This window comes from Streptomyces sp. DSM 40868 (assembly GCF_011820545.1).
GTDB lineage: Bacteria > Actinomycetota > Actinomycetes > Streptomycetales > Streptomycetaceae > Streptomyces > Streptomyces eurythermus.
In genome coordinates, this window is sequence record NZ_CP050504.1 from 2,495,805 (window position 1) to 2,724,045 (window position 228,241).

General features: G+C 72.4%; 198 protein-coding genes, 1 tRNA gene, 9 pseudogenes and 2 riboswitches. Of the genes and pseudogenes, 81 read left to right on the forward strand and 127 right to left on the reverse strand.

What is annotated here, in order from left to right; translation table 11 throughout:
* Positions 1-12 precede the first annotated feature (12 nt).
* Positions 13-411: pseudogene (locus tag HB370_RS42465) on the forward strand (RidA family protein); the annotation flags it as partial.
* Positions 403-870, forward strand: coding sequence for a GNAT family N-acetyltransferase (locus tag HB370_RS41855; protein ID WP_244406021.1), 468 nt, complete (start codon positions 403-405; stop codon positions 868-870). The pseudogene HB370_RS42465 and the gene HB370_RS41855, both read left to right, overlap by 9 nt.
* Here the strand turns inward: HB370_RS41855 and HB370_RS11255 are convergent.
* Entirely contained in the window at positions 852-1,610 is a 759-nt protein-coding gene (locus HB370_RS11255; protein WP_037703040.1) for an aspartate/glutamate racemase family protein, read from the reverse strand. The genes HB370_RS41855 and HB370_RS11255 overlap by 19 nt on opposite strands.
* Before the next feature lies 1 nt (position 1,611).
* Complete coding sequence (locus tag HB370_RS11260) at positions 1,612-3,069, reverse strand: NCS1 family nucleobase:cation symporter-1 (RefSeq protein WP_030792436.1); 1,458 nt, start codon at positions 3,067-3,069, stop codon at positions 1,612-1,614.
* Positions 3,070-3,320: 251 nt separating this feature from the next.
* On the opposite strand from HB370_RS11260, the gene HB370_RS11265 reads away from it, so the two are divergent.
* On the forward strand, positions 3,321-3,995 hold the full coding sequence (locus HB370_RS11265; protein ID WP_030792439.1) for a GntR family transcriptional regulator: 675 nt from the start codon (positions 3,321-3,323) through the stop codon (positions 3,993-3,995).
* Positions 3,996-4,014: 19 nt separating this feature from the next.
* Here HB370_RS11265 and HB370_RS11270 read toward each other — a convergent pair whose 3' ends face one another.
* Positions 4,015-4,710: a uracil-DNA glycosylase gene (locus tag HB370_RS11270; RefSeq protein WP_030792442.1), complete on the reverse strand. Its 696-nt coding sequence runs from the start codon at positions 4,708-4,710 to the stop codon at positions 4,015-4,017.
* Positions 4,711-4,851: 141 nt separating this feature from the next.
* Between HB370_RS11270 and HB370_RS11275 the strand changes: the two genes are divergently transcribed.
* A complete protein-coding gene (locus HB370_RS11275) occupies positions 4,852-5,556 on the forward strand; it encodes an RNA-binding S4 domain-containing protein (protein WP_030792445.1) in 705 nt (234 codons plus the stop codon).
* A 600-nt stretch (positions 5,557-6,156) separates the two neighbouring features.
* Here HB370_RS11275 and HB370_RS11280 read toward each other — a convergent pair.
* Positions 6,157-6,837 carry a class I SAM-dependent methyltransferase gene (locus tag HB370_RS11280; protein ID WP_037703070.1) on the reverse strand — a complete coding sequence of 227 codons (681 nt, stop codon included), beginning with the start codon at positions 6,835-6,837 and terminating at the stop codon, positions 6,157-6,159.
* Between the two features lie 214 nt (positions 6,838-7,051).
* Between HB370_RS11280 and HB370_RS11285 the strand changes: the two genes are divergently transcribed.
* The gene (locus tag HB370_RS11285; RefSeq protein ID WP_078637778.1) at positions 7,052-7,390 is read left to right on the forward strand and encodes a DUF6343 family protein; all 339 of its coding nucleotides are present in this window, start codon (positions 7,052-7,054) and stop codon (positions 7,388-7,390) included.
* A gap of 62 nt (positions 7,391-7,452) precedes the next feature.
* Here HB370_RS11285 and HB370_RS11290 read toward each other — a convergent pair whose 3' ends face one another.
* From HB370_RS11290 to rpsA, 4 genes are all read right to left on the reverse strand, one after another.
* Positions 7,453-7,833 (reverse strand): tetratricopeptide repeat protein, encoded by a 381-nt coding sequence (locus tag HB370_RS11290; RefSeq protein ID WP_030792454.1) that lies wholly within the window; start codon positions 7,831-7,833, stop codon positions 7,453-7,455.
* Between the two features lie 49 nt (positions 7,834-7,882).
* Positions 7,883-8,500, reverse strand: a complete 618-nt coding sequence (gene coaE / locus HB370_RS11295; RefSeq protein ID WP_030792457.1) for a dephospho-CoA kinase — start codon at positions 8,498-8,500, stop codon at positions 7,883-7,885.
* A gap of 68 nt (positions 8,501-8,568) precedes the next feature.
* On the reverse strand, positions 8,569-9,507 hold the full coding sequence (locus HB370_RS11300; protein WP_030792460.1) for a PAC2 family protein: 939 nt from the start codon (positions 9,505-9,507) through the stop codon (positions 8,569-8,571).
* A 339-nt stretch (positions 9,508-9,846) separates the two neighbouring features.
* Positions 9,847-11,343, reverse strand: coding sequence for a 30S ribosomal protein S1 (gene rpsA / locus HB370_RS11305; RefSeq protein WP_030792463.1), 1,497 nt, complete (start codon positions 11,341-11,343; stop codon positions 9,847-9,849).
* 366 nt (positions 11,344-11,709) lie between these two features.
* Here rpsA and HB370_RS11310 point away from each other — a divergent pair, with 366 nt between their 5' ends.
* Both HB370_RS11310 and hrpB read left to right on the forward strand, forming a co-directional pair.
* Positions 11,710-12,546 carry a class I SAM-dependent methyltransferase gene (locus tag HB370_RS11310; protein WP_030792466.1) on the forward strand — a complete coding sequence of 279 codons (837 nt, stop codon included), beginning with the start codon at positions 11,710-11,712 and terminating at the stop codon, positions 12,544-12,546.
* 116 nt (positions 12,547-12,662) lie between these two features.
* Positions 12,663-15,176 carry an ATP-dependent helicase HrpB gene (gene hrpB, locus HB370_RS11315; protein ID WP_030792469.1) on the forward strand — a complete coding sequence of 838 codons (2,514 nt, stop codon included), beginning with the start codon at positions 12,663-12,665 and terminating at the stop codon, positions 15,174-15,176.
* Here the strand turns inward: hrpB and HB370_RS11320 are convergent.
* From HB370_RS11320 to HB370_RS11330, 3 genes and pseudogenes are all read right to left on the reverse strand, one after another.
* Positions 15,166-15,823 (reverse strand): annotated as a pseudogene (locus tag HB370_RS11320) (porin PorA family protein); the annotation flags it as partial. The gene hrpB and the pseudogene HB370_RS11320 sit on opposite strands and share 11 nt — an antisense overlap.
* 62 nt (positions 15,824-15,885) lie before the next feature.
* Positions 15,886-16,017: pseudogene (locus HB370_RS42675) on the reverse strand (SPW_0924 family protein); the annotation flags it as partial.
* 156 nt (positions 16,018-16,173) lie between these two features.
* Positions 16,174-17,937, reverse strand: coding sequence for a lytic murein transglycosylase (locus HB370_RS11330; protein ID WP_030792472.1), 1,764 nt, complete (start codon positions 17,935-17,937; stop codon positions 16,174-16,176).
* Between the two features lie 320 nt (positions 17,938-18,257).
* Between HB370_RS11330 and HB370_RS11335 the strand changes: the two genes are divergently transcribed.
* The gene (locus HB370_RS11335) at positions 18,258-19,145 is read left to right on the forward strand and encodes a DUF4184 family protein (protein WP_030792476.1); all 888 of its coding nucleotides are present in this window, start codon (positions 18,258-18,260) and stop codon (positions 19,143-19,145) included.
* Here HB370_RS11335 and HB370_RS41355 read toward each other — a convergent pair.
* The gene (locus tag HB370_RS41355) at positions 19,036-19,464 is read right to left on the reverse strand and encodes a hypothetical protein (protein WP_208974386.1); all 429 of its coding nucleotides are present in this window, start codon (positions 19,462-19,464) and stop codon (positions 19,036-19,038) included. The genes HB370_RS11335 and HB370_RS41355 overlap by 110 nt on opposite strands.
* 985 nt (positions 19,465-20,449) lie before the next feature.
* Positions 20,450-23,176 carry a DNA polymerase I gene (gene polA / locus HB370_RS11345; RefSeq protein WP_030783666.1) on the reverse strand — a complete coding sequence of 909 codons (2,727 nt, stop codon included), beginning with the start codon at positions 23,174-23,176 and terminating at the stop codon, positions 20,450-20,452.
* A 322-nt stretch (positions 23,177-23,498) separates the two neighbouring features.
* On the opposite strand from polA, the gene HB370_RS11350 reads away from it, so the two are divergent.
* The 7 genes and pseudogenes from HB370_RS11350 (at position 23,499) to HB370_RS11380 (ending at position 32,757) form a co-directional block, all read left to right on the forward strand.
* Positions 23,499-25,811, forward strand: a complete 2,313-nt coding sequence (locus HB370_RS11350; protein ID WP_030783663.1) for an FdhF/YdeP family oxidoreductase — start codon at positions 23,499-23,501, stop codon at positions 25,809-25,811.
* 50 nt (positions 25,812-25,861) lie between these two features.
* On the forward strand, positions 25,862-26,353 hold the full coding sequence (locus HB370_RS11355) for a hotdog fold thioesterase (protein WP_030783661.1): 492 nt from the start codon (positions 25,862-25,864) through the stop codon (positions 26,351-26,353).
* 733 nt (positions 26,354-27,086) lie between these two features.
* Complete coding sequence (locus HB370_RS11360) at positions 27,087-28,322, forward strand: branched-chain amino acid ABC transporter substrate-binding protein (RefSeq protein ID WP_030783658.1); 1,236 nt, start codon at positions 27,087-27,089, stop codon at positions 28,320-28,322.
* 114 nt (positions 28,323-28,436) lie between these two features.
* A complete protein-coding gene (locus tag HB370_RS11365; protein WP_030783655.1) occupies positions 28,437-29,366 on the forward strand; it encodes a branched-chain amino acid ABC transporter permease in 930 nt (309 codons plus the stop codon).
* A gap of 6 nt (positions 29,367-29,372) precedes the next feature.
* Positions 29,373-31,199 (forward strand): branched-chain amino acid ABC transporter permease, encoded by a 1,827-nt coding sequence (locus HB370_RS11370; protein WP_030783653.1) that lies wholly within the window; start codon positions 29,373-29,375, stop codon positions 31,197-31,199.
* 5 nt (positions 31,200-31,204) lie between these two features.
* Positions 31,205-32,026 (forward strand): annotated as a pseudogene (locus tag HB370_RS11375) (ABC transporter ATP-binding protein); the annotation flags it as partial.
* Between the two features lie 14 nt (positions 32,027-32,040).
* The gene (locus HB370_RS11380; RefSeq protein WP_030783648.1) at positions 32,041-32,757 is read left to right on the forward strand and encodes an ABC transporter ATP-binding protein; all 717 of its coding nucleotides are present in this window, start codon (positions 32,041-32,043) and stop codon (positions 32,755-32,757) included.
* 71 nt (positions 32,758-32,828) lie between these two features.
* Here the strand turns inward: HB370_RS11380 and HB370_RS11385 are convergent, their stop codons facing one another.
* Complete coding sequence (locus tag HB370_RS11385) at positions 32,829-33,488, reverse strand: response regulator (RefSeq protein WP_030783645.1); 660 nt, start codon at positions 33,486-33,488, stop codon at positions 32,829-32,831.
* Between the two features lie 95 nt (positions 33,489-33,583).
* On the opposite strand from HB370_RS11385, the gene HB370_RS11390 reads away from it, so the two are divergent.
* A tRNA-Leu gene (locus HB370_RS11390) sits at positions 33,584-33,666 on the forward strand.
* An 82-nt stretch (positions 33,667-33,748) separates the two neighbouring features.
* The gene (locus tag HB370_RS11395; protein ID WP_106980670.1) at positions 33,749-34,063 is read left to right on the forward strand and encodes a hypothetical protein; all 315 of its coding nucleotides are present in this window, start codon (positions 33,749-33,751) and stop codon (positions 34,061-34,063) included.
* Between the two features lie 15 nt (positions 34,064-34,078).
* Here HB370_RS11395 and pyk read toward each other — a convergent pair whose 3' ends face one another.
* The gene (pyk, locus tag HB370_RS11400) at positions 34,079-35,515 is read right to left on the reverse strand and encodes a pyruvate kinase (protein ID WP_030783638.1); all 1,437 of its coding nucleotides are present in this window, start codon (positions 35,513-35,515) and stop codon (positions 34,079-34,081) included.
* A gap of 261 nt (positions 35,516-35,776) precedes the next feature.
* On the opposite strand from pyk, the gene HB370_RS11405 reads away from it, so the two are divergent.
* The gene (locus HB370_RS11405) at positions 35,777-37,591 is read left to right on the forward strand and encodes a 5'-nucleotidase C-terminal domain-containing protein (RefSeq protein ID WP_030783635.1); all 1,815 of its coding nucleotides are present in this window, start codon (positions 35,777-35,779) and stop codon (positions 37,589-37,591) included.
* A 96-nt stretch (positions 37,592-37,687) separates the two neighbouring features.
* On the opposite strand, the gene HB370_RS11410 is transcribed toward HB370_RS11405, so the two are convergent.
* From HB370_RS11410 to HB370_RS11435, 6 genes and pseudogenes are all read right to left on the reverse strand, one after another.
* Positions 37,688-39,097 (reverse strand): SidA/IucD/PvdA family monooxygenase, encoded by a 1,410-nt coding sequence (locus HB370_RS11410; protein WP_030783632.1) that lies wholly within the window; start codon positions 39,095-39,097, stop codon positions 37,688-37,690.
* Positions 39,094-40,470, reverse strand: a complete 1,377-nt coding sequence (locus tag HB370_RS11415) for an aminotransferase class V-fold PLP-dependent enzyme (protein WP_030783627.1) — start codon at positions 40,468-40,470, stop codon at positions 39,094-39,096. The genes HB370_RS11410 and HB370_RS11415 overlap by 4 nt, the downstream gene beginning before the upstream one ends.
* A 167-nt stretch (positions 40,471-40,637) precedes the next feature.
* On the reverse strand, positions 40,638-41,465 hold the full coding sequence (locus tag HB370_RS11420; RefSeq protein ID WP_030783624.1) for an NAD(P)H-binding protein: 828 nt from the start codon (positions 41,463-41,465) through the stop codon (positions 40,638-40,640).
* Between the two features lie 92 nt (positions 41,466-41,557).
* Positions 41,558-44,068: an aminopeptidase N gene (gene pepN / locus HB370_RS11425; RefSeq protein ID WP_030783621.1), complete on the reverse strand. Its 2,511-nt coding sequence runs from the start codon at positions 44,066-44,068 to the stop codon at positions 41,558-41,560.
* Between the two features lie 116 nt (positions 44,069-44,184).
* A complete protein-coding gene (locus HB370_RS11430; RefSeq protein ID WP_078637542.1) occupies positions 44,185-44,547 on the reverse strand; it encodes a chorismate mutase in 363 nt (120 codons plus the stop codon).
* 51 nt (positions 44,548-44,598) lie between these two features.
* Positions 44,599-45,471 (reverse strand): annotated as a pseudogene (locus HB370_RS11435) (AraC family transcriptional regulator); the annotation flags it as partial.
* Between the two features lie 128 nt (positions 45,472-45,599).
* On the opposite strand from HB370_RS11435, the gene HB370_RS11440 reads away from it, so the two are divergent.
* The 3 genes and pseudogenes from HB370_RS11440 to HB370_RS11450 form a co-directional block, all read left to right on the forward strand.
* Complete coding sequence (locus HB370_RS11440) at positions 45,600-47,354, forward strand: beta-galactosidase family protein (RefSeq protein WP_030783613.1); 1,755 nt, start codon at positions 45,600-45,602, stop codon at positions 47,352-47,354.
* A gap of 155 nt (positions 47,355-47,509) precedes the next feature.
* Positions 47,510-48,391: a hypothetical protein gene (locus HB370_RS11445; RefSeq protein ID WP_030783610.1), complete on the forward strand. Its 882-nt coding sequence runs from the start codon at positions 47,510-47,512 to the stop codon at positions 48,389-48,391.
* Positions 48,392-48,600: 209 nt separating this feature from the next.
* Positions 48,601-48,794: pseudogene (locus tag HB370_RS11450) on the forward strand (nitronate monooxygenase); the annotation flags it as partial.
* A 30-nt stretch (positions 48,795-48,824) separates the two neighbouring features.
* Here the strand turns inward: HB370_RS11450 and HB370_RS11455 are convergent.
* From HB370_RS11455 to HB370_RS11465, 3 genes are read right to left on the reverse strand one after another with little or no spacing between them, the layout of a single operon-like run.
* Positions 48,825-49,982: an acetyl-CoA C-acetyltransferase gene (locus tag HB370_RS11455; RefSeq protein WP_030783607.1), complete on the reverse strand. Its 1,158-nt coding sequence runs from the start codon at positions 49,980-49,982 to the stop codon at positions 48,825-48,827.
* A 23-nt stretch (positions 49,983-50,005) separates the two neighbouring features.
* Positions 50,006-50,617 carry a TetR/AcrR family transcriptional regulator gene (locus tag HB370_RS11460; protein ID WP_030783604.1) on the reverse strand — a complete coding sequence of 204 codons (612 nt, stop codon included), beginning with the start codon at positions 50,615-50,617 and terminating at the stop codon, positions 50,006-50,008.
* Between the two features lie 26 nt (positions 50,618-50,643).
* Positions 50,644-50,781 carry a hypothetical protein gene (locus HB370_RS11465; protein ID WP_157855574.1) on the reverse strand — a complete coding sequence of 46 codons (138 nt, stop codon included), beginning with the start codon at positions 50,779-50,781 and terminating at the stop codon, positions 50,644-50,646.
* Positions 50,782-50,830: 49 nt separating this feature from the next.
* Here HB370_RS11465 and HB370_RS41865 point away from each other — a divergent pair.
* Positions 50,831-50,983, forward strand: a pseudogene (locus HB370_RS41865) (acyl-CoA dehydrogenase); the annotation flags it as partial.
* Positions 50,984-51,027: 44 nt separating this feature from the next.
* Here the strand turns inward: HB370_RS41865 and HB370_RS11475 are convergent.
* Positions 51,028-51,369, reverse strand: coding sequence for a MerR family transcriptional regulator (locus HB370_RS11475; protein ID WP_030783601.1), 342 nt, complete (start codon positions 51,367-51,369; stop codon positions 51,028-51,030).
* A gap of 60 nt (positions 51,370-51,429) precedes the next feature.
* On the opposite strand from HB370_RS11475, the gene HB370_RS11480 reads away from it, so the two are divergent.
* Positions 51,430-52,302, forward strand: a complete 873-nt coding sequence (locus HB370_RS11480) for an aldo/keto reductase (RefSeq protein ID WP_030783598.1) — start codon at positions 51,430-51,432, stop codon at positions 52,300-52,302.
* Between the two features lie 129 nt (positions 52,303-52,431).
* On the opposite strand, the gene HB370_RS11485 is transcribed toward HB370_RS11480, so the two are convergent.
* The 3 genes from HB370_RS11485 to HB370_RS11495 all read right to left on the reverse strand — a co-directional run bounded on the left by HB370_RS11485 (position 52,432) and on the right by HB370_RS11495 (position 59,668).
* Complete coding sequence (locus tag HB370_RS11485; protein ID WP_030783595.1) at positions 52,432-53,895, reverse strand: glutamate synthase subunit beta; 1,464 nt, start codon at positions 53,893-53,895, stop codon at positions 52,432-52,434.
* A complete protein-coding gene (gene gltB, locus HB370_RS11490; RefSeq protein ID WP_030783591.1) occupies positions 53,888-58,399 on the reverse strand; it encodes a glutamate synthase large subunit in 4,512 nt (1,503 codons plus the stop codon). The genes HB370_RS11485 and gltB overlap by 8 nt, the downstream gene beginning before the upstream one ends.
* Before the next feature lie 537 nt (positions 58,400-58,936).
* On the reverse strand, positions 58,937-59,668 hold the full coding sequence (locus HB370_RS11495; protein WP_030783588.1) for a VIT1/CCC1 transporter family protein: 732 nt from the start codon (positions 59,666-59,668) through the stop codon (positions 58,937-58,939).
* Between the two features lie 253 nt (positions 59,669-59,921).
* Between HB370_RS11495 and HB370_RS11500 the strand changes: the two genes are divergently transcribed.
* The 3 genes from HB370_RS11500 to rbsK are packed head-to-tail and all read left to right on the forward strand — an operon-like array spanning position 59,922 to position 62,382.
* Positions 59,922-60,143, forward strand: a complete 222-nt coding sequence (locus tag HB370_RS11500; RefSeq protein ID WP_030783584.1) for a hypothetical protein — start codon at positions 59,922-59,924, stop codon at positions 60,141-60,143.
* A complete protein-coding gene (locus HB370_RS11505) occupies positions 60,131-61,492 on the forward strand; it encodes an ADP-ribosylglycohydrolase family protein (RefSeq protein WP_030783582.1) in 1,362 nt (453 codons plus the stop codon). The genes HB370_RS11500 and HB370_RS11505 overlap by 13 nt, the downstream gene beginning before the upstream one ends.
* Positions 61,489-62,382 carry a ribokinase gene (gene rbsK, locus HB370_RS11510; protein ID WP_030783579.1) on the forward strand — a complete coding sequence of 298 codons (894 nt, stop codon included), beginning with the start codon at positions 61,489-61,491 and terminating at the stop codon, positions 62,380-62,382. The genes HB370_RS11505 and rbsK overlap by 4 nt, the downstream gene beginning before the upstream one ends.
* Before the next feature lie 186 nt (positions 62,383-62,568).
* Here rbsK and lgt read toward each other — a convergent pair whose 3' ends face one another.
* The 10 genes from lgt to hisI all read right to left on the reverse strand — a co-directional run bounded on the left by lgt (position 62,569) and on the right by hisI (position 71,533).
* Entirely contained in the window at positions 62,569-63,543 is a 975-nt protein-coding gene (gene lgt, locus HB370_RS11515) for a prolipoprotein diacylglyceryl transferase (RefSeq protein ID WP_030783577.1), read from the reverse strand.
* Between the two features lie 81 nt (positions 63,544-63,624).
* A complete protein-coding gene (locus HB370_RS11520) occupies positions 63,625-64,398 on the reverse strand; it encodes a thioredoxin domain-containing protein (protein ID WP_030783574.1) in 774 nt (257 codons plus the stop codon).
* A 109-nt stretch (positions 64,399-64,507) separates the two neighbouring features.
* Positions 64,508-65,326 carry a tryptophan synthase subunit alpha gene (gene trpA, locus HB370_RS11525; protein ID WP_030783571.1) on the reverse strand — a complete coding sequence of 273 codons (819 nt, stop codon included), beginning with the start codon at positions 65,324-65,326 and terminating at the stop codon, positions 64,508-64,510.
* Positions 65,323-66,606, reverse strand: a complete 1,284-nt coding sequence (gene trpB / locus HB370_RS11530; RefSeq protein WP_030783568.1) for a tryptophan synthase subunit beta — start codon at positions 66,604-66,606, stop codon at positions 65,323-65,325. Before trpB ends, trpA begins: the two co-directional genes overlap by 4 nt.
* A gap of 321 nt (positions 66,607-66,927) precedes the next feature.
* Complete coding sequence (gene trpC, locus HB370_RS11535; protein WP_030783565.1) at positions 66,928-67,737, reverse strand: indole-3-glycerol phosphate synthase TrpC; 810 nt, start codon at positions 67,735-67,737, stop codon at positions 66,928-66,930.
* Positions 67,738-67,879: 142 nt separating this feature from the next.
* On the reverse strand, positions 67,880-68,284 hold the full coding sequence (locus HB370_RS11540) for a DUF2752 domain-containing protein (protein WP_244406022.1): 405 nt from the start codon (positions 68,282-68,284) through the stop codon (positions 67,880-67,882).
* A 271-nt stretch (positions 68,285-68,555) separates the two neighbouring features.
* A complete protein-coding gene (locus HB370_RS11545) occupies positions 68,556-68,813 on the reverse strand; it encodes an HGxxPAAW family protein (RefSeq protein WP_030783559.1) in 258 nt (85 codons plus the stop codon).
* 137 nt (positions 68,814-68,950) lie between these two features.
* A complete protein-coding gene (locus tag HB370_RS11550) occupies positions 68,951-69,589 on the reverse strand; it encodes a TIGR02234 family membrane protein (RefSeq protein WP_030783557.1) in 639 nt (212 codons plus the stop codon).
* Between the two features lie 52 nt (positions 69,590-69,641).
* Positions 69,642-71,120, reverse strand: coding sequence for an anthranilate synthase component I (locus HB370_RS11555; protein WP_030783554.1), 1,479 nt, complete (start codon positions 71,118-71,120; stop codon positions 69,642-69,644).
* 11 nt (positions 71,121-71,131) lie between these two features.
* Entirely contained in the window at positions 71,132-71,533 is a 402-nt protein-coding gene (hisI, locus tag HB370_RS11560) for a phosphoribosyl-AMP cyclohydrolase (RefSeq protein WP_030783551.1), read from the reverse strand.
* Positions 71,534-71,660: 127 nt separating this feature from the next.
* Between hisI and HB370_RS11565 the strand changes: the two genes are divergently transcribed.
* The gene (locus HB370_RS11565; RefSeq protein WP_030783548.1) at positions 71,661-72,296 is read left to right on the forward strand and encodes a TIGR03085 family metal-binding protein; all 636 of its coding nucleotides are present in this window, start codon (positions 71,661-71,663) and stop codon (positions 72,294-72,296) included.
* Between the two features lie 40 nt (positions 72,297-72,336).
* On the opposite strand, the gene HB370_RS11570 is transcribed toward HB370_RS11565, so the two are convergent.
* The 10 genes from HB370_RS11570 to hisD form a co-directional block, all read right to left on the reverse strand.
* Entirely contained in the window at positions 72,337-73,575 is a 1,239-nt protein-coding gene (locus HB370_RS11570; RefSeq protein ID WP_030783546.1) for an MFS transporter, read from the reverse strand.
* Between the two features lie 39 nt (positions 73,576-73,614).
* Positions 73,615-74,202, reverse strand: coding sequence for a helix-turn-helix domain-containing protein (locus HB370_RS11575; protein ID WP_030783543.1), 588 nt, complete (start codon positions 74,200-74,202; stop codon positions 73,615-73,617).
* 117 nt (positions 74,203-74,319) lie between these two features.
* Positions 74,320-75,075: an imidazole glycerol phosphate synthase subunit HisF gene (hisF, locus tag HB370_RS11580; RefSeq protein WP_030783540.1), complete on the reverse strand. Its 756-nt coding sequence runs from the start codon at positions 75,073-75,075 to the stop codon at positions 74,320-74,322.
* 6 nt (positions 75,076-75,081) lie between these two features.
* Positions 75,082-75,477 carry a RidA family protein gene (locus tag HB370_RS11585; protein ID WP_030783537.1) on the reverse strand — a complete coding sequence of 132 codons (396 nt, stop codon included), beginning with the start codon at positions 75,475-75,477 and terminating at the stop codon, positions 75,082-75,084.
* Positions 75,474-76,199 carry a bifunctional 1-(5-phosphoribosyl)-5-((5-phosphoribosylamino)methylideneamino)imidazole-4-carboxamide isomerase/phosphoribosylanthranilate isomerase PriA gene (priA, locus tag HB370_RS11590; RefSeq protein ID WP_030783536.1) on the reverse strand — a complete coding sequence of 242 codons (726 nt, stop codon included), beginning with the start codon at positions 76,197-76,199 and terminating at the stop codon, positions 75,474-75,476. Before priA ends, HB370_RS11585 begins: the two co-directional genes overlap by 4 nt.
* A gap of 3 nt (positions 76,200-76,202) precedes the next feature.
* Positions 76,203-76,853, reverse strand: coding sequence for an imidazole glycerol phosphate synthase subunit HisH (gene hisH, locus HB370_RS11595; RefSeq protein WP_030783533.1), 651 nt, complete (start codon positions 76,851-76,853; stop codon positions 76,203-76,205).
* Positions 76,850-77,014 (reverse strand): hypothetical protein, encoded by a 165-nt coding sequence (locus tag HB370_RS11600; RefSeq protein ID WP_030605407.1) that lies wholly within the window; start codon positions 77,012-77,014, stop codon positions 76,850-76,852. The genes hisH and HB370_RS11600 overlap by 4 nt, the downstream gene beginning before the upstream one ends.
* A gap of 3 nt (positions 77,015-77,017) precedes the next feature.
* Positions 77,018-77,611 (reverse strand): imidazoleglycerol-phosphate dehydratase HisB, encoded by a 594-nt coding sequence (hisB, locus tag HB370_RS11605; protein WP_030783530.1) that lies wholly within the window; start codon positions 77,609-77,611, stop codon positions 77,018-77,020.
* Positions 77,608-78,714, reverse strand: a complete 1,107-nt coding sequence (locus HB370_RS11610) for a histidinol-phosphate transaminase (protein WP_030783527.1) — start codon at positions 78,712-78,714, stop codon at positions 77,608-77,610. The genes hisB and HB370_RS11610 overlap by 4 nt, the downstream gene beginning before the upstream one ends.
* Positions 78,711-80,036 (reverse strand): histidinol dehydrogenase, encoded by a 1,326-nt coding sequence (hisD, locus tag HB370_RS11615; RefSeq protein WP_030783524.1) that lies wholly within the window; start codon positions 80,034-80,036, stop codon positions 78,711-78,713. Before hisD ends, HB370_RS11610 begins: the two co-directional genes overlap by 4 nt.
* 276 nt (positions 80,037-80,312) lie before the next feature.
* On the opposite strand from hisD, the gene HB370_RS11620 reads away from it, so the two are divergent.
* The 4 genes from HB370_RS11620 (at position 80,313) to ybaK (ending at position 84,383) form a co-directional block, all read left to right on the forward strand.
* Positions 80,313-81,896 carry an oxidoreductase gene (locus HB370_RS11620; protein WP_030783521.1) on the forward strand — a complete coding sequence of 528 codons (1,584 nt, stop codon included), beginning with the start codon at positions 80,313-80,315 and terminating at the stop codon, positions 81,894-81,896.
* Positions 81,897-82,050: 154 nt separating this feature from the next.
* Positions 82,051-83,109 (forward strand): hypothetical protein, encoded by a 1,059-nt coding sequence (locus tag HB370_RS11625; protein WP_208974387.1) that lies wholly within the window; start codon positions 82,051-82,053, stop codon positions 83,107-83,109.
* Positions 83,110-83,120: 11 nt separating this feature from the next.
* On the forward strand, positions 83,121-83,861 hold the full coding sequence (locus HB370_RS11630) for an LON peptidase substrate-binding domain-containing protein (protein ID WP_030783515.1): 741 nt from the start codon (positions 83,121-83,123) through the stop codon (positions 83,859-83,861).
* Positions 83,862-83,882: 21 nt separating this feature from the next.
* Positions 83,883-84,383: a Cys-tRNA(Pro) deacylase gene (ybaK, locus tag HB370_RS11635; RefSeq protein WP_030783512.1), complete on the forward strand. Its 501-nt coding sequence runs from the start codon at positions 83,883-83,885 to the stop codon at positions 84,381-84,383.
* A 48-nt stretch (positions 84,384-84,431) separates the two neighbouring features.
* Here the strand turns inward: ybaK and HB370_RS11640 are convergent, their stop codons facing one another.
* The 4 genes from HB370_RS11640 to HB370_RS11655 form a co-directional block, all read right to left on the reverse strand.
* The gene (locus HB370_RS11640; RefSeq protein WP_030783509.1) at positions 84,432-85,052 is read right to left on the reverse strand and encodes a hypothetical protein; all 621 of its coding nucleotides are present in this window, start codon (positions 85,050-85,052) and stop codon (positions 84,432-84,434) included.
* Between the two features lie 34 nt (positions 85,053-85,086).
* On the reverse strand, positions 85,087-85,908 hold the full coding sequence (locus HB370_RS11645; protein ID WP_030783506.1) for an ABC transporter permease: 822 nt from the start codon (positions 85,906-85,908) through the stop codon (positions 85,087-85,089).
* 64 nt (positions 85,909-85,972) lie between these two features.
* Positions 85,973-86,983 (reverse strand): ABC transporter ATP-binding protein, encoded by a 1,011-nt coding sequence (locus tag HB370_RS11650; protein WP_051815695.1) that lies wholly within the window; start codon positions 86,981-86,983, stop codon positions 85,973-85,975.
* Positions 86,984-87,045: 62 nt separating this feature from the next.
* Complete coding sequence (locus tag HB370_RS11655) at positions 87,046-88,266, reverse strand: NYN domain-containing protein (RefSeq protein ID WP_030783501.1); 1,221 nt, start codon at positions 88,264-88,266, stop codon at positions 87,046-87,048.
* 223 nt (positions 88,267-88,489) lie between these two features.
* On the opposite strand from HB370_RS11655, the gene HB370_RS11660 reads away from it, so the two are divergent.
* Positions 88,490-88,657 carry a hypothetical protein gene (locus HB370_RS11660; RefSeq protein WP_167345738.1) on the forward strand — a complete coding sequence of 56 codons (168 nt, stop codon included), beginning with the start codon at positions 88,490-88,492 and terminating at the stop codon, positions 88,655-88,657.
* Positions 88,658-88,753: 96 nt separating this feature from the next.
* On the opposite strand, the gene dnaE is transcribed toward HB370_RS11660, so the two are convergent.
* Positions 88,754-92,293 (reverse strand): DNA polymerase III subunit alpha, encoded by a 3,540-nt coding sequence (gene dnaE / locus HB370_RS11665; RefSeq protein WP_030783498.1) that lies wholly within the window; start codon positions 92,291-92,293, stop codon positions 88,754-88,756.
* Between the two features lie 255 nt (positions 92,294-92,548).
* On the opposite strand from dnaE, the gene HB370_RS11670 reads away from it, so the two are divergent.
* The 4 genes from HB370_RS11670 to HB370_RS11685 all read left to right on the forward strand — a co-directional run bounded on the left by HB370_RS11670 (position 92,549) and on the right by HB370_RS11685 (position 97,294).
* Positions 92,549-93,874, forward strand: a complete 1,326-nt coding sequence (locus HB370_RS11670; protein WP_030783495.1) for a DUF2252 domain-containing protein — start codon at positions 92,549-92,551, stop codon at positions 93,872-93,874.
* Positions 93,875-93,942: 68 nt separating this feature from the next.
* Complete coding sequence (locus tag HB370_RS11675) at positions 93,943-94,635, forward strand: hypothetical protein (protein WP_167512965.1); 693 nt, start codon at positions 93,943-93,945, stop codon at positions 94,633-94,635.
* Positions 94,636-94,730: 95 nt separating this feature from the next.
* A complete protein-coding gene (locus tag HB370_RS11680; RefSeq protein ID WP_030783489.1) occupies positions 94,731-95,543 on the forward strand; it encodes a thioredoxin domain-containing protein in 813 nt (270 codons plus the stop codon).
* 80 nt (positions 95,544-95,623) lie between these two features.
* Positions 95,624-97,294: an alkaline phosphatase D family protein gene (locus HB370_RS11685; protein ID WP_167512966.1), complete on the forward strand. Its 1,671-nt coding sequence runs from the start codon at positions 95,624-95,626 to the stop codon at positions 97,292-97,294.
* Positions 97,295-97,298: 4 nt separating this feature from the next.
* Here the strand turns inward: HB370_RS11685 and HB370_RS11690 are convergent, their stop codons facing one another.
* Positions 97,299-97,871 (reverse strand): dienelactone hydrolase family protein, encoded by a 573-nt coding sequence (locus tag HB370_RS11690; protein WP_030783483.1) that lies wholly within the window; start codon positions 97,869-97,871, stop codon positions 97,299-97,301.
* 107 nt (positions 97,872-97,978) lie between these two features.
* Here HB370_RS11690 and HB370_RS11695 point away from each other — a divergent pair, with 107 nt between their 5' ends.
* Entirely contained in the window at positions 97,979-99,082 is a 1,104-nt protein-coding gene (locus HB370_RS11695) for a mechanosensitive ion channel domain-containing protein (protein ID WP_030783480.1), read from the forward strand.
* Positions 99,083-99,089: 7 nt separating this feature from the next.
* Here the strand turns inward: HB370_RS11695 and HB370_RS11700 are convergent, their stop codons facing one another.
* From HB370_RS11700 to HB370_RS11720, 5 genes are all read right to left on the reverse strand, one after another.
* Positions 99,090-100,676 carry a Na+/H+ antiporter gene (locus HB370_RS11700; protein ID WP_030783477.1) on the reverse strand — a complete coding sequence of 529 codons (1,587 nt, stop codon included), beginning with the start codon at positions 100,674-100,676 and terminating at the stop codon, positions 99,090-99,092.
* A gap of 162 nt (positions 100,677-100,838) precedes the next feature.
* Positions 100,839-101,306 (reverse strand): GNAT family N-acetyltransferase, encoded by a 468-nt coding sequence (locus HB370_RS11705; RefSeq protein WP_030783474.1) that lies wholly within the window; start codon positions 101,304-101,306, stop codon positions 100,839-100,841.
* Complete coding sequence (locus HB370_RS11710) at positions 101,303-102,247, reverse strand: RluA family pseudouridine synthase (protein ID WP_030783471.1); 945 nt, start codon at positions 102,245-102,247, stop codon at positions 101,303-101,305. Before HB370_RS11710 ends, HB370_RS11705 begins: the two co-directional genes overlap by 4 nt.
* Positions 102,248-102,320: 73 nt before the next feature.
* On the reverse strand, positions 102,321-102,968 hold the full coding sequence (gene lspA / locus HB370_RS11715) for a signal peptidase II (protein WP_030783468.1): 648 nt from the start codon (positions 102,966-102,968) through the stop codon (positions 102,321-102,323).
* A 59-nt stretch (positions 102,969-103,027) separates the two neighbouring features.
* Positions 103,028-104,134 carry a TraR/DksA family transcriptional regulator gene (locus tag HB370_RS11720; protein WP_030783464.1) on the reverse strand — a complete coding sequence of 369 codons (1,107 nt, stop codon included), beginning with the start codon at positions 104,132-104,134 and terminating at the stop codon, positions 103,028-103,030.
* Positions 104,135-104,735: 601 nt separating this feature from the next.
* On the opposite strand from HB370_RS11720, the gene ileS reads away from it, so the two are divergent.
* Positions 104,736-107,879 carry an isoleucine--tRNA ligase gene (gene ileS / locus HB370_RS11725; protein ID WP_030783461.1) on the forward strand — a complete coding sequence of 1,048 codons (3,144 nt, stop codon included), beginning with the start codon at positions 104,736-104,738 and terminating at the stop codon, positions 107,877-107,879.
* A gap of 439 nt (positions 107,880-108,318) precedes the next feature.
* Here the strand turns inward: ileS and HB370_RS11730 are convergent, their stop codons facing one another.
* The 16 genes from HB370_RS11730 to rsmH all read right to left on the reverse strand — a co-directional run bounded on the left by HB370_RS11730 (position 108,319) and on the right by rsmH (position 126,120).
* Positions 108,319-109,470 (reverse strand): DivIVA domain-containing protein, encoded by a 1,152-nt coding sequence (locus HB370_RS11730; protein ID WP_030783458.1) that lies wholly within the window; start codon positions 109,468-109,470, stop codon positions 108,319-108,321.
* Positions 109,471-109,522: 52 nt separating this feature from the next.
* On the reverse strand, positions 109,523-109,813 hold the full coding sequence (locus HB370_RS11735; RefSeq protein ID WP_030605475.1) for a YggT family protein: 291 nt from the start codon (positions 109,811-109,813) through the stop codon (positions 109,523-109,525).
* 59 nt (positions 109,814-109,872) lie between these two features.
* Entirely contained in the window at positions 109,873-110,514 is a 642-nt protein-coding gene (gene sepF, locus HB370_RS11740) for a cell division protein SepF (RefSeq protein ID WP_030605477.1), read from the reverse strand.
* Positions 110,515-110,642: 128 nt separating this feature from the next.
* Complete coding sequence (locus tag HB370_RS11745) at positions 110,643-111,362, reverse strand: YggS family pyridoxal phosphate-dependent enzyme (protein WP_030783455.1); 720 nt, start codon at positions 111,360-111,362, stop codon at positions 110,643-110,645.
* A gap of 6 nt (positions 111,363-111,368) precedes the next feature.
* The gene (pgeF, locus tag HB370_RS11750) at positions 111,369-112,097 is read right to left on the reverse strand and encodes a peptidoglycan editing factor PgeF (RefSeq protein WP_030783450.1); all 729 of its coding nucleotides are present in this window, start codon (positions 112,095-112,097) and stop codon (positions 111,369-111,371) included.
* Positions 112,094-113,302: a cell division protein FtsZ gene (gene ftsZ, locus HB370_RS11755; RefSeq protein WP_030783447.1), complete on the reverse strand. Its 1,209-nt coding sequence runs from the start codon at positions 113,300-113,302 to the stop codon at positions 112,094-112,096. The genes pgeF and ftsZ overlap by 4 nt, the downstream gene beginning before the upstream one ends.
* Positions 113,303-113,581: 279 nt before the next feature.
* Positions 113,582-114,373, reverse strand: coding sequence for an FtsQ-type POTRA domain-containing protein (locus tag HB370_RS11760; RefSeq protein ID WP_030783444.1), 792 nt, complete (start codon positions 114,371-114,373; stop codon positions 113,582-113,584).
* A 26-nt stretch (positions 114,374-114,399) separates the two neighbouring features.
* Positions 114,400-115,488 (reverse strand): undecaprenyldiphospho-muramoylpentapeptide beta-N-acetylglucosaminyltransferase, encoded by a 1,089-nt coding sequence (murG, locus tag HB370_RS11765; protein ID WP_030783441.1) that lies wholly within the window; start codon positions 115,486-115,488, stop codon positions 114,400-114,402.
* Between the two features lie 6 nt (positions 115,489-115,494).
* Positions 115,495-116,856: a putative lipid II flippase FtsW gene (ftsW, locus tag HB370_RS11770; RefSeq protein WP_030783438.1), complete on the reverse strand. Its 1,362-nt coding sequence runs from the start codon at positions 116,854-116,856 to the stop codon at positions 115,495-115,497.
* A 95-nt stretch (positions 116,857-116,951) separates the two neighbouring features.
* Positions 116,952-118,388, reverse strand: coding sequence for a UDP-N-acetylmuramoyl-L-alanine--D-glutamate ligase (murD, locus tag HB370_RS11775; protein ID WP_030783435.1), 1,437 nt, complete (start codon positions 118,386-118,388; stop codon positions 116,952-116,954).
* Positions 118,370-119,440, reverse strand: a complete 1,071-nt coding sequence (mraY, locus tag HB370_RS11780; RefSeq protein ID WP_030605496.1) for a phospho-N-acetylmuramoyl-pentapeptide-transferase — start codon at positions 119,438-119,440, stop codon at positions 118,370-118,372. Before mraY ends, murD begins: the two co-directional genes overlap by 19 nt.
* Positions 119,440-120,852 (reverse strand): UDP-N-acetylmuramoyl-tripeptide--D-alanyl-D-alanine ligase, encoded by a 1,413-nt coding sequence (murF, locus tag HB370_RS11785; RefSeq protein ID WP_030783432.1) that lies wholly within the window; start codon positions 120,850-120,852, stop codon positions 119,440-119,442. Before murF ends, mraY begins: the two co-directional genes overlap by 1 nt.
* A gap of 4 nt (positions 120,853-120,856) precedes the next feature.
* The gene (locus HB370_RS11790; RefSeq protein ID WP_030783429.1) at positions 120,857-122,377 is read right to left on the reverse strand and encodes a UDP-N-acetylmuramoyl-L-alanyl-D-glutamate--2,6-diaminopimelate ligase; all 1,521 of its coding nucleotides are present in this window, start codon (positions 122,375-122,377) and stop codon (positions 120,857-120,859) included.
* 179 nt (positions 122,378-122,556) lie between these two features.
* A complete protein-coding gene (locus HB370_RS11795; RefSeq protein WP_280117740.1) occupies positions 122,557-124,521 on the reverse strand; it encodes a penicillin-binding protein 2 in 1,965 nt (654 codons plus the stop codon).
* Positions 124,522-124,526: 5 nt separating this feature from the next.
* Positions 124,527-125,099 (reverse strand): septum formation initiator family protein, encoded by a 573-nt coding sequence (locus tag HB370_RS11800; RefSeq protein WP_030783423.1) that lies wholly within the window; start codon positions 125,097-125,099, stop codon positions 124,527-124,529.
* Positions 125,100-125,163: 64 nt separating this feature from the next.
* Positions 125,164-126,120, reverse strand: a complete 957-nt coding sequence (gene rsmH, locus HB370_RS11805; RefSeq protein ID WP_078637537.1) for a 16S rRNA (cytosine(1402)-N(4))-methyltransferase RsmH — start codon at positions 126,118-126,120, stop codon at positions 125,164-125,166.
* Positions 126,121-126,409: 289 nt separating this feature from the next.
* Here rsmH and HB370_RS11810 point away from each other — a divergent pair, with 289 nt between their 5' ends.
* The 4 genes from HB370_RS11810 (at position 126,410) to HB370_RS11825 (ending at position 132,057) form a co-directional block, all read left to right on the forward strand.
* Positions 126,410-127,021, forward strand: a complete 612-nt coding sequence (locus HB370_RS11810) for a carbonic anhydrase (RefSeq protein WP_208974388.1) — start codon at positions 126,410-126,412, stop codon at positions 127,019-127,021.
* A gap of 259 nt (positions 127,022-127,280) precedes the next feature.
* The gene (locus tag HB370_RS11815; protein ID WP_030783415.1) at positions 127,281-128,321 is read left to right on the forward strand and encodes a MoxR family ATPase; all 1,041 of its coding nucleotides are present in this window, start codon (positions 127,281-127,283) and stop codon (positions 128,319-128,321) included.
* Positions 128,321-129,682, forward strand: a complete 1,362-nt coding sequence (locus tag HB370_RS11820) for a DUF58 domain-containing protein (RefSeq protein WP_030783412.1) — start codon at positions 128,321-128,323, stop codon at positions 129,680-129,682. Before HB370_RS11815 ends, HB370_RS11820 begins: the two co-directional genes overlap by 1 nt.
* Complete coding sequence (locus HB370_RS11825; protein WP_030783409.1) at positions 129,679-132,057, forward strand: DUF3488 and transglutaminase-like domain-containing protein; 2,379 nt, start codon at positions 129,679-129,681, stop codon at positions 132,055-132,057. The genes HB370_RS11820 and HB370_RS11825 overlap by 4 nt, the downstream gene beginning before the upstream one ends.
* A gap of 82 nt (positions 132,058-132,139) precedes the next feature.
* On the opposite strand, the gene HB370_RS11830 is transcribed toward HB370_RS11825, so the two are convergent.
* From HB370_RS11830 to HB370_RS11840, 3 genes are all read right to left on the reverse strand, one after another.
* Positions 132,140-132,523, reverse strand: a complete 384-nt coding sequence (locus HB370_RS11830) for a DUF3040 domain-containing protein (protein WP_030783406.1) — start codon at positions 132,521-132,523, stop codon at positions 132,140-132,142.
* 303 nt (positions 132,524-132,826) lie between these two features.
* Positions 132,827-133,597 (reverse strand): methyltransferase, encoded by a 771-nt coding sequence (locus HB370_RS11835; protein WP_030783403.1) that lies wholly within the window; start codon positions 133,595-133,597, stop codon positions 132,827-132,829.
* Positions 133,598-133,794: 197 nt separating this feature from the next.
* Entirely contained in the window at positions 133,795-134,382 is a 588-nt protein-coding gene (locus tag HB370_RS11840; RefSeq protein ID WP_030783400.1) for an SAV_6107 family HEPN domain-containing protein, read from the reverse strand.
* 152 nt (positions 134,383-134,534) lie between these two features.
* Here HB370_RS11840 and HB370_RS11845 point away from each other — a divergent pair, with 152 nt between their 5' ends.
* The 3 genes from HB370_RS11845 (at position 134,535) to HB370_RS11855 (ending at position 137,740) form a co-directional block, all read left to right on the forward strand.
* Positions 134,535-135,164, forward strand: coding sequence for a TetR/AcrR family transcriptional regulator (locus tag HB370_RS11845; protein WP_030783397.1), 630 nt, complete (start codon positions 134,535-134,537; stop codon positions 135,162-135,164).
* Between the two features lie 403 nt (positions 135,165-135,567).
* A complete protein-coding gene (locus HB370_RS11850) occupies positions 135,568-136,170 on the forward strand; it encodes a DUF4126 domain-containing protein (RefSeq protein ID WP_030783393.1) in 603 nt (200 codons plus the stop codon).
* Between the two features lie 58 nt (positions 136,171-136,228).
* On the forward strand, positions 136,229-137,740 hold the full coding sequence (locus tag HB370_RS11855; protein WP_030783391.1) for an NAD(P)/FAD-dependent oxidoreductase: 1,512 nt from the start codon (positions 136,229-136,231) through the stop codon (positions 137,738-137,740).
* 16 nt (positions 137,741-137,756) lie between these two features.
* Here HB370_RS11855 and HB370_RS11860 read toward each other — a convergent pair whose 3' ends face one another.
* The 6 genes from HB370_RS11860 to HB370_RS11885 all read right to left on the reverse strand — a co-directional run bounded on the left by HB370_RS11860 (position 137,757) and on the right by HB370_RS11885 (position 142,680).
* Positions 137,757-138,704 carry a membrane protein gene (locus HB370_RS11860; RefSeq protein WP_030783388.1) on the reverse strand — a complete coding sequence of 316 codons (948 nt, stop codon included), beginning with the start codon at positions 138,702-138,704 and terminating at the stop codon, positions 137,757-137,759.
* A gap of 72 nt (positions 138,705-138,776) precedes the next feature.
* Complete coding sequence (gene metF, locus HB370_RS11865; protein WP_051815693.1) at positions 138,777-139,700, reverse strand: methylenetetrahydrofolate reductase [NAD(P)H]; 924 nt, start codon at positions 139,698-139,700, stop codon at positions 138,777-138,779.
* 122 nt (positions 139,701-139,822) lie between these two features.
* Positions 139,823-140,470, reverse strand: a complete 648-nt coding sequence (gene thiE, locus HB370_RS11870; RefSeq protein WP_030783383.1) for a thiamine phosphate synthase — start codon at positions 140,468-140,470, stop codon at positions 139,823-139,825.
* A 119-nt stretch (positions 140,471-140,589) separates the two neighbouring features.
* The gene (locus tag HB370_RS11875; RefSeq protein ID WP_030783380.1) at positions 140,590-140,955 is read right to left on the reverse strand and encodes an Rv2175c family DNA-binding protein; all 366 of its coding nucleotides are present in this window, start codon (positions 140,953-140,955) and stop codon (positions 140,590-140,592) included.
* A 109-nt stretch (positions 140,956-141,064) separates the two neighbouring features.
* Positions 141,065-142,297: an FAD-dependent oxidoreductase gene (locus HB370_RS11880; protein ID WP_030783376.1), complete on the reverse strand. Its 1,233-nt coding sequence runs from the start codon at positions 142,295-142,297 to the stop codon at positions 141,065-141,067.
* 32 nt (positions 142,298-142,329) lie between these two features.
* The gene (locus HB370_RS11885) at positions 142,330-142,680 is read right to left on the reverse strand and encodes a hypothetical protein (protein WP_030783374.1); all 351 of its coding nucleotides are present in this window, start codon (positions 142,678-142,680) and stop codon (positions 142,330-142,332) included.
* A 53-nt stretch (positions 142,681-142,733) separates the two neighbouring features.
* Positions 142,734-142,844, forward strand: a riboswitch (TPP riboswitch).
* On the opposite strand from HB370_RS11885, the gene thiO reads away from it, so the two are divergent.
* From thiO to HB370_RS11915, 6 genes are all read left to right on the forward strand, one after another.
* Positions 142,842-144,011 (forward strand): glycine oxidase ThiO, encoded by a 1,170-nt coding sequence (thiO, locus tag HB370_RS11890; RefSeq protein ID WP_030783372.1) that lies wholly within the window; start codon positions 142,842-142,844, stop codon positions 144,009-144,011. It overlaps the preceding riboswitch by 3 nt.
* Positions 144,008-144,220, forward strand: a complete 213-nt coding sequence (gene thiS, locus HB370_RS11895; RefSeq protein ID WP_030605552.1) for a sulfur carrier protein ThiS — start codon at positions 144,008-144,010, stop codon at positions 144,218-144,220. Before thiO ends, thiS begins: the two co-directional genes overlap by 4 nt.
* A gap of 3 nt (positions 144,221-144,223) precedes the next feature.
* Positions 144,224-145,018 (forward strand): thiazole synthase, encoded by a 795-nt coding sequence (locus HB370_RS11900; RefSeq protein WP_030783369.1) that lies wholly within the window; start codon positions 144,224-144,226, stop codon positions 145,016-145,018.
* A 112-nt stretch (positions 145,019-145,130) separates the two neighbouring features.
* Positions 145,131-147,062, forward strand: a complete 1,932-nt coding sequence (pknB, locus tag HB370_RS11905; RefSeq protein ID WP_030783366.1) for a Stk1 family PASTA domain-containing Ser/Thr kinase — start codon at positions 145,131-145,133, stop codon at positions 147,060-147,062.
* A 109-nt stretch (positions 147,063-147,171) separates the two neighbouring features.
* Entirely contained in the window at positions 147,172-148,050 is an 879-nt protein-coding gene (locus HB370_RS11910; RefSeq protein WP_078637536.1) for a deoxyribonuclease IV, read from the forward strand.
* A gap of 70 nt (positions 148,051-148,120) precedes the next feature.
* Entirely contained in the window at positions 148,121-148,672 is a 552-nt protein-coding gene (locus tag HB370_RS11915) for a DUF4396 domain-containing protein (RefSeq protein ID WP_030783361.1), read from the forward strand.
* 19 nt (positions 148,673-148,691) lie between these two features.
* Here HB370_RS11915 and HB370_RS11920 read toward each other — a convergent pair whose 3' ends face one another.
* Complete coding sequence (locus tag HB370_RS11920; protein WP_030783359.1) at positions 148,692-149,324, reverse strand: sulfite oxidase-like oxidoreductase; 633 nt, start codon at positions 149,322-149,324, stop codon at positions 148,692-148,694.
* Positions 149,325-149,494: 170 nt separating this feature from the next.
* Here HB370_RS11920 and bfr point away from each other — a divergent pair, with 170 nt between their 5' ends.
* Positions 149,495-149,986 carry a bacterioferritin gene (gene bfr, locus HB370_RS11925; protein WP_030783357.1) on the forward strand — a complete coding sequence of 164 codons (492 nt, stop codon included), beginning with the start codon at positions 149,495-149,497 and terminating at the stop codon, positions 149,984-149,986.
* On the opposite strand, the gene HB370_RS11930 is transcribed toward bfr, so the two are convergent.
* The 3 genes from HB370_RS11930 to HB370_RS41870 all read right to left on the reverse strand — a co-directional run bounded on the left by HB370_RS11930 (position 149,983) and on the right by HB370_RS41870 (position 153,296).
* Complete coding sequence (locus HB370_RS11930; RefSeq protein WP_030783354.1) at positions 149,983-150,207, reverse strand: (2Fe-2S)-binding protein; 225 nt, start codon at positions 150,205-150,207, stop codon at positions 149,983-149,985. The genes bfr and HB370_RS11930 overlap by 4 nt on opposite strands.
* Before the next feature lie 151 nt (positions 150,208-150,358).
* A complete protein-coding gene (locus HB370_RS11935) occupies positions 150,359-151,711 on the reverse strand; it encodes a 3-deoxy-7-phosphoheptulonate synthase class II (protein WP_030783351.1) in 1,353 nt (450 codons plus the stop codon).
* 112 nt (positions 151,712-151,823) lie between these two features.
* Entirely contained in the window at positions 151,824-153,296 is a 1,473-nt protein-coding gene (locus HB370_RS41870) for a hypothetical protein (protein WP_030783348.1), read from the reverse strand.
* Between the two features lie 228 nt (positions 153,297-153,524).
* Between HB370_RS41870 and HB370_RS11950 the strand changes: the two are divergent.
* Positions 153,525-155,409 (forward strand): annotated as a pseudogene (locus tag HB370_RS11950) (anthranilate synthase family protein).
* 7 nt (positions 155,410-155,416) lie between these two features.
* Here the strand turns inward: HB370_RS11950 and HB370_RS11955 are convergent.
* The 4 genes from HB370_RS11955 to HB370_RS11970 all read right to left on the reverse strand — a co-directional run bounded on the left by HB370_RS11955 (position 155,417) and on the right by HB370_RS11970 (position 159,241).
* Positions 155,417-156,445, reverse strand: a complete 1,029-nt coding sequence (locus HB370_RS11955; RefSeq protein WP_030783342.1) for a 6-phosphofructokinase — start codon at positions 156,443-156,445, stop codon at positions 155,417-155,419.
* 118 nt (positions 156,446-156,563) lie between these two features.
* Complete coding sequence (locus HB370_RS11960; protein WP_030783339.1) at positions 156,564-157,241, reverse strand: response regulator transcription factor; 678 nt, start codon at positions 157,239-157,241, stop codon at positions 156,564-156,566.
* Entirely contained in the window at positions 157,241-158,464 is a 1,224-nt protein-coding gene (locus HB370_RS11965; RefSeq protein ID WP_030783335.1) for a DUF5931 domain-containing protein, read from the reverse strand. Before HB370_RS11965 ends, HB370_RS11960 begins: the two co-directional genes overlap by 1 nt.
* Positions 158,465-158,497: 33 nt before the next feature.
* Positions 158,498-159,241, reverse strand: a complete 744-nt coding sequence (locus HB370_RS11970) for a lysophospholipid acyltransferase family protein (protein ID WP_030783334.1) — start codon at positions 159,239-159,241, stop codon at positions 158,498-158,500.
* Positions 159,242-159,346: 105 nt separating this feature from the next.
* Here HB370_RS11970 and HB370_RS11975 point away from each other — a divergent pair, with 105 nt between their 5' ends.
* Together HB370_RS11975 and HB370_RS11980 are read left to right on the forward strand one after the other, a co-directional pair.
* On the forward strand, positions 159,347-160,126 hold the full coding sequence (locus HB370_RS11975) for an alpha/beta fold hydrolase (protein ID WP_030783331.1): 780 nt from the start codon (positions 159,347-159,349) through the stop codon (positions 160,124-160,126).
* A complete protein-coding gene (locus tag HB370_RS11980) occupies positions 160,119-160,766 on the forward strand; it encodes a hypothetical protein (protein ID WP_030783328.1) in 648 nt (215 codons plus the stop codon). Before HB370_RS11975 ends, HB370_RS11980 begins: the two co-directional genes overlap by 8 nt.
* 18 nt (positions 160,767-160,784) lie before the next feature.
* Here the strand turns inward: HB370_RS11980 and HB370_RS11985 are convergent, their stop codons facing one another.
* From HB370_RS11985 to HB370_RS12010, 6 genes are all read right to left on the reverse strand, one after another.
* A complete protein-coding gene (locus HB370_RS11985) occupies positions 160,785-161,531 on the reverse strand; it encodes an endonuclease/exonuclease/phosphatase family protein (RefSeq protein WP_030783325.1) in 747 nt (248 codons plus the stop codon).
* An 82-nt stretch (positions 161,532-161,613) separates the two neighbouring features.
* The gene (locus HB370_RS11990) at positions 161,614-162,567 is read right to left on the reverse strand and encodes an ROK family glucokinase (protein WP_030605596.1); all 954 of its coding nucleotides are present in this window, start codon (positions 162,565-162,567) and stop codon (positions 161,614-161,616) included.
* Positions 162,568-162,634: 67 nt separating this feature from the next.
* Positions 162,635-163,114, reverse strand: a complete 480-nt coding sequence (locus HB370_RS11995) for a DUF5304 family protein (RefSeq protein ID WP_030783323.1) — start codon at positions 163,112-163,114, stop codon at positions 162,635-162,637.
* 57 nt (positions 163,115-163,171) lie between these two features.
* Positions 163,172-164,344, reverse strand: coding sequence for an ArsA family ATPase (locus HB370_RS12000; RefSeq protein WP_167512968.1), 1,173 nt, complete (start codon positions 164,342-164,344; stop codon positions 163,172-163,174).
* 76 nt (positions 164,345-164,420) lie between these two features.
* Positions 164,421-164,864: an SRPBCC family protein gene (locus tag HB370_RS12005; RefSeq protein WP_030783319.1), complete on the reverse strand. Its 444-nt coding sequence runs from the start codon at positions 164,862-164,864 to the stop codon at positions 164,421-164,423.
* A 133-nt stretch (positions 164,865-164,997) separates the two neighbouring features.
* On the reverse strand, positions 164,998-165,795 hold the full coding sequence (locus HB370_RS12010) for a metallophosphoesterase (RefSeq protein WP_030783318.1): 798 nt from the start codon (positions 165,793-165,795) through the stop codon (positions 164,998-165,000).
* A 295-nt stretch (positions 165,796-166,090) separates the two neighbouring features.
* Here HB370_RS12010 and HB370_RS12015 point away from each other — a divergent pair, with 295 nt between their 5' ends.
* Positions 166,091-167,887 (forward strand): AMP-dependent synthetase/ligase, encoded by a 1,797-nt coding sequence (locus HB370_RS12015; RefSeq protein ID WP_030783315.1) that lies wholly within the window; start codon positions 166,091-166,093, stop codon positions 167,885-167,887.
* A 99-nt stretch (positions 167,888-167,986) separates the two neighbouring features.
* Here HB370_RS12015 and HB370_RS12020 read toward each other — a convergent pair whose 3' ends face one another.
* Complete coding sequence (locus HB370_RS12020) at positions 167,987-169,129, reverse strand: glycosyltransferase family 4 protein (protein WP_030783312.1); 1,143 nt, start codon at positions 169,127-169,129, stop codon at positions 167,987-167,989.
* Between the two features lie 128 nt (positions 169,130-169,257).
* On the opposite strand from HB370_RS12020, the gene HB370_RS12025 reads away from it, so the two are divergent.
* Positions 169,258-170,493 (forward strand): glycosyltransferase 87 family protein, encoded by a 1,236-nt coding sequence (locus tag HB370_RS12025; RefSeq protein WP_030783309.1) that lies wholly within the window; start codon positions 169,258-169,260, stop codon positions 170,491-170,493.
* Here HB370_RS12025 and HB370_RS12030 read toward each other — a convergent pair.
* From HB370_RS12030 to HB370_RS12050, 5 genes are all read right to left on the reverse strand, one after another.
* Complete coding sequence (locus HB370_RS12030) at positions 170,474-171,607, reverse strand: hypothetical protein (RefSeq protein ID WP_244406023.1); 1,134 nt, start codon at positions 171,605-171,607, stop codon at positions 170,474-170,476. The two genes, HB370_RS12025 and HB370_RS12030, sit on opposite strands and share 20 nt — an antisense overlap.
* 72 nt (positions 171,608-171,679) lie before the next feature.
* Positions 171,680-172,687 carry a C40 family peptidase gene (locus tag HB370_RS12035; RefSeq protein ID WP_030783301.1) on the reverse strand — a complete coding sequence of 336 codons (1,008 nt, stop codon included), beginning with the start codon at positions 172,685-172,687 and terminating at the stop codon, positions 171,680-171,682.
* Between the two features lie 237 nt (positions 172,688-172,924).
* Complete coding sequence (locus tag HB370_RS12040; protein WP_030783298.1) at positions 172,925-173,995, reverse strand: C40 family peptidase; 1,071 nt, start codon at positions 173,993-173,995, stop codon at positions 172,925-172,927.
* A 222-nt stretch (positions 173,996-174,217) separates the two neighbouring features.
* Positions 174,218-175,561, reverse strand: a complete 1,344-nt coding sequence (locus HB370_RS12045; RefSeq protein ID WP_030783295.1) for an NYN domain-containing protein — start codon at positions 175,559-175,561, stop codon at positions 174,218-174,220.
* 48 nt (positions 175,562-175,609) lie between these two features.
* The gene (locus HB370_RS12050; protein ID WP_030783292.1) at positions 175,610-175,849 is read right to left on the reverse strand and encodes a hypothetical protein; all 240 of its coding nucleotides are present in this window, start codon (positions 175,847-175,849) and stop codon (positions 175,610-175,612) included.
* 153 nt (positions 175,850-176,002) lie between these two features.
* On the opposite strand from HB370_RS12050, the gene HB370_RS12055 reads away from it, so the two are divergent.
* Both HB370_RS12055 and HB370_RS12060 read left to right on the forward strand, forming a co-directional pair.
* Positions 176,003-176,797 carry a rhomboid family intramembrane serine protease gene (locus HB370_RS12055; protein WP_030783290.1) on the forward strand — a complete coding sequence of 265 codons (795 nt, stop codon included), beginning with the start codon at positions 176,003-176,005 and terminating at the stop codon, positions 176,795-176,797.
* Entirely contained in the window at positions 176,794-177,075 is a 282-nt protein-coding gene (locus tag HB370_RS12060; protein WP_030783286.1) for an Lrp/AsnC ligand binding domain-containing protein, read from the forward strand. Before HB370_RS12055 ends, HB370_RS12060 begins: the two co-directional genes overlap by 4 nt.
* Before the next feature lie 704 nt (positions 177,076-177,779).
* Here HB370_RS12060 and HB370_RS12065 read toward each other — a convergent pair.
* The 4 genes from HB370_RS12065 to HB370_RS12080 all read right to left on the reverse strand — a co-directional run bounded on the left by HB370_RS12065 (position 177,780) and on the right by HB370_RS12080 (position 183,381).
* Positions 177,780-179,141: an aminotransferase class V-fold PLP-dependent enzyme gene (locus HB370_RS12065; RefSeq protein ID WP_030783283.1), complete on the reverse strand. Its 1,362-nt coding sequence runs from the start codon at positions 179,139-179,141 to the stop codon at positions 177,780-177,782.
* A gap of 148 nt (positions 179,142-179,289) precedes the next feature.
* Positions 179,290-179,406: riboswitch (SAM riboswitch) on the reverse strand.
* An 81-nt stretch (positions 179,407-179,487) separates the two neighbouring features.
* Positions 179,488-180,552 carry an anthranilate phosphoribosyltransferase gene (trpD, locus tag HB370_RS12070; RefSeq protein WP_030783280.1) on the reverse strand — a complete coding sequence of 355 codons (1,065 nt, stop codon included), beginning with the start codon at positions 180,550-180,552 and terminating at the stop codon, positions 179,488-179,490.
* Between the two features lie 109 nt (positions 180,553-180,661).
* Positions 180,662-182,317 carry a ubiquinol-cytochrome c reductase cytochrome b subunit gene (locus tag HB370_RS12075; RefSeq protein ID WP_030783278.1) on the reverse strand — a complete coding sequence of 552 codons (1,656 nt, stop codon included), beginning with the start codon at positions 182,315-182,317 and terminating at the stop codon, positions 180,662-180,664.
* Positions 182,314-183,381: a Rieske 2Fe-2S domain-containing protein gene (locus tag HB370_RS12080; protein ID WP_167512969.1), complete on the reverse strand. Its 1,068-nt coding sequence runs from the start codon at positions 183,379-183,381 to the stop codon at positions 182,314-182,316. The genes HB370_RS12075 and HB370_RS12080 overlap by 4 nt, the downstream gene beginning before the upstream one ends.
* 602 nt (positions 183,382-183,983) lie before the next feature.
* On the opposite strand from HB370_RS12080, the gene HB370_RS12085 reads away from it, so the two are divergent.
* The 7 genes from HB370_RS12085 (at position 183,984) to HB370_RS12115 (ending at position 190,937) form a co-directional block, all read left to right on the forward strand.
* The gene (locus HB370_RS12085) at positions 183,984-184,955 is read left to right on the forward strand and encodes a 3-oxoacyl-[acyl-carrier-protein] synthase III C-terminal domain-containing protein (protein ID WP_244405499.1); all 972 of its coding nucleotides are present in this window, start codon (positions 183,984-183,986) and stop codon (positions 184,953-184,955) included.
* A gap of 76 nt (positions 184,956-185,031) precedes the next feature.
* A complete protein-coding gene (locus HB370_RS12090) occupies positions 185,032-185,712 on the forward strand; it encodes a hypothetical protein (RefSeq protein ID WP_229896674.1) in 681 nt (226 codons plus the stop codon).
* Positions 185,713-185,784: 72 nt separating this feature from the next.
* Positions 185,785-187,563 carry a thiamine pyrophosphate-binding protein gene (locus tag HB370_RS12095; RefSeq protein ID WP_051815691.1) on the forward strand — a complete coding sequence of 593 codons (1,779 nt, stop codon included), beginning with the start codon at positions 185,785-185,787 and terminating at the stop codon, positions 187,561-187,563.
* A 110-nt stretch (positions 187,564-187,673) separates the two neighbouring features.
* Positions 187,674-188,687: a squalene/phytoene synthase family protein gene (locus HB370_RS12100; RefSeq protein WP_030783263.1), complete on the forward strand. Its 1,014-nt coding sequence runs from the start codon at positions 187,674-187,676 to the stop codon at positions 188,685-188,687.
* On the forward strand, positions 188,684-189,694 hold the full coding sequence (locus HB370_RS12105) for a beta-ketoacyl-ACP synthase III (RefSeq protein WP_030783260.1): 1,011 nt from the start codon (positions 188,684-188,686) through the stop codon (positions 189,692-189,694). Before HB370_RS12100 ends, HB370_RS12105 begins: the two co-directional genes overlap by 4 nt.
* Positions 189,695-189,720: 26 nt before the next feature.
* Positions 189,721-189,960: an acyl carrier protein gene (locus tag HB370_RS12110; protein WP_030783257.1), complete on the forward strand. Its 240-nt coding sequence runs from the start codon at positions 189,721-189,723 to the stop codon at positions 189,958-189,960.
* Positions 189,960-190,937: an aminotransferase class I/II-fold pyridoxal phosphate-dependent enzyme gene (locus HB370_RS12115; RefSeq protein ID WP_051815689.1), complete on the forward strand. Its 978-nt coding sequence runs from the start codon at positions 189,960-189,962 to the stop codon at positions 190,935-190,937. The genes HB370_RS12110 and HB370_RS12115 overlap by 1 nt, the downstream gene beginning before the upstream one ends.
* A gap of 73 nt (positions 190,938-191,010) precedes the next feature.
* On the opposite strand, the gene idi is transcribed toward HB370_RS12115, so the two are convergent.
* The 6 genes from idi to HB370_RS12145 all read right to left on the reverse strand — a co-directional run bounded on the left by idi (position 191,011) and on the right by HB370_RS12145 (position 197,224).
* Entirely contained in the window at positions 191,011-191,580 is a 570-nt protein-coding gene (gene idi, locus HB370_RS12120; protein ID WP_030783251.1) for an isopentenyl-diphosphate Delta-isomerase, read from the reverse strand.
* Positions 191,581-191,584: 4 nt separating this feature from the next.
* Positions 191,585-192,838 (reverse strand): cytochrome P450, encoded by a 1,254-nt coding sequence (locus HB370_RS12125; RefSeq protein WP_030783249.1) that lies wholly within the window; start codon positions 192,836-192,838, stop codon positions 191,585-191,587.
* Positions 192,839-193,039: 201 nt separating this feature from the next.
* Entirely contained in the window at positions 193,040-194,677 is a 1,638-nt protein-coding gene (locus tag HB370_RS12130) for a ubiquinol-cytochrome c reductase cytochrome b subunit (RefSeq protein ID WP_030783247.1), read from the reverse strand.
* Complete coding sequence (locus tag HB370_RS12135; RefSeq protein ID WP_167512970.1) at positions 194,674-195,732, reverse strand: Rieske 2Fe-2S domain-containing protein; 1,059 nt, start codon at positions 195,730-195,732, stop codon at positions 194,674-194,676. Before HB370_RS12135 ends, HB370_RS12130 begins: the two co-directional genes overlap by 4 nt.
* Positions 195,729-196,541: a c-type cytochrome gene (locus HB370_RS12140; protein ID WP_030783242.1), complete on the reverse strand. Its 813-nt coding sequence runs from the start codon at positions 196,539-196,541 to the stop codon at positions 195,729-195,731. Before HB370_RS12140 ends, HB370_RS12135 begins: the two co-directional genes overlap by 4 nt.
* Before the next feature lie 62 nt (positions 196,542-196,603).
* Positions 196,604-197,224, reverse strand: coding sequence for a heme-copper oxidase subunit III (locus HB370_RS12145; RefSeq protein ID WP_030783240.1), 621 nt, complete (start codon positions 197,222-197,224; stop codon positions 196,604-196,606).
* 154 nt (positions 197,225-197,378) lie between these two features.
* On the opposite strand from HB370_RS12145, the gene HB370_RS12150 reads away from it, so the two are divergent.
* Entirely contained in the window at positions 197,379-197,780 is a 402-nt protein-coding gene (locus HB370_RS12150) for a response regulator transcription factor (RefSeq protein WP_030783238.1), read from the forward strand.
* Between the two features lie 105 nt (positions 197,781-197,885).
* Here the strand turns inward: HB370_RS12150 and HB370_RS12155 are convergent, their stop codons facing one another.
* From HB370_RS12155 to coxB, 4 genes are all read right to left on the reverse strand, one after another.
* The gene (locus HB370_RS12155; RefSeq protein WP_030783237.1) at positions 197,886-199,142 is read right to left on the reverse strand and encodes an Ig-like domain-containing protein; all 1,257 of its coding nucleotides are present in this window, start codon (positions 199,140-199,142) and stop codon (positions 197,886-197,888) included.
* Positions 199,143-199,272: 130 nt separating this feature from the next.
* Positions 199,273-199,671, reverse strand: coding sequence for a cytochrome c oxidase subunit 4 (locus HB370_RS12160; protein ID WP_030616654.1), 399 nt, complete (start codon positions 199,669-199,671; stop codon positions 199,273-199,275).
* Positions 199,668-201,401 (reverse strand): cytochrome c oxidase subunit I, encoded by a 1,734-nt coding sequence (ctaD, locus tag HB370_RS12165; protein ID WP_030616657.1) that lies wholly within the window; start codon positions 201,399-201,401, stop codon positions 199,668-199,670. Before ctaD ends, HB370_RS12160 begins: the two co-directional genes overlap by 4 nt.
* A complete protein-coding gene (coxB, locus tag HB370_RS12170) occupies positions 201,398-202,357 on the reverse strand; it encodes a cytochrome c oxidase subunit II (RefSeq protein ID WP_030783235.1) in 960 nt (319 codons plus the stop codon). The genes ctaD and coxB overlap by 4 nt, the downstream gene beginning before the upstream one ends.
* A gap of 258 nt (positions 202,358-202,615) precedes the next feature.
* On the opposite strand from coxB, the gene HB370_RS12175 reads away from it, so the two are divergent.
* Positions 202,616-203,992 carry a cysteine desulfurase/sulfurtransferase TusA family protein gene (locus HB370_RS12175; protein ID WP_030783233.1) on the forward strand — a complete coding sequence of 459 codons (1,377 nt, stop codon included), beginning with the start codon at positions 202,616-202,618 and terminating at the stop codon, positions 203,990-203,992.
* 14 nt (positions 203,993-204,006) lie between these two features.
* Here HB370_RS12175 and HB370_RS12180 read toward each other — a convergent pair whose 3' ends face one another.
* On the reverse strand, positions 204,007-204,981 hold the full coding sequence (locus tag HB370_RS12180) for a carbohydrate kinase family protein (protein ID WP_030783231.1): 975 nt from the start codon (positions 204,979-204,981) through the stop codon (positions 204,007-204,009).
* Between the two features lie 129 nt (positions 204,982-205,110).
* Here HB370_RS12180 and HB370_RS12185 point away from each other — a divergent pair, with 129 nt between their 5' ends.
* Complete coding sequence (locus HB370_RS12185) at positions 205,111-205,320, forward strand: hypothetical protein (protein ID WP_030783229.1); 210 nt, start codon at positions 205,111-205,113, stop codon at positions 205,318-205,320.
* 98 nt (positions 205,321-205,418) lie between these two features.
* Positions 205,419-206,894: a hypothetical protein gene (locus HB370_RS12190; protein WP_037701730.1), complete on the forward strand. Its 1,476-nt coding sequence runs from the start codon at positions 205,419-205,421 to the stop codon at positions 206,892-206,894.
* 135 nt (positions 206,895-207,029) lie between these two features.
* Here the strand turns inward: HB370_RS12190 and HB370_RS12195 are convergent, their stop codons facing one another.
* A complete protein-coding gene (locus tag HB370_RS12195) occupies positions 207,030-207,386 on the reverse strand; it encodes an iron-sulfur cluster assembly accessory protein (RefSeq protein ID WP_030340884.1) in 357 nt (118 codons plus the stop codon).
* Positions 207,387-207,658: 272 nt separating this feature from the next.
* On the opposite strand from HB370_RS12195, the gene nadA reads away from it, so the two are divergent.
* Positions 207,659-208,843, forward strand: coding sequence for a quinolinate synthase NadA (gene nadA, locus HB370_RS12200; protein ID WP_030783225.1), 1,185 nt, complete (start codon positions 207,659-207,661; stop codon positions 208,841-208,843).
* A gap of 69 nt (positions 208,844-208,912) precedes the next feature.
* Here the strand turns inward: nadA and HB370_RS12205 are convergent, their stop codons facing one another.
* The 3 genes from HB370_RS12205 to HB370_RS12215 form a co-directional block, all read right to left on the reverse strand.
* Entirely contained in the window at positions 208,913-212,011 is a 3,099-nt protein-coding gene (locus tag HB370_RS12205; protein ID WP_030783223.1) for an efflux RND transporter permease subunit, read from the reverse strand.
* A 133-nt stretch (positions 212,012-212,144) separates the two neighbouring features.
* Complete coding sequence (locus HB370_RS12210) at positions 212,145-212,825, reverse strand: response regulator transcription factor (protein ID WP_030783220.1); 681 nt, start codon at positions 212,823-212,825, stop codon at positions 212,145-212,147.
* Complete coding sequence (locus HB370_RS12215; protein WP_030783217.1) at positions 212,822-214,039, reverse strand: sensor histidine kinase; 1,218 nt, start codon at positions 214,037-214,039, stop codon at positions 212,822-212,824. Before HB370_RS12215 ends, HB370_RS12210 begins: the two co-directional genes overlap by 4 nt.
* 162 nt (positions 214,040-214,201) lie before the next feature.
* On the opposite strand from HB370_RS12215, the gene HB370_RS12220 reads away from it, so the two are divergent.
* Complete coding sequence (locus tag HB370_RS12220) at positions 214,202-214,693, forward strand: EF-hand domain-containing protein (RefSeq protein ID WP_030783214.1); 492 nt, start codon at positions 214,202-214,204, stop codon at positions 214,691-214,693.
* 34 nt (positions 214,694-214,727) lie between these two features.
* Here the strand turns inward: HB370_RS12220 and HB370_RS12225 are convergent, their stop codons facing one another.
* Both HB370_RS12225 and HB370_RS12230 read right to left on the reverse strand, forming a co-directional pair.
* Entirely contained in the window at positions 214,728-215,006 is a 279-nt protein-coding gene (locus HB370_RS12225; protein ID WP_030783211.1) for a hypothetical protein, read from the reverse strand.
* A 33-nt stretch (positions 215,007-215,039) separates the two neighbouring features.
* Entirely contained in the window at positions 215,040-215,831 is a 792-nt protein-coding gene (locus HB370_RS12230; protein ID WP_078637532.1) for a PspA/IM30 family protein, read from the reverse strand.
* A gap of 264 nt (positions 215,832-216,095) precedes the next feature.
* On the opposite strand from HB370_RS12230, the gene HB370_RS12235 reads away from it, so the two are divergent.
* The 3 genes from HB370_RS12235 (at position 216,096) to HB370_RS12245 (ending at position 218,643) form a co-directional block, all read left to right on the forward strand.
* The gene (locus HB370_RS12235) at positions 216,096-216,722 is read left to right on the forward strand and encodes a DUF3043 domain-containing protein (RefSeq protein ID WP_189752522.1); all 627 of its coding nucleotides are present in this window, start codon (positions 216,096-216,098) and stop codon (positions 216,720-216,722) included.
* A gap of 83 nt (positions 216,723-216,805) precedes the next feature.
* Positions 216,806-217,507 (forward strand): class I SAM-dependent methyltransferase, encoded by a 702-nt coding sequence (locus HB370_RS12240; RefSeq protein ID WP_030783203.1) that lies wholly within the window; start codon positions 216,806-216,808, stop codon positions 217,505-217,507.
* A 56-nt stretch (positions 217,508-217,563) separates the two neighbouring features.
* Positions 217,564-218,643 (forward strand): trypsin-like peptidase domain-containing protein, encoded by a 1,080-nt coding sequence (locus tag HB370_RS12245; protein ID WP_030783200.1) that lies wholly within the window; start codon positions 217,564-217,566, stop codon positions 218,641-218,643.
* A gap of 93 nt (positions 218,644-218,736) precedes the next feature.
* On the opposite strand, the gene HB370_RS12250 is transcribed toward HB370_RS12245, so the two are convergent.
* On the reverse strand, positions 218,737-218,952 hold the full coding sequence (locus HB370_RS12250) for a hypothetical protein (protein WP_030783198.1): 216 nt from the start codon (positions 218,950-218,952) through the stop codon (positions 218,737-218,739).
* Positions 218,953-219,031: 79 nt separating this feature from the next.
* Here HB370_RS12250 and HB370_RS12255 point away from each other — a divergent pair, with 79 nt between their 5' ends.
* The gene (locus HB370_RS12255; protein WP_030783196.1) at positions 219,032-220,234 is read left to right on the forward strand and encodes a bifunctional adenosylcobinamide kinase/adenosylcobinamide-phosphate guanylyltransferase; all 1,203 of its coding nucleotides are present in this window, start codon (positions 219,032-219,034) and stop codon (positions 220,232-220,234) included.
* Between the two features lie 10 nt (positions 220,235-220,244).
* Here the strand turns inward: HB370_RS12255 and HB370_RS12260 are convergent, their stop codons facing one another.
* Positions 220,245-221,228: a class I SAM-dependent methyltransferase gene (locus HB370_RS12260; RefSeq protein WP_030783194.1), complete on the reverse strand. Its 984-nt coding sequence runs from the start codon at positions 221,226-221,228 to the stop codon at positions 220,245-220,247.
* 133 nt (positions 221,229-221,361) lie between these two features.
* Here HB370_RS12260 and cobT point away from each other — a divergent pair, with 133 nt between their 5' ends.
* From cobT to HB370_RS12290, 5 genes and pseudogenes are all read left to right on the forward strand, one after another.
* Positions 221,362-222,483, forward strand: coding sequence for a nicotinate-nucleotide--dimethylbenzimidazole phosphoribosyltransferase (gene cobT / locus HB370_RS12265; RefSeq protein WP_030783192.1), 1,122 nt, complete (start codon positions 221,362-221,364; stop codon positions 222,481-222,483).
* Positions 222,484-222,582: 99 nt separating this feature from the next.
* On the forward strand, positions 222,583-224,382 hold the full coding sequence (locus HB370_RS12270; protein WP_030783190.1) for a phosphatidylglycerol lysyltransferase domain-containing protein: 1,800 nt from the start codon (positions 222,583-222,585) through the stop codon (positions 224,380-224,382).
* 7 nt (positions 224,383-224,389) lie between these two features.
* Complete coding sequence (locus HB370_RS41360) at positions 224,390-225,118, forward strand: hypothetical protein (protein WP_030783187.1); 729 nt, start codon at positions 224,390-224,392, stop codon at positions 225,116-225,118.
* A gap of 444 nt (positions 225,119-225,562) precedes the next feature.
* A pseudogene (locus HB370_RS12285) lies at positions 225,563-226,320 on the forward strand (adenosylcobinamide-GDP ribazoletransferase).
* Between the two features lie 228 nt (positions 226,321-226,548).
* Complete coding sequence (locus HB370_RS12290; RefSeq protein ID WP_030783181.1) at positions 226,549-228,087, forward strand: leucyl aminopeptidase; 1,539 nt, start codon at positions 226,549-226,551, stop codon at positions 228,085-228,087.
* Positions 228,088-228,241: the final 154 nt, after the last annotated feature.

Genomic DNA, 228,241 nt, shown 5'->3' on the forward strand with positions numbered 1-228,241 from the left:
AGGAGCCGCCTCGTGATCCGGCGTGTGACCGCCCCCGCCCTGTTCCCTCCGCCCGTCTACTCCCACGCCTCGGTCGTCGAGGCGGGCACGAAGCTCGCGTTCCTCGCCGGGGCGGTGCCGCTGACCGCCGACGGGGAACTGGTGGGGCCGGGGGACCCCGTGCGCCAGGCAGAGCAGGTGATCGCCAATCTGCGCGAGCAGCTGCGGGCCGTCGGCAGCGATCTGGAGCATGTGCTGACGACGGACGTGTACGTGGTCGGCGACGACACCGCGGCGCTGTCCGCGGTGTGGCGGGTGGTGGAGTCCTCGGGGCTGAGCGCGGGCCCGCACTCCTCCACGCTGCTCGGCGTGAGCTGCCTCGGCTACCCCGGCCAGCTCGTGGAGATCACGGCCACCGCCGTGGTGCCGGAGCCGGCGGCGGACCCGGTCGTGCTGCGCCGTGCCGTGCCGGCCGACGCCCGTGCCGTCGCCGACGTCTATCTGCGGTCCTTCGGCGCCGCGCTGCCGACCGTCGTCCGCCCGCGCACCGACGACGAGGTCCGGGACTACATCCGTGAGGTCGTGGTGCCGGCACGGGAGACCTGGGTGGCGGAGGCGGCCGGCGCCGGTGTGGTCGGCCTGATGGTGCTGGACGGGGAGGTGCTGGACCAGCTGTACCTGGACCCCGAGTGGCGGGGCCGGGGCATCGGGGACCGGTTCGTCGCGCTGGCCAAGGAACGCAGCCCGGGCGGGCTGACCCTGTGGACGTTCCAGGTGAACGAGCCCGCCCACCGCTTCTACGAGCGGCACGGCTTCACCGCCGTGGCGTTCACCGACGGCAGCCGCAACGAGGAGCGCGAACCGGACGTCCGCTACGACTGGCGGCCCTGAGCCGTCCCTCCCCGGCCGGGTGCCGTGGGACGCCCCCATGCCCGGTGTTTGGGCAGCGGCTTGGCGTAGCCGCCCGCGCGGCTCGTGGTCAGGCCGAGTGCCACGAGGGACTCGGCGAGCTTGACCGCCGCCCCGACGCCGTCGACCACCGGCAGCCCGAGCTTCCGCGCCACCGTCCCCTCCAGCCCGGTCATCCCGGCGCAGCCCAGGATCAGCACCTCGGCGCCGGCGTCCCGGGCGCGTCCGGCGGCGGCGAGGAACGCGGTCTCGGTCCGGGCCGGGTCCGCGGCGAGGTCGAGCACGCCGAGGCCGGTGCCGACGACGGCGGCGCAGTTGCGGGCCACGCCCGCGGTCTCCAGGCTGTCCTCGATCTGGCCGCGGGACCGGTCGAGGGTGGTGACGACGCCGTAGCGGCGCCCGAGGAGACAGGCGAGGTGGGCCGCGGCCTCGGTGATGTCCACCACGGGTACGTCCACCAGTTCCCGTACGCCCTCCCGCCCGTGCTCCCCGAACCCGGCCAGCACCACCGCGTCGCAGGGCGGGCCGTCGTAGGTGCGCAGCGCGTCGAGGACGGCGGCGGCGGACAGGTAGCTGTCCAGCCAGCCCTCGGCGGACTCGGGTCCCCAGGCGGGGGTCAGTCCGGTCACGGTGGTGTCCGGGCCCGCGGCGGCACGGGCGCCGCGGACGATGTCCTCGGTCATCTCGCGGGTGGTGTTGCAGTTGGTGACGACGATCCGCACGTCAGCCCTCCTGTCCCGCCGCCGCGCGCTCCCGGCGGCACAGCGCCGCGTACAGACCGGCGGCGAGCGCCGTGCCGATGAACCAGGAGTACGGGGACACCGCGCCGAAGCTCCGCACGAGCGCGAGGACGGCGGCGACCGCGGCGGACGGCAGGAACGCCCACAGCGCCTTGGGGTTGACGCCCTTGCGGTAGTGGTACGGGGTGCCGGGCCGGGCGTCGAACAGCGCGTCCACGTCGATCCTGCCGCGCTTGACCCAGTAGTAGTCGACCATGATCACGCCGAACAGCGGGCCCAGGAAGGCGCCGAGGCCGCCGAGGAAGTAGTTGACGACGGCCGGGTTGGAGAAGAGGTTCCAGGGGGTGACCACCAGGGCCGCCACCGTGCTGATCATCCCGCCGGCCTTGAAGGTGATCCTGCGCGGCCAGACGTTGGCCAGGTCGTACGCCGGGGAGACGAAGTTGGCGACGATGTTGACGCCCATCGTGGCGATGGCGAAGGTCAGCGCGGCGACGACGAGCACCCAGGTGTTGCCCACCCTTGCGACCAGCTCCGCCGGGTCGGTGATGGCCTCGCCGAACGCCTCCAGGGAGCCCGCCGTGACGATCACCGAGACGACCACGAACGCCGTGGAGTTGACGGGCAGGCCCCAGAAGTTGCCGCGCCGGACGGTCCGTTGGTCGGGCGCGAAGCGGGAGAAGTCGCAGAAGTTGAGCATCAGGGTGCCGTAGGTGGCCAGGATCAGGCCGATCGCGCCGAACCACTGCCGCCACTGCTCGCCGGCCGTGACCGGGTGCGGGGTGGCGGTGAGCGGGATGTGCCAGTGGGCCTCGGCGAGCACCCAGACGGCCAGCGCGATCATCACCAGCCAGATCGCCGGACCGCAGAAGTCCTGGAACCGGCGCACCGCTTCCATGCCCCGGCTGATGATCAGCGCCTGGAGGAGCCAGAGCGAGACGAAGGAGATCCAGCCGAGCGCGTCCAGGCCGAGGAAGGAGGGGCGCGTGAGCGACTGAAGGCCCGGCCAGGCGGCCAGCAGCATGACGTTGACGGCGACGGAGGCCAGATAGGTCTGGATGCCGTACCACATGATGGCGATCACGGCCCGGATCAGCGCCGGGATGTTGGCGCCCCAGACGCCGAAGCTGATGCGGCTGACGACGGGGAAGGGCACCCCGTGCCGCTGGCCGATCCTGCCCATCCCGTTCATGCCCGCGTAGATGAGCACGAAGCCGACGAGGAGGGAGGTGAGGACCTGCCAGACGTTCAGGCCGAGGACCAGCAGGCCGGCGGCGAAAGTGTAGTTGCCGAGGTTGTGGACGTCGGACATCCACAGGGCGAACAGGTCGAAGACCTTCCAGTTCCGCTGTTTCGCGGGGGCGAGGTCCTCGTTGACGAGGCGGGGGTCGGGGACGGACGCGGCGGCGCCGGTGGCGGTGGCGCGGTCGGCGAGGGACACGGGGCCTCCAGGGTCGCGGGGACGGAGGACGGCGGTTTCCCGGCGGTCTTCCCGGCGCGTTTCCTTGCGTGCCGGGCGAGGTTTTGTGTGCCGGGCGAGGTTCCTTGTGTGCCGGGCGGTTTTCCTTGAGTGCCGGACGAGCGCGTTTGGTATACCAAACTGCCGTCATGGTCTCGCCGTCAAGCGTCCGGACCGATGTCGTCGCCGTTACGGCCCGGTAAAAGACCCCCGCCGTCGGCGAAGATGGGCCCATGAGCCCCACGACGGGCCCCGGACGGGCCAAGACCGAACCCCTGGGCGCGGTGCGTGAGCGCGTCCTGGCGAGCCTGCGGGAGGACATCATCGCCGGGCGCCTCGGGCCCGGCGACCGGCTCGTGGAGCGGGAACTGGCCGAGCGGTTCGGGGTCTCGCGGGTGCCGGTGCGCGAGGCCATCCGGGCCCTGGTCGCCGAGGGTTTCGTCCTCTTCGAGTCGGCCCGCCGCACCGTCGTGCGCCGGCTCACCCCGGCCGACGTCCGCGAACTCTTCGAGTTGCGCGAGGCGTTGGAGGTGTACGCGGCGGGTCTGGCGGCGGCCCGGGCGACCCCGCGGGACCTGGCGGAGCTACGGGACCTGCTCGGCCGGGCGGCCCGGGCGACCGAGGCGGGGGACGCCGAGGCGATCACGGACGTCAACACGCGCTTCCACGACCGGGTCCTCGCCATGGCCGGCAACGGCCTGCTGATCTCGGTGATGGAACCGGTCGACGGCCGCCTGCGCTGGCTCACCCGGCGCAACGAGGAGTGGCCCCAACTCCTCGCCGAGCACCGGGAACTGTACGAGGCCATCGCCTCCGGCGACCCGGACCGGGCCCGCGCACACGCGCTCGGCCACGTCCGCGCCAACTACCGCTCGACGGTACGGCACCTGTTCGGCGAGGAGGGCTGAGCGCGGCCGTGCCGGTCCCTCACGGCAGCCCGGCCGCGTCCGCCGCCGTGCGCAGGACCTCCCGCAGCATCTCGGCGGTGAGCCGGCCGGTGAAGGTGTTGCGCTGGCTGACGTGGAAGCAGCCGAAGAGGTCCAGGCCGTCCAGCGCGACCCGGGCGCCGTGGCCGAAGGCGGGGCGGGGGCGGGGCACCGTCCAGCCGGCCGCCGCGAACGCGGGCAGCGCGGCCTGCCAGCCGAAGGCACCGAGGACGACGGCGGCCCGCAGCGTCGGCCGGAGCACCGTCAGTTCCTGGACCAGCCAGGGACGGCAGGTGTCGCGCTCGCCCGGGGTCGGCTTGTTGGCGGGCGGCGCGCAGTGCACCGGCGCCGTGACCCGCACGCCGTACAGCTCGAGACCGTCGTCCGCGCTGACGGACGTGGGCTGGGAGGCCAGCCCCACGTCGTACAGCGCCTGGTAGAGCACGTCCCCGGAACGGTCGCCGGTGAACATCCGGCCGGTGCGGTTGCCGCCGTGCGCGGCCGGGGCGAGCCCGATGATCACCAGCCGGGCGTCGGCGGGGCCGAAGCCGGGCACCGGCCGCCCCCAGTACGTCCAGTCGGCGAACGCGGCCCGTTTCGTACGGGCCACCTCCTCCCGCCACTCGACCAGCCGGGGACAGGCCCGGCACCCGGCGACGCGCCGGTCCAGCCGGTCGAGGGCGCTGGTGTTGTCCATACGGTCACCGTAAGCCTGAGGGTGTGGGTTGACGGGGTGGGGCGGAGGCGAGGCAGCGAGGCGGGCCGGGTGCGCGGGTGCCCGGGTGAGCACCGGGAAAACGCTTCCGGGTCGGTGGCCCCTGCGCGTTAAGGTCGGGGCATGGCTTCCGAGGATGCGGACGAGAACGTGGACCGTGGGACCGGCGAGGAGGCGGGCGCGCCGGACGAGGCGGCGTCCGCCGCCCCCGCCGCGCAGCCGCTCGACCCCAAGGTCGCCGCCGCGGTGGCCGCGGCCGAGGCCGCCGGGCCGGCGGGCGGCGAGACCGTCCGCGTCGACAGCTGGATCTGGGCCGTCCGTCTGATCAAGACCCGCTCCCTCGGCGCCACCGCCTGCCGGGGCGGGCATGTGCGGGTGAACGGCGAGCGGGTGAAGCCCGCCTACTCCGTGCGCGTCGGTGACGAGGTACGGCTGCGGCACGAGGGCCGGGAACGGGTCGTGATCGTCAAGCGCCTGATCCGCAAGCGGGTCGGGGCGCCCGTGGCCGCGCAGTGCTACATCGACAACTCCCCTCCGCCGCCGCCCCGCGAGGCCGTCGCCCCCGTCGCCCTCCGCGACCGGGGCGCCGGCCGCCCCACCAAGCGCGACCGCCGCGAACTCGAACGCCTCCGCGGCCTGGCCCTCGGCACCCCCACCGGCTTCGCCGGCCCCAGCCCGTCCTCCGGCCGAGGCGGACAGGGCGGCGCGGGCGGCTCGGGTCCGGGTGGCACGGGCACGGGCACGGGCACGGGCAGCCGCAAGGGTACGGGCGGACCGGGCGGCCGTGGGAGATCGGCCGGCCGTGGCGGGCCGGAGGGCCGTGGCTAGTCGGGGACAGGCCCGGCACCGGCGGCCGACCGGGCAGCGCCCGCCGTCCCCCGCACGGCCGGCGAGTTGACGTCCCGGGCGGAGTTCCGCAGGACCGGTCAGCGGCAGTACCGGCGGCAGTCCCAGGGGCGGTGAGCCGACGGGCCCGGCGCATCACCCCACGGGCGGTGTGCCGACGGGCCCGGCGCATCACCCCACGGGCGGTGTGCCGACGGCCCGGCGGGTCACCCCACGGCCGGGACGCCGACGGCCCGGGGGCGCCCGCCCAGCGCCAGTGAGCCGACGGGCCCGGCAGTCACCCGCTGGCCGACGCGCCGACGGACCCGGCGGTCCCCCGCACGGCTGCCGAGCCGACGGCTGCGGGCTGTCCCCTACGACCGGTGAGCCGACAGCCCCGGCGCCCCTCACAGTCGGCGAACCGACGGACCCAGTAGCAGGCCCCACGGCTGGCGAACCGGCGAACAGGCACGGAACCGGCGGACCCCGGGGCGTCCCCCGCCGGCGAACGGACGGACTCGAGGGTCTCCCCACCGGTGAGCCGACGGGCCCGGCCGCCTGGCCCGTCCCCTGTCGTCGGCCCGGTCAGGGCGGCCGCCCAGGTCACCCCACCGGCACCGCCCTCACCCATGTCCCGTCCGGGGTCAGATACCTGTCGGCCCTCAGTCCCGCCTCCGCCAGCGCCGACTCGAACTGCTCCTTCGTCAGGGGCCTGGACAGGAAGGTCTGGGTCCAGACCGCGTCCGGGAACACATACTCCGCGTGGACCGAGTGGACGCCCTCTCCGGCCGGCTCGACCGAGGTGATCCGGACGGTGAAGCCGCTCGGATCGACCCGCTCCCTGGGCACGTTGGTGTGGTAGTCCGAGCCCTCCCGCTGGATGAGCACGCAGCCGCCCTCCGCCACATGCCGGACGCAGGTACGCAGCAAGCCCCTGCGCACCTCCTCGTCACCGGCGTGCACCAGGAACGACGCGAGCATCACCACGTCGAACGTCTCGCCCAGGTCCAGGGTCTCGATGGGACCGCATATCGTGCGCGCCCCGCGGACCCGGGCCAGCATGTCGGCGGACTCGTCCACCGCCGTGACCGTGAAGCCGCGCTCCAGCAGCGCATGCGTCACCCGGCCGACCCCGCTGCCCAGCTCCAGGATGTGCGCCCCGGCCGGCACCGCGGCGGCGATGACGTCCGGCTCGTCCCCCACCGGCAGCCGTGCGTACAGTTCGACCGCGCAGCCGTCCGGGGTGATCGCCCCCGGGCCCGTGCCCTCGTATCCCTCACGCATCTCGATCCTCATGCCCGGACAACGGCCCACGCCCGTACACCCGTTCCCCCTCTCCTCCGATTCACTCCTTCGAGTCATTCAGGCCGGAACGGGAACCATCCGAGCCCGACGCACCGGGGCTCGACCCCTGCGGATGCCGGGCCGGGTCGGGCCGTTCCGCGTGGTGGTGCGGGTCGGCGTCGAAGAGTACGTTGCAAGGAGGAGTGGTGGTCCGATGCGTACGGGCAGTGAACCGGCGACCGCGCGCAGTGCCCTGCGGGCGCGGTTCTGGCTGAGCGTGTGGGGGGTGGGCTGGACGGCCCTCGGCACGCTGGCCTTCGTGCTGGCCGGGCGGCCGGGCTGGGCTGCGGCGTGCGCGGCGCTGTGGCTGGTGACCACCGTCGACCTGGCCGTGGTCCTGCGGCACATCCGGCAGGGCCCGCACTACCAGCCGGGCCGTGACGTACCGCCGTACCAGCCGCCGGAGGACGGACCGCCGTACCCGGGCCCGCCGGGGCACCACCCTCCGGGCGGACGGCCGTACCGGAGACGGCCCGGCCCCCGGCACCCGTGAGCGAGCGGGACGGGCACTCCCCTGCCCCGGCCGAGCGGGCACACCGTCGGCGCCGCCCGGCGTCACGCGTCGAAGCGCGCCGCCTTCAGGTACCGCGGGTTGGGGTCCAGCGCGGCGGCCAGCCGGAAGTGCCGTTTGGCCTGGTCGGGGCGGCCCTGGCGTTCGTAGGTGCGGGCCAGGGCGAAGTGCGCGAACGCGTTGTCCGGCTCGCGTTCCAGCACGATGGTGAACTCCAGCTCGGCGGGACGCAGTTGGGCCGCGGCGAAGAAGGCACGCGCGCGCAGCAGCCGGGCCGCCGTGTTCTCGGGGTGCGCGGCGATGACTCCGTCGAGCAGCTTCACCGCGCCCCGCGGGTCCCGCGCGTTGAGCAGTTGCTCGGCGGCACGGAAGTCGATGACATGCGTTTCCGGAGTACGTCCGGTGGAACCGCTGGTCTCGGGCACGGCTGAGTCCTTCCCTTGCTCCAGCGGTTCAACGCCCCCGAGCGGTCGGCTATTCCGCGCCGGCGCTCCCCTGCCGCGCCCGGCGGGCGAGGTCGTCCCACACCTCGGCGACCCGCTTGCGCAAGGCGTCCAGGGGGACGTCGTTGTCGATGACGATGTCCGCGATCTCCCGGCGCTGCTCACGCGTCGCCTGCGCGGCCATACGCGCGCGTGCGTCCTCCTCGGTCATCCCGCGCAGCCGTACCAGCCGGTCGAGCTGGGTCTCGGGACTCGCGTCCACGACGATCACGACGTCGTAGAGCGGTGCGAGACCGTTCTCGGTGAGCAGGGGGACGTCGTGGACCACCACGGCGTCCTCGGGCACGGCGCTCTCCAGCTCACGGGAGCGGTCCCGGACCAGAGGGTGCACGATCGAGTTGAGGACGGCGAGCTTCTCCGGGTCGGCGAACACGATCGAGCCGAGCCGGGGCCGGTCCAGGCTGCCGTCGGCGGCGAGGATGTCCGGGCCGAAGGCGTCGGCCACGGCGGCGAGGCCCGGGGTGCCGGGCGCCACGACCTCGCGGGCGATGCGGTCCGCGTCGATCAGGACGGCCCCGTGCTCCACGAGCAGCCGCGACACCTCGCTCTTGCCGGCGCCGATCCCGCCGGTCAGGCCCACTGTCAGCATGAGCGGAAGCCTAGACGCTCAGCCAAGGGGCCGTTGCGGCAGGTGCCGGCCGGCGCCCGCTCCCCGCCTCAGTTGTCGCCCTCCCGCTCCGCCAGGAACTTCTCGAACTCCCGCCCGATCTCGTCGGCCGACGGGATCTCCACGGGCTCGGCCAGCATGTTGCCCCGGGTCTCGGCGCCCGCCGCCGCGTCGTACTGGTGCTCGAGTCCCTGGACGAGCGCGGTCAGTTCCTCGTCGCCTTCCCGGATCTGCCGGTCGATCTCGGTCTGGGTGCGGTGGGCGTCCGTGCGCAGCGCGTGGGCCACGCCGGGCAGCACCAGACCGGTGGCGGCCGTGACGGCCTCCAGTACGGTCAGCGCGGCGTCCGGGTACGGGGAGCGGGCGATGTAGTGCGGGACGTGCGCGGCGACGCCCAGGACGTCGTGGCCGGCCTCCATGAGGCGGTACTCGACCAGGGACTCGGCGCTGCCGGGCACCTGTGCCTCGTCGAAGGGGCTGCGGTGGCCGGGGACGAGGTCGGTGCGGTTGCCGTGCGGGGTCAGGCCCACCGGGCGGGTGTGCGGGACGCCCATGGGGATGCCGTGGAAGTTCACGGACAGGCGCACGCCGAGCCGTTCCACGATCTGCCGCACCGCCGCCGCGAAGCGCTCCCACTCCACGTCCGGTTCGGGACCGGACAGCAGCAGGAAGGGGGCACCGGTGGTGTCCTGGACGAGGTGGACCTCTATGGCCGGGGTCTCGTAGCCGGTCCAGCGGTCCCGCTTGAAGGTCAGCAGGGGCCGGCGGGCCCGGTAGTCCACGAGCCGGTCGTGGTCGAAACGGGCCACGACCTGGTGGGGCAGTGAGTCGAGCAGCCGGTCGACGATCTGGTCGCCGGTCTCACCCGCGTCGATGTATCCGTCGAAGTGGTAGAGCATGACAAGGCCGGCCGACTCCTGGGCGAGCGCCATGTCCACCACGGCGAGGCCCTTCGGCTCCCATGCGTACAAACCCTGCGGATCAAGCACTGTGACCGCTCCTCCTCGTGTTCGTCATGGACAACGCACCCCGGAACAGCGGAATTCCCGCCACACGCCGCTCGTCGGTGATCTCCTGCGGGGCGGCGTCTTGACGGCCTGTCACATGGTCACGACACCGGGAACGACGGCCGGGCATGGGCGAGGGCGTGTGCGTGGACACCGCCAACACGCTGAAACGTGACTCGCCAGGGGCGCGGGGAACCGCGCGCCAAGCCACGACGGACCCGCGGCCGAACCGGGACCGCACCCACCCGGAAAACCCTGAAGGGCCGTACCTCGAAAGGTACGGCCCCTCAGCGACTATCGGCTAAGCCTCAGCGGCAGCGATCAGCTCTGGCCGCCGGCCAGCTTCTCGCGCAGCGCGGCCAGCGCCTCGTCCGAGGCCAGCGCACCGGAGGTGTCCGCGCCCTCGGAGGAGTACGAACCGCCACCCGCGGCCGGAGCCGCACCGGCGGCGTCGCCACCCTCGGCAGCGGCCTGGGCGTCCGCCTCGCGGGACTTGATGACCTGCTGCTGGTGCTGCTCGAAGCGGGACTGCGCCTCGGCGTACTGGCGCTCCCACTCCTCGCGCTGCTTCTCGTAGCCCGGCAGCCAGTCGTTGGTCTCCGGGTCGAAGCCCTCGGGGTAGATGTAGTTGCCCTGGTCGTCGTAGGACGCGGCCATGCCGTACAGGGTCGGGTCGAACTCGACCGCCGTCGGGTCGGCACCGAAGGACTCGTTGGCCTGCTTCAGCGAGAGGCTGATGCGGCGACGCTCGAGGTCGATGTCGATGACCTTGACGAAGATCTCGTCGTTGACCTGGACGACCTGCTCCGGGATCTCCACGTGGCGCTCGGCCAGCTCGGAGATGTGGACCAGACCCTCGATGCCCTCGTCCACGCGGACGAACGCACCGAACGGCACCAGCTTCGTGACCTTGCCGGGCACGACCTGGCCGATCTGGTGGGTGCGGGCGAACTGCTGCCACGGGTCTTCCTGGGTCGCCTTCAGCGACAGGGAGACGCGCTCGCGGTCCATGTCGACGTCGAGAACCTCGACGGTGACCTCCTGGCCGACCTCGACAACCTCGGACGGGTGGTCGATGTGCTTCCAGGACAGCTCGGAGACGTGGACCAGACCGTCGACGCCACCCAGGTCCACGAAGGCACCGAAGTTGACGATCGAGGAGACCACACCGGAGCGGACCTGACCCTTCTGGAGGGTCGTGAGGAACGTCTGGCGGACCTCGGACTGGGTCTGCTCCAGCCAGGCACGGCGGGACAGGACCACGTTGTTGCGGTTCTTGTCCAGCTCGATGATCTTGGCCTCGAGCTCCTTGCCGACGTACGGCTGGAGGTCGCGGACACGGCGCATCTCGACGAGGGAGGCCGGCAGGAAGCCACGGAGGCCGATGTCGAGGATGAGACCACCCTTGACGACCTCGATGACGGTACCGGTGACGATGCCGTCCTCTTCCTTGATCTTCTCGATGGTGCCCCAGGCACGCTCGTACTGGGCGCGCTTCTTCGAGAGGATCAGGCGGCCTTCCTTGTCCTCCTTCTGGAGGACCAGGGCCTCGATCTCGTCGCCCACGGCGACGACCTCGTTCGGGTCGACATCGTGCTTGATCGAGAGCTCGCGGCTCGGGATGACACCTTCGGTCTTGTAACCGATGTCGAGCAGGACCTCGTCCCGGTCGACCTTCACGATGACGCCGTCGACGATGTCGCCGTCGTTGAAGTACTTGATCGTCTCGTCGATCGCTGCGAGGAATGCTTCCTCGTTACCGATGTCGTTGACCGCTACCTGCGGGGTGGTGGCGGTGGTCTCGGTGCTGCTCGTCATGTGGGAAAGGGCTCCGGTACGGACATTGAAGTCGTAGGTACTGCTTACGCCGGGAGCCCGTTTCGCTCTGCAGAAGCCGGACAGCCAAGGAAGCGCCCCACCATTACTGGTGATGGCGCCTCGACAACCGAGGGGACATACAACAGATGCGAGCGCAGCCTGCTACGTCTGAGGTGCGCAGGCCCGCAGCGCAACTTGTAGCATACGGGGGCAGCCGGACAGGGTCAATGCGCGACGGCGGACACCCGGGGCGGATCGCCGCATTTCCGGCGGAGAAATCGCGTCAGCGGGCCGCACGGGGCCGTGGGAACCCTCCCATGCGGGCCCCTCGGGCGGGCTGGACGGAAGAGTACGACGAGGGAGCCGATCATCCAAGAGCCGGAAGCGCACGACCCCCAGTGGTCCGAAGGGTTCGAGCCGGAGGCCACCCGGCGTGACGCGGACGTCACGGAGAGTTCGCGGGCCAACCGGGGCTGGTGGGACCGGAACGCGGACGAGTACCAGACCGAGCACGGCACCTTCCTCGGTGACGACCGCTTCGTGTGGGGCCCGGAGGGCCTGGACGAGGTGGAGGCCGGGCTGCTCGGCCGGCCGGAGGAGCTGAAGGGCAGGGACGTCCTGGAGATCGGCGCGGGCGCGGCGCAGTGCGCGCGCTGGCTGGCCGCCCAGGGCGCGCGGCCGGTGGCCCTGGACCTCTCGCACCGCCAGCTCCAGCACGCGCTGCGGATCGGCGGGGCCTTCCCGCTGGTCTGCGCCGACGCCGGCGCGCTGCCCTTCGCGGACGGCTCCTTCGACCTGGCGTGCTCCGCGTACGGGGCGCTGCCGTTCGTGGCCGACCCGCGGCTGGTGCTGCGCGAGGTGCGCCGGGTGCTGCGGCCGGGCGGACGGTTCGTGTTCTCGGTGACGCATCCGATCCGCTGGGCGTTCCCGGACGAGCCGGGCCCCGAGGGCCTGTCGGTGTCCGCGTCCTACTTCGACCGCACGCCCTATGTGGAACAGGACGAGCACGGCCGCGCGGTGTACGTGGAGCATCACAGGACGCTCGGCGACCGGGTGCGGGACATCGTGGCGTCCGGCTTCCGGCTGGTGGACCTGGTGGAGCCGGAGTGGCCGGCGTGGAACACCTCGGAGTGGGGCGGCTGGTCGCCCCTGCGCGGGAACCTGATCCCGGGCACGGCGATCTTCGTGTGCGAGCGGGACTGAAGCCGTCCGAAAACGACCCACGGAAGTCACCTGATCACCGCGTGTGATCACCGCGTGTGTTTGTAGGTCCGACGCGCGCGTGGAGGCCGTTTTTCCCGTCGTACGACACTGGTGGCGTGATCCGTTACGACGCTCTGGACGCGCTGCCCGTGCGCTCCGCCCTGCCCGCCCTGACCGACGCCCTGGAGGGCGAGGGGACCGCCGTGCTGGTGGCGCCGCCCGGCACCGGCAAGACCACGCTGGTGCCCCTCGTGCTCGCGGGGCTGGTGGGCGACGGTCCGGCGCGGCGGGTCGTGGTGGCCGAGCCGCGGCGGATCGCGGCGCGGGCGGCGGCCCGGCGCATGGCGTGGCTGCTGGGCGAGCGGCCGGGCGAGAGCGTCGGCTTCACGGTGCGCGGCGAGCGGGTGGTGGGGCGGCACACGCGCGTGGAGGTCGTGACGACCGGCGTCCTGCTCCAGCGGCTCCAGCGCGACCAGGAGCTGGCCGGGGTGGACGTGGTGGTCCTGGACGAGTGCCATGAGCGGCATCTGGACGCCGACACGGTGGCCGCGTTCCTGTGGGACGTGCGGCAGGCGCTGCGGCCGGAGCTGCGGCTGGTGGCCGCGTCGGCGACCACGGACGCCGAGGGGTGGGCGCGGCTGCTCGGCGGGGCACCGGTGGTGGAGGCGACGGGGGCGGCGCATCCGGTGGAGGTGGTGTGGGCGCCGCCGGCCCGGCCGCTGCGGCCGCCGCACGGGATGCGGGTGGATCCGGCGCTGCCGGCGCATGTGGCGTCGGTGGTGCGGCGGGCGCTGGCCGAGCGGGAGGGGGACGTGCTGTGCTTCCTGCCCGGCGTGGGCGAGATCGCGCGGGTGGCGGGGCTGCTCGGGGAGCTCGGCGGGGTGGAGGTGCTCCAGGTGCACGGGCGGGCTCCGGCGGCGGTGCAGGACGCGGTGCTGTCGGCCGGGGAGCGGCGCCGGGTGGTGCTGGCGACGTCCGTGGCGGAGTCGTCGCTGACCGTGCCCGGGGTGCGGGTGGTGGTCGACTCGGGGCTGGCCCGGGAACCGCGGGTGGATCACGCGCGCGGGCTGAGCGGGCTGACCACCGTGCGGGCCTCGCGGGCGGCCGGGCGGCAGCGGGCGGGCCGGGCCGGGCGTGAGGCGCCGGGGGTGGTGTACCGGTGCTGGGCTCAGGCCGAGGACGCCCGGCTGCCGGCTTTTCCGGCGCCGGAGATCAAGGTGGCCGATCTGACCTCGTTCGCCCTTCAGGCGGCCTGCTGGGGCGATCCGGACGCCTCCGGGCTGGCGCTGCTCGATCCGCCGCCGGGCGGGGCGATGGCGGCGGCCCGCTCCGTGCTGACGGCGGTCGGAGCGGTGGACCGCGCCGGGCGGGCCACGGAGACCGGCGCGCGGCTGGCCCGGCTGGGCGTGCACCCCCGGCTGGGGCGGGCGCTGCTGGACACGGGCGGGGAGGGGGCGCCGGTGGTCGCGCTGCTCTCCGAGGAGGTGCCGCGGGAGTACGGCGACGACCTGGCGGGCGCGCTGCGGCGGGCCCGGGCAGGCGGTGACGCCTACGGCGCGCGGTGGGCCGCGGAAGTACGGCGGCTGCGTGCCGTCTCGGCCGGGTCCGCCGAGCCGCCCGCGCGGGACGGGGCCGTCCGGGTCGGTCCGGGCACCGGTGACGACCGGCTCGCGGGGCTGGTCGCCGCCCTGGCGTTCCCCGAGCGGGTGGCCAGGCTCGACGGGGGGTCGTATCTCATGGCGTCCGGGACCCGGGTCGAGCCGGCCGAGGGGTCGGGGCTGCGGGGGGCGCCGTGGATCGTGGTCGCCGTCGCCGACCGGCCCGCGGGGAAGGGGCACGCGCGCGTGCGGCTCGGCGCGGTCGTCGACGAGGACGTGGCGCGGGCCGCCGCCGGGGCCCTGCTCGGTGAGCGGGACGAGGTGCGCTGGGCCGGCGGGGACGTCGTGGCCCGGCACGTCGAGCGGCTGGGGGCGATCGAGCTGGCCGTACGCCCCCTGAAGGACGCCGGCCCCGCGCTTGTCCGCGCCGCCCTGCTCGACGGGCTCCGGGAGGAGGGGCTCGGGCTGCTGCGCTGGTCACCGGAGGCGCTGGGGCTGCGGCAGCGGCTGGCGTTCCTGCGGACGCACCTCGGGGAGCCCTGGCCGGACGTGTCGGACGACGCGCTGCACGCGCGCGTGGACGAGTGGCTGGAGCCGGAGCTGGGCCGGGCCCGGCGGCGGGCCGATCTCGCCCGGATCGACGCGGGGCAGGCACTGGCCCGGCTGCTGCCATGGGCGAGCGGGGAAGCGGCCCGGCTGGAGGAGCTGGCGCCCGAGCGGATCACCGTGCCGAGCGGGTCCCGGATCCGGATCGACTACCGGGACCCGGAGCGGCCGGTGCTCGCCGTGAAGCTCCAGGAGCTGTTCGGGCTGCGGGAGACGCCGGCCGTGGCGGGTGTGCCGCTGCTGGTGCACCTGCTCTCCCCCGCCGGGCGGCCCGCCGCCGTCACGGCCGATCTCGCCTCCTTCTGGGCGGACGGTTACCGGGCCGTGCGGGCGGAGCTGCGCGGCCGGTACCCCAAGCATCCGTGGCCCGAGGACCCGGCGGCCGCCGAGCCCACCCGGTACACCAACGCGCGGCTCAGGCGCTGACCGGTGCGGGCTCCTCGGGCCGGGCGGGTGCCGGGCCCCGGGGACGCCGGGCGCGGGCAGCCAGCCAGAGGGAGAGGGCGAGGAGCAGCAGGCCGAGGCCGAGGGAGCCCCGGGGGCGTACGAGGTGAGGGCCAGGACGAGGGTGCGGTTGTGCTTGACCATGGCGACCGTGTGGGTGATGTAGTCCCCCCGCGTCTTCACGTGCCCGGCGAACGCGGTGACCTTGGCGCGGCCGCCGAGCAGGGTGCCGCCGCGCAGTTCCCCGCGGTGGATCTCCTCGCCGTGGACCGGCGCTCCGGTGACCGGTTCGGCCCAGAACCTGCGGACCGTGGAGTACCAGCGGGTGGTGCCGGTCCCGGCGACGGTCTCCGGGTGGTGCCCCGCACGGGCATGGTCTTCGGCATGCGGACCTCGGTCCAGGGGACGGTCTGCTCGAAGCGGTAGACCGTCAGGCCGCGGAAGGTCCGGGTGCCGCGGTGGTGGATGGGGCTGGTGGCGCGGGTCCGGGCGTCGAAGATGTACCGTTCGGGCACCTTGGAGACCGTCTTGCCGTCGGGGCCCTGGACGTAGGACAGGCTGTCCCAGACGATGACGGGCCGTCCCGCCGTCCCCTCGATCCGCCGCGCGGCCTCCACCTTCCCCTCGAGGGCGAGCAGGACCAGGCTTGCCGTGCGGCGCATGGCGGCTCCCTCCCGGACGGGCGCGGCCAGGGGTGTGCCGGCACCGTCGTCAGCAGCGGTCCGGGGGATGTCCGGCCCGACGGCCGGCCCAGTGCGCTGATCGCGAGGACCAGGGCGAACGCGAGGGCGAGACCGGTCGCGGCGGCGATCCGGGCGCGCATGCGGGGCCTCCCTGCGGACGACTGGCCCCCACATTGACGATCCGTCAGATCCGGCACCGTGGCGACGCGCGGGCGAGATGAGAACAGGGTCGCGCACGGGCGAGGGCGCCCTCCCCGGTGAGCGGGGAGGGCGCCCTGGTGGTGTGCCGCGCGGGCTCAGGAGGAGGCGGACGGGTTCGGGGCGGGGCTGCCCGAGGAGGTGGACGGCTCCGGCGTGGGAACGGCCGGGGAACCCGCTTCCACCGTCAGCGGCACGGTGAGCGTCGCGCCGCCCGCGGTGGTGACGCGGAGCAGGAAGGTGCCGGTGGTGTCGTCGGCGTACAGCTTGGGCAGCGTGAGCAGGCCCTTCGCGTCCGTCCGGAGCCCGGTGAGGGAGCGTACGGGCTTTCCGGTGGCGTCCTTGAAGTAGGGGCCCTTGTCGTTCGGCGTGGCGTCGAGGAGGGACTTGACCACGGTGGCGGTGGCCGCGACCTTGCCCGCGGCGGCGCCCCGGTACGTCGCCTTCACCTGCACCTGCCCGGCGAACTCGCCGCCCGCGGCGCAGATCAGCGGGTCGGTGCCGGTGCGGGCCAGGGCGTCGGCGACGCGCTCGGTGACGGTCGCCGTGTAGTCGACGCCCTTGACCTGACGGCCCACCACGGCCGCGGTCACCTTGAAGTCGCCCGTCTTCTCCCCGGCCTGGAGCGGCGGGGCGAGCGCGACGCCCTTGGCGTCGGTGGCGACCGTCGCGACGGTCTCGCCGCCGGCGAAGGTGGCGTCGGTGTCGCCGGTGAGCGTGAACCTGATCCTGACCTTGGCGACGGACTTGCCGACCTTGGTCTCGGCACGCACGCCGATCCGCTCGGTGAAGGCGTCACCGGCCATCGCGGTGAGCTTCCCGGTGCCCGTGCCCGTCAGGTGGTCCACGAGGTCGGTGGGCGTCTCCGGGGGCTTCGGCGCGGGCGTCGGCGGGACGGGCGGCTTCGGCGTGGGGGGCTTGGGGCCGGGCGTCTCCTTGCCGCCGTTGCCGTCGCCGGGTTCGTGGGGCTTCGGGGCCGGCTTGGGCGTCGGCGGCTGGGTCGGGCGCGGGGACGGGACGCGGTGGGTGCCCTCGTCGCTGCGGTGCTCCGGGACGCCACCGGTGCCGTCGGGGACGGTGTGGGCGCCCTTGCGGTAGTACTCCATCCAGTTCAGGACCAGGGCGAGGTAGTCCTGCGAGTTGTTGTAGCTGAGGATCGCGCTGTGCAGGTCGGCCTCGCGGGACAGGTCCCAGTCGTTGCGGCACAGGTAGTGGCCCGCGGCGAGCGCGGCGTCGTAGATGTTGTTCGGGTCCTTCTTGCCGTCGCCGTTGCCGTCACGGCCGGCCCAGGCCCAGGTGGACGGGATGAACTGCATGGGCCCGACGGCCTGGTCGTAGCTGCTGTTGCCGTCGTACGCGCCGCCGTCGGTGTCGGGTATGAGCGCGAAACCGTTGCCGTCGAGCTGCGGGCCCAGGATCCGGTGCAGGGTGGTGCCGTCGGCGTCGACCTGGCCGCCGCGGGCCTGCCCGGACTCGACGTTGCCGATGGCGGCCAGCAGTTCCCAGGGCATGTTGCAGCCGGGCTTGGAGGTGCGCAGTTCGGCCGCGGCCTTCTTGTAGGCGTCGAGGACCGTCGCCGGAATGCCCGCCTCCGCGTCGCCCCGGGAGACGGGCGTACCGACGGGGGCCGAGGGACCGGGCTCGGGACTCTTCAGCGGCGGGAGGTCCGTGTAGTACGGCGAGTTGCCGGTGGCGCCGCCGGTGCCGTCCGGGACGGAGTCGGTGGCTCCGGCCGTCGCGGGTCTGTGGTCCTCGCCGGCCACTCCCGGAGCCTGGGACGCGGAGAGAGCCGCGACCGCCGCCGCGGCCACGGCGGTGCTCGCCGCTCCCTTGCGCAGTCGCCTGCCGAAATGCGCCGCCATAGAGTGAACCCCTCCCATGGACGCCCGCGCGTCCTTCTCCGTCGCCGCCTGCCTCGCTCTGGTGTGACGGTTGACCCGGTGCTCTGGTTGCCCCTGTTCCGTCATCGCGTCCGAGCGTCGTGTGTGTCACCGCGCGCCCGGCAAGGGGGCCCTGGTGACCCTACGACAAGTTGCTGTCAACAGGCACGCGTTGATACCCGAAGTTCACCGTCCGGCCAACCCCGGTCGCCGCGCGCGGCCTTGGCGCGGCGTCACGGATACTGGCCGGATCCGGTCACCGGCGCTCCCGTACGGGCCGCCGTACGCCCAGGGAGGCTCCATTGCCGTTCACGCTCAGCCATGCGGCGGCCGTGCTGCCCGCGGTCCGCCGGGACGGCGGCGGGCGGGCCCGGCTGGTACCCGCGCTGCTCGTGGCGGGCTCCTGTGCGCCCGATCTGCCCTACTACGCGGCTGATGTCCTGCCGGGCGGCATGGGGTTCGGCTCGGTCACGCACGCGTTCACCGGGGTCGTCACGGTCGACGTCCTCCTCGCCTGGGCGCTCGCGGGGCTGTGGCTGGCGGCCCGGGAGCCGTTGCTCGCGCTGCTGCCGCGGGCGTGGCAGGGACGGCCGGCCGCCCTGCTGCGCTGCGGGGCGCCCCGCGCGCGCGTGCGGGGCGGCTCGGTGGTCCGGTGGTACGTCTCCGCGGTGCTCGGCGCGCTGACCCATGTGGTGTGGGACGCGTTCACCCATCACGACCGGTGGGGGACGCGGCTGGTTCCGGCCATCGGACGGGACCGTCCGGCGGGCGTGCCGCTGTACACCTGGCTGCAGTACGGGTCGTCGGCGGCGGGTGCGGTGCTGATCGTGGTGTTCGTGGTCCGGGCGCTACGAGGGCTGCCCGGCGGGGTGCCCGTGGGGGTGCCGGTGCTGTCCGTACGGGACCGGTGGTGGGCTCTCGCGGTGATCGGGGGCTGCGCGCTGGCGGGGGCGGTGTGGCGGACCGCCCACTGGTGGGAGCGGGGCGGTACGGGCGCGCGGCCCTGGGAGCTGGTGCCCACCCTGTGTTTCGGGGTGGGCGCCGGACTGGTGCCGGGGCTGCTGGTGTACGCCGTGGGGGTCAGGATCCGGCGTCCGGCCGCTGGTCCCGGAGGTCACGGGGATCACGGGGATCACGGGGGGCACGGCGGGGCGGCCGGTGCGGGCCGGGGGCGGCCGGTCGCTCGGTGAGGGGGGCGACGAAGACCGTGAGCGTGTTCCGGGGGCGTGCTCTGGGGAGCAGGGCAAGCGCGAGAGCGAGATAGCCGCGGGCCAGGTCGGTCCACTGGCGCCAGTCGGGGATGCGGGCGGGGCGGGCGGCGAGCCCGCGGCCGAGGCCCTTGGTGACGGTGCGGACGGTCGTGGCCAGGTCGGCCGGGATGCGGGCGGTGCTTGCGTCGGCCGCGAGGGCCGGGACCGGCGCGGCGGGCACGGCCTGCGCCGAGGCGACACCCGCCCAGGCCCCGGCGGCTGCCTCGGGCGTCCGGCGGTGAAGCATGCGTATACCCATGCCCGCAGTGTTGCGGCTGCGGGCGGTGGGGGGCGTTTTGACGGGGGCCACGAGAGTGACGGGCCCTCCGGGGGTTTGGCCGGGTTGTCGGGGTTGGGGGAGTTTTCGGGGGTGTGGCTCGGGGGTTGTTCCGGGATGCGGTGTGGGGGTCTTCGGGGGGTGCGGTGGAGGGCTGATTCGGGGGCGGTGCGGGGCTGTTTCAGGGGGCGGCGCGGGGCCGCTTGGGGGGCGGTGCGGGGCTGATTCGGGTGCTTCGGCATGCGGTGCTGGGCTGCTTCGGGGGGCGGTGGGTTCGGCACCGCCGGTCTGCGCCGTGGTGGTTGATCGCCGTTGCGGCGGAGGACGGGAGGGCGCGGAGGAGGGAGGGGGCGGTGGCGGCGGTCAGTCCCCGCGGCCGACGTCGTCCGTGCGGCGGAGGACGTCCCCCTGTGGCGACGGGCTGCCGGTGGCGCGGCGGGCGGCCGGAAACGCGGCGAGTCGATCGGTGACGCGGCGAGCAGGCAGAAACGCGGCGGGCGGGCGGAAACGCGGCGGGCTGCCTGTGGCGCGGCGAGTCGACCGACGGCACGGCGAGAGGCCGGAAACGCGGCGAGTCGACCGACGGCGCGGCGGGCGGACGGTGACGCGGCGAGTCGACCGGTGGCCGGTGTGGCGGGGTCCTCTGGTGGGGCCGCGGGCGGCCGACGCGGCAGCGGTCAGCCCAGTGTGGCGGCTGCCGGGCGTAGGGCAACCGGCAGTGGTCAGCCCGTGTGCGGACGGTGCCGCGTGCGGCGGTGGTCGTCCCATGTGACGACGGTCAGCCAATGCGGCGGACACCGTCCCTACGGCACAGGTCGTCCCCGTCTGGCGGCGCGGTCGGCCGGCCGGTGTCGCGGCCGTCGGCCGGTGTTCGTGGTGGGTGGCCGGAGTGGCGGCGGAGAGGGGCACGTAGCGGAGCGTGAAGGCTCTGGTCGGTGCGGGGTGGGCTCTCCGCCGCCTGGTGGGGTCAGTGGGCCGCTGATTCCCAGTCCGGGCCGACGCCGACCGAGACGTCCAGGGGGGCCCTGAGCTGGACGGCGTTCGCCATCTCCCGGCGGACGATCTCCTCCGTGACCGCCCGCTCGCCGGGGGCGATCTCCAGGACGATCTCGTCGTGGACCTGGAGCAGCATGCGGGACTTCAGGTCCGCCGCCCGCAGCGCGCTGTCCACCTTCAGCATGGCGATCTTCACGATGTCCGCCGCCGTGCCCTGGATGGGCGCGTTCAGGGCCATGCGCTCGGCCGCCTCACGGCGCTGGCGGTTGTCGCTGTTGAGGTCGGGCAGGTAGCGGCGGCGGCCGAAGAGCGTCGCCGTGTAGCCCGTGGCGCGCGCCTCGTCGACCGCCCGGCGCAGGTAGTCCCGCACCCCGCCGAAGCGTTCGAAGTAGGCGTCCATCAGGGCACGGGCCTCGCCCGCGTCGATGTTCAGCTGCTGGGAGAGGCCGAACGCGGACAGACCGTAGGCGAGGCCGTACGACATCGCCTTGATCTTGCGGCGCATCTCCGCGTCCACCGCCTGGGGCTCGACCCCGAAGACCTGGGACGCGGCGGTGGTGTGCAGGTCCTCGCCGGAGGTGAACGCCTGGATCAGGCCCTCGTCCTCCGAGAGGTGGGCCATCACCCGCAGTTCGATCTGGCTGTAGTCCGCGGTCATCAGGGACTCGAAGCCCTCGCCGACCACGAAGCCCCGGCGGATCGCCCGGCCCTCGTCGGTGCGCACGGGGATGTTCTGCAGGTTCGGGTCCGTGGAGGACAGGCGTCCGGTCGCGGCCACGGTCTGGTTGAACGTGGTGTGGATACGGCCGTCGCCAGCGATGGTCTTGATCAGGCCCTCGACGGTCACCCGGAGCTTCGCCTGCTCACGGTGGCGGAGCATGATCACCGGCAGTTCGTTGTCGGTCTGGGTGACGAGCCACTTCAGGGCGTCGGCGTCGGTGGTGTAACCGGTCTTGGTCTTCTTCGTCGTCGGCAGTGCCAGCTCGCCGAAGAGGACCTCCTGGAGCTGCTTGGGCGAGCCCAGGTTGAACTCGCGGCCGGCCGCCGCGTGCGCCTCCTTCACGGCCTGCTGCACCGCAGCCGCGAACATCTGCTCCATCGCTTCCAGGTGCGCCCGGTCGGCCGCGATGCCGTGCCGCTCCATGCGGGCGAGCAGCGCGGAGGTGGGCAGCTCCATGTCCCGGAGCAGGTCCGCGGCGCCGACCTCCCGCAGGCGGTCCTCGAACGTCTCGCCCAGGTCCAGGACCGCGCGGGCCTGGACCATCAGCGCCTGGGCCTCGGCGCCCTCGTCCGCGCCGAAGGCCAGCTGGCCGTCGGCCGCGGCGGCGGGCGTCAGCTCGCGGTGCAGGTACTCCAGGGCCAGCGCGTCCAGGTCGAAGGAGCGGCGGCCGGGCTTGACCAGGTACGCGGCGAGCGCGGTGTCCATGCCGACGCCCTCGATGCTCCAGCCGTGCTCGGCGAAGACCCGCATGGCGCCCTTGGCGTCGTGGAACACCTTGGGCCGGCCGGCGTCGGCCAGCCAGGCGGCGAACGCGTTCTCGTCGGCCTCGTCCAGCTCGGACGGGTCGAACCAGGCCGCCGGTCCCCCGGCCGCGGCGAGCGCGACCTCGGCGACCGAGCCGGTACCCAGGGCCCAGGTGTCGACGGTGGCCACGCCCAGCGGCCCGGCGCCGTGCTCGGCGAGCCAGGGGGCCAGCTCACCGGTGCGCAGGACGCTGCCGTCGATCTCGACGCCGTCGGTGGTGACCGGGGTCGTCTCGGTCTCCTCCGTGCCGGGGTCGACGGCGAAGAGGCGCTCGCGCAGGGACGCGTTGCGGATCTCCAGGGTGTCCAGGACCATCGCCACGGCCTTGCGGTCGTACGGGGCCCGCTCCAGGTCGGTGACCGTCCTGGGCAGCTCGACCCGCCGCTCCAGCTCGGTGAGGACGCGGTTGAGCTTGACGGACTCCAGGTGGTCGCGCAGGTTCTGGCCGGCCTTGCCCTTGATCTCGTCGGCCCGCTCGACCAGCTCGGCGAAGGAGCCGAACTGGTTGATCCACTTCGCGGCGGTCTTCGGGCCGACGCCGGGGATGCCGGGGAGGTTGTCGGACGGGTCGCCGCGCAGGGCCGCGAAGTCCGGGTACTGGGCGGGCGTCAAGCCGTACTTCTCGAAAACCATCTCCGGGGTGAACCGGGTCAGCTCCGAGACGCCCTTCGTGGGGTACAGCACGGTGATGTTCTCGGTGATCAGCTGGAAGGAGTCGCGGTCGCCGGTGACGATCAGCACCTCGAAGCCCTCGGCCTCGGCCTGGGTGGCGAGGGTGGCGATGACGTCGTCCGCCTCGTACCCCTCGACGGCGAAGCGCGGGGCGTTCATGGCGTCGAGCAGTTCGCCGATCAGCTCGACCTGGCCCTTGAACTCGTCGGGGGTCTTGGAGCGGTTCGCCTTGTACTCGGTGAACCGCTCCGAGCGCCAGGTCTTGCGGGAGACGTCGAAGGCCACCGCGAGGTGCGTGGGCTCCTCGTCACGCAGGGTGTTGGCCAGCATCGACGCGAAGCCGAAGATCGCGTTCGTCGGCTGGCCGGTCGCGGTCGTGAAGTTCTCCGCGGGCAGCGCGAAGAACGCGCGGTAGGCCAGCGAGTGCCCGTCCATGAGCATCAGCCGGGGACGGGTGCCGCCGGGGGTCTTGTCGGTCTGCTTCGGTGCTGTCTCTGCCACGTCACCGATCCTGCCACGAGCCACTGACAACCCGGACCGCCCGCCCGCGACCGGTGCGGACCGGACACGGCGGGCGTCGCCGCACGCCGTCCCCCGGGAAAGCCATGCGCCGTCCCCCGGGGAAGCCGTACCTCGTCCGCCGGGGAAGCCGTGCGCCGTCCTTGGTAAAGAGGTACGCCGTCCCTTGGCAAAGAGCGGCGAAAGACACACCCCGCAGCGGGCAATGGTCCCGGCCTCCGCACGCCCGGCCGGTGTCGGTGTCGGTGCCCCGTGGGAGGATCGGCAGCGGTACTTCTCACACGCAGTCGAAGGGGAGCGCGCGATGGCGACGAAGCCGCCCAAGGGTGATCCGGTCCAGGACGCGCCGCAGGTCGCGGAGCCGAAGCACGCGGCGGCGGGGCTGCCGGCCATCCGGCACACGCTGCGCGTCGCCCAGCGGCAGATGGGGGTGAAGCGCACCGCGCTCACGCTGCTGCGCGTGAACCAGAAGGACGGCTTCGACTGCCCGGGCTGCGCCTGGCCGGAGCCGGACCACCGGCACGCGGCCGAGTTCTGCGAGAACGGCGCCAAGGCCGTCGCCGAGGAGGCCACGCTGCGCCGGGTCACACCGGAGTTCTTCGCCGCGCACTCCGTCGCCGACCTGTCCGGCCGCAGCGGCTACTGGCTGGGCCAGCAGGGCCGGCTCACCCACCCCGTGTACCTGCCCGAGGACGGCACGCACTACGAACCGGTCTCCTGGGAGCGGGCCTTCGACATCATCGCCGAGGAGATCGCCGCCCTCGGCTCCCCCGACGAGGCCGTCTTCTACACCTCGGGCCGCACCAGCAACGAGGCCGCGTTCCTGTACCAGCTCTTCGCGCGCGAGCTGGGCACGAACAACCTGCCGGACTGCTCGAACATGTGCCACGAGTCGTCCGGGTCGGCGCTCGGCGAGACCATCGGCGTCGGCAAGGGCAGCGTCCTGCTGGAGGACCTCTACCAGGCCGATCTGATCATCGTCGCGGGCCAGAACCCGGGCACGAACCATCCGCGCATGCTCTCCGCGCTGGAGAAGGCCAAGGCGAACGGCGCGAAGGTCATCAGCGTCAATCCGCTGCCCGAGGCGGGCCTGGAGCGCTTCAAGAACCCGCAGACCCCGCAGGGCATGCTCCGGGGCGCCGCCCTGACCGACCTGTTCCTGCAGATCCGCATCGGCGGCGACCAGGCCCTCTTCCGCCTCCTGAACAAGCTGATCCTTCAGACGGAGGGCGCGGTCGACGAGGCGTTCGTCCGCGAGCACACCCACGGCTTCGAGGAGTTCGCGGCGGCCGCGCGGGCCGCCGACTGGGAGGAGACGCTGGCCGCGACCGGCCTCACGCGCGCGGAGATCGAACGGGCCCTCGGCATGGTCCTGGCCTCCGAGCGGACGATCGTGTGCTGGGCCATGGGCCTCACCCAGCACAAGCACTCGGTGCCGACCATCCGGGAAGTGGTCAACTTCCTGCTGCTGCGCGGCAACATCGGCCGTCCGGGAGCGGGCGTGTGCCCGGTGCGCGGGCACAGCAACGTCCAGGGCGACCGCACCATGGGCATCTTCGAGCGGCCCGCCCCGGCCTTCCTGGACGCCCTGGAGAGGGAGTTCGGGTTCGCGCCGCCGCGCGAGCACGGCCTCGACGTCGTACGGGCCATCCGCGCGCTGCGCGACGGCCGGGCGAAGGTCTTCTTCGCCATGGGCGGCAACTTCGTGTCCGCCTCGCCCGACACCGAGGTCACCGAGGCGGCGATGCGCCGGGCGCGGCTGACCGTGCACGTGTCGACCAAGCTGAACCGCTCGCACGTGGTCACGGGCGCGCGGGCGCTGATCCTGCCCACCCTGGGCCGGACCGAGCGCGATGTGCGGGCGGGCGGCGAGCAGTTCGTGACGGTGGAGGACTCCATGGGCATGGTGCACGCCTCGCGCGGGCGCCTGGCCCCCGCGAGCCCGCACCTGCGCTCCGAGCCGGCCATCGTCTGCGGCCTGGCGCGCCGGGTGCTGGGCGAGCGCAGTGTCGTGCCGTGGGAGGAGTTCGCCGAGGACTACGGGGCGATCCGTGACCGCATCGCCCGCGTGATCCCCGGTTTCGAGGACTTCAACGCGCGCGTGGCCCGGCCCGGCGGCTTCGCGCTGCCGCACGCGCCGCGTGACGAACGGCGTTTCCCGACCGCCACGGGCAAGGCCAACTTCACCGCGGCACCGGTGGAGTACCCGGCGCTGCCCGAGGGCCGGCTGCTGTTGCAGACCCTGCGCTCGCACGACCAGTACAACACCACGATCTACGGCCTGGACGACCGTTACCGGGGCATCAAGGGCGGGCGCCGGGTGGTCCTGGTGCACCCCGAGGACGCACGCGCGCTCGGGTTCGCCGAGGGGGCGTACGTCGACCTGGTGAGCGAGTGGCAGGACGGGGTGGAGCGGCGGGCGCCCGGCTTCCGGGTCGTGCCGTATCCGACGGCCCGGGGATGCGCGGCGGCGTACTACCCCGAGACGAACGTGCTGGTGCCGCTGGACGCGACCGCCGACACCAGCAACACCCCGGCCAGCAAGTCCGTCGTCGTACGTCTCGAAGCCCACACCGGGGACACGGGCCGCCGTCTGGAACAATCGGCGGCCGACTGAGCGTTTGCTCAGCGAGCAGAGTGGACGTACGACGGACGGAGCCGGGCCCCATGGGTGAGCAGCAGCAAGTGAAGTTCCCGCAGCAGGTCATCGACGAGTACGCCGCGCTCGGCGTGGACCTGCCCGCCCTGTTCTCGGCCGGGCACCTGGGCACACGCATGGGCGTGCAGATCCTGGAGGCCTCGGCGGACCGGGTGGTCGGGACCATGCCGGTGGAGGGCAACACCCAGCCGTACGGCCTGCTGCACGGGGGCGCCTCCGCGGTGCTGGCGGAGACGCTGGGCTCGGTCGGCTCCATGCTGCACGGGGGCGTCTCGAAGATCGCGGTCGGTGTGGACCTCAACTGCACCCACCACCGCGGGGTCCGCTCGGGCCTGGTGACGGGCGTGGCCACGCCGGTGCACCGGGGCCGGTCGACGGCGACGTACGAGATCGTGATCAGCGACGAGGAGGGCCGCCGGGTCTGCTCGGCCCGCCTGACCTGCCTGCTCCGCGACGCCCGCCCGGGCGACGAGCCCCCGGCCCGTCCCGCCGCGAGCTGACCCCGGCCCACTCCGGAGCGCCCGGGTCCCCGCAGACCGCCCCCGCCGGAGCCCGGAGGGGGCACGCGCGCACAGGGCGGCGGGCGAGGACCGTACACAACGCGGCCGCCGCCCTCCCGAGAGGCGGCGGCCTCCGCCACGCCACCCGGCCGCGGCGGCCGGCCCGTCACCGTGACGCGCGCGACCCGGCCGCACGAAGGACTGCCGCCGGCGACGGAACCCTCAATTCCGTTCCGCGCCGGGGCGGGTTCCGCCCGCAAGATCACGGCAACGGCGCACGTGACGAAATACGGAAAAGCCCCCAGGAATGTCGGACTCCCTTTCCTTGCCGTAACCCTGCGTAATGCGCGCGCAATACAGACGCGGCGCTTCACCCTGGGCCCGCACTGCGCGGAGTATCTCTCCGAGGCGCCGGAAGTCGCTTGTGGCAACAGATCACAGTCATCAGCAAAACGGCCGAGACACCTGAATTGATCATGGCCGGTCCAGCGGGTTCTCAGAATGCGGACGGCGCGAAACGGTCCGAATTCCTCCTTCCCGCCCACCGGGTACCGCTGTGCATTACGCCGTGTCATAACAAGAGAGTCACAGCCTCGGTCAGACACTCCTCCACGTTCCCCACACACGCTTAGAGTCACCGCCAGTCACCGCGCCTTCGGATTGTCAATTCAGCGCGGCGCGCGACTCCGCCGCGTCCATGGGGAAGCGGTTGTGCCTGGGGAAAGGACTGATCGTGCGTCAACGTTCGCTTATCGCCGTCACCGCCGCGCTGGCCGCGGGAGCGCTCACCCTCACCGCCTGCGGCTCGCGCGACAGCGGCGACAAGGGCTCCGGCTCCGGCACGGACGGCGGCGAGACCGTCGTCATCGGCGTCGACGTCCCGCTGACCGGCGACCTGTCCGCCATGGGCCTCGGCATAAAGAACTCAGCGGACCTCGCCGCCAGGAACGCCAACAAGCAGAACCTCGTCAAGGGCGTCACCTTCAAGATAGAGGCCCTGGACGACCAGGCACAGCCGTCCGCCGGCCAGCAGAACGCCTCCCGGTTCGTCTCCGAGAAGGAGGTCCTCGGCGTCGTCGGCCCGCTGAACAGCTCGGTCGCCGAGTCGATGCAGAAGGTCCTGGACGACGCCCGGCTGGTCCAGGTCTCCCCGGCGAACACCGGCCCGTCCCTGTCCCAGGGGCCGAACTGGCAGACCAAGAAGGAGCGCCAGTACAAGGCCTACTTCCGTACCGCGACCACGGACGCGATCCAGGGCCCGTTCGCCGCCCAGTACGTCGTCAACACGGCCAAGAAGAAGAAGGTCTTCGTCATCGACGACAAGAAGACCTACGGCTCCGGCCTGGCCGCCACCTTCACCGCGGAGTTCAAGAAGCTCGGCGGCCAGGTGGTCGGCACCGAGCACATCAACCCGGACACCAAGGACTTCTCCGCGGTCGCCACCAAGGTGAAGAACTCGGGCGCCGAAGTCGTCTACTACGGCGGTGAATACCCGCAGGCCGGACCGCTCAGCAAGCAGATCAAGGCCACCGGCGCCAAGATCCCGCTCGTCGGCGGCGACGGCGTCAAGGACGACACCTACATGAAGCTGGCGGGCGCCGAGAGCACCGGCGACCTCACCACCTCCGTCGGCGCCCCGGTCGAGGACCTGCCCTCCGCCAAGCAATTCGTCGCCGACTACAAGGCCGCCGGCTACAAGGAGGGCTACTCCGCCTACGGCGGCTACGCCTACGACTCCGCCTGGGCGGTCATCGAAGCCGTGAAGAAGGTCGTCGACGCCAATGGCGGCAAGCTCCCCTCCGACGCCCGCCAGAAGGTCACCGAGGCCATGCAGAACGTGTCCTTCGACGGCGTGACCGGCAAGGTCTCCTTCGACCAGTACGGCGACGCCACCAACAAGCAGCTGACCGTGTACGCCGTGCAGAACGGTGCCTGGGTTCCCGTCAAGTCCGGTACGTACACCGGCTGATCCCCGCGCCTGAACCACTCGCGAGCCGCGCGGGGCGCTGTTTCCACTGGCGCCCCGCGCGGATCCGCATCCGGCCACATCCCTCGCACTTTCCGAACGCTCGGAGGACATGCGGTGAACGAACTGCCGCAGCAGCTGGTCAACGGCCTGCTACTGGGAGCCATGTACGGGCTGGTCGCCATCGGGTACACCATGGTCTACGGCATCGTCCAGCTCATCAACTTCGCCCACGGCGAGATCTTCATGACGGGAGCCTTCGGCGCGCTCACCGTCTGGCTCTGGCTCCCCGGCGGCACCACCATGTGGCTCGCCCTGCCGCTGATGATCATCGGCGCCGTCATCGTCGCGGTCGCCATCGCCGTCGGGGCGGAACGATTCGCCTACCGGCCCCTGCGCAACGCCCCCCGCCTCGCACCCCTCATCACCGCCATCGGCCTCTCCCTCGCCCTCCAGCAGGCGGTGTGGGCCTGGTACCCCGAGGCGAAGTCCGCGCGCACCTTCCCGCAGATCTCCGGCGGCCCCTTCGAGATCGGCAACGTCACCATCCAGACCGGCGACATCTTCCTCGTCGCGGCGGCCCCCCTCTCCATGGCGGTCCTCGGCTACTTCGTGCTGAAGACCCGCACCGGCCGCGGTATGCAGGCCACCGCCCAGGACCCGGACACCGCCAAGCTGATGGGCGTCAACACCGACCGCATCATCGTGATCGCGTTCGCGCTCGGCGCCGCGTTCGCCGCGGTCGGCGCCGTCGCCTACGGCCTGAAGTACGGCGAGATCAACTTCCGGATGGGCTTCATCCTCGGCCTCAAGGCGTTCACCGCGGCCGTCCTCGGCGGCATCGGCAATATCTACGGAGCCATGATCGGCGGCGTGGTCCTCGGCGTCGCCGAGACCCTGGCCACCGCCTACATCGCCGACATCCCCGGCATGGACAAGTTCGGCAGCCAGTCCTGGGCCGACGTCTGGGCCTTCGTACTCCTCATCCTCGTACTGCTGTTCAGGCCGCAGGGCCTGCTCGGCGAGCGCGTCGCGGACAGGGCGTGAGATTCGATGACCACACAGACCACCGCACCCGGAACCCCCGGCGCCCGCAAGGCCGACGCCACCGGCGGCCTGCTGCCCCTGCCGGAGAAGGCCGCCCGCGCCCTCGCCCTCGGCGGCAGCGTGCTCACGGCCCTGTCCACCTTCCTCGCCTGGACCTGGACCGCCGACTTCCCCGGCGACCTCACCGTCTACGGCTACCCCGGCGGCCTCCAGGTCCTCGTCCTCGTCGGCGCGCTCCTCGCCACCCTCGTCGCCCTCGCCTCCTACGGCCTCAAGGGCCTGCGCTGGCTGGTGCCCGCCGGAGCGGACCCGGCCCTGCGGCTCGCCACCCTGGCCGTCTTCGCCACCAGCTGGTACACGGTCCTCGCGATCAGCGCCGACCTCGGCGGACTCGTCAACCTCGAACCCGGCGGCTTCCTCGTCGCCCTGGCCAGCCTCGCCGCCCTCGCCGGCGCCCTGTCCCTGCCCTTCCGGCGGCCCGAGCCCGACCCGGCCGACCCCGACGACACCGGCTGGGCGAAGACCAGGCACGACCTCGCGCACGCGTGGGCGACCACCAAGGCCGTCTTCGCCGCCGACTCCCCCCGGCCCGTGCCCGCGCTGCCCCCGTACGCCGAGATCCTGATCATCGTCGGCGTCCTCGCGCTCGGCCTGACCGTCTTCACCTACGGCATCGGCACCGAGTACGACGAACAGTTCATCGGCTTCCTGATCACCGCGGGCCTCGGCTTCGCCGCCCTCAACAAGGCCGGCCTGATCAGCCACGCCTCCCAGATCACCGCCCGGCACCAGAACATCACCACCTGCGGCGCCTTCGTCGCGGCCGCGCTGTTCCCCTTCACCCAGACCGACGACCAGTACGCCACCCTCGGCGTCTACATCCTGATCTTCGCCACCGTCGCCCTCGGCCTGAACATCGTCGTCGGCCTCGCCGGCCTCCTCGACCTCGGCTACGTCGCCTTCCTCGGCGTCGGCGCCTACGCGGCCGCCCTGGTCTCCGGCTCCCCCAGCTCACCGTTCGACGTCCACTTCCCGTTCTGGGCCGCCGTGCTCGTCGGCGCCGCCGCCTCCCTCGTCTTCGGCGTGCTGATCGGCGCCCCGACCCTGCGACTGCGCGGCGACTACCTCGCCATCGTCACCCTCGGCTTCGGCGAGATCTTCCGCATCACCGCCAACAACCTCGACGGCACCTCCGGACCCGACATCACCAACGGCTCCAACGGCGTCTCCTCCATCCCCAACCTCGACGTCCTCGGCTTCGACTTCGGCGCCCAGCACGACCTGGGCGGCTACACCATCGGCCGGTTCGCCAACTACTTCTTCCTGATGCTGATCATCACCGCGGTCGTGGTGCTGGTCTTCCGCCGCAGCGGCAACTCCCGCATCGGACGCGCCTGGGTGGCCATCCGCGAGGACGAGACCGCCGCGCTCGCCATGGGCATCAACGGCTTCCGGGTCAAGCTCATCGCCTTCGCCGTCGGCGCCTGCCTCGCCGGACTCGCCGGCACCGTCCAGGCCCACGTCACCTACACGGTCACCCCCGAGCAGTACCTCTTCGCCGGCCCCATCCCGCCCAACTCGGCCTTCCTGCTCGCCGCGGTCGTCCTCGGCGGCATGGGCACCATCAGCGGCCCCCTGATCGGCGCCGCCCTGCTCTTCCTCATCCCCAACAAACTCCAGTTCCTCGGCAACTACCAGCTCTTCGCCTTCGGCGTCGCGCTCATCCTGCTGATGCGGTTCCGCCCCGAGGGCCTCATCCCCAACCGGCGCCGGCAGCTCGAATTCCACGAGGACGCCGAAGCACCCACCCTCCTGACGAAGGCGGGGGCCTGACCACCATGACCACCGACACCACCCAGGGCACCGCCCCCGGCACCACCGTCCCCGGCGCGACCGTCCTCGACGCCCGCGGCGTCACCATGCGCTTCGGCGGCCTGACCGCCGTACGCGGCGTCGACCTCACCGTGGGCGCCGGCGAGATCGTCGGCCTCATCGGACCCAACGGCGCCGGCAAGACCACCTTCTTCAACTGCCTGACCGGCCTGTACGTCCCCACCGAGGGCGAGGTCCGCTACCAGGGCACCGTCCTGCCGCCCAAGCCCTTCAAGGTCACCGCGGCCGGCATCGCGCGCACCTTCCAGAACATCCGGCTGTTCGCCAACATGACCGTCCTGGAGAACGTGCTCGTCGGCCGGCACACCCGCACCAAGGAGGGCTTCTGGTCCGCCGTACTGCGCGGCCCCGGCTTCCACCGCGCCGAACGGGCCTCCCGCGAGCGGGCCATGGAACTCCTGGACTTCGTCGGCCTCGCACCCAAGGCCGACCACCTCGCCCGCAACCTGCCCTACGGCGAGCAGCGCAAACTGGAGATCGCGCGCGCCCTGGCCAGCGAACCCGGACTGCTGCTGCTCGACGAACCGACCGCCGGCATGAACCCGCAGGAGACCCGCACCACCGAGGAACTCGTCTTCGCCATCCGGGACATGGGCATCGCCGTCCTCGTCATCGAGCACGACATGCGCTTCATCTTCAACCTGTGCGACCGGGTGGCCGTCCTCGTGCAGGGCGAGAAGCTGATCGAGGGCGACAGCGCGACCGTCCAGGGCGACGAACGGGTGGTCGCGGCCTACCTCGGCGAGCCCTTCGAGAACGCGCCCGGCAAGGAGAACGACCGATGACCGCACTGCTCGAGGTCGAGGACCTCCGCGTCGCCTACGGCAAGATCGAGGCCGTCAAGGGCATCTCCTTCACGGTCGAGGCCGGACAGGTGGTCACCCTCATCGGCACCAACGGCGCCGGCAAGACCACCACCCTGCGGACCCTCTCGGGACTGCTCAGGCCCGTCGGCGGCCAGATCCGGTTCAACGGCAGATCACTGAAGAAGGTCCCCGCCCACCAGATCGTCTCCCTCGGACTCGCCCACTCCCCCGAGGGCCGGCACATCTTCCCGCGCATGACCATCGAGGACAATCTGCGCCTCGGCGCGTTCCTGCGGAGCGACAAGCCGGGCATCGAGCAGGACATCCGGCGCGCCTACGACCTCTTCCCCATCCTCGGGGAGCGCCGCAAACAGGCCGCCGGCACCCTCTCGGGCGGCGAGCAGCAGATGCTCGCGATGGGCAGGGCGCTGATGTCACAGCCGAAGCTGCTGATGCTGGACGAGCCGTCCATGGGCCTGTCGCCGATCATGATGCAGAAGATCATGGCGACGATCGCCGAGCTGAAGGCGCAGGGCACCACGATCCTGCTGGTCGAGCAGAACGCCCAGGCGGCGCTCTCCCTCGCCGACCGGGGCCATGTCATGGAGATCGGCACCATCGTGCTGTCCGGGACCGGCCGGGACCTGCTGCACGACGAGTCGGTACGGAAGGCGTACCTGGGCGAGGACTGACCAGCGCGGGTACGACGCGAGGCCCGCGCCCCTCACCCGGGGCGCGGGCCTCGTCGCACGCACGCCGGTGCTCAGCCCTTCTTGGCCGCCTTCTTCTCCTCGTTGTCCGCGATGACCGCCTCGGCGACCTGCTGCATCGACATGCGGCGGTCCATGGAGGTCTTCTGGATCCAGCGGAAGGCGGCGGGCTCGGTCAGCCCGTACTCGGTCTGCAGGATGGACTTCGCCCGGTCGACCAGCTTGCGGGTCTCCAGCCGCTGGGTGAGGTCGGCGACCTCCTTCTCCAGCTGCCTCAGCTCGGCGAACCGGGAGACGGCCATCTCGATCGCCGGGACGACGTCGCTCTTGCTGAAGGGCTTGACCAGGTAGGCCATGGCACCGGCGTCCCGGGCGCGCTCCACCAGGTCGCGCTGGGAGAAGGCGGTGAGCATCAGGACGGGCGCGATGGACTCCTCGGCGATCTTCTCGGCCGCGGAGATGCCGTCGAGCTTGGGCATCTTCACGTCCAGGATGACCAGGTCCGGCTTGTGCTCACGGGCCAGCTCGACGGCCTGCTCACCGTCTCCGGCCTCGCCCACGACGGTGTAGCCCTCCTCCTGAAGCATCTCCTTCAGGTCGAGCCGGATCAGGGCCTCGTCCTCGGCGATGACGACACGGGTCGTCAGCGGAGGCACGTGCGACTTGTCGTCGTCGGTCACGTCTACGGGCTGGGGCGACTCGGGGGCGGTCACTGAGGCTCCTTGGTCCAGGGCAGGCCGGTACTGCTGACAAGAGCCTACCTAGCGGCGGCGGCGTACGATGACCCGGTACACTCTCCGCAGCGCCTGCCGGGTTGGTGGAACGGCATACACGGAGGTCTCAAACACCTCTGCCTGAAAGGGCTTGCGGGTTCGAATCCCGCACCCGGCACTGCTCGAAGCGGAGTCTCACGTTCTCGTGAGACTCCGCTTTTCGCGGTGTGCCGTCACGATCACTCACGCAGAGTGTCCGCATGAACGAACCCTGGCAGCGGACCATCGTCGACGCCCACCCCTGGGACTTCGTCCGGGGTCTCATCCACTCCGACGGATGCCGTGTCACCAACTGGACGACCCGTGTGGTCGCCGGTGAGCGCAAGCGGTACGAGTATCCCCGCTACTTCTTCTCCAACAAGTCGGACGACATCCGGAGGCTCTTCACGGACGCGCTCGACCTGGTCGGCGTCGAATGGACCACCCTGGCCCGCGGCGGCGACCCGTTCAGCGTCTCCGTCGCCCGCAAAGCCTCCGTGACCCTCATGGACACCCACGTGGGCCCCAAGTACTGACCGGGGCCCCGGGTGTCACCTCGGGCTGTCGTCCTCGCCGATGTGGTGGACGCGGACCATGTTGGTGGAGCCGGAGACGCCGGGCGGGGAGCCTGCCGTGATCACGACCATGTCGCCCTTCTGGCAGCGGCCGTACTTCAGGAGCAGTTCGTCGACCTGGTCGACCATGGCGTCCGTGGAGTCCACGTGCGGGCCGAGGTACGTCTCGGTGCCCCAGGTGAGGCTGAGCTGGGAGCGGGTGGCCGGCTCGGGGGTGAAGGCGAGCAGCGGGATCGGTGAGCGGTAGCGGGAGAGCCGACGGGCGGTGTCCCCGGACTGGGTGAACGCGACCAGGAACTTCGCGCCGAGGAAGTCGCCCATGTCGGCGGCGGCCCGGGCGACCGCGCCGCCCTGGGTGCGCGGCTTGTTCCGCTCGGTGAGCGGCGGCAGCCCCTTGGCCAGCATGTCCTCCTCGGCCGCCGCGACGATCTTCGCCATGGTGCGTACGGTCTCGACCGGGTACTTGCCGACGCTGGTCTCGCCGGAGAGCATCACCGCGTCCGTGCCGTCCAGGACCGCGTTGGCGACGTCGGAGGCCTCGGCGCGGGTGGGCCGGGAGTTCTCGATCATGGAGTCCAGCATCTGGGTGGCGACGATCACCGGTTTGGCGTTGCGCCGGGCGAGCGCGATGGCGCGCTTCTGGACGATCGGCACCTGTTCCAGCGGCATCTCCACGCCGAGGTCGCCGCGCGCGACCATGAGCCCGTCGAAGGCGGCCACGATGCCGTCGAGGTTCCGTACCGCCTGCGGCTTCTCGATCTTGGCGATGACCGGGAGGCGGCGGCCTTCCTCGGCCATGATCCGGTGCACGTCCACGGCGTCGTCGCCGCTGCGGACGAAGGAGAGGGCGACCAGGTCGAAGCCGGTGCGCAGCGCCCAGCGCAGGTCGTCCTCGTCCTTCTTGGACAGGGCGGGGACGGAGACGGCCACGCCGGGGAGGTTCAGTCCCTTGTGGTCGGAGACGACACCGCCCTCGATCACCCGGGTGTGCACGCGGGGGCCGTCGACCTCGGTGACCTCCAGGCAGACCTTGCCGTCGTCCACGAGGACGCGTTCGCCGGGGGTGACGTCGGCGGCGAGGCCGGCGTAGGTGGTGCCGCACCGGTGGCGGTCGCCCTCGACGCCGTCCTCCACGGTGATGGTGAAGGTGTCGCCGCGTTCAAGGAGTACCGGTCCTTCGGCGAAGCGGCCGAGCCGGATCTTCGGGCCTTGAAGGTCGGCGAGGATTCCGACGCTGCGGCCGGTCTCGTCGGCCGCTTTGCGCACCCGCCGGTAGCGCTCCTCGTGCTCGGCGTGCGTGCCGTGGCTGAGGTTGAACCGGGCGATGTCCATTCCGGCCTCGACCAGTGCCTTGATCCGGTCGTACGAGTCGGTGGCGGGACCCAGTGTGCAGACGATTTTTGCTCGGCGCATGGGTCGAGCCTATGGCTTACCGGCGGGTAGAGAATTGGCGCCGCATGACTACTCAACGGCCTTTTGGCGAAGGGTTTTTGACAAGTGTTGAAGTGTGCGGACGGCTGCTCCGATGAGCGGACACGGTGCGCCCCGGGAGGGTGGTGAGCGGGGCCCCGCGGGGAACGGGTCACCAGATCGCAACCTTGCGGACCTGTTGCCGTAGGTCATGCCCAGGTCAGAATCTACGCGCGTTGTCCACATCGTCGAGGAGACCGAGAGATGCCGTTGAACCGCCGGAAGTTCCTGAAGAAGTCCGCCGTCACCGGAGCGGGTGTGGCGATCGCCGGCGCGGCGGCGGCCCCGGCGGCCGAGGCGGCGCAGGACCACCGGCCCGGGAAGCCCGGGCACCCCGTGAAGCGGTACTCGCTGACCGTCATGGGCACCACCGACCTGCACGGTCACGTCTTCAACTGGGACTACTTCAAGGACGCGGAGTACTCCGACAAGGCGGGCAACGCGATGGGGCTCGCCCGGATCGCCACCCTGGTGAACCAGGTGCGCGAGGAGAAGGGCCGGCGCAACACCCTGCTGCTGGACGCCGGTGACACCATCCAGGGCACCCCGCTGACCTACTACTACGCCAAGGTCGACCCGATCACCGCCAAGGGCGGGCCGGTGCATCCGATGGCGCGGGCGATGAACGCGATCGGGTACGACGCCGCGGCCCTCGGCAACCACGAGTTCAACTACGGCATCGAGACGCTGCGGAAGTTCGAGGACCAGCTGGACTTCCCGCTGCTCGGCGCCAACGCGGTGGACGCCAAGTCGCTGCGGCCGGCCTTCCCGCCGTACTTCATGAAGACCTTCCACGTGCCCGGTGCCAAGCCGGTCAAGGTCGCCGTCCTCGGTCTGACCAACCCGGGCATCGCGATCTGGGACAAGGCCTACGTCCAGGGGAAACTGGCGTTCCCGGGGCTGGAGGAGCAGGCCGCGAAGTGGGTGCCGAAGCTGAGGTCGATGGGCGCGGACGTGGTCGTGGTGTCGGCCCACTCGGGCACCTCGGGCACCTCGTCCTACGGCGACCAGGTGCCGTACGTGGAGAACGCGGCGGCCGAAGTGGCCCGGAAGGTGCCGGGTATCGACGCGATCCTGGTCGGTCACGCGCACGTGGAGATCCCGGAGCTGAAGGTCGTCAACGAGCAGACCGGCAGGACCGTCGTGCTCTCGGAGCCGCTGTGCTACGCCGAGCGGCTCACCCTCTTCGACATCGGGCTGGAGTTCCGCAAGGGCCGCTGGGAGGTCGAGTCGGTCTCCGCGTCCCTGCGCGACTCCAGGACCGTCGCCGACGACCCGGAGATCACCAGGCTGCTCGCCGACCAGCACAAGAAGGTCGTCGCGTACGTCAACCAGGTCGTCGGCCGTGCGACCGAGACCCTGACCACGGTCGAGGCCCGCTACAAGGACGCCCCGATCATCGATCTGATCACCAAGGTCCAGGAGGACGTGGTGAAGGCGGCGCTCGCGGGCACCGAGTACGCCTCGCTGCCGGTACTCGCCCAGGCCTCGCCGTTCTCCCGGACCTCTCAGATCCCGGCCGGCGATGTGACGATCCGGGACCTGTCGAGCCTGTACGTCTACGACAACACGCTGGTCGCCAAGTTGCTGACGGGTGCCCAGCTGCGCGCCTACCTGGAGTACTCGGCGGAGTACTACGTCCAGACGGCCCCCGGTGCCGTGGTCGACGTGGAGAAGCTGACCAACGCCGGCGGGCGTCCGGACTACAACTACGACTATGTGTCGGGGCTGTCGTACGACATCGACATCGCCCAGCCGGCCGGGTCGCGGATCAGGAACCTGACCTTCGGCGGGGCCCCGCTGGACGACGCCCAGCGGTTCGTGCTGGCGGTGAACAACTACCGTGCCAACGGCGGCGGTGCCTTCCCGCACGTCGCCTCCGCCAAGGAGCTGTGGTCGGAGTCGACGGAGATCCGCACCCGGATCGCGGAGTGGGTGACCGCGAAGGGCGTGCTGGACCCGAAGGACTTCGCGTCGGCGGACTGGAAGCTGGTGCGGGGCGGCACGCCGGTGTTCTAGGAATCCCGCGTTCTCCAGGCCGTTCTGCGTTGCCGTGGCGAAGCCGCGTCCGCCCGCCGGTCCCGGTGCGGCGGGCCCGGCCGGGTGCCGGGCCGGTCAGGGGCCTTCGACCAGCGGGGTGAGCCGCTCGGGCTGCCGGGCCTGCGGCACCCGGTGCGCCGGGGCGAGGCCGAAGGAGGTGAAGGCGGTTCGGGTGGGCAGCGGGTAGGTCTCCTTGCCGGTGAGGGAGTTGAGGATGGTGGCGCTGCGCCAGGCGGCGAGGCCGAGGTCGGGTGCGCCGACGCCGTGGGTGTGCAGCTCGGCGTTCTGGACGTAGACCGAGCCGGTGACCGAGGGGTCGAGGACGAGGCGGAACTCCTCGTCCACGCGGGGGCGTTCGCTGCTGTCGCGGCGGATGTAGGGGTCGAGTCCGGCGAGGAGCCGGCCGAGGGGGCGTTCGCGGTAGCCCGTGGCGAGGACGACGGCGTTGGTGGTGAGCCGGGAGCGGGTGCCCTGCTGGAGGTGTTCCAGGTGCAGTTCGATGGTGCTGGTGGCGATCCGGCCGGCGGTGCGGACGCGGACGCCGGGGGTGAGGACGGCGTCGGGCCAGCCGCCGCCGAGGGTGCGCCGGTACAGCTCGTCGTGGATGGCGGCGAGGGTGCCGGCGTCGATGCCCTTGTACAGCTGCCACTGGGCGGCGACCAGCCGGTCGCGGACGGGTTCGGCGAGCGCGTGGAAGTAGCGGGTGTAGTCGGGGGTGAAGTGTTCCAGGCCCAGCTTGGAGTACTCCATGGGCGCGAACGCCTCGGTGCGGCCGATCCAGTGCAGCCGTTCCCGGCCGGCCGGGCGGTGCCGCAGCAGGTCGAGGAAGACCTCGGCGCCGGACTGTCCGGAGCCGACGACGGTGACGTGTCCGGCGGCCAGGACGGTGTCGCGGTGGTCGAGGTACTCGGCGGCGTGCAGGACGGGCACGCCGGGGGCGTCGACCAGGGGCTGTAGGGCGTCGGGTACGTGGGGGGCGGTGCCGATGCCGAGGACGATGTTGCGGGTGTACGTGCGGCCCAGGGCCTCGGCCTCGCCTTCGGTGCCGAGCTGGGTGTAGTCGACCTCGAAGACGTCCCGTTCGGGGTTCCAGCGGACGGCGTCGACCTGGTGGCGGAAGCGCAGGCCGGGCAGTTGCTGGGCGACCCAGCGGCAGTAGGCGTCGTACTCGGCGCGCTGGATGTGGAAGCGCTCGGCGAAGTAGAAGGGGAAGAGGCGTTCGCGGTTTCTGAGGTAGCTGAGGAAGCTCCAGGGGCTGGTGGGGTCGGCGAGGGTGACGAGGTCGGCGAGGAACGGCACTTGGATGGTGGCGCCCTCGATGAGCAGCCCGGGGTGCCAGTCGAAGCCGGGACGCTGTTCGTAGAAGACGGCGTCGAGTTCGGCGAGCGGGTGGGCGAGGGCGGCGAGGGAGAGGTTGCAGGGGCCGATGCCGATGCCGACCAGGTCGCGTGGGGAGGTCGGCTCGTGGCGTGGGGGGTGGGTCATCCGGGGGTGCTTCCTTCGACGAGTTCGAGCAGGCGGGCCAGGTCGTCCGGCCGGCTTCGGGGGTTGAGGAAGGTGGCCTTGAGCCAGAGCCGGCCGTCGAGCCGGGCCCGGCCGAGCACGGCCCGGCCTTCGTGCAGGAGTGCGCGGCGGACGGCGGCCACGGTGTCGTCGGCGGCCGCGGCGGGGCGGAACAGGACGGTGCTGATGACGGGCCGGTCGTAGAGCTCGAAGCCGGGGTGCTCGGCGACCAGCCCGGCGAACTCGCGGGCGCGGGCGCAGACCTGGTCGACCAGGGCGCCGAGGCCGTCGCGGCCCAGCGTTCTGAGGGTGACGGCGATCTTCAGGATGTCGGGGCGTCGGGTGGTGCGCGGGGAGCGGCCGAGCAGGTCGGGGAGTCCGGCGTCGGTGTCGTCGGCGGCGTTCAGGTAGTCCGCGCGCTGGTGGAGGGTGGCCAGTTCGTCGGGGCGGGCCACGGCGAGCAGGCCGGCGGCGGCCGGCTGCCAGCCGAGTTTGTGCAGGTCGAGGGTGACGGTGTGGGCGGCGTCGAGCCCGGTGAGCCGGTCGCGGTGCCGGTCGCTGAACAGCAGTCCGCCGCCGTAGGCGGCGTCGATGTGCAGCCGGGCGCCGTGGGCGGCGCACAGGGCGGCGATCTCGGGCAGCGGGTCGATGAGGCCGGCGTCGGTGGTGCCGGCGGTGGCGGCGACCAGCAGGGGGCCGGGGTGCGCGGTGAGGGCTTCGGCGAGGGCGGCCGGGTCGAGGGTGCCGCGGGGTGCCGGGAGGATGACGGGGGCGGGCAGGCCGAGCAGCCAGGCGGCGCGCGGCAGCGAGTGGTGGGCGCCGGCGCAGCAGACCAGGCGCAGGCCGCTGCCGTGCGCCTCGCGGGCGAGCAGCAGGGCGAGATGGTTGGACTCGGTGCCGCCGGTGGTGACGAGGGCGTCGGCGAGGCCGGCCGTGCGGGCGAGGGCGCGGGTGACGGCGGCTTCCAGGGCGGAGGCGGCCGGGGCCTGGTCCCAGGAGTCCAGGGAGGGGTTGAGGGCGCTCGCGGCGAGGTCGGCGGCGGTGGCCACGGCGAGCGGCGGGCAGTGCAGATGGGCGGCGCACAGCGGGTCGGCGGGGTCGGCGGCGCCCGCGGCGAGGGCCCGCACGATGTCGTACAGGGCGTCGGGGTCGCCGGAATCCGGCAGGGGGTCGCCGAGGGCGGCGGCGACGCGTGCGGTGACGGCGTCGGGGCCGCCGGCGGGCAGCGGGCCGGCGCGCTCGGCGGCGCCGGCCGCGAGCGCGTCGAGCACGGTGGCGAGGAGGGGCCGCAGGGCCTCGGGGCCGCCGGGGCCCGAGGCGAGCGGGGGCGTGCTCAGGGCCGCTTCTGCGGTCATGGGCTCTCCTCCGGGGCACGGGAAACGCCGGGCGGGCCTGCCGGGCCCGGGTGGGTGGCGTGTGGATGGAGTGCCAGCTTGTACCGGAAGAGAGCCCTGTGTCCCCGAAGCCAGGCGAACGGAACCCGAAAGTGTGTACTGCTCTTGCCCCCGGGGTGGCCGGTCCGCTAGGGCCGGAAGTCCGCGACGTGGTCGTGGGTCCACTGGTCGAAGGTGCGGGCCGGGGTGCCGGTGAGATTCTCCACGGTGCCGGTGATCTCCGGGGGCACGCCGACGCTCTGTGCGACGGTCTCCAGCAGCCGGCCGAGCATCTGCGGTTCCACGTACGGGAACAGGTCCCGGCCGGCCTCGGCCGGGTCCACCTCCTCGAACGTCAGCTTCCTGCCGAGTGCGTCGCCGATGGCGGCGACCTGTCCGGCGTTGCTGACGGCCGCGGGTCCGGTCAGCCGGTGCACGGCGCCCTCGTGCCCGTCGTCGAGCAGGACGCGCTCGGCGACGGCGGCGATGTCGTCCTCGTGGATGGGCGCGGAGAGCGCGTCGGCGTAGACACCGCGGACGGTGTCGCCGCCCGCGCGGGTCTGCGGGGCGTACTGGAGCGCGTTGGTGGCGAAGGCGTTGGGCCGCAGGAAGGTCCAGGCGAGCCCGCTGTCGCGGATGTGCCGCTCGGCGGTGGCGTGCATGACGTGGATGGGGTGGGTCTCGTCGGCGCCCTCCTGGACGAGGCCGCTGGAGAGCAGGACGGCGTGCCGTACGCCGTGTTCGCGGGCCGCCGCCAGCAGCGGGGCGGTGACGGCCTGCGCGTACAGGAAGAGTTTCGTCACCCCGGTGAACAGGGCGGCGGGGTCGTCCGGGCGGAACGCCACCACCTCGGCCCGCCCGGGCAGGCCGGCCCGGGCGGGGTCGCGGGTCAGCGCCCGGACGGGCGCTCCCGCGGCGAGGAGTCGGTCGACGAGGGCGCGGCCGACATTGCCGGTCGCGCCGGTCACTGCGATCACGGTGCTGCCTCCAGGGCTCGGATGATCACTGACCGCCCGAGCCTAGGCAGCGGGGCCCGTGGGCCGCATCGTCGTGAGGGACCAGCCGCGCCCTACGCCGTCGGTCGTACGCCCTCCTGTCCGGACCGCTGTGCTTCGCGGACGCGCAGGGCGCGAGCGAGGTCGTCCAGGCGGTCGGCGAGGGCGCGGCGCAGCGCCGGGGTGAGGTCGTCGGCGCGCAGGCACTCCTCGCCGAGCCGGAGGTTCTCGGTGTCGACGGCGTGGGCGGGGAAGCACCAGCGGCCGGCGGCGGTGGCGATGGCGGGGCCGCGGCGGGCGGCGACGGCGGCCACGTCGGCGTAGAAGCGCGGCACGTAGGGGCGGACCAGTTCGGCCTGTTCGGGCTGCCAGAAGCCCTGGGCGGTGGCGGTGAAGAGGTAGTTGGACAGGTCGTCGCCCGCGAACATCGCCTCCCAGGCGGCGCGCTTGGCCTCCGGGTCGGGCAGCGCGGCGCGGCAGCGGGCGGCGCCCTCCTGGCCGGCGGCGCTCGGGTCGCCCGCCAGCTCGGCGGCGATGGCGGCCTCGTCGGTGGCGCCGAGCACGGCGAGCCGGGCGAGGATGCGCCAGCGCAGTTCGGGGTCGAGTTCCGGGCCGCCGGGCACGGTGCCGTCGGCGAGCCAGGCGGCGATGGTCTCGGGGTGGGCGGCCACGTCGATCAGGTGCCGTACGGCGATCAGCCGCAGGCCGGGGTGGTCGCCGTCCTCGGTGCGGCGCAGCAGGTCGCGGCAGAGGGAGGTGAGGGTGGTCAGGGCGGCCGGCCGGTCGGCCGGGGCGAGGTACTGCCCGGTGAGCTGGCCGGCGGCGAAGGCGAGGACGCCCTGGGTGATGGCCAGGTCGGTCTCGCGAGGCAGGTGGGCGCGGGCGGTCTCCAGGTAGGCGGCGGGCGCCAGGTCGCCGTCGCGTACGGCGTCCCTGAGGGCGTTCCAGACGACCGCGCGGGTGAGCGGGTCGGGCAGTCCGGACAGTCCGGTGCGCAGGGTCTCGAAGGAGGCGGCGTCGAAGCGGATCTTGGCGTAGGTGATGTCGCCGTCGTTGAGGACGATCAGCGCGGGGCGCTTGCCGATGGGCTGCGGGTCGGTCCGGGGCAGGTCGAGGTCGATGCGCTCGCGCAGTACCAGCCGGCCCTCGTCGGCGAGGGAGTGGTCGTACAGTCCGACGCCGAGGCGGTGCGGGCGGCTGCCCGCGCGGTCGACGGTCAGCGCGCAGGTGCCGCCGGCGGCGGTGACCGTGGGGACGAGGGTGTCGACGCCGGTGGTGCGCAGCCAGCTGTCGGCCCAGGCGGCCACGTCGCGGTCGGTGGCCGAGGCGAGGGAGTCGATGAAGTCGGCGAGGGTGGCGTTGCCGAACTTGTGCCGGGCGAAGTGGGTGTTGATGCCGGCGAGGAAGTCCTTCTCGCCGAGCCAGGCGGCGAGCTGGCGCAGCGCGGAGGCGCCCTTGGCGTAGGAGATGCCGTCGAAGTTGAGCAGGGCGGAGGCCGTGTCGTCGACGTGGTCGGGGGCGACCGGGTGGGTGGTGGGACGCTGGTCGGCGTCGTAGCCCCAGGCCTTGCGGGTGACGCCGAACTCGGTCCAGGGGCCGGTGAACCGGGTGGCCTCGGCGGTGGTCTGGTAGCCCATGTACTCGGCGAAGGACTCGTTCAGCCAGATGTCGTCCCACCACTTGAGGGTGACGAGGTCGCCGAACCACATGTGGGCCATCTCGTGCGCGATGACCATGGCGCGGGACTGCCGTTCGGTGTCGGTGACGGCGGAGCGGTAGACGAACTCGTCGCGGAAGGTGACCAGGCCCGGGTTCTCCATGGCGCCGGCGTTGAACTCGGGGACGAACGCCTGGTCGTAGGAGTCGAAGGGGTAGGGCTCCTCGAACTTCTCGTGGTAGCGGTCGAAGCACGCGCGCGTGACGTCGAGGATCTCGTCGGCGTCGAGGTGGGGGGCGAGGGAGCGGCGGCAGTGGACGCCGAAGGGCAGCCCGCGGTGTTCGGTGCGCACCGAGTGCCAGGGGCCGGCGGCGACGGCGACCAGGTAGGTGGAGATCGGCGGGGTGGGCGCGGCCTGCCAGGTGCCGTCGCCCCGGCGGGTGGTGACGCTGTTGGCGAGGACGGTCCAGCCCTCGGGCGCCTTGACGCCGACCTCGAAGACGGCCTTGAGGTCGGGCTGGTCGAAGGCGGCGAAGACGCGCTGGACGTCGTCCATGAACAGCTGGGTGTAGACGTACGTCTCGCCGTCGCTGGGGTCGGTGAAGCGGTGCATGCCCTCGCCGGTGCGGGAGTAGCGCATGGCGGCGTGGACGCGCAGCTCGTGCTCGCCGGCGGTGAGGTTCTTCAGCGGCAGCCGGTTCCCGGTGAGCGAGCCGGTGTCGAGCGGCTGTCCGTCGAGCGTGACGCCGTGCAGTTCGGCAGGCTTCAACTCGACGAACGTGTCCCCGTCGAACCGGGTGGTGAACCGGATCGCGGTACGGGAGTCGAAGGTCTCGTCACCGGTGGTGAGGTCGAGTTCGACCGTGTACCGGTGGACGTCGAGGATCTCTGCTCGGAGCTGCGCTTCATCGCGCGTGAGTACGGACATGAAGGCCATGCTGCCTGATGCCGCCGACAGCGCACAGGGGCGGACCGGTACATCGGCCCCGGCCCCCGTGCGCGCCCGGTCCGGACGCTTCCCCCGGCGCCCCGGGCGGTGCCCGGTCAGTGCCCCGCAGGTGCCTCGTGCGCCGGTTGCCCGTTCTGGGTGCTCTCGGCGATCCGCTCGTGGTGGCGGATCACCTCGCCGATGATGAAATTCAGGAACTTCTCCGCGAAGGCCGGGTCGAGCTTGGCGTTCTCGGCGAGCACACGCAGCCGGGCGATCTGCCGGGCCTCGCGGGACGGGTCGGCGGGCGGCAGCTGGTGCTGCGCCTTGAGCCGGCCGACCTGCTGGGTGGCCTTGAAACGCTCGGCGAGCATGTGGACGACGGCCGCGTCGATGTTGTCGATGCTGTCGCGCAGCCGCTCCAGTTCCTGGCGGACCTCGGGGTCGATGGCATCGGGGCCGGTGTTGCTGGTCGTCATGAGGGCCAACCCTATGCGCTGCGCGGGCCGTGCCGCCGGGGTGTCCGAGGACTGGATCAGCGGCGGATCGCCGGGGTCGGGGACGCGGTCGCTCCAGCCGCCGGGCACGGTGCGGCCCTGCTGGGCGCGGAAGCGTACGGGGGCGAGGCCGACGCGCCGGGTGAACAGCCGGGAGAAGTAGGCGGGATCGTCGTAGCCGACGCGGCGGGCGACGGCGGCGACGGGCAGCTCGGTGGTGGCGAGGAGTTCCTTGGCCCGGCCGAGGCGGATGCCGAGCAGGTAGTCCTTGGGGGTGCAGCCGGCCGCCCGGCGGACCGCGCCGCGCAGCTCGGCGGTGGTCATGCCGTGCCGGGCGGCGTGGTCGGCGACGCTCATCGGGGTGCAGGCGTCCCGGGCCAGGGCGGCGAGCACCTGGTCGCCGCCCCGGGCGAGGTCGGCGCGGGCGCGGCGCAGGGCGACGAGGAGTTCGTGCACGGCGGCCGCGGTCTCGGCCTGGAGCAGGGGGTTGCCGGGGCGGGCGGCGCGGGCGATGCGGGCGATGACGGTGCGCGGGCCGGAGGCGTCGGCGAGCGGGGTCACGGGCCGGTCGGGGTCGATGTAGCCGAGTTCGCGGTAGGCGGCCGTGGCGGGCCCGGTGAAGTCCACGAACCCCTCGTCCCAGCCGGTGTCCGCATCGGGCGAGTAGTGGTGGGGCACGCCGGGGGTGAGCCACAGCAGCGCGGGCGCGGTGACGGTCGTCCGGCGGCCGTCGGCGCCCCGGTACCAGCCGCCGCCGGAGCTGATCACGACGGCCACGTGGTGGTCGAGGGTGCGCGGGCCGACCGTGGGCAGCGCGCCGTGCTGGAGGCCGACGCCGAGGCAGACCAGGCCGAGGCGGTGGTGGGCGGGGCCGGGGCTGAAGAACCGCATCCAGGTCCGGTACATCGGCGCTCCTCCCGCGTGGGCCGCGCGGCGCGGTTTTGTCCAAGCAGCGCCGATCTTCGTCCATGGCGCCGGGCGCGGGAAGGGGGCGAGGCTGGGGCGGACGCAGGAGGCCGCGGCGGGGAGGGCGCTTGAGCGAGTTCACGGTGGGGGAATCGGGGTTCCGCGTGGACGGGCGCCCGGTGCGGCTGCTGTCCGGGGCGCTGCACTACTTCCGGGTGCACGAGGCCCAGTGGGGGCACCGGCTGGCCGTGCTGCGGGCGATGGGCCTGAACTGCGTGGAGACGTACGTCCCGTGGAATCTGCACGAGCCGCGCCCGGGGACCTTCCGGGACGTGGGGGCGGTCGGCCGGTTCCTGGACGCGGTCGGCGCGGCGGGGATGTGGGCGATCGTGCGGCCGGGTCCGTACATCTGTGCCGAGTGGGAGAACGGCGGGCTTCCGGCGTGGCTCACGGGCGAGGTGGGCACGCGCGCGCGTACGCGTGACGCGCGCTGTCTGGCCCGCGTCCGTACCTGGTTCGCCCGGCTGCTGCGCGAGATCGTGCCCCGCCAGACCGACCGGGGCGGCCCCGTGGTCCTGGTCCAGGTGGAGAACGAGTACGGCAGCTACGGCAGCGACACCGGCTATCTGGAGGAACTGGCCGGTCTGCTGCGGGCCGAGGGGGTCACCGCGGCGCTGTGCACGTCGGACGGTCCGGAGGACCACATGCTGACCGGGGGTTCGCTGCCGGGGGTGCTCGCCACGGTGAATTTCGGCTCCCACGCGCGCGTGGCGTTCGACACGCTGCGCCGGCACCGCCGGGAGGGCCCGCTGATGTGCATGGAGTTCTGGTGCGGCTGGTTCGACCACTGGGGCGGCGAGCACGCCGTACGCGATCCGGCCGAGGCCGCCGGGGCGCTGCGGGAGATCCTGGAGTGCGGGGCGTCGGTGAACCTCTATCTGGCGCACGGCGGCACGAGTTTCGGGGGCTGGGCGGGCGCCAACCGGGGCGGCGCGCTGCACGAGGGCCCGCTGGAGCCGGACGTGACCTCCTACGACTACGACGCGCCGGTGGACGAGTACGGCCGCCCGACGGAGAAGTTCCGGCGCTTCAGCGAGGTGCTGGCCGGGTACGCGCCGGGTCCGCTGCCCGGGCTGCCGCCGCCGCCCGCCGTGCTGGGCGCCCCGGCCGAGGCCGCGCTCACCGGCTGGGCGTCCCTGGCGGAGGTGCTCGGGGCGCTGGGCGGGCCGGAGACGGTCACGCCGGTGCCGCCGGCGTTCGAGGAGCTGGGGATCACCCGGGGCCTGGTCCGCTACGCGGTCGAGGTGCCCGGCCCGCGCCGGCCGTACCCGCTGACCGTGCGCGGGCTGCGCGACCTCGCCGTGGTGTACGTCGACGGGGAGCGGGCCGGGGTGCTCACGGAGGCGGAGCCGCGGCTGGCGGAGCCGGTCTCGGGGCACGCGCGCGTGGAGCTGTGGGTCGAGTCCCTGGGGCGGGTGAACTACGGGCCCCGGCTCGGGGAACCGAAGGGGATCACCGGCGGCATCCTGCACGAGCGGCAGTATCTGCACGGGGTGCGCGCGCGTGGGCTCGATCTGGACGCGTTCGACGACGGTGTGGCCGCGGTGCCCTTCGGTGCGCCGCCCGGCAGGCACGCGCCGGGGCTGTACCGGGGCTCGGTGACGGTCCGGGGGGCCGGGGACGCCCGGCTGGAGCTGCCCGGCCGGACCCGCGGGTTCGTCTGGATCAACGGTTTCAACCTGGGCCGTTACTGGTCGGCGGGGCCCCAGCGGTCGCTGTACGTGCCCGGGCCGGTGCTGCGGGAGGGCGAGAACGAGGTGTGGGTGCTGGACCTGGACGAAGGCCGGCCGGACGCGCCGGCTCCGCGCTTGCTGCCGGTGTGAGGGCCGCGGGCGCGGTCTGCCGGGCCGGGTGCCCGCGGCTCCCCCGGCACGGCGCCGTTCGCCGGGGCCCCTCCCCCGTACGGTTTCGCCGGGTTCGTCGGGGCTCCTCCCGCCTACAGTGGAGAGGAGTTCCGGCGGCTTCAGGGGGTGCCGACGTGGCCAACGGCGGACCGGTCGAGCACGGCTACCCGCACCTGGAGACGGTGCGGGCCGCCGTCACCGCGCTGTACCGGCGGCTGTCCCGGGACACCATCGAGACGTTCTCGGCCAGCGTGGCCCCCGCCGACGTGGCCTTCTGCGACACGGACGATCTGCATCTGGGCGCGCAGCGGGTGGCCCGGGAGATCGTGCGGCACTTCCGGCTGCCGGACGCGCGGCTGATCGTCGGCTTCCGGGAGATGACCCACGCGGCGAACGTGGAACTGGCGGCGGGCCCCGAGTACTTCGTCGAGCTGAACGACCGGTTCCGCAGCCATCGCGCCGACATCGGCGCGGCCCTCGCCCACGAGGTGGCGCACGTCTATCTGCACCGCCTGGACCTGGCCTTCCCCGGCACGGCGGAGAACGAGATCCTGACGGACACGGCGGCGGCCTACCTGGGCGCGGGCTGGCTGCTGCTGGACGCCTACCGGGAGGACGCGGTCTCCTCCCAGAAGCTGGGCTATCTCACCCCGGAGGAGTTCGGTTACGTCCTGGCCAAGCGGGCGCTGCTGTTCGGCGAGGACCCGTCCCTGTGGTTCACCAGCCCGCATGCCTACACCGCCTACGTCAAGGGCAGGGACCGGGCCCGCCGGGACGGGCAGCAGCCGCCGCTGGCCGCCGCCGGCTGGGCGGGCCGCCGCCGCTACGCCCACGACCGCCGGCACGCCTGCGACGGCCCGCCGGCCACGCCGTACGCCTTCGCCGCCGACCCCGCCGGCCGGCTCCGGGTGTCCTTCCCCTGCCCCACCTGCCACCAGCGGATCAGGGTGCCGGTACAGGGGCGGGTGCGGGCACGGTGCGGGTTGTGCCGGACGGTGCTGGAGTGCGACACCTAGCCCTGCTGCCCGGCGCCGGTGGGGCGTACCGCCGGCGTTGTCGACCAGTACGTCGAGGCGGGGCAGTCCGGTGAGGAAGGCGCGGACGGCGGGCGGGTCGCGCAGGTCCGGCGGGACGAAGCCGACGCCGGGGCGCGGGCCGGTCGGGGGGCCGGCGGGTGCAGGCCAGGACGTGGGCGCCCGCCTCGGCGAAGGCCCGCGGTCAGACGCTGCCGGCGGCCGACATGCCGATGCTGCCGAGGTCGGCGATGGTGGACGGCCGTACGGATCTGGGGGTGATGGCGGCCGGGCAGGTCGCCGGGTGATCGGCGACCTGCCGTCGTGTGCGGAGCTGGTGGAGCGGATCATGAGGGAGGCGGAGGAGGTGCTGACCGGACTGGAGAAGCTGCGGGGCGCTCGGTGAGCCTGGGCGCGGGCGGGCCCCGGCGCTCGGTCACAGCCGTTCGATGATCGTCACGTTGGCCTGGCCGCCGCCCTCGCACATGGTCTGGAGGCCGTACCGGCCGCCGGTGCGCTCCAGTTCGTGCAGCAGGGTCGTCATCAGGCGGGCGCCGGTCGCGCCGAGCGGGTGGCCGAGGGCGATCGCGCCGCCGTTGACGTTGACCTTGTCGGGGTCGGCGCCGGTCTCCTTCAGCCAGGCGAGGACGACCGGGGCGAAGGCCTCGTTGATCTCCACGAGGTCGATGGCGTCGATGGTCAGGCCGGTCTTCCTCAGGGCGTGCGCGGTGGCCGGGATGGGCGCGGTGAGCATGCGGATGGGGTCCTCGCCGCGCGCGGAGAGGTGGTGGACGCGGGCGCGCGGGCGCAGTCCGTGGTCGCGTACGGCGCGCTCGGAGGCGATCAGCAGGGCCGCGGCCCCGTCGGAGACCTGGGAGGAGCAGGCCGCGGTGATGGTGCCGCCGTCGAGGACGGGCTCGAGCGCGGCCATCTTCTCCAGGGAGGTGTCCCGGCGCGGGCCCTCGTCCACGGTGACCCGGCCGTAGGGGACGGTCTCGCGCACGAAGCGGCCGACGTCGAGGGCGCGCAGTGCGCGCCGGTGCGAGCGCAGGGCCCATTCCTCCTGCTCCGCGCGGGAGATGGCCCATTGGGCGGCGATCGTCTCGGCGCCGGCGAACTGGTCGACGGGCCGGTCGCCGTAGCGGGCGCGCCAGCCGGTGCTGCCGTGGAAGGGGCCGTCGGTCAGGCCGAGGGGCACGGCCGCCTGCCGGGAGGCGTAGGCGATGGGGACCTGGGACATGTTCTGCACCCCGCCCGCGACCACGAGGTCCTGGGTGCCGGAGAGCACGGCCTGCGCGGCGAAGTGCACCGCCTGCTGGGAGGAGCCGCACTGCCGGTCGACGGTCACGCCGGGCACCGCCTCGGGCAGGCCGGCGGCCAGCCAGCAGGTGCGGGCTATGTTCCCGGCCTGCGGGCCCACCGTGTCCAGGCAGCCGAAGACCACGTCGTCCACGGCGGCCGGGTCGATGCCGGAGCGTTCCATCAGCGCCGTCAGCACCCCGGCGCCCAGGTCGGCCGGGTGGACCGCGCTGAGTCCTCCCCCGCGCCGTCCGACGGGTGTGCGGACCGCTTCGACGATGTAGGCCTCGGCCATGGAAACTCCCTGCAGGAAAGGGGCTATTCGCGTACGGCGATCCCGTCCAGCACCATCGACAGGTACTGGCGGGCGATCTCCTCGGGGCTGTGCTTGCCGCCGGGCCGGTACCAGGAGGCGGCGACCCACACGGTGTCCCGGACGAACCGGTAGGTGAGCCGGATGTCCAGGTCCGCGCGGAAGACCCGCTCGGCGACCCCGCGTTCGAGCGTGCTGAGCCACGCCTTCTCGAACCGGCGCTGGGACTCGGCGAGGAAGGCGAAGCGGTCCTGGGTGACGAGCCGCCGGCTCTCCTTCTGGTAGATCGCGACGGCGGCGCGGTGCCGGTCGATCTCCCGGAAGGACTCGGTGACCAGGGCCTCGAGGGTCTGGCGGGGCCCCAGTTGTGAGGCGAGGACGGTGTCGTAGCCGTCCCACAGCTCGTCGAGGAAGGTCCGCAGGATCTCCTCGAGCATCGACTCCTTGGAGTCGAAGTGGTAGTAGAGGCTGCCCGCGAGGATTCCGGCGTGGTCGGCGATCCGGCGGACGGTGGTGGCGTTGTAGCCGTGCTCGGCGAAGACCTCGGCAGCGGTGCTGAGGAGCTCGCCGCGCCGGGCCGCTGCCGCGGTCACCTGGGGTTTTTTCTTGGTCGGCACGCACCCATTGTGATCTGCCCCGGCCGTCAGGCGTGCTGGCCGCGGAAGGTGCCGCCGAGGGTGACGTCCAGGGCGCGGGACCACTCCTCGTCGGTGACGACGACGGTGCGGCCGCGGGGCAGTCCGTGCCCGGGGACGCAGGCCGGGCTCTCGACGCCTGTCATAGGGCCACGCTAGCCTACCAAACACTTGTTAGGGAAGGGTGGTGACGGCGAGGGGGCGTACACGACGGCGCGGACGGCGCCGCACCTGCACGGCGCTATCGGGCACACGGCGGAGTACGACCTGTCCCTGTGGCTGACCAAGGCCCGGGCGCCGCGCTCGGCGTGGGGCACGCCCGAGGAGTGCCGGGATCTGGTGCTCTCCCAAGGGCTCCGGGAGGTGGTGCCCGCCCAGGGGCAGGCCCGGGGTCAGGAGGTGGTGGTCAGCAGCCGGGTCAGCGAGGCGCGGGAGCCCTCCAGCCGGGCGATGCGCTCCTCGATGCCCTGCAACTGCTCGACCAGCACCGGGGTCAGGCACGGTTCGACCTCGGCCTCGCCGCCGCACACGCAGTCCAGGACCTCGCGGATGACCCGGGTGGGCAGTCCGGCGTCCAGGAGGGCGCGGATCCGGCGTACGGTCCGGGGGGCGCTGTCGTCGTACACGCGCTGCCCGCCGGGGGTGCGGCCGGCGACGAGCAGGCCCTGCTCCTCGTAGTACCGCAGCAGCCGGACGCTCACGCCGGTCGCGCGGGCCAGCTCCCCGATCCTCACTGTGAACCCCCTCACATCCTCTTGAAGCTCACATCCATGTCAGCTCCTAGCGTCACAGCCATGACGAACCCGACTGTATTCCGCATCGGTGGCGACCTGGAGGTCCGGCGGATCGGCTACGGCGCGATGCGCCTGGCGAACGCCCCGCACGAGCGGTCCGGCAGGACCGCGCCCATCTGGACCGCCCCCACCGACCGCGCCGACGCCGTACGGCTGCTGCGCCGCGCCGCCGAGCTGGGCGTGACCCTCTTCGACACCGCCGACGCCTACGCGCTGGGCACCAACGAGGAGCTGCTGGCCGAGGCGCTGCACCCGTACCGCGACGGTGTCGTGATCGCCACCAAGGCGGGTGTGCTGCGGCCGAGCCCGACCGAGTGGATCACCCATGGGCACCCGGCGTACCTGCGGCAGCAGGCCGAGCTGAGCCTGCGCCGGCTGCGCACCGACCGCATCGACCTGTTCCAGCTGCACCGCATCGACCCCGAGTATCCGCTCGAGGACCAGATCGGCGCCCTCAAGCAGCTCCAGGAGGAGGGGAAGGTACGGCACATCGGGCTGTCGGAGGTGTCGGTGGCGGAGCTGACCGCCGCCTCGGCCATCGCGCCGATCACCAGCGTGCAGAACGTGTACAACCTGGCCACCCGCGGCCATGACCCGGTGATCGACCACACCGCGAAGGCCGGCATCGCCTTCCTGCCGTACTTCCCGGTCGCCATGGGCGCGCACGCGGCCGACGGCGGGCCGCTCGCCGCCGTCGCCGCCGAACTCGGCGCCACCCGCGCGCAGACCGCCCTGGCCTGGCTGCTGCACCGCGCGCCGAACATCGTCCCGATCCCCGGCACCTCCTCCCCCGCCCACCTGGCGGAGAACGTCGCCGCGCTCGGACTGACCCTCACCGAGGAGCAGTTCGAGCGGATCGACGCGGGGGCGTGACGCCGGGCGGGGACATGCAACGACGCCTGCCCAGTGTCCGGTCGGGGACAGGCGGGCAGGCGCCGTCAGTGTTCCGTACGCCTTTGTACGTAACGTCTGTGCGGACCCGGGGGTCCGGTGTGTCGCGCGTCAGACCGCCAGGGCGCGGTCCGTCGGGCGGATCGGGGCCGGCAGGTCGCTGGCCCCGGTCAGATAGCGGTCGACTCCGCGGGCGGCCGAGCGGCCCTCCGCGATCGCCCAGACGATGAGGGACTGGCCGCGGCCGGCGTCACCGGCGACGAACACACCCGGCACGTTGGTCTGGAAGTCGGCGTCGCGGGCGATGTTACCCCGTTCGTCGAGGTCTAGACCAAACTGCTCGACCAGGCCGTTCTCCCGGTCGGTGCCGGTGAAGCCCATGGCGAGGGTGACCAGCTGGGCCGGGATCTTCCGCTCGGTGCCGGGCTTCGGGGCCAGCTTGCCGTCGATGAACTCCACCTCGGTGAGGTGCAGCCACTGGACGTTGCCGTCCTCGTCGCCCTCGAAGTGGGTGGTGGAGACGGAGTAGACCCGCTCGCCGCCCTCCTCGTGCGCCGACGTGACCTTGTAGAGCATCGGGAAGGTCGGCCAGGGCTGGGCGATCGGGTGCCGCTCGTCGTTCGGGCGGGGCATGATCTCCAGCTGGGTGACGGAGGCGGCGCCCTGCCGGTGGGCGGTGCCGACGCAGTCCGCGCCGGTGTCGCCGCCGCCGATGACGACGACGTGCTTGCCCTCGGCCGAGATGGGAGCCGTGACGTAGTCGCCCTCCTGCACCTTGTTGGCCAGCGGCAGGTACTCCATCGCCTGATAGATGCCCTTGAGCTCGCGGCCCGGCACCGGCAGGTCACGGGCGGTCGTGGCACCGGCGGCGATCACGATCGCGTCGTAGCGCTTCTTCAGGTCGGTCGCCTTGATGTCGCGGCCGATCTCCACACCGGTGCGGAACCGGGTGCCCTCCGCGCGCATCTGCTCGATACGGCGGTTGATGTGCCGCTTCTCCATCTTGAACTCGGGGATGCCGTACCGCAGCAGCCCGCCGACGCGGTCGGCGCGCTCGTAGACGGCGACCGTGTGGCCGGCCCGGGTCAGCTGCTGGGCGGCGGCGAGCCCCGCCGGGCCCGAGCCGATGACCGCGACCGTCTTGCCGGACAGGCGCTCGGGGATCTGCGGGGCGACGTCCCCGCTGTCCCACGCCTTGTCGATGATCGAGACCTCGACGTTCTTGATGGTGACCGGCGCCTGGTTGATGCCGAGCACACACGCCGACTCGCACGGGGCCGGGCAGAGCCGGCCGGTGAACTCCGGGAAGTTGTTGGTGGCGTGCAGCCGCTCGGAGGCGGCGGCCCAGTCCTCGCGGTAGGCGTAGTCGTTCCACTCGGGGATCAGGTTCCCCAGCGGACAGCCGTTGTGGCAGAACGGGATGCCGCAGTCCATGCAGCGGCTGGCCTGCTTGCTGATGATCGGCAGCAGGGAGCCGGGGACGTAGACCTCGTTCCAGTCCTTGACCCGCTCGGCGACGGGGCGGGTCTTGGCGACCTCACGGCCGTGGTTCAGGAAGCCCTTCGGGTCAGCCATTGCTCGCCGCCTCCATCATCTTCTCGGTGACCTCGGTCTCGGAGAGACCGGCTCGCTCGGCGGCGTCCTTGGCGGCGAGCACTGCCTTGTACGTGCTGGGGATGATCTTGCTGAAGCGCTCCACGGCCGTGTCCCAGTCGGCCAGCAGCTTGGCCGCGACGGTCGAGCCGGTCTCCTCGGCGTGGCGGCGCACCACGTCGTGCAGCCACTGCTTGTCCGTCTCGTCCAGCGCCTCGATCGCACCGGCGTTGCCGGCGTTGACGTTGTCGCGGTCGAGGTCGACGACGTAGGCGACGCCGCCGGACATGCCCGCCGCGAAGTTGCGGCCGGTCGGGCCGAGGACGACCGCGTGACCACCGGTCATGTACTCGCAGCCGTGGTCGCCCACGCCCTCGGAGACGACCAGCGCGCCGGAGTTGCGGACGCAGAACCGCTCACCGGTACGGCCGCGCAGGAACAGCTCGCCGCCGGTGGCGCCGTAGGCGATGGTGTTGCCCGCGATGGTCGAGTACTCGGCGAGGTGGTCGGCGGCCCGGTCCGGGCGGACGACGATCCGGCCGCCGGACAGGCCCTTGCCGACGTAGTCGTTGGCGTCGCCCTCCAGGCGCAGCGTGATGCCGCGCGGCAGGAACGCGCCGAAGGACTGGCCGGCGGAGCCGGTGAAGGTGATGTCGATGGTGTCGTCGGGCAGGCCCGCGCCGCCGAACTTCTTCGTCACCTCGTGGCCGAGCATGGTGCCGACCGTGCGGTTGATGTTGCGGATGGCGACCTGGGCGCGCACCGGCTGGGCCTCGGTCGCGTCGTTCGCGGCCAGGGCGTCGGCGGCGAGCTTGATCAGCTCGTTGTCCAGGGCCTTCTCCAGGCCGTGGTCCTGGGCGGCCACCTGGTGGCGGACGGCGCCCTCGGGCAGCTCGGGCACGTGGAACAGCGGCTCCAGGTCCAGGCCCTGCGCCTTCCAGTGGTCCACCGCGCGCTCGACGTCCAGCACCTCGGCGTGGCCGACGGCCTCCTCGATGGAGCGGAAGCCCAGCTCGGCCAGCAGCTCGCGGACCTCCTCGGCGATGAACCGGAAGAAGTTCACCACGTGCTCGGCCTTGCCGGCGAAGCGGTCGCGCAGCACCGGGTTCTGGGTGGCGATGCCGACCGGGCAGGTGTCCAGGTGGCACACGCGCATCATCACGCAGCCGGAGACGACCAGCGGGGCGGTGGCGAAACCGAACTCCTCGGCGCCGAGCAGCGCGGCGATGACCACGTCCCGGCCGGTCTTCAGCTGGCCGTCGGTCTGGACGACGATCCGGTCGCGCAGCCCGTTGAGCAGCAGGGTCTGCTGGGTCTCGGCGAGGCCGAGCTCCCAGGGGCCACCCGCGTGCTTCAGCGAGGTGAGCGGGGAGGCGCCGGTGCCGCCGTCGTGGCCGGAGATCAGCACGACGTCCGCGTGCGCCTTGGACACACCGGCCGCGACCGTGCCGACGCCGACCTCGGAGACCAGCTTGACGTGGATCCGCGCCCGCGGGTTCGCGTTCTTCAGGTCGTGGATCAGCTGGGCCAGGTCCTCGATGGAGTAGATGTCGTGGTGCGGCGGCGGCGAGATCAGGCCGACGCCCGGCGTGGAGTGCCGGGTCCTGGCGACCCACGGGTAGACCTTGTGGCCGGGCAGCTGGCCGCCCTCGCCGGGCTTGGCGCCCTGGGCCATCTTGATCTGGATGTCGTCCGCGTTGACCAGGTACTCGCTGGTCACGCCGAAGCGGCCGGAGGCGACCTGCTTGATGGCGCTGCGCCGCGCGGGGTCGTACAGGCGCTCCGGGTCCTCGCCGCCCTCACCGGTGTTGGACTTGCCGCCCAGCTGGTTCATGGCGATGGCGAGGGTCTCGTGCGCCTCCTTGGAGATGGAGCCGTACGACATGGCGCCGGTGGAGAAGCGCTTGACGATCTCGCTCACCGGCTCGACCTCGTCGAGCGGGATCGGCTTGCGGTCGGACTTGAAGCCGAACAGGCCGCGCAGCGTCATCAGGCGCTCGGACTGCTCGTTCACCCGGGAGGTGTACTTCTTGAAGATGTCGTAGCGGCCGGCCCGCGTGGAGTGCTGGAGGCGGAAGACCGTCTCCGGGTCGAACAGGTGCGGTTCGCCCTCGCGGCGCCACTGGTACTCGCCGCCGATCTCCAGCGCGCGGTGCGCCGGGGCGATGCCGGAGGCCGGGTAGGCCTTGGCGTGGCGGGCGGCGACCTCCTCGGCGATGACGTCGATGCCGACGCCGCCGATCTTGGTGGCGGTGCCGTTGAAGTACTTCTCCACGAAGCCCTCGTCCAGGCCGACGGCCTCGAAGACCTGGGCGCCGCGGTAGGAGGCGACGGTGGAGATGCCCATCTTGGACATGACCTTCAGCACGCCCTTGCCGAGGGCGTAGATCAGGTTCTTGATGGCCTGCTCGGGCTCGATGCCGTTGAGGAAGGTGCCCGCGCGCAGCAGGTCCTCCACCGACTCCATCGCCAGGTAGGGGTTGACCGCGGCGGCGCCGTAGCCGATGAGCAGGGCGACGTGGTGGACCTCGCGGACGTCGCCGGCCTCGACCAGCAGGCCCACGTGGGTGCGCTGCTTGGTGCGGATGAGGTGGTGGTGGACGGCAGCGGTGAGCAGCAGCGAGGGGATCGGCGCGTGCTCGGCGTCGGAGTGGCGGTCGGACAGGACGATCAGCCGGGCGCCGTTGCCGATGGCGGCGTCGGCCTCGGCGCAGATCTCCTCGATGCGCGCGGCGAGGGCGTCACCGCCGCCGGAGACCCGGTACAGGCCGGAGAGCGTGGCGGCCTTGAAGCCGGGCATGTCGCCGTCGGCGTTGATGTGGATGAGCTTGGCCAGCTCGTCGTTGTCGATCACCGGGAAGGGCAGCACGACGGACCGACAGGAGGCGGCGGTCGGCTCCAGCAGGTTGCCCTGCGGGCCGAGCGAGCTGCGCAGGGAGGTGACCAGCTCCTCGCGGATCGCGTCCAGCGGCGGGTTGGTGACCTGCGCGAACAGCTGGGTGAAGTAGTCGAACAGCAGCCGCGGGCGCTCGGACAGGGCCGCGATCGGGGAGTCCGTGCCCATGGAGCCGATCGGCTCGGCGGCGGTGCGGGCCATCGGGGCGAGGATGACGCGCAGCTCTTCCTCGGTGTAGCCGAAGGTCTGCTGGCGGCGGGTGACCGAGGCGTGGGTGTGCACGATGTGCTCGCGCTCGGGCAGGTCGCCCAGCTCGATCTCGCCGGCCTCCAGCCACTCGGCGTAGGGCTTCTCGGCGGCGAGGGACGCCTTGATCTCGTCGTCCTCGATGATGCGGTGCTCGGCGGTGTCCACGAGGAACATCCGGCCGGGCTGGAGGCGGCCCTTGCGGACGACCTTGGCCGGGTCGATGTCGAGGACGCCGACCTCGGAGCCGAGGACGACGAGACCGTCGTCGGTGACCCAGTAGCGGCCGGGGCGCAGACCGTTGCGGTCGAGCACGGCGCCGACCTGGGTGCCGTCGGTGAAGGTGACGCAGGCGGGGCCGTCCCAGGGCTCCATCATCGTGGAGTGGAACTGGTAGAAGGCGCGCCGGGCCGGGTCCATGGAGTCGTGGTTCTCCCACGCCTCCGGGATCATCATCAGCACGGAGTGCGGCAGCGAACGGCCGCCCAGGTGCAGCAGCTCCAGGACCTCGTCGAAGGAGGCCGAGTCGGAGGCGTCCGGGGTGCAGACGGGGAAGAGGCGGTCCAGCTTCTCCTGCGGGCCGAACAGGTCGGAGGCCAGCTGGGACTCGCGGGCGACCATCCAGTTGCGGTTGCCCTTGACGGTGTTGATCTCACCGTTGTGCGCGACGAACCGGTACGGGTGCGCGAGCGGCCACGACGGGAAGGTGTTGGTGGAGAACCGGGAGTGCACCAGCGCGATCGCGGAGGCGAACCGGCGGTCGGACAGGTCCGGGAAGAAGGGCTCGAGCTGGCCGGTGGTCAGCATGCCCTTGTAGACGATGGTCCGGGCGGACAGGGAGGGGAAGTAGACCCCGGCCTCGCGCTCGGCGCGCTTGCGCAGCACGAACGCCTTGCGGTCCAGGGCGATGCCCTCGCTGACACGGTCGGTCACGAAGACCTGCCGGAACACCGGCATCGTGGAGCGGGCGGTGGCGCCCAGCAGCTCCGGGGCGACCGGGACGGCGCGCCAGCCGAGGACCGTCAGGCCCTCCTCGGCGGCGATCGTCTCGATCTGTGAGACGGCGTCCTCGGTTCCCTCCTCCGGCAGGAAGGCGATGCCTACCGCATAGGAACCGGCCGCGGGAAGGTCGAATCCGGCCACGTCACGGAGGAAGGCGTCGGGCACCTGCGAGAGGATGCCCGCGCCGTCGCCGGAGTCGGGCTCGGAGCCGGTGGCGCCACGGTGCTCCAGGTTGCGCAGCACCGTAAGTGCCTGCTCGACCAGGGTGTGGGACGCCTCGCCGGTAAGGGTGGCGACGAAACCGACGCCGCACGCGTCGTGTTCGTTGCGGGGGTCGTACATACCCTGCGCAGCAGGGCGAGCATCCATGAACGACCAGTTTCGGCCGTTCGTGGAGTGCTGGGACGGCTGGCGCGGCGTACGCATCGGCTCTCCCGTCGTCGTCATGTGGCATGTGGCAGGTGCCGAGGGACGACGTTGGCCCTCTGCGTGAGATCTGCGATGAGATCAAAATTTCGTGCAGGTTACATGATGGAGCGGTTCCCGGGAACCGGATACTTCGTTCCAGCATGCGGACGCCGCGGTCGCGGCGGAGGTGCCGCGCGTACGCGGCGATGCCGTGCGGTGACGGCTCGGTGCCGTACGGGACGGCGGGTGCCGTGCGGTGACGGCGACGTTGTGTGGGGGCCGTGCCGGACAGGATCGGTCGGATCGGCGTCCGGCGGCCCGAGGGGGCCGGAGCGGGCGTCATCACCCGCCCCGAGGGGGCGCGGCAGGCGTCATTGCCCACAGCGCTTACGGCTCATGCCCCGTCGTAAAGCAGTCGAAACCAGCGGGTAACGGGTACTTATGCGGCCCATCGCATAAGTACCGGTCGAGCTATCCTACGGCCGTTCCGAACAGACTGCCCAGGGCGTACGTCACACCGGCCGCCGCACCGCCCAGCGCGAGCTGCCGCAGCCCGCTGAACCACCAGGTCCGCGCGGTCACCTTGGCCACCACGGCACCGCAGGCGAAGAGACCGGCGAGGGCGAGCAGCACGGCGGGCCACAGCGCGGTCGCGCCGAGCAGATACGGCAGGACGGGCAGCAGGGCACCGAGCGCGAACGCCCCGAACGACGACACGGCGGCGACCAGCGGGGAGGGCAGGTCGCCGGGGTCGATGCCCAGCTCCTCGCGGGCATGGATCTCCAGGGCCTGCTCGGGATCGCTGGACAGCTGCCGGGCGACCTGCCGGGCCAGCTCCGGCTCCACCCCGCGGGCCACGTACAGCGCGGCCAGCTCCGCCTCCTCGTCCTGCGGGTGTTTGCGCAGCTCACGGCGCTCGATGTCGAGTTCCGCCTCGACCAGTTCGCGCTGGGAGGCGACGGAGGTGTACTCCCCGGCCGCCATGGAGAAGGCACCGGCCGCGAGGCCGGCGAGACCGGTGATGACAATGGTGTGCTGACTGACGGAGCCGCCGGCCACGCCCGTCATCAGGGCGAGGTTGGAGACCAGGCCGTCCATGGCGCCGAAGACCGCGGGCCGCAGCCATCCCCCGTTCACATCACGGTGGGTGTGGTTGTCGCGGTGCGCTTCGTGCAGCGCCGCCTCGGTTTCGATGATGGCCATGCGGGCCCCCCAGGAAATAGGAAAGCTTAGCCAAAGCTAACTTTGGATCGGTTCTATTTTTCGACAAGCCCAAATCTACGCCGTCGACTTCCCCTCCGCCAGCAAGGAAAGGCTCGGCTAACCTGCGGCTTTCGCTTCCAGCGGTCCACCCGTGGGACACCTCCGCACGCCCCGGCACCCGCACCCGGACGGCGGAACGCGCCGGACTCCCGGAAGCCGCACAACAGGGCCGCCCAGGAGGATGATTCGGGGCATGACGCCCACAGCACAGCAAAGCAGCGCCCCGGCCCCGCACGCGCTCGCCGGCCCCCTCACCGGCGCCCCGGCCGCGACCGCCACCCGCCACCCCGCCCGGCCGCGCCCCGCCCGGCCGCTCACCGAGGCCGCCCGCGGGCTCTCCGGCCGGATCGCCGGCCACGGCCCCGCCCGGGAGCGGGCGTCCACCGCGCCGGGAGGCCGCCCGTGCTCCGTCTGACCTGGGTCCAGCCGGAGGACCTGCTGGGGCACGAGCTGCGCCAGGCCCGTCTGGACGGGCGCGAGCCGAAGGCGGTCGAGGCGCGCTGGCGGACGGCCGGCGGCCCCGACGCGCCGGAGCGGGCCGGCGCCTCCGCGCACGGCGTCTCCCGCTACCTGCGCCTGCTGGCGGAGGACCTGCTGGACGAACTCGCCGACCTGCCCGGCCGCTTCGCCGAGGACGAGCCGACCGACCTGGCCCGCATCACGTCCCTGTGCCCCGACTGGCCCGCCGGGCGGGCCGCCACCGCACCGGACCCCCGCGCCCTCGAAGCCGCCTGGCTCGGCCGGGCCATCGGCCGCCTCCTCGGCAAACCCGTCGGAAACCTCCCCCTCGACGGCATCCGCGCCCTCGCCGCGGCGTCCGGAAACCGGCCCCTCACCGGCTACTTCACCGCCAGGGGGGTGCCCGGGGACCTCCTCGCCGCCCACCCCTGGGACCGCCGCTGCGCCGCCACCTGCCTGGCCGAGAACATCGACGGCATGCCCGCGGACGACGACTACGACCACGCGCTCCTCAATCTGCTGCTGCTCCGGCGCCACGGACGGCACTTCGGCACCGACGACGTCGCCCGGCTCTGGCTCGACGAGCTGCCGCCCGGCCGCACCGCCACCGCCGAGCGCGTCGCCTACCGCAATCTGCTCTGCGGCATCGAGCCCCCGCACACCGCCCGCCACCGCAACCCGTTCCGCGAGTGGACGGGCGCGTTGGTCCGCGCCGACGTGCACGGCTGGACCAACCCCGGCGACCCGGCAGCCGCCGCCGGGCAGGCTTACCGCGACGCCGTCCTCACGCACACCGCCAACGGCGTCTACGCGGCGATGTTCACCGCCGCCGTCATCGCCACCGCCGCCCCGGGCACCCACGACGTCCACGCCTGCCTGCGGGCCGGCCGTGCGGTGGTCCCGCCCCGCTCCCGGCTGGCGGCGGCCGTCGACCACGCCGTCCGACTGGCCCGGACCACCGAGGACTTCGAGGACGTCGTGGACGAACTGCACGCCCGCTACGCCGCCACCCACCACCGGGCCCACGCCGTCCCCAACACCGCGCTGATCGCCGCCGCCCTCACCCACGCCGACGGCGACTTCGCCGGCTCCATCTGCCGTGCCGTGTCCGGCGGCTGGGCCACCGGCTCCACCGGCGCGACCGCCGGCAGCGTCGCCGGGCTCCTCGCCGGGACCCCCGGCGCGCTGCCCGAACGCTGGCGGGCGCCGCTGAAGAACCGGCTCGCCAGTGCCCTCGCCGAGTTCGACGGCTGCGGCTTCGACGCCCTCGCCCACCTCACGCACCTGGAGGCGACCCGCCCATGACCCATATCGCGGTGCTCGGCAGCACCAACATGGACCTGGTCACCTATGTCGACAAGGCGCCCGAGCGCGGGGAGACCGTGACGGGACGGGAGTTCCGTACGGTGCCCGGCGGCAAGGGCGCCAACCAGGCGATCGCCGCGGCCCGGGCCGGCGTGACCGTCTCGATGATCGGCGCGGTCGGCACCGACGCCTACGGCGCGCGGCTGCGTGACACCCTCGAACACTCCGGCGTGGACACCGACTTCCTGCGCACGGTGCAGGGTCCGTCCGGCACCGCGCACATCGTGGTGGACGCCGAGGGCGGCAACGCGATCGTCGTCGTCCCCGGCGCCAACGGCACCGTGGACCACCTCTCCCCCGGCGACGAGGGGGTGATCGCCACCGCCGACGCCCTGCTGCTGCAACTGGAGATCCCGCTCCCGGCGGTCGTCGCGGGCGCCCGGGCGGCCCACCGGCACGGGGTCCGTACGGTGCTCACCCCGTCGCCGGTCCAGCCGCTGCCGCCCGAGTTGCTCCAGGCCGTCGACCTGTTGGTGCCGAACGAGTACGAGGCGGTCACCCTCACCGGCCGCACCGACCCGCGCGAGGCGGCGGCGGCCCTGCTGGAGCTGGTGCCGGAGGTGGTCGTCACCCTGGGCGCGACCGGCTGCCTGTATCTGACCCGGGGCGCCGAGCCGCTCGTGGTCCCCGCGCCCCGGGTGACCGCCGTCGACTCCACCGGCGCGGGCGACACCTTCGTCGGCGCGCTCGCCGTGGCCCTCGCCGAGGAGAAACCGGTACGCGAGGCCCTGACCTGGGCGGCCGCCGCGGCGGCGATCTCCGTCCAGCGGGAAGGAGCGTCGGTGTCGATGCCGTACCGCCCGGAGATCGAGGCCCAGTACGGCACATGAGCACCCGCCTCCGTGCGCGGACGCGGCTGTTCTTCCGCCGCGACGGCGATCCACCACGACGGCGGTGTCCGGCGGTGCCGCACCCACCGCACACCACCGCCCGCACACGCCGAGGGCGCCCGGAACACTCCGGGCGCCCTCGGCGTCGTAGAACCGACGGTCGGACCGTCGTCGGGGAACCGGCGGTCAGACCTTCTTCGCCGGCTTCGCCTCGTCCTCCGGTGATTCCTCGCCCGGCTCCCCGGCCCGCTTCTCCTCGGCGTCGGCGACGGCCTCGGTGCCCCCGGGGTTCTTCTCCGCACCGCCGACGACGGCCTCCGTACCCCCGGCCGGACCGCCGGAGGCGAACGCGGGTTCGACCACGGCCTCCCGCCCCGGCCGCTTCTTCCCCGACACCACGATGTACGTCACCGCCAGCAGGAAGACGACCAGCGCGGTCCAGACGTTGAGGCGCAGGCCCAGGATGTGGTGGGCGTCGTCCACGCGCAGGTATTCGATCCAGCCGCGGCCCGCGCAGTACGCGGCGACGTACAGGGCGAACGCCCGGCCATGCCCCAGCTTGAAGCGGCGGTCCGCCCAGATCACCAGCAGGCCCACACCGACGCACCACAGGGATTCGTAGAGGAACGTCGGGTGGTAGTACCCCGGCACCCGGCCGCCCTCGGCGGAGGTGATGTGCAGCGCCCAGGGGACGTGGGTCTCGTGGCCGTACAGCTCCTGGTTGAACCAGTTGCCCCAGCGGCCGATGGCCTGCGCGAACGCGATGCCGGGCGCGACGGCGTCGGCGTACGCGGGCATCGGGATGCCCCGGCGCCGCGCGCCGATCCAGGCGCCGAGCGCGCCGAGCGCGATCGCGCCCCAGATGCCCAGGCCGCCCTCCCACACCTTGAAGGCGTCCACCCAGTCACGGCCCTCGCTGAAGTACAGCTCGTAGTCCGTGATCACGTGGTAGAGCCGGCCGCCGACCAGGCCGAACGGCACGGCCCAGACGGCGATGTCGGCGACCGTGCCGGACTGCCCGCCGCGGGCGATCCAGCGCTTGTTGCCGAACCAGACGGCAACGAAGACGCCGATGATGATGCAGATGGCGTAGCCGCGCAGCGGGATGGGGCCGAGGTACAGCACCCCGTGCGACGGGCTGGGGATGTAGGCAAGGTTCATGGCAGGTCCGACGCTACCGTGCCGGGCCATGGGGAGGGCAAGCAGCCCGGCTACGGGTCCATAACGGGGCGTCGGGAACGCTCACCCGCGGTCGGCCGCCTCCACCAGCTGCTTGAGCTTGGCCGGGGTCATCGTCCGGTCCTCGTAGATGTTCTTGCCGTCGAGCAGCACGGTCGGGGTGCCGCCGAAGTTGCCGGACTTGAATGCCTGGTGGGACTTGTCCACCCAGCCGTCGTGGGTGCCGTTCTGGACACACTTGCGGAAGGCGGGGGTGTCCAGGCCCTTCACCTTGCCGGCCAGCTCGATCAGCTTGTCGTTGCCCGCGAAGGCGTCGTCGGTCTCCTTGGGCTGGTTCGCGAACAGCACGTCGTGGTAGTCACGGAACTTTCCGGCGTCCTGGGCGCAGGCCGCGGCGTTGGCGGCGCGCAGCGAACCGGTGCCGCCGAGGTTGCCGTCGATCAGCCGGACCAGGTGGTACTCGACCCGGAGCTTGCCGGCGTCGGTCAGTTCGTGGAGCGTCGGCCGGTACGCCGTCTCGAAGGCCTGGCAGGCCGGGCAGCGGAAGTCCTCCCAGACGGTGAGCGTCGACTTGGCGCCGTCCTTGCCGACCGGGATCGCGAGGCTGTCCTTGCCCTGCGCGCCCGAGGGGGCCACGGCCGGGCCCGCCTTGGTGCTCTTGTCCTTGCCGGCGTTCGCGGCGACGACGCCGATCACCGCCGCCAGGCCCAGGACGCAGACGACGCTCGCGCCCACGATCAGCCGCCGCCGTCGCCTGTCCGCGGCCTTCTGCTTCTCGCGCTCGACCGCCAGCCGCTCCCGGGCGGTGCGCTTTCCGTCACGGTTCTTCTCGCTCACACCCCCAGAACGAACCGGGGAGGCGCAGCGCGCCTCCCCGGTCCGAGGTCCACCCGTTCGAGTGACCGAATCATCCGGTACGGGACATCGGCCCGTACCGGCTCCGCGCTCACGCCTGTCCGCGCACGCCCTTCGCGAGGTCCCCGGCCAGCTCGCGGACCGCCGCGAGGCCGGCGGCCTCGTCCGGCGCGTCCAGCATCCGCTTCACGAACGCCGAGCCGACGATCACGCCGTCCGCGAAGCCGGCGACCTCCGCGGCCTGGGCCCGGTTGGAGACGCCGAGGCCGACGCAGACGGGCAGGCCGGTGCCGGTGGCACGGGTGCGCCGGACCAGGTCCTGGGCCTGCGCGCCGACGGACTCGCGGGTGCCGGTGACGCCCATGAGCGAGGCGGCGTAGACGAAGCCGCTGCCCGCCGCGGTGATCTCGGCGAGCCGCTCGTCCTTGCTGCTCGGCGCCACCACGAAGATCGTCGCGAGGCCGTGCTTCTCGGCGTGCTCGCGCCACAGCGCCGACTCCTGCACCGGCAGGTCGGGCAGGATGCAGCCGGCGCCGCCCGCCTCGGCCAGCTCGGCGGTGAAGCGCTCGACGCCGTAGCGGTCGATGGGGTTCCAGTACGTCATGACCAGGATCGGCTTCCCGGTGGCCCGGTGGGCCTCGCGGACCGTGCGCATGACGTCGGCGATCCGCACCCCGCCGCGCAGGGCGATGTCGTCGGCGGTCTGGATGACCGGACCGTCCAGGACCGGGTCGCTGTGCGGCAGACCGACCTCGACGACGTCCGCGCCGCTCTCCAGGACGGCCTTGATGGCCTCGATGCCGCCGTCCACGGTCGGGAACCCGGCCGGGAGGTAGGCGATGAGCGCGGACCGGCCCTCGGCCTTGGCGCCCGCGAGGGTGTCCGACAGCAGCTGGATGTTCCCGCTCACTTGGCGTCCCCCTCGATCTCGGCGGTGTCGGCGGCGTCGGCCGCCACCTCGGCGTCGGTGTCGTACAGGCCGAAGTAGCGCGCGGCGGTGTCCATGTCCTTGTCGCCGCGGCCGGAGAGGTTGACGACGATCAGGCCGTCCGGGCCCAGCTCGCGGCCGACCTCCAGGGCGCCGGCCAGGGCGTGGGCGCTCTCGATGGCCGGGATGATGCCCTCGGTGCGCGACAGCAGGCGCAGTGCCCGCATGGCCGCGTCGTCGGTGACCGCGCGGTACTCGCCGCGGCCGGAGTCCTTCAGGTAGGAGTGCTCGGGGCCGATGCCCGGGTAGTCCAGACCGGCCGAGATGGAGTACGGCTCGGTGATCTGGCCCTCGTCGTCCTGGAGGACGTAGGAGCGGGAGCCGTGCAGGATGCCGGGCTCGCCGGCGGTGAGGGTGGCCGCGTGCTCGCCGGTCTCGACGCCGTGGCCGGCCGGCTCGCAGCCGATCAGGCGGACGCCCTCGTCGGGGATGAAGGCGTGGAAGAGGCCGATGGCGTTGGAGCCGCCGCCGACGCAGGCGACGGCCGCGTCCGGCAGACGGCCGGCGCGCTCCAGGAGCTGGCGGCGGGCCTCGACGCCGATGACCCGGTGGAAGTCGCGGACCATGGCCGGGAAGGGGTGGGGGCCGGCGACCGTGCCGAACAGGTAGTGGGTGTGGTCGACGTTGGCGACCCAGTCCCGGAACGCCTCGTTGATGGCGTCCTTCAGGGTGCGGCTGCCGGACTTCACGGCGACGACCTCGGCGCCGAGCATGCGCATGCGGGCCACGTTCAGGGCCTGGCGCCGGGTGTCGACCTCGCCCATGTAGATGGTGCAGTCCAGGCCGAACAGCGCGCAGGCGGTGGCCGTGGCGACGCCGTGCTGGCCGGCTCCGGTCTCGGCGATGACCCGGGTCTTGCCCATGCGCTTGGTGAGCAGGGCCTGGCCGAGCACGTTGTTGATCTTGTGGGAGCCGGTGTGGTTGAGGTCCTCGCGCTTGAGGAAGACACGGGCGCCGCCGGCGTGTTCGGCGAAGCGGGGGACCTCGGTGAGCGCCGACGGGCGGCCGGTGTAGTTCACCAGCAGGTCGTCGAGTTCGCGGGCGAACTCGGGGTCGTTCTTGGCCTTGTCGTACTCGACGGCGACCTCGTCCACGGCGGCGACGAGGGCCTCCGGGATGAACTTGCCGCCGAACGCGCCGAAGTAGCCCTCGGCGGTGGGGACCTGACCCTCCGGGTCGGGGATGAAGAATTCGCTGGGCATGCGGAAACCTCACGGTGAGTCTCTTGGGAAAAACCGATCGCCGTGGGGCTCGGGTCGTCTGTCGGCTGCGGGCCGGATGTGGCTTGTCGCGCCCGCGCGGCGGTAGCCGCATATCAGATGGAGTCCCGCGCCCCTAGGGGGCGCGCTGCCATCGACGCCCGTTGACCTGCCCGGGTTCGTCACCGATGACGTACCGGACGCGACGGCCGTGCACGCGCCGCGCGGGCGCGCGACAGCCACGCGGACGGCAGCCGCGCGCCAGGCGCGCGTGCCGGTCCACGGTCGTCATGGTGGGAGTCATCGGGTCCAGCCTAGCGGGAGTCAGCCCCGGCCGTGCCGGAGTGCGGGGTGCTCGCCCGCGGCGACCAGGTCGGCGACGGCCGCCTTCGGGTCGCGGCCGGTGACCAGGGACTCGCCGACCAGGACCGCGTCGGCGCCGGCGTTGGCGTAGGCGATCAGGTCGTGCGGGCCGCGCACACCGGACTCGGCGACCTTCACGAGGTGGTCGGGGATCTCCGGGGCGACCCGCTCGAAGGTGCCCCGGTCGACCTCGAGCGTCTTGAGGTTGCGCGCGTTGACGCCGATGACCTTGGCGCCCGCGTCCACCGCCCGCTCGACCTCGTCCTCGTCGTGCACCTCGACCAGCGGGGTCAGGCCGATGGACACCGCGCGCTCGATCAGCGACTCCAGGGCCGGCTGGTCCAGCGCGGCCACGATCAGCAGCGCGAGGTCGGCGCCGTACGCGCGGGCCTCCCACAGCTGGTACGACGTGACGATGAAGTCCTTGCGCAGCACCGGGATGTCCACGCGGGCGCGGACGGCCTCCAGGTCGGCGAGCGAGCCGCCGAAGCGGCGCTCTTCGGTGAGGACGGAGATGACGGCCGCGCCGCCCGCCTCGTAGTCCGCGGCGAGGCCGGCCGGGTCGGCGATGGCGGCCAGCGCGCCCTTGGAGGGGCTGGACCGCTTGACCTCGCAGATCACCTTGACGCCGTCGCCCTTGAGCGCGGCCACCCCGTCCTTGGCGGCGGGGGCCTTGGCCGCGCGCTCCTTGAGCTCGTCGAGGCTGACACGGGCCTGCCGCTCGGCGAGGTCGGCACGGACTCCGTCGATGATCTCGTCGAGCACACTCACGCGAGCGGCCCCCTTCCAGACGGTGGGTTCCTTCAGGCTCCGAAAAGCCCGTGGTCAATTGCGATGGTATCCGCAGAGGTGCGGTGGCTTCGCATCCGGTTGACGGCGGTCCCACTCCGTGGACATCCGTTCGCCGGTGCGGTCAGGGGCGGAGCCAGCCGCCGGCCGGCAGGTTCCGCAGGACGGTGAACGCCAGCAGCAGGGCGGCGACGGCCCACATGTGCGGGGGGCCGAGGCCGAGCCGCAGGGGCTTGCCGCGTGCCGCGCGGACCGTCCAGACGGTCCACAGGACGGCGAAGCCCAGGTAGGCGGCCACGGCCGGCGCGTTGGCGTGCAGCGCGGTGAGCAGGTCGCCGTGGACGAACGCGTGCGCGCTGCGCAGTCCGCCGCAGCCCGGGCAGTACAGGCCGGTGAGCAGGTACAGGGGGCAGGCGGGGTAGTGGCCGCTCTCGTTGGGGTCGACCGCGCCGACGTAGGCGAAGGCCCCGGCCACGGCCGCCAGCAGCCCGAGGGGGGCGGCGAGCCGGCGCCGGACGGGCACGCCCACGGCGGGCGCCGCCGGGTGCGGGGCGCCGTGCGGTACGGGCCGTGGGGTGCCGTGGGGTGCGGGCTGGGGGGCGCCGCCGGGAACCTCTGGCGGGGCCGTACGGCTGTCGGCGTTCACGCGGGCATTCTGCCCCGCCCGGTACGGCTCCGCCCGCCGGGCGCCACCGGCGACCGGGCCCTGAGCGGCCGCGAGAAGCCGAGGGCCGTGAGAGCACGAGAAACGGCCCGCACCCCTGCCGGATGCCGGGCCGCCTCTCGGGGGAAGCGTGGGCTCAGCGGCCCGCGGCGGCCGGCTCCGGGCTCGCGGACGTGCGCGCCACGGCGGCGGTCTGCTTCGGCTGGCCGAGGCCCATGGCCCGCATGATGCCGCCGACCACGCCGCCGAGGAGCGTGAGCGCCATGCCGGCCCAGAAGCCGACGGGCTGGGCCATCACCATGAAGGCGCCCGCGACGCAGAAACCGATGAAGGCGATGATGACACCGGTCCAGGCGGCCGGGGTGTGACCGTGGCCGTGGCTGCTGCCCGCCATGACTTGCTCCTCGTTGTTGCTGATCTACGTGTCGTATGAGGCGTCGTACGCTCGCCGCGTCCATTGTCCCGTAGGCGTGCGCGCGCCGGACGCGGGGGTGGCGTCTGGTTCGCCACACCGCTCGCGGCCGTGCCGGTTCAGGCGCCCGTCGGGTCCTCGCCGCGGTCCAGGGCCTTCCAGATCTCCTCGGGCCGCTCCGGGTCGGCCGGGCGGGCGGTGCGCCGGGGGCGGGCGGTGCCGCGCTCGTAGCGGCCGGACATCGCGGGCCACAGGCGGCCGTAGCGCAGGGCGAGCAGTCCGGCGAGCAGGATCAGCACCCCGCCGACGGCCGCGACGTACGGCCAGCCGGTGTGGGTGAGCGCGTGGACGGTGGCGGAGCTGTCGCCGCTCACCTTGGCGGCCCGCTCGTCCAGCGCGGAGCCGTCGGAGACGGCCGCCAGGGCCGCGACGGCGATGCCGGCGCCGGACAGCGCGAGCAGTCCGGCGACGAGGAGGCGGCCGGCCCGGCGGACGGCGAAGACCGCGACGAGCGCGGCGAGGCCCACTATGGCGAGCGCCGCGGGGACGCCCGTGACGTCGCTGCCCTTGGCCGTCAGCGGGAACGCGCCGCCGGCCACCGCCGCGGTGCCCTCCGCCCAGCGCTGCCGGGTCGCGAGCAGCGCCACGGCCGCGCCGAGCGCGCCGAACAGCAGGGCCACGGCGAGGCTCCGCCGGCCGGACCGGGCGGGTGCGGAGGCTTCGGAACGAAGGTGAGGTACGGCAGTCACGTACTCCACTATCGCCTGAACCCCCCGCGGACCGGCACCCGGGGTTGCTATGAGAAGCGCCCTATTGCCCGAGGCGGTTGGCCGTGTGCACGGCCCGCAGCACCGCCGCCGCCTTGTTGCGGCACTCCTGGTCCTCGGCGACCGGGTCGGAGTCGGCGACGACGCCCGCGCCGGCCTGGACGTACGCGGTGCCGTCGCGGAGCAGGGCGGTGCGGATGGCGATCGCGGTGTCGGAGTCGCCGGCGAAGTCCAGATAGCCGACGCAGCCGCCGTACAGGCCGCGCCGGGACGGCTCGAGCTCGTCGATGATCTGCATCGCGCGGGGCTTGGGGGCACCGGAGAGGGTGCCGGCCGGGAAGCACGCGGTGAGCACGTCGAAGGCGGTGCGGCCGGGGGCCACCTTGCCGGTGACGGTGGAGACGATGTGCATCACGTGCGAGTAGCGCTCGATGGACATGAAGTCGACCACCTCGACCGAGCCGGGCTCGCAGACCCGGCCGAGGTCGTTGCGGCCGAGGTCGACCAGCATCAGGTGCTCGGCGCGCTCCTTGGGGTCGGCGAGCAGTTCCTCGGCGAGCGCCTGGTCCTCCTGCGGGGTGGCCCCGCGGTGCCGGGTGCCGGCGATGGGGTGGACCATCGCGCGCCCGTCCTCGACCTTCACCAGCGCCTCCGGGGAGGAGCCGACGATGTCGAAGCCGTCGAAGCGGAACAGGTACATGTACGGCGAGGGGTTGGTGGCCCGCAGCACCCGGTAGACGTCCAGGGCGCTGGCCGTGCAGGGGGTCTCGAAGCGCTGGGAGGGCACGACCTGGAAGGCCTCGCCCGCGCGGATGCGCTCCTTGATGTCGTCCACGGCCCGCTGGTAGTCGGCGCCGCCCCAGCGGGCGGTGTACTCGGGCAGTTCGGACGGCGGCAGGTGGGCCGGGGGCTGGGAGACCGGGCGGGAGAGGTCGGCCTCCATGGCGTCCAGGCGGGCCACGGCGTCCGCGTACGCCTCGTCGACGCCGGTGTCCAGGTCGTTGTGGTTGATCGCGTTGGCGATCAGCAGGACCGAGCCCTCCCAGTGGTCCATCACCGCGAGGTCGCTGGTCAGCAGCATGGTCAGCTCGGGCAGCTTCAGCTCGTCGTGCTCGCCGGGGCCGATCTTCTCCAGGCGGCGGACGATGTCGTAGCCCAGATAGCCGACCATGCCGCCGGTGAAGGGCGGCAGGCCCTCCTGGTGCGGGGTGTGCAGGGTCTGCAGGCTGGCGCGCAGGACCGCGAGGGGGTCGCCGTCCGTGGGGACGCCGACGGGCGGGGTGCCGATCCAGTGGGCCTGCCCGTCCCGGGCGGTGAGCGTGGCGGCGCTGCGGACCCCGACGAAGGAGTACCGGGACCAGGAGCGGCCGTTCTCCGCCGACTCCAGCAGGAAGGTGCCGGGGCGTTCGGCGGCGAGCTTGCGGTAGAGCGCGACCGGTGTGTCACCGTCGGCCAGGAGCTTGCGGGTGACCGGGATGACGCGCCGGTCGCCGGCCAGCTTGCGGAAGGTCTCTAGATCCATGGCGGCCGACCTTACTGAGCGGACGCCGGGGCGGCGGCGTCCGCGTCCGTCAGGAGCACGTCCTCGTCGAAGCAGGTGCGCGCGCCGGTGTGGCAGGCGGCTCCCACCTGGTCGACCCGGACCAGCAGGGTGTCGCCGTCGCAGTCCAGCGCGACCGACTTCACCCGCTGGACGTGGCCGGAGGTGTCGCCCTTGACCCAGTACTCCCGGCGGCTGCGCGACCAGTAGGTGCAGCGACCGGTGGTCAGCGTGCGGTGCAGTGCCTCGTCGTCCATCCAGCCGAGCATGAGGACCTCGCCGGTGTCGTACTGCTGGGCGATGGCGGGGACGAGCCCGTCGGCGCTGCGCTTGAGCCGCGCGGCGATCTCGGGGTCGAGGCTGCTGGGCCGGGGGGTGCCGGTCGTACTGGTCATGGGTGCCATTGTGCCGCGCGGCACCGACGGCGGGCCCCGCGCGTCCGGAGAACGGTCACGGCGGCCGTGGGCCCCCGCCGGGAGGCCACGGGTGGGCGGAACGATCACCTGGTCGTAGGCTGGCTGCATGTCGACCTTCGCCAAGCGTGAACGGCTGCTGCTCGCCGACCTGTTGGAAACCGTCGGTCCGGACGCCGAGACCCTCTGCGCGGGCTGGCGGACCCGGGACCTGGCCGCGCATGTCGTCGTGCGCGAACGCCGCCCGGACGCGGCGGGCGGCACCCTGCTCAAGCAGCTCGCGCCGCGCCTGGAGAAGGTGATGGCCGAGTACACCGCGAAGCCGTACGAGGAACTGATCCGGCTGATCCGCACCGGCCCGCCGCGCCTGTCGCCGTTCCAGCTCAAGCAGGTCGACGAGGCGGCCAACATCATCGAGTTCTACGTCCACACGGAGGACGTCCGCCGCGCCCAGCCGGAGTGGACCCCGCGCGAGCTGGACCCGGTGTTCCAGGACGCGCTGTGGTCCCGGCTGGAGCGTGCCGCGCGGCTGCTGGGGAAGGGCGCGCCGACGGGTCTGGTGCTGCGCCGCCCGGACGGCCAGACGGTGGTGGCGCACCGGGGCACGCCGGTGGTCACGGCGACCGGTGAACCGTCGGAGCTGCTGATGTTCGCGTACGGACGGCAGGACGTGGCCAGGGTCGAGCTGACCGGGGACGCGGACGCGATCGACAAGCTGCACGAGTCGAAGCAGCTGGGCATCTGACGGGGTTCGTCAGCCGGGGTGCCGGGCATCCGGCGGACCGTCAGCCGGGGAGTTCCGCGCGGCGCAGGGCCGGTACGGCGAGGAAGACCAGGCCGCCGAGTCCGCAGACGGCGGCGCTGACGGCGTAGACCGGGCCGAGCCCGAAGGCACCGGCCGCGGCGGCGGCGAACGGCATGCTCAGCGGGGTGAGGCCGAGGCTGACGAGGCTGGAGACGGCGGTGACGCGGCCCAGGTAGGCGGGGTCGGCCTGGGTCTGGAGCAGGGCGCCGCACAGCGCGCCGCTGAGCCCGGTGAGCAGGCCGACGAGCAGGGCGGTGCCGACGGCGGCGGCAAGGCCCGGGACGAAGCCCAGGGCGCCGACGGCCACGGCGCCGGCCGTGCACGCGCACCCGGTGAGCAGTCCGGCGCGGGGCAGCCTGCCGCGGGCGGCCAGCAGCAGGGAGGCGGCGCCCGCGCCGGTGCCGAATCCGGCCAGTATCCAGCCCATGCCCGCCGCGCCCCAGCCCCGGTGGTCGGCGAGCAGGGTCAGGCCGACGTTCAGCGGGCCGACGAAGCCGAGGTCGCCGAGCGCGATGGCGATCATGAGGGGGCCGAGGACCCGGTGCCGACGGACGTGGCGCAGTCCGGCCTTCAGGTCGCTCCAGGCGGTGGAACCTCCGATGGCGGCGGGGTCGGCGGGCAGATCCCGTACCCGTACCGACACCAGCAGCGGCAGTGACAGCGCGATGAGCGCTCCGGCGAGGGCGAAGGCGGCAGGTGCGCCGCCGAGGGCCACGCCGAGGCCGCCGAGCGGGGCGCCGACGACGCTCGCGGCCCGGATGGCGAGGCCGCGCATGCCCTGAACGCGGGCGAGCTGGTCCTTGCCGGTGATCCGGGCGGGCAGGGCGCCCACGGCCGGCATGAACACGGCGTCGACGGTGCCGAAGACGAACGCGAGCAGGGCGAGGGGCCACAAGCCGGGGTGGGTGAGGAACAGCAGGGCGGCCACGACGAGGACGGCGGCGCAGCGGACGGCGTCGCTGCCGATGACGACCCTCCTGGGGCCGAGCCGATCGGCGAGCACGCCCCCGCCGAGCAGCAGTACGGCCCTGGGCAGGGCGCTCACGGACATCACGAGCCCGGCCTGCGCAGGGGTTCCGGTCTGTACGGCGGCCCAGGACAGAGCGAGGTAGTAGACATTGTCACCGAGCATCGAGGCGGTGTAGGCGCCGAGCCAGCGCAGCACGTTGGGGTCACGGTGGGCGCGCGCGGTAGCGGGCGGTATGAGCGTGGCGGTCACGGAGGGGTGTCCTCTCGGGCGCGGGAGCGGGGCGGGGGGTCAGAGGTGGAACGGGAAGCCGTACACGTGCAGTGCGACGTGCTCGCGGCCCTCGGTGTCACCGGCGGCCTCTCGGGCGCGTCCCTGCTCGTCGTAGCGCCTGAGCAGGTCGGTCAGGTCCTTCTGCAGGGCGGTCAGTTCCCCGGGGGTGAGCCGCAGCAGGGCCTCGGTGTCACGGGCCGCCGCGTTCCACTCGGCTCCCCAGTGGGCGCGCGCGTCGAGGTACGTCCGGTACATCTCCACGCGCTGCTCCAGGAACAGCCGCGAGGCCGCGAGATGCGCGGCGGCCTTCTCGGGCGCGTCCCGGAAGTCCTCGTCCCGGATGGAAACCCCCTCGGACACAGGCCGCCACCACCGCTCCCGCCCGTCGGAACTTCGCGCCTCGGCCTCCTCCACCAGTCCGTGCCGGGCCAGTGTGCGCAGGTGGTAGCTGACCAGGGAGACCGCCTCGTCCACTTGCTCGGCCAGTTGCGAGGCCGTGGCCGCCTCGGAGACGAACAACAGGCGGTAGAGCTTCATGCGCAGGGGGTGGGCGAGCGCCTTGAGCGTCCCGATGTCCGTGACCCGGCGGTTCTCTTCGCATGGCATGCCACCGGACCCTAGACGCGAAAGAGAAACTGCACAATCTTTCTTGCGCAATTTTTCTTTCACATCTGCCAGCGAAGAGGCCCCGGCCATCCGGCCGGGGCCCGCTGTCGCCGCTCGCTACCTGACGGGGTGCCCCGCTTCCCGCAGGGTCTCCTTCACCTGGCCGATGCGCAGGTCGCCGAAGTGGAAGACCGAGGCGGCCAGGACCGCGTCGGCGCCCGCGTCGACGGCCGGCGGGAAGTCGGCGAGCCTGCCGGCGCCGCCGGAGGCGATCACGGGGACCGTGACGTGCTTGCGGACGGCGGCGATCATCTCCAGGTCGTAGCCGTCCTTGGTGCCGTCGGCGTCCATGGAGTTCAGGAGGATCTCGCCCGCGCCCAGCTCGGCCGCCCGGTGCGCCCACTCCACCGCGTCGATGCCGGTGCCGCGCCGGCCGCCGTGGGTGGTGACCTCGAACGTGCCTCCGGGGGTGCGGCGGGCGTCCACCGACAGGACCAGCACCTGGCGGCCGAACCGCTCGGCGATCTCGCGGATCAGGTCGGGGCGGGCGATCGCGGCGGTGTTCACGCCCACCTTGTCGGCGCCCGCCCGCAGCAGCTTGTCCACGTCCTCGGCGGTGCGCACGCCCCCGCCGACGGTCAGCGGGATGAACACCTGCTCGGCGGTGCGGCGCACCACGTCGTAGGTCGTCTCCCGGTCGCCGGAGGACGCGGTGATGTCCAGGAACGTCAGTTCGTCGGCGCCCTCGGCGTCGTACACCTTGGCCATCTCGACGGGATCACCCGCGTCGCGCAGGTTCTGGAAGTTCACGCCCTTGACGACCCGGCCGTTGTCCACGTCCAGGCAGGGGATGACTCGGACCGCCAGGGTCATGACTGCTCAGGCTCCTCTGAATGCTTCTAGTTCCACTTCGACCAGGATGCGCGGGTCGACGAAGCCCTCGACGACCAGCAGGGTCGACACCGGGCGCACCGAGTCGAACAGCTCCTGGTGGGCCCGGCCGACGGCGTCCACGTCCCGCGCATGGGTCAGGTACATCCGGGTGCGGATCACGGACTCGATACCGAGGCCGAACTCCGCGATCGCCTCGACGGCGCTGGTGAAGGCCACCTTGGCCTGTTCGTACGGGTCGCCCTCGCCGTACAGCACCGGGCCCTTGAAGGACGTCGTGCCGCCCACCAGCACCCGGTCGCCCGCCGCCACGGCGCGTGCGAAACCGAAGGACTCTTCCCAGGGACTTCCGCTCTGCACGCGCCGTACGGCTTCGGACGTCATGACGACACAGCCTCCAAGGCCTCTTCCAGGGTGAACGCCTTCGCGTACAGCGCCTTCCCTACGATGGCGCCTTCGACACCGAGCGGCACCAGAGAGGCCAGGGCCCGCAGGTCGTCCAGGGAGGAGACGCCGCCGGAGGCGACCACCGGGCGGTCGGTCGCCGCGCACACGTTGCGCAGCAGCTCCAGGTTGGGGCCCTGGAGGGTGCCGTCCTTGGCGATGTCGGTGACGACGTAGCGGGCGCAGCCCTCCTTGTTCAGGCGGTCCAGCGTCTCGTACAGGTCGCCGCCGTCGCGGGTCCAGCCGCGGCCGCGCAGGGTGGTGCCGCGGACGTCCAGACCGACGGCGATCTTGTCGCCGTGCTCGGCGATCACCCGGGCGACCCATTCGGGGGTCTCCAGGGCGGCGGTGCCGAGGTTCACCCGGGTGCAGCCGGTGGCGAGGGCGGCGGCGAGGGTGTCGTCGTCGCGGATGCCGCCGGACAGCTCCACCTTGATGTCCATGGCCCCGGCGACCTCGGCGATCAGGTCGCGGTTGTCGCCGGTGCCGAACGCGGCGTCCAGATCGACCAGGTGCAGCCACTCCGCGCCGGCGCGCTGCCAGGCGAGGGCGGCCTCCAGCGGGGAGCCGTAGGAGGTCTCGGTGCCGGACTCGCCGTGTACGAGGCGGACGGCCTGGCCGTCGCGGACGTCGACGGCGGGGAGCAGTTCGAGCTTGGCCATGGTCTACAGGGTTCCGATCCAGTTGGTGAGGAGCTGGGCGCCGGCGTCGCCGGACTTCTCGGGGTGGAACTGGGTGGCCCACAGGGCGCCGTTCTCCACGGCGGCCACGAACGGCTTGCCGTGCGTCGACCAGGTGACCTTGGGGGCCTCGATCACCGGGTTGTGGGTTTCCAGGGACCACTCGTGCACGGCGTAGGAGTGCACGAAGTAGAAGCGGGCGTCGGCGTCCAGGCCCGCGAACAGCCGCGAGCCGGCCGGGGCGTCCACGGTGTTCCAGCCCATGTGGGGCACCACGTCGGCCTGGAGCGGCTCGACCGTGCCGGGCCACTCGTCCAGGCCCTCGGCCTCGACGCCGTGCTCGATGCCGCGCGCGAAGAGGATCTGCATGCCGACGCAGATGCCCATGACCGGGCGCCCGCCGGACAGCCGGCGGTCCACGACCCAGTCGCCGCGCGCGTCGCGCAGGCCCTTCATGCAGGCGGCGAACGCGCCGACGCCGGGCACGAGCAGCCCGTCGGCGTTCATCGCCTTGTCGAAGTCACGGGTGATCTCCACCTCGGCGCCCACGCGCGCGAGGGCGCGTTCGGCGGAGCGGACGTTGCCGAAGCCGTAGTCGAAGACGACGACCTTCTTCTTGCCCGTCGGGGTGCTCAATTCCACACCTCCAGCCGCATGACGCCCGCCACCAGGCACAGGGCCGCGCCGATCGAGAGCAGCACGATCAGGCTGGTGGGCATCTTCTGCTTGACGAAGGAGATGATCCCGCCGACCAGGAAGAGGCCGACGACGATCAGCAGGGTCGACAGACCGGTCATGGGTTACAGCGCGCCCTTCGTCGACGGGAGGATGCCGGCCGCGCGCGGGTCGCGCTCGGAGGCGTACCTGAGGGCCCGGGCCAGCGCCTTGAACTGGCACTCCACGATGTGGTGGGCGTTGCGGCCGTAGGGCACGTGCACGTGCAGCGCGATCTGGGCCTGGGCGACGAAGGACTCCAGGATGTGCCGGGTCATCGTGGTGTCGTACTCGCCGATCATCGGCGCCATGTTCTCGGGCTCGGTGTGCACGAGGTACGGGCGGCCGGAGAGGTCGACGGTGACCTGGGCGAGGGACTCGTCCAGCGGGACCGTGCAGTTGCCGAAGCGGTAGATGCCCACCTTGTCGCCGAGGGCCTGCTTGAAGGCGGCGCCCAGCGCGAGGGCGGTGTCCTCGATGGTGTGGTGGGAGTCGATGTGCAGGTCGCCGTCGGTCTTCACGGTCAGGTCGAACAGACCGTGCCGGCCGAGCTGGTCGAGCATGTGGTCGTAGAAGCCGACGCCGGTGGCGATGTCGGTGCGGCCGGTGCCGTCGAGGTCTATCTCGACGAGCACCGAGGTCTCCTTGGTGGTGCGCTCCACGCGTCCAACGCGGCTCATGAACCCAGCTCCTTCTTGACTTCCCGTACCGCGTCGAGGAACGCGTCGTTCTCCTGCGGGGTGCCGGCGGAGACCCGCAGCCACCCCGGTACGCCGTTGTCCCGGACCAGCACGCCCCGGTCGAGGATCTTCCGCCAGGCCGTGTGGGCGTCGGCGAACCGGCCGAACTGCACGAAGTTGGCGTCCGACTCGGTGACCTCGTAGCCGATCGCGCGCAGCTCGGCGACCAGCCGGTCCCGTTCGGCCTTGAGCTGCTCGACGTACCCGAGCAGCGTGTCGGTGTGCTCCAGCGCGGCCAGCGCGGTCGCCTGGGTGACGGCCGACAGGTGGTACGGCAGCCGGACCAGCTGGACGGCGTCCACGACGGCCGGGTGCGCGGCCAGGTAGCCGAGGCGCAGGCCGGCGGCGCCGAACGCCTTGGACATCGTGCGGGAGATCACCAGGTGCGGGCGGCCCTCCAGCAGCGGCAGCAGCGAGGCGCCGTGGCTGAACTCGATGTACGCCTCGTCCACGATCACCATGGACGGCTTGGCCGCCTGCGCCGCCTCGTACAGCGCGAGGACGGTCTCGGCCGGGACCGCGTTGCCGGTGGGGTTGTTGGGGGTGGTGACGAAGACGACGTCCGGCTTGTGCTCGGCGATGGCCCGCTCGGCGGCGGCGAGGTCGATCGTGAAGTCCTCGTTCCGGGGGCCGGAGATCCAGCCGGTGCCGGTCCCGCGCGCGATGAGCGCGTGCATCGAGTACGACGGCTCGAAGCCGATGGCCGTGCGGCCCGGCCCGCCGAAGGTCTGCAGCAGCTGCTGGATGACCTCGTTGGAGCCGTTGGCGGCCCAGACGTTCTCGATGCCGAGGGGGTACCCGCCGCTCTTCGTCAGGTACTCGGCCAAGCCGGTGCGCAGCTGGACCGCGTCCCGGTCCGGGTAGCGGTTCAGGTCGCGGGCGGCCTCGCGCACCCGCTCCGCGATCCGCTCGACCAGCGGCTCGGGCAGCGGGTAGGGGTTCTCGTTGGTGTTCAGCCGTACGGGCACGTCCAGCTGGGGCGCGCCGTAGGGGGACTTGCCGCGCAGCTCGTCCCGGATGGGCAGATCGTCGATGCCGGTCACTTGCTCTCGGGTACCTTCCAGCCGAACCTCGCCTTGATCGCCGCGCCGTGCGCGGGCAGGTCCTCCGCCTCCGCCAGCGTCACCACGTGGTGGGCGACCTCGGCGAGCGCGTCCCTGGTGTAGTCCACGATGTGGATGCCGCGCAGGAAGGACTGGACGGACAGGCCCGAGGAGTGACAGGCGCAGCCGCCGGTGGGCAGGACGTGGTTGGACCCGGCCGCGTAGTCGCCGAGCGAGACGGGGGCCCAGGGGCCGATGAAGATCGCGCCCGCGTTGCGGACCCGGCCGGCGACCGCGGCGGCGTCGGCGGTCTGGATCTCCAGGTGCTCGGCGCCGTAGGCGTCGACCACCTTCAGGCCCTCCTCGACGCCGTCCACCAGGACGATCGCGGACTGCCTGCCCTTCAGCGCGGGCACGATCCGGTCGTCCACGTGCCGGGTGGCCGCGACCTGCGGTGCCAGCTCCTTCTCCACCGCGTCCGCGAGGTCCGCGGAGTCGGTGACCAGGACGGCCGCCGCGAGCGGGTCGTGCTCGGCCTGGCTGATCAGGTCGGCGGCCACGTGCACCGGGTCGGCGGTGCCGTCGGCGAGGATCGCGATCTCGGTCGGGCCGGCCTCGGCGTCGATGCCGATCCTGCCGGTGAAGTAGCGCTTGGCGGCGGCGACCCAGATGTTGCCGGGGCCGGTGACCATGTTGGCGGGCGGGCAGGACTCGGTGCCGTACGCGAACATCGCGACGGCGGTGGCGCCACCCGCGGCGTACACCTCGTCCACGCCGAGCAGGGCGCAGGCGGCCAGGATGGTCGGGTGCGGCAGGCCGCCGAACTCGGCCTGGGCCGGGGAGGCGAGCGCGATGGACTCGACGCCGGCCTCCTGCGCGGGCACCACGTTCATCACCACGGAGGACGGGTACACGGACCGCCCGCCGGGCGCGTACAGCCCGACCCGCTCGACCGGCACCCACTTCTCGGTGACCGAGCCGCCCGGCACCACCTGGGTGGTGTGGGCGGTGCGGCGCTGGGCGCGGTGGACCAGCCGGGCACGCCGGATGGACTCCTCGAGGGCGGCGCGTACGGCCGGGTCGAGACCGGCGAGCGCGTCGGTGAGCGCCTGCGCCGGGACACGGACGTTTTCCAGCCGTACTCCGTCGAATTTCTCGGCGAAGTCGATCAGCGCCGCGTCACCGCGATGATGCACGGCCTCGCAGATCGGGCGCACCTTCTCCAGGGCGGCCTGAACGTCGAAGTCGGCTCGGGGCAGCAGGTCGCGCAGGGCGGGGCCCTCGGGAAGGGCGTCGCCGCGCAGATCGATTCGGGAAATCACAGTGCCAATTCTCGCAGACCGCCGTCGGGAGCCGGTCGCGCGTATCAGTGGCTGATACAGAGCGTGGGCCAATGGCCGGTCCGTGGTGGGCGAAAACCCGTACTTGACGTCCCGCGGACGGGCACGACATCGCCCGTCAGCCGGTTTTTCGCGGGTCAATGGCTGATACAGACGGTGGCCGGAAACCGGACGATCACGTTCACGTGGGGTGTTCGACAGGTCACTCAACGGGCATGAACGGCTGTACGAAAGGTATCGCACGAAGAGAGGAGAGCGGTGACCGATGGAGTCGGCGTCCGCATCGCCGCGGGAGACCTGCCGGACGACCTGACCGCGGCCGAGGCGGGCATGTGGCAGGCCTTCCGCAACGGCAGCGTGTACGACCTGAGCAGCGGGGATCCCGCGGCCGACGACCCGCACGGCGGACATCCCTGGGGCCCGGAGCGGACCGTGCGGGCCCGTATCGTCTGCTGGCTGCTGCTGGACGGCCCGCCGGCGCTGGCCGGCCGGGTGTCCTCGCTGAAGCTCGTCGGCGTACGGATCGACGGCGTGCTGGATCTCGCGGGCGGCCAGGTCACGCCGTACGTGGAGCTGACGAGGTGCCGTTTCGACCAGGAGGTCCGGCTGCCGGAGGCCCGGTTCACGACCGTGCGCCTGGTGGACTGCGCGGTGCCGCGGCTGGAGGCGGCCCGGGTGCACACGGAGGGCGATCTGCATCTGCCGCGCTGCCGGTTCCGGAGCGGGGTCCGGCTGACGGACGCGCAGATCGGCACCGACCTGCTGCTCAACCAGGCGATCGTGTACCGCGACCGCAGCGGCCGGTCGATCGCGGCGGACGGCATGACCGTCGGCCAGGACCTCCAGGCGGAGATGCTGGAGTCGCACGGCGAGCTGAGCCTGCGCGGCGCCCAGGTCGGCGTCTCGCTCAGCCTGCGCGGCGCGAAGCTCAGCAACCCCCATGCCCGGCTGGCCCTGAACGCCCCCCAGCTCACGGTCGAACGCACCCTGTATCTGACCCCGGCCGGCGTGGGCAGTCCGGCGCTCAGCGGCACCACGCCCGCGCACGGGACGCGCATCCAGCGCTTCGAGTGCCGGGGCGGGGTGCGGCTGGACGACGGCCGGTTCGGGGACGCCGTCGACCTGGAGCGGGCCCGGTTCGCCCTCACCGACGACCAGGAGCTGTCGCTGCGCCGGGTGCAGACGCCGGAGCTGCGCTTCCTCGGGGACAAACCGCAGCGCGGCAAGGTGGTGCTGTCGGGCGCGCGGGTGGTGAACCTGGTGGACCGCGCGAGCAGCTGGCCGGAGGCGGGCAATCTGCACATGGGCGGGTTCACCTACGAGAACCTGGTGCCGCAGGGCCCGTTCCCGCTGACCCGGCGCCTGGCCTGGGTCGCGGCGGCCACCGCCGAGTACGCCCCGGAGCCGTACGAGCGGCTGGCCTCGGTGCTGCGCTCCGCCGGGGAGGACGAGGACGCGCGCGAGGTGCTGCTCGCCAAGCAGCGCCGGCGGCGCGAGACGCTGCCGCCGGCCGCCAAGGTCTGGGGCTTCGCGCAGGACTGGACCGTGGCCTACGGCTACCGGCCGGGCCGGGCTGCGGTGTGGATGGCGGTGCTGTGGGCGGCGGGCACGCTGGCGTTCGCGCACGCCGCCCATCCGCCGGTCAGCCCCGGCGGCCATCCGGCCTGGAGTCCGGCGCTGTTCACGCTGGACCTGCTGCTGCCGGTGATCGACCTCGGCCAGACGGGCCAGTGGCAGCTGCGCGGCGGCTGGCAGTGGCTGGCGACGGTGATGATCCTCGCCGGCTGGGTCCTGGCGACCACGGTGGCGGCGGGCGCGACCCGGCTGCTGCGGCGGAGCTGACCGACCGCCACACCGCACAAGCACTCCGCACCCGCACTTCCTCCGCACCCACACATGAGGCACATTCACCCTTTACCGGACCTTTACCCTACGCAGTACAACCTTCCACGACTTGCCTTGTCCCTCTGGCGCCGCCCCGACCTGCGGACTTTCAATGGTCGGCACCATGGCTCTGCTGCCCTCGTTCATCCGCCCCCACCGCCGGATGACCCGACGACGACCCGCGCACCCGGCCCACCGGCCACCGGCCGGGGACGAGGCCGTGCTCGACGCGCCCGACGACCGCCTCTCGCCCGCGCTCGTCGCGGCCGGCCGGGGCGAGTACGCCACCGCGGCCGCTCTGCTCGCCGACACCCGCGCCACGGCCGACTGGGAGCACCGCGACCGGTACATCCGGCGCCTGGCCGCCTTCGCCCGCTCCCGCCCGGAGTGGTACGAGGAGTGGCGCGCCGCCGGCCCCCACGACCCCGGGGTGCTGCTGGTCGGGGCCCAGCTGGCGGTGGACCGCGCCTGGCCCTCGCCGGGCCGGGCCGAGCTGCTGCGCGAGGTGAGCCCGCTGATCACCGCCGCCGCCCGCGCCGACGACCGCGACCCGGTGCCCTGGCGCATCGCGCTCGACCACGCGCGCGGCAGCCGGGCCGGGCACCGCTACTTCGAGGAGTTGTGGGAGGCCGCCGTCCGGCGCGCCCCGCACCACTACGGCTGCCATGTGGCCGCCCTGCGCTATCTGGCCGCCTCCTGGCACGGCTCCCACCGCGAGTGCTTCGACTTCGCCGACCGGGCCGCGCAGGACGCCCCGGCCGACTCGCTGGTCCAGGCGCTGCCAGCCCGGGCGGCCTTCGGCTATCTGACCGACGGCTGCGGCGCGGCGGTGCCCCGCGGCCGGCTGGAGGCGGCGGCGGACCGGGCGATCGCCCTGTCCGCGCGGCTGCCGGCGGCCGACCCGGCACCGGCCGAGGTCCGCAACAAACTGCTGTACGTGCTGCTGCGGCTGGAGCGCTGGCGGGACGCCCGGGCCCAGCTGCGGCTGATCGGCCCGTACGCCACGTCGTTCCCCTGGGACCGGTTCTCCGAGGACCCGCTCGGCCACTTCCTGAAGCTGCGCGAGCAGCTGCAGACGGCGCTGCCCGGGGCCGCCCTGGCCGGGCTGCTCTCGGCGCCGCCGGAGCCCGGTGACGGACACGGCGGACACGCCCGCGCCGCAGGCCACTAGGCTGGGGCGCCGTGACCACCGTCCGTCTGCCGCTCTTTCCGCTGAACTCGGTGCTGTTCCCGGGTCTCGTGCTGCCGCTGAACGTCTTCGAGGAGCGGTATCGCGCCATGCTGCGCGATCTGCTGAAGACCCCCGAGGACGAACCGCGCCGGTTCGCCGTCGTCGCCATCCGGGACGGCCACGAGGTCGCGCCGAGCGCCCCCGGCATGCCCGATCCCACCGCGCGGCCCGAGCGGGGGCCGGCCGCCGGCTTCGGCCCGGACCCGCTCCGCGCCTTCCACGGGGTGGGCTGCGTGGCCGACGCGGCGACCGTCCGGGAACACTCCGACGGCACGTTCGAGGTGCTGGCGACCGGGACGACCCGGGTACGGCTGCTGTCCGTGGACGCGTCCGGTCCGTATCTGACCGCGGAGCTGGAGGATCTGGCGGAGGAGTCCGGGGACGACGCGGGCGCGCTGGCCGAGGACGTCCTGCGCTCCTTCCGCCGCTACCAGAAGCGGCTGGCGGGCGCCCGGGAGCGCTCGCTGTCGTCCGGGACGGAACTGCCGGACGACCCGGGCGTGGTGTCGTACCTGGTGGCCGCGGCGATGGTGCACGACACGCCGACCAAGCAGCGGCTGCTCCAGGCTCCGGACACCGCCTCGCGGCTGCGGGACGAGCTGCGGCTGCTGCGCGCGGAGACGTCGATCATCCGCAGCCTGCCGTCGCTGCCCGCGTTCGAGCTGACGCGGACGCCGACGAGCCTGAACTGAGGGACCACGAGGAAACCGAGGATGGCGAAGAAGCAGAAGAAGGCGCAGTCCGGGGGCACGCCCGCGACGGTGGCCCTGACGGCGGCGGGCGTGGACTTCACCGTCCACTCCTACGACCACGACCCGTCCCACCCCTCCTACGGCGAGGAGGCGGCCGAGGCGATGGGCGTCTCCCCCGACCGGGTCTTCAAGACCCTGGTGGCCGAGGTGGACGGCTCCCTGGTGGTCGGCGTGGTCCCGGTGGCCGGCTCGCTGGACCTGAAGGCCCTGGCGGCGGCGGTGGGCGGCAAGCGGGCGACGATGGCCGACCCGGCGCTCGCCGAACGCACCACGGGCTATGTCCGCGGCGGCATCTCCCCGCTCGGCCAGCGCAAGAAGCTCCCCACGGTCCTCGACGACTCGGCCGGGGCCCACCCCACGATCTGCGTCTCGGCGGGCCGCCGCGGCCTGGAGGTCGAACTGTCCCCGAAGGACCTGGCCGAACTGACTGACGCGGTACTGGCCCCGATCGGCAAGAGCTGACCGGAACGGGCTGACCGGTCACGTCACTACGAGACGCCGTATACGTCGCTACGGCGTCTCGGGGTCCCGGGGGCCGAACAGGGCGGTCAGGCCGAGGTGGGCCAGGAGCGCGGCGAGCGGCCAGGCCAGCAGCGCGCCCCTGGCCGACAGCTTCAGCGGCGCGGAGAACGTCACGCCCTTGCCCACGGCCTGGGCGTGCGCCAGCACGTCCGCGTCGGGACCCAGCCAGATCCCGAGGCGCCAGGCCAGCAGGGACCCGAGCAGGCCCCCGAGCCCGAGCGCGACCACCAGGGGCGCCCCGCCGTGCCGGCGCAACAGGAAGACGACGAGCGCGCTGACGAGTCCGAAGCCGAGCCCCAGCAGAGTGAACGTTCCGTCGACCCCGACGGCCTGCTCCCCCTCGCTGTCCTTCAGGTAGACGACCCAGCTCTTGTCCAGCACGTCACCGACCAGCGGTACGTGCGGCGCCAGCCACCACCACAGCAGCCCCAGCAGCACCCCGCCGAGCGCCAGCACCACCGTGATCACGGCGGCCTCCCGCAGCTCCGTCCGCAGCCCGGGGCCGTCCTGTTCCGGCCCCTGCCCGGCGAGCGCCCCGGCGGGCGGCGGCCCCTGCCAGACCTGGTGCGCGGAGTCGTCGTGCGGTGGTGGAGTCAACGGTGCGGTCACCCTGCCATCGTGCCAGGTCGCGCCGTGCGCCGCGTCACCGGACGGCGGCCCTGCGGTAGGCCCGGGTCGCCACGGCCAGCGAGACGACGCCGACGCCCGCGCACACGCCCAGGTCAGCGAGGACGAGGGCCCAGTCCGGGTGCGGCCCGAAGGTCCGGGCGTACGCCTCCACGCCGTAGGTGGAGGGCAGCAGATCGCGGGCCAGCCGGATCACCTCCGGCATCCGGCCGGCCGGCAGCACGCCCAGCAGCAGCGCCGCCGACATGCCCAGCTGGCCGAGCAGCGTGGCCAGCTCCGGCCGGGGCGCGAGCAGCCCGCACGCGGCGCCGAGCCCGGCGAGCGCGGCCCCGGCCAGCGGGATGACCGCCAGCAGGACCCACAGATTGGTCAGCGGCAGCCCGAAGAGCACACAGCCGAAGACGGCGGTGACCAGGGTGCCCGGCACGGTGAAGGAGGCGTAGGCCGCCGCCGCGCCCAGCACCACCGCGGCCGGCGGCACCGGCAGGGTGGCGTAGTGGTCGAGCCCGCCGCTGGCCCGCAGCTGCCCGAAGTACTGCGAGAGCAGGTTCAGCGCCACGTAGGCGACGACCAGCACCGACGAGCCGGCCACCACGGACTGGGCCTCGTCACCGCCCTCGACCACACCGCGCATCATCACGGCGATGCCGATGGACTGGAAGGTCGCCACGAACAGCAGCGGGATCCGCGCCACCCGGGCCCGGGACAGCTGCGCCCGGTAGACGGCCGCCAGCGACGGCCACAGCCGCGCACGCGGCCCGAGTTCGGCCGGGCCGGACACCGTCTCCGGCACGGCCCGGGAGCCGCCGGGCAGAACCTCGGCGGGTACGACACTCACGACGAGCTGCTCCTCTTCGCTCCGGCGGCGGCACAGACCCTTACGTGCTGCGGGGTCCGCTCGTTCACGCCCTCACCAGTCCCTGCCGGGCCTCGCCGCCCAGCGCCAGATAGACGTCCTCCAGGCTGGGCGTGGCGAGCGTGAAGTCGTCCAGGGCGGCGAAGGCGGCCCCGCCGGTCACCGTGGCGACGACGGCGCGGGCCTCCTCGGGCGCGAGCCGCAGCGTCCAGCGCCGGCCGGACCGCGCCGCCCGCTCGCGCAGCACGGCCACCTCGGGCACCTCCAGCGGCGCCCGCTCCCGCCACACCAGCTCCACCCGCACCTCGCCGGCCACCCGTGCCTTGAGCCCGGCGGGGGTGTCGCAGGCGATGACCCGGCCCTGGTCGAGCACGGCGACCCGGTCCAGCACCGTCTCGGCCTCGATCACGTTGTGGGTGACCAGCAGCACGGTCGTGCCGTCCTCGGCCCGCCGCCGGTCCACGGCCGCCCACACCGCGCGCCGGGCCACCGGGTCCATGCCGGTGGTCGGCTCGTCCAGCACGAGCAGCGGGCGCCGGCCCACCAGCGCGGCGGCGAAGCAGGCGAGCCGCCGCTGCCCGCCGGACAGCTTCTTCAGCGCCCGGCCGGCGATCGGGGTCAGCCCCAGCTCCTCCAGCACGGCGTCCCGTTCGGCCCGGGCCCGCCGTACGTCCAGGCCGCGCAGGCGTCCGGTGGTCTCGACGGCGAGGGAGACGGTCAGCTCGTCCAGGGCGCTGGACTCCTGGCCGAGGTAGGCGAGGATCCGGGCGGCCCGCTCGGGGTGCCGGACGATGTCGTGGCCGAGGATCTCGACGCTGCCCGTGTCCGGCCGCAGCAGCCCGGTGAGCTGCCGCACCAGGGTGGACTTGCCGGCGCCGTTCGGGCCGAGCAGCCCGAACACCTCGCCGCGCCGCACGTCCAGCTCCACCCCGTCCGTGGCCCGTACCTCGGGGGTGCCCGGCGTGCCCCGCCGGCCCCGGATCGCCGGATAGGTCTTGCTGAGCCCGCGCACGCGTACGACCTCGTCGTACCCGAGTGCCTGTCCCGCGCGCGTCATCACAAGGGACGAGACTACGGGGTCCGGGCGCTTTACTCGCCTTTGGGGGCGGCTACGGGGATTCAGTCGGCGGCGGGCGTGTGCTGTTCGGCCGCCGCCGGGATGTCGAACTCGCGCCAGAACCCCGCCCGGATGGCGTAACGGTCGTGTTCGTCGATCTGGTCGTCCTTGTGCGCGAGGAGCCCGAAGCGGGCCGCGTAGCGCAGCAGCTCGCCGTCGATGCGGTGCGGGATGCGCGGGTACATCTGCGACAGCCGCTGCAAGTGGCCCTGGTCGCCGAGCCGGGAGATCCAGCGGCGGGCGAAGACCTGCCCCACCTCGTACGGGTCGCCGCCGACGGTGGTGATGTCCTCCTCCCGGTCGGCCCAGCGCTGTTCGGCGGTGGTCAGCTGGGCCAGCGTCGGCAGGGAGGCGGCCTCGGGGGGCTCGGCGGCCACGCCCGGCCGCTCGACCCAGCCCTTGTCGGAGGACCAGCGCAGGGTCGCGGTGGCCGGGTGCTGCACGGACTGGGCGCCGGGTGCGCGCAGCGCGGCCAGGTCCTTGGGGGTGGGAACGCCCTTGGCGGCGGGGACCCGCTCGGGCGCGCCGTTCTGCGCCGCCGTGGTGGCCGGGGGGTGCGCGGGCTGTTCGGCGGGCCGTTCGGCCGTGGTGAGCGCGGACTCGGGCAGGGGGGCGGAGAGGATCGCGGCGATCTCGGGGCGGGGCGCGGGCGGCGGGGGGCAGACGCCGGTCAGCTCCTTGGCGCGGACGGCCTGGGTGATCCAGGCGCGGTCCAGCACCCGCCGCTCGTCGGCCTCGGCGACCAGGTCCTCGGACTGGTTGTAGTCGCCGTCGGCGGCCTGCACGGCCCACAGGTGGACGGCGACGCCGTGCTCCTTGGCCGCCATCATGCCGGGCAGCAGATCGCCGTCGCCGGTGACCAGGACGACGTCGGAACAGGCGCGGTTGCGGGCCAGTTCGGTCAGTTCGGCGTGCATGGCGGCGTCCACGCCCTTCTGGGCCCAGCGGCCGTCGCTGCGGGTCAGGGCGCCCAGCCGGACGGTGACCCGGGGCATCACGCGCAGCCTGCGGTGCTCGGGCTGGGGAACCCGGTCGGGGGCGCCGTCGAACCAGTAGATGCGCAGCAGCGGGCGCTCGGTGTCGGACTCCGCGCGTTCGCGCAGGGCCTGGATCAGCGCGGCGTGGTCGACGGTGATCCGGGACCGCGAGGGCTCACCCGCGAGGAGGCTGGCGGCGGCACCCAACAGGTACCCGGCGTCCACCAGGACGATGCAGCGGTCCACGCGACTCACCCTCTTCCCGGGAGGCTTTGCTTCGGACTTGCTTCGAGTCTGCCCGACCGCGCGGAGCTTAACGGCCCGAACTCGATCTTCGGCGTGGCGTTTCCGGTTCTCGTCCGCCCAGCTGCCCTGTCACACACGGTAATTATCCGACATGCGCCTGATGTCAGCGTATGTGAATCTGGTCCCGGCCCTGGCCCCTAGATCCCCCACAGGAGGCATCACCATGGCCAAGAACAAGAACCGCAAGCCGGCCGGTCCGAAGAACCGCGCGCAGCAGAGCGAGCACGCGCAGCGGCCCCCGGCGGAGGAGCACGATTCGCCGGTGTCCCACATCCAGGGCGGCCCGGCGGAGGGCGCGCGCAAGAAGCAGAAGAGCTTCGGCCACAACTAAAGGGCAGTTGAAGCCCGGGCACATATGAGGGGCGCACCCGTGCCGGGTGCGCCCCTTTTCCTGCCCCTCCCCCGCCGCTCTCGCGGCGCCGGTGCCTCAGCCCGCCAGGCAGGACGGGCCGAGCAGCACCTTCAGATCGCCGAACAGGGCCGGGTCGGGCTTGACCCGGTGCCGGTCCAGGCGCAGCACGGTGGTCTTGCGCGGGCCCTGGAGCCTGATGCGCACCTCGCTGTCGCCCTTGTGGTGGCTGAGGATCTCGCCGAGGCGGCTGACCATCGGCGGGGTGACCCGCGTGGCCGGGATGGTGAGGATCACGGGCGCGTTGGTGCCCGCGTTGGACAGGTCCGGGACCTGGAGCTCCATCGCGACCAGCCGCGGCACGTCCTCCCGCTTGTCGAGCCGGCCCTTGACGAACACCACGGCGTCCTCGACGAGTTGGGTCGACACCAGCTGGTAGGTGGCCGGGAAGAACATGCACTCGATGGAGCCCGCGAGGTCCTCCACGGTGGCGATGGCCCAGGCGTTGCCCTGCTTGGTCATCTTGCGCTGGAGGCCGGAGATGATGCCGCCGATGGTGACCACCGCGCCGTCGGCGTGCTCGCCGCCGGTGAGCTGGGAGATGCCCGCGTCGGCCTTGTCGGCGAGGACGTGCTCCAGGCCGAAGAGGGGGTGGTCGGACACGTACAGACCGAGCATCTCCCGCTCCTGGGCGAGCAGATAGGTCTTGTCCCACTCGTCGGTGGAGAACTCCACGTCGAGTCCGAAGCCGGGCTCGCTGCTGGTCTCCTCGCCCATCCCGCCGAAGAGGTCGAACTGGCCCTCGGCCTCCTTGCGCTTGACCGCGACCACGTTGTCGATCATCGGCTCGTACTGGGCCATGAGCCCCTTGCGGGTGTGGCCCATGGAGTCGAAGGCGCCGGCCTTGATCAGCGATTCGGTGGTGCGCTTGTTGCAGACCACCGCCTCGACCTTGTCGAGGTAGTCGGGGAAGGAGGTGTACTTCCCCTTCGCCTTGCGGCACTTGATGATCGACTCGACGACGTTGGTGCCGACGTTGCGGACGGCGGACAGGCCGAAGAGGATCACGTCGTCGCCCTGGGCCGCGAAGTTCGCCTCCGACTCGTTGACGTTCGGGGGGAGCACCCGGATGCCCATGCGGCGGCACTCGTTCAGATAGACCGCCGACTTGTCCTTGTCGTCCTTGACGGAGGTGAGCAGGGCGGCCATGTACTCGGCGGGGTGGTTCGCCTTCAGGTACGCCGTCCAGTACGACACCAGGCCGTACGCGGCCGAGTGGGCCTTGTTGAAGGCGTAGCCGGCGAACGGGACCAGCACGTCCCACAGCGCCTGGATGGCCTCGTCGCTGTAGCCGTTCTTGCGGGCGCCGGCCTGGAAGATGACGAAGTTCTTCTCCAGCTCCTCCGGCTTCTTCTTGCCCATCACACGGCGGAGGATGTCGGCCTCGCCGAGCGAGTAGCCGGCGATGATCTGGGCGGCCTTCTGCACCTGCTCCTGGTAGACGATCAGGCCGTAGGTGACGTCCAGGACCTCCTTGAGCGGCTCCTCCAGCTCGGGGTGGATCGGCGTGATCTCCTGCTGCCCGTTCTTGCGCAGCGCGTAGTTCGTGTGCGAGTTCATGCCCATCGGGCCCGGCCGGTACAGGGCCGAGACGGCGGAGATGTCCTCGAAGTTGTCCGGCTTCATCAGCCGCAGCAGGGACCGCATGGGGCCGCCGTCGAACTGGAAGACGCCGAGGGTGTCGCCGCGCTGGAGCAGCTCGAAGGTCGTGGGGTCGTCCAGCGGCAGGGAGAGCAGGTCGATGTCGAGGCCCTTGTTGGCCTTCACCATCTTGACCGCGTCGTCCATGATCGTGAGGTTGCGCAGGCCCAGGAAGTCCATCTTCAGCAGGCCGAGCGACTCACAGCTCGGGTAGTCCCACTGCGTGATGGTCACGCCGTCGGTGTGCCTCACCCACACCGGGACGTGCTCGGTGATGGTCTCGCTGGACATGATCACGCCGGCGGCGTGCACGCCCATCTGCCGCACCAGGCCCTCCACACCGCGCGCGGTGTCGATGACCTTCTTCACGTCCGGCTCGTTCTCGTACATCGAGCGGACCTCGCCGGCCTCGCTGTAGCGCGGGTGGCTGGGGTCGGTGATGCCGGACAGCGGGATGCCCTTGCCGAGGACGTCGGCGGGCATGGCCTTGGTGATGCGGTCGCCCATCGCGTACGGGTAGCCCAGCACGCGCGCGGAGTCCTTGATCGCGTTCTTGGCCTTGATGGTGCCGTAGGTGCCGATCATGGCGACCTTGTCGGCGCCGTACTTCTCGGTCACGTACCGGATCACCTCGACGCGCCGGCGCTCGTCGAAGTCGATGTCGACATCGGGCATCGAGATGCGCTCGGGGTTGAGGAACCGCTCGAAGATCAGGCCGTGCGGGATCGGGTCGAGGTCGGTGATGCCGAGGGCGTAGGCGACGATCGAGCCGGCCGCGGAGCCTCGGCCGGGGCCGACCGCGATGCCCTGCTTCTTGGCCCACATGATGAAGTCGGCGACCACGAGGAAGTAACCGGGGAAGCCCATCGAGATGATCGTGTCCATCTCGTACTCGGCCTGCTTCTGGCGGTCCTCGGGGATGCCGCCCGGGTAGCGGCGCTCCATGCCGCGGCGGACCTCCTCCTTGAACCAGGTGACCTCGGTGTAGCCCTCGGGGATGTCGAACTTGGGCATGAGGTCGCGCTTCTCGAACATGCCGGCGGTGTCCACCATCTCGGCGACGAGGAGCGTGTTGGCGCAGCCCTCCTGCCAGGCGTCCGAGGAGTCGATGGCGTACATCTCGTCCGTGGACTTCAGGTAGTAGCCGGTGCCGTCGAACTTGAAGCGGTCGGGGTCGGAGAGGTTCTTGCCGGTCTGGATGCACAGCAGGGCGTCGTGGGCCCCGGCCTCGTGCGCGTAGGTGTAGTGCGAGTCGTTGGTGACCAGCGGGGGGATGCCGAGCTTCTTGCCGATCTCCAGCAGGCCGTCGCGGACCCGGCGCTCGATCTCGATGCCGTGGTCCATCAGCTCCAGGAAGTACTTGTCCTTGCCGAAGATGTCCTGGTAGTCGGCGGCGGCCTTCAGGGCCTCGTCGAAGTGGCCGAGGCGCAGCCGGGTCTGCACCTCGCCGGAGGGGCAGCCGGTGGAGGCGACGATGCCCTCGGACCACTTGGCGATGGTCTCCTTGTCCATCCGGGGCCACTTCTGCAGCCAGCCCTCGGCGTAGGCGTCGGAGGAGAGCCGGAAGAGGTTGTGCAGGCCGGTCTTGTTCACCGCCCACATCGTCTTGTGCGTGTAACCGCCGGAGCCGGAGACGTCGTCCCTCTTCTGGTGCGGCTGGCCCCAGAGGATCTTGCGCTTGTTGCGCCGGGACTCGGGGGCGACATAGGCCTCGATCCCGATGATCGGGGTGATTCCGGCCTTTTTCGCGGAGTGGAAGAAGTCGTACGCGCCGTGCAGGTTGCCGTGGTCGGACATGGCGATGTGCGTCATGCCCATTTCATTGCAGGCATTGAACATGTCCTTCAGCCGCGCGGCACCGTCCAGCAGCGAGTACTGGGTGTGGACGTGCAGGTGCGTGAAGGGCGGCTTCGACACGGTTGAGCCTCCGGGGGAACACTCGGCGACGGTCTGGCGGACGGTTCTGGGGTCAGCGTCGAAGTCTATGCCTCACCACTGACAGCCGGTGGCGCGAAGCGCCCCGGCGAGGAGTGACGGGTGTGACAGGGCCGGTGGCGCGAAGCGCCTCCATGAGGGGTGGCGGTCGGGTGACGGGTGGGCACCTGCGCGTACCGTCGTGCGTTGGAGACGGCAGAAACGCTGTCGTACACATGCACCAGGAGGCACCCCGCGATGTCGGTCCCCCAGCTCGACGAGGAGCAGCGCGGCGAGGAGATCCTCACCGTCTTCGACACCGCCTTCGGCCGGCTCCTGGCCGCCGACCCGGCCGCGTTCCGGGTGAAGTTCCGGAAGATGGCGGCCTCGGCCTTCGCGTTCTACCGGGGCACGGCGTGCCTCTTCTACCACGACCTGGACACCGACAGGCGCGGCGGTCCGTACCTGGACGAGCGCACCTCGCGCGTGTGGATCCACGGCGACCTGCACGCGGAGAACTTCGGCACGTACATGGATTCGAACGGCCGGCTGGTCTTCAACGTCAACGACTTCGACGAGGCCTACGTCGGCCCCTTCACGTGGGACCTGAAGCGCTTCGCGGCGTCCGTCGCGCTGATCGGGTACGCGAAGGCGCTCAGCGACGCGCAGATCACCGAGCTGGTGACGGTCTACGCGCACGCGTACCGGCAGCGGATCCACGCGCTGGCCACGGGTGCCAAGCGGGACGAGGTGCCGCCGTTCACGCTGGAGACCGCGCAGGGTCCGCTGCTGGACGCGCTGCGTGACGCCCGCGCGATGACCCGGTTCGGGCTGCTGGAGTCGATGACGGAGATCCGCGACTTCGAGCGCCGCTTCGCCCCGGGCGGCGGCTCCGTCGAGCTGGACGCGGCCACCCGCTACAAGGTCCTGGCGGCCTTCGACGGCTACCTGGAGACCCTGCCGGACTCCTCCCTGGCCCGCCCGGACTCCTACCGGGTGAAGGACGTCGTGGGCCGCCGGGGCATCGGCATCGGCTCGGCGGGCCTGCCGTCGTACAACATCCTCCTGGAGGGCCACAGCGACGCCCTGGAGAACGATGTGGTGATCTACATCAAGCAGGCGCAGACCCCGGCCGTCTCCCGGCACATCACGGATCCGGCCATCGCGGAGTACTTCCTGCACGAGGGCCACCGCACGGTGATCTCCCAGCGCGCCCTCCAGGCGCACGCCGACCCGTGGCTGGGCTGGACCGAGCTGGACGGCGCGGGCCAGCTGGTCGCCGAGGTCTCGCCGTACGCGGTGGACCTGGACTGGGGCGACATCGACGACCCGGAGGAGATCGCGGCCGTCGTCGCCGACCTGGGCCGGGCCACCGCCACCATGCACGCGGCGGCGGACGACACCTCCGGCGAGTCCCTGGTGCCGTTCTCCACCGAGCGGGCCATCGACGCGGCGATCGCGGCCGACGAGGAGGGCTTCGCGCCCCTGCTGGTGGACTTCGCGCACGCCTACGGCGCACGCGCGCGTGCCGATCACCAGATCTTCGTGGACCTGTTCCGCAATGGCCAGATCCCGGGGCTGTGACCTTCGCGGATTCACAGGCACCCTTTAGGGGTCTCTTACCCGCGGGCGTGACACACTCTCCAATCGCTATGGACATATCCGGGACCCAGCTCAGAGCCGTGCGCGCGGCGCTGTTCACGGCGTTCGTCGTGACGCTCGGCACCGCGTCGCACGTGCTGCTGTCCCGTGCCCCGCTGCCGGCGGCGACCGTGGCCGCGGTCGCCGCCGGCGTGTTCGTCACCGCGTACGGGCTGGCGGGCCGCGAGCGCGGCTTCGGCCGGATCGCGGCCCTGCTGGTCCCGCTGGAGCTGGCCGCCGACACGGTGTTCACCACCGGCCAGCACGCCTGTTACGGCCGGGCGGGCGGCCCGGTCGCGGGCCCGCTGCGCGCGGTCGGCCTGGATGTGCTGTGCGAGGGCCGGATGGGCTCTCCGCTGGCCCGGATGGCCGGCGGCCCGGACCGGGCGGGCGAGCTGTTCGCGCACGCCGGCCCGGCCGCCGCCCGGCTGCTGCTGGCCGCGCACGTCGGTGTGGGCCTGCTCGCCGCGGCCTGGCTGCGCCGGGGCGAGCGGGCGCTGACCCGGCTGGTGCGCGCGGTCGCCGCCACCACCTTCCGGCCGCTGCTGCTGGCGGTGGCCGCGGTCGTCGTACGGCCGCTGCCGGTCCGCGGGCCGCACCGCCCGGCCCCGCGCCGGGCCACCGCCCGGGACCGGCTCCTCGCGCACTCCCTGGGACGGCGTGGACCGCCGTGCTCGCGCCCCGGCCGGACCGCCCTCGCCTGAGCCACGGCTCCCGCGCGGCGGACGGCACCCGAGCACGTCTGCCCCCCATACGAACCGCGTACGACATGTGCGCGTCCCCCAGGGAGATCACCACTATGAGCAAGCGGAACAGCCAGGCCGCGAAGACGGCGGCCCGGGAGCGGCTGCGTCAGGAGCGCGAGCGGCAGGCCAAGCGCGACAAGGTCAGGCGGCAGCTGATCGTGGCCGGCTCGGTCGTCGCCGTGCTGGCCGCGGCCGGCGGCATCGGCTACGCCGTCGTCCAGGCCAACAAGCCCGCCTACTGGGAGACGGCGGAGGACGCCAAGCTGGTCAAGCCGGCCAACACCACGGGCAAGGACGGCACGACCATCCTGGTCGGCAAGAGCAGTGCCAAGAAGACGCTGGTGATGTACGAGGACCCGCGCTGCCCGGTCTGCGCCTCCTTCGAGCAGGTGGTCGGCCCGACCGTCAAGAAGGGCCTCGACGCCGGCAAGTACAAGGTCCAGTTCGTCGGTGCCACCTTCCTCGACAAGGGCTTCGGCGGCGAGGGCTCGAAGAACGCGCTGAGCGCGCTGGGCGCCGCGCTGAACGTCAGCCCGGAGGCGTTCCTGGAGTACAAGAGCGCGCTGTACGCCAAGAAGTGGCACCCCGAGGAGCGGGACGACAAGTTCAAGGACGACTCCTACCTGATCGAGATCGCCGACACGGTCCCCGCCCTGAAGGGCAACGCGCAGTTCCAGAAGGACGTCAAGGACGGCACCTTCGACCGGTGGGCGCTGGAGGAGGCGAAGGTCTTCGACAAGGACGGCATCCGGGGCACCCCGACCCTGAAGATGGACGGCAAGGCCCTGACGGGGGCCGACGGCGAGAACGCGCCCATGACCGTCGAGGAGTTCAACACCGCGCTGGAGGCGGCCCTCAAGGGCTGAGCCGACAACACGCCGAACTGCGGGCGAACTTTCGGGAGTTCGCCCGCCTTCGCGCATACCGATCAGTAACCTGATCGGTCGTGACCAGTCGATACAGATCAGCCGGGGCCGCACAGGACCCCGGCTCCCTTTCGCCCCGCCGCCGTACGGTCGTCAAGGCCGCGGCGGCGTCCGCCGTGCTGGCCGGCCCGCTGGCCGCCGCGCTGCCGGCCCGCGCCGCCACCGGCGCCCCCGCCTTCCTGCACGGCGTCGCCTCCGGCGACCCGCTGCCCGACGGCGTGCTGCTGTGGACCCGGGTGACCCCGGTCCCGGAGGCCATACCCGGCTCCGGGCTCGGCCCGGACACCGAGGTCGGCTGGGTCGTCGCCCGCGACCAGGCGCTGACGGACGTCGTCGCCCGGGGCTCCGTCACCGCCACGGCCGCCTCCGACCACACCGTCAAGGCCGATGTACGGGGCCTCGCCCCGGCCACGGACTACTGGTTCCGCTTCTCCGCGGGCGGCACCGACTCCCCGGTGGCGCGCACCCGCACCGCGCCGGCGGCGGACGCGGACGTCTCCTCCCTGCGCTTCGGCGTGGTCTCGTGCGCCAACTGGGAGGCCGGGTACTTCGCCGCCTACCGCCATCTCGCGGCCCGGGGCGACCTGGACGCCTGGCTGCACCTCGGCGACTACATCTACGAGTACAGGTCCGGCGAGTACGCCGCCCGGGGCAAGGTCGTCCGCCCGCACGCGCCGGCGAACGAGATCCTCACCCTCGCCGACTACCGGATGCGGCACGCGAAGTACAAGACCGACCCCGACCTCCAGGCCCTGCACGTGACGGCCCCGGTCATCGCGATCTGGGACGACCACGAGTTCGCCGACAACGCCTGGCCGGGCGGCGCGGTCAACCACACAGAGGGCGCCGAGGGCAGCTGGGCGGCACGCCAGGCCGCCGCCAAACAGGCATACTTCGAGTGGATGCCGGTCCGCCCGGCCCTCGCCGGCACCACCTACCGGCGGCTGCGCTTCGGCAGGCTCGCCGATCTGTCCCTGCTGGACCTGCGCTCCTTCCGCACGCAGCAGGCGTCCACGGCGAGCGGCTCGGTGGACGACCCGGACCGCACGCTCACCGGCCGCGCCCAGCTCGACTGGCTCAAGGCGGGCCTGCGGGCCTCCGACACGAAGTGGCGGCTGGTCGGCAACTCGGTGATGATCTCGCCGTTCGCCATCGGCTCGCTCTCCGCCGACCTGCTGAAGCCGCTCGCCAAGCTGCTCGGGCTGCCGCAGGAGGGCATCGCCCTCAACACCGACCAGTGGGACGGCTACACCGACGACCGCCGCGAACTCCTGGCCCACCTGCGGTCCAACGCCATCAGGAACACCGTCTTCCTGACCGGTGACATCCACATGGCGTGGGCCAACGACGTGCCGGTGGACGCGGGCACCTACCCGCTGTCGCCGTCGGCGGCCACCGAGTTCGTGGTGACCTCGGTGACCTCCGACAACCTGGACGACATCGTCAAGGTGCCCGAGGGCACGGTCTCCGCGGTCGCCGCCCCGGTCATCAAGGCCGCCAACCGGCACGTCCACTGGGTCGACACGGACCGGCACGGCTACGGCGTGCTGGACATCACCGCCGAGCGGGCGCAGATGGACTACTACGTCCTGTCCGACCGCACCGACCCGGACGCCCGCTCGAGCTGGGCGCGCTCCTACCGCACCCTGAGCGGCACCCAGAAGGTCGAGCGGACCTACGACCCGGTGTGATCCCTCACCCGAGCGATTCGAGGAAGCCGAGCGCCACCCGCCAGGTGGCCTCGGCGGCCTCCGCGTCGTAGTCCGGCAGCCCGGGGTCGGTGTAGAGGTGGCCGGCCCCGGCGTACCGGTAGACCTCCACGTCGGCGCCGGTGCGGCCCATCTGCAGATACCAGGCGCTCAGCCAGTCGTCCGACTCGAACGGATCGGGTTCGGCCACGTGCAGCTGCACCGGCAGCCCGTCCACGTGCGCGTTCGGCGCGATGTCGGACGTGCCGTGCAGGAGCAGCAGCCCGCGCGCCTTCTCGTCGCCGAGGGCGAGGGTCTGGGCGACGGAGGCGCCGAGCGAGAACCCGGCGTACACCAGCCCGCGTTCGGAGTACGGCGCCGCCGCCAGCACGGCCCGCTTCAGCAGCTCCTCCTTGCCGATGCCCTCGTTGAACTCCATGCCCGCCTCGACGGTGTCGAACGTGTGGCCCTCGAAGAGGTCCGGCGTCCACACCTCGTGGCCCGCCGCGCGCAGCCGGTCCGCGGCCTCGCGCACCGCGGGCCTGAGCCCGTAGGTCGAGTGAAAGAGCATGATGTTCATGAGGCCATGGTGCCAGCCGGGCATGCCCGGGGCGCAGCGCGGCCCTACCCAGGCGTGTGACGAAGACACATGTTCATGACCTGCCCGAGCCGGTTACGTTCGGAGGCATGGAGACCGTACTCCGCCCCCTGATCGTCGCCGGCGGTGCCGTGGTGCTGACCCTGCTGGTCGGCTGGGCCACGGACCTGCTGCTGCGCAAGGCCGACGAAAGCCGAGGCGACACCCCGCTGTGGGACCTGCTGCGGCGCGGCCGCGTGCCCTATCAACTCGTGCTGTGCGCGGCCCTGCTCAGAGGCTCCTACGACGAGGCCCGGCTGTTCCCGGAGCACCGCACCGGCGTCGGCCGGACGCTGACCCTGGTGCTGATCGGTGCGGCGGCCTGGCTGGTGATCCGGATCGCGGCGGCCATAGTCGAGTCGACGTACACCCGTTACGCGCGCGCCCACCACGACCCGGCCCGGGTCCGCCGGGTGCGCACCCAGGTGACGCTGATCATGCGGGTGGTGTCGGCGGTCGTCGGGGTGGTCGCCGTGGCGGCGATGCTGCTGACGTTCCCGGCGATGCGCGCGGCCGGCGCCTCCCTGCTGGCCTCGGCCGGAGTCCTCGGCATCGTGGCCGGTGTCGCCGCCCAGTCCACGCTGTCCAACATGTTCGCCGGGCTGCAGATCGCCTTCGGTGACATGGTCCGGATCGGCGACACGGTCGTGGTGGACGGCGAGTGGGGCACGGTCGAGGAGATCACCCTGACCTTCCTGACGGTCCGGACCTGGGACGAGCGCCGGATCACCATGCCGGTGTCGTACTTCACCTCCAGGCCGTTCGAGAACTGGTCCCGGGGCACCCCGCAGATGACCGGGATCGTCTACTGGCATCTCGACCACAGCGCACCGGTGGAGGCGATGCGCGAGAAGCTGCGGGACATCCTGCGCGCGTGCCCGGCCTGGGACGGCCGCGCCTACGGCCTGCAGGTGACGGACAGCACACCCACCACCATCCAGGTGCGGGCCCTGGTGACGGCGAAGGACGCGGACGACATCTGGACGGTCCGGGTCACGGTCCGCGAGCAGATGATCACCTGGCTGGCCGCGGAACACCCCTACGCGCTGCCCCGGGTGAACACCGCCGACGCGGTCCTCCCGCCGCACCAGGCCCCCTCCCCCGACGGCACCTCCTTCCGCAGGGCCTACGAGTTCCCGCGCGGCCGCGGCTGAGCGGACGTCACCGCAGGCTGCGGACGTCGAGATGGCGCAGCACCCGGTCCACGATCTCCGGGTCCGCGCCGGGCTCGCTCCGCGCGGCCAGCACCTCGTGCCGCGCGGCGCTGAGCATCTCGTTCTGGATGCGCCGCACCCGTTTGATCCGCTTGACCCGCTGGACCTGGGCCTCGCGCCGCTCCTCCTCCCCCATGTCCGGGCTGATCCGGATCCCGATCTCGAAGGCACGCCGCAGCATCTGCTCGGACAGCTCCTCGGGCAGCTCCTCGACCTGCTCGATCTCCCGCAGCCGGCGCTTGGCCGCCTTGGCCGCCCGTACCGCCAGCTCCTTCTCGAACTCCTTCTCGCGCGCGGCGTCGGCCCGCACCCCGAGCCGCCGCACCAGCCAGGGCAGCGTGAGCCCCTGCACCACCAGCGTGGCGACGATCACTCCGAACGCGATGAAAATGATCTCGTCCCGGTCGGGGAAGGGCGAGCCGTCGTCCGTCCGCAGCGGCACGGCCAGCGCCAGCGCCACCGAGGCCACCCCGCGCATCCCGGACCACCACATCACGACGGTCTCCCGCCAGCTCACCGGGATCTCCTCGTCGTAGTCCCGGCGGGCGTGCAGCCGTTTGGTCAGCCAGGTCGCCGGCAGCAGCCACAGCAGCCGTACGACGACCACCACGCCCACCACGGCCGCCGCCCAGCCGAGCATCTCGCCCCACCGGCCCTGGGCCGTGTGGATGGCGTTGTGCAGCTCCAGTCCGATGAGCCCGAAGGCGACTCCGGTGACGAGGGTGTCGATGATGTCCCAGAAGGTGTGCCCGGCGAGCCGGGTCAGCACGTCGTCGGCGTCGGTGGCGTACTCGGCGAGGAAGAGGGCGGTGGTGAGCACGGCGAGCACCCCGGAGCCGTGCAGCCGCTCGGCGAGCACGTAGGAGGCGTAGGGCACCAGCAGGGTCATGCCGATCTGGAGCGTCGGGTCGCCCAGCAGGTCCATCAGCTTGTTCGCGCCCCAGCCCAGCACCAGTCCCACGGCGACCGCGACGACGGCGGACAGCACCAGGTCCAGCCCGGCCTGCCAGGCCGAGAAGGTGCCGCTGACGGCCGCGGCGATCGCCACGTGGTACAGGACGATGGCCGTGACGTCGTTGAACAGCCCCTCCCCCTCCAGGATCGACACCAGCCGGCGCGGCAGCCCCAGTTGCCCGGCGACGCTGGTCGCGGCGACCGGGTCGGGCGGGGCGATCAGGGCGCCGAGCGCGACGGCGGCGGCGAACGGCAGTCCGGGCACGATCTGGTGGGCGACGAACGCGACGCTGACCATCGTCACGAACACCAGGGCGACGGCCAGCAGGAAGATCGGCCGGACGTTGGCCGCGAACTGCCGCCAGGAGGTGCGGCGGACGGCGGCGTAGAGCAGGGGCGGCAGCAGCCCCGGCAGGATCAGCTCGGGCGGGATGTCCACATTGGGTACGAAATCCACCACGGCCAGGACCCCGCCGAACAGGGTCATCAGCACCGGCGCCGGCACCCTCAGCCGGTCCCCGACCGGGACGCTCACCAAGGCCCCGAGCAGCAGTACGAACAACAGAGCCAGCTGGTCCACGGACGGCGCTCCGGGGGTCGACGATCACACGGCCGCGTTCCAGTCTGCCATCGCGACCTGCGGATTCCGCACGACGTCCCGACCGGGTGGGGTGCCGTCAGCGCCCGGCGGGGCCGGGCCGCCGTGTCCCACAGGGTCCGGCCGGTTCGAGGGCGCCGTGTCCTACAGGGTCCGGCGCATCGCCCGGTGCGGTATGCCGGCGTCCTGGAACTCCGGGCCGTACGCCGTGTAGCCCAGGCGTTCGTAGAAGCCCAGGGCCTGGGTCTGCGCGTGCAGGTCCACCGCCGTGAGGCCACGCGCGCGTGCCGCCTCCTCGATGGCGCGCACCAGGGCCGCGCCGACGCCGAGCCCGCGCGCCGCCCGCAGGACGGCGAGCCGGCCCAGCGCGCCGACCGTGGCGTCCCCGCCGGTCCGCTCCGCCGCCGCCTCGCCGTGGAGCAGCCGCCCGGTGCCCAGCGGCCGGCCGTCCTCGTGGACCGCCAGCACGTGCACGGCCACGGCGTCGTACGCGTCGTACTCGATGTCCTCCGCGACGCCCTGTTCGACCACGAAGACCTCCTTGCGGACCGCGAAGCAGGCCTCGCGGTCGGCGGGGTGCTCGGCGACCCGGACGGTGCAGCGCGGGCTCACGCCCACGTCTCCTCCCGGACCTGGTCGAGGGCCTGCTGGAGGTCTTCGGGGTAGTCGCTCTCGAACTCGACCCACCGGCCGTCGCCGGGGTGCTCGAAGCCGAGGCGGACGGCGTGCAGCCACTGGCGGGTCAGGCGCAGCCGCTTGGCGAGGGTCGGGTCGGCGCCGTAGGTGAGGTCGCCGACGCACGGGTGGCGGTGGGCGGCCATGTGGACGCGGATCTGGTGGGTGCGGCCCGTCTCCAGCTTCACGTCCAGCAGGGAGGCGGCGCGGAAGGCCTCGATGAGGTCGTAGTGGGTCACCGACGGCTTGCCGTCGGCGGTGACCGCCCACTTGTAGTCGTGGTTCGGGTGACGGCCGATGGGGGCGTCGATGGTGCCGCTGGTCGGGTCCGGGTGGCCCTGGACCAGCGTGTGGTAGCGCTTGTCGACCGTGCGCTCCTTGAACTGGCGCTTGAGCGACGTGTACGCGTACTCGGACTTGGCGACCACCATCAGGCCGGAGGTGCCCACGTCCAGGCGGTGCACGATGCCCTGGCGCTCGGCGGCGCCGGAGGTGGAGATGCGGTACCCGGCGGCGGCGAGACCGCCGATGACGGTCGGGCCGGACCAGCCCGGCGACGGGTGCGCGGCCACGCCGACCGGCTTGACGATCACCACCACGTCGTCGTCGTCGTGCACGATCTCCATGCCCTCGACCGGCTCCGCGACCACCTGGACGGGCGCGGGCGCCTGCGGCATCTCGACCTCCAGCCAGGCACCGCCGCGCACCCGCTCGGACTTGCCGACCACCGCGCCGTCGACCTGGACCTTGCCGGCCGCGGCCAGCTCCGCCGCCTTCGTGCGGGAGAAGCCGAACATGCGGGAGATGGCGGCGTCGACGCGCTCGCCCTCCAGGCCGTCGGGCACGGGCAGGGTACGGATCTCGGGAATCGTGCTCACCCGTCGAGTATGCCGGACGGGCCGCGAGCCACCGAACGAGCCTGTGGAAAACCCTGTGGCCCCGGCCCTGGCCTCAGTCCTTGTGGACGGTGCCGTCCGGGTCCAGGCCGTAGAAGGACAGCACCACGATCAGGATGCCGCCGCACACGATCGCCGAGTCGGCGAGGTTGAACACCGCGAACCCCTTGGGCGCGATGAAGTCCACCACCGCGCCCTCGAAGACGCCCGGCGCCCGGAAGATCCGGTCGGTGAGGTTGCCGAGCGCGCCGCCGAGCAGCAGGCCGAGCGCGATCGCCCAGGGGAAGCTGTACAGCTTGCGGGCCAGCCGGATGATCACCACGATCACGATCGCGGCGATCAGCGAGAAGATCACCGTGAAGGCCGCGCCGAAGCTGAAGGCGGCGCCCGGGTTGCGGATGACATGCAGTTCCAGCAGGTCCCCGACGACCCGGATCGGCGCACGGCCCTCCAGCCGGGCGACGACGAGCATCTTGCTGATCAGATCGAGGGCGTACGCGAAGGCGGCCACCGAGAACAGCACGGCGATCCGGCGCCCGCGGCCGGGCTTGTGCGCCGTCTGCCGCCCGGTCGCGCCGTCCGTGCCCGCCTCCCCGGACGCACCGGCGGCCTGGGCGGCGTCGGCCGTGCCGGCCGCCGCCGTCTGCTGGTGATCGTCGTCCGGGGTGTCCGGCGTACCGATGATGCGCTCCGCCTCTGCCACGTGAGTCCCTCAGCCTAGGTACCTGACTGGGCACGAGACTACGGCACGGCGGGGCGCCCTCAGGAGCGGCGTTCCTGCTTCTGCTTGCACTCCACACACAGCGTCGCCCTCGGGAACGCCTGCATCCGGGCCTTGCCGATGGGATTGCCGCAGTTCTCGCACAGACCGTAGGTGCCCGCGTCCAGCCGTTCCAGGGCGCGCTCGGTCTGCGTGAGCATCTCGCGCGCGTTGGCGGCCAGCGCCAGTTCGTGCTCGCGCGTGATGTTCTTGGTGCCGGTGTCGGCCTGGTCGTCGCCGGCGCCGTCCCCGGAGTCCCGCATGAGGCCGACCAGGGACGCCTCGGAGGAGCTGATCTCCGCCCGCAGCCGTTCCAGCTCGGACTGGAGCTCCGCGCGTGCCTCGCCGGCCTCCTCCGGGCTCCAGGGGTCCTCGCCGGGGCGCACCGCCAGTTCGCCGGGCTCCGCCGCGCCCGCCCGTGCCTTGGGAACGGCGGTCTGTTCCGCCGTGGCCGTGCCAGGAGTCTTCTTCGCAACCACCGTCGTGGCTCCCGTCTGCTTGGCGGCCCGCGCCGCGCCCGCTTTCTTGGCCGTGCTCTCGTGCGCCGCCGCCCGCACCGCGGCGGCCTCCCCCGGGACAGCGGTCTCCTCAGCGGCGTTCTTCCCGGCGGCGGACTTCTCAGCGGCGGTCTTCCCGACGACGCTCTTCCCGGCGGCCGCCGCCGAGACGACCGCCTTCTTCGTGGCCCCCTTCTTCGTCGTCGCGGACTTCTTCGCGACCGCGTCCGCACCCGCTGTCTTCTTCCCCACCGCCTTCTTCCCAGCCGCTGCCTTCTTGCCGACCGCCGCCTTCTTGCCGACCGGCTTCTCCTTGCCGACGGACTTCTCCTTGCCGTTCGGCGTCTCCTCCGCGATCGCCGTCTTCTTGCCGTCCGGCGCCTTCTTGCCGACCGCCGTCTTCGCCCCGGCAGCCGTCTCCTTCGCGTCCCTCGTGGCCTTCTCGTCCCTCGCGGCCTTCGCGCCCTTCACGGCCTTCGCGTCTCCCGTGGCCGTCTTCGTGGCGGCCGTCCGGTCCGGGGCGGTCCTGCCGGGGGCCGCCTTCCCGGCGGCAGGCCGCGCGCCGGTCTTCCCGGTCGCCGGCTGCTGTACGGCGGTCTTCTTCGCCACCATGGCCGCGGCCCCTTCACATATTGTGATCTTGCTCGCGAATCGTGCTGGGACGATAAATCGACTTGAGTCCCGCGGCAACGGGGCACACCGCCCGATTCGCCCGCCCGCACCCCCCGAGCCACGGGCCTGCATCCGTTGTGCCCAGCTCCCCGCCGGGTAATCCGCCCGCCCCGGGCCGGACCGACCCGCGCCGGCACCCCACGCCATTCGGGTCACCCGGCCCGGCCACCGGCCGCCCGCCCCCCGCCCCGGGAAAACCGGTCCGCCGCTGTCCGCGCGGCGCCGTACACTGGGCGGAGCGAGAAGCGTGGATGGGGACGAGTAGCGGCGTACGCAGCCCAGAGCGACCCGGGGACGGTGTGAGCCCGGGGGCGAGCGCGACGTGAAGATCACCCCGGAGCCGCCGGAAGAAAGCCGCAGCCGCAGGGCCACGGCGAGTAGAACCGGCTTCGCGAGCCCAATGAGGGGGCTCACCGGCGCGTACGGCGCGCCGGGGGCCAAGGAGGGTGGTACCGCGGGAGCGCGCCGCACACGGCGTACAGGATCGAAGGCTCTCGTCCCTCCGACGGAAGGCAGCAAGTCCGTTGGAGGATGCTCGCAGATGACAGCGCCGACGTACCGCCAGGTGCCCGCACAGGTCGACCTGCCCGCTCTTGAGCACGCAGTGCTCGACTTCTGGCGCGAGCAGAAGATCTTCGCCAAGAGTCTGGAGCGGTCCGAGGGCCGCCCGGAGTGGGTGTTCTTCGAGGGACCGCCCACCGCCAACGGCATGCCCGGTGCCCACCACATCGAGGCGCGCGTCTTCAAGGACGTCTTCCCCCGCTTCCGCACCATGCGTGGCTACCACGTGGCCCGCAAGGCCGGCTGGGACTGCCACGGCCTGCCCGTCGAGCTGGCCGTCGAGAAGGAGCTGGGCTTCACCGGCAAGCAGGACATCGAGGCGTTCGGCATCGCCGAGTTCAACGCCAAGTGCCGCGAGTCCGTGACCCGGCACACCGACGCGTTCGCCGAGCTGACCACCCGCATGGGCTACTGGGTCGACCTGGACGACGCCTACCGCACGATGGACCCCGAGTACGTGGAGTCCGTGTGGTGGTCGCTGAAGCAGATCTACGGCAAGGGCCTGCTGGTCCAGGACCACCGCGTCGCCCCCTGGTGCCCGCGCTGCGGCACCGGCCTGTCCGACCACGAGCTGGCGCAGGGCTACGAGACGGTCGTCGACCCGTCCGTGTACGTCCGCTTCCCGCTCACCTCCGGCCCGCTCGCCGGCCAGGCCGCGCTCCTGGTGTGGACGACGACCCCCTGGACGCTGGTGTCCAACACGGCGGTCGCCGCGCACCCGGAGGTCACCTACGTCGTCGCGACCGACGGCGAGGAGAAGCTCGTCGTCGCCGAACCGCTGCTCGCCAAGGCGCTCGGCGAGGGCTGGGAGAGCACGGGCCAGACCTTCACCGGCGCCGAGATGGAACGCTGGACGTACCAGCGTCCCTTCGAGCTGGTGGAGTTCCCCGAGCCCGCGCACTTCGTGGTGAACGCCGACTACGTCACCACCGAGGACGGCACGGGTCTGGTCCACCAGTCCCCGGCCTTCGGCGAGGACGACCTCAAGGTCTGCCGCGCGTACGGCCTGCCCGTCGTGAACCCGGTCCGCCCGGACGGCACCTTCGCCGAGGACGTCCCGCTGGTCGGCGGCGTCTTCTTCAAGAAGGCGGACGAAAAGCTCACCGAGGACCTGGCGCAGCGCGACCTCCTCTTCAAGCACCTGCCGTACGAACACAGCTACCCGCACTGCTGGCGCTGCCACACCGCGCTGCTCTACTACGCGCAGCCCTCCTGGTACATCCGCACGACGGCCATCAAGGACCGGCTCATCCAGGAGAACGAGAAGACCAACTGGTTCCCCGAGACGGTCAAGCACGGCCGGTACGGGGACTGGCTGAACAACAACATCGACTGGGCGCTGTCCCGCAACCGCTACTGGGGCACGCCGCTGCCGATCTGGCGCTGTGCGGAGGACCACCTCACCTGCGTCGGCTCCCTCACCGAGCTGAGCGAGCTGACCGGCACCGACCAGTCCGGCCTCGACCCGCACCGCCCGTACATCGACGAGATCACCTTCACCTGCCCGCACGAGGGCTGCTCCCTCGAAGCGGTGCGCGTGCCCGAGGTGATCGACGCCTGGTACGACTCCGGTTCGATGCCGTTCGCGCAGTGGGGCTACCCGTACAAGAACAAGGAGCTGTTCGAGAGCCGGTACCCGGCGCAGTTCATCTCCGAGGCGATCGACCAGACCCGCGGCTGGTTCTACACGATGATGGCCGTCGGCACGCTCGTCTTCGACAAGTCGTCGTTCGAGAACGTGGTCTGCCTCGGCCACATCCTGGCCGAGGACGGCCGCAAGATGTCCAAGCACCTGGGCAACATCCTCCAGCCGATCCCGCTGATGGAACAGCACGGCGCGGACGCGGTGCGCTGGTTCATGGCGGCCGGCGGCTCCCCGTGGGCCGCGCGCCGGGTCGGCCACGGCACCATCCAGGAGGTCGTCCGCAAGACACTGCTGACCTACTGGAACACCGTCGCCTTCCAGGCGCTGTACGCGCGTACGTCGGACTGGGCGCCGTCCGCGGCGGACCCGGCGCCGGCCGACCGCCCGGTGCTGGACCGCTGGCTGCTGTCCGAGCTGCACGCGCTGACCGACCAGGTGACCCAGGCGCTGGATGCCTACGACACCCAGCGCGCCGGCAAGCTGCTGTCCGCGTTCGTCGACGACCTGTCCAACTGGTACGTCCGCCGCTCCCGCCGCCGCTTCTGGCAGGGCGACAAGGCCGCGCTGCGCACGCTGCACGAGGTGCTGGAGACGGTCACCAAGCTGATGGCGCCGATCACCCCGTTCATCACCGAGCGGGTGTGGCAGGACCTGGTCGTCCCGGTCACCCCGGGCGCGCCGGAGTCCGTGCACCTGGCCTCCTGGCCGGAAGCCGACCTGTCGGCGATCGACCCGGAGCTGTCCCGGCAGATGGTGCTGGTCCGTCGGCTGGTGGAGCTCGGCCGCGCCACCCGCGCGGAGTCGGGCGTCAAGACCCGTCAGCCGCTGTCCCGCGCGCTGATCGCGGCCACCGGGTTCGAGTCGCTGCACCCGGAGCTGCACACGCAGATCACCGAGGAGCTGAACGTCTCCTCCCTGGCGTCGCTGGCCGAGGTCGGCGGCAGCCTGGTCGACACGACCGCCAAGGCCAACTTCCGGGCGCTGGGCAAGCGGTTCGGCAAGCGGGTGCAGGACGTGGCGAAGGCCATCGCGGGCGCCGACGCGGCCGCGCTGTCCCTGGCGCTGCGGCAGGGCACGGCGTCCGTGGAGGTCGACGGTGAGACCATCACCCTCGCCCCGGACGAGGTGATCGTCACGGAGACCCCGCGCGAGGGCTGGTCGGTGGCCTCCGACTCCGGTGCCACGGTGGCGCTGGACCTGGAGATCACCGAGGAACTGCGGCAGGCGGGTCTGGCCCGGGACGCGATCCGGCTGATCCAGGAGGCCCGCAAGAACAGCGGCCTGGACGTCGCCGACCGGATCGCGCTGCGCTGGACCTCCACGGACCCGGCGGTCGTCGCGGCCCTGACCGAGCACGCCGGTCTGATCGCCGACGAGGTCCTCGCCACCGACTTCGCCCAGGGCGAGGCCGACGGCGGCTACGGCGAGCCGTTCACCGACGAGGGTCTGTCGCTGACGTTCCGCCTGCGCAAGGCGTAGGCGCCGGACAGCCGGAAGGCCCGGTTCCCCCTGTGGGGGGCCGGGCCTTCGGTGTCATACGAGAGCGACTGGGTGCGCCGGGGCGGGCCGGATTCGAACCGGCGTCCTCCTAGATGCCATCGAGGCGCGACGACCATCTGCGCTACGCACCCCGGCGCATGGGCCAGGCTACCCGAAAACGATCATCGCGGCTGCCACGGCTCGGGGAAGCCCGGTCGGTGCGGCGCGTGCGCCGTGCGCCGGTTGCCGGCTGCCGTCCGCCCGCGCATTGCCAGGAACACCGCGCCCCCAAAAGGCTCCCACACGCCCCGCGCACGGGATCGCGGCCGCGTACCCGGATCGCAACCCGCGTAAAAGGGCGCGGCCCCGGATTCGTAACCCGGGGCCGCGCCCTGAATGCCGCCGACGCTCAAGGCGTCCTACGCACCGTGTCCGGTGCTCAGTTGTCGTCCTCGTCGATCAGGAACCCGCGCATCGGCGAGGGAGCCTGGCCCATCGGGGACGGGCCCTGCGGACGGACCGGGGCCATGGGCTGCGTCATGGCCGGGGTCATCTGCTGCTGACCGCCGTAGGACGGACCGGACGGGGCCTGCGAACCGCCCATCGACTGGTTGCCGCCGTAGGACGGGGCACCGGCGCCGGCCGGAGCCATGGACGGCGTCGGGGACGGCGGCAGCGAGGCGGTGGCCGGGGTGCGCGGCGGGGCCAGCGAGTCGTCGGCCTGGGTCTCCAGCTGACGCAGCTGCGACTCCAGGTACGACTTCAGCCGCGTGCGGTACTCGCGCTCGAAGCCGCGCAGGTCCTCGACCTTGCGCTCCAGCGTGGCGCGCGCGGACTCCAGGGAGCCCATGGCGACGCGGTGCTTCTCCTGCGCGTCCCGCTCCAGGGCGTCGGCCTTGGCACGGGCGTCACGCTCCAGACCCTCGGCGCGGCTGCGGGCCTCGCCGACGATCTTGTTGGCCTCGGAGCGGGCCTCGGCGATCGCCTGGTCGGCGGTCTGCTGGGCCAGCGAGAGGACACGGGCGGCGCTGTCGCCACCGGGGCCCTGACCGGGGCCGCCCATCGGACCGCCCATGGGGCCACCCATGGGACCGCCCATCGGGCCGCCCATCTGCTGCTGCATGGGCGGCTGTCCGCCCATCGGGCCCTGACCCATCGGACCCTGGCCCATCGGGCCGGGACCCTGCGGGCCGCCCTGACCGCCGGGGCCGGCGGGCAGCTGCGGGGCACCGCTCGGCAGCTGGGGCGGACCACCCATGGGGCCGCCCATCTGCTGCTGCGGCGGGCCCGATATCCCGGCGGGCACCGGCTGGCCGGGACCTCGCATGCCCTGCTGCTGGGGGTGTTGCTGCTGCGGGTGTTGCTGCTGCTGGTCCTGCTCCGGAGGCTTGCGCGCGTTCTGCTGGTTCTGCGCGGCGGCACGCGTCGCGGCGGCCAGCTTGGCGCGCAGGTCCTCGTTCTCCCGGAGCAGACGGGTCAGTTCGGCTTCGACCTCGTCGAGGAAGGCATCGACCTCGTCCTCGTCATAGCCTTCTCGGAGGCGGACGGTCGTGAACTGCTTGTTCCGCACGTCCTCGGGGGTCAACGGCATCTCTTCACCTCAACGTAGTCATCGGCAGTCGGCAAGACCGGATCGCCCACCCTCATCTCACGAAACCCTGCACGATGGAGATGAGAATGTAGACGATGATCATCAGTACGAAGAAGGACAGGTCGAGCGCCACGCCCCCGAGACGCAGCGGCGGGATGAACCGCCGCAGAAGCTTCAGCGGTGGATCGGTGACAGTGTAGGTGGCCTCCAGAACGACCACCATCGCCTTGCCGGGTTGCCACGAGCGGGCGAACTGGAAGACGTAGTCCATGACCAGCCGGAAGATGAGGATGACAAGGAACACCATCAGCGCGATGTAGATCACCTGCGCGAACACGCTCATGGCCTGCGGTTCCCTCTCCCCTGTCCATGCTTTTCCGTGCTTCGGTCCTGCGTTGCGTCTCAGCTCTGGTTGAAGAACCCGCCCTCTGCGATGCGGGCCTTGTCCTCCGCCGTGACATCGACGTTAGCAGGAGACAACAGGAACACCTTCTGCGTCACCCGTTCGATGCTGCCGTGAAGACCAAACACCAAACCGGCCGCAAAGTCGACAAGTCGCTTCGCGTCTGTGTCATCCATCTCAGTCAGATTCATGATCACCGGGGTGCCCTCACGGAAGTGTTCCCCGATGGTACGGGCCTCGTTGTAGGTCCGCGGGTGAAGCGTGGTGATTCGGTAAGGCTCTCGTTCCGACACAACCTTGGGCATGATCACCGGCGCGTTCTTCTCCAGGGACTGGCGTTCTTGTGTGATGGATGCCACGGGCGCGATGCGCGCCGGACGTCCGGATTCCGCGGCGAGCGAAGTCGAACGGGCAACCGGTTCGCGAGGCGCGGGCGGCTGCACGATCCGCACCTCTTCGTCCCTTTGGGGCGAATGCGCACCATGCGGCTGATGTGACGGTTCGTGCCGCCGGTGGTCCCGCTCGGGCTCCGGGTCCAGCTCCGGCTCGAAGTCGTCGTCGGGGTCGAATCCACGGCCGTCGTACCCATCGTCCTCCACGAGGCCGAGGTAGACCGCCATCTTGCGCATCGCGCCGGCCATGCTCTGAGTCCTCCGCTCTGTGGTGGATCGGCTGACGACTGCCAAGTGCCCGCGATCCACGTGGTCGTTGTGCCCAACTTCACGGGCATTGACCATATTTTCTGCTGTGGTCCGACTTCTTGGCGACGTTACCCGAGCCGGGGTCGGACTCCGAGTACCGCGGTGCCAATGCGCACATGTGTCGCCCCGGCGGCCACGGCCTGTTCGAGGTCCGCGCTCATCCCTGCCGACACCATGGTTGCAGCCGGATGAGCCCGGCGCAGGTCGGTCGACAAATCCATGAGCCGCTCGAACGCCGCCTGTTCGCGTCCCGCGTACTCCCCGGTGAGCGGGGCGACGGTCATCAGTCCGTCGAGCCGCAGCCCGGGCGCGTCGGCGACAAGACCGGCCAACTCTTCGATTCCGCCGGGGGCCACGCCGCCGCGGTCGCCCCGGCCGCTCGCCCCGGCGTCGAGCGCGACCTGGAGCAGACAGCCCACCTCGCGCCCCACCCGCACCGCCTCCTTCGACAGCGCGGTGACGAGCCGGGAACGGTCGACCGACTGCACGACATCGGCGTAACCGACCACGGAACGCACCTTGTTGGTCTGCAACTGACCGACGAAGTGCCACTTCAGCGGCAGATCCGCACAATCGGCGGCCTTCGGGGCCGCCTCCTGGTCGCGGTTCTCGGCGACATGGCGCACACCGAGCTCCGACAGGATCCGCACATCGCTCGCCGGGTGGGTCTTGGTGACCACGATCAGGGTCACCTCCTCCCGCTCGCGCCCCGCCGCCGCGCACGCGGCGGTGATGCGCTCCTCCACCTTCGCCAGATTCGCGGCGAGTTCGGTCTTACGGTCCGTCATGCCCTATCAGTCCAGCCAGACATAGCCGGCGAGCCGCCCGGTGGTGCGGTCGCGGCGGTACGAGAAGTGATCCTGCGACTCCAGCGTGCACACCGGCGTTCGCGCCCGGTCGCACACCCCGAGCCGGTCGAGCTGCGCGTGCACCCCGGCGCACACATCCACCGCCGGCGTGCCCCAGCTCGTCTCGGCGTGCGCCGCCGGTTCGACGGCGGCCACCTCGGCGCGCATCGCCTCCGGCACCTCGTAGCACCGGCCGCACACGGCCGGTCCGGTGCGGGCGACGATCCGGCCCGGCTCGGCGCCGAGTCCGACCATGGCCCGTACGGCGGCGGGGACGACGCCCTTGACCATGCCGGGCCGGCCGGCGTGGGCCGCCGCGACGACCTTGGCGACGGGGTCGGCCAGCAGCACCGGCACGCAGTCGGCGGTCAGGACGGCCAGGGCCAGTCCGCGCCGCGCGGTGACGACCGCGTCGGCCTCCGGCACCGGGCCCTCGCCCCACGGCTCGTCCACCACGGCGACGTCGGCGCCGTGCACCTGGTTCATCCACACCACCAGGTCCGGGTCCAGGCCGAGCGACTTCGCCGCCAGTTCGCGGTTGCCGCGCACCGCCTCGGGTGCGTCGCCGACCGCGCCGCCGAGGTTCAGCTCCTCATACGGAGCGGCGCTCACCCCGCCCCACCGGTCGGTGAAGGCGAAGTGCGCGCCGCTCACGCTCTCGCGCCGTCCTATCACTTGAGGAAGTCCGGGACGTCCAGTTCCTCGGCCGCGCTGTCCGAGTAGGTCCGGGGCGCCGGGGGTACCGGCGGGGCGACCGGGATGTCCGGCACCGGCTCGGGCGCCGGCTCCGGCTCCTCCTTGGGCTTGACGCTGCCCAGCGAGCCGAAGGACGGGCGGCTGGGCTCGTTCGGCCGGGCCGGGGCGGGCTCCTCGCGGCGGGCGGGGGCCGAACCGGAGGCCGAGCCCAGGACGTTGTCCCGGCGGGCCGGCGGCTGGCCGCCGTCGAAGCCGGCCGCGATCACGGTGACCCGCACCTCGTCGCCGAGGGCGTCGTCGATGACCGCGCCGAAGATGATGTTCGCCTCGGGGTGGGCGGCCTCGCTGACCAGCTGGGCGGCCTCGTTGATCTCGAACAGGCCGAGGTCGGAGCCGCCGGAGATGGAGAGCAGGACGCCCCGGGCGCCGTCGATGGACGCCTCCAGCAGCGGCGAGGAGATCGCCATCTCGGCCGCGGCCACCGCGCGGTCGTCGCCGCGGGCCGAGCCGATGCCCATGAGGGCCGAACCGGCCTCGGACATGACCGACTTCACGTCGGCGAAGTCCAGGTTGATCAGGCCGGGGGTGGTGATGAGGTCGGTGATGCCCTGAACACCGGAGAGCAGGACCTGGTCCGCGGACTTGAAGGCGTCCAGGACCGAGACCTGGCGGTCCGAGATGGACAGCAGCCGGTCGTTCGGGATGACGATGAGGGTGTCGACCTCTTCGCGCAGTTCGGCGATGCCGTCCTCGGCCTGGTTCGCGCGGCGCCGTCCCTCGAAGGTGAACGGGCGCGTGACCACGCCGATGGTCAGGGCGCCGAGCGAGCGCGCGATGTTGGCCACGACGGGCGCCCCGCCGGTGCCGGTGCCGCCGCCTTCACCGGCCGTCACGAAGACCATGTCGGCCCCCTTGAGGACCTCCTCGATCTCCTCGCGGTGGTCCTCGGCGGCCTTGCGGCCGACGGCCGGGTTGGCTCCGGCGCCGAGTCCGCGGGTGAGTTCGCGGCCGACGTCGAGCTTGACGTCGGCGTCGCTCATCAACAGCGCCTGTGCGTCGGTGTTGATGGCGATGAACTCGACGCCCTTGAGACCGACCTCGATCATCCGGTTGATGGCATTGACACCACCGCCGCCGACACCGATGACCTTGATGACTGCGAGGTAGTTCTGCGGTGCTGCCACGTCGAAGGCCTCTCGCCTCGAATTACGTTGTCGCCGCCGTGCGGTGCCCCGCGCCGGGACGACGGATGCCGAATGGGACGGTCCGTAGCGCCGACCCGAACCCTAACCCTGAAGTTTAGGGTTACCAGTGTGTCTGTTCCCTGGAGTCTTCCGAACAGGACACTAAGTCGACAAGTGGCGCCCGTTCAACGAACACGCCGAACCTCCCGTTTTTCTTTTCACCCTATGTGATCAGCCGTAGCGGTGCCCAACCAGGGGGCTGGCCTGGGCTGATGTGCGTCAACTCCCCGATGACGCAGGGGCGGTGGGAACGGTGACGTCGAAGTGCCGTGCGCCGGGGGATGCTTTCATGAGAGCCGTGAGGGCCCGTGCCTTGGCGCGCCCCTGCTCGTCACTGCCCCACGCCACCGTACGACCGTCGCCCAACTCGACCGAGATGGCGTCGTAGGAGCGCACCTGAACGGTCCGGGCGGCGCGCGCCACGGGGGCGGGCAGGTCGCCGGCGACCCGCACGGCCGCGCGCACCAGCCGGCCGGTGCCGAAGCGCCGCAGGCTCGCGGCTCCGGGCCCCTTGCGGGAGGCGGACAATTCCAGGCTCGGAACGCCTTTCGGCGCCTGCGAAACCGTGGCGAAACGGACACCTTCGTCATCGACTTCGACGAAGTTCCCGCCTTTTCGGAGCAGCAGGACCGGAGTGCGTTCGCTCACGTTCAGGGCGATTCCCCGGGGCCAGGAACGCACCACGTCCACGGTGTCGATCCGGGGCAGTTTCCGGCGCAGCCGGGCCTCGATGGCACCCGTGTCGACGGACGCCATGGGCGCCCCGACGGGCACGTCCGCCGCCTCGCGGACCTCCGCGGGGGTCAGCACGCGCGTGCCCGACACCGGGACGTGGCGCACCCGCAGCCACTGCGAGCCGTACAACACCCAGGCGCCACCGGCCCCGAGGAGGACGACGGCCACGGCCAGGATGACGATCCTACGAAGACGCCGTCCGGCGCCGCGGGCGGGCGGCGGACCGGACGACCCCTGCTGGCGTTCCCCGCGCTCGGCGGTTGTCGGTCCGGCCACCGTCACTGCCCTTTCGTCATACGGTCCTAACGGCGCGAGGCGATCGCCTCGTACACCATGCCGACGAGCAGCTCGTCGGCGTCCCGGCGGCCGAACTCGCTTGCCGCGCGGGACATCTCGTACAGCCGGTGCGGGTCGGCCAGCACGGGCAGCACGTTCTGCTGCACCCACTCCGGCGTCAGTTCCGCGTCGTCGACGAGGAGTCCGCCGCCGGCCTTGACCACCGGCTGGGCGTTCAGCCGCTGTTCGCCGTTGCCGATGGGCAGCGGGACGTACGCGGCCGGCAGGCCCACGGCGGAGAGTTCGGCGACGGTCATCGCGCCCGCGCGGCACAGCATCATGTCGGCCGCGGCGTACGCGAGGTCCATCCGGTCCAGGTAACTTACCGGGATGTACGGGGGCATTCCCGGCATCTGCTGCACCTGCGGCAGTTCGTTCTTCGGGCCGACCGCGTGCAGGATCTGGATGCCGGCCTGCTGGAGCCAGGGGGCGACGGTCTGCGTCACCTCGTTCAGCCGCCGGGCGCCCTGGGAGCCGCCGGAGACGAGCAGCGTGGGCAGGTTCGGGTCGAGGCCGAAGCGGTGGCGGGCCTCGGGGCGGACGGCCGCGCGGTCCAGCGTGGCGATGGAGCGGCGCAGCGGGATGCCGATGTAACGGGCGTCACGCAGCTTGCTGTCCGGGGTGGAGACGGCGACCCGGGCCGCGTAGCGCGAGCCGATCTTGTTGGCCAGGCCGGGGCGGGCGTTGGCCTCGTGGATCACGATGGGCACCCCGAGGCGCTTGGCGGCCAGATAGCCGGGCAGCGCGACGTAGCCGCCGAAGCCGACCACGACGTCCGCCTTGGTGCGCTCCAGGATCTGCTCCGCGGCCTTGATCGTGCCGCGCAGCCGGCCCGGGACGGTGATCAGCTCGGGGGTGGGCTTGCGGGGCAGCGGCACCGCGGGGATCAGCGCCAGTTCATAGCCGCGTTCCGGGACGAGCCGGGTCTCCAGGCCGCGCTCCGTGCCCAGGGCCGTGATTCCCACGGTCGGGTCCTGCCTGCGCAGGGCGTCCGCGAGGGCGAGCGCGGGCTCGATGTGGCCGGCGGTCCCCCCACCGGCGAGTACGACATGCACCGAAATTCACCGCTCTCCGGACGAACGCGCCGCCGAGGCACGCCGTCGCATCGTGTTCCATCTCCGAGGCCCCCGCTCGGCACCGGAGCCTCCCGCCCGCTTTCTACCAAAGCGGGGTTGCCGCATCGCAAGCGCTGCCCGCGCAGCGGGCTCGTCGCGCGCGAAGGCGATCAGCAGCCCGATGGCGAACATGGTCGGCAGCAGGGCGGACCCTCCGTAGGAGAACAGCGGGAGCGGGACGCCGGCGATCGGCAGCAGGCCGAGCACCGCACCGATGTTGATCACCGCCTGGGCGGTGATCCAGGTGGTCACGCCTCCCGCGGCGTACCTCACGAAGGGGTCCTCCGTGCGTCCGGCCACGCGGATACCCGCATAGCCTAGAGCCGCGAACAGGGCGAGCACCGACAGCGTCCCCGCCAGGCCCAGTTCCTCACCGGTGACGGCGAAGATGAAGTCGGTGTGGGCTTCGGGGAGTTGGCCCCATTTTTCCACACTCGCACCGAGTCCGGAGCCGAAGAACCCCCCGGAGGCGAGCGCGTAGATCCCGTGCACGGCCTGCCAGCAGTCGGCGACCCCGCTCCGGGGCTCGGTGGCGCCGATGCAGGCCAGCCGGGCCATCCGGTTGTCGCTGGTCTTGATCAGGAGCACCCCGATCAGGCCGGCCACCGACAGTACCCCGGCGAACAGCCGGGTCGGCGCGCCCGCGAGCCACAGCAGGCCGAAGAGGATCGCCGTGAGAATGATCGCGGTGCCCATGTCGCCGCCCAGCATGATCAGTCCGAGCAGCAGGAAGGTGACCGGGACCAGCGGCACCAGCATGTGCTTCCACTGGGCCAGCAGCCTTCTCTCCTGCTTGCGGGCGATCAGGTCGGCGCCCCACAGCACCAGGGCGAGCTTGCCGAACTCGCTGGGCTGGATCTGGAAGGAGCCGCCGAGGGAGATCCAGTTCTGGTTGCCGTTGACCGACATCCCTATCCCCGGCACCTGCACCAGGGCCATCAGGAAGACGGCGGCGGCGAGGATCGGGTAGGCCAGCGCCCGGTGCAGTTTCACCGGCATGCGGGAGGCGGCGAACAGCAGTGCGCCGCCGATGAGCGCGGCGAGGAACTGCTTGCGGAAGAAGTACGACCCGGGCAGCGACAGTTGGAGCGCCGTGATCTGGGACGCCGAGTAGACCATCACCAGGCCCAGCACGGTGATCAGCACGCTGCCGCCGAGGATCAGGTAGTAGGCGGTCAGCGGCCGGTCCCAGGCCTTGCGGGCGCGGGTGTAGAGCCGCTGTACGGGGTTCTCGCGCGGCACGCGGGGAACGGCGGGACGGCGGGACGCCCGCTGTACGGGCGGCCGGCCGGTGCGGCTACCGGGCATCGGTGCCTCCGCCGAACGTCGACCGTCCCACGCGTCCCTTGAACGTCGACCGTCCCACGCGTCCCTCCCAAGATCCGCCCGGCAGGCGGCCGGGCTCAGGCGCCGAGTTCGCGGACCGCCGCCGCGAACGCGTCGCCGCGCTGGTTGTAGTTGGTGAACATGTCCATGGAGGCGCAGGCCGGGGCCAGCAGCACCGTGTCGCCGGGCCGGGCCAGCCGCCTGGCCTCCGTCACCGCCTGGAGCATCGCCCCAGTGTCGGTCCGGTCGAGGTCCACCACGGGTACTTCCGGCGCGTGTCGCGCGAGGGCGTCGCGGATCAGGGCCCGATCGGCACCGATCAGGACCGCACCCCGCAGCCGCTTCGCCGACTTGGCGACCAGTTCGTCGAAGGTGGCGCCCTTCGCCAGTCCGCCCGCGATCCATACGATCGATTCATATGCCGCCAACGACGCTTCCGCGGCATGGGTGTTGGTGGCCTTGGAGTCGTCCACGTACGCGACCCCGTCGAGGTCGGCGACGTGCGCGATGCGGTGGGCGTCCGGGCGGAAGGCCCGCAGACCGTCGCGTACGGCGGTGGCGGGCACCCCGAAGGCGCGCGCGAGGGCCGCCGCCGCGAGGGCGTTGGCGATGTTGTGCGGGGCCGGCGGGTGGACGTCGGAGACCTCGGCCAGCTCCTGCGCGTTCTTCTGCCGGTTCTCGACGAACGCGCGGTCGACCAGGATGCCGTCCACGACGCCGAGTTGGGACGGCCCCGGGGCGCCGAGGGTGAACCCGATCGCCCGGCAGCCCTCCTCGACGTCGGCCTCGCGCACCAGGTCCTCGGTGGCCTTGTCGGCGACGTTGTAGACGCAGGCGACCTTGTTGCCCTCGTAGATACGGCCCTTGTCGCGCGCGTACGCCTCCATGGAGCCGTGCCAGTCCAGGTGGTCCGGCGCGAGGTTGAGGACGGCGGCGGAGTGGGCGCGCAGCGAGGGCGCCCAGTGCAGCTGGTAGCTGGACAGCTCCACGGCGAGCACGTCGTACTCCTCCTCGCCGAGGACCGCGTCTAGCAGGGAGACGCCGATGTTGCCGACGGCGGCCGTGCGCAGGCCCGCCGCCTTCAGGATGGAGGCGAGCATCTGCACGGTGGTGGTCTTGCCGTTGGTGCCCGTGACGGCCAGCCAGGGGGCCGCGTCCGGGCCGCGCAGCCGCCAGGCCAGCTCCACGTCGCCCCAGACCGGCACACCGGCCTGCTCGGCGGCGCGGAACAGCGGCTTGCCGGGCTGCCAGCCGGGCGCGGTGACGACCAGCTCGGTGCCCTCCGGCAGGGAGGAGCCGTCACCGAGGCGCACGGTGATGCCGAGCGCCTCCAGTTCCGCGGCCTGTTCCCGCGCGCGGGCGTCGTCGCCGTCGTTGACGACCGTGACGACGGCGCCGCGCGCGTGCAGCGCCTTGGCCGCCGGGACGCCGGAGACGCCGAGCCCGGCGACGGTGACGTGCTTGCCCTGGAAGTCGAAGAGCCCCGAGGTGGAGGTCACTTGTCCGCTGCCCATCCCGCGTAGAAGAGGCCCAGTCCGACGATCACACAGATGCCCTGGATGATCCAGAAGCGGACCACCACCAGGACTTCGGACCAGCCCTTGAGTTCGAAGTGGTGCTGGAGTGGCGCCATCCGGAAGACGCGCTTGCCGGTGAGCCGGAAGGAGCCGACCTGGATGACGACCGACATGGTGATGAGGACGAACAGGCCGCCCATGATGGCCACCAGCAGCTCCGTGCGGGAGAGGATGGCCAGGCCGGTGAGGACACCGCCGAGGGCGAGCGAGCCGGTGTCGCCCATGAAGATCTTCGCCGGCGAGGTGTTCCACCACAGGAAGCCGAGGCAGGCACCCATCAGCGCGGAGGCGACCACCGCGAGGTCGAGCGGGTCGCGCACCTCGTAGCAGGCGCCGGGGTTGGTCAGGGTCTGCGCGTTGGCGCAGGACTCCTGGAACTGCCAGACGCCGATGAAGGTGTAGGCGCCGAAGACGAGCACGGAGGCGCCGGTGGCCAGACCGTCCAGACCGTCGGTGAGGTTCACGCCGTTCGACATCGCGAGGATCATGAACAGCGCCCAGACGACGAACAGCACCGGGCCGATCGACCAGCCGAAGTCGGTGATGAACGACAGCTTCGTGGAGGCCGGGGTGTTGCCGCGGGAGTCGGAGAACTGCAGCGACAGCACGGCGAAGGCGATGCCCACGATCAGCTGGCCGGCCATCTTCGCCTTGGCCCGCAGACCCAGCGAACGCCGCTTGACGATCTTGATGTAGTCGTCGAGGAAGCCGACCAGGCCCATGCCGAACATCAGGCCGAGGACCAGCAGACCGGAGTAGGTCGGCGCGTAGCCGGTGATGAGCTTGCTCAGGAAGTACGCGGCGATGGTCGCCAGGATGAAGGCGATACCGCCCATGGTCGGCGTACCGCGCTTGCTGGCGTGCTCGCGCGGGCCGTCGTCGCGGATGTACTGGCCGTAGCCCTTGCGGGCCAGCAGCTTGATCAGCAGCGGGGTGCCGACCAGCGTCAGGAAGAGGCCAATGACTCCCGAGAACAGGATCTGCTTCATCATCGGGCGGCGACCTCACCCTCGCCAGCCTCGACGAGCGCCTGGGCGACGCTCTCCAGCCCCACCGACCGGGACGCCTTCACGAGCACGACGTCCCCCGGGCGCAACTCGCTGCGCAACAGGTCGACCGCCGCCTGTGCGTCGGACACGTGCACCGACTCCTCACCCCACGAACCCTCGTTATATGCGCCCAATTGCAGCCAGGAGGCCTCAATCCCCCCGACGGCGACGAGCTTGCTGACGTTGAGCCGGACGGCGAGCCGTCCGACGGCGTCGTGCTCGGCGAGCGCCTCGTCCCCCAGCTCGGCCATCTTGCCGAGCACCGCCCACGTACGGCGCCCCTTGCCCATGGCCGCGAGCGCCCTGAGGGCGGCCCGCATGGACTCGGGGTTGGCGTTGTAGGCGTCGTTGACGATGGTCACGCCGTCCGGGCGCTCGGTGACCTCCATGCGCCACCGGGAGAGGGAGCCCGCCTCGGAGAGCGCGAGGGCGATCTCTTCCGCGGACATGCCCAGCTCATGGGCGACGGCGGCCGCGGCGAGCGCGTTCGACACGTGGTGCTCACCGTACAGGCGCATCGTCACATCGCTTGCACCGGAGGGTGTGTGAAGCCTGAAGGAGGGCTGTCCGCTGTCCGTGAGTCGTACGTTCTCGGCGCGTACGTCCGCTTCGGCCGACTCTCCGAAAAGGACCACCTTCGCCTGGGTACGGGAGGCCATGGCCTTCACCAGCGGGTCGTCGGCGTTGAGGATCGCCGCGCCGCCCTCGCTCGCCGGGGGCAGCGCCTCCACCAGCTCGCCCTTGGCCTGGGCGATCTGCTCGCGCCCGCCGAACTCGCCGATGTGCGCGGAGCCGACGTTGAGCACCAGGCCGATCCGCGGCGGGGTGAGGCCGGTGAGGTAGCGGATGTGCCCGATGCCGCGGGCGCCCATCTCCAGCACGAGGAACCGCGTCTCCTCGGTGGCGGACAGGGCGGTCAGCGGCAACCCGATCTCGTTGTTGAGCGAGCCGGGCGTGAACACGGTCGGCGCCTTGCGCCCGAGCACCTGGGCGATCAGGTCCTTGGTGCTGGTCTTGCCGGCCGAGCCGGTCAGCGCCACGAGGGTGGTGCCGAGCCGGCCCACGACGTGCCGGGCGAGGGCGCCGAGGGCGGTCTGGACGTCGTCCACCACGATGGCGGGGACGCCGACCGGCCGGGCGGCCAGCACGGCGACCGCGCCGGCCTCGACGACCTGCCGGGCGTAGTCGTGGCCGTCCACGCGCTCGCCGACGAAGGCGGCGAACAGGCTGCCGGGCACCACCTCCCGGGAGTCCCGGACGACCGGTCCCGTGACCTGCACGGACGTATCCGGTATGTCGTGCGTCTGCCCGCCGACGACTGCTGCGATCTCGGCGAGGGAGAGGGCGATCACAAGTTCATCCCTGGGTCTTCTGGATAGCTTCGCGAAGCACCTGGCGGTCGTCGAAGGGACGGATCACGCCGGCGATGTCCTGGCCCTGCTCGTGACCCTTGCCCGCGACCAGCACCGTGTCGCCGGCCTGGGCACGGCCCACGGCGGCGGCGACGGCGGCGGCCCGGTCCTCGAAGAGGAGCACCTCGCCGCGCTCGTGCGCGGGCACCGAGGCGGCGCCCTGGAGCATGGTCGCGAGGATCGCGAGGGGGTCCTCGGAACGGGGGTTGTCGGAGGTCAGTACGGCCGTGTCGGCGAGCCGGGCGACGGCGGCGCCCATCGGGGCGCGCTTGCTGCGGTCACGGTCGCCGCCGCAGCCGAGGACGACGTGCAGCCGTCCCTTGGTGACCTTGCGCAGCGCCCTGAGCACCGATTCGACCGCGTCCGTCTTGTGGGCGTAGTCGACGACCGCGAGGTAGGGCTGCCCGGCGTCGACGCGCTCCAGGCGGCCCGGCACGCCCGGTACGGCGGCGATGCCGTCGGCGGCGGCCTGCGGGTCGAGGCCGGCGGCGGCGAGGGCGACGATGGCGGCGAGGGTGTTCGCCACGTTGAAGGGACCCGCGATCGGCGACCTGGCGTGCACCCGCTCGCCGTCCGGGCCGAGCACGGTGAACGTCGAGTCCATCGGGCCGATCTGCACGTCCTGGGCGCGCCAGTCGGCGTCGGGGTGGCCCTCGGCGGAGTAGGTGACGACCGGGACGGTCGCCTCCTTGGCTAGCCGGCGGCCGTACTCGTCGTCGGCGTTGACCACGCCGAGCCTGCTGCGCTCGGGGGTGAACAGCCGCGCCTTGGCCCGGAAGTAGTCCTCCATGTCGGAGTGGAACTCCATGTGTTCCGGGCTGAGGTTGGTGAAGACGGCGATGTCGAAGACGCAGCCGTCGACCCGGCCGAGGACCAGGGCGTGGCTGGAGACCTCCATGGCGACCGCCTCGACGCCGCGTTCGCGCATGACGGCGAACAGGGCCTGGAGGTCGGTGGCCTCGGGGGTGGTGCGCTCGGACTTGATCCGCTCGTCGCCGATGCGGGTCTCGACGGTGCCGACCAGTCCGGTGGCGCGGGCGGTGCGCAGGCCGCCCTCCACCAGGTAGGCGGTGGTGGTCTTGCCGGAGGTGCCGGTGATGCCGATCTGGAGCAGATCGCGGCCGGGGTGGCCGTAGATCCGGGCCGCCAGCTCGCCCATCCGGCCGCGCGGGTCGTCCACGACCAGGACGGGCAGGCCCGTGGCGGCGGCGCGCTCGGCGCCGTCGGCGTCGGTGAGCACGGCGACCGCGCCGAGGCCGGCGGCCTGGGTGACGAAGTCGGCGCCGTGCAGCCGGGCGCCCGGCAGGGCGGCGTACAGGTCGCCGGGGCGGACGGCGCGCGAGTCGTGGGTGATGCCCGTGACCTCGGCGGCGGTGTCCGGAGCGGCGGTACCCAGCTGATCGGCCAGTTCCGCGAGGGGGGTGGCGGAGACCTGGACCGGTCGCGGCGGTCCCGGATATGTCACGGAAGCGCCTTTCTGGGTGGTTTGGGACTGATCAGCGTGTGGCACGGCGGTGAGCGTACCGGGCGTACCGGCTCCGGAGCTAAGCGAGGGGCTCTGGGACCCTTGGTTCCCGGGATCGGGGGTGATCGTTGTCACGGGTTCGTTCCTGGTGTTTCCGTGCTGACCAGTGGGGGTGCTGATCAGGGCTTGTACTCGACGGGCAGGCTGGCGGGCTTCGCGCCGGTGGGGGGGACCTGGAGGGTCTTGAGGGCGAACTCCATCACCTGCTTGTAGATGGGACCGCAGATCTGGCCGCCGAAATAGCTGCCGGAGGTGGCGTTCTGGATGGCGCAGTAGACGGTGATCCTCGGGTTGTCGGCGGGGGCGAAACCGGCGAACGACGAGGTGTAGCCGCGGTAGCGGCCGGTGGCCGGATCCACTCGGTTGGCCGTGCCGGTCTTGCCCGCCACCCGGTACCCGGGGATGCGGGCCTTGATGCCGGTGCCCTGCTCGTCGTCGACCACGGACTCCAGCATCTGGGCGAGGCTCTTGGCGGTCCTGGCGCTGACCACCCGGGTCTTCTTGGGCTGTGGCGCCGGGGTGAACCGTCCGTCGGCGCCCTTGGTGCCGCGCACCAGGGTGGGCTCGACGCGGACGCCGCCGTTGGCGATCGTCGAGTACACGGAGGCGGCCTGCATGGCGTTGATGGAGAAGCCCTGGCCGAAAGGGATCGTGTACTGCTGCGAGGTGGACCACTTCTGCGGCGGCGCGAGGATGCCGGGGGTCTCGCCGGGGAAGCCGAGTCCGGTGTAGCCGCCGATGCCGAACTTGCGCAGGTAGGAGTAGAGGACCTTGTTGGCCTCGGGCTGGCTCTTGGCGAGTTCGCCGGTGGCCAGGATGGTGCCGATGTTGCTGGACTTGGCGAGCACGCCGTTGAGCGTGAGGTACCAGGTGCGGTGGTCGATGTCGTCCTGGAACAGCCGGTCGCCGCGGTGCAGCCGGTTGGGTACGACGACGTGGGTGAGCGGGGTGGCCACGTTCCGCTCCAGCACGGCCGCCATCGACATCACCTTGGCGGTGGAGCCGGGCTCGTAGGCGTCCTGGAGGGCCGCGTTGCCCATGGCGTCGCCGTCGGCCTTCGACAGGTCGTTGGGGTCGAAGCCGGGCGAGTTGGCCATGGCCAGGATCTGGCCGGTGCGGGTGTCCTGGACGATGACATAGCCGCGGTCCGCCTTGGACTTCGCCACCTGCTCGGTGATGGCGTTCTGCGCGGCCCACTGGATGTCCCGGTCGATGGTCAGCTCGACGTCGGCGCCGGGCACGGCCCGCGTCTCCGTCGACCCGACCGTGGGCACCTCGCGGCCGCCGGCCTGGGCGTAGCGGACCTTGCCGTCCTTGCCGGTGAGCTGCTTGTCGAGCTGCTGCTCGATGCCGCCGCCGCCCCGGCCGTCGGCGTTGACCCAGCCCAGTATCCCGGCGGCCAGGTCGCCGTTGGGGTACACGCGCTGGCTGCTGGGGTCCGCGAAGACGCCGGCCAGCACGTTGACGGTGGTGCGGTCGGTGCCGGACTTCTTGGCGAGCGCCGTCTTCAGGTCCTTGATCTGCTTCCAGACCTGCGGGGTCTGCCGGGCGGCGAGGCGGGTGTAGCGGGAGTTCTTGTTCGCGGGCCGCAGCTTCTTGACGAGGGTGGCCTGGTCCTGGCCGAGGATCGGGGCGAGCAGCGCGGCGGCCCGCTCCGGCCCGTCGGTGATCTTCAGCTGCTTGACGCCGAACATGGTCGGGTCGGCCGTGATGTCGTAGGCGTCCTCGCTGACGGCGAGGGCGACGCCGTTGCGGTCGGTGATCTCGCCGCGTTCGGCGGCCAGGGTGTGCACCACGTACCGGTTCTGCTCGGCCCGCGCCGCGTAGGCGCTCGCGTCGACGGCCTGCACCTGGAGCAGCCGTACGACGAAGACGAGCAGCACCAGCGTCAGGGCGAGCCCGACCAGGCGCAGCCGGGGCCGGGGGCTGCCGAGCCGGAGCGGGGCGGGCGGCATGGGCCGGGCCCCGCCGGGCCGGCGCGCCGGCCGCCCCCCGGGCCCGGGCTGCCGCCGGACGGCCCCCCTGGGCCGCGGCGGCTTGGCGGGCCCGGGCACACGGCGGCGCGGCGCTTGCCTGTCGGACACTTCCGTCACCTGCCGGGGGTCGGGTTGGACACGGACGGGGGGACGGCGGCCGGGGCCGCGGGGCCGGCCGGCGGGACGGTGGGGACCGTCGTGGGGGCCGGGGTGCCGGGCGGGAGCAGGGCGCCGGGGGCGGCGGCCGGGCCGGAGAGGGCCGTGGTGCCGGGGACGGTCGTGGTGCCGGGGGCGGCGGCCGGGGCGGAGAGGGCCGCCGGTGCGGGGGCGGCGCTGGGGACGCCCTTGACGGTGCCGTCGGGGCCGAGGAAGGCGGGGTCGCCGCCGGGGACCATGCCGAGTTCGCGGGCGCGCCGCTGGAGGGCGTCGGGGGCCGAGTAGGCGTCGATGTCCCGCTGGAGGGCCTGCTCCTCGTCGGTGAGCGTCTTCGTCCGCTTCTGCAGGTCCGCGAGTTCGAACGAGCCTTCGCTGAGAGCGGAGTTCAGTCCCAGCAGCCCGATGAGACCGCCGCCGAGCAGCACGACGACGAGGAGCACGAACGGGGTGCGGGCCGCCTGGGCGCGGCCGGCCGGGAAGAGCCGGGCCAGCCGCGCGGCCCTCCCCCTCAGCTCGGGTTTCCTGCTCACCGCTCCCCCGGTACGGGGATGCCGCTCCCCCGGTACGCGAAGGAGACCCTCCGACCCGTCTCGCTCACTCCACGTCCTCCCTGATGCGCTCGGCGCCCCGCAGCCTGGCCGGTGCCGCCCGGCGGTTCTCCGCGATCTCCTCCTCGGTGGGAAGTTCGGCACCACGGGTGAGCAGCTTGAGCCTCGGCTGGTACCGCTCGGGCACGACCGGCAGCCCGGGCGGCGCGGTGGAGGCCGCCCCGGCCGCGAACACGTGCTTGACGAGCCGGTCTTCGAGCGAGTGGTACGACAGCACGGCGATGCGCCCGCCGACGTCCAGGGCCTTCACGGCCGCCGGGATCGCCCGCTCCAGCACGGACAGCTCGCCGTTGACCTCGATGCGCAGCGCCTGGAAGGTGCGCTTGGCGGGGTTGCCGCCGGTGCGCTTGGCGGCCTGCGGCAGGGCGTCCCGGATCAGTTCCACGAGCCGCGCGCTGGTGCTGAACGGCTCCTTCTCCCGCTCCCGCACGATGGCGGCGACGATCCGCTTGGCCTGCTTCTCCTCGCCGTACGCGCGCAGGATGCGCACGAGTTCGCCGGGCGGGTAGGTGTTGAGGACCTCGGCGGCGCTGATGCCGGTCGTCTGGTCCATGCGCATGTCCAGCGGCGCGTCCTGCGCGTAGGCGAAGCCGCGGCCGGCCTCGTCGAGCTGCATGGAGGAGACCCCGAGGTCGAACAGCACGCCCTGGACGCGCGCGATGCCGAGCCGGCCGAGGACGTCGGGCAGCTCGTCGTACACGGCGTGCACGAGGGTGGCGCGCTCGCCGAAGGGCGCCAGCCGCTCGCCGGACAGCCGCAGCGCCTCCTTGTCCCGGTCCAGGCCGATCAGCCGCGCGCCGGGGAACCGGGTCAGCAGCGCCTCGCTGTGCCCGCCGAGGCCGAGGGTGCAGTCGACGACCACGGCTCCGGGGCACTCCAGGGCGGGCGCCAGCAGGTCCAGGCACCGCTGGAGCATCACCGGGACGTGTCGACTCTGGCTCAAGGGGGCCTCTCAGTTCCGGCGGGCCGTACGCACCGTCGGTCCCCCGAGCCGTACGTACGCGCCGCGCGCGCGGGGAGACGGAGCCGGGCGGTGCCGGGGTCTCCGGGGGTTTCACCAGCGGGGAGAGACTCGTCTCCCGCTTTCGCGTCACTTTAGTCCACGCCGTCCCCGGGTCAATCAACCGGCCTGCGCGTCGCGCACGGCGGCCCCGCGGGAACCCGGACCGGCACCGGTCCACCCGTTCGGGCCATCTCCCCCCGCTCTGTGGGTTCGCTCACAACAAGCCACGATGGCGTTCTTTGTCCCCTCTCACAGCAGGCCGGAACGGTACGTGACCAGTAACGTCGAGAATATGACGACTTCCGCAACAGCACACACTGGGTCCGAAGGCGCCATAAAGGCCGGCGACAACGTGACCGACCGGCTCCTGGCGGCCAACCGGCGCTACGCCGAGGCCTTCGAGGACCCGGGCATGGACGCCCGCCCCGTGCTGCGTGTCGCCGTGGTCGCCTGCATGGACGCCCGGCTCGACCTGCACGAGGCCCTCGGCCTGGAGCTGGGCGACTGTCACACCATCCGCAACGCGGGCGGTGTGGTCACCGACGACGTGATCCGGTCGCTGACCATCAGCCAGCGCAAGCTCGGCACCCGCAGCGTCGTACTGATCCACCACACCAACTGCGGCCTGGAGTCCCTGACCGAGGACTTCCGTTCCGAGCTGGAGATGGAGGTCGGGCAGCGGCCGGCCTGGGCGGTGGAGTCCTTCCGGGACGTGGACCAGGACGTGCGCCAGTCCATGCAGCGGGTGCGCACCTCGCCCTTCCTGCTGCACACCGACGACGTCCGCGGCTTCGTCTTCGACGTGCGCACCGGTCTGCTGCGCGAGGTCGACCCGGCCTGACCCGGAACGTACCGGCCGGCCGCCCCGGCACGCGTCCCGCCATCCGTGCCGACACCGCCCGGAACCCGGTCGTACACGTCGTATGACCGCCATCGCCGGGGGCAGTTGTCCACAGGCGGTGACACCAATCGGTAACGGCAGCGAGAATGCGGAGTGAGGCACCATGCGGAACCTTTTCCGCGTGGTGTCCGTGTTTCGGGGTGGGCCGGTTGCGCAGTGACAGCGTCGGCCCGGCAATGAATGGGCCGAGGAGGGCCGGGTGACGACCTATGACGATCGAGCGAGCCTCACAGATGTGACCGCCACAGTGGAACGGGTGCGCGGTTCGGTGGAGGGCGTGATCGAGGGCAAACCCGAGGTCGTACGGCTCGCGCTGACCGTGCTGCTCGCCGAGGGCCATCTGCTGATCGAGGACGTCCCCGGGGTGGGCAAGACCATGCTCGCCAAGGCGCTGGCGCGGTCCATCGACTGCTCGGTGCGGCGCATCCAGTTCACTCCCGACCTGCTGCCCTCGGACATCACGGGTGTGTCGATCTGGGACCAGCAGCGCCGGGACTTCGAGTTCAAGCCGGGCGCCATCTTCGCCCAGATCGTGATCGGCGACGAGATCAACCGCGCCTCGCCCAAGACCCAGTCCGCGCTGCTGGAGTCCATGGAGGAGCGGCAGGTCACCATCGACGGGCAGACGTACGAACTGCCCAGCCCCTTCATGGTCGTGGCCACCCAGAACCCGGTGGAGATGGAGGGCACCTATCCGCTGCCCGAGGCCCAGCGCGACCGCTTCATGGCCCGCGTCTCCGTCGGCTATCCGAGCGTGGAGTCCGAGCTGCGGATGCTCGACGTGCACGGCGGGGTCAGCCCCCTGGAGGACCTCCAGCCGGTGGCGCACGCGCACGAGATCGTGAAGCTGGTCGAGGCGGTGCGCGGCGTGCACGTCGCCGAGCCGGTCCGGCGGTACGCGGTCGAGCTGGTCGCCGCCACCCGTACCCACCCCGACCTCAGACTCGGCGCCTCCCCGCGCGCGACGCTGCACCTGCTACGCGCGGCCAAGGCCACCGCGGCCCTGGCCGGCCGGGAGTACGCGCTGCCGGACGACGTGCAGGCGCTCGCCGTCGCCGTCCTCGCCCACCGCCTGCTGCCCACCGCGCAGGCCCAGCTCAACCGCCGCACGGCCGAACAGGTGGTGCTGGAGATCCTCCAGCGCACCCCGGTGCCCGCGGCCCCCGGCCGGCCGGGCGGACCCGGTGATCTCGGCCGGACCATCCCCACCTACCCGCAGCAGCCTCCGCGAGGTCTGTGATGAGCCCCGGGGGGACCGGGCCGGCCGAGCCCGGACGCGGGCAGGCGGGCGGGGTCCGCACGGCCCTGTCGGGCCTGACCACCCGCGGCCGCTCCTTCCTCGCGGCCGGGATCGCCGCCGCGGTCTGCGCGTTGGTGCTGGGCCACAGCGATCTGCTGCGGGTCGGGCTGCTGCTCGCCGTGCTGCCGCTGATCTGCGCCACCGTGCTGTACCGCACCCGCTACCGGGTGGCCGCGAGCCGCCTGCTCGCCCCCGCGCGGGTGCCGGCCGGCGGCGAGGCCCGGGTGCACCTGCGCATGGACAACGTCTCCCGGCTGCCGACCGGCCTGCTGATGCTCCAGGACCGGGTGCCCTACGTCCTCGGGCCGCGCCCCCGGTTCGTGCTCGACCGGATGGAGCCGGGCGGCCACCGCGAGGTGTCCTACCGGGTCCGCTCCGATCTGCGCGGCCGCTATCCGCTGGGCCCGCTCCAGCTGCGGCTGACGGACCCCTTCGGGATGTGCGAGCTGACCCGCTCCTTCGCGACGCAGGACATGCTGACGGTCATCCCGCGCGTCACCGCGCTGCCCCCGGTCCGCTTCGCCGGCGAGGCCAAGGGCTACGGCGACGGACGGAATCGCTCGCCGGCCCTCGCGGGTGAGGACGACGTCATCCCGCGCGGCTACCGCTACGGCGACGACCTGCGCCGGGTGCACTGGCGCTCCACCGCGCGCTACGGCGAGCTGATGGTGCGCCGCGAGGAGCAGCCCCGGCGCGCCCGGTGCACCGTGCTGCTGGACACCCGTGGCGGTGCCTACGAGGGCGCGGGCCCGGACTCGGCCTTCGAGTGGGCCGTCTCCGCCACCGCCTCGGTGCTGGCGCACATGCTGGAGCGCGGCTTCTCGGTGCGGCTGCTGACCGACGGCGGCAGCACGGTGCCCGGCGAGGGCGGCGACGGCTTCGGGGGCACCGGCCAGGAGTCGGCGGAGACGGCCGGGCTGCTGCTGGACACCCTCGCGGTGATCGACTACTCCGACGGAACCGGTCTGTCGCGCGCCTACGAGGTGCTGCGCACCGGCAACGAGGGGCTGCTGATCGCCTTCCTCGGCGACCTGGACGAGGAGCAGGCCGCCACGGTCGCCAAGATGAGCCGGCGCGGCGGCGGCGCCGTCGCCTTCGTGCTGGACCCCGACGTGTGGACGCGGGAGGCGACCGACGTGCCACGGGCCGGCGACCGGCACGAGGAGCGGCTGCGGCTGCTGCGCGACGCGGGCTGGACGGCGCTGAGCGTGCCGCGCGGCGCCGCGGTGGAGGAGCTGTGGCGGCAGGCGGACCGGGAGCGCTCGGGCCTGGCGTCGCTGAGCGGGGAGGCTCGGGGATGAGCGGACGGGCACGACTGGCGCTGTGCGCGGCGGCGGCCACGCTGATGGCCTCCTGCGCGCTGCTGCCGCTGGTCTCCGAGCCGACCTGGCTGCTGCAACTGGTGCCGCTGGTGGCCGTGCAGGCCGGGGTGGGCGCGGCGGCCCGGCGGATCCCGCTGGGCCGGTCGCTGACGCTGGCGGCCCAGCTCCTGGTCACCCTGGTGCTGCTGACCCTGGTGTGCGCCCGGCAGCACGCGATCGCCGGGCTGATCCCGGGCCCGGACACCGTCCGGTACCTCGCCGAGCTGCTCCGTCAGGGCACGGACGACATCGGCCGGTACGCGATACCGGCGCCGGTGACCGACGGCATCAGGCTGATGCTGATCGGTGGTGTGCTGCTGGTCGGGCTGCTGGTGGACACGCTGGCGGTGACCTTCCGCAGCGCGGCCCCGGCCGGACTGCCGCTGCTCGCGCTGTACTCGGTGGCCGCGGGGCTGTCCGACGGCGGCGCCGACTGGCTGTGGTTCCTGGTGGCGGCGGCCGGTTATCTGATGCTGCTGCTCGCCGAGGGCCGGGACCGGCTCGCCCAGTGGGGCCGGGTCTTCGGCGGCCCGCCCCGGATACCGGGCGCCCCGGCGGCGGTGCCGCTCGCGCCGGTGCGCACCGGCCGCCGGATCGGCGCGGCCGCGCTCGGTGTGGCCCTCGTCCTGCCGCTGGCGCTGCCCTCGCTGCCCGGCGGCCTGCTGGAACGGGCCCGGGAGGGCGTGGGGGCGGGCGGCGTGGGCGCGGTCTCGGCGGTCGACCCGCTGGTGGCGCTGCACGACAACCTGAACAGCGAGGACGCCCGCCAGGTGCTGTCCCTGCGGACCAGCAGCAACGACCTCTCCGATCTGTATCTGCGGATCGTCTCCCTGGACGACTTCGACGGCACCACCTGGAAGGCGTCCCGGCGCGCCTACGCCGACGTGCCGGACCCGCTGCCCACGCCGGCCGGTCTGGGCGGGGCCGTCCGGCGCGACACGATACGGACGACGATCACCGCGGAGGACACCTACGCCCAGGACGCGCTGCCGATGCCCTACCCCCCGAGCCGGGTGCGGGTCAGCGGCCGGTGGCGGTACGAGCCGGTCGGGATGACCCTGTCCGGCGACCGCGGCCAGACCACGCGGGGCGAGCGTTACGAGGTCACGAGCCTGGACGTGGAGCCGACCGCCGAACAGCTGGCCGCCGCGCCGCCACCGCCGGCCGCCCTGTGGGAGCAGTACACGAAGGTGCCGTCCTCGTTGCCGAAGGTGGTGGCCCGCACCGCCAAGGAGGTCACCGCGGGCGCGCGCAGCCACTACGAGGAGGCCGTCAAGCTCCAGGACTACTTCGCCGTCACGGGGGGCTTCCAGTACGACACCCAGGTGGAGGCCGGCCAGGGTCCGCGCGCCATCGCGAACTTCCTGGAGGACAAGCAGGGCTTCTGCGTCCACTTCTCCTTCGCGATGGCGGCGATGGCGCGCACGCTCGGCATCCCGGCCCGGGTCGCGGTGGGCTTCGCGCCGGGCAGTCCGCAGTCCGACGGCACGGTCGTGGTGAACCAGCGGGACGCGCACGCCTGGCCCGAGCTGTACTTCGAGGGCGTGGGCTGGACCCGTTTCGAGCCCACCCCGACCCGGGGCACCACGCCGTCGTACACCCAGTCGGACACCCCCGGCAGCTCGCTGCCGGACGAGACGCTGCCGTCCCGGCGCGCGTCCTCGACGCCCTCGGCTGCGGCCTCGCCGAGCGAGAGCTGCGCCGGGGGGCCGAGCCGGCCCGAGTCCTGCGACAGCCCGTCCGCGGCGGCAGTCCCGCACCACGACCCCGACGACTCGGACTGGTGGGTGTGGCCGCTGATCGGGGTGGGCGCGCTGCTGGTCCTGGTGGTGCCGCTGTCGCCCCTGCTGTGGCGGCGGCGGACGCGCGCGCTGCGGCTGGGCGGGCACGACCGGACCCCGGGGGGTGCCGCGGCGCACACCCTGGCCGCCTGGCAGGAGCTGACGGACAGCGCCTGGGACCACGGCATTCCCCCGGACGAGTCGCTGACCCCGCGCAAGGCCGCCGAGCGGATGGTGCGGCTGGGGCGGCTGGAGCCGGCGGCCGGGGCCGCGGTGCACCGGGTGGCGGACGCGGTGGAACAGGTGCTGTACGCGCCCCGGCCGCGCCCGGCGGCGGGAACGGCGCGGGACGTGCGCGAGGCGGTCGAGGGCCTGCGGAGCGTGGCGAGCGCCGGGACCCGGCTGCGGGCGCTGTTCCTGCCCCGCTCGTCGGCCCGGGCGTGGTGGGCGGTGTCGGCCCGCTGGTCGGCGCTGCGGGCCCGGGCCGCGGCGGCCCGGCCGGTCCTGCGCCGCCCGTCCCGGCAGCAGGGCTGAGCGGCACCGCGGGCACGGCACTTGCGGGCACGGCTGAGGGGCGGCCACCTTCCGGTGGCCGCCCCTCACGTGTGTCCCGGGGTCAGCGGCCCTGTTCGTCCCGGCGGCGCTGCCAGCGCTCTTCGATCCGGTCCATCATGGAGCGTCTGGGCCGCACCTGCCGACGGGCGATGCCTGGTGGCTGCTCGCCCGGTTTGGGAGCCTTGCGCCAGCCGGTGACGGCCAGCACGGCACAGCCCAGCATGACGAGGAAACCCACCACGCTGACCCAGATCAGCTGCATGACCATTCCGGTCATGAGGAGCGCGATACCGATGAGGAAACCCGCGACCGCCTGGTAGACCCGCCGGCGGGTGTACGTCCGCAGCCCGTTTCCCTCAAGCGCCGACGCGAACTTGGGATCTTCGGCGTACAGCGCTCGCTCCATCTGCTCGAGCATGCGCTGCTCGTGCTCCGAGAGCGGCACGGAGTCCTCCTCATCGTGCAGTCGCCGGGGCGACCCGGGGGGTCCCTTCAGGATAGGCAGGGAATCGCCCCCGTGAAACCCGCCCCTCTACGCCAATTGGCCAACCGGATTCCGTCATGGCCGTCCGGCTCGCTGAGGCTTCCATTCCCCGGCGGCCGTCTCGTCATGCCGAGCGGTGTACCTCGATCATACGGCGCAAACCGCTCGATCGGGGGGCCTGTGGCGTACTCCATCCGCGGCCGAGGCGCTGATCAGCGCCTGTTCCCGATGGTGCACTCAGGGCACAGGGCGCCCCCATGGCACTCAGCCCCCGGCGGTACCGGCAGTCTCGCCGAGCACGTGGAGCTGGGTGGCGACGGAGCGGAACGCGGGCAGTTCGGCCGCCGCGGCCTCCAGCCTCAGCAGCGCGTCCACGGCACCGGGCTCGGTGTCCACCAGGACGCCGGGCACCAGGTCGGCGAAGACCCGCACGCCGTGCACCGCGCCGACCCGCAGACCGGCGCCCTCGACCAGCGCGGTGAGCTGCTCCGCGGTGAACCGGCGGGGCATCGGGTCGCCGCTGCCCCAGCGGCCGTCGGGGTCCTGGAGCGCCTGGTGGGCCTCGGTGAAGTGGCCGGCGAGGGCGCGGGCGAGCACGGCGCCGCCGAGGCCGGCGGCGAGCAGGCTGAGGACGCCCTCGGGGCGCAGCGCGGCGACCGCGTTGCGGACGCCCTCGGCCGGGTCGTCCACGTACTCCAGGACGCCGTGGCACAGGACGGCGTCGTAGCCGCCGGGCTCGACCACGTCGAACAGGCCGTGCGCGTCGCCCTGCACGCCCCGGACCCGGTCGGCGACGCCGGCCTCGGCGGCACGGCGCTCCAGGGCGAACAGGGCGTTGGGACTGGGGTCGACCACGGTGACGCGGTGGCCGAGGCGGGCGACGGGCACGGCGAAGTTCCCGCTGCCGCCCCCGGTGTCGAGGACGTCCAGCGAGTCCCGGCCCGTGGCCTTGACCCGGCGGTCGAGAGCGTCCTGCAGGACGTCCCAGACCACGGCGGTACGCAGGGAGGCGCGGGGGCGCGACGGGTCCGACACGGCAGTTGACTCCTCGGCGGGGCTGAGCGACTTCAGGCGACTCCACCCTATTGCCTTCGGCCCCGCGGCAGGTCATCACGTCGGCGTCCGCCCCCGTGCGTCGCGCCCGGGCCCGCCTCGGTACGCGTCACAGCCGAGGCGCGGCCGGTGCTCGACGTGGCCGACGGGCGGGCCGGTGTCGTACTGGCGGGGCGTGGTCAGCCCGTGTCCGGGAGGGGGCCGTGCGGGCGTGGGGCGCCGGGTGCGGGGCCGTCCGGCGCCTGCGGCGCGTCGGTGTCCCGGCGGGGCTGGGGCAGGACCGGCTGGAGGGCGAGCATCCGCTCCACGATGCGCAGGAACATCGCCGCGTCGCGTATCAGGTCGTCGGCGTCCCGGCGGCCGGCCGCGCCCCGGATGCCCGCCTCGGCGCGGGCGCGGCGCGCGGCGCCTGAGGCGAACAGCGCGCTCCACTCAGTCAGCTCCGGGGCGATCTCCGGCAGCACCTCCCAGGCGCTGCGGATGCGGGCCCGGCGGCGCGCGGAGGTCTCGGGCCGGCCGCGGGCGGCGAGCACGGCGGCTGCGGTGCGCAGGGCGGCGAGATGGGCCGTGGCGTAGCGCTCGTTCGGGGTCTGGAGGAGCGCGGCCTCCTCCAGTCCGGCGCGGGCCTTGGCGAGCAGGTCGAGCGCGGCGGGCGGGGCCGTGGCCCGGCGGAGCACGGGGTGTACGTCGCTCGCGGGGCCGGTCAGTGAGGGGGCAGGGCCGGTGGCGCGGCGCCGGCGGGCGGCGGCCGCGGACGAGTGGGCCATGACGAACCTCCTGTCGTCTGGGTGACGGCACGCGTGCCGTATGTGCCCATCGTGAGGTATGCCACTGACAATCCGTTCTGAGCTGGGCTTTCCCCGCGGCCGAGGGGGCGGGCGCGGCCATCGGGGCCCGGGCACCTGTGAGAATCGGGGCCATGGAAAGCACCAGCGCCAGGGCCGGCGTGAGCACGCGCCGCGAGGCCACCCGGCAGAAGCTCTACGAGGCTGCCGTCACGCTCATCGCCGAGCAGGGCTTCTCCGCGACCACGGTGGACGAGATCGCCGAGCGGGCCGGGGTCGCCAAGGGCACGGTCTACTACAACTTCGCCAGCAAGTCCGTCCTCTTCGAGGAGCTGCTGCGGCACGGCGTCGGCCTGCTCACCGCGTCCTTGAAGGAGGCGGCGGAGGGCACGGCACGCGCCGGGGGCGGCAAGGTGGACGCGCTGGACGCGATGATCCGCGCGGGCCTGGTCTTCATCGACCGCTACCCGGCCTTCACCCAGCTGTACGTCGCCGAGCTGTGGCGCACCAACCGGGCCTGGCAGTCCACCCTGATGGTGGTGCGGCAGGAGGCCGTGGCGGTGGTGGAGGGGGTGCTGCGCGAGGGGGTGGCGGCCGGCGAGTTCAGCGACGAGATCGACGTGCCGCTGACGGCGGCGGCGCTGGTCGGCATGGTGCTGGTGGCCGCGCTCGACTGGAAGTCCTTCCAGCCGGAGCGCTCCCTGGACGATGTCCACGCGGCCCTGTCCCGGCTGCTCCAGGGCCGGGTCAGCGGCCGGATCTGAGGCAACCGGGTCCGAAGGGCGCCGAAGAGAGGCGCACAGAGCGGGCGCCGGACCGGTCGTTCCCGGTCCGGCGCCTGCCCGTTTCCCCCGTGATCCCCCGTACTTCCTCCCGTACTCCCCCGTACGGGTTCCCCCTGTGCGGACCCCCGTGGCGGTCGTCCCCCGAGGCCCCCCGTCTCGCTTCCGCCGACGGGTCGGCGGAAGGAGCGGCCGGTGACCGGGTACCGTTCCGCCGCCCCGTGTCGGCGGTGCGGGCCGGTCCCCCTGCCGTGGCTCCACTCTCCCGTCCCGGCGGCCGGTGCCCCATCCGCGCGCGTACTCATCCGGCGGTCTGAGTACCTGTACTCAGCCCTCCGCGCGCGTGCCCAGGCGGCCCGCCCCCGGGCTGGCTACGATCGCCTCCGTGTCCGTTCTTCCCCTGGTCTTCACCAGCGGCTGGGCCAGCGGTGTCAACGCCTACGCGGTGGTGCTGCTGCTCGGCCTGTTCGGCGTGACGGGGGTCGGTGACGACGTGCCGGGGACCTTGCAGCGCCCGGAGGTGCTGATCGTCGCGGGTGTGCTGTTCCTGTGCGAGGCCGTCGCCGACAAGATCCCGTACGTGGACTCGCTGTGGGACTCCGTGCACACCGTGGTCCGTCCGCTCGCCGGCGCCTGGGTGGGGGCGCTGCTCGCCGGGCAGAGCGGCTCGGTGTCGGATGTGGCGGCCGGGCTGCTCGGCGGTTCCACGGCGCTGGCCAGCCATACCGTCAAGGCCGGGACGCGGATGGCGGTCAACGCCTCGCCCGAGCCGTTCAGCAACATCGTGCTGAGCGTGGCCGAGGACCTCGGGGCCGGGGGCGTGGTCGCGTTCGCGGTGTTCCATCCCGTGGCGGCGGCGGTCGTCGCGGGCGTCCTGCTGGCCGGCGGGCTGCTGGCCCTGGTGTTCCTGTTCTCGCGCATCCGGCGCTTCCTGCGCCGCCGGGCCCGTCGGCGCGAGGCGCGGCGGATCGCCTCACGGCCCCGCTGACCCGCGCCGGGGCCGCCCGGCGGCCGGGTTGTCGGTGGCGGTCGATAAAGTCGCGGACATGGCACGGATTGCGGTGATCGGCGCCGGGATGGGCGCGATGGCGGCCGCCGCCCGGCTGGCCGTCGCGGGCCACCGGGTGGTGGTGTACGAGCGTACGGAGACGTACGGCGGCGCGGTGCGCCGGTTCGAGCGGGACGGCTTCGGCTTCGACACGGGCCCGGGGCTGCTCACGCTGCCCGCGGTGTACCGCGATCTGTTCGTCAAGACCGGCAAGGCGCCGCTGGAGGACCGCGTCGAGCTGGTCCAGGTCGACCCGTCGTCGCGGCACGTCTTCGCGGACGGCAGTGAGGTGTCGCTGCCCAACGCCACGCGCGCGGGGGTCGTGGCGGCCCTGGACGAGGCGCTGGGCGCGGGCACGGGCGAGCGCTGGGGTGACTTCCTGGTGCGGGCCCGGGAGGCCTGGGACCGTACCCGCCGGCCGCTGCTGGAAGAGCCGCTGTGGCCGAACTGGCGGGTGCTGGCCGAGAAGGAGCCGTATCCGGCGGTGCCGCACAAGCGGCTGCTGCGCACGCGGCGGGCCGCGACCCTGGCCGAGGCCGGCGCCTGGGAGCTGCGGGACGAGCGTCTGGCGGCCCTGCTGACCAGCCACGCGCTCGCCCACGGCCTGGACCCCCGGACCGCTCCGGCGAGCGCGGCGGTGCTGCCGTACATGGAGCACGCCTTCGGCACCTGGTATGTGCGCGGAGGCATCCGGGAGTTGGCGCGCGCGGTGTACGAACGGTGCCTGGAGCGACGGGTGGAGTTCGTCTTCGGCACCGAGATCACCCGGATCGTGGAGAAGGACGGCCGGGCGGCGGGGGTGGAGCCGGCCGGGGGCCCGGTCGCGGAGGCGGACCACGTCGTGGCGGACGTCCATCCGGCGCGGCTGCGGGCCCTGACGGAGCGTCCGCTGGACGGTGAGGAGGATGTGCGGGCCGACCCGGGGGCCGCGGCGTCCGCCCGGTTCACCGTGCTGCTCGCGCTGCGCGGCGCCCCGGAGCCCGGTGCCGCGCACCGCACGGTCGTGCATCCGGCGCACCCCGAACGGGAGTGGGACTTCCTGGCCTCGCCGGGCGGTGCCGAGCCGCCCACACCGACGGTGACCGTGCTGCGCCCCGACGACCCCGCGCTCCGGCCCGACGACGGGCACGAGTCGGCGGTGCTGACCGCCGTGGTGCCCGCGCGGGCCGCCTGGGACGACGAGCGCACGGTCGCCCGGTACGCGGATCTGCTGCTGGAGGCCGCCGGGCGGGCGATACCGGGGCTGCGCGACCGGCTGCTGTGGCACGAGGTGCGGGCGCCGGGCGCCACCGAGGAGGAGACGGGCGCCCGCGCGGGGGCCGTGCCCGCGCCCGCGCTGGCGGCCGGCCAGGGCCGCTTCCTGCACCCGGCGAACAGCACCCGGCTGCCGGGGCTGTACCGGGTGGGCGGCTGGTCCCACCCGGGCGGCGGCCTGCCGCACGCCGGGATGTCGGGCGCGCTGGTGGCCGGGCTGATCGTGGAGGGTCCGGAGTTCCGCGGCTCGCAGTGAGCGCGGGCCGGGCGGCTCAGAAGCGGTACTGCTCGTCGTACCCGGCCCCGCCCGGCTGCCGCGGGTAGGGCTGCTCCTGCGGGAGTTCGCCGCCGTGGCTGTCGTCGGTGCGCTGCTGCGGCACCCACACCCCGCCCGGCGGGGTCTCGGGGTATCCGGCGGGGGCGTACGGGTCCTGGGGGTGGCCCGGCTGCTGTCCGTACTGCTCGGCGGGGCCCTGGTCGTAGGCGGCGTAGGGCCGGCTGCCGATGTAGGGGTCCGAGTAGTTGGCGTATCCCTGCCGGCCGTCGGGGGTGTCGTAGCCGTAGTCCTGGGCGTCGTAGCCGGTGTAGCCGTAGGCGGGGGCCTGCGGGTCGGGGGCCGGGTAGCCGGGGGTGCCGTAGCCGTCGTAGCCGCCGGTGTCCCCGGGGGCGGGCTGGGGGGCGTGGACGGCGGTGGTCTCGGCGGCGGCCGGTCCGGCCGGGCGGGCCGCGGCGGGCGTGAAGACGTCGTCGCGGTCGTCGTCGAAGTCGCCGGGCGTCCGGGCGGCGCCGTAGGTCACCTGGTCGGGGGTGTAACCCTCCAGGTCGAGGGCGTAGGACTCCTCGTCGGTTCCGGGGAACGCGGGGGCGGTCTCCGGGACGGCCGGGGCGGTGTCCCGCGCGGCCGGGTCCTTCCGGCCCGCGCGCCCCCGGCGCCGCTTGCTGCCGCCGCCACCGGCCTGGGGGCCGGGACGGCGGACCGCCCAGCCGGAGGCGAAGCCCCGGCGGAACGACAGCGTGACGTAGGTCTGACCGACCGCGAAGGCGATCGCGCCCAGCGCGATGACGATCACGGAGGGCAACAGCACACCGATCACGACGCCGAGGAAACCGGCGAAGGCCAGCAGCCGCCAGCGCAGCCGCGCCTTGTACTGCAGCAGCACCTCGCCCAGCAACCACAGCGCGACGCCGCCGAACGCGATGTAGAGGACCGTCCAGCCCATGTACGCCCCTCTCCCAATGACCGTTACTGCCAGTGACCGCTACGCAGTGTGTCCTATCGCGGTGCGGCCGGTCTAGGCCTGCGGGGGGTGGTGCAGGCCCAGGTTCTCGTAGATCTCCAGGGTCGCCGTGGAGTTGTTCAGCGTGATGAAGTGCAGTCCGGGCACTCCCTCGGCCAGCAGCCGGGCGCAGAACTCCGTGGCGGACTCGATACCGATGGAGCGTACCGCCGCCGGATCGTCCTTCGCCGCCAGGATCCGCTCTTTCAGGGCGTCCGGGAAGCTGGCGTTGCTGAGCTTCGGCAACCGTTCCAGCATCTTCACGCTCGTGACCGGCAGGATCTCCGGGATCACCGGGGTGTCACAGCCGGCCGCCACCACGCGGTCGCGCAGCCGCAGATACGACTCGGGCTGGAAGAACATCTGTGTGATGGCGTAGTCGGCGCCCGCGCGGCACTTGTCCACGAAGTGCGCGACGTCGGTGTCCCAGTCCACGGAGCGCGGGTGCATCTCGGGGAACGCGGCCACGCCCACGCAGAAGTCGCCCGACTCCTTGATGAGCCGGACGAGTTCGGCGGCGTAGGTCAGGCCCCGGGGGTGCGGGACCCATTCGCCCATGGGGTCGCCGGGCGGGTCGCCGCGCACGGCGAGCATGTTGCGGATGCCGGCGTCGGCGTACTGGCCGATGATGTTGCGCAGTTCGGCGATGGAGTGGTCGACCGCGGTGAGGTGGGCGACCGGGGTCAGCGTCGTGTCGGCGACGATCTGCTGGGTCTCCTTGACGGTGCCCGCGCGGGTGGAGCCGCCGGCGCCGTAGGTCACGGAGACGAAGTCGGGGGCGACCGCCTCGACCCGCCGGAGCGCGCTCCACAAGTTCCGCTCGCCCTTGGGAGTCTTCGGCGCGGAGAACTCGAACGAGTACGTCGTCTTGCCGCTGGCGAGCATATCGCGCACGGTGCGTGCGCGATCAGTCCTGGTGGACGGGGTTCCGAGGGCCATACGGGCAGGTTAGCCAGGGGCGGACGGTCCCCCAACCACGCCTCGGAAATATGCCCGAATTGTCGGGACGTTGTCCATCCCTTGGACAGTTTCCGCCAGACGGCGGGCCGCTCGGCCCCGTCCTAGACCTGCCGCAGCCGCTTGGCGAACTCCGCCGCCGCCGCGCCGGGGTCGTCCGCCTCGGTGATCGCGCGCACCACGACCACCCGGCGGGCCCCCGCGTCCAGCACCTGGTCGAGGTTGCCCAGGCCGATGCCGCCGATGGCGAACCAGGGGCGGTCGGTGCCCAGGCCCGCGGTGTGGCGGACCAGACCGAGGCCGGGGGCGTGGCGGCCGGGCTTGGTGGGGGTGGGCCAGCAGGGGCCGGTGCAGAAGTAGTCCACGCCGTCCTGGACGGCCGCGGCGGCGGCCTCCTCCTCGGCGTGCGTGGAGCGGCCGATCAGCACCTCGTCGCCGAGGATCGCGCGGGCGGCGGGCACCGGCAGGTCGCCCTGGCCGAGGTGCAGCACATCGGCGCGGGCGGCGTGGGCGACGTCGGCCCGGTCGTTGACCGCGAGCAGCTTGCCGTGCCGGGCGCAGGCGTCGGCGAAGACCTCCAGGTGCTCCAGTTCCTCGGCGGCCTCCATGCCCTTGTCGCGCAACTGCACGATGTCGACGCCGCCGGCCAGCACCGCGTCCAGGAACTCGGGCAGGTCGCCCTGGCGCTTGCGGGCGTCCGTGCAGAGGTACAGGCGGGCGTCGGCGAGCGCGGCGCGGGCGGTGTCGGACATGCGTGGGTCCCCCCGTGGTCGGTGTGCCTGGTGGTTTCCGGCGGTGGTGTCCGGGCGTGGTTCCCGGCGGCGGGTGTGCGGGCGGCCGGCCCGCACACCCTCTCGTACCGCGGGTCGGCTCAGACGGCGAGCGCCTGGGCGCGGCGCTTCACCTCCGTGCCGCGATTCTCGCTCAGGGCCTGCGCGGGGGTGCCGGGCAGGGTGGGGTCGGGGGTGAAGAGCCACTCGATCATCTCTTCGACCGTGAAGCCGTCGTCCCGCAGCAGCGTCAGGGTCCCGGACAGGCCCTTGACCACCTTGTCCCCGTCGATGAAGGCGGCGGGCACGTGCAGCGCCCTGTTCTCACCCCGGCGTACGGCGATGAGCTGGCCCTCCTTGACCAGCTGCCTCACGCGCGTCACCTCGACGCCGAGCATCTCGGCGATGTCGGGAAGGGTGAGCCACTCGGGGACGAGAGCATCGATCTTTGCGTCAATCTCGGTCACAGCACCCAGGGTAGGCGCTCCGCCGGTCCCGCCGCGATGTGTCGTCGGCCGTCCGCGGGTGCGTTGTGGCTGGTGGGGCCCCGGAAGCCGGACGCTCCGAGGGACGCGGTCAGTCGGCCGTGGCGTTCTTCAGCGGCCGGGCCGGGTCCGTGAGGGCCTCCACGTCCATGGTCCGGCCCGCCTCGATCAGACGGCGGCCCTGGGCGAGGTCGCGGGGGCGGCCGACGGCCAGCAGGGCCACCAGGCGGTCCTCGCACAGCCAGCACACCGTCCACGACGGGCCCGCCGGGTCGCCGCGCCAGACCATGCGCTCGCCCGCCGCGTGGTGGCCGGCGTACTGCACGAACCGGCCGAACTGCTCCGACCAGAAGTAGGGCACCGGGTCGTAGACCGCCGGGGTCTCGCCCAGGATGTCCGCGGCGACCGTGCGCGGGCCCTGGAGGGCGTTGTCCCAGTGGTGGACCAGGAGCCGTTCGCCGTAGCGGGCCGAGGGGAAGGACGCGCAGTCGCCGACGGCGTACACGTCCGGTACGGAGGTGCGCAGCCGGTCGTCGGCGAGGACCTCGCCGTGCGCGCCCAGCTCGACGCCGGAGCCGGCCAGCCAGGCGGTGGCGGGACGGGCGCCGATGCCGACGACGACGGCGCCCGCGGGCAGCCGGGTGCCGTCGGCGAGCAGCACCGCGCCGGGCTCGACGCGGTCCACGCGCGCGTGGGTGCGCAGGGTGACGCCCGCGTCGGCGTACCAGCCGGCCATGGGGGCGGCGACCTCGGCGGGCAGGGCGCCGGCCAGCGGCTGGCCGGCGGCCTCCACGACGGTGACCGCGCAGCCGGCCTCGCGGGCGGCGGTGGCGAACTCGGCGCCGATCCAGCCTGCGCCCACGACCACGATGTCGTGCTGCCGGGCGAGGACGGGGCGCAGCCGTGCGGCGTCGTCCAGGGTGCGCAGCAGATGCGTGCCGGGTACGCCCTCGGCGCCGGGCAGGGTGACCGGTTCGGCGCCGGTGGCGAGGACGAGGACGTCGTAGGGCACCACGCCGTGCTCGGTGTCCAGCTCGCGCGCGGCGGGCCGCAGGCCCCGCACCTCGCAGCCGAGCCGCAGTTCGACGCCGAGGGACTCGAAGTCCACGTCGAAGGCGGAGCCCTCGGCGGTGCCCAGCAGCACCGCCTTGGACAGCGGCGGCCGGTCGTACGGCTGGTGCGGTTCGGCGCCGATGACGGTCACCGGGCCCTTGAAGCCCTGTTCCCGCAGGGCGACCGCGGTCTGCACCCCGGCCATGCCCGCGCCGACGACGACCACGCGCCGTCGCTGTGCCGTGCCCTCGTGCGGTGTCTGCTCGCTCACGCGATCACCTTAGACACATGACGGAACGTCAGTCAGCGGGCGTGCTCGGTGACCTGCTCCACAACGCTGGTGCCGGAGCCCGGCGCGGACTCCCACTCCCAGGTCTCCGCCAGCCGCAGCCGCCCGTCCGCGAGCTCCTCGACCGTGGACACGCAGTGCCCCGAGGCGGTCGTCCCGTCGGTCCTCAGCTGCACGTACCGGAAGTCCAGCCGGTCCCCCTCGCGGGTGCCGACCAGATGGCCGCGTACCACGTCGCCGCCCGCGTACTCGGCCCACACCGCGCCGTCCTGCTCGTGGTAGGCGAACCGGGTGCGGGTGCCCACCTGTCCCGGGGCCTGGTCCGACACGGGGGCGAAGAGAAGTCCGTCGAGCGAACGGGCCATGGAACGGGGCTCCCTTACGGGTGAGGAGGGCGGCGGGCTAGGGTGGCCACCGTACAAGCACTCGCGGGAGCCCGGACGACCGGGCTGAGAGGGAGGCTCGCGGCCTCCGACCGTACGAACCTGATCCGGGTCATGCCGGCGAAGGGAGGGGCTCACCGCCCATGTCCTCACGTACGTCCGACGTCCTCGTCATCGGGGGCGGAATCATCGGCCTGGTCACGGCCTGGCGCGCGGCGCAGCGCGGGCTCGCCACGGCCGTCGTGGACCCCGCGCCCGGCGGCGGGGCCGCGCGGGTGGCGGCCGGGATGCTGGCCGCGGTCACCGAGCTGCACTACGGCGAGGAGACCCTGCTCGGCCTGAACCTGGCCTCCGCGCGCCGCTATCCCGCCTTCGCCGCCGAGCTGACCGAGCTGACCGGTCACGACCTCGGCTACCGCCGCTGCGGCACCCTCGCCGTCGCGCTGGACTCCGACGACCGCGCCCACCTGCGCGAACTGCACGCCCTCCAGCAGCGCCACGGCCTGGAGTCGGAGTGGCTGTCGGGGCGGGAGTGCCGCCGCCTGGAGCCGATGCTGGCGCCCGGGGTGCGCGGCGGGCTGCGGGTCGACGGTGACCACCAGATCGATCCGCGCCGGCTGGCGGCGGCCCTGGTCGTCGCCTGCGAGCGGTCCGGTGTGGTGTTCCACCGGGTCCGGGCCGAGCGCCTGGACGTGGCCGGGGACCGGGCCGCCGGTGTGACCACGGCCGACGGCACCGGGCTGCGCGCGGAGCGCGTGGTGCTCGCCGCGGGCAGCCTGAGCGGGCGCCTCGCGGGCGTGCCGGCGGAGGTGCTGCCTCCGGTGCGGCCGGTCAAGGGCCAGGTGCTGCGGCTGACCGTGCCGCCCCGGTACGCGCCGTTCCTGAGCCGGACCGTGCGGGCCGTGGTGCGCGGCGGCCCGCTGTACCTGGTGCCCCGGGAGAACGGGGAACTGGTCGTCGGCGCCACCAGCGAGGAGCTGGGCTGGGACACCACGGTCACCGCCGGCGGCGTGTACGAGCTGCTGCGCGACGCCCACGAGCTGGTGCCCGGCATCACCGAGCTGCCGCTCACCGAGACCCTGGCCGGTCTGCGCCCCGGCTCCCCCGACAACGCGCCGCTGCTCGGCCCGTCCCGTCTGCCCGGGCTGCTGCTGGCGACCGGGCACTACCGCAACGGGGTGCTGCTGACGCCGGTCACCGGGGACGTGCTGGCGCACGCCCTGGTCACCGGTGAGCTTCCCGAAGAGGCACGTCCGTTCACCCCGCGGCGCTTCGGTGCCGCCCGCACGGAACAGCTGGAGCAGCCCGTATGAGCATCTCCGTCACCATCTCGGTCAACGGCGAGCCCCGCCGTGTCGCCCCGGGCACCGCGCTGGACGCGCTGGTGCGGACCCTCACGGCGGCGCCGCGCGGGGTGGCCGCCGCCGTCAACGAGACCGTCGTCCCGCGCGCGCAGTGGGCGACGACCGCGCTCGCCGAGGGCGACCGCGTCGAAGTCCTGACCGCCGTACAGGGAGGCTGAGCCATGGCCGACGATCCTCTGGTCCTCAAAGACCTCACCTTCTCCTCCCGGCTGATCATGGGCACGGGCGGGGCGCCCAGCCTTGAGGTACTGGAGCGGGCGCTGGTCGCCTCCGGCACGGAGCTGACGACGGTGGCGATGCGCCGAGTGGACCCCTCGGTGCACGGCTCGGTGCTGTCGGTGCTGGAGAAGCTCGGCATCCGGGTGCTGCCGAACACGGCGGGCTGCTACACCGCCGGCGAGGCCGTGCTGACCGCCCGGCTGGCCCGGGAGGCGCTGGGCACCGACCTGGTCAAGCTGGAGGTCATCGCCGACGAGCGGACGCTGCTGCCAGACCCGGTGGAGACGCTGGAGGCGGCGGAGACGCTGGTCGACGAGGGGTTCACGGTGCTGCCGTACTGCAACGACGACCCGGTGCTGGCGCGCAGGCTGGAGGACGTGGGGTGCGCCGCCGTCATGCCGCTGGGCTCGCCGATCGGGTCGGGGCTCGGGATCCGCAACCCGCACAACTTCCAGCTGATCGTGGAGCAGGCGAACGTGCCGGTGATCCTGGACGCGGGGGCCGGTACGGCGTCCGACGCGGCGCTGGCGATGGAGCTGGGGTGCGCGGGGGTGATGCTGGCCTCCGCGGTGACGCGGGCGCAGGACCCGGAGCTGATGGCGTCCGCCATGAGGCTCGCGGTGGAGGGGGGACGGCAGGCCCGGCTGGCGGGCCGGATCCCGCGCAGGTACCTCGCCGAGGCGTCGTCCCCCACGGAGGGCCTGGCCCGGCTGGATCCGGAGCGGCCGGCGTTCTAGGTCCCGGTGGGCCGGCTTTCCGCGTGTGTCGCGTCACAGGTCGGCTGCAGTACCGGTGCCGTACCCGGCGGACGGGCGGGCCCGCCGGGCGGGTCCTCGTAGACTCGCCTGCGTGGATACGACCCTTCAGGACCCCCTCGTCGGGCAGGTGCTCGACGGCCGGTACCGCGTCGACGCGCGGATCGCGGCGGGCGGGATGGCCACGGTCTACCGGGCCCTGGACACCCGTCTGGACCGTGTGCTCGCGCTGAAGGTGATGCACCCGGCGCTCGCCGCCGACGGGTCCTTCGTCGAGCGGTTCATCCGGGAGGCCAAGTCGGTCGCCCGGCTCGACCACCCCAACGTGGTGCAGGTCTTCGACCAGGGCACCGACGGGTCGTACGTCTATCTGGCGATGGAGTACATCGCCGGCTGCACCCTGCGGGACGTGCTGCGCGAGCGCGGGGCCGTGCAGCCGCGCGCCGCGCTGGACATCCTGGAGCCGGTGCTCGCCGCGCTGGGCGCCGCGCACCGGGCCGGGTTCGTGCACCGGGACATGAAGCCCGAGAACGTGCTGATCGGCGACGACGGCCGGGTGAAGGTGGCCGACTTCGGGCTGGTGCGCTCGGTGGACACGGTGACCAGCACGACGGGCGCCGTGCTCGGCACCGTCTCCTACCTGGCGCCCGAGCAGATCGAGAACGGCACCACGGACCCGCGCGTCGACGTGTACGCGTGCGGGGTGGTGCTGTACGAGATGCTGACGGGCGCGAAGCCGTACTCCGGGGAATCCCCGGCCCAGGTGCTCTACCAGCACCTGCACGCCGACGTGCCGCCGCCCTCGGCGCTGGTGCCGGGGCTGCCGGTGGCGCTGGACGAGCTGGTGGCGTCGGCCACCGCGCGCGCCCCCGAGGACCGGCCCGAGGACGCGGTGGCGCTGCTCGCCCAGGCCCGCGAGGCCCGGCTGACGCTGACCGAGGAGCAGCTGGACGCGCTGCCGCCGCAGGCGCTGACCGCGGAGCACGACAACGCCGAGGACCGTACGAGCGTGATCCCGCGCGCGCTGACCGTGCCCCGGCCCCGGCCGGTCGACGAGGACGCCCTCGAGGACCCCGCCGTCGACCGCACCGCCCGGCTCCAGACCCCGCCCGTGCCGCCGCGCCGGCGCCCGGCCCGGCCCCCGCGCTCGGTGCTGGCGCTGGTCGTGGCCGTGCTGGTGGTGCTCGGGGTGGGCGCCGGGGTCTGGTACATCAACTCCGGCCAGTTCACCAAGGTGCCGCCGCTGCTGGCGAAGACCGAGGCCGAGGCGCGGGACCGGCTGGACTCGGCCGGGCTGGACGTCGGCCGGGTCGAGCGGGCCTACAGCGACACCGTCGAACGGGGCACGGTGATCGGCTCGGATCCGGCGCCCGGGGCGCGGATTCGGGACCACGGCAAGGTCACGCTGACCGTGTCGCTGGGCCCGGAGACGGTGAACGTGCCGAACGTGGAGGGGCAGACCCTGGCGAAGGCGCGGGCGGGGCTGAAGGCGGACGGCCTGGAGCCGGGCATGGTCACCCGCGAGTTCAGCGAGGACGTGCCGGCGGGCTCGGTGATCCGTACGACGCCGGACGCGGGCACGAAGCGGCACGCGGGCTCGGCGATCGCGCTGACCGTCAGCAAGGGCAGCCCCGTCGACGTGCCGGACGTCACCGGCGAGGACCTGGACAGCGCCCGGGACCAGCTGACCGAGGCCGGGCTGAAGGTGAAGGTGTCCGCCGAGCGGATCCACTCCTCCGATTACGACAAGGGGACCGTCGCCGCGCAGACCCCGGACGAGGGGAGCGAGGCCGCCGAGGGCGACACGGTGACGCTGACGCTGTCCGAGGGCCCGGAGATGGTCGAGGTGCCGGACGTGGTCGGTGACAGCGTGGACGACGCCCGCGACGCCCTGGAGGAGGCGGGCTTCGAGGTGGAGGAGGACCGCGGGCTGCTCGGGCTGTTCGGCGACACCGTGAAGAAGCAGTCGGTGGAGGGCGGCGACGAGGCGCCCAAGGGCTCCACGATCAAGATCACCATCCGCTGACCGGGCTCACCGCCGGCCGGTGACCGGGCACACCGCCGCTCACGTCCGGTGACCGGGCTCACCGCCGGGCCCGGTCCGGGTGCGGGGGCGGACATGACACCCTGAACGGGTGAGTTCCGTTCAGTCCTCCCTCCCCCGCAATCCCGTCGGCAGCCATGTCCCGGTGGCCGGCGGTCTGCACTCCGTCGGGCTGTCCTACGCCCGTGATCTGAAGGCGGAGACCGTGCAGGTCTTCGTCGCCAACCCGCGCGGCTGGGCCACGCCCGCCGGGAACCCACGCCAGGACGAGGCGTTCCGCGCGGCCTGCGCCGAGGAGTCGATCCCGGCCTATGTGCACGCGCCGTACCTGATCAACTTCGGCTCGCACACCGAGGCGACCGTGGAGCGGTCCGTGGAGTCGCTGCGGCACTCGCTGCGGCGCGGCCGGGAGATCGGCGCGCTCGGCGTGGTGGTGCACACCGGGAGCGCGACCGGCGGCCGGCCCCGGGAGGCGGCGCTGAAGCAGGTGCGCGAGCACATGCTGCCGCTGCTGGACGAGCTGACGCATGACGACGACCCGTTCCTGCTGCTGGAGTCGACGGCCGGGCAGGGGGCCTCGCTGTGCTCGCGCACCTGGGACCTCGGGCCGTACTTCGAGGCGCTGGACGCCCACCCGAAGCTGGGCGTGTGCCTGGACACCTGCCATGTCTTCGCCGCCGGGCACGACCTGACCGGGCCGAGCGGTATGCACCAGACGCTGGACCTGCTGGTGGAGACCGTCGGCGCGGGCCGGCTGAAGCTGATCCACGCCAACGACTCCAAGGACGTGGTGGGCGCGCACAAGGACCGGCACGCGAACATCGGCGCCGGCCACATCGGCGAGGACCCCTTCCGGGCCCTCATGACCCACCCCGCGACCGAGGGCGTGCCGCTGGTGATCGAGACACCCGGCGGCAAGGAGGGACACGCGGCGGATGTGGAGCGGCTGAAGAAACTCCGCGACAACTGACTGGGAATACCCCTAGGGGGTATATGGTTCCTGCTGGGTGCGGGAACCACTACCTGACATGGGGGCAGTCATGCGGCACGAGGCGCACACGGAACACGGACACCACCACGGCCACCAGCGCACGGACCACGGGCACCACGAGGACGAGGCGCACCAGGGGCATCAGGGGCACCACCACTCCCCCGGCGCCTCCTGGGCCATGGCCGCCCAGGCCACCCTGCACTGCCTGACCGGCTGCGCCATCGGCGAGGTGCTGGGCATGATCATCGGTACGGCGCTCGGCTGGGGCAACCTGCCGACCATGGTGCTCGCGATCGCGCTGGCCTTCTTCTTCGGCTACTCGCTCACCCTGCGCGGGGTGCTGCGGGCCGGCGTCGACTTCCGTACGGCCTTCCGGGTGGCGCTGGCGGCGGACACCCTGTCCATCGCTGTGATGGAGCTGATCGACAACGGCGTGATCCTGATCTGGCCGTCGGCGATGGACGCCATGCTGAGCGACGCGCTGTTCTGGGTCTCGCTCGCCGTCTCGCTGGTGATCGCCTTCCTGGTGACCACCCCGGTCAACAAGTGGACGATCGGCCGGGGCAAGGGCCACGCGGTGGTGCACCAGTACCACCACTGAACCCGAAAAGACGCGGGAGTCAGAGCTCGGGGCCGTCCCCGGGCTCCTCCTGGTAGGAGTAGCGCTGCTCCTTCCAGGGGTCGCCGATGTTGTGGTAGCCGCGCTCCTCCCAGAAGCCGCGGCGGTCGGCGGTCATGTACTCCACGCCCCGGACCCACTTCGGGCCCTTCCAGGCGTACAGGTGGGGCACGATCAGGCGGACCGGGAAGCCGTGCTCGGCGGTGAGCAGCTCACCGTCCTTGTGGGTGGCGAAGACGGTGCGCTCGGAGCAGAAGTCCGACAGGCGCAGGTTCGAGCTGAAGCCGTACTCCGCCCAGACCATCACATGGGTGACGTCCGGCGCCGGCGGCGCGAGGTCCAGGACGGCGCTCGCGGGGACGCCGCCCCACTCCGCGCCGAGCATGCTGTACTTCGTCACGCAGTGCAGATCGGCCACCACCGTGGTGTACGGCAGGGCCGTGAACTCCTCGTGGGTCCAGGTGTGCTTGCCGCCGTCGGCGGTGGCACCGAAGACCCGGAACTCCCAGCGTTCGGGCCGGAACTTCGGCACGGGTCCGTAGTGCGTGACCGGCCAGCCCCGCTGGAGCCGCTGGCCCGGCGGAAGCCCGGACCCTGCCGCCGTCCCAGACTCGCGCTCCACCGGATGACCCATGTATCCATCCTGACAGACCCCGGGCAGTGCCCCTGACCACCCACCCCCGAATGGGACAATTGCCTACAACTCAGTGCGTACTTACTAAGTACGCACTTACTGGACGATCTTCCCCGCCGGTGCAATCATGCGGCGCTAGCGGCCGGTCCACCTGGAAGGAGTCCACAGCCATGCAAGGCGACCCCGAGGTCATCGAACTGCTGAACGAACAGCTGACCGCCGAGCTGACCGCGATCAACCAGTACTTCCTGCACGCCAAGCTCCAGGACCACAAGGGATGGACCAAGCTCGCCCGGTACACCCGGGCGGAGTCCTTCGACGAGATGCGGCACGCCGAGGTCCTCACCGACCGCATCCTGCTCCTGGACGGCCTGCCCAACTACCAGCGGCTGTTCCATGTGCGGGTCGGGCAGACGGTGACCGAGATGTTCCAGGCGGACCGGCAGATCGAGGTCGAGGCCATCGACCGGCTGCGCCGGGGCGTGCAGCTGATGCGGGAGAAGGACGACATCACGTCGGCCAACGTCTTCGAGGCGATCCTGGCCGACGAGGAACACCACATCGACTACCTGGACACCCAGCTGGAGCTGGTGGACAAGCTGGGTGAGGCGCTCTATCTGTCGACCGTGGTCGAGCAGAGCCAGCCGGACTCCGCCGGCTAGGCCGCGTCGTCCAGCCGCACCAGGGCCGGGGCCCGCTGGTCGATCAGCTCCCGGCGCGGGCAGGCGCCGCGGCCGAGCAGGGCCTGGATGCGCCGGACGCAGCCACCGCAGTCGGTTCCGGCCTTGCAGGCGGAGGCGATCTGGCGCGGGGTGCAGGCGCCGTTCTCCGCGTGCTGCTTCACCTGGTCCTCGGTGATGCCGAAGCAACTGCAGACGTACACGCGGGTTCACCTCCCCGAGGGGTTCGCTGTTCGATGCACTCCCCGTTCCGGTGAGGCAAACCTAACCTTACCCACGCCGTGGCACCCGGAAAAGCGACCGGGGCGCGGATCCGGTGTGATCCGCGCCCCAGGGTGGCTCATCGGCCGCCGGTCACTGGTCCCGGTACATCTCCGCCACGAGGAACGCCAGGTCCAGCGACTGGCTGCGGTTCAGCCGGGGGTCGCAGGCCGTCTCGTAGCGCTGGTGCAGGTCGTCCACGAAGATCTCGTCGCCGCCGCCCACGCACTCGGTGACGTCGTCGCCGGTCAGCTCCACGTGGATGCCGCCCGGGTGGGTGCCGAGCGCCTTGTGGACCTCGAAGAAGCCCTTGACCTCGTCGAGCACGTCGTCGAAGCGGCGGGTCTTGTGCCCGGAGGCCGCCTCGAAGGTGTTGCCGTGCATCGGGTCGGTCACCCAGGCCACCGTCGCCCCGGACGCCGTGACCTTCTCGACCAGGTCGGGAAGCTTGTCGCGGATCTTGTCGGCGCCCATCCGGACGATGAAGGTCAGCCGGCCCGGCTCCCGCTCGGGGTCGAGGCGCTCGATGTACTGCAGCGCCTCCTCGGCCGTGGTGGTCGGGCCGAGTTTGATGCCGATCGGGTTGCGGATCCGCGAGGCGAACTCGATGTGCGCGTGGTCCAGCTGCCGGGTGCGCTCACCGATCCACACCATGTGCGCCGAGACGTCGTACAGCTGCCCGGTGCGCGAGTCGACCCGGGTGAGGGCGGACTCGTAGTCCAGCAGCAGCGCCTCGTGCGAGGAGTAGAACTCGACGGTCTTGAACTCCTCCGGGTCCGCCCCGCAGGCGTGCATGAAGTTCAGCGCGTTGTCGATCTCGCGCGCGAGCTGCTCGTAGCGCTGACCGGAGGGCGAGGTGCGCACGAAGTCCTGGTTCCAGGCGTGCACCTGGCGCAGGTCGGCGTAGCCGCCGGTGGTGAAGGCGCGCACCAGGTTCAGCGTGGACGCCGAGGCGTGGTACATGCGCTTCAGCCGCTCCGGGTCCGGGATGCGGCTGGCCTCGGTGAAGTCGAAGCCGTTGACGGAGTCGCCCCGGTACACCGGCAGCGTCACGCCGTCGCGGGTCTCGGTCGGCTTGGAGCGCGGCTTGGAGTACTGCCCCGCGATGCGGCCGACCTTCACCACGGGCACGGAGGCCGCGTAGGTCAGGACGGCGCCCATCTGGAGCAGCGTCTTCAGCTTGTTGCGGATCTGGTCGGCGGACACCCCGTCGAAGGCCTCCGCGCAGTCGCCGCCCTGGAGGAGGAACGCCTCTCCCTTGGCGACGGCCGCCATCCGGGCGCGCAGCTGGTCACACTCGCCCGCGAAGACGAGCGGCGGATACGACTCGAGGTCCGCGATCACTGCGCGCAGAGCCTCGGGGTCGGGGTACTCGGGCTGCTGCGCCGCGGGCAGGTCTCGCCAGGTGTTGCCAGCGCTCTGGCTGGTCTTAGCGTTCACGGTCACCCCGTAAACATTACGGGGTCGCGCCAAGCGATTTCTGCCCCGGTTCGAAAGGTGAGACGAGCGGTCCACCGCGCGTGCGAGGCCCGGCGGACCGCCCGGACGTCCCCGGACGTCAGTGCAGACTCTGCACCGCGGGGTCGTCGAAGCCCACGGCGAAGACGGCGCGCAGGGAGAGGTTGTCCACGCCCTCATAGCCCGTGCACGCGTTGCCCGCCTCGGTGATGACCGGGAAGTCCGCCTCGTGCGCGGCCCGCAGGGCGCTGCCCGCGCAGATGCCCTCGGTCTGCCCCCACAGCTCCTCCACCTGCGTGGTGCCGAGCCGGGGCCAGTGGCTCAGGGCCTGCGGCGGGCCCACCGCCCAGTTGCCGCCGGCCGCGCAGCTCGTCGTGGCGCGGGTGTCGCCCGCCCAGGTGTGCGAGTACACACCGGGCTTGGTGCCGCAGCCCTTGTGGAAGGCGAAGTTCAGCACGCCCTGGCTGTCGGTCCAGGTCATGCCGCCCTGGAGCCCCCGGTAGCGGGAGGCCGCGTAGGCGTCCTGGATCACCGTCTTGCCGCCGGACATGTTGAGCAGCCCCGGATAGGAGGCCGAGCCGGCGGGGTTGAGCTGGTAGCGCACCACGCGGCCGCCGTCGACGCTCTTGTACCACTCGCCGGTGACGAGCTTGTACGGGCCGTCCCCGGTCTTGTCCAGCGAGAGCCACGAGAAGCACAGGTACTGGGGGTCGATGACGTCGCCCTGGCAGGAGGAGGGCGTGCCGGCCTGCTTGTAGTAGTGCACCTGCGGCACGACGTACGGGTAGCCGCAGGCGCTGGAGCGGCCGCCGCTGTCGACGCCGTAGGTGTGCACGTCGGAGCCGTAGCGGTCGACCTTCGCCATGCGGTCGATGTCGAAGACCCGGATGCCGTTCGCGGTGTCCGTCACATAGATGTAGTTGCCGTACCAGACGATGCCGCCGCCGTGGCCGGTCACCAGCTTGAAGTTCGTGCCCGAGCCGGTGGGCTCGGCGAGGAAGACGTGGCGGTACTTGGCGGTGTCCCGGTCCAGGAAGGTCAGCTTCAGCATGTTGTGCGTCGTGCAGCCCTCCGACGACTCGCCGTCGAGGACCTCGTAGTGCCAGGAGACTGCCGTGACGCGGCGGCCCTGGATCGCGCCGTCCCCGCCGTCGGCGGTGCCGGTGGTGCTCAGTCCCTGCGGCCACCAGTGCGGGGTGGTGTCGTCGGAGTGCGCGTGCGACCAGCACCAGGCCGTCTTGGTGGTGACGGGCGGCAGCGCCTTGGTCTCGTCACCGGTGCAGGCGCGCATCGAGCGCAGGTTCAGCCAGGGGTCGGTCGCGCCCGCGGAGTTCTTCGTGTAGTCCGTGGTGACGACGTCGGTGAGCGTGGCGTGGTCGGTGAGGACGTTGTTGTAGAGGTTGTTCGCGGCGGAGACGGTGCTGGTGTCGGTCAGCTTGAACTGGTCGGCGCCGAGCGAGAGCTTCGTCACCGTCGGCGCGTCCACCGCCGAGGCGGGCTGGGCCGTGAGGCCGGTCATCAGGAGTGCCGCCGTGGCCGTCAGCGAGGCCAGCAGCCTGGATCTGAGTCCCATGCACACCTTCCGTGCAGTAGGAGTGGTACATGACAAATAAAGCCAAGATCGTAGCGCGGTGCGGTAGGGTTCCCCGCATGTTCGCGCCGTCGATCCAGAACTGGTGGTGGACCGCTTCTCCGGCGGCCCACTGATCGCGCGTACGACGACTTCGCGAAGGCCGCCCGAGGGGCGGCCTTCGGCGTGTCCGGGGCCGTTCCTCACCCACACCGACGGAATGAGGAACCCATGGACCTGGCCCGGCTCGCCCACGACGACCGCCCCTTCGCCCTGCTCCGCCGCCGCACCCCGGGCCACGACGAGCAGCTGGTCGAGGTGCTGATCGGCCCGGTGACCCGGCGGGAGGAGCTGGCCGCCCTGCCCGACGAGGGGCTCGCCCTGGTGCCGTTCCGGCAACTGGGCGAGCGCGGCTTCGACGTCCGCGACGACGGCACCCCGCTGCTGGTGCTCACCCCCGAGGAATCGTACGAACTCCCGCTCGCCGAAGCGCTGGACCGGCTGCCCGCGCACGAGGTGCGGGTCGAGGACGGCGGCTTCGACGTGGACGACGAGGAGTACGGCGAGATCGTCGGCCGGGTGCTGCGCGAGGAGATCGGCCGGGGCGAGGGCGCCAACTTCGTGATCCGGCGCACGTACGAGGGCCGGATCCCCGGCTTCGGCCGCGCGGACGCGCTCGCGCTGTTCCGGCGACTGCTGGTGGCCGAGCGGGGCGCGTACTGGACGTTCGTGGTGCACACCGGGGACCGGACGCTGGTGGGCGCGAGCCCCGAGGTGCACGTCCGGATGAACGGCGGCACGGTCGTCATGAACCCGATCAGCGGCACGTACCGCTATCCGGCCGGCGGGCCCACCCCGGAGGACCTGCTGACGTTCCTCTCCGACGCCAAGGAGACCGAGGAACTGTCGATGGTCGTCGACGAGGAACTGAAGATGATGTGCACCGTCGGCGACATGGGCGGGGTCGTCGTCGGCCCCCGGCTGAAGGAGATGGCGCACCTCGCGCACACCGAGTACGAGCTGCGCGGGAAGTCCTCGCTGGACGCGCGGGAGGTGCTGCGGGAGACCATGTTCGCGGCGACGGTGACCGGGTCGCCGGTGCAGAACGCCTGCCGGGTCATCAAGCGGTACGAGAGCACCGGGCGCGGGTACTACGCCGGGGCGCTGGCCCTGCTCGGGCGGGACGCCGGGGGCGCGCAGACCCTCGACTCGCCCATCCTGATCCGCACCGCCGACATCGGCGGTGACGGCCGGCTGCGGGTGCCGGTCGGGGCGACGCTGGTGCGCGGCTCCGACCCGGCCGGCGAGGTCGCCGAGACCCACGCCAAGGCGGCGGGCGTGCTGGCCGCCCTCGGCGTGCGGCCCGCCCGACCGCGGGCGGAGCGGGAGCGGCCCCGGCTGGCCGACGACCCCCGGGTGCGGGCCGCGCTGGACGGCCGGCGGGCCGGGCTCGCGCCGTTCTGGCTGCGGATGCAGGAGCGGTCCGCCGGTCTCGGGGGCCACGCCCTGGTGGTCGACGGCGAGGACACCTTCACCGCGATGCTGGCGCACGTCCTGCGCTCGGGCGGGCTCGAGGTGACCGTCCGGCGCTACGACGAGCCCGGGCTGCGCGCGGCGGTGCTCGGCCACGAGGGGCCGGTCGTCCTCGGGCCCGGGCCCGGGGACCCCCGCGATCCCGCCGACCCCAAGATGCGGGTCCTGCGGGAGCTGGCCGCCGAGGTGGTCGGGACGCACCGGCACGGGGTGCTCGGCGTCTGCCTCGGGCACGAGCTGATCGCGGCCGGGCTGGGCCTGGACATCGTGCGCAAGCGGGTGCCGTACCAGGGGGCACAGACCGTGATCGACCTGTTCGGGCGGAGCGAGACCGTCGGCTTCTACAACAGCTTCGTCGCGCGCTGCGACGAGCGGACGGCCCGGGAACTGGCCGCGCACGGCGTGGAGGTGAGCCGCTCATCCGACGCCGAGGTACACGCCCTGCGCGGCCCCGGCTTCGCCGGTGTCCAGTTCCACCCGGAGTCGGTACTGACACTGAACGGGGCGACGATCGTACGGGAGCTGGTGACCGGGCTGCGCCGCACGACCGTGTAGCCGTGGTGAGCGGCGCCCGGCCGCATGAGGCGTGCTCAGCCGAAGAAGACGCCGGCCTCCTGGTAGAGCTTCGGGTCGACGGTCTTCAGGCGGGCCGTGGCCTCGGTGAGGGGGACGCGGACGATGTCGGTGCCGCGCAGGGCGACCATCCGGCCGAAGTCCCCCTCGTGCACGCAGTCGATGGCGTGCAGGCCGAAGCGGGTGGCGAGCCAGCGGTCGAAGGCGCTGGGGGTGCCGCCGCGCTGGACGTGCCCGAGGACCGTGGTGCGCGCCTCCTTGCCGGTGCGCTTCTCGATCTCCTTGGCCAGCCACTCGCCCACCCCGGACAGCCGGACGTGCCCGAAGGAGTCCCGCGAGTCGTCCTTGAGCACCATCTCGCCGTCCTTCGGCATGGCGCCCTCGGCGACGACCACGATCGGCGCGTAGGACGACCGGAACCTCGAGGTCACCCACTCGCAGACCTGGCCGACGTCGAAGCGCTGCTCGGGGATGAGGATGACGTTGGCGCCGCCGGCCAGTCCGGAGTGCAGGGCGATCCAGCCGGCGTGCCGGCCCATCACCTCCACCACCAGCACCCGCATATGGGACTCGGCGGTGGTGTGCAGCCGGTCGATGGCCTCGGTGGCGATGTTGACGGCGGTGTCGAAACCGAAGGTGTAGTCGGTGGCGGACAGGTCGTTGTCGATGGTCTTCGGCACGCCGACGCAGGGCATGCCGTACTCGTCGGACAGCCGTGCCGCGACCCCCAGGGTGTCCTCGCCGCCGATCGCGATGAGCGCCTGGATCTCCTGTTTGGCGAGGTTGTCCTTGATCCGGCGGATGCCGTCGGACACCTTGAGCGGATTGGTCCGGGAGGAGCCGAGGATGGTGCCGCCACGGGGCAGGATGCCGCGCACGGCGGGGATGTCGAGACGGACGGTGTCGTTCTCCAGGGGACCGCGCCAGCCGTCCCGGAAGCCGACGAAGTCATAGCCGTACTCCTGGGCGCCCTTGCGGACGACGCCCCGGATGACGGCGTTGAGCCCGGGGCAGTCGCCGCCTCCGGTCAGTACTCCGACCCGCATGGAAATGTCCCTTCGCCGCGGTTACCTGACGTTTGGTCACGCTAATGGTGATTCAGGTCACACCGGGATAGGCGAGAAGGGTGATTCCGGGGCGCACGGCGGATGCGCCCCGCGCGCCCTACTCCTCGTCGAGTCCGCGCTCTATGGCGTACCGGACCAGCTCCACCCGGTTGTGCAGCTGGAGCTTGCCGAGGGTGTTCTGGACGTGGTTCTGCACGGTGCGGTGGGAGATGACGAGGCGTTCGGCGATCTGCTTGTAGCTCAGCCCCTTGGCCACCAGCCGCAGCACCTCCGTCTCCCGGTCGGTCAGCCGGGGGGCGCCCGGCTCGTCGGCGTCCGCGGCGGGCGCGGGTTCGGCGGCCAGCCGCCGGTACTCGCCGAGGACCAGCCCGGCCAGGCCCGGGGTGAACACCGGGTCGCCGACGGCGGTGCGGCGCACCGCGTCCAGCAGTTCCTCGGTGGAGGCCGACTTCAGCAGATAGCCGGTCGCGCCGGACTTCACGGCCTCCAGCACGTCCGCGTGCTCCCCGCTCGCCGACAGCACCAGGACCCGCAGCGCCGGGTTGTGGCCGACCAGTTCCTTGCACACCTGGACGCCGGGCTTGGCCGGCAGGTTCAGGTCCAGCACCAGGACGTCGGGGGCGGCGGCCTTGGCGCGGCGGACCGCCTGCTCGCCGTCGCCGGCGGTGGCGACCACCTCGAACCCGGACTCGGCCAGGTCCCGGGCGACCGCGTCCCGCCACATGGGGTGGTCGTCGACCACCATGACCTTGATCGGGTCCTGCCGCTCAGTCATCACCGTTCCGCCTTCTTCCCCCGCGCCCGCACGGCGCCCTTGGGTACCTTCAGTTCGACCTCCGTGCCCTGCCCGGGCACGGAGAGGATCTCGGCGCTGCCGCCGAGGTCGCGCAGTCTGCCCCGGATCGACAGGGCCACCCCGAGCCGGCCCTCGCCCTCGGCCTGCGCGAGCCGGCCCTCGGGGATGCCGGGGCCGTCGTCCCGGACGGTGACGACGATCTCGTCCGGCTCGTCCTCCACCAGGATCCAGGCCCGGGCCCCCTCCCCGGCGTGCGCCCGAACGTTGTCCAGGGCGGCCCCGACCGCGGCGGCCACCTCACGGGCCGCGTCCGGCGGCAGCGGCACCGGGGCGCCGGGCTCGGCCAGGCTGACCCGGGCGCCGGCGTACGGCGCGAGCAGGGCGCGCAGATCGAGCGGACCGTCGTCGTCCGGTTCCTCCACCGCGCGGACGACGGCGCCCTCGGCCAGGTCCTCCGAGACCCGGGAGACCGGGACCAGGCCGCCCGAGACCAGCGTGCGCAGGGCCACCTCCTGCTCCCCGGCCAGCCGGCCCAGCTCGGCCGCCTCGCCGCCCAGGGCCGCGCCCCGGCGCTTCACCATCGCCAGCACCTGGAGCACGCTGTCGTGGATGTCCCGGGCCAGCCGCTCCCGCTCCCGGGTCGCGGCCTCGATCTCCAGCGCGCGGGCGAGGGTGCGCTCGGAGGCGCGGGCCACCTCCACCACGTAGCCGATGGCGATGGAGGCCACCCAGACCAGGATCACGTTGTGCACGGTGTCCCGGGCCGGGTGGCCGCGCTCGACCAGGTTGACGGCGGCCACGGCCGTGGAGGCGACGGCCGCCCAGCGCCAGCCGCCCTTGACGGCGAAGGCCAGCACCGCGCCGGCGGTCCAGATCGACGGCAGGGTGGGGCCGCCGCCCGCGATCCGCTGGTGGCTGTCGGCGATGGGGGTGAGCAGGATGCCGGCGAGGGCGACGGCCAGGTCGGCGGCCAGGAAGCGCGGGGTGCAGCTCGCCGCGCCGGACACCTTGGGCAGGGTGGCCAGGGTCCACACGACCAGGACGGCGTAGTAGGCGACGGCGACCCAGGGCCGGGTGAACTGGTCGTACGCGGTGGCGCACAGGCCGATGGCGTACAGCATGGTCAGGACGCGGTAGCCGGCGAGCGCGCGCCACAGCGGCAGCTCGACCGACATCCGCATGACGCGTTCGCGCTTGGGCATCCCCCGCCTCCCCCGATTCCCCCGGTCCCCCGGCTACTGCCCGGCCTGCTTCTTCCCCGCCTTCTCCGCCTTCTCCGCGTCCTTCGCCGCCTTCGCGGCCTCGGCTATCTGCCGTTTGGCTGCGGTGGCGTACATGTCGACGTACTCCTGGCCGGACAGCTTCATGATCTCGTACATGACCTCGTCGGTCAGGGCGCGCAGGACGAACCGGTCGTGCTCCATGCCCTGGTAGCGGCTGAAGTCCAGGGGCTTGCCGATCCGGATGCCGGGCCGCATCAGCTTCGGCACGACCTGGCCGGGCGGCTGGATCTTCTCCGTGTCGATCATGGCGACCGGGATGACGGGCGCGCCGGTGGCGAGCGCCACCCGGGCCAGGCCGCCGGGCTTGCCCCGGTACAGCCGGCCGTCGGGCGAGCGGGTGCCCTCCGGGTAGATGCCGAACAGCTCGCCGCGCTCCAGCACCTCGATGCCGCTGCGGACGGCCGCCTCACCGGCGCCGCGCGCCCCGGAGCGGTCCACCGGGAGCTGGCCGACGCCCTTGAAGAAGGCCGCGGTGAGCCGGCCCTTGACGCCCGGGGTGGTGAAGTACTCGGCCTTGGCGATGAACGTGACCTTGCGGTCCAGCACGGCCGGCAGGAAGAAGGAGTCCGAGAAGGACAGATGGTTGCTGGCCAGGATGGCCGGGCCGGTGGCCGGGATGTTCTCCAGGCCCTCCACCCAGGGCCTGAAGGCGACCTTCAGCGGCCCGCCGATGGCGACCTTCATCGTGCCGTACAACACCCGTGTGCCTCCCGTTTCCGTCGGCAAGACCTTAACCCCAAGGACCGGCAATGAGCCCGACGACCCTGGTCGGTGTCCGTGCGGTCGCGTACGGTGAAGCACATGCCAGTTCTCCCCGGAGCCGAGCCGTACCGCCACGAGGGCGGCGAGGTGGGTGTCCTCCTCTGCCATGGCTTCACCGGCTCACCCCAGTCGCTGCGCCCCTGGGCGGAGCACCACGCGGCCCACGGGCTGACCGTGTCCCTGCCGCTGCTGCCCGGTCACGGCACCCGCTGGACGGACATGCAGCTCACCACCTGGCAGGACTGGTACGCGGAGGTGGACCGCGAACTGCGCGCGCTCACCGACCGCTGCTCCCGGGTGTTCGTGGCGGGCCTGTCGATGGGCGGGGCGCTGGCCCTGCGGCTCGCGGCCCGGCACGGCGGCCGGGTGGCGGGCGCGGTGGTGGTCAACCCGGCGAACAAGGTGCACGGCCTGTCGGCGTACGCCCTGCCGGTGGCCCGGCACCTGGTCCGCTCGACGAAGGGCATCGCCAGCGACATCGCCAAGCCGGGCGCGGCGGAGCTGGGCTACGACCGGGTGCCGCTGCACGCGGCGCACTCCCTGGGGCGGTTCCTGCGCCGGGTGGACGGCGAGCTGCCCCAGGTCACCCAGCCGTTGCTGCTGCTGCGCAGCGCCGAGGACCATGTCGTCCCGGCGGCCGACTCCGCGCGGGTGCTCAGCCGGGTGTCGTCCCGGGACGTCACGGAGATCGTGCTGGAACACAGCTACCACGTGGCGACGTTGGACGTGGACGCGGACCGGATCTTCGAGGAGAGCCTCGCTTTCATCGGCCGGCTCGCAACCGGTGTCGGCAAGGAAGGGACGGCCGCAGTTGGCTGAGCACGACTCCGACCGCGAGGGCCGTGAAGGCCGCGAGGGCCGGGAGGATTCCGAGGGCCGGGACGAACGCGACGGCCGGGAGGCCCACGACGGCCCCCAGGCCCGTGAGCCGCACCGGCAGGAGGTGCCCTTCGACGAGGACGCCGCCTGGCGGGCCATCGTGGCCGGGTACGGCGAGGAGCCGCCGGACCCGCCGGGCGCCCGGCCGTTCAAGGCCGTGGAGGATTTGGCGCTGCTGGAGAAGAACGCCGCGCCGGACGCCGGCAAGGACGCCGGGGGCGAGGAGCCGGCCCCGCGACCGCTGGGTGGCTCGGTGTCCTTCGCGCCCGGCGTCGGCCCGCGCGACTTCACGCCGGCCGAGCCCTCCGACGACGACTTGGACGAGGACGACGAGGGGCACTTCGTACCGCCGGAGCCGCCGCCGCTGCCGACCGCGGACACCACCGCCCGGTTCGCCTGGCTCGGTGTGGTCGGCGGGCCCCTCCTGCTGCTGCTGGCGGTGCTGCTGCGCTGGGACATGACCTGGTGGCTGGCGACCCTCGGGATCGGCGGCTTCCTCGGCGGCTTCGTGACGCTGGTGGCCCGGATGCGGACCGACGACGAGGAGGACGACGACCCCGGGCGCGGGGCGGTCGTCTGAGGCGGCCGGCCCGGGGCCCTACGAGGCCGGGACGCGGAGGGCGGCCAGCACGGGAAGGTGGTCCGAGGCCGCCCGCAGGTCCGCCTCGCGCACGCCCGGCTGGTCCAGGGGCACTCCGCAGCCGAGCACCTCGACGCCCTTGGTCGCGAAGATCGCGTCGATGCGCTGGTGCGGGTCGGCGGGGGTGGAGGTGTACTCGCCGCCCCAGGGCGCGGCCGTACGGCAGTCCTGGAGGTCGGCGGCCAGGCGGCGGAAGGCCGGGCCGTCGGGGCGTTCGTTGAGGTCGCCGCCCGCGACCGCGTGCTCCACCCCGAGTCCGGCGAGCCGGTCGAGGAGCATCCCGCCCTGGTCGTAGCGCTCCTCCTGCTGGAGGGAGAGGTGGCAGCTGAGCACGCCGAGGCGGGCGCCGCCGAAGCGGACCACCGCCGTGGCGAAGCCGCGCCGGTGCAGGCCCGGGGTGAGGGGCAGCAGGACGTCCTCGGTGCGCTCGACGGTGGCGCGCAGGCCGCACAGGATCGCCGGGCCCGCCGCCGTGCCGCCCCCGGTGAGGATGACCTGGCCGGAGGCCGCCGCGAGCCGCGCCAGCTTCTTGCGCCAGCGGAAGAAGCGGGGGGCCTCCTGGAGCAGGACCAGGTCGGGGGCGCAGGCGGTGATCACTCGGGCGAGGGCCGCGGTGTCGTCGCGCATCGAGCGGATGTTGTAGCTCAGGACGCGGACCGTGGCCGAACCGTCGGGCTCTGTCGCGGAGTCGGGGAGCAACGCCATGTGGATCAATGTACGCCCCGCGGATCGGGGCGCGAGGACAGGGGCGACCGCCGGTCGCGCCGTTCCCCGCGCCCCGCGCGTGCTACATGACCGGGTCGGGCTCCCGGGCCAGGTCCGCGGCGCCGACCATGCCCGCCTTGTTGCCGAGCTGGGCGGCGATCACGTCGGCCACCGGGCGCCAGTTGCCGCCCACCAGCCAGCGCTTGTACGACTTGCGGATCGGGTCGAGGACCAGGTCCCCCTCGTCGGAGAGGCCGCCGCCGACGATGAACGCGGACGGGTCGAAGAGCGAGGCCAGGTCGGCGAGGCCGGCGCCGGCCCAGCGGGCCAGCTCGCGGTAGGAGTCGACGGCCACCGGGTCGCCCTGGCGGGCGGCCATGGAGATGTGCTTGCCCTCGATGCCGTCGGGGGTGCCGTCGCCGAGCGCGAGGAGGACCTCGGCGCGCTCGGGGGTGGCGTTGGCGCGCTGCTTGGCGTAGCGGACCAGGGCACGGCCGGAGGCGTACTGCTCCCAGCAGCCCTGCGAGCCGCAGCCGCACAGCAGGCCGTCCGGGACCATCCGGATGTGGCCGAATTCGGCCGCCACGCCGAAGTGCCCGCGGCGCAGCTTGTTGCCGATGATGATGCCGCCGCCGAGGCCGGTGCCGAGCGTGATGCAGATGACGTTGCGGTGGCCCTTGCCCGCGCCGAACCTGTACTCGCCCCAGGCGGCGGCGTTGGCGTCGTTCTCGACCACGACCGGGAGGCCCGTGCGGGCCTCGACCTTCTCCTTGAGCGGCTCGTTGCGCCAGTCGATGTTGGGCGCGAAGTACACCGTGGAGCGCTGGCGGTTGACGTAACCGGCCGCGCCGATGCCCACGCCGACGATCTCGTGCCCGGCCCGCGCACCCTCCACCGCCGAGGCGATGGCGTCCACGATGGCCTCGGGCGTGGTGGGGGTCGGCACCTTGAAGGTCGAGAGGATGTTGCCTTCCTCGTCGACCACGCCGGCCGCGATCTTCGTGCCGCCGATGTCGACGCCGATGGTGAGTCCCATGAATCCCTCAGTTTCGGTCGAGCCCCGCTACGGCCAACCGTACCCGAGGCCCCGCCCCGGCAGAGCGTCAGTCCAGGTCGATGCGCTCCCCCGGGCCCGCGCCCGCGCCCCCCTCGCCCCGGTCCGGCCGGTCGCTCGCCGGGTCGGAGGTGCGCTCGGTCCAGCGCCGCTCCTGGCCCTGGACGGCGGAGCGGTAGGCGGCGAGCAGTTCGCCCCCGGCCGCGGCGAGATGGTCGAAGACGTCCGGGTTGCGGTCTATGACGGGTTCCACGGCGGCCTTGGCCTGCTGGACGACCTGGCGCACCATCTGCTGGGCGGCCGGTCCGGCGAGGCCGCCGAGCAGGGGTGAGCGCAGGTCGGACAGCTTGTCGGCGACCGCGTCCACCAGCTTCTTCAGTTCCTCAGCGGCCGAGCCCGGCGGCGGCTGGTGCTCGGCGCGGCGGCGGGCCCGCTCGGCGGCGAGGTCCTCGGCGCAGGCCGTGGCCCAGGCGTCGGCGTCGGTCGCCCGCTCCGGCGGCGGCTCGTGTGCGGGGCGCTCTTCGCTCATGGCGGACTCCTGACTACGGTTCGCCTTTACGACGTTACCCGAACGGGCGTGCCCGGTTCACCGTCCGCCGGCGGGCCACAGGGCCGGGTCCGGCGCGAACCGGATGCGCAGTTCGCCGTCGCGCAGTCCGGCGCCGGCGACGGTGCAGCGGCGCAGCGCGGAGGGCAGCGGAACGATCCGGCGGAAGGGGCCCGTGGTGATCACGAGTTCGTCGCCGCGCCGGACCAGGTCCAGTTCGTCCCGTATCGCCCCGGGCAGCGGGAGGTGCCAGAGCAGCACGCCGTCCTCGGCGATCCGGTCGGTGACGGGCCACTCGACCGGGGCGGACGCCGGCTCGACGGCGGGCACGGCGAGCGCGGTGAGGTCGTCTTCGCCCTGCGGGTCGCGGCCGAGGTGCGGGACGGGGTGGACGTCGTACGCCTCCCGCCACTCGCCGAGCGTCTTGCGCTGCTGGGCGGTCAGCCCGGACAGCCAGGGGTCGGTGGCGGTCTCGGGCAGGGTGCGGTTGGCGATCAGGGCCTCGGTGGCGAGGCCGCGCAGGGCGAGGCCGAGGGTGGCGGTGCGCAGGGCGTCGGCGCCGGCCGGGCCGGGCTCGGCGACCAGGCGCACGGCGGTCGCCCGGTCGGTGAGCACGGCCTCGACGGCGGCCAGCTCGACGTCCCAGCGGGCCGCCGGCTCGTACAGCCACTCGGCGGGCATGGGGACGCCGGCCAGCCGGCCGAGGACCGGGCGCAGGGCGCGGGCGGCCTGCCGCTCGGGCGGCAGCAGGCGGCGCAGGTAGCGGCGCAGTTCCTCGGGCAGGCCGAGCAGGGCGAGGGCCCGCGGGAGCGGCGGGAGGTCCACGACGAGCAGGTCGTAGCGCTCGGAGAGGGCCGCGTCGCGCAGGGCGCGCAGGAAGGACAGTTCCTCGGCGCCGGGCAGCGGGGTGACCTCCTCGGCGTCCAGGCGGGCGGCGCCGAGCAGGTCGAGGACGTTCTCGGCGCGGGTCTGGAAGGCGGTGAGGTCCCGGCGGAAGCCTTCGGTGGCGTCCGGGCGCCAGACGGTCAGGTGCGGCGCGGCCTCGGTGGGGGCCGGTCCTGTCGGGGTGCCCAGGGCGGCGCCCGGGGTGTCGGTGCGGTCGGCGCTCAGCAGGAGGGTGCGGTGGCCCGCACGGGCGGAGGCGAGCGCGGTGGCCGCGGCGACGGTCGTACGGCCGCTGCCGCCCGGGCCCATGATCAGGAGGGTGCGCATGAGGCTGAACCGTACCGTCGCGGGCGGGGGGAGAGCCGGGGAGGACCTGCTCGGGAGGCGTCGGGGCGCCCGGGGGTTACTTCCCCAGGGACTCGACCCGCTCCTTCAGGCCCGCCAGCGCCCGGTCGATGACGACCTTCTCCGCCTTGCGCTTGATCATGCCCAGCATGGGGATCTTGACGTCGACGGTGAGCTGGTAGGTGACCTCGGTGGCGTCCCGGCCGGCCGGCTTGAGCAGGTAGGAGCCGTCCAGGGAGCGCAGCATCTGGGACTTGACCAGGGTCCAGGAGACCTCGTGGTCGCCGTGCCAGGTGTAGGCGAGGGTCTGGTCGTCCTTGATGGCGCCGGCGTCCATGACGAGGCGGACCCGCTCGGCGCGGCCCTGCTCGTCGGCGGAGAGGACCTCGGCCTCCTTCACCTCGCCGGTCCAGTCCGGGTAGCGCGCGAAGTCGGCGATCACCGCCATGACGTCGGCGGGGGCCGCCTCGATCGTGATGCTCGAACTGGTGTGTTCCGCCATCGCCGTGGCTCCTCCGGATGCGCGCCGTGTGGGAGAGGTCGTGTGTGCGCCGGGCCGCGCACGTGTGTGCAGCGTGAAGGCTACCGCGCCGCCGACCTGCCGCCTTCACCCCGCCCGCGGTACCCGCGGTGCCTCACCACTCCAGGGCCCAGGGGGTGCCGGTGCCCGCGAAGTGGCCGACGTTCACGCACTCGGTGGCGCCGATCCGCATCCGGCGCGCGAGGGGCTGGTGCACATGGCCGAAAAGGGCGTATCGCGGCCGGGTGCGGCGGATCGCGTCCAGCAGGGCGCGGCTGCCCCTCTCGAAGCGGCGGGCCACGGTGTCGTAGACGAGTTCGGGCACCTCGGGCGGGATGTGGGTGCACAGCACGTCGACCTCGCCGACGGCCTCGATCTTCGCCGCGTACTCCTCGTCGTCGATCTCGTACGGCGTGCGCATGGGGGTGCGCAGGCCGCCGCCCACGAAGCCGAAGGTCCACCCGCCGATCTCCGCCCGCTGCCCGTCGAGGACCGTCGTGCCGGGCCGGGCGTACTCCGCCCAGAGCTGCGGCATGTCGACATTGCCGTAGGTGGCGTACGTCGGGGTGGGGAACGCGGCGAACAGCTCTTCGTACTGCCGGCGCACCGCCTTCTCGATGGCGGCGGCCCGGTCGGTGCCGATGCCGCCCCACAGCCGGGCGCCGAACTCGCGGGCCTCGGCGAACCGGCGGGCGGTGCGCAGCTCGACGATGCGGTCCGCGTTCTCCTTGCCGAACAGGTCGGGGAAGATCCCGCGCGAGTGGTCGGCGTAGTCGAGGAAGAGGACGAGGTCGCCCAGGCAGATCAGGGCGTCGGCACCGTCGCCGGCCCGGGCCAGGTCGCGGGCGTTGCCGTGCACATCGCTGACCACATGGACCCGGGTCCGCCGGTTGCCGGTGCGTGTGGATGCCATGGTGATCAAGGGTAGGCGTGTGGGGTGTAGGTGAACAGTGCCGGTCCGGCCTGCGGTTACTCGCCGGTCGGTTGGGCCGTGGACTACTGTGCGCGAAGGAAAGCCCGCGTGTGTGACGCACCGAACATCTCACCGGGACCCCCTGTCGTAGACGCCATACCGGCGGGTAACGTCCGGGCAGTCCAGTCGTGCTCGGATTTCAGCCACCGAAGACCCGAGCACCTGCCCGAGCCTTGGACCGCACCGTCGCATCGCACAACGTCGTGGCGCCGGCGCCCTATGAGGAGCAGCAGTCTTGCGCGAGTTCAGCCTTCCGGCTTTGTACGAGGTCCCTGCGGACGGAAATCTGACCGATATCGTCCGCAGAAACGCCGCGCAGCATCCCGACGTCGCCGTCATCGCCCGCAAGGCGGAGGGTGTCTGGCAGGACGTGACCGCCCGGGAGTTCCTGGCCGAGGTGCGCACCGCGGCCAAGGGCCTGATCGCCGCCGGGGTGCAGCCGGGCGACCGGGTGGGCCTGATGTCCCGGACGCGCTACGAGTGGACGCTGCTGGACTTCGCGATCTGGAGCGCGGGCGCCGTCACCGTGCCGGTGTACGAGACCAGTTCGCCGGAGCAGGTGCGCTGGATCCTGTCCGACTCGGGCGCGACCGCCTGTGTGGTGGAGCTGGACAACCACGCGGCGGCCGTGGAGTCGGTGCGCGAGTCGCTGCCCGCGCTGAAGCACGTCTGGCAGATCGAGTCGGGGGCCGTGGCCGAGCTGGGCCGGCTGGGCCAGGGCGTGTCGGACGAGACGGTGGAGGAGCGCAGTTCGCTCGCCCGGGCCGACGACCCGGCGACCATCGTGTACACCAGCGGCACCACCGGGCGCCCCAAGGGCTGTGTGCTCACCCACCGCAGCTTCTTCGCCGAGTGCGGGAACGTGGTGGAGCGGCTGCGTCCGCTGTTCCGCACCGGTGAGTGCTCCGTGCTGCTCTTCCTGCCCCTCGCCCATGTCTTCGGGCGGCTGGTGCAGGTGGCGCCGATGATGGCGCCGATCAAGCTGGGCTGTGTCCCGGACATCAAGAACCTCACGGACGAACTCGCCGCGTTCCGGCCGACGCTGATCCTCGGTGTGCCCCGGGTCTTCGAGAAGGTGTACAACGCGGCGCGAGCCAAGGCGCAGGCCGAGGGCAAGGGGAAGATCTTCGACAAGGCGGCGGACACCGCGATCGCCTACAGCAAGGCGCTGGACACCCCGACCGGCCCGTCGTTCGGCCTGAAGCTGAAGCACAGGATCTTCGACAAGCTGGTCTACGGCAAGCTGCGCGCGGTCCTCGGCGGCCGGGGCGAGTACGCCATCTCCGGTGGCGCCCCGCTCGGCGAGCGGCTCGGCCACTTCTTCCGGGGCATCGGCTTCACGGTGCTGGAGGGGTACGGCCTGACCGAGTCCTGCGCGGCGACCGCGTTCAACCCGTGGGACCGGCAGAAGATCGGCACGGTCGGGCAGCCGCTGCCCGGTTCGGTGGTGCGGATCGCGGACGACGGCGAGGTGCTGCTGCACGGCGAGCACCTGTTCAAGGAGTACTGGAACAATCCGGGCGCGACGGCGGAGGCGCTGGCCGACGGCTGGTTCCACACCGGTGACATCGGCACCCTGGACGAGGACGGCTATCTGCGCATCACCGGCCGGAAGAAGGAGATCATCGTCACGGCGGGCGGCAAGAACGTGGCCCCGGCGGTGATCGAGGACCGGATCCGGGCGCACGCGCTGGTCGCGGAGTGCATGGTGGTGGGCGACGGGCGGCCGTTCGTGGGCGCGCTGGTCACCATCGACGAGGAGTTCCTGGGCCGTTGGGCCGCCGAGCACGGCAAGCCGGCGAACTCCACGGCGGCGTCGCTGAAGGACGACCCGGATCTGCTCGCGGCGGTCCAGGCGGCGGTGGACGACGGCAACGCGGCGGTGTCGAAGGCCGAGTCGGTGCGGAAGTTCCGTGTGCTGTCGGCCCAGTTCACGGAGGAGTCGGGACATCTGACGCCGTCGCTGAAGCTGAAGCGGAACGTGGTGGCGAAGGATTACGCGGACGAGATCGAGGCGATCTACGCCAAGTAGCCGACGGCGCCGTCCGGGGTGCCGGGTGCGGTGCGTCGGCGGCTTTCCGTGTTACGTGGTTGCTCGCGCCGTTCCTCGCGCCCCTTTCGGGGCGCTGCACTACAGCAAAGCCTTCAAGTTCTCCGCCAGCAGGTCCCAGCGCCACTTCTCCTCCACCCAGCGGCGGCCCCGCTCGCCCATCCGCCGTCGCAGTCCGGCGTCCTGCAGGAGGGTCACGATGCGGTCGGCGGCCTCGGCGGGCTCGCCGCCCCTGACCACCCAGCCGGTCTCGCCGTCCAGGACCGCGTCGGGGGCGCCGCCCGAGTCGCCCGCGACGACGGGCAGGCCGGTCGCGGAGGCCTCCAGGTAGACGATGCCGAGGCCCTCCACGTCCAGGCCGCCGCGCCGGGTGCGGCAGGGCATGGCGAACACGTCCCCGGCGCCGTAGTGCGCGGGCAGTTCGGACCAGGGCACGGCGCCGGTGAAGCGCACCGAGCCGGCGACGCCGGTCTCCCGGGCGAGGCGGCGCAGGTCCCGTTCGTACGGGCCGCCGCCGACGATCAGCAGGACGGTGTCCGGTTCGGCGGCCAGGATCCGGGGCATGGCCCGGATCAGGGTGTCCTGGCCCTTGCGCGGCACCAGCCGGGAGACGCAGACGACGACCGGCCGGTCGGTGAGGCCGAGCCGCGCGCGGACGGCGTCGCCGCCGGAGCCGGGGTGGAAGGTCTTCTCGTCGACTCCCGGCGGCAGTTGGACCATCCGTGCGGCCGCCTGCGGGGTCAGGGCGCCGGCGATCCGGGAGCGGGTGTACTCGCCGAGGTAGGTGAGCGTGTCCGTGGACTCCCCGATCCGGCGCAGCAGTTGCCGGGCGGCGGGCAGCTGGGCCCAGCCGGCCTCGTGCCCGTGGGTGGTGGCCACCAGCCGCTCGGCGCCGGCCCTGCGCAGCGCGGGGGCCATGAGTCCGAGCGGGGCCGCCGCGCCGAACCACACCGAGGTGCAGCCGTGCTCGCGCAGCAGCCCGACCGCGCGCCGGGTGGCCCCGGGGGTGGGCAGCAGCATGGTGGTGCGGTCGCGGACGACGGTGAAGGGCTGCTCGGCGTCGAAGGCGGCGGTGGCCTCGGCGCCCTCCCGGCCGCGCTTCCAGGTGGAGGCGTAGACGACCAGCCGGCCGGGCTCCAGGCGGAGGGCCATGTTGTGCAGGAAGGCCTGGATGCCGCCCGGCCGGGGCGGGAAGTCGTTGGTGACGATCAGGGTCTTTCGCATCGCCGCCGACCCTACCGAATGGGCCGACCCCGGCCGGGCGCGGCCGAGTGTGTGGCCCGCGCACAGGACCGGAGGACATCATGGTCGCTCGAAGCGGATTCGAGCGGATTCGAACGGCAGGGGATCACGTGGAGACCAAGGGCGCCGGACGGTCCCCGCTGTGGCTGCTCGCGGCCTGGGCGGCGACCCGCGCGGTGCTGCTGCTGTTCGTGTTCCGGGTGTATGTCTTCCCGGGCCCGGACGTCACCACGGACGTGTCGGTGATCTACCGCGGCTGGTACGAGGTGCTGCGCCAGGGCACGTTTCCGCTGGACGACGTCACCTGGCAGTACCCGCCCGCCGCGGCCCTCGCGATCCTCTCCCCCGCCGCGCTGCCCTTCCTGTCGTACGCGCACGCCTTCTTCACGCTGGTGTGCCTGTGCGACGCCATGGTGCTGGCGCTGCTGGCGTACGCGGGCGCCCGGCCCGGCCGGTCCCCGCGCGGGGCCTGGGTGTGGGTGGCGGGCGTGCCGCTGCTCGGGCCGACGGTGTACGCCCGCTACGACCTGATGGTGACCGCGGTGGCCGTGGCGGCACTGCTGGCCGGGGCCCGGCATCCGCGGGTGCTGGGGGCACTGGCCGCAGTCGGAGCGCTGGTGAAGGTGTGGCCGGCGCTGCTGCTGGCCGGTGCCGCCCGGCGGCGGGCGTGGGGGGCGGCGGCGGCTACCGGGGCGGGCGTCGGGCTGCTGTTCGCCCTGTCCATGCCGGGCGCGTTCGCGTTCCTGACCTTCCAGCGGGAGCGGGGCACCGAGGTGGAGTCGCTGGGCGCCCTGGTGTTCCACGTGGCCCGGCACTTCGGCTGGCGCGGCGAGGTGCTGCTGAACTACGGCTCGATCGAGTTCCTGGGCCCGTGGGTGAACGTGGTGAGCACGGCCGCGCTGGCGCTGACCGCGGCCGCGTTCGGCTGGCTGCTGCTGTGGCGGCTGCGGGCGCGGGAGCTGACGGGGGCCGTTCTCGCCGACGCGGCCCTGACGGCGGTGCTGCTGTTCACGGTGACCAGCCGGGTGCTCAGCCCGCAGTACCTGGTGTGGCTGGTCGGCCTGGCCGCCGTATGCCTGACGCACCGGGCGAGCCGGATGACAGGGCCCGCGCTGATGATCACGGGGGCGTCTTTCCTGACGGTCCTGGAGTTCCCCCTCGGCTTCGCGCACGTGGTGCTGAGCGACGGCTACGGCATCACGCTGCTGGTGCTGCGCAACGGCCTGCTGGTGGCGGCCACCCTCACCGCGGCCCACCACCTGTGGCACACCACGGTCCCACCCCGCCCGGCGACCCCCTTGCCGCCGGGGCGTGGGGCGAGGGTGGTCAGCGCAGGTGGGTCGTGACGTAGTCCTGCCAGCGGGTGGTGAATTCCTGGGGGGTGGTGCCGAGGACCTCGTGCAGGGCCTTCTCGATCGCTCCGGGCCGTTCGCCGTGGGCGCCGACGGCGCGGTAGAAGGCGCCGAGCCGGGCCGCGCCCCACTGTTCGGCGATCATCCGGCAGGCCAGCCAGCCGCTCTCGTAGGCCCGTGCCAGCTTCACGGGGTCGCTGGTGAAGCCGAAGTCCTTGTCGTCGGGCAGGGCCCGGGGCACCTCGCCCGCCCGGACCGCGCGGGCCAGTTCGGGGGCGGCCTCGGCGGGGGTGCGGCCGGTGTCGAGGTAGCCGATCCAGTCGGCGTAGCCCTCGGACAGCCACAGCGGGGAGGCGGCGGTGGTGTCCGCCCGGGTGGCCACGTGGGTCGTCTCGTGGGTGAGGACGATCTGCTTGCCGGCGTCGCCGAGCATGGCGTACGCCTCCGGGTTGACCACCACCCGGTCCGCGGGCGCCCGCCCCGAGCCGCCCGCCTCGCCCGTGGTGACCGCGGCGATGCCCTTGTATTCGGCGGCCGGCGCGCCGAGGAGGGCCGCCATGCCCGCCAGCGACTCGGGGACGAGGACGACCACCCGGCGGCTCCAGCGCGTGCCCCACACCCCGGAGACGGCCGGGACCGCCCGGTCGGCCAGCCGCGCGAACCCACTCAGGCCGGCCGTGCCGCCGGTGCCGAGCACCAGGCTGTGCGCGCCCCGGACGGCGCTCACCGTGCCCTGGTCCCACAGCTGCTGCCCGGCCTCCCTCGCGGGCCGCTCGGTGGCGACGTACCAGTGGCCGTCGGCGGTACGGCCCAGGGTGAGGGTGCGGCGGGCGTCGACCGGGGCCTTGTCGTAGCCGGCGACGCGGTAGCTCAGCTCGGCGTCGGCGGTGGCCCCGGAGGCGGTGCGGCGCACGGTGGTGACCCGGTAGGCGAAGGAGGCCAGCGGCAGGGCGCGCAGCCGGGTGTACTGGGCGCGGGTGCCCGTCGCGGCGTACGCCTGCTCGTCGTGGCCGAGCAGCGCGGCCGAGCGCCGGTCCAGCATCCGCTGCACCTCGGTGCGCACCGGATCGGCCGCCGGCCGCTCCTCGCACCCGGTGAGCAGCAGCACGAGCCCTACGGCTCCGATCCTCCACGCCCGCCCGCGACCAGCCACTGCCCGATGGTACGGCGCGCGGCCCGGTCAGGGCCGGGTGACCGAGGAGACCGGCATCATGCCGACCGGGTCGTAGCGCACCGGCGCGCCGGGGTAGGGCGCGTGGATGACCTGGCCGTGGCCCGCGTACAGCGCCACATGGCTGGCGTCGGAGCGGTAGACGACCAGGTCGCCGGGGCGGGCCTGGGAGAGCGGGACCCGCCGGCCGGCGAACCGCTGCTCCTGCGAGGTGCGCGGCAGCCGGATGCCGGCGTGCGCGTACGCCCACTGCGTCAGGCCCGAACAGTCGAAGCCCGCCGGGCCGTTGGCGCCCCACACATAGGGGCGGCCGAGCGCGGCGCGGGCGGCGGCCAGGGCGGCGGCGGCCCGGCCGTCGGGGGCGTCGGCACCGGCCGGGGCGGGCAGGCCCGGGCGGCTGCCGCGCGAGGCCCGGGCCAAGGCGGCGCGTTCACCGGCGGACATGGCGTCGATCAGCTGCCGGGCCCGGGCGAGTTTGCGCTCCACGGTCCGCTTGTGGGCGGCCACGGCCCTGCGGCTGCGTTCCAGTTCGGTGAGGGCGTCGGCGGCCTCCGCGCGCTCCTGGGCGAGTTCGCGCAGCGCGGACCGCAACTCCCGCAGCCGGCCGGCCTGCCGGGCCCCGAGGCGGTCGAGCAGGGCCGCCTTGTCCAGGTAGTCCTCGGGCCCGGCGGAGAAGAACAGGGCCACGGCCGGGTCGAGGCCGCCGGAGCGGTACTGCGCGCCGGCCAGTGAACCGAGTTGCTCCCGCAGGTCGTTGACGCGCTGCTGCTGCCGGGCCAGGTGGTCCCGGGTGACGCGCAGCCGCCGGCGCAGTTCACCGGCGCGCTCGTCGGCCTCGTCGTAGGCCTGGGTGGCCTTCTCGGCCTCCGCGTACAGCCGGTCCAGCTCGGCGCGGCCACCGGTGCCCGGCGCCGCGTGTGCCGGTACGGCGCCGAGTGCCGCCGCGGCCGACAGCACGCACAGGGCGGCGGCGCCCCGGTCGAATCCGGACGGTGCAAGGCGGCGATGGGACCCCACGGCAGTCCTTCTGCTGGCGGACGTCTGATCCGTTGCCCCGGCGCCGGGGACGGGGAGGCCCCGGCACCGGGAAACGCGGCAGACAGTAGCCGCGCGCGGGGGTCCGGACCAAAGACCTCGCGTCAACACATGCTGACGCCCCGCCGCTGACGCAGGTCACCGGCGGGGCGTGGGGTCAGTTCCGGTTCCGGTGATTCGCCCGTTCGGGCGCCACCGGGTCCGTGTGTCGCGGGGGTGTCAGACGCGCACGCCCCACATGAACGGACCACCGATGGTGTTCATGGACTCGTACCGGACGACCGTGCCGGTGCGCGGGGCGTGCAGGACCTGGCCGTTGCCCGCGTACAGGCCGACGTGGTGCAGGTCGTTGAAGAAGAAGACCAGGTCACCGACCTTCAGATCGCTGACCGAGGTGATCCGCGTGCCGATCTGGGACTGCGCCTCGGAGGTGCGCGGGATGGAGACGCCGGCCTGGGCGTAGGCCCAGGAGGTCAGGCCCGAGCAGTCGAAGGAGGAGGGGCCGGTGGCGCCGTAGACGTACGGCGAGCCGAGCCTGGTCTGGGCGGCGGAGAAGGCCGCCTGGGCCCGGCCGGAGGCGGGCACGGACTCGCCGAGGTCGGGGCGCTCGCTGCCGCCGGTGGAGCGGCTGGCGCGTTCCTGGCTCTCCTGGGCGCGCTTCTGGTCCTGTTCGGCGAGCTGCTGCTTCTCCTTGGCGGTCAGGGTGTTCAGCAGCCGCTGGGCCTCGCCGAGCTTGGCCTGGACTTCCTTCTTCTTGTTGCCCAGTTCGGTGCGGGTGGCGGAGAGGTCCTTGAGCTTCTCGGTGGCCTCGGCCCGCTCCTGGGCGAGTTCGCGCTGCTTGTCCTGGATCTTCTTCAGCGCGTCGACCTGCTGGCTGCTCAACTGGTCGAGCGTGGACGCCTTGTCGAGGTAGTCGTCCGGGTTCGAGGACAGGAACAGCTGGACCGAGGCGTCGATGCCGCCGGAGCGGTACTGGGCGGTGGCCAGCGAACCCAGGCCGTCACGGAGCTTGTTGAGCTCCTCCTGACCGCGGGCGACGTTGTCCTGGATGGTGGAGATTTCCTTCTGCAGCTTCTGCTGCTTCTCCTTGGCGCCGTTGTACTTCTCGGTCGCCTGCTCGGCCTGCTCGTAGAGCTTGTCGACCTTCGCCTTCACCTCGTCCTTGCTCAGCTTCTCGCTGGGAGCGGCGTTGGCGGCGTTCGCGCTGAGCGCGACGGCAGCGGCGGCTGCGGTGGTCAGCACGGTCACGCGGGTGCGACTCGGCTGCTTGGGTCGACGGTGGGACGCCACGGAGGGGGAACTCCTTCTTGAGAGTGATCACCCGTTCGGAGGTTCGAGCCAGACCCTAGTGACCTAGTTGTGATCAGTTCAAATCCTCACGGCAAAAAAACCCGTCACGCCATGCATTCTTTGCACACAACTCACGTGCAGTGAGGCACGACTGACCCTACGTCGCGTGACGACAAGGCCAATTCGGGCGTTACCGGCGCCTGTTGGACCTTCGGGACACCGTCAGGCCAACCGCTTCAGAAGCACCGCGGAAGCCACCGGCCGGGCACCCGCCTTGGCGACCCCGTCGGCCACCTCCCGGTCGGTGGAGGCGACGATGACCGGGCGTCCCGGCGGCTCGGCGCGCACCAACTGCCGGATCAGCTCGTCGGCGGTCACGCCCGGCTTCGAGAACAGAACCCGCACCCCGCGCGGCGGTGCGAGCAGTACCGGCGCGGCCAGTTCGGCGCCGTCGAAGACACAGGTCACCTCGGCGCCGGTCTGCGCGGCGAGCGCCGAGAGCTGGCCCAGCAGCCGCAGCCGCTGCTTCTCCAGCGGCATCTGCGGATAGCCGGTCTTGGTCACGTTGTAGCCGTCGACGACCAGATGCACCTGCGGCAGCGCCAGCAACTGGTCGAGAATGGCCGGGTCGTTCTCCGACAGGGCGCGCGCCGCGATGTCCTTCGGGGTCATCCTGCCCGGCTCCACCGCGTCGACCGTCTCGGCCGGGCGCACCGACACCGGCGGCAGGGCGAGTTCGCGCCGGAGCCCCTGGGTGGCGTCCAGCAGGGTGTCGAGCAGCAGCCGTACCCGCATGTCCTCCACGCTGCGGCCCTCCCGGGCCGCCCGGCGGGTGGCCTCCAGCGCGGCCTCCGCCTCGCCGAGGCGGGCCTTGAGCCGCCGGGACTCGCTCTCCGCGGCCGACACCTGCGCCTGCGCCTCCGCGCGTACGGCGTCGATCTCGCCGTGCGCCTTGCGCAGCGCGGCCTCACCCCGCTTGACGTCGCTGAGCGCGGCACGCAGCTTGCGGTGCAGCGACTCCGCTTCCTTCCGCGCCGACTCCAGCTCCGTACGCAGCCGTTCGGTCTCGGTCCGGGTGTGCTCGCGGGCCTGCGCCAGCTCCGCGCGCAGCCGCTCCAGCTCGGCCCGGCTCTCCTCGCCGGCCCGCTCGGCGTCCGCGCGCTGGGCCTCCTCGCCGGCCGCGGTGACCAGCTTCACCCAGCCCGCCGGGCGCAGCACATAGGCCGCGGCCGCCACGTCGAGCGGGTCGGCGGCCGGGGGCGGGGAACCGGCGTCGAGGGCTCCGGAGAGTTCCGGCTGCGCCTCCCGGAACCGTTCGCCGATCCGCTGCCGGAACAGCGCGTCGGTCTCCAGCGCCGCCGCCATCGCGTTCCCGGCGAACTTCGCCCGGCGATTCGGGGCGAATCTGGCGTACTGCCTCAGCTGGGCGGGCAGTTCCGCCAGGGTCAGCCCGCCGAAGCCGTCCGACACGATCTGTACGACCCGCCGGCGCACGCCGTCGGGCAGCGGACGGTCAAGCACCTCAGCGGTGCCGTCGCCCGGCCCCCCGCCTGCGGTCTCCACCATCCGTCACACACCCCAATACCGAAAAAGTCCCTCCGGGGGCCGCTCCGCTCAGGAGCCGGCGCCCGGCCTGTCCACGAGTTCCACCTGGTCCACCGCGTTGCACCAGCGACAGCGCACCGACTCGATGGTCTCACTGACCACCTCGCGCTCCTCCACCGTCGGCTCACCGGCCAGGTCCAGGTGCAGGTACTCGACGACCTTCGACGAGCGGGTCACGTCGAAACGGGTGAGGTTGCCGCAGAGGGTGCAGCGCCACCGGGTCGTGGCGGTCGGCAGGGGAACCGTCATCGCGCTGGTTCGCTTCCTTCTCGTGTCGGTCCGCGCCGCTCCCCGACGCGTGTGGCTCGTAACCCTACGGCCTGGCGGCCGCTCGCCGCCCGTCCGTTCCGGGCGGCGAGGCGGTCTGTCGGGTTGCGTCCCGTTACGTCATGCTCTGTAGTCATGATCAGCTCCAGGAGCACGGCGGCCGGCAGGACCCTCAGAGCGGTCCGGGACACCCCGGCGCCGGTGACATACGGCCTCATCGCCCTGTGCTGTGTGCTCTTCGCCCTCGGACCGGCCTCCGGGCTGGTACCGGGATACGGCACCGGGGACGCGCTGCTCGCCGCGCAGCGGGCGTACTTCCGGCACTGGGGGGTGGTCCCGGCCGAGCTGTTCGACGGGCCGGCCGGGGCCGCGCTCACCCCGGCCACCGCGCTGTTCGTGCACGGCAGCTGGGTGCACCTGCTCGGCAACATGCTCTTCCTCTTCGTCTTCGGAGCGATGACCGAGGAACGGATGGGCCGGGTGGAGTTCACCCTCTTCTACGTCGGCTGCGGCTGTGGTGCCCTGCTCGGCTACGCGGTGGCCAACGCCGCCTCCGGACAGTCGCTGGTCGGCGCCTCCGGTGCGGTCTCGGCGGTCCTCGGGGCCTTCCTGTACCTGTTCCCCCGTGCGCGGGTGACCAGTCTGCTGCCGTTCCTGTTCTTCCTGCCGCTGCGCTTCCCGGCCTGGGTCGTGCTGCCCTGCTGGGCGGCCCTGCAGTGGCTGGCGGCCGAGCGCGCCCCCGACGGGCCCGGGGTGGCCTACCTCGCCCACCTGGTGGGTTTCGGCCTGGGCTTCGGCTACGCGTGGGTGCGCTACGGAAGGCGGAGGGGCACGAGGGGTGACGTCGGCGGGGCGGTGGTGGGTGACGGGCGGGCGACTAGAGTGAAGGGCGCACCGGCTCCGGTCACCGAGGGAGAGAGACAACCGTGATCACCGCGATCGTCCTGATCAAAACCAGCGTGGACCGGATCCCCGAGATCGCCGAGCGGATCGCCGCGCTGGAGAGCGTGAGCGAGGTCTTCTCGGTCACCGGCACGTACGACCTGATCGCCATGGTCCGGGTCGCCCGGCACGAGGACCTCGCCGAGGTCATCCCGGGCCGCATCAGCAAGATCCCCGGCGTGCAGGCCACGGACACGCACGTCGCGTTCCGCACCTACTCCCAGCACGACCTGGAAGCCGCGTTCGCGATCGGCCTGGACAGCTAGGGTCTCCACCGCCGCGATGCCGGCGTCGGAGAGCACGTAGCGGCGGACGGCCGGGGTACGCCGGTCCGTCGCCCGCGCGCATACCGTGCCGCCGGCCACCACCGCGTACGGCCCCCGAGGAGCCGTGGGCCCGGGAGCCGTCGGCGGCCCGGACCGCGAAACCGTGCCCGAGCCCTGCCGAGGTCCGGCGCGCGGCCGCCCGCCGCCGGGGCCGTCCCGGAACCGGCCTGCCCGCGGCCACAGCCGCCGTCCGTCACCGTCCGGACATGCTGGTGTGCGACCGGAGCGTTTCGCGAACGGGGTGCCGCTTACGCGGGGCGACGGCCCGCGCGTCGGGGCCGCCACTTCCCGGAGCCGGCCCGCGCGTCCGGCGCCGGCCGGGCGTCGCGGGACTGCCGGGTGCTGATCGCGCCGTCCGCGACGAGCGGGGGGCCGGCCAGGGCCTGGCCGGCCTCTTCCCGCCGCCGCCGACGGCGTACCGGGCCGGCGCCCGTGCCGCCGACGCGGGCCGGCGCGTCCGCGCCGAGCGAGACCGGGACGGCCCGGCCCGGGCCCGCCGGAGGCGCGGGGCCGCGGTCGGCCGCCAGGCGGGCTCACCGCGGTCAGCCGGTCCCTCGGCGCGCGGCGGCCGCACCGCCGTGCGTCAAGGGAAGTTCATGCGCGTCCGCCCGCCCGCCGGGGCCGGCTGCCCCGCGAGGCACTGCTCAGACCGCCGGCACGCAGCGCCCCTCCTCCGTGCGGTACTGCCACTTCGCGCCGTCCCGGACCAGTTCGCGGACGGCGTTCACGAAGCGGTCCACGTGCTCGTCGGGGGTGCCCGCGCCGAAGCTGACGCGGATGGCGTTGAGGGACTTCTCGCCGGGGGCCGCCTCGGGGGCGCCGCACTCGCCCTGGGTCCCCGGGTCGGTGCCGAGCAGGGTGCGCACCAGCGGGTGGGCGCAGAAGAGGCCGTCGCGGACGCCGATGCCGTACTCGGCGGAGAGCGCGGCGGCGAAGTGGGAGCTGTTCCAGCCGTCGACGACGAAGGAGAGGACGCCGACGCGCGGGGCGTCGTCGCCGAACAGGGACAGCACGCGCACCTCGGGCACCTCGGCCAGGCCCGCGCGGACCTTGGCGATCAGGTGCTGTTCGCGGGCGACCAGGGTGTCCCAGCCGGCCTCGGTGAGGGCCTTGCAGGCGGCGGCGATGGCGTAGGCGCCGATGACGTTCGGGGAGCCGGCCTCGTGGCGGGCCGCGCTCTCGTGCCACTCGACGGCCACCCCACCGTCCTCGCGCCGGGTCACCTTGCGGCTGGCGCCGCCGCCCGCGAGGTAGGGCTCGGCCGCCTGGAGCCAGTCGGCGCGGCCGGCCAGGACGCCGGAGCCGAAGGGGGCGTACAGCTTGTGGCCGGAGAAGGCGATCCAGTCGACGTCGAGTTCCGTGACGGACACCGGGTGGTGCGGGGCGAGTTGGGCGGCGTCCAGGACGATCCGGGCGCCGTGGGCGTGCGCGGCGGCGGCCAGTTCGCGCACCGGCCACAGCTCGCCGGTGACGTTGGAGGCGCCGGTGACACAGACCAGGGCGGGGCCGTACGGGTCGCGGCCGGCCAGGGCCCGCTCCAGGATCTCCACGGCCTGGCCGGGGGTGCGCGGGGCGTCGAGGTAGGTGACGTGGGCGTGCTGCCAGGGCAGCAGGGAGGCGTGGTGCTCGGTCTCGAAGACGAAGACCTGGCAGCCGGCCGGGATCGCCCGGGCCAGCAGGTTCAGGGAGTCGGTGGTGGAGCGGGTGAAGACCACCTGGTCGCCGGCCCGGCAGCCGAGGAACTCGGCGACCGTCCCGCGGGCGTTCTCGAACAGGTCGGTGGAGAGCTGGGAGAGGTAGCCGGCCCCGCGGTGGACGCTGCCGTAGTACGGGGCGTAGGCGGCGACGTCGTCCCAGACGCGCTGGAGGGCGGGGGCGCTGGCCGCGTAGTCGAGGGCCGCGTAGGTGACCTCCCCACCGGTGACCAGCGGGACGGTGACATCCCGCCCCAGAACGGGCAGAGGGGTGCAAAGCGACTGGTCGGCGGCAGCGGTGGAGACAGACATGACGGACTCCCGTGACGGAATACGAGGAAAGCTGAAGGAAGCTGAAGAAAAAGAGGAAAGGGTGTGCGGAGGCGGGGCTCTGCGGCCCTAACGCATTCGCTTGCTCACGGAAGACTCCTCGACGACCAGGATCCCTGGTGGCACGAGGGATCCGCGCTTGCCGTGGACCTTGCTGTCCACGGCCTGGTCTTCACCCGGGGCACCCCGCCACGGACGGAGGGTTGCCGGACAGTCGGCCGGGGCCTCATGACTGTCACTCATGACCTGGTACAGGAACGTACGTGAAGTGATCGCCGCCCCGCAACCCGGTGTCCGGATCGCGGGACGGCCTGCCCTGCCGGGCCGGTCAGGCGTTGCTGGCGGCCACCCACCGCTCCAGCACCCGCCGGGCCGCCCCGGAGTCGATGGACTCGGCGGCCTTCGCGAGCCCCGCGCGGATCTGGTCGGCGAGCGGCTCGTCCGTCGGGTCGAGGGCCACCAGCGCCGCCGCCGCGTTCAGTTCCACGGCGTCCCGTACGGCACCGCGCTCGCCGTCCAGCAGTCTGCGGGCGACCTCCGCGTTGTAGGCCGGGTCGCCGCCGCTCAGGGCCTCCACCGGGACCAGGTCGATGCCGACGTCCCGGGGGTCGAAGGACTCCTCGGTGACCTTGCCGTCGCGCACCACCCACACCCGGGAGGTGGCGGTCGTGGTCAGTTCGTCCAGCCCGTCGTCACCGCGGAAGACCAGCGAGGAGTTGCCGCGTTCGGCGAGCACGCCGGCGACGATCGGCGCCTCGCGGGCGACGGCCACGCCGATCGCCTGGGCCCGCACCTGCGCCGGATTGGTCAGCGGGCCGAGCAGGTTGAACACCGTCCGGATGCCCAACTGGCCGCGCGCGGCGCCGACATGACGCAGCGCCGGGTGGAACTTCACGGCGAAGCAGAAGGTGATGCCGGCCTCCTCCGCGACCTCGGCCACCCGGCGGGGCGTGAGGTCGAGGTTGACCCCGAGCTGCTCCAGCACGTCGGAGGAGCCGGACGCCGAGGACGCGGCCCGGTTGCCGTGCTTGACGACCTTCGCGCCCGTGCCGGCGACGACGAGCGAGGCCATCGTGGAGATGTTCACCGTCTTGGCGCCGTCGCCGCCGGTGCCGACGATGTCGACGGTGCGGCCGGGCACCTCGATCACGTTCGCGTGCCGGTACATGGTGCGGACCAGGCCGGTGATCTCCTCGACCGTCTGTCCCTTCGCCCGCAGGGCCACCGCGAACCCGGCGATCTGCGCGTCGGTCGCCTCGCCGCGCATGATCTTGTCCATCGCCCAGGCGGTGTCGTCCGCGGCGAGGTCCCGGCCCTCCAGCAGGCCGTTCAGCAGGGCGGGCCAGGAGCGGCCCGCCGCGGTGTCGCCTCCAGCGGGGGTCACAGCGCTCATCAGCCGCTCCTTGTCCGGTTGCCTGCTCGTCGTACACCACCCTATCCAGCCGGACGCGCGCCGAGGGGCCCCGTCCGGGTCGCGGACGGGGCCCCTCGGCGCGCCGGGATCAGTGGTGCCCGTGGCCGCTCGCGATCTCCTTGTACTCGTCGACGGTCGGCTTGGGGATCTGGCTCTCCTCGCCGTAGTAGGCGTGGGACAGCTTCACGCGCAGCTTCTCCGAGGCCGGGACCTTGCGCTCGACGCCGTTCTCGTCGACGGTCGGGCCGATCTCGGCCGGCGTGTACTGCTTGTGCGAGGTGAGGGTGTGCAGCTGCTCCTGGCTGAGCGGCTCGTGCACCTCGATGAACTCTCCGTGCGGAAGCCGCTTGATGATGCCGGTCTCGCGGCCGTGCAGCACCTTGTCGCGGTCCCGGCGCTGCAGGCCCAGGCAGATCCGCTTGGTGATGAGGAAGGTGATGACCGGGCCGACGAAGTAGGCGATCCGGACGAACCAGGTGACGGCGTTGATCGACAGGTGGAAGTGGGTGGCGACGATGTCGTTGCCGCCGCCGATCAGCATCACGAAGTACACGGTCAGCCAGGCGACGCCGAACGCGGTGCGGGTGGCGGCGTTGCGCGGGCGGTCCAGGATGTGGTGCTCGCGCTTGTCGCCGGTGATCCACGCCTCCACGAACGGGTAGACCGCGATGGCCACGAGGATCAGGCCGAACACGACCAGCGGGATGAACACGCCGAGGACGAGGGTGTGGCCCCAGAAGTTGATCTCCCAGCCCGGCATGGCGCGGATGAGGCCCTCGGCCATGCCCATGTACCAGTCGGGCTGGGCGCCGGTGGAGACCTGGTCGGGGCGGTAGGGGCCCATGGCCCAGATCGGGTTGATCTGGGCGACGGCGGCCAGGGCCGCGAGGGCGCCGAAGACCAGGAAGAAGAAGCCTCCGGCCTTGGCCATGTAGACCGGCAGCAGAGGCATGCCGACGACGTTGGTCTCGGTCTTGCCGGGGCCCGCGAACTGGGTGTGCTTGTGGTAGAAGACGAGGATCAGGTGGGCCACCACGAGGCCCAGCATGATGCCCGGCAGCAGCAGGATGTGGATGGTGTAGAACCGGGCCACGAACTCGTGGCCGGGGAACTCCCCGCCGAAGAGGAAGAACGACAGGTACGTGCCGACGATCGGCACGGACAGGATCGCGCCCTCCATGAAGCGGACACCGGTGCCGGAGAGCAGGTCGTCCGGGAGCGAGTAGCCGGTGAAGCCGGTGAACATGCCGAGGACGAACAGCAGGAAGCCGAACAGCCAGTTCAGCTCGCGCGGCTTGCGGAACGCGCCGGAGAAGAACACGCGCATCATGTGCACGAACATCCCGGCGATGAACACGACCGCGCCCCAGTGGTGGATCTGCCGCATGAGCAGGCCGCCGCGCACGTCGAAGGAGATGTGCAGGGTGGAGCTGAACGCCTCGGACATCATCTGTCCCTGGAGCGGCACATAACCGCCGTGGTACTCCACCTCGTTCATCGACGGGTGGAAGAACAGCGTCAGGAAGACACCCGTCAGGATGATGATCAGAAACGAGTAGAGGCAGATCTCGCCCAGCATGAACGACCAGTGGTCGGGGAAGATCTTGCGCATGTTGGCCTTGGCCAGGCTGTAGAGCCCCAGCCGTCCGTCGGCCCAGTCGGCGAGGCGCTCGCCCGCCGGTGCCGTCCCGCGAGAACGGCCGGCCGCGCCGGGTCGAGGGGTTTCGTTCGCTGCAGTACTCATCCGCGCTCCCAGAAAGCAGGACCGACGGGCTCCTCGAAGTCGCCGAGCGCCTGGAGGTAACCCTCGCTGTCCACGCCGATGCGCAGTTGCGGAAGGGCGTGGCCGGCGGGGCCGAAGATCACTCGGGCGCCGTCGGTGAGGTCGAAGGTGGACTGGTGGCAGGGGCACAGCACGTGGTGCGTCTGCTGCTCGTACAGCGAGATCGGGCAGCCCACGTGGGTGCAGATCTTCGAGTAGGCGACGACGCCCTGGTGCGACCAGTCGAGCTCGCGCTTGTCCTTGATGTCGTCCGGCTGGAGCCGGATGACCATCAGGGCGGCCTTGGCGATCTCGTTCTGGAAGTCCTCGTCGTGTTCCGCGAGGCCGTCGGGCATGGCGAAGGTCAGCGAGCCGACGGCCACGTCCTCCGGGCGCAGCGGCTGGCCGGTGTTCATGTTGACCAGGCGCTTGCCCTTGGCCCACAGGGTGTGGCGCAGCTTGGTGCCGGGTGCCGGTCCGAGACCGCCGAGCAGCATCAGACCGGTCAGCGGCACCAGCGCCATCGCGCCGAGCAGGGTGTTGCGGATCAGCTTGCGGCGGCCGAACCCGGACTCCGCGGCACCCTGGCGGAAGTCCGCGTGGACCTTGGCCCGCACCTCGGGTGACGCCTCGATGGGGTGCCGGTCGTCGGCGATCTCCACGTCCGACATCAGGGTGCGCGCCCAGTGGACCGCGCCCGCGCCGATGCAGAACAGCGCCACGCCCAGCGTGAGCCCCAGTGCGAAGTTCATCGCGCTCAGGTGGCCGAGGGGGAAGACGAAAATCGACTTGTCGTTGGGAATCAGCAGATAGGCGACGATGAAGCCGATCGTGGCCAGCATCGACACCGTGAACAGGAACGCCACCGCGCGCTCGGACCGCTTGGCGGCCCGCTCGTCGATGTCCTGGATCCGGTGCTCGTGCGGCGGCAGTCCGGGGTCCGCGAACGGATTCTCCTCGTCGGCCACGGAGACGGCACCGTGCACACCGTCGCCGGCGGGCTGCTCGGCACGCGGACGCCCTTCCGGCATGTCCCGGTTTCCCATAGTGCTCCAGACCGCCGTGGTTTGGTGTATTCACACCGTACTACGCAGATTGTCCGGATAGCCGGGCCATTACTCCGGCCGGGGGTGTTTTGAACGCAAGGGCCGGAACCGCCTGCCGGCCCCCTCGGCCGGAAGGGCCGCACACGCCCGGCCGGAAGGGCGCGCGCACCGCCGGACAGCCGGGCCCGGCGCTGTCGGGCCAGGCCCTGTTCATCACCCCGCAATCCAGCCAACCGTGAATCGGCGTTAGGAAGCTCACGTTTAGCGGGCCGCTGCGGTAAATCGGCCCTGCGGTGGAACCCGACGGTTCATCAACTCGCTGCGGTATGGCGGGATTAGGTCAAACAGCCAACCGAACGTTATCATCTGGTGACCTTGCCGGTATCGATCCGTTATCACCGTGATCATAAGGTGACTTTCGTTCTCACCGCGCAAGGGAATTCCCCTCCGTCGCCGGCGCACACGACGGGGGAAGCGGGGCCGGTCAACGATCTTTCTCATTGTTCTCCCGGGGCCCCGAGGTATGTCCGATCGGCATTTTCGCGGGCAGCATCAGCACAAAGACGGGGAAAAATTTCGTGTCACAAACTCGCATTGTCGACGTGGTTAATTTCATGCCGGAGCGGGTGGTCAGGAACAGCGAGCTGCCGAGCGAGGGCGGCGACCTCAGCGACCACGCATTCTTCGCGGGCGTGCACGAGCGGCGCTTCGCCTGGCCCGACTACACGTCGGCGCAGCTGGGCGCGAAGGCCCTCGAGAAGCTTCTGGAGCGCAACGGCGTACCGGCGGCCGACGTCGACCTCATCATCTGCGCCTCCCAGCTGAACGACGCCTTCTCACCGGGCACGGGCACGGCCATCCAGTACGCGGTCGGTGCCACCAAGGCGGCCGTGCTCCAGGTGGACAACGGCTGCTGCTCCTGGATCTCCTCCATCAACACGGCCCGGGCCTTCATCGACTCGGGCCAGTACCGTACGGTCGCGGTGGTCACGGTCACCAACTTCGTCTCCCGGCTCGAGGAGTTCCAGAAGGCGCCCGAGTCCCGGGTGCTCGGTGACGGCGCGTCGGCCACCCTCGTCACGGCCGGCGACGAACCGACCATCCTCTCCATCCACGAGCAGGCCTTCGGGGAGAACTGGGGAGCGCTCAAGGTCGAGCCGGACACCGTCGAGGGCATGGAGATCCCCTACTGGTCGGCCGGCTCCGGCGCGCTCACCGTGAAGTTCGACCAGTCCATGCTGGCGCGTCTGTACACCGTCACCATGGAACAGCTTCCCCAGGCGGTCGACATCGCGCTGGAGAAGGCCGGGGTGGAGAACAAGGACATCGCTTTCCTGATCACCCACCAGCCGAACGAGAAATACGTCGCGGAGTGGCGCAAGCGCTGCGGATTCGACGATTCCCGGGCGCACGACACGCTCGGCACCTACGGCAACATGTTCCAGGGCACTCTTCCGGTGACGTTCGCCGATGCCCTCGACAAGAAGATGATCGCGCCCGGCGATCTCATCGCGTTCGCGACCTTCTCGCACGGCGGAGAACTCGTCGGTTCCATGGTCTGGCGCTGGAACTGACTTTCCGGGGCACCCCGCCTGCCCGCTCCCCTTCCCTTCATTTCGTTCATTCCCTTAACACTGCATGAGGAGAAGTATGTCCCAGCGCGTTCCCGACGAGTCGGGTCTGGCCCAGAACTACGTCCTGGACCGGTCCGACCTCGAGGGCCTGGACCTGGTGTGGAACGAGAACACCGGCATGGACGACATGATGAAGCTCATGGAGAGCAAGACGAAGGAGACGTACGACCACGGCGAGATCTTCGGTCAGTACTGCTCCCTCGCCGAGCACATCAACGTCCCCTACGACATCGTCTTCGAGTACGCGGCCAACGCCCGCTCCCTGGAGGAGTGGACGTACAGCATCCGCAACATGAAGCACCTCGGCGGCGGTCTGTACCGCGCGGACGAGATGATCCAGCCGAACACGGACATCTACATCCGCGCCGACGCGCAGAAGGGCCCCGAGCACGGTCTCGTGGTCTACCCGTGCGCCTGGGACCAGGGCCACGAGCTGTGGATGCGCTACTACATGACGATCATCGACTCGTCGAAGGTGCTGAACAAGCCGGGCACCGTGGTGCTGTGGACCAACTGCAAGCACCCGTACTACGACCGTACGACGGAGAACGTCCCGGACTACATCGCCGAGGGCCGGGCGCGCACCGACCGCGTCTGGGTCGGTGACATCTGGCCCGTCTTCCACGCCGGCCACAGCATCGAGATGGGCAACCTCAAGCGGATCCTGGAGCACCGCTTCGGCGCCGACAAGGCCTGAGGCCCGCCGCGGGGCGGCCCCGGCCGCCCCGCTTCGCACCACGACGAAGCACACGCCACACATGGGGGATCAATGCGGCTGGCCGATGCCTTGGTCACGGTTCTGCGCGATCTGGACACGAGATACGTTTTCGGCGTCAGCGGCGCGAACATCGAACACGTCCACGATGCGATCGACAGGCTCGGTCAGGGCCGTCTGACGTCCGTGCTGGCGAAGCGGGAGGACGGGGCGGCGAACATGGCGGACGCCCGCGCCCGGGTGCACCGCACCCTGGGGGTGTGCTGTTCGACCTCCGGCGGCGGGATGATGAACCTGGTCGCCGGGCTGGCCGAGTCCCACGCGGAGTCGGTGCCGGTCCTCGCGCTGGTCGGGCAGCCGCCGGCCGCCCTGGACGGCCGGGGCTCCTTCCAGGACTCCTCCGGGATCGGCCGGACCGTGGACGGCCAGGCGCTGCTGGAGGCCATCACCAAGAAGACCGTCCGGGTCACCGGGGCGGAGGGCTTCTGGGACCTGCTGCGCGACGCCGTCTCCACCTGCCTGAGCGGCCGCAAGGGCCCGGTGGCCCTGCTGCTGCCCCGGGACGTCTACGAACTCGAGGTCGGTGACGTCCCGGCCGACTGGCCGACTCACCTCGGCGCCTTCATCGAGCCCGAACCGCTGCCCGAGCACGCGGTGTCCGCCCTCTTCGGCCGGCTGCGCGAGGCCAGTGCCCCGGTGCTGCTGCTCGGACACGGCAACCGCCGTTCCTGCGATCCCGAGGCGGTGCGCGTCTTCGCCGAGCGCACCCGGATACCCGTGGTGACCACCATGGGCGCGCGCGGCGAGTTCCCCAACGACAGCGACCTGTACCTGGGCGTCGTCGGCGAGGGCGGCCACCCCTCGGCCGCCGAGTACGTGGCCAAGTCGGACTTCGTGGTCCTGGTGGGCACCGGACTGGCCATGATGACCCGGCGGGCACTCGGCGACTGGGACCCGGCACGGGCCGGCGCGGTCAACATCGACCTCGGGGAGATCGAGCGCTCGGGCCTGGCGGACACCACGGTCCGCGGGGACATCGGCGAGGTGTTCCGGCTGCTGGAACGGCTGCGCGCGGAGCGCCCCTTCACGGCCCCGCCGGTCACCGGCTACGAGCAGACCCGCTTCGTGGCCCGGCCCGCCGTCCCCGTCCCGGGGCGCGCCGGCGAGCGGGACGAGGAGGCGCTGCTGCAGAGCGAGGCCGTCCGGCTGCTCCAGGAACACCTGCCGCAGGGCGGCCATCTGCTGTACGACGCCGGGAACTGCGCCGTCGCCGCCATGCACTACGGGTCCGTCCCGGCCGGCTCCTCCTCCACCATCGCCCTGGGCATGGGCGGCATGGGCTACAGCGTCGGGGCGGCCGTCGGCGCCCAGCTGGGCTCCCCTGAGGGCACCCGGACCGTGGTGTTCTGCGGTGACGGGGCGTTCCTGATGAGCGGCCTGGAGACGCACACCGCCGTGGAACTGGGCCTGCCCATCCTGTACGTCGTCTTCAACAACGGCATGCACGGCATGTGCGCCACACGCCAGCAGCGGTTCTTCGACTCCCGGATCACCACCGTGGACTACACACCCGTCGACGTGTCCACGGTGGCGCGGGGCCTCGGCTCCCCGGACCGGCTGTGGGTCGGCAGCGCCGGCACCGCCGCCGAGCTGGCCCGGCAGCTGGACGAGTACCGGCGCCACGCGCATCTGCCCGGGGTCCTCGAACTGAGGCTCACCGTGGAGGAGGAGCCGCCCTTCGCCTCCTTCCTGCCCGCCGACGCCCCCACCGTGCCGGTGCCCCGGCAGCGACAGGCCGCCGTCTCGTACGAGATGACCGGCAGCGCTCTCTGACGCGTCGCCCTCCGTACGCCTTCGTCCGCGCCTCCCCGCAAGGCACCCCGCCGCCGCATCCGGCCGAGCGGGGCCGCGGGGACGCGCGGACCCCATCGGAAAGAACTCACATGACAGTGCAAGAGCTGGACCTCGCAGGTATCACGGACTCCGGGCTGCGCGCCGACTACATCGCGAGCTCCCAGCTGTTCCGCAAGATCGGGCGGGGCCGCTTCCTCGGCCGCTACATGATGCACCCGGCCAAGCGGCCCTACTTCGACACCTTCTTCTCCTTCGTCTGCTACATCGACGACCTGGCCGACGACATCAACCTCAGCGTCGACGTCCGGGCCCGCCGGCTGGACGAGTGGCAGCACACCTACCTGGCCATCGCCAAGGGCGAGGAGCTGAAGAGCGACCACCCGCTGTCGCTGTCGGAGCAGACGGACGCCGCCCTCGCCCGCGCCCTGGTCCACACCCTGCGCACCTGGGACCTGCCCTACCTGCGCGTGCCCGAGTTCGTCGACGGCCACCGCAAGGCGCTGACGACGTACGAGTACGCCAACGAGGAGGAGCTGGACGACTTCCTGGAGACGGTCACGCTGCTGCCCGCGATCTGGATCAACCAGATCTTCGAGCCGCTGAGCGAGGACGCCGAGGAGCTGTGCCGGCACACCATCACGGCCTTCCAGCTGCTGGACTTCATCTGGGACCTGCGCGAGGACCTGGACCTGGGCCGGCTGTACCTCCCGCTGGACCACCTCGCCCGCTTCGGCCTGACCCGGGCGGACCTGGACCGCCAGATCGGCAGCGGCTACATCAGCGACTCGCTGCGCGAGCTGATCCAGTTCGAGATCGACATCGCTCGCAAGCATCTGGACGCCGGCCGCTCGTGGCCGCAGACGCTGCACCCGACGGCGCGGATCTTCATGGAGACCGACATCCAGACGCACGACTCCATGTTCCCGGAGATGATCAAGGACGACTACGCGTTCTTCAAGAACCCCCGGCGCGGCATCGACTTCGTCTCCGGCCGGATGATCCCGCGCACGGCCAAGGCCATCGCCCGCGCCCGCAAGGCCAACCAGCAGGCCACCCGCGCCGGTTACCGCATCCGGCCGCCGTACCGGGGCACCGGGGCATGACCCGCGGGGCGATCCTGAGCGGCCTGGGCACCTGGCTCCCGCCGCAGGTGGTCACCAACGACATGCTCTCGTCGGAACTGGACACCTCCGACGAGTGGATCCGGACCCGCACCGGCATCGGCCGGCGGCACATCGCGTCGCCGGGCATGAGCACCGGGCACCTCGCCACCGAGGCGGGGCGCCGGGCGCTGAAGTCGGCCGGCACCGACCGCGTGGACGTCGTCATCGTCGCCACGAGCACCCCGGACCGCCCCTGCCCCGCGACCGCCCCGGTGGTCGCCTCCTCGCTCGGGCTGACCGGGACCGGCGCCTTCGACGTGGCCGCGGTGTGCACGGGCTTCGTGTACGCGCTGGCCACCGCGGCGGGACTGATCACCGGCCGGGTCGCGGACAGCGCCCTGGTGATCGGGGCGGACACCTTCTCCACCATCCTCGACCCGCACGACCGCACCACCCGGGTGATCTTCGGCGACGGCGCCGGCGCGGCCGTACTGCGCGCCGGGGACCCGGCCGAGGAGGGCGCCCTGCGCGGCTTCGACCTGGGCAGCGACGGCACGGGCGTGGACCTCATCACGGTGCCCGGCGGGGGCTCCGAACAGCGGCTGAGCGGGGCCGAGGCCGCCCCGGGCGACCGGTACTTCCACATGGACGGCCCGCAGGTCTTCACCCGTGCCGTCCGGTACATGACCGCATCGGTGCGCAAGGTCCTGGACGCCGCCGCGCTGGCCCCCGAGGACCTCGCCCACCTGGTCCCGCACCAGGCGAACGTCAGGATCCTCGACACCTGCGCCCGGGAACTCGGGCTGCCCGCCGAGCGCGTCGTGAAGAACATCGACCGGGTCGGCAACACCGTGGCCGCCTCCATCCCGCTCGCGCTCGCCGCGGGTGCGGCCGACGGGCGGCTGCGGGCGGGCGATCCGGTGGTCCTCACCGGCTTCGGCGGCGGCCTGACCTGGGGCTCGGCACTGCTCACCTGGCCCGGCGGCCTCACGGTGATCGACGGCTGACGGCACCCTCCACAGAGAAGAGAATCATGAACACCATCGACCAGAACCTGAAGGCGCTGCTCGACGAGCGGTTCCCCCAGTCCACCGACCGCCTCTTCGAGGGCGCGTCGTTCAAAGACGCCGGCATGGACTCGATGGGGGTCGTCGAGTTCATCGTGGCCCTGGAGCGGCAGTTCGGCACCCCGACGCTGAACGGCAACGAACTCGGCGCCGATTCCACGCTCCAGGACGCGCGCGACCTGCTGACCTCGGTGGGCGTCGGCTGATGCCCCAGCCGCATCGGCTCACCCTCAACGAACACCCGCTGCCGCCGCTCGACTCCGTCGCCGCCGAGATCGCCAGGCACGCCGCCTCGGTCAACCGGTACCCGGAGTTCTATCCCGAGCGGCTGCGCGGGATCGTCGCCGACTGGCTGGGGATGCCGGGCGAGCAGGTCGTGCTCGGCGCGGGATCCGTGGGCGTCGCGCTCCAGGCGCTCCAGGCGAGTGTGTCCGCCGGCGGGGGGCTGGCATACGGATGGCGCAACTTCGACGCCTATCCCCTGCTCGCCGACATGGTGGGGGCGCGCCGTGTCGAGGTGCCCCTGCTCCCGGGCGGGCACCAGGACCTCGAGGCGCTGGCGAAGGCGGTCCAGGACGCGGACGCGGTCATCGTGTGCAACCCGCACAACCCGACCGGCCGACTGGTCCCCGGCGACGAGCTGAAGGAGTTCGTCGCCCGGGTCCCCGAGCACGTCCTGGTGGTCCTGGACGAGGCGTACATCGAGTTCGTCGCCCCGTCCGGCCGTACGGACTCGCTGGGCTGGATCCGGGAGTTCCCGAACCTGCTGGTGCTGCGCACCTTCTCCAAGGCCTGGGGGCTGGCCAACATGCGCGTCGGGTACGGCGTGACGTCCCCCGGGTGGGCCGAGAGGATCGCCCGGTACCAGCTGCCGTACGCCCTGAGCACCCTGTCGGCGGTGGCGGTGGAGACGTCCCTGCGGGCCCAGCCGGAGCTGGAGGAGCGGATCGCCGTCATCGTCGGCGAGCGCGAACGGCTGTCCGGCGGGCTGGCCCGCGGCGGCTGGAAGGTACTGCCGAGCCACACCAACTTCCTGTGGCTGGACGAGCCGGAGCGGACCGAGGACATCCGCCTGGCCCTGGAGGGCGAGGGCGTCCAGGCCCGCTTCTACGCCGGCGAGGGCGTCCGCGTCACCGTCGGCGACACCGACGCCAACGACAGCGTCCTGCGCGCCCTGGCCTAGCCGCTCACGCGAAAGAGCCGCTGCCCACGGTCTCCCCGTGGGCAGCGGCTCTTCTTCGTGTGTCAGGGCGCGGTCACCAGCCGCCGCCCGGCGCGACGCGCCGTACGCCCGGCAGGGCCGCCTCCAGCACGGTGGGGAACCAGGCCGAGAAGCTGGTCTCGGCCCGCAGCGCGGCCAGCTCCCCGGAGGTCACGAACCGGTAGTCGTGGATCTCGGCGGGGTCCGGCTCCGGGGTGTCCTTCACCAGGCCGACGAAGAGGTGGTTGTACTCCTTCTCGACCAGGCCGGAGATCTCGTCCGGGTGCTCGTAGGTGACCGTGCCGGCCGGCTCCAGCGGGATGCCGTGCAGGCCCAGCTCCTCGCCGACGCGGCGGGCCGCCGCCTCCTGCGCGGGCTCGTCCGGGTACGGGTGCCCGCAGCAGGTGTTGGACCACACGCCCGGCGAGTGGTACTTCGTCAGCGCCCGCTGCTGGAGCAGCATGCGTCCCTCGGTGTCGAACAGGAACACCGAGAAGGCGCGGTGCAGATGCCCGGGCGCCTGGTGCGCCGAGAGCTTCTCGGCGACACCGATCGTCCGGCCCTCCTCGTCGACGAGCTCGAGCAGGATCGGCTCCGCCGCGGGGCCGGAGGTTTCCGTCGTCATCGGATCAGCCCACCCTGGGAGTCGTGGTGACGGGGAGCCGGGCCGGGCCGCGCAGCCACAGGCCGGGCTTCAGCGCCACCTCGTCGTCGTCCGGCTTGATGGAGGCACAGCGCTTGGCGAGACCGATCAGCGCCTCCTTGGCCATCAGCCGGGAGAGGTTGTCGCCGAGGCAGTAGTGGATACCGCGGCCGAACGACAGGTGCTTGCGGCCGTGCTTGCCGAGCGCCAGGGTGTCGGGGTTCTCGAAGGCCCGCTCGTCCCGGTTGGCCGCGGCCAGCATCAGCAGCACCACGGCGCCGGCCTCCATGGTCCGGCCGTGCAGGGTGATCGGCTCGTTGACCACGCGCCAGGAGGCGTGCGTGGGCGGCTCCAGGCGCAGCACCTCGTCGAGCACGTCGTCGGCGAGGGAGGGGTCGGCGGCGAGCCGCTCCAGCACGTCCGGGTGCTCGGCCAGGATGACCGCGGCGTTGCCGATGAGGTTGGCGAAGGTGTCCAGGCCGGGCACGATGAGCAGCACGCACACCGCGGCGACCTGGTGGATCGTCAGGCCCTCGATGGTCTCGCCGGCCCGGGTCAGCTCGGTGATCAGGTCGGTGCCGTCGCCGCCCTCGCGCTCCCGGAGCACCTTGACGAAGTACTCGGTGCACTGCGCCACCGCGCGCTGGCAGGCGAGCGCCACGTCCTCCGACGGCGCGGCGCCCAGCTCCAGGATGTGCGCGATCTCCGTCGACCAGGCGGCGAGCAGCTTCTGGTCCTCGCGGTCGATGCCCATCATGTCGCCGAGCACGCGCACGGGCAGCTGGGAGGCCAGCACCTCCATGACGTCGAACCGCTCGGGGAGGTCCGCCAGCAGCTCGTCCACGACCGCGGTGACGGACTTGATCAGCGCCTCCACCGCGGACGGGGTGAACGGCGCGGCGACGAGGTTGCGCAGCTTGGTGTGGTCCGGCGGGTCCAGCAGCCGGAAGAGGTTGGCGTCCCAGCCGTCGAGGCCGAGGCCGAGGAACGGCGGCGGCTCCTCGTCGGGGCCGGCGCCGGCCACCTGGGCGAAGAACTGGGTGCCCCCGAGGTCCTTGCCGAGCCGGCGGTCACGCAGCAGGGCCTCGACGTCCTCGTAGCGGCTGACCACCCAGGAGTTGAGCGGGCCCGCCAGGAGGGGATGCTCGTCCCGGAGCTTCGCGTAGACCGGGTAGGGGTTCCGACGGAAAGCGGGGTCGGTCGGATCGAAGAAGAATTCGGGCTCGGCAGGTTCTGCCATCAGTGACTCCCCCATTATCACGCCGTGGGCGGCCCGTGCGGGCTTCTGGCCCCGGCTCAAGATCACGACAGTGTGATCATAGCGTCGATCCGGCGACGGCCGGATAACGGATCGGTAACCGCCGACACATGCCGTACACAAAAGGGCGGCCCCACGGACCGGGTCCGTGGGGCCGCCCTCGTGGCGATCAGTAACGGCGGATCAGTGGTGGCCGTGGCCGCTCGTGATCTCCTTGTACTCCTCCGCCCTCGGCTTCGGGATCTGGGCGTGCTCGCCGTAGTAGGCGTTGGACAGCTTCGCCCGCAGCTTCTGCGAGGCCGGGACCTTGCGCTCCACACCGTTCTCGTCGACCGTCGGGCCGATCTCGGCCGGCTTGTACTGCTCGTGCGCGGTGAGGGTGTGCAGCTGCTCCTGGCTGAGCGGCTCGTGCACCTCGATGAACTCACCGTGCGGGAGCCGCTTGATGATGCCGGTCTCGCGGCCGTGCAGCACCTTCTCGCGGTCCCGGCGCTGCAGGCCGAGGCAGATCCGCTTGGTGACGATGTACGCGATGACCGGGCCGGCGAACAGGAAGATCCGGACGAAGTACGTCACGGCGTTGACCGACAGGTGGAAGTGCGTCGCCCACAGGTCGTTGCCGCCACCCACCATGGCCATCGCGAAGAACGTCAGCCAGGCGACACCGAGAGCGGTGCGCGTCGGGGCGTTGCGCGGACGGTCCAGGATGTGGTGCTCGCGCTTGTCGCCGGTGATCCAGGACTCGATGAACGGGTAGACCGCGATCGAGACCAGCATCAGACCGAAGACGATCAGCGGGATGAGGACACCGAGGACCAGCGTGTGGCCCGCGACGTTGATCTCCCAGCCCGGCATCACACGCACGAAGCCCTCGGAGAAGCCCATGTACCAGTCGGGCTGGGCGCCGGTGGACACCTGGTCCGGACGGTAGGGGCCCATCGCCCAGATCGGGTTGATCTGCGCGACCGCGGCCAGCACCGCCAGGACACCGAAGACCAGGAAGAAGAAGCCTCCGGCCTTGGCCATGTAGACCGGCAGCAGCGGCATGCCGACGACGTTCTTCTCGGTCTTGCCGGGGCCCGCGAACTGCGTGTGCTTGTGGTAGAAGACCAGGATCAGGTGGGCCACCATCAGGCCCAGCATGATGCCCGGCAGCAGCAGGATGTGGATCGAGTAGAACCGGGCCACGAAGTCGTGACCGGGGAACTCGCCGCCGAAGAGGAAGAACGAGATGTACGTGCCGACGATCGGCACGGACAGCACCAGACCCTCGGCGATGCGCACACCGGTGCCGGAGAGCAGGTCGTCCGGGAGCGAGTAACCGGTGAAACCGGTGAACATGCCGAGGACGAACAGCAGGAAGCCGAACAGCCAGTTGACCTCACGCGGCTTGCGGAACGCACCGGTGAAGAACACGCGCATCATGTGCACGAACATGCCGGCGAGGAAGACCACCGCGCCCCAGTGGTGGATCTGCCGGATGAGCAGACCACCGCGCACGTCGAAGGAGATGTGCAGGGTCGAGTTGAACGCCTCCGACATCAGCTGTCCCTGCATCGGGACGTAGCTGCCGTGGTACTCCACCTCGTTCATCGACGGGTGGAAGAACAGCGTCAGATAGACACCCGTCAGGATGATGATGATGAAGCTGTACATGCACACTTCGCCCAACATGAACGACCAGTGGTCGGGGAAGATCTTGCGCATGTTGGCCTTGGCCAGGGAGTAGATCCCGAGCCGGCCGTCGGCCCAGTCGGCGACGCGCTCGCCGGCCGGTGCCTTCCCGCGAGAGCGGGACTGTTCGTTCGGTGCAGTACTCATCCGCGCTCCCAGAAAGCAGGACCGACGGGCTCCTCGAAGTCGCCGAGCGCCTGGAGGTAACCCTCACTGTCCACGCCGATCCGCAGCTGCGGCAGAGCGTGGCCGGCGGGGCCGAAGATCACTCGGGCGCCGTCGGTGAGGTCGAAGGTGGACTGGTGGCACGGGCACAGCACATGGTGCGTCTGCTGCTCGTACAGCGAGATCGGGCAGCCCACGTGGGTGCAGATCTTCGAGTAGGCGACAACGCCCTGGTGCGACCAGTCGAGCTCGCGCTTGTCCTTGATGTCGTCCGGCTGGAGCCGCACGATCATCAGGGCCGCCTTGGCGATCTCGTTCTGGAAGTCCTCGTCGTGCTCCGACATCCCGTCGGGCATGGCGAAGGTCAGCGAGCCGACGGCCACGTCCTCCGGACGCAGCGGCTGGCCGGTGTTCATGTTGACCAGGCGCTTGCCCTTGGCCCACATCGTGTGCCGCAGCTTCGTCTTCGGCGCCGGGCCCAGACCGCCCAGCAGCATCACGCCGGAGAGCGGCACCAGCGCCATCGCGCCGAACATGGTGTTGCGGATCAGCTTGCGGCGGCCGAACCCGGACTCCGCGGCACCCTGGCGGAAGTCCGCGTGGACCTTCGCCCGCACCTCCGGCGAGGCCTCGATGGGGTGCCGGTCGTCGGCGATCTCCACGTCCGACATCAGCGTGCGCGCCCAGTGGACCGCGCCCGCGCCGATGCAGAACAGCGCCACGCCCAGCGTCAGACCCAGCGCGAAGTTCATCGCGCTCAGGTGCCCGATCGGGAAGACGAAGATCGACTTGTCGTTCGGGATCGCCAGGTACGAGACGATGAAGCCGATGGTGGCCAGCATCGACACCGTGAACAGGAACGCCACCGCGCGCTCGGACCGCTTGGCGGCCCGCTCGTCGATGTCCTGGATCCGGTGCTCGTGCGGCGGCAGCCCCGGGTCCGCGAACGGGTTCTCCTCGTCCGCGGTCGCTACCGCGCCGTGTGCGTGGTCCTGCTCAGCGGGCAGGTTCTCTTCAGGAATGTCTTGGCTACTCATGACTTCTTGGCCTTTGCGGTCCGAGCGGCGACCCAGACGGCGACCGCGATCAGCGTGCCGAGGCCGAAGATCCAGCCGAACAGACCCTCACTGACCGGCCCGAGGCCGCCCAGCTCCAGACCACCCGGGTTCTCCGTCTTGTCACCGTTGACCGCGTTCAGGTACGCGATGATGTCCTTCTTGTTCTTCTCCGACATCGTGGTGTCGGGGAAGGACGGCATGTTCTGCGGGCCGGTCTGCATGGCCTCGTAGATGTGCTTCGGAGCGACACCCTCCAGCGTCGGGGCGAACTTGCCCTTGGTCAGGGCACCGCCCTTGCCGGTGAAGTTGTGGCACTGCGCGCAGTTGGTGCGGAACAGCTCGCCGCCCTTGGCGATGTCCGCGCCGTCGGGGCCGTACTGCTGCTTGGTGGGCACGCTCGGGCCGGCGCCCAGCGACGCGACGTACGCGGCGAGCTGGTCGATCTGGGCCTGCGTGTAGATGGGCTTCTTGCGCGGGACCTGGGCGCCCTGCGAGGTCGCGGCGGGCATACGGCCGGTGCCGACCTGGAAGTCGACGGCCGCGGCGCCGACGCCGACGAGGCTCGGGCCGTCGGAGGAGCCCTGGCCACCGGTGCCGTGGCAGCTGGCGCAGCCGACCTCGTAGAGCTTCTTGCCCTCCTTGATGGTCAGGGACTGGGAGGATTCATCGGCCTGTGCCTTGCCCGCGGGCGCGAACGCGGCGTACAGCCCCCCAGTGGCCGCCAGCGCGAGGAGTAGGACGACGACCGCCGCCAGCGGATGGCGTCGTCGTGCGGAGAGCTTTTTCACGGATTACCCCGGTGTCAGGATCTTCTGCGTCGGTGCTTCTGGATGTGCGGGAGCGATCCCGGCTACTTGATCAGGTAGATCGTGGCGAAGAGGCCGATCCAGACGACATCGACGAAGTGCCAGTAGTAGGACACGACGATGGCGGCGGTCGCCTGCTCGTGGGTGAACCTCTTGGCCATGTAGGTACGGCCGAGGACCAGCAGGAAGGCGATGAGGCCGCCCGTCACGTGCAGGCCGTGGAAGCCGGTGGTCAGGTAGAACACCGAGCCGTACGGGTCCGAGGACAGCGAGATGCCGTCCTTCTTCACCAGCTCGGTGTACTCGTAGATCTGACCGCCGATGAAGATCGCACCCATGATGAAGGTGATGATGAACCAGCCACGGAGCTTCTTCACATCGCCGCGCTCGGCGGCGAACACGCCGAGCTGGCAGGTGAGGGAGGAGAGCACCAGGATCGTGGTGTTCGTCGCGGAGAAGGGCACGTTGAGCGCGTGCGCCATCTCCTTCCAGTGATCCGGTCCGGTCACCGACCGGAGGGTGAAGTACATCGCGAAGAGGGCCGCGAAGAACATCAGCTCGGAACTCAGCCAGATGATGGTTCCGACGCTGGTGAGGTTCGGCCGATTGACCGACGGGTGCGCGTGCCCTGTTTCTACTGTCGTTGCTGTCGCCACGACCGACATTATGTCGGTCGCTTATCTCGCGCTCACTCCGGGGGGTGCCGTTCGGAGTGTTGCCGCCCCCCGAACCGGTGCTGACGTGGTGTTCGGGGGAGTAGCATCCGCCCAGACGGCCCTGCCCGTCCCGTCCGTACGACGCCGACGTCCCGGAGGAACAATGCAGCCGACCGCCACGGTGCTGGTCTATAGCGACGACTCCACCACTCGCGAGCAAGTACGGCTGGCCGCCGGACGCCGGCCCGCCCCGGACGTGCCCCTGGTGGAGTTCGTGGAGTGCGCCACCCCGGCCGCGGTGGTGCGGGAGCTGGACAAGGGGGGCATCGACGTCTGCGTGCTGGACGGCGAGGCCGTGCCGATGGGCGGCATGGGCATGTGCCGGCAGATCAAGGACGAGGTGTTCGGCTGCCCGCCGGTGCTGCTGCTCATGGGACGGCCGCAGGACGCGTGGCTGGCCACGTGGAGCCGTGCGGACGCGGCTGTGACGCTGCCGGTGGATCCGGTGGAGTTCGCCGCCGCGCTGGCCTCCCTGCTGCGCCAGAAGCGACTCGTAGGCGCGTAAGGAGGGGCTGGGAGCGCCTACTGGCTCGGGGCGCGGAGGAGCGTGCGCGAGTGCCGGTCCGTCGTGGCTTGTCGCGCAGTTCCCCGCGCCCCTTCAGGGCGCTTCCTACGCCGCCCTCGGCTGTAGGCGCACCGCCTCCGCCGGGGTGTCCTGAGTCGCGTTCGTCAGGGCGCTGCCCGTGCGCCACTTCTTCCAGTCGACGTTCCAGTCGCCGAAGCCGTTGCCGAAGGGCTCCATGGTCTGACCCTGGGAGTTGACGACCTTGACGATGTCGCCCTCGCGGATGTTGTCGTAGAGCCACTCGGCGTTGGACGTGCTCATCCCGACGCAGCCGTGGCTGACGTTCTCGTAGCCCTGCGAGCCGACGGACCAGGGCGCGGCGTGGACGTACTCGCCGGACCAGGTGACCCGGGTGGCGTAGTACACCGGCAGGTCGTAGGAGTCCGAGGTGCCCTCGGCGATGCCGACGGTGGTGCCGCGCATCCGTACGAAGTACTGCTTCTCCAGTACGACCTTGACACCGTTGCGGGTCTCGAAGCCGGGCTTGCCGGCGGTGACCGGGATCTGCTCGACGGGCTGACCGTTCTTGTAGTACGTCAGCTGGTGCGCGGCGGCGTCCGCGACGACCTCGACCTTGTCCCCGGTGGTGAGCTGCAGCGGCTTGGACTTCCCGCCCCACAGCCGGTCGTTGACACGGACGCCGTCCAGGTTGCTGCGCACCCGGATGGTCGCGTGGGCCGGCCAGTACTCCTTGGGCCGGTAGTGGAGTTCCTTGTCGTTCACCCAATACCAGGAGCCCGGCACGGCCGGCACGGACTCCACCCGCAGGGCCCGCTCCACGACGGCACGCTGCGCCTTGTCCTTGATCCCCTGGTCCAGTTGGGCCGTGATGGGCTGTCCGACGCCGTAGGTGCCCGTGCCCGGCCCGAAGGTGACGGCCAGGCGCTTCTTGCCGGCGGGCTTGCCGGTGTCGAACGTGAGGGTCTTGCGGCCGGGCGCGCCGTCCTCGTCCTCGGTGCTCACCGTGACCGTGTAGTGGGCGCCCGCGGCCAGCGGGGAGGTGCTGTGCCAGCGGCTGCCGTCGGCGGCCAGTTCGCCCGTCACATAGCGCCCTGTGGAGTCCCGGGCGGTGACGTCCGTGATCCGGCCCTCACCGCTGTTGACGGTGACCTCCAGGGGCTTGTCCGGGTCGGCTCGCTTGCCCGCTTCGGTGGGGCCGTTGAAGGAGATCAGGTCCGCTGCGTCGTACGGCCTGGCCGACAGGGGGTTGCCGTCCGAACCGCAAGCGGTGACGCCCGCACCGAGGGCGGTCACCAGCAGGGTGCAGCCGACGACGGTACGAGTCCGCACAGTGTGGTTCATATGATCACGCTATGAGATCAAATGATTACCGGCACGACGGATCACTCCTCCGAGCGAACGATGCTCCGGCAAACGAGTGGAGCCCGGACCCTCCGTGAGGAAGGTCCGGGCTCCCGGTGCGTCCGGCGCCCTACTGGGTCCGGTTCTCACCGTGGTAGTACTCGAACACCCAACCGAACAGGCCGATCAGGATGAACGGGGCGGAGAAGTAGATCAGCCACCAGCCGACCGCGATGCTGAGGAAGGCGATCGCGCCGCCGAAGCCCAGCATGAGCGGCTGCCAGCTGTGCGGGCTGAAGAAGCCCAGCTCGCCCGCGTCGTCCGCGACGTCGGCCTCCTTGTCGTCCTGGGCGCCCGCGTCGACCCGCCGGGCGGTGAAGCCCAGGTAGAAGCCGATCATGACGGCCAGGCCGAAGGCCAGGAAGAGCGCGGTGGTACCGGCCGGCTCCTTCGACCACACGCCATACACGATGGCCATGATCAGGATGAAGACGCTCAGCCAGATGAACATCCGACCCTGGATCTTCACTTGCCGGCCTCCTTGCTGCCCGCGACGGCGGTGCCGTGACCGGCGTGCTCAAGCTGTTCGAGCGCGGCGATCTCGGGGTGGTGCAGATCGAACGCCGGGGATTCGCTGCGGATCCGCGGCAGGGTGAGGAAGTTGTGCCGCGGCGGCGGGCAGGAGGTCGCCCACTCCAGGGAGCGGCCGTAGCCCCACGGGTCGTCCACGCCGACCGGCTTGCCGTACTTGGCCGTCTTCCACACGTTGTAGAGGAACGGCAAGATCGACAGGCCGAGCAGGAAGGAGCTGATGGTCGACACCGTGTTCAGCGCGGTGAAGCCGTCGGCGTTCAGGTAGTCCGCGTACCGGCGCGGCATGCCCTCGGCGCCCAGCCAGTGCTGGACCAGGAAGGTGCCGTGGAAGCCGATGAACAGCGTCCAGAAGGTGATCTTGCCGAGGCGCTCGTCCAGCATCTTGCCGGTCCACTTCGGCCACCAGAAGTGGAAGCCGGAGAACATGGCGAAGACGACCGTACCGAAGACCACGTAGTGGAAGTGGGCCACCACGAAGTACGAGTCGGAGACGTGGAAGTCCATCGGCGGCGAGGCCAGGATGACACCGGTCAGACCACCGAACGTGAAGGTGATCAGGAAGCCGGTGGCCCAGAGCATCGGCGTCTCGAAGGAGAGCGAGCCCTTCCACATCGTGCCGATCCAGTTGAAGAACTTCACACCGGTCGGCACGGCGATCAGGAAGGTCATGAAGGAGAAGAAGGGCAGCAGCACCCCGCCGGTGACGTACATGTGGTGGGCCCACACGGTCACGGACAGACCGGCGATCGCGATCGTCGCGGCGATCAGACCCATGTAGCCGAACATCGGCTTACGGGAGAACACCGGGATGACTTCGGAGATGATGCCGAAGAACGGCAGGGCGATGATGTACACCTCTGGGTGTCCGAAGAACCAGAAGAGGTGTTGCCACAGCAGTGCGCCGCCGTTGGCCGCGTCGAAGATGTGGGCGCCGAACTTCCGGTCCGCCTCCAGGGCGAACAGCGCGGCGGCCAGCACCGGGAAGGCCAGCAGGACCAGCACACCGGTCAGCAGCACGTTCCACACGAAGATCGGCATCCGGAACATGGTCATGCCCGGGGCACGCATGCAGATGATCGTGGTGATGAAGTTGACCGAGCCGAGGATCGTGCCGAAGCCGGAGAAGGCCAGACCCATGATCCACATGTCGGCGCCGACGCCCGGCGAGCGGACCGCGTCCGACAGCGGGGAGTAGGCGAACCAGCCGAAGTCGGCCGCACCCTGCGGGGTGAGGAAGCCGGCCACCGCGATGAGCGAGCCGAACAGGTACAGCCAGTAGGCGAACATGTTCAGCCGCGGGAACGCCACGTCGGGCGCGCCGATCTGCAGCGGCATGATCCAGTTGGCGAAACCGGCGAACAGCGGCGTCGCGAACATCAGCAGCATGATCGTGCCGTGCATCGTGAACGCCTGGTTGAACTGCTCGTTCGACATGATCTGCAGGCCCGGACGGGCCAGCTCGGCGCGCATGATGAGCGCCATCACGCCACCGATCAGGAAGAACGCGAACGACGTCGCCAGATACAGCGTGCCGATCGTCTTGTGGTCGGTGGTCGTCAGCCACTTCACCACGACATTGCCGGGTTGCTTGCGCCTGACCGGCAGCTCGTCGGCGTACGAGCCTTCAGCTGCCGCGGCACCCTGGGGTTCGTTGAGGATGCTCACAGGTTGTTCGTCTCCCGGTTCTTCTCGTGGCTCGTCTGCGCGATGCCGGCGGGAATGTAACCGGTCTGCCCCTTCTTGGCGAGGTCCTTGAGGTGCTGCTCGTAACGCTCGGGGGAGACGACCTTCACGTTGAACAGCATCCGGGAGTGGTCGACGCCGCAGAGCTCGGCGCACTTGCCGAGGAAGGTGCCCTCCTTGTTGGGGGTCACCTGGAAGGCGTTGGTGTGGCCCGGAATGACGTCCTGCTTCATGAGGAACGGCACCACCCAGAAGGAGTGGATGACGTCACGCGAGGTCAGGACGAAGCGGACCGTCTTGCCCTTGGGGAGCCAGAGCGTCGGACCGGGGTTGTTCGTCTGCGGGTTCCGCGTGCCGGGCGTACCGACGTCGTAGACGCCGCCGGCGTTCGCCGGGAATTCCTTCTTGAACCGGTCCGGAATGGCGTCCAGGTTCTTGTCGGTCTTGGCATCGCCGGTGGAACCGGGGACGTTCTCGATGTAGTTGAAGCCCCAGCTCCACTGGAAGCCGACCACGTTGACCGTGACGTCGGGCTTCTTGGAGGTGTCCAGGAGCTTCGACTCGTCCCGGGCCGTGAAGTAGAAGAGCACCGAGATGATGATGATCGGGACCACGGTGTACAGGGCCTCGATCGGCATGTTGTACCGGGTCTGCGGAGGAACCTCGACCTTGGTGCGGCTGCGCCGGTGGAAGAAAGCACTCCACAGGATCAGGCCCCACACCAGCACGCCGACGGCGAGCGCGGCAGCCCAGGAGCCCTGCCACAGGGAGAGGATCCGCGGAGCCTCTTCCGTGGTCGGGGTGGGCATGCCAAGGCGGGGGAAGTCCTTGTATGTGCAACCGGTTGCGGTCGCCAGGACCAGGCCCGCGGTCAGTGCCTGCAGCAGCTTCCGCCGCATCGGGCGCCGCGGCGAGCGGTCGGAGCCGTTGGGACTCACGTAGCGCCTTCCCGAGAGTCTCGCCCGCGCGGTCGGCTGCGGCCTTCTCGCTGGTCGGTCGCCGCCCTGCGTCGGGCAGGGGTTTGGATGTTTATGCGGACCAAACCCTAGCCCACCCTCTCCGAGGGTTCGCGAGGAGGGGTGCCTACTAGGTGGGGTGGTTCGCTTGATTGGCGGCTGCGGGTGCGTTGTGGCTGGTCGCGCCGTTCCCCGCGCCCCTTCGGGACGCTGCCCTGACCGGCGGTTTAGCGTTGCCGTATGGCCTACTTTGATGCTGCTTCCGCCGCTCCTCTCCATCCCGTGGCCCGTCAGGCGTTGTTGGCCTCTTTGGATGAAGGATGGGCCGATCCCGCGCGGTTGTACCGGGAGGGGCGGAAGGCTCGGATGTTGCTGGACGCGGCTCGGGAGGCGGCCGCGGAGGCCGTCGGGTGCCGGGCCGACGAGGTGGTGTTCACGTCGTCCGGGACGCGGGCCGTACACACCGGGATCGCGGGGGCGTTGGCCGGGCGGCGGCGGGTGGGACGCCACCTGATCGTGTCTGCCGTCGAACACTCCTCCGTACTCCATTCGGCTGAGGTGTGGGAGGCGGACGGCGGGAGCGTCACCCAGGTGGCCGTCAATCGGGCGGGAGCCGTCGACCCTTCGGGGTACGCGGAGGCGCTCCGGGCGGACACCGCGCTGGCCTGCCTGCAGTCGGCCAACCACGAGGTGGGCACCGAGCAGCCGGTGGCCGAGGTGGCCGAGGTGTGCCGGGCCGCCGGGGTGCCGCTGCTGGTGGACGCGGCGCAGTCGCTGGGCTGGGGGCCGGTCGGGGGTGACTGGTCGCTGCTGACGGCCAGCGCGCACAAGTGGGGCGGGCCCTCGGGGGTCGGGCTGCTCGTCGTCCGCAAGGGGGTGCGGTTCGCCGCCCAAGGGCCGGTGGACGAGCGGGAGTCGGGCCGGGCGCCCGGTTTCGAGAACATCCCGGCCATCGTGGCGGCCGTGGCCTCGCTGCGCGCGGTACGCGCCGAGGCGGCCCGGGAGGCGGTACGGCTGCGGGAGCTGACGGAGCGGATCCGGGTCCGGGTGCCTCAGCTGGTGCCGGACGTGGAGGTGGTCGGCGACGCCGGGCGCCGGCTGCCCGGGATCGTCACCTTCTCCTGCCTCTACGTCGACGGCGAGGCCCTGCTGCACGAGCTGGACCGGGCCGGCTTCTCGGTCTCCTCCGGCTCCTCGTGCACGTCCGGCACGCTGACGCCCAGCCATGTGCTGAAGGCGATGGGGGTGCTGAGCGAGGGCAACGTCCGGGTGTCGCTGCCGGCCGGCACGGCGGAGGAGGACGTGGAGCGGTTCCTGGAGGTGCTGCCGGGGGCGGTGGCCGGGGTGCGGGAGAAGCTGGGCGCACCGGCGCCGGCGACGGCCGTCCGGGCTCGGGAGCTGGTCGTCGACTCCCTGGGCAAGCGCTGCCCGATCCCGGTCATCGAGCTGGCGAAGGTGTTCGGCGAGGTCCCGGTGGGCGGCCTCGTACGGGTCCTGTCGGACGACGAGGCCGCCCACCTGGACATCCCGGCGTGGTGCCAGATGCGGGGGCAGGAGTACGTGGGCGAGGAACCGGCGGAACGGGGAACGGCGTACCTGGTCCGCCGGGTGAGCTGAACGCCCAGCGGACCTCAGCTCAGGTGGGCCCGGACCTCCGCGCCCGCCTCTTCGCCGTACGCCTTCACGAACCGCTCCATGAAGTGGGTCCGCCGCAGCTGGTACTCCTGCGTCCCCACGGTCTCGATGACCAGGGTGGCGAGCATGCAGCCGATCTGCGCCGCGCGTTCCAGCGAGACGCCCCAGGCCAGCCCGGACAGGAACCCGGCGCGGAAGGCGTCGCCGACGCCGGTGGGGTCGGCCTTGCGGTCCTCCTCCGGGCAGCCGACCTCGATCGGGTCCGCGCCGGTCCGCTCGATGCGCACGCCCCGCGAGCCGAGCGTGGTGACCCGGTGCCCGACCTTGGACAGGATCTCCGCGTCGCTCCAGCCGGTCTTGGACTCGATGAGCCCCTTCTCGTACTCGTTGGAGAAGAGGTAGGTCGCGCCGTCCAGCAGTATCCGGATCTCCTCGCCCTCCATCCGGGCGATCTGCTGGGAGAAGTCGGCGGCGAACGGGATGTTCCGGGAGCGGCACTCCTCGGTGTGGCGGAGCATCGCCTCGGGGTCGTCGGCGCCGATGAGGACCAGGTCGAGGCCGCCCACGCGGTCCGCGACGGTCTTCAGCTCGATGAGGCGGGCCTCGCTCATCGCGCCGGTGTAGAAGGAGCCGATCTGGTTGTGGTCGGCGTCGGTGGTGCACACGAAGCGGGCGGTGTGCAGGGTCTCGGAGATGCGGACCGAGTCCGTGTCCACGCCGTGCCGGTCGAGCCAGGCCCGGTACTCGTCGAAGTCGAAGCCGGCGGCCCCGACCAGGATCGGACGGGTGCCGAGCTGGCCCATGCCGAAGGCGATGTTGGCGGCGACACCGCCGCGGCGGACGTCGAGGTTGTCGACCAGGAAGGAGAGCGAAACCGTGTGCAGCTGGTCCGCGACGAACTGGTCGGCGAAGCGGCCGGGGAAGGTCATGAGGTGGTCGGTGGCGATGGAGCCGGTGACTGCGATGCGCACGACGGGGATTCTCCTGGGGAGGCTGGATTGACAGTTCACGCTACCGGTTCGGCCGACCGCGCTGAAGCTGACGAAACTACCCGATAGTAGATCTTTCTTCGCGGCCCGTGCCGTGCGTACGGTGCGCTCATGACGAACCCCGAGGTCTTCTCCTCCGCCCCGGCCGAGTCCGACGGCGGCCTCGCCTCACTGTGGGGCGACTGCGCCCGGATGGTTCCGCACTGGGCGGCCCCGGAGCGGGCCGAGTCCGGTCCGGTGTCCCCGTCCCGTATCCACGGGGTGTCCGTGCCGGCGCGGTCGGCCCGGCTGCTGGACGCGATGTCGGACTACGGCGACTGACCGGGAGCACGTGACCGGGAACCGCGCGCCGCCCTCCCGCGTCCCATCGCCGTCCCCCGCGCGGGGAGCGCGGGGCACGACCAGCGAGGAGCGATGCGGTGAACACCGAGCACCCTGAAGACTCCGGCGCCCCGGAGCGCCACGGGACCGGGCGGACGAGGCGGCGCCCCACCGCGCTCGTCGTCTCCGTCGCCGCCGCCGCCGTGCTGCTCGTCGGCGGCGGCGGGGCCTACCTGGCGGCCGGCGGCCAGGGCGAGTCCGTGGACGACCCGGCCGCGCCCGCGGGGGCCCGCACTCCCCCGCCGCTCGCCCTGGACGGCTGGACCGGTTCCGGCACCGGCACCGGCGGTATCGCGCCCGGCGAGCCCGATCCGTCCGGCGTCCGGTACGTGGCCGCCGGCGAACTGCCGGACGGGCCCGGATCGGCACCGGTGTACGGGCCGGGGGCCGAGGTCGGCCGGGAGCGGGTGGCGCGGCTGGCACGGGCGCTCGGCATGGACGGGACCCCGGTGGCCGAGGGCCGGAACTGGCGGGTCGGCGGCCGGGACGGCTTCGGACCGGCCCTGACGGTGCACCGGGACGCGCCGGGCGGCTGGTCGTACAGCCGGTACGCGCCCGGCACGGACGACTGCCGCAAGGTGACCGTCTGCTCCCCCGGCCCGGGCGCCCCGGCCGGCGATCCGGTGAGCGTGGCCGACGCCGAGCGGGCGGCCGCGCCGGTGCTGGAGGCGGCCGGGCTCAAGGGCGCGCGGACCGACGCGAGCCGGGTGACGGGCGCCCAGCGGGTGGTGGACGCCGATCCGGTGGTGGGCGGGCTGCCCACGTACGGCTGGACGACCGGCCTGACCGTCGACCGCGGGGGCGAACCGGTCGGCGGCCACGGGCTGCTGGCGGCGCCGGTGAAGGGGGACACGTATCCGGTGCTGGGCGCGGCGCGCACGCTGGAGCTGATGAACGGGGCGGCCGGGGGCGGCCACCGGATGGGGATCGGCGGGTGCGCGAGCCCGGTGCCGCTGAAGGACCGGCTGGAGGAGCCGTGCGGGGCGTCCACGGGGGTGCCGAAGCGGGCGCGGGAGACGGTCACCGTGGACAAGGCGGTGTTCGGGTTGGCCGCGCACTCGGTGGGCGGGCGGCAGACGCTGGTGCCGTCCTGGCTGTTCCGGGTGCGCGGGGCCGGCGGGGGCGAGGCGTTCACGGTGACGTATCCGGCGGTCGACCCGGCGTACCTGACATCCGCGTCCGCGTCCCCCGCGCCGGCGCCGTCCGGGAAGAGCCGGGGCGTGCCGGTGACCTCGTACTCGGCCGACGGGCGGACGCTGAGGGTGGGGTTCTCCGGCGGGCTGTGCGCCGACTACCGGGTCTCGGCACGGGAGAGCGGCGACCGGGTGACGGTGACGGTCACCGAGACGCCCTGGCCGGACCGGGTGTGCGTGATGATCGCCAAGGAGTACGTGAAGACCGTGACGCTGGACGCGCCGCTGGACGGGCGGACGGTGACCGGCGCGGACGGCCGGGAGATCCCCGAGGCCGCGCCGGGCGCGCTGCGGCCGGACGCGTCGGCGCGGCCGCGCTGAACCGGCCCGCGGGCTGCGGGTACCTGACGCGGCCGGCGGGTCACCGAAGGACGAAGGCCCGCCGGTTGCCGACAGACGAAGGCGGCGGCCCCCGTGGAGGGGACCGCCGCCTTCACCGTCCGGTGTCGGCTCGGCTCAGCTGAAGGAGTCGCCGCAGGCGCAGGAGCCGGTCGCGTTCGGGTTGTCGATCGTGAAGCCCTGCTTCTCGATCGTGTCCACGAAGTCGACGGTGGCGCCGCCCAGGTACGGAGCGCTCATGCGGTCCGTGACGACCTTGACCCCGCCGAAGTCCTTCACGACGTCGCCGTCGAGCGAGCGCTCGTCGAAGAAGAGCTGGTAGCGCAGGCCGGAGCAGCCGCCGGGCTGGACGGCGACGCGCAGCGCGAGGTCGTCGCGGCCTTCCTGGTCGAGCAGGGCCTTGACCTTGGCCGCGGCGGCGTCGGTCAGGATGATGCCGTCGGTGACGGTGGTGGTCTCGTCCGATACGGACATCTACATCTCTCCCGGGTTGTACGGAGACTGCTTGCCGACGTATGCAACCGGCGCTGCCGCGGTTTCATTCCGGGCCGGGCGATCGCGCTGTCGCGTTGTCGCGTTTTTGTGTCGCTTCCTCATGCTCGCACATGGCCCGTCGGGGGGACAGCGGCTCGGAGAAGGGCCCCGGCGGGATTCACGTCACATCGACGCTATGGCCATCGTCAAAGTGACATGAAGCGGTTATGATAATTGCGTCAGTTAGACGAAAAGTAGAAAGGGTGCGTGTCGTGACCACCGCCCAGACCCCGGAGCTCGACGTGCAGCCGAGTCCGCTCGCCCTGCTGCTGCTCGGCCGTGAGGCCGACCCGAAGAGCGAGCGGGGCGTCGAGTGTCCCGGCGACCTGCCGTCGCCGTCCGACCCCGACCTGGTCGAACGCGCCCGCGCGGCCAAGGAGAAGCTCGGCGACAAGGTCTTCGTGCTCGGCCACCACTACCAGCGCGACGAGGTCATCCAGTTCGCCGATGTCACGGGTGACTCCTTCAAGCTGGCCCGGGACGCCGCCGCGCGCCCGGAGGCCGAGTACATCGTCTTCTGCGGTGTGCACTTCATGGCCGAGTCGGCGGACATCCTGACGTCCGACGACCAGAAGGTGGTCCTGCCCGACCTGGCCGCCGGCTGCTCCATGGCGGACATGGCGACGGCCGAGCAGGTCGCCGAGTGCTGGGACGTGCTGACCGAGGCCGGGATCGCCGAGCAGGTCGTCCCCGTCTCGTACATGAACTCCTCCGCCGACATCAAGGCCTTCACCGGCAAGCACGGCGGCACGATCTGCACCTCCTCCAACGCCAAGCGGGCGCTGGACTGGGCGTTCGAGCAGGGTGAGAAGGTGCTGTTCCTGCCGGACCAGCACCTGGGGCGCAACACCGCCGTCCGGGACATGGGGATGTCCCTGGACGACTGCGTGGTCTACAACCCGCACAAGCCGAACGGCGGCCTGACCGCCGAGGAGCTGCGGGCCGCGAAGATGATCCTGTGGCGCGGCCACTGCTCGGTGCACGGCCGGTTCAGCCTGGACTCGGTCAACGACGTGCGCGCCCGCATCCCCGGGGTGAACGTCCTGGTCCACCCGGAGTGCCGGCACGAGGTCGTCGCGGCTGCGGACTACGTCGGCTCGACCGAGTACATCATCAAGGCCCTGGAAGCCGCCCCGGCCGGTTCCAAGTGGGCCATCGGCACGGAGCTGAACCTGGTCCGGCGGCTGGCGAACCGTTTCGCGCCCGAGGGCAAGGAGATCGTCTTCCTCGACCGCACGGTCTGCTTCTGCTCGACCATGAACCGCATCGACCTGCCCCACCTGGTCTGGGCGCTGGAGTCGCTGGCCGAGGGCAACCTGGTCAACCGGATCGAGGTCGACAAGGAGACGGAGGCGTTCGCCAAGCTGGCGCTGGAGCGGATGCTGGCGCTGCCGTAGCCTCCGGCGGTACGACGTGAGGAAGGGGCCGCACCCGAGGGTGCGGCCCCTTCCTGCTGCCCGCCGTGGCTAGACCCCGGCCGGCTCCGGCGTCCGCTCGGTGTCCGGCCGCCGCTTCGCCGCCCGCTTCTCCGCCCGGCGCTCCTTGCGCAGCTCCAGCATCGCGTAGAGCGTCGGGACGAGGAGGAGGGTCAGCAGGGTGGAGGTGATCAGGCCGCCGATGACGACCACGGCGAGGGGCTGGGCGATGAAGCCGCCCTCGCCGGTGACGCCCAGGGCCATCGGGAGCAGGGCGAAGATGGTCGCCAGCGCCGTCATGAGGATCGGGCGGAGCCGGTGCCGGCCGCCCTCGACCACGGCCTCCACCACGCCGTAGCCCTGCGCCCGGTACTGGTTGATCAGGTCGATCAGCACGATCGCGTTGGTCACGACGATGCCGATCAGCATCAGCATGCCGATCATCGCGGGCACGCCCATCGGGGTGCCGGTGGCCACCAGCAGGCCGATCGCGCCGGTCGCCGCGAAGGGGACGGAGACCAGCAGGATCAGCGGCTGGGCGAGCGAGCGGAACGTCGCGACCAGCAGCATGAAGACGATCGCGATGGCCGCCAGCATGGCCAGGCCCAGGTTCTTGAACGCGTCGTCCTGGTCGGAGGAGACACCGCCGATCTCGGCCGTGGCGCCCGCCGGGAGCTTCAGCGCCTTGATCCTCGACTGGAGCTTGCCGCTGATCGCGCCCGTGTTGTCGCCCGTCGGCCGGGCCGTGACGGTGGCCGCGCGCTGCCCGTCGATGCGGGTCATGGACACCGGGCCGTCGACCAGCTTCACGGTCGCGATGTCGCCGAGCTTCACCGGGCCGAGGCGCAGGTCCTTCAGCCGGTCCAGGGTGGTCGCGGGCTCGGCCGGCCGTACGACGACGTCCCGCTCGGTGTCGTCCAGGACCGCCTTGGCCGCCGTGGTGCCGCGCACCGCCTGCGCCACCGCCGCGCCGAGCTTCTGGTCGTCGAAGCCGGCGGCCGCCGCCTTCGCGTTGGCCCTGACCGAGATCCGCGGCACGCTCTGCGCGAGGTCGCTGGTGACGTCCGTGACGTGGTCGAGGCCGGCGACCGCGCCGCGGACCTGCTCCGCCGCCGTCCGCAGCGCCTTCGGGTCGGATGCCTTGACCACCACGCTCAGGTCCTGGCTGCCGAAGCCGTCACCGGCGGAGACGGTGGTCGTACCGATGCCGTCGAGCTTCTTCAGCCCGTCCTCCAGGTGCCGCCGCACCTCGTCGTAGGAGGCGGAGTCCTCCAGCATGACCTGGTACGACGCCTGGTTGGTGTCGGTGCCGCCGCCGAAGGCCGCGAGGAGGCCGGAGGAGCCGACGGTGACCTGGTAGTCCTTCACTCCCTCGGTGGCGGCCAGCAGCTTCTCCACCCGCCGGGCCTGGGCGTCGGTGGCCGTCAGGCTGGTGCCGGGCTTCAGCTTCTGCTTGATGGTGAGGACTTCCTGCTCGCCCTGGTCGAAGAAGTTCGTCTTCAGCAGGCCGGACATGCCGAAGGTGACGACCAGGACGACGATCGCGATGAGCACGCTGGTCAGCCGGCGCCGGGTGGCGAACCGCAGTACGGGCACGTAGGCGCGCTGGAGGCGGCTGTTGGCCTCCTTCTCCTCGGCCTCGCGGCGGGCCTCCGCGGCGTCGTCGGGGGTGCCCTTGGGGGCGCGCAGGAACCAGTACGACAGCACCGGCACGACCGTCAGCGACACCAGCAGGGAGGCCAGCAGGGCCGCCGTCACGGTGATGCTGAACGAGCCGAACAAGGCGCCCACCATGCCGCCGACCAGGCCGATCGGCAGGAACACGGCGACCGTGGTGAGGGTGGAGGAGGTGACCGCGCCGGCCACCTCGCGCACGGCGGTGAGGATGGCCTCCTTGCGTTCCTCGCCGTAGCCGAGGTGCCGCTTGATGTTCTCCAGGACCACGATCGAGTCGTCCACGACCCGGCCGACGGCGATGGTCAGCGCGCCGAGGGTGAGCATGTTCAGCGACAGGCCGCGGGTCCACAGCACCAGCAGGGCGAGGACCACGGACAGCGGGATGGACACCGCCGTGACCAGGGTCGAGCGGACCGACGCCAGGAAGAACAGGATCACCACGACCGCGAAGAGCAGACCGAGCGCGCCCTCGGTGGTCAGGCCCTTGATGGACTTGGACACGGCCGGGCCCTGGTCGCTGACCACCGTGAGCCGCGCGCCGGAGCCGAGGTCCGCGCGCAGTGCGGGCAGCTTGTCCTTGACCGCGTCCGAGATGGAGACCGCGCTGCCGTCGTGGGCCATCGTGACGTTGACGGCGAGGCTGGGCCGGCCGTCGGTGCGGGCGAGGGAGTCGGCCGGGGCCGGGCGCTCCTCGACGGATGCCACGTCGCCGAGTCGGACCGGCTCGGTGCCCTTGCCGGTGACCATCAGGTCCTGGATCTGCTTCAGCGAGGTGAAGCCGCCGCCGACCTGGACGGTGCGGTTGGCGCCGTCCTCGTCGAAGGAGCCGGCCGGGACGGTGGCGCCGCCCGCCTGGAGGGCCTGGCCGAGGTCGGCGGCGGTGAGATGGGCGCGCGCGAGCTTCGCGTCGTCCGGGGTGACGGTGACCTGGCGGTCGCGGACGCCCATGACCTGCACCCGGCCGACGCCGTCGATGTCCTTCAGGGCCGGGACCACCGTGGTGTCGAGCTGGTCCGCGAGCGCCTGCTGGTCCTTGTCGGAGGTGACGGCGAGGACCACGGTCGGCAGGTCGTCGGTGGACCCGGAGACCACCTGCGGGTCGACGTCGTCCGGAAGCTGGTTGCGGGCCCGGTTCACCGCCTGCTGGACGTCGGCGACGATCCGCTCGGTGTCGTTGCCGTAGTCGAAGGACGCCATGATCACGGCGTTGCCCTCGCTCGCGGTGGAGGTGACGCCGGTGACGCCGTCGACGCCCTGGAGGTTGTCCTCGAGGGGCTCGACGACCTGCTTCTCGACCACGTCGGGCGAGGCGCCCTGGTACGGCGCGATCACCGACACCATGGGCAGTTCTATGGTGGGCAGCAGCTGCTGTTTGATCTGGGGTATCGCGATCAGCCCGAAGGCGAGCGCGACCAGCGACACGAGCCCGACGAGGGCCCGTTGCGCGAGGCTGAAGCGGGACAGCCAGGACATGGATCAGGTTCTCTCATCCCGGGGACGGCACAGGTCTCCCCCACCCTGAGCCATCCCGGACGGCCCTGCCGTAGGCCCCAGGTCCCGTTCCCCGGCGGGCCCCTACTCCGCGCGCAGTACACGCGGGTGGAGATCAGTCCCTCCTCGGACGGACCAGCCCCGACTCGTACGCGATGACGACCAGCTGTGCCCGGTCCCGCGCGCCCAGCTTGGCCATGGCCCGGTTGACGTGCGTCTTCACCGTCAGCGGGCTGACCGCGAGGCGCTCGGCGATCTCGTCGTTGGAGTGACCGCCGGCCACCTGGACGAGGACTTCCCGCTCCCGGCCGGTGAGCGCGGCGAGCCGCTCGGCACGGGCGGGATCGGGCGCGGCGCCGGTGTCGCCCTGGGCGAGGAAGCGGGCGATCAGGCCCTTGGTGGCGGCCGGGGAGAGCAGGGCCTCCCCGCCGGCCGCGACCCGGATGGCGGTCAGCAGCTCCTCCGGCTCGCTGCCCTTGCCGAGGAAGCCGGAGGCGCCGGCGCGCAGCGCCTGGACCACGTAGTCGTCCACCTCGAAGGTGGTCAGGATGACCACGCGGACCTGGGCCAGGGCGGGGTCGGCGCCGATCTCCCGGGTGGCGGCGAGGCCGTCGGTGCCGGGCATCCGGATGTCCATCAGGACGACGTCGGGGGCGTGCTCGCGGGCCAGCCGGACCGCCTCCGCGCCGTCGGACGCCTCCCCCACCACCTCCATGCCGGGCTCGGAGTCGACCAGCACCCGGAACGCGCTGCGCAGCAGTGCCTGGTCGTCGGCGAGCAGGACACGGATGGTCATACGGGCTCCCCCTGGGCGGTCGTCGGGTGGACCGGCAGGATCGCATGGACGCGGAAGCCGCCGCCGTAGCGGGGTCCGGTGGTCAGGGTGCCGCCGAGGGCGGTGACCCGCTCGCGCATGCCGAGCAGCCCGTGCCCGCCGCCGTCCTCGGGCGTGCCGGGCCCGCCCTCCCCGTCGTCCAGCACGGTGACCTCCAGGTCGGGTCCGACGCGTACGACGCTCACCTCGGCCCGGGCCGCGGGGCCGGCGTGTTTGCGCACGTTGGTCAGGGCCTCCTGGACGATCCGGTAGGCGGCCAGGTCGACGGCGGCGGGCAGATCGCCGGGCCGGTCGGCGCAGGCCACCTCCACCGGCAGGCCCGCGTTGCGGAAGGTGGCCGCCAGCTCCGCCAGGCGGCTCAGGCCGGGGGCGGGCTCGGTGGGCGCCTCCGGGTCGTCGGACTGGCGCAGCAGGCCGACGGTGGCGCGCAGTTCGTTCAGCGCGCTGCGGCCGGCCTCGCGGACGTGGGCGAGGGCCTCCTTGGCCTGGTCGGGCCGCTTGTCCATGACGTGGGCGGCGACCCCGGCCTGGACGTTCACCAGGGCGATGTGGTGGGCGACGACGTCGTGCAGATCGCGGGCGATGCGCAGCCGCTCCTCGGCGACCCTTCGGCGGGCCTCCTCCTCCCGGGTGCGTTCGGCGCGTTCGGCGCGGTCCCGGATGGCCTGCACGACCGCGCGGCGGCTGCGTACGGCGTCCCCGGCAGTGGCGCCGATGCCGGTCCAGGCGAGCACGCCCAGGTTCTCCTGGGCGTACCAGGGCAGCGGGCCGGCGAGCATGGCGGCGGCCGTCAGCACGGTCATGGTGACCAGGCCGAGCCGCCAGGTGGTGGGGCGGTCGGTGGTCGCGGCGACGGTGTACAGGGCGACGACGGCGGACATCGCGACCGGGGCGCGCGGGTCGCCGGTGACGCACTCGACCACGGAGAGCGTGCCGGTGACGGCGAGCACGGCGCGGGGCCGGCGGCGGCGGAAGACCAGCGCGGCGGCGCCGAGCAGCATCAGGAACAGGCTGAGGGTGTCCGGGGTGCGCACGCCCCAGGTGACCCCGTGCCCGTCCCTAGGCACCACGAAGGAGCCGGCGACCATGCACACCAGGACGCCGGCGGCCAGCGCCGCGTCCAGGGCGAGGGGGTGGGCCTTCAGGCGGCACCAGGCGCGTTCGAGAGTGCTCACCCGGGAACAGTACGGCGCCCCCCGGGCCCCGTGGCCCGGGCCGGAGGACGCCGGGTCGCCCGTTCGGGTGATCGCCGGGTGAACGTCCGTTCCGGCGCCCGGCTCCTTCGGCAGTCTGAGGTCGCACGTGACCGGCGAGACGTATGAGGACGGGTGAGACCGATGGTGACCCAGACCGAGCGCGACTACTTCCAGACGCTGTTCCGGCAGCTCGACACCGACGGGGACGGGACGATCGCACAGGTGGACCTCGACCAGCTGGTGCAGGGCACGCTGCTGCGGTCCGGCGCCGTCCCGGGCAGCGAGCGCTGGCGGCGGATCACCGACCTCGGCAACCGGCTCTGGGACGATCTGCGCGCCGGTCTGGACGGCGACGGGAACGGCACGGTCTCGGCCCGCGAGTTCGTCACCGCCTACCGCCGCCCCGAGTTCCTGGAGCGGACCGCCATCCCCTTCGAGGTCGCCGTGCTGGAGATGTCCGACGAGGACGGTGACGGCAGGGTCTCGGTGACCGAGTGGCTGGCGTGGCAGCGGGCCAAGGGACTGCCCGTGGGCGAGGCCCTCGCGGAGTTCTCGCAGATCGACGCCGACGGCGACGGATACCTGGAGAGGAGCGAGTACACCCAGTACCTGGAGACCCGGTACAAGTCCTAGCCCCGGCCGGAGTCCTAGCCCCGGCCGGACCCGGTCAGCCCGGGATCAGGCCCTCGTCGGTCAGCAGTTCCCGGACCTCCTCCAGGGTCGCGTCCGGTGACGGCAGGATCAGGTCCGACGGTTCCAGCGCATCGTCCGGAAGGGGGGTGCCGAGGCGGCGGACGGCGTCCAGCAGCGCGGTGAGCGTGCGGCGGAAGCCGTCCTCGTCGCCGCTCTCCATCTCGGCGAGCAGTTCGTCGTCCAGCCTGTTCAGTTCGGCGAGGTGGGCGTCGTCCACCCGCACCTGGCCCTCCCCCATGATCCGTACGATCATGTCGGCCTCCTCGGCTCGGGCCCCGGCGCCCGGTTACTGCTTGTCGAAGCGCGGGGTGTCCTGCGGCTGCTGCTGGGACTGCCCCTGACCGGCGCCGCCCTCGATGGCCTGCTGCGGGGCGCCTCCGGCCAGCTCGGCCTTCATGCGCTGCAGTTCCAGCTCTACATCCGTACCACCGGAGAGCCGGTCCAGCTCGGCCTGGATGTCGTCCTTGCGCATCCCGGAGGGGTCGTCCAGGGCGCCGGAGGCGAGCAGCTCGTCGATGGCGCCGGCCCGGGCCTGCATCTGGGCGGTCTTGTCCTCGGCGCGCTGGATGGCGAGGCCGACGTCGCCCATCTCCTCGGAGATGCCGGAGAACGCCTCGCCGATGCGGGTCTGGGCCTGGGCGGCGGTGTAGGTGGCCTTGAGGGTCTCCTTCTTCGTACGGAAGGCGTCCACCTTGGCCTGGAGGCGCTGGGCCGCCAGGGTCAGCTTCTCCTCCTCGCCCTGGAGGGTGGCGTGCTGCGTCTCCAGATCGGTGACCTGCTGCTGGAGCGCGGCCTTGCGGGACAGCGCCTCGCGAGCCAGGTCCTCCCGGCCGAGCGCGAGCGCCTTGCGGCCCTGGTCCTCCAGCTTGACGGACTGCTGCTGGAGCTGGCCGAGCTGGAGCTCCAGGCGCTTGCGGCTGGTCGCCACGTCGGCGACGCCGCGCCGCACCTTCTGCAGCAGCTCCAGCTGCTTCTGGTACGAGTAGTCGAGGGTCTCGCGCGGGTCCTCGGCCCGGTCCAGGGCCTTGTTCGCCTTCGCGCGGAAGATCATCCCCATACGCTTCATGACACCGCTCATGGGCTTCGCGCGCCCCCTTCTGACGGACTCCAGCTCACCGATGCTGCGACAAGACCCACAGTACGGGCCCTGTCTCCATTACCGCACTGTTCGCGGGGCGATGCGCTCCTCCCCGAGGACGACTGCGGACCGCTCCGCTCCGGCTCAAGGAGTAGGTGATCCCACTCCCCCGGTCCCCGTCGCCCTTTCCGTGTCTCCCCGTGTCTCCCTCTGTCCTCTCCAGACGTACGGCGTTGCCGGATCGTTCCCCACCGGGCTGGGTCCATGCCGGTGCAGCCCTTACCCTTGGGATTTGTGTTCCGTAGCCGTGCCAAGGAAGAGAAGGCCCCCGCCACCAAGGCGGCGGTGACCGACTCCAAGCAGCCCCGTGACCCGCAGGCCCCCAAGGGCAGGCCCACGCCCAAGCGCAGTGAGGCCCGTACCCAGCGCCGCAGCGTCGCCCATACGCCGACGAACCGCAAGGAGGCCGCGAAGCGCCAGCGCGAGGAGCGGCGGCAGGCCCTGGAACGGCAGCGCCAGGCGCTCGCCAACGGGGACGAGCGCTATCTGCCCGCCCGGGACAAGGGCCCGGTCCGCCGGTTCGCCCGGGACTGGGTCGACTCGCGGTTCAACGTGGCGGAGTTCTTCCTGCCGCTCGCCGTGGTCATCCTGGTGCTGAGCGTGGTGCGGGTCGGGGCGATCCAGAGCCTCGCGCTGCTGCTGTGGCTGATCGTGATCGTGCTGATCGTGCTGGACGCGGCGGTGAGCGGCTTCCGGCTGAAGAAGCGGCTCGCGGAGCGCTTCCCGGACGAGAACACCCGCGGCGCGGTCGCCTACGCGCTGATGCGGTCCCTCCAGATGCGCCGGCTGCGCCTGCCGAAGCCGCGGGTCAAGCGCGGAGAGCGGCCCTGAGCGCCGACGCGTTCACCGGGGGGACGTCGCCGGCCCGGCCGCACGAGCTGGGCGGGCTGCGCGACCTCGTGTCCCAGGAGCTGGTGACCCGGCAGCTGGACGAACAGATAGCCGGGCGGTTCCCGGTCGGGCGGCGGCTGCGGGTGCTCGACGTGGGGATGGGCCAGGGCGCGCAGGCGCTGCGGCTGGCCCGGCTCGGCCACGAGGTGACCGGGGTCGAACGGGACCCCAGGATGATCGCCGCCGCCCGCGCGAACCTGGCCCGGGAGCCGGAGGGCATCCGGCAGCGGGTGCGGCTGGTGCAGGGCGACGGCCGGGACACCGGGGTGCACTTCCGGCCCGGCAGCTTCGACGTGGTGCTGTGCCACGCCGTACTGATGTACGTAGAGGATCCCGATCCGCTGGTGGCGGGCCTGGCCCGGATGCTGGCCCCCGGCGGCCTGCTCTCCCTGCTGGTGCGCAACGGCGACGCGCTCGCCATGCGGCCGGGCCTCGGCGGTGACTGGGCGGGTGCCCTGGCCGCCTTCGACACCACCACCTACCGCAACCGGCTGGGCCTGGACGTGCGCGCCGACCGGCTGTCCGCGCTGACCGCCACGCTCGCCGGGATCGCCGCCCCGTTGCAGGCCTGGTACGGCGTGCGGGTCTTCACGGACACGGCGGCGCACAACGCGGCGCTGCCCCAGGACCTGGCGACGCTGCTCGCGGTCGAGGAGCGGGCCGGTCGCACGGACCCCTACCGCGGGGTGGCGGCGCTGCTGCATCTGTGCGGGGTACGGGGCTGAGCCCGTTCGGGGCAAGCGCACGGGACGGCTGATCACCGTGCGGTGACACTCGGGACATGGACGCTTCCCGTATCCGCGCGCGTTCCCCCCGTACCGCCGTCCTCGCCGCCGCGCTGGCGTGCTGCGCGGCCCTCGCCGCCGGCTGCACCACCCCCGCCGCCCCGGCCGGGCGGGACACCCCGGCGAGCCCCGGGGCGGCCGTGCCGATGGCCGCGGACGATCTGCAGAGCCGGTATCTGCGCGTCATCAAGGAGGTGCTGCCCTCGGTCGTGCAGATCCAGGCGAGCCGGGACCTCGGCTCCGGGGTGGTGTACGACGGCAACGGGCACATCGTCACCAACGCGCACGTGGTCGGCTCGGAGACGTCGTTCCAGGTGACCATGGCCAACAACGAGGAGCCGCTCACCGCGCGCCTGGTCTACTCCTACCCCGAGCAGGATCTCGCCGTGATCCGGCTGGCAAAGGTGCCGGACGGGCTGCGGCCGGCGGTGTTCGGGGACTCCGGGAAGGTCGCGGTGGGCCAGATCGTGCTGGCCATGGGGTCGCCGCTGGGGCTGTCGTCCAGCGTGACCCAGGGCATCGTCTCGGCGACCGGGCGGACCGTCAGCGAGGGCGACTCGGACGGCGGCACGGGCGCGACCATCGCCAACATGGTGCAGACCTCGGCCGCGATCAACCCGGGCAACAGCGGCGGCGCCCTGGTCGACCTGGACGGGCGGGTGATCGGCATCCCGACGCTGGCGGCGGTCGACCAGAGCCTCGGCGGCGGCGCGGCGCCGGGCATCGGGTTCGCCATCCCGGCGACGATGGTGAGGACGGTCGCCGACCAGATCGTCAAGGAGGGCAAGGTCGTCGACTCCGGGCGGGCGGCCCTCGACATCACCGCGCGGACCGTCGTCGACGACCGCTACCAGCCGGTCGGGGTGGCGGTGGTCACCGCCCGCCCCGGCGGCGCCGCCGACCGGGCGGGGCTCAGGCCCGGTGACATCCTCACCAGGCTGGGCGGCCGGCGGATCTCGACCATCACCTCGCTCGCCGAGGCGCTGGCCACGGCCCGGCCGGGCCGGCGGACGACGGTGACGTACCTGCGCGACGGCGACGAGCGCACGGCGCAGGTGACGCTGGGCGAGCAGTGAGGAGAGGGGCCCCTCCAGCAGAGCGGGCCCCTCCGGGAGAGCGTGGGCCCTCCGGGAGAGCGTGGCCCCTCCCCACCGCCCGTGCCGGGCCGGTCAGGCCGGGGCGTCGGCGCGCAGGCTCATCGGCCCGTAGATCTCGGTCCCCTCCTCGAACAGCCGCACCTGGTCGGCCCCGCCCTCCAGCAGCGCCTTCCAGTTCTCGCCGATCCAGGACTCGGCATCGCCCTGCGTGGTGAACTCCTCGGGCCGGACGGCGGGCTGGACCTCCGTCCCGTCGGCCTTCTCGAACCGCCACGTCCATGCCGTCATACAGGCCTCCTTCGATCCAACACCTGCTGGCAGCCTAGCCGGAAGCGCAAGACCCACCGGGAGGGGCGAAAATCGGTCCGTGGAAATCACTCTGCTCGGTACCGGTGCCCCCGCCGGACTGCCTCGCCCCGACTGTTCCTGCGCCGTCTGCGCGACCGCGCTCGGGCCGGACGCGCGGGCCGCGACCTCGGTGCTCGTGGACGACGCGCTGCTGCTCGACCTCACGCCGGGCGCGGCGTTCGCGGCGGCGCGCGCCGGGCATTCGCTGGGCGGGGTACGGCAGGTGCTGCTGTCGCATCCGCACGACGGCCCGGCGGTGGAGGTGCCGGCCGGGCTGCCGCAGCCCGGCCGGGTCCCGGACGGGCGGGAGCTGGCGCTGCTGACGGGGCATCGGGTGCGGGCGGTGGCGATGGACGCGGGCGGCACCGGGTACGCGGTGACCGGGCCGGAGGGGCAGCGGCTGCTGTACCTGCCGCCGGGCGCGGCACCGGCCGGTCTGGAGCAGGCCACCGCGCAGTCCTACGACATGGTCCTCGCGGACGTCGTGGGCCGCCCGGACGCGCTCGCCCGGCTCCGGGCGGTGGGCTCGGCGGGCCCCACGACGGACGTGGTCGCCGTCCACCTGGACCACGATGTGCCGGCCGGCACGGAGCTGCGGCGCCGGCTCGCGGCGGCCGGGGCGCGGGCGGTGCCGGACGGTACGACGCTGGTGGTCGGGGCGTACGAGGAGGTGCCGGACGTGCCGCGCCGGACGCTGGTGCTGGGCGGGGCCCGCTCGGGCAAGTCGGTGGAGGCGGAGCGGCGGCTGGAGACGTTTCCGGACGTGCTGTACGTGGCGACGGGCGGCACGCGCGGCGGGGACACCGAGTGGGCGGCACGGGTGGCCGCGCACCGGGAGCGGCGGCCGGGGTCGTGGCGTACGGCGGAGACGACCGACCTGGTTCCGCTGCTGGCCGAGGACGGGCCGCCGGTGCTGATCGACTGCCTGTCGCTGTGGCTGACGGACGTGATGGACTCCGTGGGGGCGTGGGACGACGCGGAGTGGGCGGGCGGGGGCGAGAAGCTGCTGCGGGAGCGCGTACGGGAGCTGACCGACGCGGTGCGCGCCACCCGGCGGACCGTGGTCGCGGTGTCCAACGAGGTCGGCTCGGGCATCGTCCCCGCGACCCCCTCCGGCCGCCGCTACCGCGACGAACTCGGCCGGGTGAACGCGGCGTTCGCGAACGAGTGCGAACAGGTGGTCCTGGTGGTGGCGGGCCAGGCGATGGTGCTGCGGGGGTGAGGCGGCCCTGCTACCCCCTGTCCTTCCTCACCACCACCCGGTACGCGTTGGAGAACCGAGTCCGCCGGAACAACGGAGCGCCCCCGCGGTCCAGGGCCGAGGCCAGCGCCAGCGCAGGCGTCGCGGCCAGGTGGAGCGCCGGGTGGGCGTGGGCCAGGGACAGGGCGACGGCCGCCGACAGGTCGTAGGGGATGTGCGGGTCCTTGCGGTCCACGACGAGGATCGCGCAGCCCAGCCCGGCCAGCTCCGCGCACAGGTTGGCCCGCGGCACCAGGTGCAGATGGCGCGGCTGCCCGTAGGGGAACCACCACCGGCCCAGCAGCGCGGCGAACACGCACGCCGGGTCCGGGACTTCCACGACCAGGTGGCCGCCGGGACGCAGCACGGTCAGCGCGGCGCGGAGTTCGGCGCGCGGGTCGGGGGTGTGCTCCAGATGGCGGAACATGGTGACCACGTCGTAACGGGCGCGCAGCCGGGCCGCCATCCCGGGGGTCGTCAGATAGCCGCGGTGCGCCTCCTCCACCCGGCCCTCCAGCAGCGCCTGTTCGACCCGCGCCGTGGGGTCGAGCCCGTCGAAGCTGGTGTACGGGAAGAACTCCTTCGCCGCCTCGGGAAAGCGGGCGTGCCCGGTGCCGACGTCCAGCCAGCTCTCGGGTTCGCCGAGTGCCGACAGGCGCCAGGCGGTGGCCCGGTGCCGGCGCCGGACCGCGCGGGCGGACAGCACCCGGGCGGCGAACTCCTCCAGTTGCCGCTCGTAGAAGTCCCGGTGGAAGAAGGCGAGTCCCTCCGCGCCGAGCCGGGGGTTCTGGAAGGCGTGGCCGCAGTCGCGGCAGGCGTCGACGGTGAACGTGCCGGCCCGGTGGCGCAGCGGGTCGGGGGCGCGCAGCCGGGTGCGCAGGCGCCGGGAGCCGCACCAGGGGCAGTCCTCGCGGCGCGGCTCCAGGAAGGGGTCGTAGGGGGTGGTGAACTGCGGGGTGAGGGGCGTGGTCGGCATGGGCGGCTCCCTGTGCGACATTCCGCGGCAAAGCGGAACGTATGGGATGCCGATCCGAGGTGCAAAGACATCGTGGGGGTGTGGTGGCGATGTGGCGCCGGGCGGTTCGCGGCCGGGCGGTACTGTTCGGCGAATGAGCAGCCTTAATCTGGACGATTTCACCGATCTGATCGAGCGCCCGGACGGGGGCGTACGCCGTGACGCCGAGACCCGGCGGGAGCGCCAGATCGTGCCGCCCGGGGCGCTGGGCCGCCTCGACGAGCTGGGCGAGTGGCTGGCCGCCGCGCGGGGCGAGGTGCCGGTGCGGCCGGTCGAACGGCCGCGGGTGGTGCTCTTCGCCGGTGACCACGGTGTCGCCCGGCTGGGCGTCTCCGCGCGGCCGGCGGGCGGCGCGGAGCAGTTGGTGCGGGCGGTGCTGGAGGGCGCGAGCCCCGTCTCGGTGCTGGCCCGCCGGCTGGAGGTGCCGGTACGGGTCGTGGACATGGCCCTGGACTGCCCGCCGGACGCCTTCCCGCCGGATGTGGTGCGGCACCGGGTGCGGCGCGGCAGCGGCCGTATCGACATCGAGGACGCGCTCACCCCGGAGGAGGCCGAGGCCGCGCTGCGGGCCGGGGTCGCGGTCGCCGACGAGGAGGCCGACTCGGGTACCGATCTGGTCGTGCTCGGCGATGTCAGCGTGGGCGGGACCACGCCGGCGGCGGTGCTCATCGCCGCGCTGTGCGGCACCGACGCGTCCGTGGTGACCGGGCGCGGCGGGCTCGCGATCGACGACCTGACGTGGATGCGCAAGTGCGCGGCGATCCGGGACGCGCTCCGGCGGGCCCGGCCGGTGCTCGGCGACCAGCTCCAGCTGCTCGCGGCCGTGGGCGGGGCGGATCTGGCGGCGATGACCGGGTTCCTGTTGCAGTGCGCGGTGCGCAGGCTGCCGGTGATCCTCGACGGGGTCGTGGCCACCGCGTGCGCGCTGGTCGCCCAGCGGATCGCCTTCCGGGCACCGGACTGGTGGCTGGCCGGGCACGCGAGCGGGGAGCCGGGGCAGGCCAAGGCGCTGGACCGGATGGCCCTGGAGCCGCTGCTGGAGCAGGGGGTGAAGGTCGGCGAGGGCGTGGGCGCGCTGCTGGCGCTGCCGCTGGTGCGGGCCGCCGCCGCGCTGGCCGCGGAGCTGCCCGAGAAGGAGCCGGCGGAGGAGTCGGCGGACGAGACGGCGGAGGAGACGGCGGAGGAGACGGCGGAGAAGGAACAGTCCATGGACTGATGCCGCCGCCGCTGCCACGGGCGGACCTGCCGCTGCCACGGGCGGACAGGGGCGCGAAAAGTGCGATTTGCCGCAATCGCACCCATATGATCATCCCTTATGGGAGACGCCCGAATCGTCCTGGTGCGGCGCGCGGAGGCGCGGTGGGCCGCCGGGGCTTCCCGGCGGGCCGCCGCGTGCGCCGTCTGGTATCTGCGGACCGTCGCGTTCGTCAACTTCCTCAGCGCGGTGTGGGTCTCGCTCGGCCAGGACGTGCGCCGGCACAACCAGGACGACTTCTTCACGCCGTACCTGCTGACGGCCGGCTTCGCCTCCGGCGTGTTCACCGCCTTCCTGGCCATCACCATGCGCCGCCGCAAACGGGCCGCGTGGATCCTGAACCTGGTGCTGAGCGGGCTCTTCCTGGCCCTGCTCGCGTTCGCCATGACCTTCCCGGAGATCCGCCGGTACGCCCAGAACTGGGTCTCCCTGGCGCTGACGGCCGCCTTCACGGTCGCGCTGCTCGTCGGCCGCCGGGAGTTCTACGCCAAGGGCGACCGCTCCAACCCCCGGCTCGCGGCGACCGTGGCCGTCGGCGGCGGCCTGGCCGCGAGCCTGCTCGCCGGGCTGCTGGTGACGGTCACCAACCAGGCGCCGGACGCGGCCCGCTCGACGTTCCCCGAGCGCTGGTACTACGGCACCCTGCGGCTGGTGTCGGTGGCCGCCGAGGAGTCCCGCTTCCCCGGTCTCGACCCGCCCAACTGGGCGAACGTGGCCGTCAACGTGCTCAGCACCGCCCTGCTCCTCGCCGTGCTGTACGCCGCCTTCCGCTCCCGGCGCACCGTCGACCCGCTCACCGAGGACGACGAGAAACGGCTGCGGGAACTGCTGGACCGGCACGGTGACCGGGACTCGCTCGGCTACTTCGCGCTGCGCCGGGAGAAGAGCGTGGTGTGGTCCCCGACCGGGAAGGCCGCCGTCGCCTATCGCGTCGTCGGCGGGGTGAGCCTGGCGTCCGGGGATCCGCTCGGGGACCCGGAGGCCTGGCCGGGGGCGATCGCGCCGTGGCTGGCCGAGGCACGGGCGCACGGCTGGATCCCGGCGGTGATGGGCGCGAGCGAGGAGGCCGGCACGGTCTACGCCCGGCACGGCCTGGACGCGCTGGAACTCGGGGACGAGGCGGTCGTGGAGGTCGCCGAGTTCACGCTGGAGGGGCGGGCCATGCGCACCGTCCGGCAGGCGTACAACCGGGTGCGGCGGGCCGGGTACCGGGTGCGCGTCCGGCGCCACGAGGACATCCCGGCGGCCGAGATGGCGTACCTCGTCGAGCGCGCCGACGACTGGCGGGACGGCGCGACCGAGCGCGGCTTCAGCATGGCGCTGGGGCGGCTCGGGGACCCCCGCGACGGCCGGTGCGTGATGCTGGAGTGCGTGGACGCCGAGGGGCGGCTGCGGGCGCTGCTGTCCTTCGTGCCGTGGGGCCCGCACGGGCTGTCGCTGGACCTCATGCGGCGGGAGCGGGACGTCGACGGCCACGCCAACGGGCTGATGGAGTTCATGGTCATCGAGCTGCTGCGGCGCGCCCGCGAGATCGGCATCACGCAGGTCTCGCTCAACTTCGCGATGTTCCGCTCGGTCTTCGAACGTGGCGCGCGCCTCGGCGCCGGACCGGTGCTGAGGCTGTGGCGGTCGCTGCTCGGCTTCTTCTCCCGCTGGTGGCAGATCGAGTCGCTGTACCGCGCCAACGCCAAGTACCGGCCCATCTGGGAACCGCGGTTCCTGCTCTTCGAGAAGACCGCGGACCTGCCGCGCATCGGCCTCGCCTCGGCCCGCGCGGAGGGGTTCCTGGAGGCACCGGGACTGCCCGGGTGGCCGCGCCGGAGACAGCTGCGCGACGCACCGACGACCGTACGGGGATGAGGAGCACATGAGGAGAACGCTCGCCCGCTGGGCCCGGGCCGAGTGGGGCCCGCTGTACGCCGCGGTGCGCGACCCGCTGCGCCGGCGGGGGCCGTCCGCGCTGCCGCTGACCGCGGCCGCGGTGGGCCTGACGGCGTCCCTCCACTACGCGCAGCAGCAGCCGTGGGGAGAGGCACTGGTACGGAACCTGGGCGCCGTACGGGCCGACGACCCGCTGGGGGCGGCGCTGCTGCGCACCCCGCTGTCGCTGTTCGTGCCCGCGCCGGACCTGCCGGTGTGGGGAGCGCTGGCGCAGATCCTGCTGGTGTTCGGGATCGCGGAGCTGTGCCTGGGCCGGTGGCGGACGCTGGCCATCGCCTACGCCGCCACGCTCGCCGGGACCCTGTACGCGCGCCTCGGCGTCACCCTCGGCGCGCACGCCCCGTTCGGGCTGCCGTGGACCGACGCGCAGGTGGTGGACACCGGCCCGTCGGCGGCGGTCGTGGGACTCGCGGTGTACGTGGGCTGGCGGTACGGCGCCTACGCGACGGCGGGCGCGGTGACCCTGGCGATGGTCGCCGAGGTGCTGCTGAAGGAGAACCTGGCGGGCAAGGAGCACCTGGCCGCGCTCACCGCGGTGGGCCTGCTGTGCCTGCTGGCGGCGCTACGGGACCGCGACCCGGACCGCCTCCGCCCGCACCGGAACCCGGCCGGCTGGACCGGCCGGGGCCCGGGCACCCCACCGGTGCGGACCTGAGGCCGGCTCCGGTCCGGCCACCGGAAGGCCGGACGACCCGGAAACCCGGAAGCCCGAACAGTGCGGAAACGCCGGACGGTACGGGCAGGTCAGCCGGTACGAGAAGGCCAGACGATGCCGACCGGGCGACGGGCGTGCCCGCCTCCGGTCCGGGCCGGAGGCCCGCTCGCCGGACGGTTGCCCCGGCCCGCCCGGGGCGCGGAGATCCGAAACAACCCGCCACCCCGGCGGACCCGGGACCGCCCGCCCACACAGCCCAGGGGGCCCGGGAGCACCCGCCCACGTAGCCCGGGGCCCGGACCGCCCGCCCATCCGACCCGGGGGTCCGGAACCGCCCGGTACCCTGCGCCGGTGTCCACGTCGTCCTCGTCGTCCTCGTCCTCCTCGTCGTCCTCGTCCCCGCCGCCCGCCTCTCCCCCTCCCCCGTCCTCCGTCTCCGACGGTCTGCGGTTCGCCTTCGGGACGCTCACCGTGCTGCCCGTGCGGGTGCGCCGGTGGGACCGGGCGGCGGCGCGCGGCGGGATGCTGTCCGCCCCGGTGGCCGGGCTGGTCGTCGGCGGCTGCGCGGCCGGGCTCGGCCTGCTGCTGCTCCTGCTCGGTGCCGGTGCGCCGCTCGCCGCCGTCGCCTCGGTCGCCGTACCCGCCGCGCTGACCCGCGGACTGCACCTGGACGGGCTGGCCGACACCGCCGACGGGCTGGGCAGCGGCAAGCCCGCCGAGGACGCGCTGCGCATCATGAAGCAGTCGGACATCGGGCCGTTCGGCGTACTCACCCTCGTCCTGGTGCTGCTGGCCCAGGTGGCCGTACTGGCCCAGCTCTACGGCGGCTCCTGGGCGCGGGGCGCCCTGGCGGCCGTGGTCTCGGCGGTCACGGCCCGGCTGGCGCTCACCCTGGCCGCCCGTGCCACCGTGCCGGCCGCCCGCCCGGAAGAGCGGAGGAGCGCCGTGGCGGGGTGGTGCCGGTGCCCGCCGCGCTGGGGACCGCGGCCGCGGTGACGGCGGCGGCCGGGGCGGCGGGCGCCTGCCTCGGCTGGTACGACGGCGCGCGCACCGCCCTCGCGGTGGCCGCCGGTCTCGCGGTCGCCGAACCGCTGCTGCGGCGGTGCGTGCGCCGGTTCGGCGGGGTCACCGGGGACGTGTTCGGCGCGCTCGCGGAGACGGCGGCGACGACCGCGCTCGTGGTGCTCTCGCTGGGCCGCTGACGCGCGGCGGACAGCCCGGCCCGGCCGCGACGCCACACGCGGGTGACCACCCGAAGGAATGATCGACCGCGCCCACGCGCGTAGGCTCGTCCCGGGTGTTCGCCGACAGGGTGAAGGCCCCGGTTGCCACCTGTCCCCAGGCCTGGACCTAGGGTCGGCTGTCGGGCCCGGTCGACCCACCCCATTTCGGCCACTGCAACTTCACATCGGAAGCGAGAACTCACCACCGTGACTGCTCTGACTCTCAGCACCGCCGCGGCGCCCGGCCTGCGGGCCGACGCGATCGTGATCGGTGTCGCCAAGGGTGCCCAGGGGCCCGTCGTCGCGCCGGGCGCCGAGGCCGTGGACAAGGCGTACGACGGCAAGCTGGCCGGCGTCCTGGAGACCCTCGGTGCCTCGGGTGCCGAGGGCGAGCTGACGAAGCTGCCCGCGCCGGCCGGCTTCAAGGCCCCGCTCGTGGTGGCGGTGGGCCTGGGCGCGGAGCCCGCGGACGAGGACGCCGGTTACGACGCCGAGGCGCTGCGCAAGGCCGCCGGTGTGGCCGCCCGCGCGCTCTCCGGCTCGAAGAAGGCCGCGTTCGCACTGCCCGTGGACGGCCCCGGCGCGCTCGGCGCCATCGGCGAGGGCGTCCTGCTCGGCGCCTACTCCTTCGACGTCTACAAGGGCGGCGCCCAGGACGCGAAGAACGCCAAGGCCAAGAACGGCAAGGCGCCGCTGGCCGAGGCCGCGCTGCTCGGCGGCAAGCCGCGCGACGCCGCCCACAAGGGCGCACTCGCCCGCGCGGTCGCGGTCAGCGAGGAGCTGAACCGCGCCCGCGACCTGGTCAACATGCCGCCGAACGACCTCACCCCCGCCGCCTTCGCCGCGCTCGCGCAGACCGCGGCCAAGGAGCACGGCATCAAGGTGCAGGTGCTCGACGACAAGGCCCTGGCCAAGGGCGGCTACGGCGGCATCCTCGGCGTCGGCGGCGGCTCGGCGGCCACCCCGCGCCTGGTCAAGCTGTCGTACAAGCACCCGAAGGCGGACAAGCACCTGGCGTTCGTCGGCAAGGGCATCACCTACGACTCGGGCGGCATCTCCCTGAAGCCGGCCGGGCACAACGAGACGATGAAGTGCGACATGAGCGGTGCCGCCGCCGTGTTCGCCGCGGTCGTCGCCGCCGCCCGGCTCGGCCTGGAGGTCGACGTCACCGGCTGGCTGGCGCTGGCCGAGAACATGCCGTCCGGCTCCGCCGTCCGTCCGGGTGACGTGCTGCGCATGTACAGCGGCAAGACGGTCGAGGTGCTCAACACCGACGCCGAGGGCCGACTGGTGCTCGCCGACGCGCTGTGGGCGGCCTCACAGGAGAACCCGGACGCGATCGTGGACGTCGCCACGCTGACCGGCGCGATGATGCTGGCGCTCGGCACCCGGACGTTCGGTGTCATGGCCAACGACGACGCGTTCCGCACCGCGGTGCACGAGGCGGCCGAGGAGGTCGGCGAGCCGGCCTGGCCGATGCCGCTGCCGGAGCACCTGCGCAAGGGCATGGACTCGCAGGTGGCCGACATCGCGAACATGGGCGAGCGCTGGGGCGGCGGGCTGGTGGCCGGTCTGTTCCTGCGCGAGTTCGTGGGCGAGGGCATCGCCTGGGCGCACCTGGACATCGCCGGGCCGGCGTTCAACGAGGGCGGCCCGTTCGGCTACACCCCCAAGGGCGGCACGGGCTCCGCGGTGCGGACGCTGGTCCGGCTGGCCGAGCTCACGGCCGAGGGTGACCTCGGGTAAGGACGCCCGCGAGCCCGGTTCGGGGCGCGGGGGGCCGGTCGCCCGGTTCCCCGCGCCCCCTCGGGTGCCGAACGTGGGACGTCTCACACACCGGCCCGGCGTCTCGATCCCGTCCGACAAGTGCAAAGATGGAGCCCGGCAGGACAGGGCCCCC

Coding starts and splice junctions, on each gene's coding strand:
- HB370_RS11265 (WP_030792439.1), top strand. CDS start 3,321: ATGAGCCCCACGACGGGCCCCGGACGGGCCAAGACCGAACCCCTGGGC.
- HB370_RS11270 (WP_030792442.1), bottom strand. CDS start 4,710: ATGGACAACACCAGCGCCCTCGACCGGCTGGACCGGCGCGTCGCCGGG.
- HB370_RS11275 (WP_030792445.1), top strand. CDS start 4,852: ATGGCTTCCGAGGATGCGGACGAGAACGTGGACCGTGGGACCGGCGAG.
- HB370_RS11280 (WP_037703070.1), bottom strand. CDS start 6,837: ATGCGTGAGGGATACGAGGGCACGGGCCCGGGGGCGATCACCCCGGAC.
- HB370_RS11285 (WP_078637778.1), top strand. CDS start 7,052: ATGCGTACGGGCAGTGAACCGGCGACCGCGCGCAGTGCCCTGCGGGCG.
- coaE (WP_030792457.1), bottom strand. CDS start 8,500: ATGCTGACAGTGGGCCTGACCGGCGGGATCGGCGCCGGCAAGAGCGAG.
- rpsA (WP_030792463.1), bottom strand. CDS start 11,343: ATGACGAGCAGCACCGAGACCACCGCCACCACCCCGCAGGTAGCGGTC.
- HB370_RS11330 (WP_030792472.1), bottom strand. CDS start 17,937: ATGGCGGCGCATTTCGGCAGGCGACTGCGCAAGGGAGCGGCGAGCACC.
- HB370_RS41355 (WP_208974386.1), bottom strand. CDS start 19,464: ATGGGTATACGCATGCTTCACCGCCGGACGCCCGAGGCAGCCGCCGGG.
- HB370_RS11350 (WP_030783663.1), top strand. CDS start 23,499: ATGGCGACGAAGCCGCCCAAGGGTGATCCGGTCCAGGACGCGCCGCAG.
- HB370_RS11355 (WP_030783661.1), top strand. CDS start 25,862: ATGGGTGAGCAGCAGCAAGTGAAGTTCCCGCAGCAGGTCATCGACGAG.
- HB370_RS11370 (WP_030783653.1), top strand. CDS start 29,373: ATGACCACACAGACCACCGCACCCGGAACCCCCGGCGCCCGCAAGGCC.
- HB370_RS11380 (WP_030783648.1), top strand. CDS start 32,041: ATGACCGCACTGCTCGAGGTCGAGGACCTCCGCGTCGCCTACGGCAAG.
- HB370_RS11395 (WP_106980670.1), top strand. CDS start 33,749: ATGAACGAACCCTGGCAGCGGACCATCGTCGACGCCCACCCCTGGGAC.
- pyk (WP_030783638.1), bottom strand. CDS start 35,515: ATGCGCCGAGCAAAAATCGTCTGCACACTGGGTCCCGCCACCGACTCG.
- HB370_RS11405 (WP_030783635.1), top strand. CDS start 35,777: ATGCCGTTGAACCGCCGGAAGTTCCTGAAGAAGTCCGCCGTCACCGGA.
- HB370_RS11410 (WP_030783632.1), bottom strand. CDS start 39,097: ATGACCCACCCCCCACGCCACGAGCCGACCTCCCCACGCGACCTGGTC.
- HB370_RS11415 (WP_030783627.1), bottom strand. CDS start 40,470: ATGACCGCAGAAGCGGCCCTGAGCACGCCCCCGCTCGCCTCGGGCCCC.
- pepN (WP_030783621.1), bottom strand. CDS start 44,068: ATGTCCGTACTCACGCGCGATGAAGCGCAGCTCCGAGCAGAGATCCTC.
- HB370_RS11430 (WP_078637542.1), bottom strand. CDS start 44,547: ATGACGACCAGCAACACCGGCCCCGATGCCATCGACCCCGAGGTCCGC.
- HB370_RS11455 (WP_030783607.1), bottom strand. CDS start 49,982: ATGGCCGAGGCCTACATCGTCGAAGCGGTCCGCACACCCGTCGGACGG.
- HB370_RS11465 (WP_157855574.1), bottom strand. CDS start 50,781: ATGACAGGCGTCGAGAGCCCGGCCTGCGTCCCCGGGCACGGACTGCCC.
- HB370_RS11480 (WP_030783598.1), top strand. CDS start 51,430: ATGACGAACCCGACTGTATTCCGCATCGGTGGCGACCTGGAGGTCCGG.
- HB370_RS11485 (WP_030783595.1), bottom strand. CDS start 53,895: ATGGCTGACCCGAAGGGCTTCCTGAACCACGGCCGTGAGGTCGCCAAG.
- gltB (WP_030783591.1), bottom strand. CDS start 58,399: ATGTACGACCCCCGCAACGAACACGACGCGTGCGGCGTCGGTTTCGTC.
- HB370_RS11495 (WP_030783588.1), bottom strand. CDS start 59,668: ATGGCCATCATCGAAACCGAGGCGGCGCTGCACGAAGCGCACCGCGAC.
- HB370_RS11500 (WP_030783584.1), top strand. CDS start 59,922: ATGACGCCCACAGCACAGCAAAGCAGCGCCCCGGCCCCGCACGCGCTC.
- rbsK (WP_030783579.1), top strand. CDS start 61,489: ATGACCCATATCGCGGTGCTCGGCAGCACCAACATGGACCTGGTCACC.
- lgt (WP_030783577.1), bottom strand. CDS start 63,543: ATGAACCTTGCCTACATCCCCAGCCCGTCGCACGGGGTGCTGTACCTC.
- trpB (WP_030783568.1), bottom strand. CDS start 66,606: ATGCCCAGCGAATTCTTCATCCCCGACCCGGAGGGTCAGGTCCCCACC.
- HB370_RS11545 (WP_030783559.1), bottom strand. CDS start 68,813: ATGGCGGGCAGCAGCCACGGCCACGGTCACACCCCGGCCGCCTGGACC.
- HB370_RS11555 (WP_030783554.1), bottom strand. CDS start 71,120: ATGGATCTAGAGACCTTCCGCAAGCTGGCCGGCGACCGGCGCGTCATC.
- hisI (WP_030783551.1), bottom strand. CDS start 71,533: ATGACCAGTACGACCGGCACCCCCCGGCCCAGCAGCCTCGACCCCGAG.
- HB370_RS11565 (WP_030783548.1), top strand. CDS start 71,661: ATGTCGACCTTCGCCAAGCGTGAACGGCTGCTGCTCGCCGACCTGTTG.
- HB370_RS11575 (WP_030783543.1), bottom strand. CDS start 74,202: ATGCCATGCGAAGAGAACCGCCGGGTCACGGACATCGGGACGCTCAAG.
- hisF (WP_030783540.1), bottom strand. CDS start 75,075: ATGACCCTGGCGGTCCGAGTCATCCCCTGCCTGGACGTGGACAACGGC.
- HB370_RS11585 (WP_030783537.1), bottom strand. CDS start 75,477: ATGACGTCCGAAGCCGTACGGCGCGTGCAGAGCGGAAGTCCCTGGGAA.
- priA (WP_030783536.1), bottom strand. CDS start 76,199: ATGGCCAAGCTCGAACTGCTCCCCGCCGTCGACGTCCGCGACGGCCAG.
- HB370_RS11600 (WP_030605407.1), bottom strand. CDS start 77,014: ATGACCGGTCTGTCGACCCTGCTGATCGTCGTCGGCCTCTTCCTGGTC.
- hisB (WP_030783530.1), bottom strand. CDS start 77,611: ATGAGCCGCGTTGGACGCGTGGAGCGCACCACCAAGGAGACCTCGGTG.
- HB370_RS11625 (WP_208974387.1), top strand. CDS start 82,051: ATGGTCGGCACCATGGCTCTGCTGCCCTCGTTCATCCGCCCCCACCGC.
- ybaK (WP_030783512.1), top strand. CDS start 83,883: ATGGCGAAGAAGCAGAAGAAGGCGCAGTCCGGGGGCACGCCCGCGACG.
- HB370_RS11650 (WP_051815695.1), bottom strand. CDS start 86,983: ATGACGCGCGCGGGACAGGCACTCGGGTACGACGAGGTCGTACGCGTG.
- HB370_RS11660 (WP_167345738.1), top strand. CDS start 88,490: ATGGCCAAGAACAAGAACCGCAAGCCGGCCGGTCCGAAGAACCGCGCG.
- HB370_RS11670 (WP_030783495.1), top strand. CDS start 92,549: ATGTCGGTCCCCCAGCTCGACGAGGAGCAGCGCGGCGAGGAGATCCTC.
- HB370_RS11675 (WP_167512965.1), top strand. CDS start 93,943: ATGGACATATCCGGGACCCAGCTCAGAGCCGTGCGCGCGGCGCTGTTC.
- HB370_RS11680 (WP_030783489.1), top strand. CDS start 94,731: ATGAGCAAGCGGAACAGCCAGGCCGCGAAGACGGCGGCCCGGGAGCGG.
- HB370_RS11690 (WP_030783483.1), bottom strand. CDS start 97,871: ATGAACATCATGCTCTTTCACTCGACCTACGGGCTCAGGCCCGCGGTG.
- HB370_RS11695 (WP_030783480.1), top strand. CDS start 97,979: ATGGAGACCGTACTCCGCCCCCTGATCGTCGCCGGCGGTGCCGTGGTG.
- HB370_RS11720 (WP_030783464.1), bottom strand. CDS start 104,134: ATGGTGGCGAAGAAGACCGCCGTACAGCAGCCGGCGACCGGGAAGACC.
- ileS (WP_030783461.1), top strand. CDS start 104,736: ATGACAGCGCCGACGTACCGCCAGGTGCCCGCACAGGTCGACCTGCCC.
- HB370_RS11730 (WP_030783458.1), bottom strand. CDS start 109,470: ATGCCGTTGACCCCCGAGGACGTGCGGAACAAGCAGTTCACGACCGTC.
- HB370_RS11735 (WP_030605475.1), bottom strand. CDS start 109,813: ATGAGCGTGTTCGCGCAGGTGATCTACATCGCGCTGATGGTGTTCCTT.
- sepF (WP_030605477.1), bottom strand. CDS start 110,514: ATGGCCGGCGCGATGCGCAAGATGGCGGTCTACCTCGGCCTCGTGGAG.
- HB370_RS11745 (WP_030783455.1), bottom strand. CDS start 111,362: ATGACGGACCGTAAGACCGAACTCGCCGCGAATCTGGCGAAGGTGGAG.
- ftsW (WP_030783438.1), bottom strand. CDS start 116,856: ATGCCCGGTAGCCGCACCGGCCGGCCGCCCGTACAGCGGGCGTCCCGC.
- murD (WP_030783435.1), bottom strand. CDS start 118,388: ATGGGCAGCGGACAAGTGACCTCCACCTCGGGGCTCTTCGACTTCCAG.
- mraY (WP_030605496.1), bottom strand. CDS start 119,440: ATGAAGCAGATCCTGTTCTCGGGAGTCATTGGCCTCTTCCTGACGCTG.
- HB370_RS11810 (WP_208974388.1), top strand. CDS start 126,410: ATGGCGTTCTTTGTCCCCTCTCACAGCAGGCCGGAACGGTACGTGACC.
- HB370_RS11820 (WP_030783412.1), top strand. CDS start 128,321: ATGAGCCCCGGGGGGACCGGGCCGGCCGAGCCCGGACGCGGGCAGGCG.
- HB370_RS11825 (WP_030783409.1), top strand. CDS start 129,679: ATGAGCGGACGGGCACGACTGGCGCTGTGCGCGGCGGCGGCCACGCTG.
- HB370_RS11840 (WP_030783400.1), bottom strand. CDS start 134,382: ATGGCCCACTCGTCCGCGGCCGCCGCCCGCCGGCGCCGCGCCACCGGC.
- HB370_RS11845 (WP_030783397.1), top strand. CDS start 134,535: ATGGAAAGCACCAGCGCCAGGGCCGGCGTGAGCACGCGCCGCGAGGCC.
- HB370_RS11855 (WP_030783391.1), top strand. CDS start 136,229: ATGGCACGGATTGCGGTGATCGGCGCCGGGATGGGCGCGATGGCGGCC.
- HB370_RS11860 (WP_030783388.1), bottom strand. CDS start 138,704: ATGGGCTGGACGGTCCTCTACATCGCGTTCGGCGGCGTCGCGCTGTGG.
- metF (WP_051815693.1), bottom strand. CDS start 139,700: ATGGCCCTCGGAACCCCGTCCACCAGGACTGATCGCGCACGCACCGTG.
- thiE (WP_030783383.1), bottom strand. CDS start 140,470: ATGTCCGACACCGCCCGCGCCGCGCTCGCCGACGCCCGCCTGTACCTC.
- HB370_RS11885 (WP_030783374.1), bottom strand. CDS start 142,680: ATGGCCCGTTCGCTCGACGGACTTCTCTTCGCCCCCGTGTCGGACCAG.
- thiO (WP_030783372.1), top strand. CDS start 142,842: ATGTCCTCACGTACGTCCGACGTCCTCGTCATCGGGGGCGGAATCATC.
- thiS (WP_030605552.1), top strand. CDS start 144,008: ATGAGCATCTCCGTCACCATCTCGGTCAACGGCGAGCCCCGCCGTGTC.
- HB370_RS11900 (WP_030783369.1), top strand. CDS start 144,224: ATGGCCGACGATCCTCTGGTCCTCAAAGACCTCACCTTCTCCTCCCGG.
- HB370_RS11915 (WP_030783361.1), top strand. CDS start 148,121: ATGCGGCACGAGGCGCACACGGAACACGGACACCACCACGGCCACCAG.
- HB370_RS11920 (WP_030783359.1), bottom strand. CDS start 149,324: ATGGGTCATCCGGTGGAGCGCGAGTCTGGGACGGCGGCAGGGTCCGGG.
- bfr (WP_030783357.1), top strand. CDS start 149,495: ATGCAAGGCGACCCCGAGGTCATCGAACTGCTGAACGAACAGCTGACC.
- HB370_RS41870 (WP_030783348.1), bottom strand. CDS start 153,296: ATGGGACTCAGATCCAGGCTGCTGGCCTCGCTGACGGCCACGGCGGCA.
- HB370_RS11955 (WP_030783342.1), bottom strand. CDS start 156,445: ATGCGGGTCGGAGTACTGACCGGAGGCGGCGACTGCCCCGGGCTCAAC.
- HB370_RS11960 (WP_030783339.1), bottom strand. CDS start 157,241: ATGACTGAGCGGCAGGACCCGATCAAGGTCATGGTGGTCGACGACCAC.
- HB370_RS11965 (WP_030783335.1), bottom strand. CDS start 158,464: ATGCCCAAGCGCGAACGCGTCATGCGGATGTCGGTCGAGCTGCCGCTG.
- HB370_RS11975 (WP_030783331.1), top strand. CDS start 159,347: ATGCCAGTTCTCCCCGGAGCCGAGCCGTACCGCCACGAGGGCGGCGAG.
- HB370_RS11985 (WP_030783325.1), bottom strand. CDS start 161,531: ATGGCGTTGCTCCCCGACTCCGCGACAGAGCCCGACGGTTCGGCCACG.
- HB370_RS11990 (WP_030605596.1), bottom strand. CDS start 162,567: ATGGGACTCACCATCGGCGTCGACATCGGCGGCACGAAGATCGCGGCC.
- HB370_RS11995 (WP_030783323.1), bottom strand. CDS start 163,114: ATGAGCGAAGAGCGCCCCGCACACGAGCCGCCGCCGGAGCGGGCGACC.
- HB370_RS12000 (WP_167512968.1), bottom strand. CDS start 164,344: ATGCGCACCCTCCTGATCATGGGCCCGGGCGGCAGCGGCCGTACGACC.
- HB370_RS12005 (WP_030783319.1), bottom strand. CDS start 164,864: ATGGCGGAACACACCAGTTCGAGCATCACGATCGAGGCGGCCCCCGCC.
- HB370_RS12010 (WP_030783318.1), bottom strand. CDS start 165,795: ATGGCATCCACACGCACCGGCAACCGGCGGACCCGGGTCCATGTGGTC.
- HB370_RS12020 (WP_030783312.1), bottom strand. CDS start 169,129: ATGCGAAAGACCCTGATCGTCACCAACGACTTCCCGCCCCGGCCGGGC.
- HB370_RS12045 (WP_030783295.1), bottom strand. CDS start 175,561: ATGGTGGAGACCGCAGGCGGGGGGCCGGGCGACGGCACCGCTGAGGTG.
- HB370_RS12050 (WP_030783292.1), bottom strand. CDS start 175,849: ATGACGGTTCCCCTGCCGACCGCCACGACCCGGTGGCGCTGCACCCTC.
- HB370_RS12055 (WP_030783290.1), top strand. CDS start 176,003: ATGATCAGCTCCAGGAGCACGGCGGCCGGCAGGACCCTCAGAGCGGTC.
- HB370_RS12065 (WP_030783283.1), bottom strand. CDS start 179,141: ATGTCTGTCTCCACCGCTGCCGCCGACCAGTCGCTTTGCACCCCTCTG.
- trpD (WP_030783280.1), bottom strand. CDS start 180,552: ATGAGCGCTGTGACCCCCGCTGGAGGCGACACCGCGGCGGGCCGCTCC.
- HB370_RS12075 (WP_030783278.1), bottom strand. CDS start 182,317: ATGAGTACTGCAGCGAACGAAACCCCTCGACCCGGCGCGGCCGGCCGT.
- HB370_RS12080 (WP_167512969.1), bottom strand. CDS start 183,381: ATGGGAAACCGGGACATGCCGGAAGGGCGTCCGCGTGCCGAGCAGCCC.
- HB370_RS12090 (WP_229896674.1), top strand. CDS start 185,032: ATGTCCCAGCGCGTTCCCGACGAGTCGGGTCTGGCCCAGAACTACGTC.
- HB370_RS12095 (WP_051815691.1), top strand. CDS start 185,785: ATGCGGCTGGCCGATGCCTTGGTCACGGTTCTGCGCGATCTGGACACG.
- HB370_RS12100 (WP_030783263.1), top strand. CDS start 187,674: ATGACAGTGCAAGAGCTGGACCTCGCAGGTATCACGGACTCCGGGCTG.
- HB370_RS12105 (WP_030783260.1), top strand. CDS start 188,684: ATGACCCGCGGGGCGATCCTGAGCGGCCTGGGCACCTGGCTCCCGCCG.
- HB370_RS12110 (WP_030783257.1), top strand. CDS start 189,721: ATGAACACCATCGACCAGAACCTGAAGGCGCTGCTCGACGAGCGGTTC.
- HB370_RS12115 (WP_051815689.1), top strand. CDS start 189,960: ATGCCCCAGCCGCATCGGCTCACCCTCAACGAACACCCGCTGCCGCCG.
- idi (WP_030783251.1), bottom strand. CDS start 191,580: ATGACGACGGAAACCTCCGGCCCCGCGGCGGAGCCGATCCTGCTCGAG.
- HB370_RS12125 (WP_030783249.1), bottom strand. CDS start 192,838: ATGGCAGAACCTGCCGAGCCCGAATTCTTCTTCGATCCGACCGACCCC.
- HB370_RS12130 (WP_030783247.1), bottom strand. CDS start 194,677: ATGAGTACTGCACCGAACGAACAGTCCCGCTCTCGCGGGAAGGCACCG.
- HB370_RS12135 (WP_167512970.1), bottom strand. CDS start 195,732: ATGAGTAGCCAAGACATTCCTGAAGAGAACCTGCCCGCTGAGCAGGAC.
- HB370_RS12145 (WP_030783240.1), bottom strand. CDS start 197,224: ATGTCGGTCGTGGCGACAGCAACGACAGTAGAAACAGGGCACGCGCAC.
- HB370_RS12150 (WP_030783238.1), top strand. CDS start 197,379: ATGCAGCCGACCGCCACGGTGCTGGTCTATAGCGACGACTCCACCACT.
- HB370_RS12155 (WP_030783237.1), bottom strand. CDS start 199,142: ATGAACCACACTGTGCGGACTCGTACCGTCGTCGGCTGCACCCTGCTG.
- HB370_RS12175 (WP_030783233.1), top strand. CDS start 202,616: ATGGCCTACTTTGATGCTGCTTCCGCCGCTCCTCTCCATCCCGTGGCC.
- HB370_RS12185 (WP_030783229.1), top strand. CDS start 205,111: ATGACGAACCCCGAGGTCTTCTCCTCCGCCCCGGCCGAGTCCGACGGC.
- HB370_RS12195 (WP_030340884.1), bottom strand. CDS start 207,386: ATGTCCGTATCGGACGAGACCACCACCGTCACCGACGGCATCATCCTG.
- HB370_RS12205 (WP_030783223.1), bottom strand. CDS start 212,011: ATGTCCTGGCTGTCCCGCTTCAGCCTCGCGCAACGGGCCCTCGTCGGG.
- HB370_RS12210 (WP_030783220.1), bottom strand. CDS start 212,825: ATGACCATCCGTGTCCTGCTCGCCGACGACCAGGCACTGCTGCGCAGC.
- HB370_RS12220 (WP_030783214.1), top strand. CDS start 214,202: ATGGTGACCCAGACCGAGCGCGACTACTTCCAGACGCTGTTCCGGCAG.
- HB370_RS12225 (WP_030783211.1), bottom strand. CDS start 215,006: ATGATCGTACGGATCATGGGGGAGGGCCAGGTGCGGGTGGACGACGCC.
- HB370_RS12230 (WP_078637532.1), bottom strand. CDS start 215,831: ATGAGCGGTGTCATGAAGCGTATGGGGATGATCTTCCGCGCGAAGGCG.
- HB370_RS12235 (WP_189752522.1), top strand. CDS start 216,096: ATGCCGGTGCAGCCCTTACCCTTGGGATTTGTGTTCCGTAGCCGTGCC.
- HB370_RS12245 (WP_030783200.1), top strand. CDS start 217,564: ATGGACGCTTCCCGTATCCGCGCGCGTTCCCCCCGTACCGCCGTCCTC.
- HB370_RS12250 (WP_030783198.1), bottom strand. CDS start 218,952: ATGACGGCATGGACGTGGCGGTTCGAGAAGGCCGACGGGACGGAGGTC.
- HB370_RS12260 (WP_030783194.1), bottom strand. CDS start 221,228: ATGCCGACCACGCCCCTCACCCCGCAGTTCACCACCCCCTACGACCCC.
- cobT (WP_030783192.1), top strand. CDS start 221,362: ATGAGCAGCCTTAATCTGGACGATTTCACCGATCTGATCGAGCGCCCG.
- HB370_RS12270 (WP_030783190.1), top strand. CDS start 222,583: ATGGGAGACGCCCGAATCGTCCTGGTGCGGCGCGCGGAGGCGCGGTGG.
- HB370_RS41360 (WP_030783187.1), top strand. CDS start 224,390: ATGAGGAGAACGCTCGCCCGCTGGGCCCGGGCCGAGTGGGGCCCGCTG.